We start from the raw sequence: 230,686 nt of genomic DNA, 5'->3' as shown, positions 1-230,686 counted from the left end.
TATACTGCAAAGGATTTATACCGCGGAGTAAATGACGGAAATGGATTGCCTTACAATTTCACGGATATCTATGGAAAACTAACTTTTGCAACTGGGCAAGGTTCAAAGGTGTCTGTTTTCGGATTCAACAACTACGATAAAGTAAATTACAATTCTACTGCAGCTTTAAACTTTAAACAAGCTGGAGGAGGTTTGTCTTGGATTTTATTACCTGGTGGAGGAAAAACATTTATTAAAGGACATTTAACAGCTTCTAGCTATAAAACAAACTTTGAGGAAGTTGGTTCACAGCCAAGAACAAGCTCTATATTTGGAACAGATTTAGGCTTTGACTTCTCCTACTTTTTAAAGAAAGAAAGCCAAATTGACTATGGTATTGGAATCAATGTTTTCAAAACAGATTATGTCACATTCAATGAGGTAGCTTCAAAAATTCAAGATCAAAACAATACCGTTGAAATTGGAGCTTATGTGAATTACAAATTTGTTAGTAAGCGTTTTGTTATTCAACCAGGTATGCGTGTTCAAGCTTATGCTAGTTTGGGTACCATCTCCTTTGAACCTAGACTTGGGGTTAAATACAATGCAACTGAATTCTTTCGAATTAAACTTTCTGGAGGTCGTTATTCTCAAAACTTCACTTCAGCTTCAACCGATCGCGATGTTGTAAATTTGTTTAACGGGCTATTAAGTGCACCAACGAATGTTCAAGCAAACTTCATTACAGAAAGTGGTAAATTGAAAAATCCTAAAAACGGAATTCAATATTCATGGCACGCAATTTTTGGAACAGAGTTTGATTTAACGAAACACTTGTCATTAAACGTAGAAGGTTATTTTAAATACTTCCCTCAATTGAGTAATATCAATGTAAACAAATTATATGAAGACATTGATGATTTTTCATTTGAAGATGATGTTTACAAAAAGAACTTCTTGATTGAAAGCGGAAAATCTTATGGAGTGGATGTTTTATTGAAATATACATTAAATAGATTGTTTTTATGGGGTGTTTACTCCTATGGAAAATCGACTCGTTGGGATGGATTCACTACTTATGCCCCAGTATTTGACAGAAGACATAATATCAACATCGTTGCATCTTACGCCTTTGGTAAAAAGAAAGATTTAGAGGTAAATATTCGTTGGAATTTTGGTTCTGGCTTACCATTTACTCCTACTTCTGGATTCTATCAACAAGAAAATTTTGATCAAGGTGTAACTACAGATTATACGACAAGTAATTCTTCAGGTGTTGGCGTCTTGTTAGGAGAATTTAATTCAAAAAGACTTCCAACATACCACAGATTAGATATTACAGTTAAAAAGCAGTTTAAATTCAAGAATAAAACAGAACTAGAAATTGTTGCAGCTGTAACGAATGCATATAATAGAAAAAACATATTCTATGTGAATCGTGTTACAAATGCTAAAATCTACCAATTCCCAATACTACCAAGTTTGGGTGTTAGCTATAAATTCTAAAATATTCATTAGAAAGCGTGTTTTAAACAACACGCTTTTTTTTTATTGATAATCAGGTAACTAGAGCTCATTTGTTTCGTTTATCTTTCGGACACGAAATAAATTACAATGTTCTACTACTCCTTTAAATTTATTCCCTATCAAGGAAATTTAACTGAACAGTGTGAGGAAAAGATGAATCTGCGACTGAAACCGCATTACTCCTATCACTTTTGGAGACAATTTTACTGTTACTTCAATTAGCCCAGCAGGGTGTTCAACTACAACAACTTTCAAAAATTTCATTTGTGTTTTACCAAATGCGATTGCAGCATTCTCTGTAAATGACCCCGTTCATGGATTAATGGATACAGAATTCCACACGTTCAATACTTCCTCCAATGCCAACACATATTCATGGGACTTTGGAGATGGCGATGAAAGTAATTCATTTAACCCTAGTCATACGTATTCAGAAGTTGCTGGAAACTATCTGATAACTCTAGTGGCAAATAACTCTGGTAATTGTCCTGATACAGCAAAACTAATAGTAACCATTCAAGAGGAATTAATTTTCTATGTTCCAAATACCTTCACTCCTGATGGTGATGAGTTTAACAATGTATTTTCACCCATTTTCATCTCTGGCTTTGATCCTTACAATTACACCTTAACGATTTATAACCGTTGGGGAGAAACACTTTTTGAATCCAATGATGCAAAACAAGGATGGGATGGAACTTACAATGGTGAGCTTTGCAAAACAGGAATTTATACCTGGACCATTCGTTTTAAAACATCTGATTCAGATAAAAAAGTCACAAAAACAGGACATATTCAACTGTTAAAATAAAAAAGAGGCTTAGGCCTCTTTTTTTGTTCAAAACGTTCAATTATTCAACCTTTGTAGACGCGACTCATCGCGTTCCTACGTGTTTTTTTATGTCCGTGGGATCATTTCCCCCAATATTCAAATGCTTTTTTCTGAGCGTTATTTGGATTTTCAATGATCTGAATACCATATTCCAAATAAAAGCTTCGTTGCACTTCTGGCAAAGGAAATTCCATTATTTTTCCTTGGCGAATAATCGTTAGTCTTTTGTTTTGATTGTCTAAATAAGTCAACCATTGGTCAATATCACCTACTAATTTGAAATCATTTACGGCGATTATTTCATCGTTGAGCATCAAACCAGCCATATCTGCGGGAGAACCTGGATAAATGGCCGCTACTTGAAAATGAGGTCCTACTTGCATCGCTTTAAAGCCTACTCTACCTGCCGAATATTTTTGATTGGGTTTGTGTGTCAATTCCAATCCGATCGACTCCAAAGCTTCCGTCAAAATAGCTTCAAAAGGACGTGTTCCGTAAAAATAATCTTTCACCAATTCTTCGATACTTTCGCCAGCAAGTTCTTTCAATAATCCGATATAATCTGCTTCACTCACTCCTTTTCCAGCTAATGCAAAATTGAAATACAAGCGCTTCATCAATTCATCCAAACCATGTTTATTTCCAGAATACTCACGAATTTTAACATCGCAAACAAAGGCCAATAAACAACCTTCAGTATAAATAGAAACCTTACGTCCTGGTGTGCCTGGAACGTAACCGTCGAGCCATGTATCGTACGATGAATCTGCAACAGAGTAATGAAATCGACCGAAATTATCGAAATGTTTCTGCAATTGACCTGTAAACTCGTGTAAGTATTGACTCAAATCAAAAACTCCCGATTTATACAACATCAAATCGCCCATATAAGTAGTTACACCCTCACACAAATATCCTAATTTGGATAAATTCTCCCGTTGATAATCGTAAGGATACATTTCAATAGGACGAATAGCCTTCACATTCCATGTATGATACAATTCATGGGATGAAACTCCCAATAATTCTTTGTAAAGAACTCCAAAAACATCATAGGTTGGTCCAAGCGAAATCACCGTAGACTTTTGATGCTCCACTCCATGATATGCTTTATATGGAAGGATATGAAATAAAAAGTGATAGTGAGGAACTGGAAATTCAATAAACTTCTCAATTTGTTTCTCTGTAAAGGCCTTGAAATCTGTAATTACACGTGACCAATCAACGATGCAATCTCCCTGAAACCACAAGTGAAAGATTGTTCCATGCGATTCATATTGATTGTATTGTAAAGATGCCGAACAAATAAACGGTGAATCTGCTAACTCATCAAAATTAGCTGCACGAAGCACATTTCCCTCACGTTCCATAGAACCTGCAATATTCCAATCGGAAGGAATATTCAAATGTACTTCACATGCTTCGTCTTTCTTCCCATCTTGATAAATAAAACAATTTACTGGATTCGAATACAGCATCTCCTTCGTCAAATATGTAGATCCTGCATTCAATTCAGAAGCGTAATAACTGTATTCAACGCGAATAGTTGTTGGTTCTTTCACCTGAATTTCCCACGAAGAAAGATCCACTTTTTGAAAATCAACTGTTTTTCCTTCTTGATTAAACACCTTGAATCCTCTCACATTTTTTGCAAAATTACCCAATTCATATCTCCCAGGTCTCCACTTGGGTAAATGAATGATGGCATTTGGAGCTACATTCTCAAAAATAACTTTGAATTGAATGTATTGTTGATTCGCTTGTTCGATTGCTAAATGATACTGGGCCATTTGATGAGTTTTTGTCAAAATTAGAAATTCCACCTAGATTAAGGAGTATTATACTCAAACCATTTACCACAAAGTGCATTTTTCATTTTACCACAAATGCGCAAAAAAATGGCTCGGCTAACGCACTCGCTTTTTACAAAATCAATAGTTTTCATATCTTAAAAGAAAAGAGGAGACTTGTAAACACCTCCAAAAAAATGTGCATTTGAGGTAAAAATATGATCAAGCATCAATCATGATTATAATCTCTTTTGAATTCAGTGGCATATTCGTTCACAATTCCTGAGAATTGATTAATTTCGTGCCATTACCATTTTATTGAAAAAAGAAATGAATTACGATATTATAGTTATTGGAAGTGGTCCTGGAGGATACGTTACTGCTATTCGCGCATCACAATTGGGTTTAAAAACGGCAGTTGTAGAGCGTGATTCATTGGGTGGAATTTGTTTAAATTGGGGATGTATTCCAACAAAAGCGCTATTAAAAAGTGCAAATGTGTTTGAATACATTCAACATGCATCTGATTATGGAATTACTGTAAAGGATTCAAAAGCAGATTTCGGAGGAATGGTTGAACGTTCTAGAGGTGTTGCAAACGGAATGAGTCAAGGGATTCAATTCTTGATGAAGAAAAACAAGATCGATGTAATTAAAGGTACTGGCGTTGTTAAAGCTGGAAAAAAAGTTGCTGTTACTGGTGAAGATGGTAAAGTAACGGAATATTCTGCTGACAAAGGAATCATCATTGCAACAGGAGCTCGCTCTCGTCAATTGCCAAACTTGCCTCAAGACGGAACAAAAATTATTGGTTACCGTGAGGCGATGACTTTAAAATCACAACCAAAGAAATTGGTAGTTGTTGGTTCAGGTGCTATTGGTGTTGAGTTTGCATATTTCTACAACGCAATTGGAACGGAAGTTACAGTTGTTGAATATTTACCGAATATTGTTCCTATTGAGGACGAAGACGTATCCAAACAATTAGAGAAATCGTTCAAAAAAGCTGGAATCAACATTATGACAAATGCATCTGTTGAAGCAGTTGATACTTCAGGAAAAGGATGTGTTGTAACAGTTAAAACGGCTAAAGGAGAAGAAAAAATCGAATGTGATGTTGTTCTTTCTGCTGTTGGAATTCAAGCAAACATTGAAAATATTGGATTGGAAGAATTGGGAATCGTTGTTGACAAAGGAAGAATCCTTGTAAATGATTTCTACCAAACGAATATTCCGGGTTACTTTGCAATTGGAGATGTTATTCCTACCGCTGCTTTGGCTCACGTAGCTTCTGCTGAAGGAATTATTTGTGTAGAGAAAATTGCTGGTCATCATCCAGAACCGTTGGATTACGGAAATATCCCAGGATGTACGTATTGTTCTCCAGAAGTTGCTTCAGTTGGAATGACTGAAAAAGCAGCAAAAGAAGCTGGCATGGATATCAAAATTGGAAAATTCCCATTCTCTGCATCAGGTAAAGCATCTGCTGCTGGAGCGAAAGATGGTTTTGTGAAATTGATCTTCGACGCGAAATATGGCGAATTATTGGGAGCTCATATGATTGGAGCTAATGTAACTGAAATGATTGCGGAGATTGTTGCTATTCGTAAATTGGAAGTAACTGGTCATGAGTTAATCAAAACAGTTCACCCGCATCCAACAATGTCTGAAGCAGTTATGGAAGCTGCTGCTGCTGCATACGGAGAAGTGATTCATTTGTAGAATTGATATTAGGACTTAATAACTCTAAGTATTTAGAACCTTCAGAAGAAATTCTGGAGGTTTTTTGTTTTTGGGAACGCCAAATTGTAGGACGCGGTGCGTCGCGTCCTACAATCAATATACACCAAATCTCTCGTTAAAAAATATTCAGCCAAACTTCCTATTTGTTCATTTACTAAAAAAATTAAACAACTACTGAATTCGTTCATTACTTCTTATTTACCTGAACACAGGATAAATAAGCAAAAAATAGCCATTCTATGATTTTCTAAAATTTAAATTGATACATCAATTTTTATTGAATTTGTGAAATAGATAGCCTATCTTGGATACACGAAATTTCAAAATCAAAGCGGTTCTCTCATCTCCCAAACAAGTCCAGCCGACTTTTGATCTTTGAAAAAACACTTTGTAAATATAACGAACACAACTATTTACTTATGGCTTCACTCAATCCGATTACAGGAACTTTGGGAGCTCAAAGAGCCGCGCATTTGTTGCGTCGGGCAACTTTAGGCCCCAAACTGCAAGATATTTCCACTTTTTCAGGAATGACTGCACAAGCAGCATTTACTACACTCACTCAAACACAAGTAATGCCAGTACTTCCCATTGATCCAATGAGTGGTACAAATTGGGTTTCTCCAAATACGGTCAATACAAACCAAAATGCAGAAACACTATCCAACTATACGCGAAGCTGGTGGATGGAAAACATGCGTTCTTCCGGACCAAATGTAACAGAACGAATGGTCTGGTTTTATCATACCCATTTTCCAATGATTATGAGTAGAATTGAAGGAAATCCACAATTTGCACTTGATTATCTAAGTTTACTCCGCTTTTACGCTTTAGGAAATTACAAAGACTTGGCAAAAGCAATTTGCATTGACAATGCGATGTTGGTTCATTTGGACGGAAACCTAAATATCAAAGGCGTTCCACAAGAAAACTTTGCCCGCGAGTTTTTGGAATTATTTACAGTCGGAAAAGGCATTGAAGTGAGTTTGGGAGATTACACCAACTTCACCGAACAAGATGTACAAGCACTCACAAAAGCTTTGACAGGTTGGGGAATAGACAATACATATCAAACAATTGATCCGATAACCAATCTTCCAACAGGAAAGGTGAAAGGCAATGCAACAACGTCATCTCAACATGACGTGAACAACAAACAATTCTCAGGAGCTTTCAATAATGAAATTATCCAAACTGGAAATATTACAGGATCAAACGCAGCTGTTACAGCTGTTTATACTGAATTAGACGACGTCATTGAAATGGTATTTAATTCGCTACATACTGCAAGGCACATCTGTAGAAGAATTTACAGAGAATTCGTTTATTACGACATAACAACTGAAGTTGAAACAGATATCATTGAACCTTTAGCGAATACATTGGTCGCCAACAATTACGACATTACTTCTGTATTGGAAGTATTATTTCAAAGTGAGCATTTCTACGATTTAGACACTCCAATTACGGAGGATAATAATATTGGTGCAATCATTAAATCTCCCATGGATTTAGTAATTGGAACCCTGCGTTTGTTCAATTTGACTGTTCCTGATAAAACAACCCAATTGGCAGCCCATTACGACATGTACAGTCAACTCATTGAACAATTGGATCTTCAAGGACTTCAATTCTTCGAGCCGTATGATGTGGCTGGATATGAACCGTATTACCAATTTCCAGATTATCACCGCTATTGGATTTCTTCGAATTATCTGGCGAATCGCTATAAATTTTCAGAACTACTCATCTCTGGCTTTACAGGAATGAGTGGAAACCTACTAAAATTAGATGTGGTAGAATTTGTGGATACAAATTGTTCCAATCCAGCCGATGCAACGATTCTTGTACAAGAACTTGTTGCCTGGCTCTTCCCTATTTCACTGGATGCAACTCGTTTCAATTACTTCAGAGACAATGTACTCTTGGATCAACTTTCAGCAGCAAACTGGACAGCTGAATGGGCTAATTATGTGAATACAAGCAGTGATGTCAATGTTCGTTTACAACTGGAATCCTTAATTACAGCAATGATGCAAACACCCGAATACCAATTATTTTAACACTCAGCCGTATGGATAGAAGAGACTTTGTACGCATTTCATCTTTAGTAGGAACTGGAGTGCTTTTAAAACTAAATGGTATTGCATTGCATGCAGCACAACCAGAAGGGCTTTTAGAATACATGGCAAAATCAAGCTTGAATGATAAAATCCTAATATTGATTCAATTGCATGGTGGAAACGATGGATTAAACATGGTTATTCCGATTAATCAATACGGAAATTACTACAATTTGCGTCCAAATATTGCCATTCCTCAAAGTGGAACTCGCCATTACATTACACTAGACCCAAATTTACCAACCAATAGACAAGTTGGACTTCATCCAGACATGGTTGGTTCAAAAGCCATGTACGATGCTGGGAACATGGCAATTATTCAGAATGTTTCGTACGAAAACATGAATGGTTCCCATTTCCGCAGTCGGGACGTTTGGTACATGGGGGGAAATTACGATGATTACTTCAATTCTGGTTGGATGGGACGTTATTTTGAGCATTATCATCCAAACTACCCAACAGGCTATCCAAGCGCAGCAGTTCCTGATCCATTGGCATTGGAGATGGGAACAGGTGTATCTCTTGCATTTCATAGAAATCAAGGGATTCCTGCAGGACTTTCGATTCAAAATCCAGATGCTTTTTACAACTTAATCAACAGTGTTGGTGCGGAAGAACCTACAAACTTCCCTCCTACACATGCAGGTGACGAGATCGAATACATCATGCAAATTGAACGACAGTCGAATAATTATGCTGAGCGATTGAGAGATGTTTATGACGCTGGATCCAATTCAGGCACAGTTTACCCAGATTTATATCCGTTCATAGCACCAAGCGGAGCTTTAAACAATCCATTAGCACCACAATTGAAAATTGTTTCCAGATTAATCAGCGGAGGAATTGGAACAAAGATTTTCTTGTGTCGAATTGGCGGATTTGATACGCATGCCAATCAGGTTATCAACAACAATACTACGATGGGTTCACACGCAGCATTGATGTATCATATTTCAGCTGCTGTAAAAGCATTTTACGATGATTTGGCGAACTTAGGATTGGCCGATCGCGTTTTAACAATGACCTTCTCTGAATTTGGTAGACGTGCAGCTTCAAATGCCAGTTATGGAACCGATCATGGAAATGCGGCTCCAATGTTAATTTACGGAACATGTCTGAATCCAGGTGTTTATGGAGATAATCCAGATTTACAAAACCTGCAAAATGGAAATATTCCGCTGCAACATGACTACCGTCAAGTGTTCACTTCTGTAGTGAAGGACTGGTTTGGCGCACCCGATGCGGCAATTCAACACGTGAAATTTGAGAATTTCGTCAATAATCGAGTGGATTATATTCGATGTAAAGAACTCAGTACAACAGAGCTTTTTAAAGAGAATTTATGGCTGAAATGCTATCCAAATCCAACCAATTCAAGTATCAACATATCTTATTTGTTGCAAAAAGAAACCAAAGTACATATTGAGATTAAAGATATTTCTGGACGAACAATTGGAAACATAACAGATGCTCCAACTGTTCCTGGAGAACACGTTCTGGATTTCAATTTAACACGCTATGCAAATGGAACATATTTCGTAACCCTCATTGCAAATGATAGTGTTGTGCTTACTGAAAAAGTAATCCTTACCAAATGATGATGCACATTCGAATTTTATTAATTAGTTCAATCGTTCTTTCCAGTTACCACGGATTGGCTCAAAAGAAATATACTGTTCACCGGAAAAACAAAATTTACATCGGTTTATCGGGCGGAATGAATTTTAGCAAACCTCATGTGGTAAAAGACTATAGCTTGTTGGTCGCAACTCCGCAATCTTCCAGCAATAATTCAAACTTAGAAAAAGAATATGAACCGTTATTTAAAAGCTCTGGAGGGCAATTTGGCTTGTATCTTTCTTACTCATTTAAAAGAAATCTTTCGATTGTTTTTCAACCTTCTTACCAAACGAATAGTTTCAATTATTTGACGGCATATTCGTGGTCAGATACTGTAAATGGAGCAGATTTCGGAATCGAAATGATGCATGAACAAAAAATATCCGGAATTAGCTTGCCTTTATTGGTCAGATGGGATTTTACCGTCTCTCAATTCTCTCCCTATATTCAAGGTGGAATTTTTACCAATTTCAGACATCATGCCCGAAAAACGATTTTTTATGATTACGATATTGACAGCGAAGTAGACAAAAAAACAGCTGATCGAACGGGAGAAACAGATCTCACAGAACACATTAATAAAGCGAATTTTGGACTCACTGCAGGAGTTGGATTTACGTATTTTGCCAATTATTTTGCCATCAGTTTGGAAAGTAATTTTCGCTACGGATTCGGATCACAAGTCAATGACAAAAACCGCTATGCCGATTATACAGGTTTAAGCGTTCAGTACCTCGATGTAATGGATCAATTGAAGCTCATGAATTTAGATTTTCAATTAACCATTATGTTCCCAATCGACAATTCTATTTCATTAGGAATTCTAAGAAAAAGTAGACATTAATTACAGACAATAAAACAACATGACTATGAGCAGATTCCTGTTTTTCACGATTCTTTTTGGACTTTCACTGAGTACTATTGGCTGTAAAAAAAATAAAACGAAGCCAGAAGATTCCTTTATAAAAATTTATGACGATCAAAATGGAAACAAACATTTCAATCCACTTGGAATAACCACTTCAGCAAGCAATGACGGATACATTGTTCTGAGCGCTTATGATGGTTGGAGAATTCATCTAATGAAAATCGACAATGCAGGTGAATTTTTATGGAATTATGAACTTCCAAGTCAGTATGTAAATGCCGTTCCCAATTTAATCAAGAGCAACGGACAAAACTACTTGGTTTGCATGGATGCTGTTGGGTTATTTACTTATATCTTAAAAATCGATGAAAGTACGCACACAACGACAGAAGTGTCTAATTTTCCAAATGTCTTGTATCCAACGTATGCTTTCAATGCAGGTTCAGCCATTTACATCCAAAATTACGACCGATTAAGTATACAAACAGGAATTCATAAATTGACAACCGATTTAACAACCATCACACAATCAGCTGGATTGGACATCTTTACAGATGTTGAAGAGCGTATTGTAAATCATGTAACATTCAATGGCAAGCGGATTCCGTTCTTTGTGAGTGTGACTCCAGATAACAATCATATTGTCATGAATGGATTCTACAATTACAGTTTTTCATTGGTTTTCTTAGATCAGAACCTGAATTTCACAGGCGTATACAACGGGGCAGGTTTCAATGGAGGATTAGCTGCTATTTCTACATCTGGAAGTTCTGGGTTTGCCCTAGCTCGTTTTTCCTATGATAACTTATATTACAATCCGAATGCTTCCTTGAATCCAACGACCATCGACATTGCCGAATCAATTCCTGCTCAGGGCCAATCAGAATTAGATGCACAAAAACCGGTATTGATCAAAAATATTTCAATAGGAGAAGTTCAGTATAAGGCTTACCTATCTTCCACAAGAAGTAACCAACTGGTATTGAGTCTCTATCATTTAGGAGGAAGCTTAGTTGGAAAAAAATACCTCGGAAAAAACATTCCACTAACAGCCTGTGATTTTATTCAAACGGAGGATAACGGATTAAACATCCTTGTACAAGCAAAAATTATGGGAAGTTTTGACCGCATTGCAATTATGAAATTATCCAAGGAGCAACTGGAAGAAATTCCGAATTAAGCCAAAAAGGAAACCTCAACTACGCTCAATATGCTTTTTTAATCTCTATTTTTCACAGTGAGTTCGCGGCAATTAATCGCATCTACATTTTTATCATTTAACCTATACTTTCATCCAAAAAACGATTATCTGATGCAATTGATGCATTTTTATCGTCATGGCTCAAAGAAATATCTATTCTTCCAAGTTTCAATCCTCCATAACCAACTTGGTTTACGAAAACGGATTTCCCTTCTTTGTTTTTAAATTCTTGAATGGCTTCCAAAAAGGTATGTGTATGTCCTCCGATGATTACATCAATTCCTGAAGTTGAAGCAGCTAATACTTTGTCTGAAACTTGATTGCTTTTGTATTCATAACCAATATGAGACAAGCAAATCACGACATCACAACCTTGCTTTCGCAATGAATCAGATTGTTTTTGAGCTATTTGAATAGGATCTTGGTATACCAATCCTTTCCAACTTTCAACGGGAACCAATCCTTTCAAATCAACACCTAAACCAAATATTCCAATTTTAAATCCAGCCTTTTTGATTATCGTATACGGCTTTACAACATCAGCAAGTGGCGTGGAACCTAATTCGTAATTTGCATTCACAACTTGAAAGCTAGCATTTGACAAAGCACTTTTATAGGCATCCATCCCGATATCAAAATCATGATTCCCTAAAGTAACCACATCGTACTTCATGGCTTCCATGGTTTTCATCTCCAAAACACCTTTAAACTTATTGAAATAGGGTGTTCCTTGGAAAATATCTCCAGCGTCTAGCAACAAGACGTTATCTTCTTGTTCGCGAATCGATTTGACCAAATTTGCCCTGCGAGAAACGCCCCCCATATTCGGAAACTTGGGATGATTGACTGGAAAGGGATCAATATTGGAATGGGTATCATTGGTATGTAAAATCACCAATTTACTCGTTTTTTTCTGTGCACTCATCAATGAAGGAGCGACGATAGCAGCTCCAGCCAAAATCCCAGTGGATTGTAAAAATAGTCTTCGTTCCATCTTACCAATTTATTCTTTCTTCGCCAGAAAATGTAATTTTTTGCTCTTTTTTAACAGCTTCAATAATAAGGTCTCTGAATAAAATAGTCGTTTCAATGCGTTCTAATGGATTGTTAAAGAAGAACATATTATCTCCTCCATTCGCTAAAAAGTCCGAAGTTACCACCCAAAAATAATTCGCTTCTTTTGCGTGATTATCTGGGAAAATCAATTTTCCATTCAGCAATTTAAATCCGCCAATCGGTTCACCTCCCTTTTCTTTCAGGTAGGTTTCCATTTCAGGCAACCTGTCAAGAGATAATTTCAAGTAAACAACTCGGTTATCAAAAGGCATTACTTTATAAATATCACCTACAGTAATGTTTCCAGCTGGCAAATCTGCTCGTAAACCACCAATATTGATAAAAGCAACTACTGGCTCATTTTTAAAAATAGAGCTATCCTTCGCTTGTTGAATGAGCTTATCACAAATCCAAAATCCCAAGGAGGAATTCGGTCTGCCAGTGACTAAATTCGTCGTAGTTGATCCAATGACAACTCCAAATTCCTTCAACATTTCTCTTCTATAGGGCGCAACCATAGAATCCATTTCCACAGAAGTATTTGCAGTTCCATCTATGTTCTGTTGCGAACCATTAATCTGCAAATGATAAGAGCAGGCCGTTAGACCTGCTCCTATTAGAAAAAAAAGAAAAACGATTTTCTTCATGTTATTCAACGATAAACGTACGTGAAACTTTTCCATATGGAGTTTCTACTTCAATTAAGTAGGTTCCAGTATTGAAATCTGTTGTATTTAATTTCAAAAGATCAGATGTTAAGTTCGCTTTTTCTTCAATTACCTGACCAGATAAAGAAACAATTTTGTAGTTGTTGATTTGAGTTCCATTTACTTGCACATACATTTCTGTTGTTGCAGGTACAGGGAAAACTACTAAATTTTGTTGCAACAATTCTTCATTAAGACCTAAACTACCACAACCAGTCGCAAGGTAAGTCATATTTGAAAAGTCTACATAACATGCAAATTGCGTACTATCAACATACGGGTTACGATTATTTTGCTGAGAGAAAATATACTCGTTACGTGCAATTTCATAATTATCTGGTAAATCTGCCAAGTGCCAAGTTTTCAAAATATTTTGATCTTGTGCTACAGGTAATTTCCAGTTATTACCTGAAATTCCATTATAAGCAGTAGCCATGTAGAACATAGCACGAGCAGCGTTTCCTTTTTGTGCATTTCTTGGTTCGTAAACCATTTGAGATCCATTCATTCCTGTTCTACCTTCCAAATATGTAAATAAGACATTTCCAGTAATTACATTCATTGGTAAATTACTTCTTGGAGAATTTGCTTGATTTTGATTCACAGGATACAAATTGTGCTGATCTGAATATTCAGGTTTTGCTGGATTATCAGCAGGATTTGTTGGCATCCAAGAATGAGAATAAGTATGCTCACGAGAATATCCTTGAGCTGTCCAATCAAATGGATCATTAAAAATCTTACGCTCGCCAGTGTACGAACAAACAACCAATGATCTTCCGTCAGTTGTATCTCTTACCTCAAACTGAGTCATCAACGTTATTTTGTAATTGGTATAAGAAATCACCGTATGTGGATTAATCAAAGCAGACAAAGACGTCAAGAAATTTGTGCTTGTATGATTGATTCCGTTGTAATAATTCGCAATTTGTTGTCCTTGAGAAGTAATATTACCTGTTAAAGGAGCTGTTGTTTTGTAATTTTGGAAACCTGCAGGTCCGTTAAATGAAAAAACAGCAATGTTGTAAGTTTCGTTTGCAATTACGTGGCGTGGAGAAAAATTGACCGCTGGTCCAACATAAGCTACTTGTCCGTTTCCAACAACATCTCCTCTTTTATAAGTTGTTCCATCCACTGGAGCACCAGAAACTGCAGTTCCATTTTTCGTGTAAACTACTAAATAATTCTCCGTATTTGCACTTGGAGTAAACGATCCGCTGAATGTATATGCTTTATTTGTTGGGAACGTTAAGTTTGTTGGATTTGCAGTTGGCTCTGTAGCCAAATTGTTTGTTCCAATACCATATAGATTGATCACATACGCAGCCTCATCCGCATCATCAGAATTGATTGTTAATGCAGCTAAACGAGATCCAATTCCTGCAGGTGCAAAGTTTATTGCTAAAGTACTTGTTGCTCCTCCTGCGATTACGGTGTTCGTAAATGGTGTAGAATAGTCTCCCGCTTGAGCTCCTGAAAACGCAGCTCCTGAAACTGTTAGGTTACCTGCACCTGTATTTTGAATCGTTACTGTTGTTGCAGCTGTATTACCAATAGCATACTGACTTCCTGTAAGGTAAGTTGTACCACCAATTGTAACATTGATTTCTCTAGCTGGAGGAACATAAGCAAAAATGTCATTCAAAGCTCTTGGAACCAACTGGTAGTTTGCGTTAAACTGACCTACCAAAGCAATGATAGAAACTGGTCCTGTTGGAATTGCAGTTCCATCAATGTTTGTTGTTCCATTGATACGAATATCCATGGTGGTTGTTCCATCAGTAATTTGGACTGTACTATTTCCAGATGCAAAAGAACCAGTTGTTGTAAATGTGACATTATCCACACGTACCAATTTAGATTCAATCATTTCGTTAATTGCTGAAAGAGGAACTGGTAAAGGAGCTAGTAAAGTTACTGGTCCGTGGTTTACTACATTGGAAACAGGATCTAACTCCAATAATCCTTGGTAATCTTTCAAGATACCTGTTACTGTAATCGAATCTCCTCGCAAAACACCGTTCAAAGCAGGTCCAAAGGCAGGAAGAGCAGCTGTTCCGTCCTGTACATAGCGAATTGACCCCAATTCACTTCCATTTGTTACAACTCCTTTAATTGTAGCTGTTTGTCCGATTGCGAAATTACGTGCATCTGCAATCGTTGCCTGTGCCTTCACGGATAGTGAAGCAAAAGTTACACAGGCTAAAATCCAAAGTTTATTCATTGTCGTTCTTTTTTAAAATTAAAAATTAACACCTAAAGACAAGTTATAGCGAATCCCTTGACCGAATACCACCGATGCCGATTGAGCATCTGATCCGAATGGTGCATAATAACTATTTGTTGCATCAGCCATGAACTTCGAATTTAAGATATTCGAAACCATTGCATTGAAGAATATATTGACTTTTTTCACTTTAATCGAGTACCCTGCAAATGCACTTAACAAACCATAAGATGGCAATTTCCAAGACTCTCTTCGTGCATTATTACCTTGCAAATAAAATGGATTAAATGCTGCATAATAACGATCAAACCATTGATATTGAAGCTTAACATACAACCTTTTAATCGGTTCGTAACGTAAACTAAAGTTTAACATTGTTTGAGCAGCATCACCAACGTGTACACCTTTGGCATCAAATGTGAAACTATAATCTAACTGAGGTACATAGAATGTTTCGGAAGAATTCCAAGTCCAGTTACCCAATGAAACCATTGCTTCTGCTTGTAATTTCTTTGTAATGTTGTAAGCAACATCCAATTCTCCACCATAATGAATCGCATCCATTCCATTGATATTTAAATAAATAGATGCTGTTGGATCTTCAGGATCAGGAATTGAAACTCCATAAGGGAAAGGTTTGTTTTTCCAGTTTGTAAAGTATCCATTCACATTCACCCCAAAATACTTGTTAGAAAAACTATATCCTAACTCAACAGCTTGGATAATCTCATTCTTGATTTCTTGGAAAAATGTGTTTGTATTGTTATCAATTACATTACTAAACTGGGGTGTTCGTGATAAATAACCCAAATTGACAAACAATTTCGAATTTTCATTCAAGATATAACTGACACCTCCTTTAACAGTTGCACCTGGAATCGTTTTCCAATCTGTAGCGTAGTCCTTCAAACCAGAAGAAGAAGCCGTATAGGTGTTGCCATTGTATTGAATAGTATCATTTGCACCTATACGCAAAGTTGTATCTCCAACTTCCAGTACTTTTTTCTGAAAATAATCAACTCCTTTGTAAGCGTTAACGACCCCAGAAAGATTTAAAAACGCAGTCCATCTAGACCCTGAGTATTCCACGGAACCAAATACTCCTCCCCATTGAACAAATGCGTCACGATCATTGTTAAATGTATTCAACGTAATCTTATCCCCTTTGCGCTTCATTGGATTTGGATCATTCTTATTACTTGTACTAATATAATAATCTCCTCCTAATAAATCTGTAATTTCCTGATAGTGACTTCCTTTGTAATACCGGTAATCAATCCCTCCAGAAACGCTCCATCTCGGATTCAATTCATATTGAAATTGACCTAAATACCCAACCCAAAAGTGGTTATTTACAGATGAGATAAGTATTTGTGAAGATTTCAATTCAGTTGGAGAATAAGCTAAATCTACATTTGGTCCGCCAAACAATGCATCAACCTGATTTCCCTTTACAATTGCATCCCAATCTACATGTCCATCCTCAGTATATAATGTACCTGAAGAGTTAGCCAAACGAGTACCACCTCCTCTACCAATGGACATATATGCAATATTTGAAATCGAAAGCTTCTTATTTACTTGCCAAAAATCTTTCAGGGTAACCTGAGGTTTATGGTAATAATTCAAACGCTCATTTTTCAATTCTTTGACACCATCTTTATTCGTTATGTAACCCCAGTGTTCATTGAAACGAATTCCTCTATCCTTAATTCCAGTTTGATCAATAGGAGATCCTAAATTAGTTGCAGTTTGTGTATCCCAATATTGAATTGGTTGATAAAAAGAACGCTGACCATGTTTTTGAGGTGCTCCGAAAGCGGATAAACTAACTAAGTGTTTCTTAATTATTTTCTGAACCTTCCCATAATAAAAACCACCTTGTGTATTGGTTCCTTCAACCCATCCATCACCTTGTTTGTACGAACCTGAAAAGTTGAATCCCCATCCTTTTTTTGTTCTTCCAGAATTGTAAGACAATGAGCTTCTTAATAAATTACCTGTTCCGTATTCTTGTTTGAATGTAATTCCTTTCTTATTGTGCATACCTTGAGTCACAATATTCAATGAACCTCCAACAGATGGCATAGAAAGCTTTGTTGCACCCAATCCACGTTGAATTTGAATTTGATTCGTAATCGCATCCAAACCAAACCAGTTTGACCAATATACCGCACCATTTTCCATATCATTGACAGGAACACCATCAATTAACACACCTACATTTCGTTGATCAAATCCACGAACTGTAATACGAGCATCTCCGTCTCCACCACCTGTTTGAGTAGCGTAAACTCCTGGAGTAGCATTTAAAAGCATGGGTAAATCACGAGAACCTAGCTCTTCTGTGATTTTTTGTTCTGAAATTTTAGTAATTGCAATCGGTGTTTTTCGATCCAAAGAAATATTGGCTGTAACTCTGATTTCTTCAATTTCAGTGCTTCCTCCCAACTCAGGGTTAACAACGGTTTCTTTTGTTTTAACTGTAATATCCAATTTCAGGGTATCAAAATCAAAGCCTCCAACTGTCATTACATATTTACCATAAGGCACTTCCTTGAACTCATAATTTCCATTGTCATCTGAAATAGCTTTATAAGTCCCCATGCTGACATAAGCACCCGGAATAAATTCGTTTGATACATTATCCTTAACAGTCCCTCTAACAGTTGATGTTTGAGCAAACGAAATTAATGGGAATAACAATAGAAATGTCGTAATAAATCGCAACATATTTTTTAAATAAAAGAAGGCCGGATATAAATCCGACCTTGTTATAAAATTTACTTAAGAACTACTCGTTTTGTTAATACCGATCCATTTTCATGAACGATACGAATCAAATAAACTCCTTTATCTGACCCCAAACGTAGAGACATAACAGGTGAAGTATTATTTGTAGAACGATTTACTTGCTGACCAAGTGCATTCAAAATCGTCACTTCTTTTACAGCTTGTGTATTTTTCAAATAAACAACACCATCAGTTGTTGGATTTGGATAAATAGCAACTTCCTCTAATTTATTATCATCAACAGACAATGGAGTACAGTCACAATTGTGCCATCCTAAAGAGAACCAGTTTCCAAATTTAATAGGACCATTTGCACCTGTAATTGGGTTACCATTTTGATCATTAACCGTTGTTACAGCTGGAATTGAATCCCATTCATCAAGCGGATTAAAGAATGTTGGGTTTGCGGTAACACCTTTTTTAACACCTGGCTTACGAACCAATGAATGATCACTACTTAACAAAACCCCTTGACCTGTATTGTATGGAAAAGCAGAAGACCAAGCTCCTCCAACGCTTGAACCCACCTGTCCTTGTTCGTTTGCTGGGTTCTCACCGATTTTACCAAACACATCAACAATAGAAAACCCTGTTGCCGTTGTAATTAAAGCAGTTGCAGGACCAGTTAATGTGCCCTTTGCTAATAAAACTGCATCATTCCCATTCCAATAAAAAGCATCATTAGTAGTATAAACCGGAGAATAAAAACCATCAGCTCTTACTTGTAAAGAATCCCAAACAGGCGCTTCATTTCCAGTTTGTGTAGGATCACGCTTATCTAAAACCGCAACATAAACAGAATATGCCGCAACCGTACCTGTCAATTGAATAGCATTTGAATTAGTCGCTGTAGTTGATCCATTTGAATAACGTGCAACAAAATAACCACTTAGATTTATTGCTTGACTTGTTGGATTATAAATTTCCAATGCTTTGTTGTTTGACCATCCCTCAACGTATTCTGAGATGAATAATTTGGAGCAATCTTGTGCGTTTGCAACAGAAGATAATAAACCTAAAAAAAGTAGTGCTTTTTTCATAACTAATTGACTATTAAATTTACAGATAAAATACAGCGTAAAGGTATAAGAAATCCACTCAGCTTATTTGCTGAAAAATAACACCAGATGCTTCGGGAGAAGCTCTTGTTATTATGGATGAGTTTCATTTCTATTTCATTATACCAAATATCTCATTTCTAAATGGTTTCAGTCTGCAAAATCACAGCATCAAGGAGTACATTCAGAAATTTACGAGGCAAAGTTAAGTCAAAATATCTATTCCTACATTACATAATTGTTAACAATCAACTAAGGTTATACACGTTCACTTTATATAACCAAATTGATATTAAACAAGCTGTTAACTATTTTACACCACTCATCAATAATTCACTTATAATTGGATTGGTTTTTGGTTATTTTTGCTAAAATCAAATTAGATCGTATGAAAATTAAATTGTTCCTTTCCTTCATTTGCATTGCATCATTAGGATTTGCTCAAAAATTAAGTGTAGAAAGCATTTGGAAATCTGGTGAATTCTACGCAAAACGCATAGATGGTTTTACAGCTTTGAGTGATGGTCAATCTTTCACAAAAATAGTGGAAGAAGGTGGTAAATCACTACTGAAGAAGTTTCAATTCAAGGATTACAAAGGTGCTGGAACAACTCTAGTGAATCTTTCTGATATTCAATTCGAAGGAAAAACATTGGAATTTGATGATGTTAATCTAAGTAAAAGTGGAAAATGGCTATTGATTCAATCGAATACAAAATCAATTTATAGACATAGTTATTCGACTACTTATTATGCTTATAATATCGAAAAGAAAGAAATTCGAAAAATTCATGCCACCAATCAACAGCAAACACTTGGAACTTTCTCTCCTGATGAAACGAAACTAGGCTTCGTAGCTGGCAATAATCTATTTGTTTATGACTTAGTTAACAATGCAGAGAAGCAAATTACATTCGATGGGAGATTAAACAGTATCATCAATGGCACTACTGACTGGGTTTATGAAGAAGAATTTGCAATCACCCAAGGATTCGAATGGTCACCCGATTCTAAATATTTAGCTTTTATGCGATTCGATGAGATGCATGTCAAACAATTTCAAATGGCCATGTATGGAAACCTTTATCCAGAGGAATATACCTTTAAATATCCGAAAGCTGGTGAAGCAAACTCGAAAGTCAGTTTTCATATTGCGAATGTAGAAACCGCAACTATCAAAGGGGCGATGCTTGGTGATTTCGAATATCTTCCTCGCTTTCAGTGGTCACCAACCAAAAATGAAGTATTTGTATCTACTTTGAATCGCCATCAAAGCACGGTAAAGTATCACTTAATTACAAATCCAGAGACACCAACCGACCGTATTTTCTTCGAAGAAAGTTCGGATACATACTTAGATGCAGACAACGTAATTCTTCTAAAAGATGGAACATCCATGCTTCGAACATCAGAAAAAGATGGGTACAATCACATTTACCACCTTACTTTTGACGGAAAATTAAGTCAAGTTACAACTGGAAATTGGGATGTCATGGATCTTTACGGAATTGACGAAAAGAAAGGAACTGTTTTTTATTCTTCTTCTGAAAATGGAGCAATGAATAAAACACTCTATTCTATTCAATTAAAAGGAACGGGGAAAAAGTTAATTTCAGAAGCAACAGGCTATCACGATGCAGAATTTGCTCCGGGATTCAATTACTTTATTCAGACAAGTTCTTCCGCAAATACAGTTCCGATTTACAGTTTATGTGATCGTAATGGAAAAACCCTTCAAGTATTGGAAGCAAACATCGAACTTCAAAAGAAATTCGATGCAATGGGTTTAATTAAAAAGGAATTCATGCAAGTAGATGGTGCTGCAGGAAAATTGAACGCATGGATGATTAAGCCTGCAAACTTTGATCCGAATAAGAAATATCCTGTGTATTTCAATGTCTATTGTGGACCTGGTAGCAACATGGTTACCAATAATTACGATGGCGCTGATTATTTATACCATCAATTATTAGCTCAAAAAGGTTACATCATATTTTGTGTAGATACCAGAGGGACACAATTTCAAGGAGCCCAATTCAAAAAATCAACCTACTTGCAATTGGGAAAATTAGAAACAGAAGATTTGATCGCAGTAGCTAAAAACCTTCAAAAAGAATCTTTTGTTGACCCAAATAGAATTGGAATCATGGGCTGGAGCTACGGTGGTTTTATGACTTCATTAGCCCTAACAAAAGGAGCCGATGTATTTAAAATGGGAATTTCAGTTGCCCCTGTTACCAACTGGCGAAATTACGACAACATCTACACCGAACGTTTCATGAGAACGCCACAAGAAAACGCTGCTGGTTACGATGATAATTCACCTGTAAACCATGCGGGAAAATTGAAGGGAAAATTATTATTGATTCATGGTTCTGCTGATGACAATGTACATTATCAAAACACAATGGAATTCATCACTGCTTTGGTAAAAGCAAACAAACAATTCGACTTATTTATTTACCCGGATAAAAACCATGGAATTTATGGTGGAAACACTCGAAACCACCTCTTCCAAATGATGTTTAATTATACTATAGACAATTTATAAGAGAAGATTCTAGAGAGTTTAGAATCTATTTATCAACTTTGGAGCTATTGAAGTAGTAAAACACGGAGATAGTTCCAATTGGAATAGTTAAATTACATAAGTCTTCTAATGATTTAGATTGGTCTTGATGTAGTTTGTATCCATTCGTTTTATCAACTGCGAAAAGACTGCAGTAATAAATCATGTATTCTTTGTTGAGATTGGGAATTCAATTTACGCCTTTATAAGTTACAACAAGTTTGTTCCCAAATTGTAAACCAAACTCTTCCAGCTATTTGAGCTTATTGAAAAGTTTATCATTGCTAGCTTAACAAGTACCTATAGTTATTTTGCAAAAAAAGATTGGTTTTTGAGGATTATTATATTCAATTCTTTATTAATTTAGTGCGGCTAATAAAATTGTTAGATAATACACTCTTATAGATCATCATGAGCAAAATTGCGAAAATCGAATTAGATGGGAAGGTTTACGAATTCCCAGTTGTACAAGGTACAGAAAATGAATTGGCTATAGACATTTCAAAACTACGTCAAGAAACAGGCTATGTAACTTTAGACACAGGTTACAAAAACACAGGTGCTACCACTAGTGCTATCACTTTTTTAGATGGTGAAGAGGGAATCCTTCGTTACCGTGGCTACCCGATTGAGCAGCTTGCAGAAAGCGCTACTTTTATTGAAGTTGCTTACTTGTTGATCTATGGTGAATTGCCAACACAAGTTCAATTAGATGATTTCATCTCAAGCATTACAAAACACACATTGGTTCACGAAGACATGAAGCAGTTCTTCGAAGCTTACCCAGCTCAAGCACATCCAATGGGAGTATTGTCATCTATGGTTTGTTCACTTTCTACATTCTATCCAGAATCTTTAGATCCAAATAGAAGTGCTGAGAAAAAGAACAGAACGATCTTACGTTTGTTAGCAAAATTACCAACTCTTGCAGCTTGGTCCTACAAAAACTCGATGCGTCACCCGTTCATGTACCCTAAGAACGAATACGATTACGTAAAGAACTTCTTATATATGATGTTTGCAATGCCAACTGAAGATTACAAAGTTGATCCAGTTGTTGTTGATGCATTGAACAAATTATTGATTCTTCATGCTGACCACGAACAAAACTGTTCTACATCTACAGTTCGTATCGTTGGTTCATCTCAAGCAAACTTATATGCATCTATTTCTGCTGGTATTTCTGCTCTTTGGGGACCGCTTCACGGTGGTGCTAACCAAGCAGTAATCGAAATGTTGGAGAAAATCCACAACGATGGTGGTGATGTTGATAAATGGGTATTAAAAGCAAAAGACAAAGATGACCCATTCCGTTTGATGGGATTTGGTCACCGCGTTTACAAAAACTTCGATCCACGTGCAACAATCATTAAGAAAGCTGCTGATGATGTATTGGAGAAATTGAAAATCAATGATCCATTATTGGATATCGCTAAAAAATTGGAGAAATATGCTTTGGAAGACGAATACTTCAAATCAAGAAGCCTGTATCCAAATGTAGATTTCTATTCTGGAATCATCTACAAAGCACTTGGAATTCCATCTGAAATGTTTACAGTAATGTTTGCATTAGGTCGTTTACCAGGATGGATTGCACAATGGAAAGAAATGTCTGAAGGTGGGGAGCCAATTGGTCGTCCAAGACAAATCTATACGGGAGAAACTACAAGAGAATACGTTCCAATTGCAAAAAGAGGATAAGAATCAGTAATAGCTGATGAAAACTTAGGTTCTGTCTTGAAAGACAGAAAAACCATAAGGACTTAGTTATTTTATATATCATGAAAGGTGTTTGTTTCGGCAGGCACCTTTTTTTGTTTGTAACTAATCATTGAAAACTATGTGTCTATGACCTATTGTAGTTAGAATAATAAAATGACATAGAGCATATAGAACACATAGAGAATTATTTGTTTTGACTAATGACGTAATATTGCGGAATTACGTCAAAATGCTTCAAGAGCATATCCCCTAGCAAGCAAGAGTCACTCTCTCACTTGCTAATCACTAATCGGCATTCTTAATTAAAAAAGGCTATCCACACCGAAGTAGACAGCCTATTTCGAATAGTGGTGGGTTTATCTTTATTTACTCACTACAAATCGAGCACTTGAATTTCCCACTTTCAAGAAGTAGAAACCATTCACCAAAGCGGAAATATTCAAGGTCGATTTAGCACTTTCTAAACTTGTTTCCAATACTTTTTGACCTTGTGCATCATAAACGATTGCTAATTCACCACCCAACGCAACAGACTCTATATTCAACGAATTGGATGCTGGAATTGGATAAATCAATAAATCAGAAGTCGTTAAATCACCCAACCCTGCACTCGAACAAGAAACTACAACGGTTTGTGATTCATTCGCAGTATTTCCATTTCCATCTGCAAATACCCAATCAATAGTATAAGTTCCTGGAGTTGCATAAGTCAATGGATCAGTTGTTGTTGCAGTGATTGTACCAGCACAATTATCTGTAGCCGTTGGGATTGTTGTAATCACGTCATTGCATGCAATATTCAAAGACGAAAGTGAAGTTGCTACAGGAGCAGTATTATCAGTTACAACAATGTCTTGAGTAACAGTAATGCTATTTCCATTTCCATCATTGAAAGTCCATTCTATTTCAGTTGTTCCAATTGTAGTAATTGGAAAAGCGGTTGCAGTTGTTCCTGTAATTGTTCCTGCACAATTATCAATAGTTGTTGGAGCTATTGGAGTAACCGAACAAGTTCCTGTAGCATCATTCAAAATTGGAATTAAAGGATCAGTTGTATCATCAACCACAACCGATTGAGTTTGAGTCGTCGTTCCATTCCCATTGGTAAAAGTCCACGTAATTGTATAAGTTCCTTGCGAAGTATAACTCGTAGGATTTGATGTTGTTCCCGTTACTACACCATTATCTGCAGTTGGAGCTATTACTGTGGCACTACATTGACCTGAAACAGTTGAAAGTGAAGCCTGATCAGGAACAGGAGCTGGCCCAGTTGGTTGATGAAATGTTTTCAAAACACATTTATTCGCACCAATACAACCTGCAATACTTCCTGATTCAATCAGTGTAAAAGTTGCTCCATCAACTACCTCATATCCAGAAGGTCCTGTAAAAGCCGAAGCCGTAGCAATGACAAAATCACCGGTAGTTTGATCAACATCAAAAGATCTCCCATAACCAAAATCCCATGAACCAGTAAGTAAACTCGTATAAACAGCTGTTAAAGGGAGTACAGGAGGAGTAACAATGTCATATTGAAACAACTTTTTGTTGCTTAGAGTCCAGAAATACAATTTGTTATTGTAATAACGCAGTAGCTTTCCGCTCACCCCCAGATTTACGGGTGTTCCCAAAGCATCAGCATTTAATACATCAATCGAAACAAGGTTTGTTCCGCCAATCACCCATAGTTTCCCCTGATTATCATAGGTAATTCCTGCAATTGAACCTACTCCAGGATTAAATTTAGCAACCACTGTATTTGTAATCGTATCTATTTTCACCAATTGTTGCCCCTGATCTACATACATAAATCCGTTGGCAAACTTCATGTGATTACTGTAAGTAGTAATTTCATTGTTTGGTTCAATAACTGGAGTCAATGTGTTGTTCATCAAATCAATCAATGAAACAACTCCTCCTTGCGCATAGCAAGCATAAGCTTTTGTGGGACTTGCAACCCCTAAGTTTTGAGGAGCTTGAGCAAAAGTCTGTACCAACGTCATCGATGGATAATTTACAATTGCAATACGACCAGCACCATTTGGTTTCTCAGCGAGAATTGCTTTATTTCCAGCAATCACATAATCCTGAAGTACATTAAACCCAATAGTACTATTTGCTGTTTGATACATTCCAGCAGAAGTAGTAGCTGGATTCACCATTGTATTACGCACAAAAACATCTCCGTTTGTGCTTCCAAAATTACCTTCAGCAATCAATTCCAATCGAAAAGTAGTTTGCGCTTGAAGTTTAATAGTTGTAGTAGTTAAGATTAATCCACAAAGTAATACTTGGATTTTTTTCATCTTTTTTTTGTTTTATCCCAACACTTATCGTCAGGTTTGTTTTATTAAAATGATGAAAAAGGAATGATGCGTCAATGTATAACTTGACAATCCGCCCCTTCACTTTTTCACCGAAAGCTACAGTACATGCAGATTGGCAGGTCTCCTGACTCAGTCCTTTAATTAACCTTCCCAACCCGTATCGGATCAGTGGTATTACAAATTAAATATGGACTCTTACAGTTGCGGGAACAGCTCCAGATTTACACTGGATTCCCTTTTAATCCCGAAAAAAATCGGGAACCAAATCGCGGTGCAAAAGTAATCTGAATTATTTGGTTTCACCACTTCTCAAAAAATAATATTCGCTTCACATAGAATTAAACAAAATCAATTTAGTCAACTTCAAAAATTATCCAAAGCATAACCTACTCATAAATAAAGCACTAAATAGTTACTATAAATTAGCAGTATCAAATTTGACACATTATTTTTCTCAAACAAAATGAAACAATTTCAACAATTCATAGTTCTTACACTATTCTTCATCGGAACTTTCTCCACAGGATTTTCTCAATGCCCATCTGGAGCAATTGGCGTTAGTGGACCTGGATGCGGATGTTTAAGCGGGTGTAATCTAACAAGTGTTGGAGGCCCTAACTGCTCTCCTTCCGTTGGTGGAAATTGCGATGCTGGTTATTTGCCTATGCAAGTTGACATTAATGTACCTGCAGGATGTACATATACTGTAAGTGCTACCATGCGCGACCGACCAGGATGCACGAATGCTTCAGGAGCTGACGGAAATTGCCAGACTTGTGATGTTGTTAAAGTCGATATTATAGGAGGAGGTAAAATTTTTCAGCAAGGTGGGAGCAATTCTACTTTAAATGATAGCTACACTTTGGCTGGTCCAGGAACAATACGAGTTTCAGGAAGAGCTAACAGAGCCGATGAAATCATCACCTACTCAACAACTTCAAGCGGAGCAACTTGCGTGAATTGCAACAGTGTTCTTCCAATAGAATTAACGGCATTCACCGTTTCTTTGGAAAACAATGCTGTTACTTGTGATTGGTGGACAGAAACAGAACTCAACAATGATTACTTCACAATTGAGCGCAGCGCAGATGGAATTCACTTTGAGTATGTTGGTTCTATGAAGGGTGCAGGAACTAGTTTAAATCCTCTTCGCTATAAAATATACGATTACGATCCATATTTGGATATCGTCAGTTATTACCGCTTGTCTCAAACCGATTTTGACGGAACAATCAGGTATCAAGATTTGAAATCCATCAAACCAAAAAGAATCAATGAATTAACCATTTATCCAAACCCTTCCAGTGGAAGCATACATATCACTGGGGATATCAAAACATTACTTGCATCGAAACTCTATGATGTTACTGGAAAAGAAATTAAACTGAACTATTCGCCTACAGAAAGTAATGGCATAACTATCTCGGCATTGTCCGTTGGAGTTTACACATTTGTATACTTTGACAATGAGAAAATGATCTCTGAACGTATACTAATTACTCCTTAATTTCTGATGGATCGACTCCTTTCTTAGATCCTTCGTAGATAGAATACTTTCGGAAAGAACACTCCAAATCGCCATTAAACAATTTGTATTTCTTATCTGGCTTAAGAGCCAAGTATTTGAAACCAGCCTCGCTAGATGAAATCACAAAACAGGAATACCCCATCAAACGGTGTTTCATGATACTTCCTAGTGTTCCGTACAATTCTTCCACGTCTGTTTCCAAACGTTCGCCATAAGGAGGATTTGTGATTAAAACTGCTGGTCCTTCTGGAAATGGAAATTCTTCCAATGCAGCATTATGAACTTCTACAAATCGCCCGAATGAAAAGCCTCGTAGATTTCGTTTGGATTTCATGACCATTTGAGAATCTATATCTCCCCCAATCAACGTACAAGGAAGTTCTTTCACCACTTTATTCGCTTTTGCGTGGATTTCTTCCCACAAAGGAGCATCATAGTTCGCCATATTTTTAAAGGCGTAATGAGTTCTTTCAATATTTGAAGGAATTCCTGCAGCAAGTAAAGCAGCTTCGATTAACAACGTTCCTGATCCACAGAAAGGATCAATCAAAGTTGTTTTCTTGTCCCATTCTGTCATCCGAAGTAATGCAGCTGCAACGACTTCATTCAATGGCGCATCCCCTGTTGATTGGCGATAACCTCTCTGAAACAATGGAACTCCGCTAGTATTTACCGAAATCACAGCTTCATTTTCGCGCACATACAGATCGATAACAACTTGGGGCGATTTTACATTGATATCTGGTCTTTCACCTTTTACGTCGCGAAAATGATCTACAATCGCATCTTTTATGAGTAAAAACGGGAATTGAGAATGATTAAAAAGGGATGAATTAACAGCTCCTTTTACAGCAAATGTTTTTCGGACATCAAAAAGGGCTGACCAGTTAATTTTCTTCGCTTCGGTATACAAATCTTTCTCCGTAGTTACGGGAAATTTGCGCAACTCAACCAATACTGAAATCGCACAACGAATATGTAGATTTAGGAAATAAACATCTTTCCATTCTCCTTCAATTTGAACAGCTCTATTCAATTTTACACTTTCTGGATAACCTAATTCTTTTAGTTCATCAGCAAGTACATCTTCTAAACCATAAAATGTTTTAAGTACAATTTTCATAAAGACAATTCAATTATTTGAGAGTACAAAAGTAGATAAAAGCTCAGAGCTTTACTAAACAGGATAGAAATAAGGCAAAAAGCCAATTATTTTAGGCAATAATTAACTACTTTTGAAGCAATGCAATTAGCAAAAAAACTAACTATATCCTTATTTCTCATTGCGCTCGCGTATCAATCTAGAGCACAGGGAGTTGGAGTCGTGCTGAGTGGCGGTGGAGCTGCTGGTTTTGCGCATATAGGTGTTTTGAAAGCACTCGAAGAAAATAATATTCCCATTAACTATATTACAGGAACTTCATCAGGCGCATTAGTTGGTGCAATGTATGCCTGTGGCTATTCTCCATTAGAAATTGAGAACTATGTGTTAAGCAATAAATTCCAATTAATGTCAAAAGGGGAAATTGAGCAACGCTATGAATTTTTGTTACGAGAAGACAATGAAAACGCCTCAGGAATTAACTTTTCATTCTCTTTAGATAGTATTTTCAGTAAATCTTTACCTACAAACTTTATCAGACCCGAATTATTGGATTTTGAAATGTTGCGTCTTTTTGCTTTAGCGGGAGCTTCAAAATCGTATAATTTTGACAGCCTTTTCGTTCCTTTCAGATGTGTCGCAAGTGATATTGTCGCCAAGCAGGGAGTCGTTTTTTCAACGGGACAGTTAAATGAAGCAGTTCGTGCTTCCATGACATTCCCATTTTATGTAAACCCTATTCGAATAAATGGTGTACTATATTTTGATGGAGGACTTTACAACAACTTCCCTTCAGATGTGATGTACAATAACTTTCCAGTTGACTTTATCATAGGAAGTAATGTCTCTTACAATGCAGGCCCACCTAGAGAAGACGACCTGATTAGCCAATTGACAAACATGCTTGTAACACATACATCTTTTAAAATACCATGTGAATCAGGAATTATTATTGAGCCAAAATCAGACATTAGCACATTTGATTTTGACGATGTTGATGAAGCAATTAGAGCGGGATACGAATCGACCATTTCAATGATGGATAGCATAAAAAAAATGGTCGATTATCGAATATCATTGGATGATTTAAATCAAAAAAGAAATTTATTTAAATCAAACATAAAACCATTTGTAATTTCAGAGGTAAATACCTCTAACAAATATGGTCTTGACGAAAGTTACGTTCGAAAATCAATCTTAAAAAACAATAAAGGTCAGTTAATCACTGGAGGTCGTTTTAAACGTCGCTATTTCAGAACCTATGCAACTCCTCAAATTAAGTACTTGTACCCAACATTACAAGCAAAATCGGATTCGACTTTTGCATTAAATCTTAAAGTCACAGAATCGAAACCATTCCGTATAGACTTTGGCGGGATTGTTAGTACAAGAGCTATTAACACTGGCTTTATTCAACTGAACTATATGCGCTTAGACAAAATCGCAAGCACCATTCAAGTTGGAGGATATTTTGGGAAATTTTACAATTCTGGGAGAGCTAATATTGACTTACATTTTCCTTCGTACTATCCAATATCGGCGAATATTTATGGTGTTATTAACCGTTGGGATTATTTCAAAAGTTTCACTACTTTTTTTGATGACGAAAAACCATCATTCCTCGTTCAGAACGAAGCATATATTGGGGGGGGAATAAAACTACCCATTTTCAATAATTCAAAATTCTCGCTCGACTATCGTCATTTTGAGACACAGGATCGTTACTACCAATCCAGTGAATTCACCAATAAAGACACCACCGATCGTACAATTCTATTTGGAGATTGTTTGATTTTAACTCTTGAACACAACTCATTAAACAGAAAACAATGGGCTTCATCAGGAACACTTGCTCAATTCAAAGCAATTTATAGCGGTGCCGTTGAGCACAGTACTGCTGGTTCAACATCCTTAGAAGATTATGATTATCGAAATGGGCATCATTGGTTTAATATTCGAGGGGAAATTCAAAGTTTTCCATTGAGCACCAAGTATTTTTCTTTTGGGCTACATGGTTTGGCAAGTATTACCAATCTTTCATTACTCAAAAATTACACAGCAACATTGCTAAACATGAATGCTTTTCAGCCACTTCCCGATCTTCAAACTTATTTTTTCACAGAATACCGATCTCCACAATATATTGGTGGAGGAGTTAATATTATTTTCTCGTTACGCAAAAACATTGATATTCGTTTAGATGGTTATTGGTATCAACCATTTATTTCCATTAAGAAAAATGACGACGGTACTTTTGGATATTCTAAACCTTTTAAAGGAGAATCACAAGTTGCTTCTCTTACAGCAATTTATCATTCACCCTTAGGTCCAATAAGGGCTTCGTTGAATTATTTTCCCAAGCAAAAAAGCCCATTGGCTTTTCAATTCACCTATGGATTTATCATATTCCATGAACGAGCATTTCGTTAATAATTCAAGAACTATTAAATTCGCAACAAATTCAAAAAATGACAAAAATCATCTGTGGTATTCAACAAATGGGAATTGGTGTTCCTGACGTTCAATCAATTTGGAAATGGTATAGAGAGCACTTTGGTGTAGATGTACGCATTTTTGAAGAAGCAGCTGAAGCTCCATTAATGACTCGTTACACTGGTGGAGTCATTCATTCAAGAACAGCAACATTAGCACTTTCCATGGAAAGCGGTGGCGGATTTGAAATTTGGCAATTTACCTCCAGACCAACAGAAAAAAGCACCTCTCCTATCCTATTAGGTGATTTCGGACTATATGCCTGTAGAATAAAATCTAAAGATGTAAAAGTAACGTATGATTTTTTGGTAAAAAAAGGAGCGAAAGTTTTGTCTGAACCTCAAGAATTACCAAACGGAAGCCTTCACTTTCTAGTAGAAGACCCTAATGGAAATCTTTTCGATATCGTTGAAGGATCGGGATGGTTTATGGATACCAAATTTGAAGGAAAAACAGGAGGTGTTGCTGGATCCATGATTGGAGTAAGCTCTATCGAAAAAGCATTGCCTTTGTACCAAAAGATATTGGGATACGATCAAATTGTCTATGACACAACAGAAACTTTTGAAGCTTTCAACAATGTTCCAAATGGAAATCAGAAAGTAAGACGTGTACTATTACAACATTCTGAAGCTCGTAAAGGTCCATTTGCGAAATTACTTGGTCCCACTCAAATTGAATTGATTCAAGCAGTTGAACGAACTGACTCAAAATCTATTTTTAAAGACCGTTTTTGGGGAGATTGGGGATTCATTCATTTGTGTTTCGATGTTCAGGGAATGGATGATTTACAGAAAGAATGTGAAGAACTTGGTTTTCCCTTTACAGTAGACTCTGGAAAAACGTTTGACATGGGAGAAGCAGGTGGGCGTTTTAGCTATATTGAAGATCCAGATGGCACATGGATTGAATTTGTGGAGACACATAAAGTTCCTGTAATGAAGAAACTAGGTTGGTACATCCATCTCAAAAACAAAAAACCAGGAGCTTTTTTACCGAATTGGATGCTAAAAGCCATGAGATTTAATAGGGTAAAGAATTGATTTAACCGTAGTTTCCATTGATTTTAAACACACTTACTTTAGATATTATATCGTATTTTTGAACCAAATTGTATACTTATGAGATTTCTCCAATTTTCACTTTATTCTTTCATTCTAGGTTCTCTATTATTTTTAACTTCTTGTAAGGAAGATTTCGATTTTTCAGGAGATCATGTGGAAACACCTGTTTTATTTGGATTATTAGATAGAAATGACTCACTGCATTACGTGAAATTAACACGCACTTTTTCTGGATCGAATAATGCATTGGATGTTGCTCTGATAGAAGATTCAAGTTACTTTGCTGATGCTGTTATTACCATTGAAGAGTGGCTTCCAAATCCTGCTACAAATGTTTCTACGAAATACCGCACTTGGACTTTGCAAGAAACCATTTTAAACACAAAAGCACCTGGCGCATTCTACAGTCCACATCAAAAAGTCTATTTTTTCAAGACAGAAGCCTTTAATAATGCAAACGCACCTGCCGTTACTGAACAAAATTTGACAAAGGCTTTAAAAGACAATGCCAATGCAATTTACAAATTGAAAGCATCAATCAATGGTGGTGATATTGTAGTAAATGCAGAAACTAAATTGGTAAATGGACTGTCTATTACAACTCCGTCTGCAAATGGTGGAAATTATAAGTTCAGAAAAACAGTAAGTGGTACGGAGGAATACACATCAACAACTGTAACAGCTGCCAATGGGAATGCAAAAGTGGTTGATGCTCGACTAGAGTTTTCCTTTAAGGAATATTTCAATGGAGATTCAGTTCAGAAATCTTTTATGTGGAAAATAGGAGAATTTATTGGAGATCAAATTCAAGGATCCAATTCATCATTTATAATAAATGGAGAATCTTTTTACAACTTAGTAAGACAAAACTGTACCTCTGATGCAACTATAAACAAAAGAAAATTCACTTCCTTAAAATTATATATTACAGGTGGTTCAGATGAATTAAGTAAATACATTCTAGTGAACAAACCTAGTTCATCATTAGCGCAAAACAAGCCTAGTTTTACAAATTTAACTAGAACTGATGGCGGTCCTGTCATTGGTCTCTTTAGTTCAAGGCTTACTGTAAAACAAGAAAAGGTTAGTTATAATCCAGCTGTTCCAGCTTATAGAGCACTGGATAAATTATCCACAAGAGAACTATGTATCGGTGCAATCACTGGTTCCTTCTCTTTTTGTAGTGATCACATTACGGATAATGTTGAAAGCTGGTATTGTCAATAAACAAATTCAATTTACGGAAGTCCCATTTCATTGAAATGGGACTTTTTCTTTTTAGTTCATTAACTTTGTTTCATGAGCGAGCGAATAACTCTTTTTGTTGATATTATTTTACCCATTCCATTAAGTCAGGAATTCACTTATCGTGTTCCTTTCGAAATGAATGAGTTGATTCAAGAATACTTGAGAGTAATCGTTCCCTTTGGAAAAGGCAAGCTATACACTGGAATTATTACCAAAATACATCAAGAAGCACCTAAGATTTATCAAGCAAAATACATCGAACATATTCTGGATGAAACACCTCTAATCACAAAGAAACAATTTTCGTTTTGGAAGTGGATGTCTGAATACTATATGGCTCCAATTGGAGATGTCATGAATGCAGCTCTTCCAGCTAATTTCAAACTGGCAAGTGAAACAAAAATTGTCATTCATCCAGATTTTGATGGTGAAAAATCCGCACTTAGCGACCGCGAATATTTAGTTATAGAAGCACTAGAAATTAAAGAAACTCTTGATTTAAAGGAAATTTCAGAGATCATTGGAATCAAAACTATTCAACCCTTAATCAAAGCCTTACTTGAAAAGAATATTGTTTTAACCTTAGAAGAAGTTTCGAATAAATTTTCTCCTAAAACAGGCCTATTTGTAGTGATCCATGAGGATTATCGATCAGATAGTATTCTAAATGAATTTTTCGAACTGCTCTCACAAAAGAAATCAACCCAGAAGCAAGAGCATGTTTTATTGAAAATCTTACAATTGGGTGGATTTCATGCTGGTCAAGTCACTCCTATTCTTCGGAAATCATTGGAGGATCAGGGCTGTTCTCTTTCTGCTATGAATACTTTGGAAAAACAAGGCATTCTGAGAACTGAGCGATTAGAAATTTCTAGAATTACGTCATTAGATAAAAGTAAGTTTACTTTTCCCATACTTAGCCAAGCTCAATTAAAAGCATTGACTGAAATTGAATCCAGTTATCAAGAAAAAGACACCGTTTTACTGCAAGGAATTACAGGTTCAGGAAAAACCGAAATTTACATTGAGCTCATTCGTAAAGTACTTGATTCAGGAAAACAAGTATTGTTCCTTGTTCCTGAAATTGCATTGACCACTCAGTTAATCCAACGATTATCTGCTTATTTTGGAGAGAAAATTGGTGTTTATCACTCCAAATTCAACTCGAATGAACGGGTAGAAATTTGGAACAAAGTGCTTCAAAATGATCCTAATAAGTTCCGATTGGTAGTTGGAGCGCGCTCTTCTATCTTTTTACCATTCCAAGATTTAGGATTAGTCATTGTAGATGAAGAGCATGAGACTTCTTACAAACAACACGATCCATCTCCAAGATACAATGCACGAGACATGGCTATTGTTTTGGCACATTTCTTCAAAACAAAAACCTTGTTGGGTTCCGCTACTCCAGCGATTGAGAGTTTTCAAAATGCCCGTGAAGGAAAATACGGATATGTTCTCTTAACCGAACGTTTTTCTCAAGTACAACTTCCAGAAATCTTGTGTGCAGATATGAAGGAGGAGCGGAAACAAAAAAGCTTGAACGGCCATTTTTCCAGATTTTTATTAGAGAACATTACTGAAGTATTAAAAAATGGAGATCAAGTGATTCTTTTCCAAAATAGAAGAGGATACACACCCATTTGGACCTGTGAAATATGTGGATTCAGTCCAAACTGTATCAATTGTGATACAACATTGAATTACCACAAGCATTCCAATGTTTTAAAATGTCATCACTGTAGTTACCACACAAGCCCAATAGGAACTTGTCCAGCATGTGGAAGTAACCGTCTGAAAATGCTTGGATTTGGAACAGAAAAGGTCGAAGATGATTTATCGCTTATTTTACCCGATGTCCGTATAGGACGAATGGATTTAGAAACTACTCGGAATAAAAATGGACATTTAGAATTGATTCAAGCCTTTGAAAATCGAGAAATCGATGTCTTAATTGGAACTCAAATGGTTGCAAAAGGCTTAGATTTCGATCATGTAGGTCTTGTAGGAATCTTAGATGCCGATTTAATGCTTAATAAAACCGATTTCAGAGCATTTGAACGTGCTTTCCAACTTATGACTCAGGTTGCAGGAAGATCAGGTCGTAGAAACAAACGTGGAAAAGTAATTATTCAAACTGGAAACCCCGATCATTGGGTGATTCAAAAAGTGATAGAACATGATTATGACTCATTTGCAATCAATGAAATTGTGGAACGCAGAAATTACCATTATCCCCCATTTTATAAAATTATTCGCTTTACCCTAAAGCACAGAGATCGAGATTTAGTGGAGGCTGGTGCTCTTCATTTCAGTAAATTATTGAAAGAACAGTTTCATGAACGTGTTTTAGGTCCTGAATCCCCAGTTATTGCGAGGATTCAGAACTATTACTTGAAAGAAATTGTTTTAAAAATCGAGCAAGAAGCTCCTCAGAAGAAAGTAAAGGAACGCTTACATGAGCTGACGGATCAATTTTTCAGCGTTCCCCATTTCAAACCTATTCGACTTATAACAGACGTTGACCCCGCTTAACCAAGGTATGATTTAAGCATCCGGCTTCGGGATGTGTGTTTTAAGCGTCGAATTGCTTTTTCTTTTATTTGTCGTACTCTTTCTCTAGTCAAATCGAACAAATCTCCGATTTCTTCCAAAGTGAGTGCGTGTTTTCCATTTAATCCATAATAAAGTCTTACCACATCCCCTTCTCGTCCTGATAAAGAAGATAACGAACGTTCAATTTCCTTTCTCAAAGATTCTTTGTTCAATTCATTTTCAGGGCTCGGTAAAGCGTCATTTGGCAATACATCATACATACTGGATGAACTCTCATCCCCATCAACCAATGGAGCATCCATCGATAAATGTCTTGCTGTATTTGCTAATGATTGGCGCACATCTTCTACTGAACATTCCAAAAACTCAGCCAATTCATCTGCTGAAGGAGGACGTTCGTAAACCTGCTCCAATTCACTATATGCTCTGTTAATTTTATTTATTGTACCAATCTTATTCAGCGGAAGTCGCACAATACGTGCTTGTTCTGCCAATGCTTGTAAAATTGATTGACGAATCCACCAAACAGCGTAAGAAATAAACTTAAAGCCTCTAGTTTCATCAAAGCGTTCTGCTGCTTTAATCAATCCCAAATTTCCTTCATTGATTAAATCTGGAAGAGATAAACCTTGATTTTGATATTGTTTAGAAACGGAAACCACAAATCTCAAATTCGCTTTCGTTAAGCGCTCTAACGCTCTCTTGTCTCCAGCTTTAATTCTTTTTGCTAATTCTACCTCTTCTTCAGCTGTAATTAATTCAACACGACCAATTTCTTGAAGGTATTTATCGAGAGAAGCCGTTTCCCGATTGGTAACTTGTTTTACAATCTTTAACTGTCTCATGGTCTTTACAATTGATTTACATGAATATAACGATAATAAGATACAGATAGTTGTGTTGGTTGTAATCAAAAAATGTTAAATGAATAAACAGAATGTTCAAACTAACGAATTGGGTGAACGAATGAAAGTTTTTAATAACAAAGTATTAAAAGTACCTTTACAAGCGAAAATTGATAAGTCATGCGTATTTTGATGGTTTGTTTGGGTAATATTTGTCGCTCTCCAATGGCTGATGGCTGGCTGAGACATAAGACAAAACAACACGGTTTAAACCTAGAAGTGGATTCTGCTGGTACTGCAAATTACCATGTAGGTAAAAAACCAGATCATCGTATGAGAAGACTTTCTTTGGATTTCGGTGTTTCTATTGATGAATTAAGAGCGCGTCAATTTTCGGTTGCTGATTTTGACAACTATGACATCATCTTCGCAATGGATCAAAATAATGAACAAAACATCTTGCAATTGGCAAGAAACAATAAAGAGAAAGAAAAAGTAAAGTTACTTTTGAACGAATTACATCCAAACCAAAATTTAGAAGTTCCGGATCCTTATTATGGAACAGATGCAAACTTCAAAGAGGTTATTGAACTTCTTGACCATGCAACGGATGCATTTCTTTTCAATCATCAATTAATTACAAAACAATGAGCGCAGGCAAACTATACCTTATTCCGAACACACTAGGAGGAGAATCAACAGATGATATTATTCCACAAAAGGTAGCAGAAATAGCTAGTGAACTACGTGTATTTGCAGTGGAAGATATAAAATCAGCAAGAAGATTGTTACGAAAAATTGATCGTACCTTCCCCATTGATGACTCGGAATTTTACATCCTGAACAAATCAACAAATGCTTCTGAACTTCATCATTTGATAAAAGCAATGAAAGCTGGAAAAAGCATCGGAATTATTAGTGAAGCTGGTTGTGCTGGGATTGCAGATCCAGGAGCTGTTTTGGTAGCATTGGCTCATGAAAGTGAAATTCATGTTGTACCAACAGTTGGTCCTTCTTCTATCCTACTCACATTGATTGGAAGTGGATTTAATGGCCAACAATTTTCGTTTCATGGCTACTTACCAAAAGAGAAAAAAGAACGTAGTCGCAAACTAAAAGATTTAGAACAACGAGTTCGCAGAACTGGCGAGACTCAACTTTTTATGGATACTCCATTTCGATCTATGCACGTTTTTGAAGATGCTTTGAATGAATTGGCAGATGATACTTTGCTTTGTGTAGCATCAAATTTGACTTTATTCACAGAACGAATTCAAACCAAAACCATTAAAGATTGGAGAGAAAACGCATATGACTTGAGTAAACAACCAACGATGTTCGCAATAGGAAAACTTTAAAAAGCACAACGAATATTTACAAAGTCCAAGTAAATCTATTTTATCATGCTCAAATGGCCTTGATCGGAATATTTTTTATCGCTATTTGAATCTTTAAAAGAAACCGTCCAAGAATAAACGCCTTCTTGAACCAAAACTCCCTGGTATGTACCATCCCAACCAACTTTTGGATCATTCGACTCAAACAACGTTTCTCCCCAACGGTTAAAAATGCGCATATTAAAGCTATACGGATCAAATCCGGATGTAAATACTGGTTGGAAGGTGTTGTTAAACTCATCTCCATCTGGTGAAAATGCATTTGGAACAAAATAAATCAATTCATCCAAAACCCTAACAATTACTCTACTTGTATCTGAACAACCGAAGGAATTTGTCGCGATTAATTCCACAGTATAATTACTGGCAACTTCATCATAGGTATGAGTGGGAGAAAAAAGAATCGAATTTCCTCCATCTCCGAATTTCCAGCTATAAGATGTGGCATTGGATGAAGTATTGATAAAATGAATTTCAGGATGTGTAATTGTTGCATCAGATGGGGAAGGCGTAAAAGACGCATCAGCTTCTGGATTAACACAGATGAAATTAACTTTCGTAGAAGTTGCCGAACAACCATTCAAATCTGATACAGTTAAAGAAACCGTAAAACATCCAGCAGATGTGAAGTTCGTAGAAGCATTGAGTAAAGAACCTGATGTTTGTCCGTTACCAAAATTCCATTGTGAACTCACCGAGGGAGTTTGATTTGTAAAATTAACAGCTAAAGGTGCACAACCAGATAATGTGTCTGCCAAAAAGGCAATTACTGGAACTGAATTGACAATAATAGTCGCAGTTGAAGCACCTGAACAAGAACCCGGAATATCATAAGTTATAACAAATGAACCAGCTCCAGAAACACTTGGGTCAAACAAACCCGTTGAAGCATTTACGATTCCTGTTCCAGACCAATTTCCTCCTGGACTTGCTGCTGAAAGCAAAAATGGTGTGTCATTTCCACAAAATGGACCCGCTGGAACAATCGTAGTAGAATTTCCAGAATTCAAAGTGACTGTTGTTGTTGTAGAAGCACTACAATTATTCAATGTTGCTGTTACGGTATAGATTCCAAATTCTCCAATTGTTATGGAAGGAATACTTGGGTTTTGAACAGTAGAATTAAATCCGTTAGGTCCTGACCAAGAATAAGTGCTGCCAACCGTTCCAGATGCAGTTAAATTCAATAATTGATTGACACACAAAGGCCCATTGTTGGCTGCTGTAACCGTTGGAAGCGGATTAACTGTAACTGTCAACGGCGCAGAAGTTGAGGAACAACCATTTACAGAAACAGTTACCGTATAAGAACCCGCTGTTGTAGCTGTAATAGATTGTGTTGTTACTCCTGTAGACCATGTATTTCCTGTTACTGATGAAGAAGTCAAGGTAACAGAGCTTCCAGTACAAAAAGTAGTTGCCCCACCTGCTCCAATTGTTGGAACTGGAGGAAGTGGATTCACGGTAACAGTTGTAGCAGTAGACGTTGCCGAACATGGTCCATTTGCCACTGTAACAGTATAAGATCCACTAGCTGTGACAATGATCGATTGAGTAGTCGCTCCTGTAGACCACGTATTTCCTGTCGCAGATGAGGAGGTCAAAGTAACAGAACCACCAGTACAAAATGTGATTGGTCCACTAGCTGTAATTGTTGGTGTTGCTGGAAGTGGATTCACGGTAATAACTACCGCAGAAGATATTGAAGTACAAGATCCGTTAGATGATGTAACCGTATACGAGCCACCAGTTGTAACTGTAATTGATGGTGTTGTTGCTCCTGTAGACCAAGTATTCCCTGTTGGAGAGGATGAAGTTAATGTAACTGAACCGCCAGCACAAAAAATAGTCGGTCCTCCCGCTCCAATTGTTGGAACTGCTGGAAGCGGATTCACGGTAACAGTTGTAGCAGTAGAAGTTGCAGAACATAAGCCATTCGAAACGGTAACCGTATATGATCCACTAGTTGCAACTGTAATTGATTGAGTTGTAGCTCCTGTAGACCATGTATTTCCTGTTGCAGATGATGAAGTCAAAGTAACTGAACCGCCTGCACAAAATGTGGTTGGTCCACTAGCTGTAATAGTTGGTGTTGCAGGAAGTGGATTCACGGTAACGGTCGTTGAAGCTGTAGCTGAGGAACAACCACTTGCTGAAACCGTTACTGTATAGGTTCCACTAGTTGTAACTGTAATTGATTGAGTAGTTGCCCCTGTAGACCAAGTGTTTCCGGTTGTAGCTGATGAAGTTAAAGTAACTGCTCCTCCTGTACAAAATGCAAACGGACCACTTGCTGTAATCGTTGGCGTAGCTGGAAGAGGATTTACTGTAACCGTTATCGCTGTAGAAGTTGCTGAACAAGAACCATTAGAAACCGTTACTGTATAAGTTCCGCTAGTTGTAACAGTTATTGCCTGAGTTGTTTCTGCTGTTGACCACGTATTTCCTGTTGCAGATGATGAAGTCAAAGTAACTGAACCTCCAGCACAAAATGTTGTTGGACCACCAGCGGTAATTGTAGGAGTTGCAGGAACAGGATTGACCGTAACTATTGTAGAAGCAGATGCAGAAGTACAACCTCCAGCTGAAACGGTTAATGAATAAGTTCCACTAGCAGAAACCGTTATTGATTGAGTAGTTTCTGTTGTTGACCAAAGGTTTCCTGTTGCGGATGATGAAGTCAAAACTACAGAGCCACCAGCACAAAAAGTAGTTGGTCCAGCAGCGGTAATAGTTGGAGTGGCTGGAAGCGGAGTAACCGTCACTACCATTGCAACTGAAGTCGAAGTACAGCTTCCTGTCAAAACTGTAACGGTGTAAGAACCACTTGCTGTAACTGTAATTGATGGAGTTGTTGCACCAGTTGACCATGTATTTCCTGTTGCAGACGATGAAGTCAAAACTACAGAGCCACCAGCACAAAAAGTGGTTGGCCCACCAGCAGTAATCGTTGGAGGTATTCCTGGAGTTACAGTTACTATTCGGCTATTCGTTACTTGATTTCCACAAGCATCTGTAACGATTGAATAAAGTGTTATCGTTCCTGAAGTAGGAAATGAAATGCTAGTACTTGCTCCAGTTCCAACGCTTGGCGTTCCAGTCGGACTAAAACTCCAATTATAAGTATAACCTGGAACCCCACCTGTACCAGAAGTTGTTGCCGTAATTGCCCCTCCTTGACAAACCGTCGTTGCAGAAAGCGTAATCGGAGTTGTTGTATTCGTATATTCCAATGTTTTCCCTGTCATGTTCATCACCCAAGGAGAGCCTGCTCCAATACAGGTATTTGAACAACCTGTTGCTCCCCAGCATGATCGGAAAAACTGTAAAGTAAATGGTACGTTTTGGATTGCACAACTAGGCGCAGGCATACAACTTACCAAATCGGTATAGACTGTTTGATTCGTAGCAGCACACGTTCCTCCCCCTATGGCATTGCAAAACCAATAAAATCCCGTTGCAGATGGACTCACACAACCACCAGATGCAATTCTCATTGCACCATCCTGAAGCCAGCAAGTTGTACCATTCGCTGTATAAGTAAATGAAAAAGTAACCGCTGTAACCGTTGCATTTGCAGGAAAAGGAACAGACAGGTTATAATCACAAGAAGTGGTGAAATTACAACTTGCATTGTATCTTGAACCAGTAATTAAAGCCTGAGCAAGAGTAGCCGTTCCCGTTACAAGTGGATCAACTACTAACTGATAGGAGTCAATATTGTCAGTTATCCAATTGGATTCAACTATTAAATCAATTTGATTCGAATGAATACTGTATACTGCTGAACGAGCCAATTCTTTTGGTCCGTTTTTCGTATACAATTTTGCCTCATCCATAACTGCCAGCTCTGTTGAACCTGACATCAACTTCAAGCTTCCGACACCTAAACCAGAAGTACCATCTGAAAATTGCGCATGTAGAGAAGATACTCCCTCCAATTCTTCCCGAAACAATAACTTATCAAAAGTTCCAAGTTCATTGGATTTAATAATAAAACTTGTCTTGATCGCTCCTCTGAGAACAATCATTTCAGCATCGATACCAGGAAAAACATTATGAATCAAGGTACCATCCGAACCCACAGTATAATCAGACCAGTTTGCACTAAATTGATTTGATTCTATTTCATTTTGCACCACAATCAACTTCCAATTATTAAAGCGAAGTGTGCCATTAGCCGTTTTTAATTCGGTTCTTGCGGTAGAAAAATCAATAACAGCCTGATCCAACAAATAACCAGATTCATATCTATTACTTGAAACAGGATGTAATTCGTGTTCCACAGAAACCCATTCTCCATTCACGAATTGGTGTAAATCACCCAATGCTTTTTGTGTGTGAAATTCTTGATTATTGGATACATTTACGAAATAACGTTCATCAATTGTTCGCTTTTCCAAGACTTCTACACAATTCTCGCAAGGAGCGTCTTTAGGTAGTTTTCCAAATTCGGGGTGAGAATAATACTTAGGGGAATTCAATTTTTTCCATGTGTCCAAATTCTTTATTTCAGAAATAGGAAAAGATCTCAAGTTTTTTGCAGTTGAAGTCATTCCTCTGCTCTGACCATGCATATCTTGGCCAAATAAAGAGGTAATTCCCATTAAAAAAAAGAACAGGAAGAAAACACGGTTTCCAGAGTAGTTTGTAGAAGGCATACCTAAATATTTAACGCTATATGCAAATAGACGTAAATAATATCACATGGTGGTGTCGATTTTTATTTTTTTTAACGTGGAATTAATATATGGCTACGTTTAAGAAAACTAAAACGTTCTAGCCAGAACTATTTCATTAAAGACCTCTTGCCTTTTTGACATTATCATAAGCCTCCTGAATGCGCTGAAATTTCTCCTTCGCACCTTTTTGGTATTCTTCTCCCAATGATGCAACTTTATCTGGGTGATAGCGAACTGCCATTTGGCGATAAGCCTTTTTGACCTCATCATCTGTTGCAGATTCTTCAATTCCTAAAATTTCATAATCTGCATTTAAATTTTGCTTAAACATTCCTTGCACAGATCTAAAATCCATGGGAGGAACCTGTAACAAATTGGCAATATATTGAAGTGTTTTTATCTCTGATTCAGATACTTGACCATCTGATTGTGCAATTCCAAAAAGGTAATGAAGCAACTGAATGCGGATTTCTACTTGAGCCCGCACACGAATATCCGAACAGATTTGATCAATCGGAATTGATGGCGCATCCAGAAAATTCTTTAACGTTTGTAAGTGTGATGTATTGAATTGATTCCCGAATTGTTGTGCTAGAAATGATTTCACAAAATTCAACTCAGACTTCACAACCTTTCCATCACTTTTCATCATGTAAGCTGAAAGAGCTAACAATTGAGTAGGAAAATCATACCGCTGTGTTTGTTGGGTATAATATTCAAAAACATCTTGGAATGACTGACGAGAACCTCCTCCACCATTGGCATTAGAAGCTTGGTTCTTTCTAACTCGAACTGCTTGATCTACAAATCCCCCTACGAAAAATGCAATTACTGCAGGCAGAAATCTTCCTCCTGAAACAGCAAATGCAACGATTGCAAAAATGATACTATACACGCTATAAAAATAAAATTCCCGTCAGCCAATCGACCGACGGGAATGATCCGTTATACAAATGAGATACTTCTCTCAATAAAATTAGTCAACTCCTCGCCTTTCAACATTCCTTGAGCCAACAAAGCCAGATCAGTTAACTGCTTAATTTTAGTCGACTTTTCTTTGTCATCGGTCAAACTCAACAACGATTCCACTTTTTGATGATTTGCATTCACAACCATGCTATATGTTTCTGGAAATGCTCCAAAGAAACCTCCACCTCCGTATTTTTGTTGTTCCATCATTCGACGAACAAACTCAGGCTGGGTAACAATGATTGGAGAATCTGTTTCACTCATCGATTTGAATTCCACTTTGAACTTGCGATTATCAACCGCAGATTCGAACAAAGGTTTCAATGCCGTTTGTTGTTCTTCTGTCAATTTTGCGGGCAATTCGCCTTCTTTTTGAATCAACTGATCCAATGCATCTGCATCTACACGAACAAATCCCAAATTCTCGTTTGTTTGCTCTATTGTTGAAATCCAATGCGAAGCAAGCGGTCCGTCAATAATTGCCACTTGAAATCCACGATCTTTTGCTTGTTTGACGAATGAAAAATGTTCTTCTAAACTGTGCGTATAAAGTGCTATTAACTTTCCATCTTTATTCGTTTGAAGCGGAGCGATTTGCTCTTTAAATTCTTCAATAGTATAATACTTTCCATCCGTATTTTTAATCAATGCAAAGGTTTTAGCCTTTTCAGCAAATTTCTCATCTGAAAGCATTCCGTACTCTACGAAAATTTTCAAATCATCCCATTTTGATTCAAAATCAGCACGGTCCTTTTTGAACATTTCAGCCAATTTATCTGCTACTTTTTTCGTGATGTGTGCAGAAATCTTCTTCACATTTCCATCGCTTTGTAAGTAAGAACGAGAAACATTTAGAGGAATATCTGGTGAATCAATCACACCATGAAGTAAAGTCAAAAATTCCGGAACAATCTCAGCTACCGAGTCAGTAATAAAGACTTGATTGGAATATAAATTGATTTTATTTCGTTGAACCTCTACATTTTCCTTGATTTTCGGGAAATATAAAATCCCTGTCAAATTGAATGGATAATCGACATTCAAATGGATATGAAACAAAGGATCGTCAAAAGACATTGGATACAATTCGCGGTAAAAGGAGTTGTAATCTTCGTCTTTCAAATCAACTGGAGCTGAAGTCCAAGCTGGTTTTGGGTTATTTATTTGGTTCGGAATATCAATAGAAATGCGTTTTACTTTCCCATCTTCATCCATTTCACCTTCTGGCGAATTAATGTATTCTACTTTGTCTCCAAAGAAAACGGGAATAGGTAGAAACTTACAATATTTATCCAAAATTCCTTGAATGCGCGATTTCTCTAAAAATTCAATCGATTCTTCGTTGATATACAACACAATGTCAGTTCCACGTGATTCTTTGTCAATTTCTGTCAATGTATACTCTGGAGAACCATTACTTTCCCACTGAACAGCTTGTGAACCTTCGTGACGTGACAAGGTACGAATCTGAACCTTTTCAGCCACCATGAATCCTGAATAAAAACCAAGACCAAAATGACCAATAATACTTTCAGCACCTTCTTTACCTTCGTATTGTTTTACAAACTCTTCGGCACCAGAGAAAGCAATTTGATTGATGTATTTATCTATTTCATCAGCTGTCATACCGATTCCATTGTCTCTAATTGTCAAAGTCTTCGATTCTTTATCCAAAAGAACTTCTACTTTCAACTCACCCAGTTCTCCTTTAAACTCTCCAGTGGAAGAAAGCACCTTTAACTTTTGATTTGCATCAACTGCATTTGAAACCAACTCACGTAAGAAAATCTCATGGTCGGAATACAAGAATTTTTTAATAATTGGGAAAATGTTTTCCGTTGAAACATGTATTTGTCCTGTTTTCATACTTATTTGAAATTTCTCTTGTAATGTCAAGGTTTATGCCAAGTAACTTTTAGTGACAAAATGACAGATTATTCATTATTTAGCATTCAAATATCTTTCAACTATTTATCTAATATTTAAAGGATTGATTTACATTTGTTAAGCATTACTATACTTATGAAAGCATTACTATTCGTACTATTGATCGTGTTTTCGTCTTTATCTTACGGACAAAAAGCAATCGACCTTAAACCTAGAGCAAAAATTGGTCTTTGTTTGAGTGGTGGTGGAGCAAAAGGTCTTGCTCATATAGGAATTCTTAAGTTAATTGACTCTTTAGGAATCAAAATTGATTACATAACAGGAACTAGTATGGGAAGTGTAATTGGTGGATTATATGCTTCTGGATACACTGGAAATCAAATTGATAGTATTGCTCAAACTGCGGACTGGGAGATTATCTTGAATCAGTACGTACCTGCAGACAATATTAACATGGACGAAAAAGATGAATACAACAAATACATTGCTGAAATCCCTTTCGTAAAGAAACATTTCAATTTCACGGGAGTAATTGATGGACAAAGTCTTCAGGAAACCTTAACACGTTTAACAAGGCATGTCAATAATATTACGGATTTCAACAAATTGCCTATCCCCTATAAATGCATGGCTGTCGATATTTTGACGATGAGGCCCATCGAATTAGATTCAGGAAATTTAGCACTTGCGATGCGCTGTAGTATGTCAATTCCAACCGTTTTTAAACCTGTCAAATGGAACGACTATTTATTGGTGGATGGTGGATTAATGGTTAATTTCCCTGTAAAGCAGTTACAAGCTATGGGGGCAAATTTCATTATAGGGAGTTATACTGGAGGAAGATTGATGCATGAAGATGAATTAACGACAATTAATAAATTATTGATTCAATCGAGTAGTTTTTATGGTATTCAGGAAGCCAAAGACGATATTGAAGCCTGTAATATATTCAACAACCTAACAACCAATATGCTTGAATTCAATGCTGGTGATTTTAAATATGCCAAAAATATCATTGAAAAAGGAATCGCTGTTGTAGAACTTGTTCGTCCACAGTTAATCAATTTAGCCAAGCAATATCACACTTTAAACGGTGCTTATTCACGTCCTAAATTAATGGATACAAACCCCCAATTTTTAGTACGAACAATTTTCATTGAAGGAGTCACATCGGCTGAGACGGAAGAATTCATTCTAAAGCGACTGAACTTAAAGCCTGGTGATTCAACTACTTTTGAAGATTTAGACCATTCAATTATTGATGCGTACTCTAATCGTTATTTCTCAAAAGTGTATTATACCGTTACAGAAGATTCGATAAAGGGTGCAGATATTAAGTTACAAGTAATTGAAGATTTTAAGCATGTATTCAAAGGTTCTGTGCATTACGACACAGAATATGGAGCTGGAGTATTTTTAAACTATACAGGTCGAAATGTCCTCGGTAAAAACTCCCGAATTGTATTATCTGTAGATCTCGCAGAATCATTGAAATTTCGTGTCAATTACCGCAAATACATTCGAGCTTCTCGTTTCAGTACGTTTACCTCTTTTTACAATGAAAGTATCAAACAGAAGTTTTTCACTTCCAGTGGAGGATTGGAGGATACATATAAGAACAAATACAACATGCTTTCTACTGCTTTATCTTACAACATCAATGTCCAATCTTCAGCAGCAATTGGTGTCATGTATGAAGTTTCTACTTTAAAACCATTATTTGATGATCAAACATTGGATCAAGTTCATCCTAGAAAGATCGATGGGAACATATTCAGCACATTTTTGAACTATCAAAGGAATACTTACACTAGTTTGTATTATCCAATAAAGGGAAGCAATCTTGTTTTCGAAAATCGTTTTACATTGCTTTCTGACGAAGAAATAAAATCAGAATACAGCACCTTGGACACGATTGCAAATAAGATTGTAAAACAATCTGTAAAGGACAGGGCCAGATTTAATCCAAGTTACCGTGTTTCATTTATTTTTGAGAAATACTTCAAAATAATACCAAGATTAAGTCTTGTTACAACATTAAAAACAGGATTTGTATTTGATCAAATATTTAAAATAAAAAACACATCCAGCACACCTACTCTAGAGAATGAAACGTCATTTGCCGAATACTTTAGCATTGGAGGAATTAATACCACTTCACGAACCGGGGCTATCGATCTTTGGGGATATAGAAATGGCGAAATTGGCTCTAAAGCATTTTACACGCTTCGATTCGGTCCACAATGGGAGGTTATCCATAAACTCTTCGTTACACCTTATGTAAACATATTATACAGCACCTCAAGTATTGAAGATTTCGGTAAAAATATTCAACATGCTTTTGATTATTCGAAGAAAGACCCATTAAAAACCTACGATTATACGAGTACAATAGGCTTTGGAATCAATGTTCGATTTAAAACGATTCTTGGTCCAATTAACTTAAATATCTCTAAAATCAGCAGTTTTAGCAAGCCAACAGCTTTTTTATCAATTGGGTATTATTTTTAGAAAATTGTTTTGAAAAAGAAAAATATGCTAATTGTTTTTTGCAGCTGGAATACACACAATATTGTCATGACTTGGTAAATCTTGTTCGTTCTGAATCTCAATCAATTTACCTCTGCGTTCCTTGGTTCCTTTTTGTTTGAAGAATGAATATTTACCAATCGTTTGAACCAACTTCATAATTTCAGCTGGACTTGGTCCAACTTCTTTTTCACGCTTTTTAGAAACTTCGATGATAAAAATGGGCTGTTGTTTCTGAAACCAAGACATTCCTCCACGAAGCACTTGAGGTTCAAATCCCTCCACATCAATTTTAACCAGCTGAAGCGGAGTTTCTTTCTGAAACAAATCATCTAAGCGCTCCATTTTCACCTCTATTCCTTGTTGCTCATTACTTTGAGAAATCAATGATGCTCCTCCCCGATTAACTTCCCAATTTTCAAATAGTCTTGCCATACCTTTTGAATCTGAGAGTGCAATTGGAAGAATCACGATATTCTCGCAGGCATTTAACTCGCTATTTACTTGAAGAATTGGAACCGTTTTCGGATTTGCTTCTACAGAATATACGATTCCTTTTTCTCCTACAACCTTAGAGGCAATTACTGACATTAAACCAATATTTGCTCCTATATCTAAAAACGTATTTCCTGGATTCAAATACTTCTGCAGCAATTGGATGGTTCCTTTTTCATAAGTACCCGTTTGAAAAAGGGAAAGCTCCACACCAGTGTCAACAGAAGGATCGATGACCATTTTCACACCGTGAATGGTTTTTAATACATGTTTTCCAACTTTTGAAGGATTGGGTAGCAAAAGCTTTGGAAGAGCTATTGAAAGTCTGCGAATTCCCTTTACATCCAAATCACGAAGCAAGGAGATGAGTTTGTGACGGAATAAAAACGATCTGTTTGGAATAGACATAAAACGAAGTTATCATTTATTGTTGAGATTGGGTTACTGGTTAAGTATTTAGGTTCTTATCGGTAATAGGTTTAAAAGGCTCTTTAGAGTGAAAATCATATTATCCACTAATAGTGAATTCGTTATATAACGAATTCATATTTTTATGATATAACGTTATAAATATCTTACGATATCCAGATATCATATTTTCATTTTTTTTGCCTGAGTCTATTGCTTTAAAGAATCTTTTCCATTAACTTAAATAAGAAACATTTACTTTATGGGAAGATCTAAACAAACACAGTACACAAAAGAAGAAAAAAATGGGGCAAGAATTGGAAGAGCAATTGCAGCTTCTGCAAGAGTGGTTATCCTTCATGAAATTCATAAGTACCATATCATTACAAACAAACATATTTCTGAGCGCACATCACTTAGTGGTGCCGCTGTATCTCAACATATACAAATTCTGAGAGAAAGCGGATTTATCGAAAGCAAATATCTGGGAGATGATGAGGGGTATCGGGGTTATGCATTCACAAAACAAGGTGAAATTGATTTTTATAATCTACAAGCAATCCTATAAAAAAACGCCAACCTTAACAGATTGGCGTTCTAAAATATTTATGAAGCTTATGCGTAAAGACCTTCTTGCAAGCTTGCAATTTTTGCATCTGCCAAGTAATCATCGTAAGGCATCATTTTGTCAATGAAACCATTTGGAGTCAATTCAATAATTCTGTTTGCAACAGTAGAAACCAATTCGTGGTCATGAGATGTAAACAACATAGTTCCTTCGAAAGCTGACATTCCATTATTCAAAGCCGTAATCGACTCCAAATCCAAGTGATTCGTTGGTTCATCCATTGTTAAAAAATTTGCTTTTGCAAGCATCATTCGCGACAACATACAACGTACTTTTTCACCTCCAGAAAGTACTGTAGCACTTTTCAGTGCCTCTTCTCCAGAGAATAACATACGACCTAAGAATCCGCGGATACTTACTTCTTCTCGCTCTTCATCAGTTTGCGCATACTGACGCAACCAATCAATCAATGATAATTTTGTTTCAAAAAAAGAAGTATTGTCATTAGGTAAGTAAGCCGTTGTGATGGTTGTACCGTAAGTAAAATCACCTTTATCAGCTTGCATATTTCCATTCAATATTTCGAAAAATTGTGTAATCGCTAAAGAGTTTTTAGAAACGATCGCAATCTTATCGCCTTTATTCAATGTGAAAGATAAGTCCTTGAACATATATTCACCTTCGTGCATCTTGGACAAACCACTGACCGTTAATATTTGATTTCCTGCATCGCGTTCTTGGTGGAAAGTAATTCCAGGATAACGACGAGAAGACGGCTGAATTTCTTCTAAATCCAACTTATCAATTAATTTACGGCGGCTAGTTGCTTGTTTTGATTTCGACGCATTTGCAGAGAAACGAGAAATAAAATCTTGTAACTCTTTCTTTTTATCTTCGGCTTTCTTGTTTTTATCCGCACGTTGACGAGCTGCCAACTGTGATGATTGGTACCAGAAAGTGTAATTTCCTGTAAACACATTGATTTTACTGAAATCGATATCACAAATATGTGTACAAACTGTATCTAAGAAGTGACGATCATGCGATACAACGATTACTGTATTCTTAAAGTCTAATAAGAAATCTTCTAGCCAAGAAATTGTTTTTAAATCCAAGTCATTCGTAGGCTCATCGAGTACTAAAACATCTGGGTTTCCAAAAAGTGCTTGTGCCAATAAAATACGTACCTTGTATTCAGAAGGAACATCTTCCATCTTCATATAATGCTTGCTTTCATCGATTCCCAAATTGCTAAGTAGTGTTGCAGCATCTGTCTCAGCATTCCATCCTTCTAAATCACCAAATTCACCTTCCAACTCAGAAGCCCTCATACCATCAGCATCCGAAAAATCTGGTTTTGCATACAAAGCATCTTTTTCTGTCATGATTTCAAACAAACGTTTGTGCCCCATGATCACTGTTTGTAATACTTCATATTGATCGAATTCAAAGTGATTCTGAGATAAAACAGCCATTCGTTTTCCTGGCTCAAGCTCAATACGACCTGAAGTTGGATCTTGCTCGCCCGTTAAAATCTTTAAAAATGTAGATTTACCAGCACCATTAGCGCCAATAACACCGTAGCAGTTACCCGATCCAAATTTGAGATTTACATCGTCAAATAGAATACGTTTACCAAATTGAAGAGAAAGATTATTTACTGAAATCATGAGAAATACTTGGAATTTTTGTGCAAAGATAGCACTAATTCCCCCTTTATAAAAAAGAAAACAATAAAATCACTGCTAAATAATTATAAATCAGCCGTAAAGAACTCTCAATTATGTGAAATTTAATTATCAAGAGGGTATTTCGAATAAAGAGTTCCATTTGATAATTTCATCATTGACAATTAACATGTAACTGAATAAGAAGAATATAAATGAAAAATCTTCGATTCAGTACTTACTGAATCGAAGATTTTGTTCACGGGGTATTGGTTATTTAATTTTTCAAGAATTTCACTCTTTTGACTGAATTGTTCATTTCTACTTGTAGAAAGTAAACTCCACTTTCTAATGAACTTACATCTAATTTCGTTCCTTTCAGTGGCAATTGAAAAGTTTGTCCATTCAAAGAACTTACAGTAAAGAGAGCATTCGTTAAGTCGCCATCAAATTCAATATTTAATAAATCTGAAGTTGGATTTGGATAAACTTGAATCACTTGATCTTCAGAATTCGAGATTTCAGCGGTAGATCCGCCTGATCCAATGACATAAATTCCACCATTTGTTGGCTGGTCTCCATAAAGTGTTAACCAAAACTTTCCATCGGTTGTTTTTCCAATACCTAATGAACCTACACCAGTTGGGAGACCATTGTTCATTGAGGTCCAAGTCTGTCCATTGTCAGATGAAGACATGATTTGATTATCACTACGGGCAAAAATCACTTGACCATCTTTATTTGCTTGCATATCGCTGAGATTTCCTCCAATATTGGCACAAGCTGTCCATGTATTGCCATTATCTGTACTAACAGTTATCCCACCCATTCGCGCATTAAAAAACGTATTATTCTTAGTATATCGAACAATTGGAGAGTAAACATTTCCAACTACACTCGCCAATGAAATATCCGTAAAACTCACTGCATTATCATCGGTATATTGCATATGAGTTGTACCACTATTTTGTCCAAAAATAATCCGTCCATTGGTTGGATTAATTGCATAATAAGTATATCCATCATTGTATTGATAAAGTGTTCCATAATCAGACCCCAAAGAGATATAATCAGGAGAAATGTTCAACTTGCCATTGGTTGAATTTGCAAGTAGCAATTTCCCGTTTGTCAACAAACCAAGAGGCTTGTAATACCCACCATTAGCTAATGTTGATCCTGGAACCGTTTGCCAAGTAGTTCCGTTCGTTGTATAATCCAAATGTCCAGATGCAGGACTGCCTAAATAGTAATAATACCCAGCAAAAAGTCCAGCAGGAGTCGCAACGACCTGATCAGTATTAAACCTCTGCCAAGGCCCTACCGTCCAAGTTTGACCTCCATCAAAAGAAGAAACCAAAGTATTTGGATATACTGGTGAACTTGGAGAGTTCCCCCAAGCATAAATAGTATCCTCACCCCAAGTACGAATACCTCGATAAAGAATCGAATCTGGTGCTGTTGTTTTCACCCATGTTTGTCCACTTGCACCAAGTGAAACAATTAAAAAGAGAATTGGTAATGCTTTTTTCATATCTGTTGTATTTAAACTTGATACAAAGGTATGAGCAGAAAAAAGGGTTTAGATACCGTCTAGTTGGTATTCGAAGTACGTATAAGTTGGGATATTTTGCTCAGAAAGCTCTTTAGATTGAAACTAACTCGTTTCTAATCGCAAATTTGATTAATCCAACTACTGTTTTAATATTGGTTTTTTGATTGATATTTTTTCGGTGAGTTTCTACTGTTCGTTTACTAATAAAGAGCTCTTCAGCAATTTTCTCATTGGAATATTCCAATGCAATCAATCGGATGATTTCTATTTCTCGATTACTTAATTGAGCAACTTCTAGGTCTTTCCGAAATTCCTTCTTTTGTCTTTTCATCAAAGACAGCAACACTTCTTCGCTGTAAAAAGTAGAACCATCAGCAATCTTCTCCAATGCCGCAGTCAATTCCTTTCTTCCAGTGTTTTTAAGGATATAACCCTCAGCCTCCAGCATAACGATATCCGCAATAATTTCAGGATCATTGTGCATGGAAACTACCAAAATTTTCATTTCAGGATCCGCACTTTTCAATGCTTTGATCAATTCATTCCCGCTCATTCCAGGCATTGAAATATCTGTTATTAAGATATCCGGGCGATGATTTTGAAGCAATTCCAGCGCTTCTTCTCCGCTATTAGCTTCTGCGATAAACTCGAATTGTTTCTCTTTTCTCAACAACGATTTGATTCCATCAATAATCATTTGATGATCGTCTACAATGAGTAATTTTATTTTCACTTCTGAATTCATAGCTGTCCTTCAATGGTTACACTTGTGCCTTTTCCAATCGTGCTTTCGAGGTTGAATTTAGCATTAATCAAAGATAATCTCGTTTGAATATTTTCCCAACCAATCCCGTCACTTTTAGCAATCGATTCTAAATCAAATCCTTTACCATTATCTGCAACAACCAGGTTGAAATGAGATTCTTGTCCTGATAATTCTATCGTTATTTGAGTCGCATTTGCATGCTTCAACATATTCGTTACAATTTCCTGCACCACCCGATAAATTGTTAACTGAACGAACTTAGGAATTACCGAAGCAAAATCCGAACAACTGAAATTCACTTGCGTCCTTTTCGCTGTATTTGTACGAACCACCAATTCCTGAAGCGCTTCCACTATTCCTTTATCAGACAAAGCTTGCGGCATTAAATTGTGAGAAATTACTCGTACTTCTCCAATTGCCTGATCAATTAGTTCGATAGCATTATTTAAAATTACTTCATCTTCCTCATCGGCAACTCCGTCAATTGCAGCTGCATTGATTCGGGCAGTTGAAAGTAATTGCCCCAAGCCATCGTGTAATTCTCTTGCAATTCGAGTTCGTTCAGTTTCTTCGGATTGAAGTATCGCATTGATTCGTTTTCGTTCTTCAAAACGCTTTAATTTTTGATTGGATAAATAAAACACAACCGATCCAACTAAAAGAAGAATGACCGCTCCAAGAATAATGTAATTCCGTAGTTGATTTCCTCTCAAATTCTCATTAGTCAACTTCAAATTTGCTGCTTCAGACTCTGCTTTCTCAAGCCTTAATTGCTGTGTATTGTGTTTCACCTCCATGGAAGCCACATTCTCTGAAAGCTCCGCACTGTAAACACTATCTTTCAGATTATGGAACTTATTTAAATAAGCACTCCCTTTTTTAAAATCGTTTGTTCCGAAATAGTACTTGGAAGACATTTCATACAAGTCCATTTCAATTTCCAGTGAATGCTCTGCCGTACGCAATTTTTCAACATTCTGAATATGGTTAAGTGCTTCCGGGAATTTCTTCCATTTCATCAGTACGTCTGCTAGGTAAAGATTGTATCGTGATTGTCCCTGAACATCTCCGATTTCTACTGCAACATCCAAAGCCCTTTTTCTTTTATCCAAAGCTTGTGCAAACTGACCTTTGTTTTCCAGCACGTCTCCCATATTGTTGATCACGGAAGAATATTCTATTCCCCAGCCCAGTTTCTCAAAAATAACGGATGCTTTTTCATAATAGTCGTAAGCCTTATCCAATTCGTTCCTTGTAATACTAATATTACCAAGACCGATATAATTCCGGGCAATACCGCTTTCGTCTTTTTCCTGCTTATTAATCTGAAGCGACTTCTGATAGTAAGAATAAGCCAGTTTATAGTTCTTTAATTCTTCGTAGTTCACTCCAATGTTATTGTACATTAAAGCGATTTGGTGTTTTTCCTTGAGTTCCAGGTACAATTTCAAAGAGGTAAAATTGTATTTCAAAGAAGTTTGATAATCGGCACGTTCTTTATACAATGCGCCTAATTGATGGTAAACATAAGCCATTTCAAGCTTATTATTTGTTTTTTTAGCGATCGGAAGGGCTTTAAAAAAGTAATAAGCGGAGGAATCAAAATCGCGTTTGAAATAATAGGATGATCCCAAATCAGAGTAAGCCTGCCCGACAGCATAATCTCGTTTCAATTTTTGGGCAATGCGCAATCCTTTCAAATTGAGTCGAATTGCTCTGGACACATCTATAGAATTGTATTCCCAAGCCAAATCACTAATTGCCCGTAACTTTAAACTATCATCCTTCTTTTTCAAGTAGGTTTCAAGAGAATCCAAATAGCGTTGATCCGTTTGAGCGAAAAAAACAAGAGGAAATGCCATTAGACAACATAAAATCGCTGTAAGTTTCATTGTAATAGTAGTTTATTCAGATAATAATCTATTATCTTTCAACGAATTATCATTGAAAAATAAAATTAATTGAAAAATTCGAAATCCTTTTAATTTTCCATTCCAAAAACTATTAAGTATTTTATTTTCAACTATTTCGTCATCCATTTCAGGTTTCGGCTATACAAGAAGACAAACAAGCCTGAGAAAATCAGATTCATGATCACTGAAGACATTGGAATCATGTGGGATGGTAACAAAATATATGCTCCACCTACGCTAATTAGATTATAAATGATGTATAAATGAAACCCTAACTTTTTCCCTTTCAACATGAACAAAACTCCCATAAATCCTGTTCCAAAGGTGACAAAATTCATCAATAGCGTTGACCAAAAACGGCGCTGTTGATAGACTGCAATATCTGCTGATTGCTCAATCAATTCAGCCATCCAAACGATTTGGCGATCTCTCATACCACTTGCTACATCTAAAGAAGCATTATAGGTAGCGGTGATTTCTTCATCCGATGGTTGTCCTCCTAACAAAGAAAACAATACTCCCATCAAACCGATTCCAATAATGATGAAACTCAAAATACAAAGAACCGTCAATAATACGGGTCTTTTTTTATTCTCTAGATTTTCTTGATTGTTGTCTAAATAATCTTCGCTCATATTCCAGTTGTTACAAATTCTTTACTCGCTTTCATCAAAGGATGCATGTATCTATCTTCAGTTACAAACGGTACTTTCTTTCTAAAATTAGCAAATATATCTTCCAATCGCTTACTCGATTTTGATGGTCTTCTAAATTCCAAAGATTGACAGGCATGCAAAATCTCAATTCCTTGAATCGAATAACAGTTATCAATTACACGAAACAATTTCGTAGCAGCATTTGCTCCCATCGAAACATGATCTTCTTGTCCATTACTCGAATCAATCGTATCGATACTTGCAGGTGTGCACAATTGCTTGTTCTGACTCACAATTGATGCACATGTATACTGTGTAATCATAAATCCAGAATTCAAGCCTGGTTTAGCAACCAAAAATGCAGGTAAACTGCGAGTTCCTGAAATGGATTTGTAAATTCTTCGCTCGCTTATACTCCCCATTTCGGCTAGAGCAATTGCCAGAAAATCCATTGCCAAAGCAAGTGGTTGTCCGTGAAAATTACCTGCAGAAACGACGATGTCATCATCTGGAAACACTGTTGGATTATCAGTAACTGCATTGATTTCGCGTTCTACTATCGTTGCACAATGTTCAATCGTATCGTAAGAAGCCCCATGTACTTGCGGAATACAACGAAACGAATACGGATCCTGAACATGTGCTTTTTCGCGATTCGCTAATTCACTATCTCCCAACAAATTTCTGAAAATTTCAGCTGTTTTGATTTGTCCAACTTGGTTGCGAATTTCATTTACTTGAATACCAAAAGGTTCTTTACGTCCATCAAATCCATCCAACGAAATAGCTGCAATTTCATTGAATTGTTTCCATAGTTTTCGTGCGTTTGAAATGGCATAAGAAGCATATCCAGACATGAATTGTGTTCCGTTTAACAAAGCCAATCCTTCTTTCGACCTCAAAGCAATCGGACTCAATCCGAAACGCGTATTGATTTCAGAACTTGTCACTTCTTTTCCTTCAAACATCACTGTTCCTTCTCCCAAAAGTGGCAAAACCAAGTGCGCAAGAGGAGCTAAATCCCCGGATGCACCCAAACTTCCTTGTTGGAAAACAACTGGATGGATGTGATTATTGAAGAAGAAAACCAAACGTTCTACGGTTTCCAATTGAACACCTGAAGCACCATGAGAAAGTCCCATGATTTTCAAAATCAACAATCTTCTTACGATTTCTTCTGGAACACGCTCTCCCATTCCACAAGCATGAGAAAGCACCAAATTTCGTTGTAATTGCTCTAAATCTTCATTCGAAATTGCGGTATCGCACAAACTTCCAAAACCAGTATTTACTCCGTAAATCAAACGATCGCTTTTGGCTACTTTTTCGTCTAAATAGGTACGACATTTAACAATGCCTGATTTTGCTTCTTCGCTAATAGCTAACTGAGCATTCGACGCCAAGATTTCATCTAGTTTTTCCAGAGAAACCCATTCGTTCGTGATCGTAAATGTATTCATGAGACTTATTTGTTGAAAAACTGAAGAAGATCAGACTCTGTGAGTTCTTTTTGCTCTCCGCTTTCCATATTTTTTAATTGTATAATTCCTTTGTTCAATTCATCTTCTCCAACAATTGCAACAAATTTCACTTTGCGATTATCAGCATATTTGAATTGCTTTTGCATTTTAGCTACACTTGGATACACTTCACAATCCAACCCATTCTGACGCAATTTTTTCGTCAATTTCAGACAGTATGTAGCCTCTTTTTCTCCAAAATTGGCAAACAGTAAAGTCAAACCTGCATTCGTGTTTTCTGGATATAAATCCAATTCATTCAACACATCATAAATTCGATCTGCTCCAAATGAAATCCCAACTCCTGAAAGCCCAGAGAGTCCGAATAAACCAGTTAAATCATCGTAGCGACCACCACCACAAATGGATCCCATTTTCACATCGTGTACCTTCACTTCGAAAATAGCTCCTGTATAATAGTTTAATCCACGAGCTAGAGTAACATCGAATTCTACTTCAGCGCGTTCTAACCCCAATTCAGTAGTTTGATTCAATACGAATTCCAATTCTTCAATCCCCTTCAATCCAATTTCTGAATTTTTCAAGAAAGTCTTCATTTGATTTAAACGGTCTTCATTGCTTCCAGTAATCTGAAACAAAGGAGAAATGATTCCAATCGCCTTTTCAGAAACACCTTTTTCAAGCAATTCTTTCACAACACCTTCTTCACCGATTTTATCCAGTTTATCAATCGCAACTGTAATGTCAATGATTTTATCGCTTTCGCCAGAAACTTCAGCAATTCCCGAAAGAATCTTGCGGTTGTTTATTTTAACTGTGAATCCTGGAATTTGCAAATTCGTCAATACCTGGTCGAAAATCTGCACAAAATCTACTTCGTACAATAAGGAATCGGAACCAACAACATCAGCATCGCACTGATAAAACTCTTGGTAGCGACCGTGTTGTGGACGATCTGCTCTCCAAACGGGTTGAATTTGATATCTTTTAAATGGAAATGATAATTCATTTTGATGTTGCACCACAAAACGTGCAAAAGGAACGGTTAAATCGTAACGTAGTGCTTTTTCAGACAATGAATTTGCAAATCGAGCTAAGTTTTCAGACTTCAACGCATCTAAATCTGCCTTTTTCATCTTCTCTCCTGAATTCAGAATACGGAAAATCAAGCGATCTCCCTCTTCTCCATATTTTCCCAACAACGTGGAAGAAAGTTCAAAGGAAGGTGTTTCGATTGGGGCAAATCCATACGTTTTAAAAACAGATTTAATTGTGTCGAAAATATACGTTCGGCGAGCTACCTCATCGGGTAAAAAATCTCTTGTTCCTTTTGGAATTGCCGGTTTTTGTGCCATTATAAATGAATTTGCGGCAAAGTTAACAGAAAAGGTTCAAAGAGGGTTCAAATGGTTCAAAGAGTTTAAACAGCCAAGGCTTTCATTCCGGTAATTTCTCAAATTCAACTTTGAACTTTTTGAACACTTGCTCTTTTGAACTCCCTTAAGGAATCAACTCCTGCAACTCAAACTTCGGAGCCCCTTTCACTCCATTATCATCGTAAAAATCAATAAATCGGATTTTGAAATAACGACCATTGATTGTTTTCACTACAAAGGTTCTGTTACTGCTAATAACATAATTTCCAGTGTCAAAATCATACGTTTTCCAATCGTAACCAATTACGTTGATACGATTTTCGAAACTGGTTTCTACAATATCTGAATACTTAAAATCCGCAAATGGAATAGTTACTTCTTGAACTTTGACTCCATAACGATTGGATAAAATCCCCACCACTGAATACGGCGTATGCTCATCAAAAACGTGACAATAATTGGTGAATAACAAATCCCAAGTTTCTTTGTTTGGCTCAAGATCAATCAAGGAACCACCTCCAGTCATTGAGAAATAAGTAAACCCAGTAGTAGAAGACTTCGGAACGGTATATGTTTGGAAAGTTGTACTATTTAAATTTGCAAATTGAATTTTGTACTCTGTATCGGTCACAGAAATAATTTTCAATTTTCGTTTTCCAAGATTTGTTCCTGCTAAACTAGATCCTAAGTCAATGGCATATACTTTCCCCGAAATTTGCCAGTCTTTAAGGACTGTTGAATCTAAATTGCCTGTATGGTAATCCCAGGTATAAGTCAATCCAGCATCTGAAGTAAGCGCTGCAAGATCAGTTTCATTCGAAATAGCTGCGGCCATAACTTTCGCTGAATTCAACAAAACGTGAAATCCATTCTCACCAGCTTCAAAAGCTAAATCCCACACTTCACGATTATTTTGACGAATGATTGAATTGGTTTCCAAATCGTAATAAATCTGATTGGCATAATCCGAACCAATTACGACCTGTGAAGTTGTTGCATCTGAAACAGGTTTCTCAACTGGAATTTCTTTCTTAAAACAAGAACATACAATGGGAATAACTCCTAAAATTAGCCACTTTTTCATTGTTTCGATTTTATCAAATAAGTAATGTTCGCATAAAAACTTCTTCCCCAAGCAATAGGAGCTGTTCCTGAACTAGATGAATGTGCTCCGCCAGAACTTCCACTTCCAGAATTCACGTTAGTCACATTCAATAAGTTTTTGCCACCCAATGAAACGCCTAACGTTTTCTTCAAGAACCATTGTTGAACTTGCACATCCAATAGTTGGTAATCTGAGATAAAATTCTGTGTAATCGATGCATCATCATTGATGAAATAAGCAACAACTTTACCTGTATACTTGTAAAACACACTGAATTTTGTTGTTCCATTTTTAAGTTGATAAGAAAGATTGGAAACTAACTCTGGAGAATAAGCATATCGTCCAGCTGAGTAATTAGATGCTGTTCCGATGTAATTAAATCCAACACTCACATTCCACTGTTTTTGTCCCACTTTCACCAAAGATTGAATCCCTCGTGCATAGAACTGATCGATATTAAAATAGCTGTAGTTTATTCCATCGGATGATTGAGACAAACTAATCCGGTTTTGAATATCTTGATAGTATCCTGACAATTCAAATCCGAAAGTAAATTTCTTTGGTTCCCAATTGAAATTGTACCAACCTTGAACATGATTCGAGATTTCTGGTTTCAAATCCGGATTTCCAAAAATCTTGTGATTGACATCTACAAATTCCATGAACAATTCTTTGATTGAAGGAGAACGGAAACCAGAAGCAATACTTCCACGAAGGATGTGTTTTTTCTTACCTAATTTCACATTCAATGCGGGCATGAAAGCTTCTTTGTACAAAGTATTGTATGTGAAACGAAGCCCTGGCTTGATATTTAACCAAGTCCACGGAGCATAATTGAACGTTCCAAAAACGGCAAAATCACCAATTTCTTTTCGCTTATTCTCGATGCGATTTCCATGACCAACTTCGTAGTTAATATCGTAACCAACTTCGTAATTGAATTTCTTCTCAATATTGTTTCTCGTTAAAGTCGTGCGATTGAAATACAAGATAAATCGTGAGGTATCTTGTTCACTATTTGCTAGCAACTTGCGATCTAAAGTTGTTAAATCTGTCAAATAAGAGTTCTTGATGCGTTTGTAATTGGAATAGTTCAATTGAACATCCAATTTTAAATTTGTTTTTAACCAACCGATTACTTCCAATCCCCCATTTTGACGATTCGTGACGTATTCATCATCGAAAGCAGCTATTTGAAAAGGAGCTCTTGGATAACCTCTGTTTACAATTTTCTCTCTGAATAAGTCTAGAGATGGAATAATCTCTATTTTTTTGAATTTATAGGCATATTTCAATCCTCCAAAAACCTGTTCTTTCATTTTCCATTGTTGGAATCTGCCAGAATCTGCTACTTCTTTTTTAGGAAATTCAATCCAATTATCTCCAGGTGTCCAGCCATCAAAAAAATTACGCGCACCGTATGCTGAAATTGAATGATTTTTAACACGAGAAGTGATTCCCGCATTCAAATTGTAGTTTCCTACTGTTTCGTAGAAAGCACCTACGTTTATATCGAAGCCTTTATTTTTAGGCTTTTTTGAAATCAAATTAATGGTACCTGCCATGGCGTTACTTCCATAGTTGGTACTAAGCGGTCCTTCAACAATTTCCACTCGTTCAATATTAGAAAGGTTGATCTGACTCAAATCAACGTTTCCATTTTGGCGACCAATAATTGGCACACCATCAATTAGTATTTTCACTCCTTCTCCACCAATTCCAAGCATCGACATACCGCTACCCAAAATTTGATCTTGGTTTACACGAATGTTTAATTCATTTTGCAATAAATCACGTAAGTTGATTGCACCTTTCGCTTCAATTGTAGCGCGGTCTATCACCTTTACTTTATTAGTCGAATTGGTAATTGAACCAGCTCCTAATTGTCCGGTAACAACCACTTCATCAATATCCTTTGAGTTTGTAGCCAACTTTACTCGGTGGCTACTTCCTTTTGAAATTGTATCTACTTCTTGGTGGAAACCATCCGTATTTACTTTGACAATTAGTTGAGACGCATTTGCGTAATAAGCAACTGGAATCACTAAAACTCCTTGTTCATTTGACTGAACATATTTGGTATTCTTTCCTGTGAAATCCTGAAGCGAAATTTGCGCATACGGAACAACAGAACCAGTATCATCCTTAATATAAAGTGTATCCTGAGCGGAAACAAATCCACTCAGAATACACCCAATAAGAAGTAAAACTACTTTTTGCATTTTAATTTTATAATTGTTCGACCAATTTTCTCCAAGATTCCAACTCAGGAATCCCCGGTTTACGTGCCCCGAAAAGCGTACAAACTAATTCGTTTTTCTCACTGAACAATTCCAATGAAGTAACGATTCCATCTTCAGTAGGTTTGCGAACGATCCAAGATTGAGCAATTCCATCTTCTCTTGCATGCAAATTGAACATTGGATCTAATACATTAATCCAAGGACCGTGCTCAACGATATTTTTCACCTCGCCTGTATGAATTTGAATCATTCCTGCATTTCCAACAAAAACCATGATTGAAACGTGCTCTTTGGCAGCCAATTCCAATGCTCTACGTAATGCTTTATTGTCGATTTTCTTAGCATGAGTTTCAGATGGAGCCAAACGCAAAGCTTGTGTTCTTGTCAATTTGTGTTTCTTCAACAATCCGAAAAATTCATGCGTATCTTTTAGGTTAATCCAAGATTCTTGGAACGATTTCACATCGATTTCGCTATCAGGCAATTCTGTTGATTCCAAAGGCAACAATGCACCAATTTCCAATTCACTCGACTGATTTTCATCTTTGTACTTCGCAACCAAAGTATCGTAAGCTTCCATATTGCTTTTTGATTCCAAATAAACTTTGTGAGTAGCAATACCATCAGTTGTAAAAAACTGCAAGCTTTTACGAGGTTTATCTTCTCCTTCAGTTACTGCAAATGCGTATGCCCAAGCACTTGGAAAAATACGTAAATCGATGTCTTTTCCAACAAAAAGAGAAGCATGAGGAGTTGTACTAAAGTTCTCATAAATTCCTTTGCGCTCATGAACTACTTCATCATTTCTAGACAAAGCCATTACATAACCCAATGATTCCAATTCACCAAGAATAGCCACAAAATCTGGACGTAAACGAACAGCAGTTGTTCCAACACCCAAAGCAACTAATTCTGCTTCGGAAGCATTCAAACGCTTTGCATATTCTCTGATTCTCAATTTTGGTTCGCTTTCTTTCAATTGAGCGAAAGCTTCTTTTAATGATAAAGTTGTTTCCATTGTTTTGTATTTAATTTGTATTGAATCTGTATATTCAGATTATTTTTTTCTTTTATTGATTTGCTAACGCAGCTCAATTATCGTCAGCTACAGCTGACTTTTATCTAATAAATTCGAGGAATAAGATACATGTCTATAAAACACTTCCCCATCAAGTGCTTGAATTTGCTCCAATTCTATTTGATAGGTTTCACTTAAAATCTGTGGATTCATCACTTCATCGACCCTTCCATCCATAATCACTTTTCCTTTTTGCATCAACAAAACACGGTCGGCGTATTGATAACATAGATTGATATCATGCATTACCACGATTACGCTTCCACGCTTATCGTCTACAAACTTACGTGCGTATTTCAACAATTCAATTTGATAACGAACATCCAAATTATTTAATGGCTCATCCAAGAATAAGTATTTGATTGGTTGAATTTCACCTTCACTTTCTAGTTGCAATAAAACTCTTCCAAACTGAACACGTTGTTTTTCACCTCCAGAAAGAAAATTAAACTCCATTTCTAAAAAAGAGTGCAGGTTTAATTCGGTCACAATTTTATCCATGATGAATTTATTGAACTGATTTTTTGTTTCTGGATAACGGTAACGTGCCATTTCCAATACTTCACGCACGGTAAAGTTAGATGCAATCATACTCTCTTGGTGCATGTATGCGCGGTATTTGGACAAATTGTCCAAAGTCCATTCGTTCAAGTCTTTTCCGTAATAAGAAATAGTTCCCGAACTTTGTTTCAATCCGCTAGAGAGTAATTTCACCAAAGTGCTTTTTCCTGCACCATTTGGTCCTAAAATGACTACAAATTCCTCTTTATCGGTTGTAAAATCAACCGGTTGCAGAATTTGCTTCCCTTTTACTCCAAATGATATTTGTTTTGCTTCTATCACACCGAAAACTTGCGTTTATGTTTGAAAATTATTGCAATGAAAACTGGAGTTCCCATTAAAGCTGTAATAATTCCAATTGGCACTTCTGTTGGAGGGAGAATCGTTCTTGAAATCATATCTGCACAAGAAAGAAGAATTGCCCCAAATAAAGCGCTGAAAGGCAGTAGAAATTGATGATTCGGCCCAGCTAAAATGCGAATAATATGTGGAACAACTAGCCCAATAAATCCGATTACACCTGCCATAGAAACAGCTGAACCAACCATACATGTGGAACAAATAATAACTAACAACTTGATTGTTTTCACTTTATATCCCATGTATTTTGCATTACTTTCTCCAAGAGCAAGTACATTCAAACTTTTTGCTTGAAAAAAAATAATACTCATCGGAACGATTGTGAAAATAAGCAAGAGTAAAACGGAATCATTATTCGCAGATCCCAAACTACCAAGTGTCCAAAATGTCAAATCGCGCAATTCATCATCCGTAGCAAAATAAGTCAACAAACCTGTTAAAGCAGCCGTTAGAGCATTCAAAGCGATTCCTGCCAAGATGAGCGTTAACGAATTGATTTCTCCATTACTCAATGACAATCGGTACACGATAAATGCTACGATTGATGCTCCGAAGAAGGCCACCATAGAAAGGGAAAATCCCTCGTTGAAAATAATCAACCAAGGGACTAATCCACTGAATAATATGAAAAGTGATGCAAACAAGGAGGCTCCCGTTGAAATTCCAATTAAGGCGGAATCAACCAAAGGGTTTCTAAAAATTCCTTGCAATGCAGCACCCGAGACGGCTAATCCTGCACCAATTAGACAGGAATAAACCGCTCTCGGAAAACGAATATTGTAAACTACATTGTATTCGATTTCTGTTATTTTTAAATTGGTTTGTATTCCAATTTTTTCAATCAAACTACCAAAGACATGAGAAATTGGAACACTCACATTGCCTACTGATAAGTTCACAACAAAGCAAACTATCACTAGTACAACTAAAGAAAGACCAATTATTCGTTGTCTTGACATATAACTTTTTGTTTCAAAAAGTTCAAGGTTCAAAGAAGTTCAAAAAGTTCCAATTTTGAACATTTGAACATTTGAACATTTGAACTATTTAACTTTCTTAAATTCTTTATTCAATTCAACAATTGCATCAGCTACACGCGGACCAAATCCACTCAATAACTGACCATCCATTTGAATCAATGCTTTGTTTTTTCCAGCGTTTGTTGAAGACACACCAGGAACATTAAAAATTCCATCAGGTCCTAAACTTTGTGCACCAGAAGTAAACATCAAAATCACATCCGGATTTGCAGCAATCACTGATTCACTTGTTAAAGGTTTGAAATCTGTAAATCCTTTTCCAGCGTTTTCACCACCAGCTAAAACAATCATTTTTTCAAGTGGTGTTTGCTCCCCTGCAACCATTAAGGTTCCAGCACCTCTAGCATATACAAACAATACCTTTGGCTTTTTGTCAAGCTTAGAGATGTTTTTGATATCAGAATCAATTTTAGAAACAATTTCAGTTGCTTTATCTGATTTACCCAACCAAGATGCCACTTCTTTCACCAATGATTTGGATTCTTCCAAACTATTGGGGTGTTTAAAAGTTACCAACTCAATTTTAGCTTGTTTCAATTTTGATTTTAAATCTGGAGAAACCTCATCCTCAAGCATAACAACATGAGAAGGATTCAAGGCCAATAAACTTTCAATTGCCAATTTACGTACGTGACCTAAATTTGTCAACTTTTCTGCTGCTGCAGGAAATGTACTAGTTACATCAACGCCAATGAGTTCCTTTTGGGAATCCACTGCGTAAATGATTTCTGTAACCGATCCGTTCAAAGAAACGATTCGTTTCTCTTCTACTTTTTCTTTCGAAAGTTTCGCTTTCTCTTCTTCTGATTTCGAACCTGAATTACAAGCAGTTGTCAGAGATAAGAGAGCAAGAAATAAAAAACCAACTTTTTTCATCTATATTTTAATTTTAATCAAAAGATTAGTGTTGTACAACCAAACGTTGAGTTGTTGTTGCAGCTCCGTTAGAAACTTCAACTAAGTAAACTCCGTTATTCAAGTTTTCAGTAGAAACGTTGATTGTTTGCAAACCAGTTGAAGTAGTTGTGTTTTCAGAAACTACTTGTCCTGCCATACTCAAAACTTTAACCGTTGTATTTGCTTTCGAATCAATCACAACCGTTGCAATAGTGTTTGCAGGGTTAGGATAAACTGAAATGAAAGTAGATGCATCTTCATCACCAACAGAAAGCGTTGTCAAGTTTTGTTTTGTGAAAACGTTCATATTGCTATTAGCCCCTGAACCTGTTGTAAATTTCGTAAATACCACTTTCCAGATATTTCCATTAGCAACTTTCACAAAGTAAACTACATCTGTAGGAACTGTTGCTACTGGTTGTGCTTGTGCATTCTTCCAGTTGTATCCAATTGCATTTGTCAAATTACTGAAAGTTTGAGATTGATAATCCTCATAAGTTGCAGGATCAACTGGAGAAACTTTTACCGCTTGAACTCCCACATTGTTTAAGATACCAAAAGATCCATATTGTGACCCTGGAGAAATTGCTGCTGGATATTGCAAGAATGTGAAATCCCAATTAGCTGAAGCAGGCTCACGATCTACAACTGTATTTGTATTGATTTTGTAATAAACGAAGTTTTTAGATCCATATGGAGTAAGCAACAAATTTTGTGTAGTGACTGTCGTAGCATTCCCTAAATCAGCAGAAAAAATCTCATATTTACCTTGTACAGAAAGTAAGTTGACATAAAATTTCTTTACTGAATTATCTGCATATTTCACAACAAAAATACGGCTAGCATCTACATTATGAGTAGTCATGTTGTAAGTTCCAAAACCATAATCAAACTGTCCTGGTCCTGCTGCACGGTTCAATGCACCTTCAGCCCAAGTTGAATCGTTATTTTTTAATTCTGTTAACGCACCAAAATTTACTGTTGCCAATGTATCAAATGAATTTGCAGGTGTAGCATTCGGAATCGCATATAAAGTACCTACTTTGTAGTTAAATAAGATTGTAGCAGTTAACGGAGAATTTTGACTTGCAGAAGAAGCCAATGCGATATCCCAGTTTGAAGAAACTGCAGTTCCAGTTTCATCATTTTGCAAACTATACCAAATGTTGTTTGCATATCCTACCCCTGTAATTACAGTATCAGTTATAACTGGTCCTTGTGCCATAACATTTGACAAAGAAATAAGTGCTGCCGCGCTGAGTAATATTTTTTTCATATTGTTTTATTTATCTTTTACTATTTATATTATTTCTAAATAACTAATTGCAAATCTACCCTGTAAACTAATTTTCCACAATCACCAAAATCAGCGGAAAAAACTACCCTCTAGAAGGTATTTCTATTTTTGAACACCTGATTTTCCATTTCAAATAAGAGAAGTTCAGATAAAGACTTCACTTTTAATTTTTTAAAGCAATTTTTTCTATGTGTTTGAACGGTATGCGGACTTAATCCCAACTCAACACTTATTTCCAGCGTCGACTTACCGTTCAACAGCGATTCAACAATTTCAATTTCGCGTCTTGTTAGATTAAATTGGGTTGGAGAACTTGGTTCTTCATCTTGATTCAAGATTTTATTCCAAACCAACTCGCAATAATAATTTTGATTGTGTAATATCTTTTGGAAGGCATCCTTTAACTCTTTAACAGAAGCATTCATATCAATGAACCCAGAAATACCATTTGTAACCAATGTGTGTAAATTAGAAACATCACCTCCAACAATCAAAATCACTTTAATACTTCCTGAATCCTCTTGATTCGCTAGTAAATCTTGCTCTATCTCTGAAAAATTATCGTGAAAATTATAAACTACAATTTTTTGGTCTTTCGTGGAGTTCGCAGCGTGAATAGGATTTCCAGTATGCCATTCCACGGTAATATCGTCAAAAAGAATACTCAATAATTCCTTGAATCCTAAGCTGATTAATTGAGTACGACTATCAAGTGACAACAACATGTTAAATAGAATAATTCTAAATAGCAAAATTGCGGTCTATTCAATGATTTTGCAATACCACAAAAAAGGTATCTTAATTACCTCTGTCGGATATGTCCTTTTTTTTCAGTTGGAATCATTAAAACCCAGGTATACAAACCAATGAAATGAGAATCAAAGTATCCTTTATTTTTGAACAGTTTTTTGGGAATATAAATTCGTCGTTCTTCGTTCAAACCTTTCACAGATGACTGTGGGGCTACCCCATCTTGCAAACAAGGCGCATCTTGGTTGGATTTATAGAGGTTACTGCCATATTGCCAAACCTGATTCCATTCTTTTAAGTTAACTGTTCCTGCAGATGCGTTTTCTGGAGCTAAAATATAGTATGATCCAAAATTGATTTTACCTCTTACTTCGTTGATCAATCCTTGTGCATACGCAAACCCCATACTGTGTGCAACAATATACAAGGTATCATTCTTGGATGTATTCGGTAATTCATTCAGCATTTGAACTAAATTTCGCCCCGCAATACGCCCACCGTTTTCTCTAATTTTAAATCCTTTTTTATTTGATTTTGTTGCCAACAGCTTAAGTGTCTTAGCCTGTTTTGATCCGAAAAATCGAGAACCAACGGTACTAGTCGTGTAGCAAATATGATTTTTATTATCTGCACATCTTTTTGGATAAATGCTTGAATTAGTACTAAAATTGATTAAACTTCTGTGATTAGAAGTTGCCACGGAATGATGCCCATCTGCATAGTAATATTCCGTTGGATTGATTCTCATTTTGAATGCATCATCAATTTGCTTCCAAGGATGCCAATAAGAATAGCGGTCTTCAGTAAACAAACGATTCAACGAATTGGGAAACTCTAACCCATTGGAACGAATATCTTTGAAATTCTCCTCAAATGAACTTCCTAAAGATGTTGGTCGATAGCCATTCACAAAAATTAAAATGCGTTTGGGTGGATCTTCCAATTCCAATTTTTGGGTCAAATCAACACCTAAATGATTATAAACTTGGTCTCGTAGCCATTTTCCTTTCGGTGAATAAATCTTCACAACCATGTAGTGACTTTTTGCAACAATTGGTTCTGGCAAAAGATTCGTTTTTAAGGAATCAGAACTGGATATCAATCGAAGTTTCATTGGAAGATTATCTTTCCCAATATTCATTTTAAAATAGAGTACTTTCTTGCGTTCGTAGAGAAAATAATTATCTTTTCGTTTTATAATTAGTTCCGAACCTATCTGCTTTTCTTCTAATTTGGAAGGATGATTATTGGAGAACAACAAATCAATTACTTCTTTCTCCTTTAATCCATTATAGGATTTGATGATTCCGTCATTAACTTCGAACCAAGAATATCCTAAGTCAACCACTTTAATTAAAACATAGGAAATAACAATTATTCCAGACCATTGAATAAAACGTGAAAGGAATGAAACTAAACGCGGTTTTTTCAATTTCGATTTTAAGAATGCCCTTAATTTTCTGAACCCATAAATCAACCCAACAAAAGATATGATTACACTTAAGAGATGGAGGCTATTGAATGGTCTCGATTTGATTCGAAAAATGGTTTTGAATAAAAAATTATCAATTTGGAGATGGTAGGAATATGTGTTTTTTTTCATTGGACGAATAACCGAAGCTAAAAAATTGGCATTCTTAATCAGAATTGTTCCGTCTTCTGTTTGTTCAAATAAATAGTACGCGATTAAACCATTATTCGTCACAACATCCTCATAATCATCTACTAATGAATAAACTCCTGGATTATTATTGACTCGAATCCAGTCTTGTTGTGATAAAATAAGTTTCCAATCATTGATTCTTTTTTCTTTTGCAAAAGGAATATTGACAAATCCTTCCAAATACTCTTTCGTCAAAGCTTCAGCTAATAAATTTGCATTCTGATTATCAGCCAAAAAACCCAATGCTTTATTCTTGACCATAAAACCTTTCATTTGCTGATTTACAAATCCTGGCACGACGAAGAAAAGTAATGAATTCGACGGTTTATTTTCGATTAAATAGGTATCCCGAATATTTCGCATTTGATCGGTATACTTCAGTCTACTTGCGCTTGGATTTTCGAACAATTTGGTTTTATCGAACTCATCTATCTTAAATAATTTCTCGACGGTTATGTTGAAATGAACATTTGCCCCTCGAAATTGATTATTCAATACCTCTTCAAGACTATCCGAATTGATTACAATTGGCACCAATGGAACAATTCGAATTTCTTGTTCCAGCACAGGTAGAACAGATACATCCAGAACTCCAATTAATTGATTCCTGTATCTCGCCTGAACTTGATAATCTTTATTCGAAGCTTTTAATTGAATCAAACATTTTGAATCGGAAATTCGGATAACTTCCAGCGGATTAGAATGGGCCGAAAATTGAATGGAATCAATAGAAGGAATTCGATTTAGATTGATCACAAAATTGACAACATCTGTTTTTCCTATTCCAACCGTTTTAGATACTTTAACCTCCTCTTCACCATTTTTAGCGGGGATTATTTGTTCGTGAAATCCAAATTCTTGCTTTCTATTTTTAATAAACCTCCCAATTTCAACAAATCGATTACGGCCAACAGAATCAGGTTCAGCTTGTGAGAAGCAATCTGTTATTTGAGTAAAAACAAAACATAAAAGAAAGAATATTCTTAGCATTATTGAGGATTAAATGGACGTTTTCCCTAACCAGCGCAATACATTATCATACCATATAGCATCTGATTCTTTTTGCTCGAGAATCCCCACTTGAACTGCAAAGTCAATTACTCTTCCTGGATAAGAATTTGCAACGCCTTCCATTTCACCTAAAGGATAAGGATCATCCAATCCTGAAACAATTTGAGAAGAACCAACGCGTATTTTCAGTAATTGCAACGTGTAAGAATCGTGAACCAACGTATCAAAAAACAAATTGGGATGCCCTAAACTTGCTCGTGGATCACGCGTTTCTGTAAACAAATCAGGTCTTCCATCAAAACCTTGCAATCTTCTACCATAATTTGCCTGACCTAACATACAACCATGCGCAAAACAAGTTCTAATATTTGGGTATTTATTGACAAAATCCAATAGCGAGTACATGTGTAGGGTATCAGCAGTTTGTGCCATCATCCACACCAAATGAAAACGCCAATAAATATCTTTCAACGCAACCATCTTCTCTCCATCATATGGATGAATTTCAATCGCTAGATTATACTCGTTAGCTAAATCAAAAATGGGCAGAGTTGATTCATCGACAACAGACAACCATTCATTTTTTTTATTTAAGAAATGAGTAGGCAAACACAAAACCGTCATTTTCAAATCTTCAACAGAACGTCTCATTTCATTTAAAGCATCATCCAAATGAAGTGGTTGCACAACAAACCCGCTGGTGAATTTATCTGGTCGGCGTTCTTGTACACTTGCATTGAAATCATTTTGCCATCTAATTGCATCGTAAGAATCTTGTTTGGACCAGCCATTGCAATAAACTTGAGAAAGATTCAACATCACACCATGATCAATTGCATGCCTTTCCATCCATTCAATCTTATCATCAAAAAAGAAACTAGGATCAGTAATTGGTCTAGCCCAATCATCTTGTCTCATGAACTTTTTATCGTCATCAATCCAAAATAATTTTTTCTCACGCATGAATCTTGGAATTTCCGAAGGTTCAGGTAAAATATGCCCATGGCCATTGATTTTTAGTTTCTGCATGCTTGTTTGAATCTTTACATCAAATTTAGGAAATAGAAGGTAACTCTAATAACTCCTGAAAAAGAAAAGCTAAAATCATTTTGGAAAATAAAAAAACAACCTATAAATCAATCTATTCAAACATATCTCCGAGCATCTTTTCACCAGACTCACCTACCAGTGGAATATATCTCTTTTCGCCTCTGACAGCTGATACAATCAACATCAACCAAATCAAAAACAAAATTAAGGACAGAATATTAATCCCAATTATTCCAATAACTGGGATAAAAAATAAAATAGTTGAAATAATGCTTATAGCAGCTCCAATCAACATCAATAAAAGCATTTGTCTTAAGTGAAATGCGGTGAAATGCTTAACGTTTTCTTCTTTAGACGAAGCCTGAATAATAGCTACAATCCACCCAATAAGAGTACAGTAGGAAATTATTGCATACGTTTTATTAATTGGAATTTGATTCATTGTGCTATAAGTACAACAAATATACTTCAGTCAATTAAATGATTAGTTCACAATTAGTAAATAGCTAGTTTAAATGTTTGACGTTCAATTATTAGCCAAAAATAGACGAAACAAATTCCTCTTTATGAAAAACTTGCAAATCTTCTATCCCCTCACCAACACCAATAAAACGCACAGGAATGCTCATTTGATCAGAAATCCCGATGACAACACCACCTTTAGCAGTTCCATCTAACTTTGTAATGATTAGTCCCGTTAAAGAGGTGGCTAAGGCAAACTGTTTAGCTTGTTCATAAGCATTTTGACCAGTAGAACCATCCAATACCAATAAAATTTCGTGTGGTGCATCAGGAATAACCTTTTCCATCACCCGTTTTATTTTAGAAAGCTCGTTCATTAAATTGACCTTATTATGTAACCTTCCTGCTGTATCTATGATTACAACATCCGCTCCTTGTGCTTTAGCAGAACTTAATGCATCGAATGCTACAGAAGCTGGATCAGCCCCCATTCCTTGATGTACAATTGGAACACCAACTCGTTCGGACCAAATAATTAATTGGTCAACGGCCGCAGCTCGAAAAGTATCTGCAGCACCTAGCACTACTTTCTTTCCTGATTTTTTAAATTGATTTGCTAATTTACCGATTGAAGTAGTCTTACCTACCCCATTTACTCCAACAACCATAATTACATGGGGATTACCATTATGGGCAGGAATTGTGTATTCACTTGGTCCATCGCTATCATTTTCAGATAAGAGATTCGCAATTTCTTCTTTGAGAACTTTATTTAGTTCATCGGTTCCTACGTATTTATCTTTCGAAACACGTTCGTTAATGCGATCAATAATTTTCAAAGTGGTATTTACTCCCACATCCGAACTGATTAGAATTTCTTCCAACTCATCCAGTACCTCATCATCAACTCGGGATTTACCAACTAATGAACGAGTTAATTTACCAAAAAAACTTTCTTTAGTTTTTTCGAGTCCTTTATCAAGTGTTTCTTTATTTTCTTTCGAAAACCAACCAAATAATGCCATAGTTCAAAAATACAATAAAAAAACCTCTCTGCTGTGGCAGAGAGGTTTTAAAACAATATCGAGTTTACAACTTTTAAAGAATTAGGCTTTTGTAAAAAAGTCTTTTACTTTATCGTTGTGAACAATTTCTTCTTTAAATGTGAAAGAACCTTTATCAGACTTAACCATCTTGATTACTTTCGTATGCTCTTTTCCTCCACCTTTTTGTAGGGATGCTACTACTTTCTTTGCCATGACTTATTAGTTTTATGCTTGTTTTAATTTGAAATTTATTTCGTCAGAGACGACAATCAAATCAAAAGCAATGCTTTTTCTTCTTACTTAATTTCTTTATGAAGGGTATAACGCTTCAATACTGGATTAAATTTCTTAATCTCCAAACGATCTGGCGTGTTTTTACGATTCTTCATCGTGATATAACGAGAAGTTCCCGCCATTCCAGTTTCTTTGTGCTCTGTACACTCTAAAATAACCTGGATTCTATTTCCTTTTGCTTTCTTAGCCATTTTTTTATTCTTTATGATTAATCACTTTCGTGACCGAATCAGGATTATTTCAAATACCCTTTTTCACGTGCTTCTTTCATACACGCAGAAATACCTTTCTTATTAATTGTTCTTAACGCAGATGCAGAGATCTTTAATGTAACATACATATCGTCCTCTGGAACGTAGAACTTTTTGGTTAACAAGTTTGGGTAAAACTTGCGTTTGGTTTTGCGGTTTGAGTGAGAAACATTATTCCCTACCATTACCGACTTTCCTGTTAATTGACAAACTCGTGACATTGTATATTATTTTTTTCCTAATTCTAAAAGCGGGTGCAAAGAAAAGTATTTTCCAACAAATAAGCAATATTAATCGTGCTTTTTTTCAATATTTATTCCTAAAATTTCGCAACGCAACATATTTAAAGCAGTTAGCACAGTCATTTGAACGGTTCTTTGTCTATCTGTACCGAAAAGAAATTTTCTAGAAATCTTTCTTATTGGACCATCAATTGCAATCCAAACTGTACCTACTGGCTTGTCTTCACTTCCTCCTAATGGACCAGCAACTCCAGAAACAGAAATGGACCAATCGACCCCTAATTCGCTCTTTCCTCCTGTAGCCATTTCAAGGACAACTTCCTCTGAAACCGCACCAAAATTAGTCAAAGTTTCTGACTTCACCTTCGAAAGCTTTATCTTCAACTCATTACTGTAAGTTACAAATCCTCCCAAAACATATCCTGAAGATCCAGAAACGCTTGTTAAACTAGCTAGAATATTTCCTCCTGTACAACTTTCTACCGCACCAATTGTCTGTCCATTTTTCAATAATAACTTCCCAACAACCTCAGGCAATGTTTCCTCTTCTTCACCATACAGATGTGTTGGAATCATTTCATTCAATTGATTTCCATAAAAAGCAACTCGATTCAAATTTCCAGAGCTCGAACTAACTCTCAATTTAACCATTCCTGGAGAAGGTAAATAAGCTAAATCAAGTCCTTCTGCTCGCAATTCATTTTCCCAATCAATTAATCGTTCAGCTAAAAAAGACTCTCCAATACCTTGTGTCAAATAGGTTTTTTGAATGAGCTTTTTTACAGGAAACCGGTTAGTCAATCTTGGAATCACATGTGTTTCAAACAAATACTTCATTTCATAAGGCACACCAGGCATTGAAACAAAAATTGTATCTGAATTTTCGAACCACATCCCAGGAGCTGTTCCTTGCTCATTAAACAACACTTCACAAGCTTCCGGAATCATTGCTTGCATTTTATTTACTTCCAACATGGGTCTATTTCTTTTTATAAAAAAAGACTCAACATGCTCTAACACATCTTGATTCAACACCAATTTCGTATTGAAAAAATCGCAAAGTACTTGTTTGGTAATATCATCTTTCGTTGGACCAAGCCCACCAGTGATTAAAACAACCTGACTTCTTTCCTGAGAAACCTTCAATGCATGCGAGATTGCATCCCAAGTATCGGAGATTGTTACAACGTTCGCAACCTTGATCCCTTGAATAGCTAATTGCACCCCCATCCACGAAGCATTTGTATTAATTGTTTGTCCGATAAGGAGTTCATCTCCAATGGAAATAATTTCAACATTAATCATGGTACTATTTTTGAGCTATGGACAAAATTATTCTTAAGTTTGAACATAAAAAATATTCCATGAGAAAATTCACAACAATCTTAGCAAGTGGTAGCCTTATTATCAGTTTAGCAGGTTGCGATACGATAAAAGAAGCTGCTAGCACCCTAAATACCGGAACAGGAAGTACAACTGCTCCTGCACTAACAAATGGAGAAGTCATTTCTGGTTTAAAAGAAGCTTTGACTGTTGGGATTCAAAACTCTGTGAATTTAACGTCAGTAACGGACGGATTCTTAAAAAATGATGCCATTCGCTTGCCATTTCCTCAAGATGCAATCAAAGTGAAAGAAAAAGCAATGGATTGGGGCTTAGGAACTCAGGTTGAAAAGTTTGAGACTACTCTAAACAGAGCAGCTGAGGAAGCAACAAAAGAAGCATTACCTATTTTTAAAGACGCTATTCTTGGAATGAGTATTTCCGATGGATTCAGTATTTTAAATGGAGGAGAAGGCGCTGCAACCAAATTTTTGAAAGACAACACAACAACCAAATTGGTTGAAGTATTTTCTCCAAAAGTAAAAGAAGCAATTTCTAAAGTGAAATTAACGGAATACTGGAATCCACTCATTACGAAATACAACAGTGCTATGAGCTTAACAGGTGGACAAAAAATCAATCCAGATTTGAATCAATACGTCACTGAGAGAGCAATTTCAGGCTTGTTTCAAATGGTCGAAAAAGAAGAAAATAAAATTCGTAAAGATCCTGCAGCACGCGTTACAGATTTGCTTTCTAAAGTTTTTGGAAGCATCAAAAAATAATTGAAAATGAAGAATTTAAAAGGTACCTTTCCGTCGTAGCTGACTCAGTTACCTTTTGAATTTTGAATTATTATGAAGTATCCTGCATCAGAACTTGTATTAGATTCGAAAGGGAATGTTTATCATTTAGGCATTTCCCCTGAAAACATTGCCCCAACAATTTTACTTGTAGGAGATCAAGATCGTGTTGCTCTTATTTCCAGTTTTTTCGATAAAATTACGCATCAATCCAAACACCGAGAGTTTGTTTGCCACACAGGAACTTACAAAGGAAAGCAAATCACTGCTTTGTCGACAGGAATTGGCACAGACAATATCGATATCGTTATCAATGAATTAGACGCATTGGTAAACATAGATTTAACAAATCGTCAAGACAAAAAAACGACAACATCTCTGAATTTGATTCGCATAGGAACTTGCGGAATTCTTCAAGCGGATATTCCTGTTCACAGTTATTTGTTATCGACACATGCTATTGGAATTGACAATGTTGCACACTTCTACCCGATTGAATTCAACACACAAGAGAAGTCGATAGCCAAACTTTTAGACACATTCGTTGGATTTCCTGAAGAAATAACGCCTTATTGTTCAGAGAGCTCTCCTAGCCTATTAAAGATCCTTGAAGGACCTCAAACCTATTCAGGAATTACCGTTACTAGTTCAGGATTTTATGCACCTCAAGGACGATCACTTCGTTTAGGAACAAGAACCCAAGACATTAATGAAAAACTAGAACAATTCGAAGTAGACCAACACCGTGTAATCAATTTTGAAATGGAAAGCTCGGCATTATTCTCACTCGGAAAAGCAATGGGACATCAATGCGTGACTATTTGTCTAGGAATAGCCAACAGGCCTTTAATGGAATTTAGCAAAGGATATGAACAAGAAATGAATGATTTAATTAAATACGTTTTAGACCGCGTTTAATTTTTCTTCACTGGATATTTCTTCGCATACTCTTCCGGGGTTAAATCAGCTCCATTATTATCATCCAAAATAGTTACTTTAAAAGTCGTTTCACGCACCTTCACGTTAAGCTTGACCAATTTGGTTGGTCCAATTTCCTGAACAACCTGAAACCAGTAATAACCATTACTCCCATTCAATAAATCTTTTCTCAATTGTAATGAAATTTTCTGATTTTTAGAGAGCGCAACTTCTTGTAAATCTTTGACAATTTTTAGATTTTGCACCAAATCATACGCTTTGTAATCTGGTGTCTTCTCGGCTACATCCACTTTGACTTTTTCGGCTTCTTTTTCTCCACAAGAGGATACAGCTCCAATCGCTAATAAACCAACCAGTATTCTGAATACGTTCTTCATTTTCTCAATATTTATCCCAAAATAGGGAATATATTTCAGTTGAAAGACATTCAAATGTTATCAAAACAAAAAAGACCGATCCGATATTTTTCGCAACAAAAAAGCCTCCATCGGTTGATGAAGGCTTCAATTTAGTTATTGTCAGCTGTGGCTGACGTATATCGAAAGCAGTGCTTTCTCTTATTGTTTGACTAAAGAATAAACTTTAGAACCATTTTTAACAATGTAAACACCCGATCTCAAAGAAGAAATATCCAATACCAATGTTCCGTCACCTTGTTTGAATGATGTTACATTCACGCGAATATCTTGACCCATCGCATTCAACAATTGAAAAGTACTCAGTGAAACGATGTCTCCTTTGAGAGTTACCAAATCCGTAGCAGGATTTGGGAAAATAACCAGATCACTGACTCCTGCAACATCAATATAAACTGATTCCATTTCATGAACACGTTGCTGCCCGTCAAAATCTATTTGCTTCAACCGGTAATAAGAAACTCCGTTCAATGGCATCTGATCCACCGCTGAATAATCTTTTACTGATTCAGAATTTCCTGCTCCATCTACGATCGCAATTTCTTCCCAGCCATCAGCACCACTCACAGATCTTTCGATCACGAAATAATCATTGTTTTGCTCTGAGCTTGTTTCCCAGTTCAGATTTACGGAATTATTATTAACTGCATCTGCATCAAAACTCACCAAACCGATTGGCAAAGAAGCACCGCAATTCACCGTAATACATTGCGGAGCGGTGTAAGTACAACCGAAGTTATCTGTTACGCTGTAAGTGAAACAAGGCGTTCCTTGATTGGTTGGAGTTACGTTTGCAGTTGTTGCACTTGTATTTGAAAGCGTTGTAGCTGCAACCCAGCCTTGGGAAGCAATGGTTGGTGTATATGACGATGCAGATAAAAGAGTTGCATTGAAATTGACATCCCAATTAAAAATATACCCATTATCAGAACCAATATGGTCAGTAACTTCAATAGTCCAATTTCCATTCAACGGACAACCAATCAAATTTGAAAATGGTTGGAAAGGCATATAATTTCCAGCAACCAAAGAGTTACCTGCTGATGGAAGTGTAACAGGAGTAGTGGTTCCACTTACTAAAAAGGTAGTTGCTCCTGGGGTGAAACAATATTGTGTTCCAGTACCAGGCCCGAGAATCAAATCATCATCAATGGGATTTCCAAGGAAAGTATTTGAACCACCTTGTGTATAATCCTTCAAACTTACACTTTGTCCATTTGGACAAATTATTCTAAAATCCAAATCTCCTAAATAAGAATGCTCCATTGTTAAGCAAACATTTATTATATCAGATGTCGAGGTAACAGTCGCTGTTGGGCTGTAGCAATTCGTTGTAATGGAAGTGGTATACGAAACTCCAGATCCATCGGGCAAGAAAGTGGTTCCTGAAACAGGAGGCGTACAGTTTACCGTAAAAGGATTCATTGTTACCGTTGCGGCCAAAGCCGAAGTTTGATTCGTACACAAGGTAGAAGGAGTTGCAGACGTACTGATCGTCGGTGTCGTTGACACCTGGATATTCCGGTTAATGGAGTTCGTATTTGTACAACCATTAGCATCTGTTACAATTAAATTAGCCAAATAACTTCCTACGGCAGGATAGGTGTAATTGATATTAGCACCAGCAACTGTCACTCCGTTACCCATACTCCAGGAATAAGTTGCACCTGTTCCTGAAGTACCGAATGTTCCACTTCCCACTAAATTGATGCTTTGTCCCTGACAAATCCGAATAACTCCATCACCTTCAGGAGCTTCATTAGAGCTTACCCAATTTGAAGTGATTGTTTGACAAGGCGGTGGTATACAAGACAAGGTTGCAACCCACCCCGTATTAACTATCGAAACATCCGAATGAAAAACAAATGTCAAACATCCAGTTGCATTGGTAGCTGAAGCGGTAAACGTTGGAGGCAAAGTAGTTCCCGCGTAAGTACCTACTAATGGTGCTGCAATTGAATTACCATCATATATCCTCAAATTATCACAACATGATTCAGTAGCAAATGTAGAAAAGACAATTTTTAATTTAGCACCAGCTGTAGACGGACAAATAGTCATTGTGATATCCTGATTAATAGCGTAATCGCTATTTCCCCCGGGATCTAAGAAGGTAGCACTGCATGTAGCAGTACTTCCATTAGACATTGTAATGGTTTGTGACCAGCTTAAATGAATGTTTAAAGTCATTAGTAAACCTATAACACTTACTTTGCGAAGAATTGATGTACTATTTCTCATGGCTTAGTTAAATTTATTTGGACGGATTACCATGATATAATTGGTATTATCAATACGAATAACCTGCGTTTTATCTGAAAAGAAATCAATATTGTATGCCATAGGATTAAAGCTTGCTACATTGAAGTTTTCAAAATTTGCTCCCTGAATCGAAGGGTTAACTTTTGCCATTAGGGGAAATGAAGATAACAGGGGGTATTTCTCATACTGATCCTGAGCAATCATTTGGTATTCAATACGCTCAGTCATCACTTTACCGTATACAGTTACGAGATCAGGATAATTCTGAACAAATTGACTTCCGTGCACATATCCTACACGACTTGCGATTTGCTCAGGAGTTAACTCTTGTGTAATAGTCTGTCCATAGGAAAGAAAACAAAACTGGAGTAAAATGAGGGAGAGAATCCCCTTGAGTAGTAAATTCATAATAATAGTTCTATTGTTGTAAAGTCAGTTAAATATAAATGAAATAAACTGTAATAAACTATAACTGAAATGTTAAAAATAAGAGCAAATTTTGAATGTTTTTTTAGCTAAAAAAATAATCGATCAATATTCCAAAATAATCATCAAAAAGTCATTTTTAAAGAAATTCAACAAAAATGTCACGAAAAATAACAATGAAAATAATTGAAAATAATTTTCTAAAAAATCGATTTTAAACAAAAAAAGCTGAATTCGGAGTCCGAATTCAGCTTTTCACATTATCATGCTATCAATCATTGTTTTACCAATGAATATAATTTAGAACCGTTTTTCATTCAATAATCTCTCTAATTTTAAAGAGACAAAATATCAGAAATCACATATTTCTTCGATATTGTCCTCCAACTTCAAATAATGATTTTGTAATTTGTCCCAAAGAAGCATATTTACAAACCTCCATTAATTGCTCAAATAGATTCTTATTTTGGATTGCTGAGATTTGAAGTTCATTCAACATTTCATCCAATTTATCTTTGTGATTCGAATGAAGAATTCCCAACATGGTAATTTGATACTCTTTTTCCTCTTCTGAAGCACGAATGACTTCTTTCGGCTCAACTGTTGGAGATCCTTTCGAACTCAAGAATGTATTCACTCCAATAATTGGAAATTCGCCATTGTGTTTCAAGGTTTCATAATACAAGGATTCCTCTTGAATTTTTGAACGCTGGTACATCGTTTCCATTGCTCCTAAAACTCCCCCTCGCTCTGTGATGCGATCGAATTCAGTCAATACCGCTTCTTCCACCAAATCAGTCAATTCTTCAATGATAAATGAACCTTGTAATGGATTCTCATTTTTTGCTAATCCCAACTCACGGTTAATGATTAACTGAATAGCCATTGCTCTTCTTACAGATTCTTCTGTAGGAGTTGTAATTGCTTCATCATAAGCATTTGTGTGCAATGAGTTACAGTTATCATAAATCGCATACAATGCTTGCAAAGTGGTACGAATATCATTGAAATCGATTTCCTGAGCATGCAATGAACGCCCAGAAGTTTGAATATGGTACTTCAACATTTGTGCACGTGGATTCGCTGCATACTTTTTAGACAATGCTTTCGCCCAAATCCTTCTTGCAACACGACCGATCACAGCATATTCTGGATCAATTCCATTGGAAAAGAAGAACGATAAGTTTGGTCCAAAATCATTGATATCCATTCCACGGCTCAAATAGTATTCCACATAGGTGAATCCGTTTGCCAAAGTAAATGCCAACTGTGTAATCGGATTTGCTCCTGCTTCTGCAATATGATAACCAGAAATAGAAACAGAATAGAAATTGCGTACTTGTTTTTCAATAAAGTATTGCTGCACATCCCCCATCAAACGCAATGCAAATTCGGTAGAGAAAATACACGTGTTCTGAGCCTGATCTTCTTTCAAAATATCCGCCTGAACCGTTCCTCTAACTTGTTTCAAGGTTTCCACCTTAATTTCGTTATAAACATCTGCAGGAAGTACCTGATCTCCTGTTACACCTAACAAGAACAAACCTAAACCATCATTTCCTTCTGGAAGTGGTCCTTGATAACTAGGTCTCGAAATTCCTTTCGAAGCATAAATCGCTTTAATTTTAGCTTCAACATCTTTCTCTAAATCGTTTGCTTTGATATATTTCTCACAATTCTGATCAATTGCGGCATTCATAAAGAATCCGAGCAACATGGGAGCTGGTCCGTTGATTGTCATGGAAACAGATGTAGCAGGATGCGATAAATCAAATCCTGAATACAACTTTTTCGCATCATCCAAACAGCAAATAGAGACTCCAGAATTACCTACTTTTCCGTAGATATCTGGACGTAAATCTGGATCATTTCCATATAAAGTAACGGAGTCAAATGCCGTAGAAAGTCGTTTTGCAGGCATTCCCAAACTCACGTAATGGAAACGACGATTAGTTCTTTCTGGGCCACCTTCACCCGCAAACATACGTGTTGGATCTTCTCCTTCTCTTTTGAAAGGGAATAATCCAGATGTGTATGGAAATTCTCCGGGAACATTTTCTTGCAATGACCAACGTAAAATATCTCCCCAAGACTTGTACTTCGGCAAAGCTACTTTTGGAATTTGCGAATGAGACAATGACTCTGTATGAGTTGCCATTCTCAATTCCTTATCGCGCACCTTGAAGATAAATTCAGGAGCTTTATAGGTCGCTTTTTTAGCTTCCCATTTTTGTATGATATCCCAATTGTGTGGATCTAAATTTCGTTTTTCGTTTTCTAAAGCCTCTTGAACGCCTTTTACTAAGCGATCTTTATCTTCCATGGAACTAGCTGCGATTGTTTCAATCGATTTTGTCAATCCATATAACCTTTCAGCAACTTCCACTTGTTTGTCAACCCACTTATCAAATCCGCGGTTATTTTCAGAAATCTCAGAAAGGTAGCGCGTTCTATCTGGTGGAATCACAAAGATCTTTTCAGACATTTCTTTGGTGATTTCAAACTTAGACTCCAATGGCGCTTGTGTTTTTTCTTTCACCTTATCCATGATTACTTTATACAAAGTATTCATTCCTGGATCGTTGAACTGGGAAGCAATTGTACCAAAAACAGGCATTGAATCTACTTGTTGCTCCCAAAGATTGTGGTTGCGTTGGTATTGCTTACGCACATCTCTCAAAGCATCCAAAGCTCCTCTTTTGTCAAACTTATTCAATGCAATAACATCTGCAAAGTCCAACATATCGATTTTTTCCAATTGTGTTGCCGCTCCATATTCTGGAGTCATTACATACAATGACACATCTGAGTGATCTAATATTTCCGTATCGGATTGACCAATTCCAGAAGTTTCCAGAATAATCAAATCGTAGTTCGCTGCTTTTAAAATTTGAATGGCTTCAGCAACGTGTTTCGATAAGGCTAAATTCGATTGACGTGTTGCCAATGAACGCATATAAACACGGCTATTTTTTATCGCGTTCATTCGGATTCTATCTCCCAATAATGCTCCACCTGTTTTTCTTTTCGATGGATCAACTGAAACGACTGCAATTTGCTTGTCCGTGAAGTCCATCAAAAATCTGCGAACCAACTCATCTACCAACGATGATTTTCCAGACCCACCTGTTCCTGTAATTCCTAAAACAGGAACATCATTCTTTGCAGCAATTTGATGTACTTGTTCCATAATTGGAGCAGCCATCTCTGGATAATTTTCTGCAGCAGAAATCAATCGAGCAATCGAAGGAACGTGCTTTTCAGCCAAATGATTGATTTCGCCGTTCAATACATCTCCAACTGGATAATCCGAACGCTCCACCAAATCATTGATCATTCCTTGTAAACCCAATGAACGGCCATCATCCGGATGATACAAGCGTGTGATTCCGTAATTTTGTAATTCTTCAATCTCAGAAAGGAGAATAGTTCCTCCTCCTCCTCCGAAAATTTTGATATGTGGAGCTCCCTTTTCCTTCAATAAATCATGCATGTATTTAAAATACTCTGTATGCCCACCTTGGTAAGATGTCATTGCAATTGCTTGCGCATCCTCTTGAATTGCAGTATCCACAACTTCTTCCACAGAACGGTCATGACCTAAGTGAATCACTTCACAACCAGTAGATTGAATGATACGACGCATGATATTGATTGCTGCATCATGTCCATCAAATAAAGATGCTGCAGTAACAATTCGGATGTTGTTTTTTGACTTGTAGGGTGCTTGTTGCTCCATGTAATCGTTTTTTGTTTTGTAACGCCTCAAAGATAAGCCAAAATAAGAGTCTGCCGCGGCAGACGAAAAAAAATATCCGCGGTGATGGATAATGAGAAATTAAAGGCAAAAAACTGCTTAAGTGGTCATTTCTTCCATTCTTTGGTAGTTATGAGTCATCAGAAAGCGCTCTATTTGTACTATCAATCAGGATAGTTGTTTGAGCTACTAAAGAATTTTCATTCACATTCAACTAACCACACCTAAATTAGTTAGCATGAGACGATATACGGAGTATCGTCTCTTTTTTGTAATCTTGTGTCGTGAAATTCATCTGTTCCATCCTTCTTGTTTTTTTGCTTTTTCAACCTGCAAAAGCCCAAGAATTGTATGGGAAATTTCTGGACCAGGAACAAGGATTATTATCCAATGAATGTTATGACATCAATTACGATGAAAAAGGGTATCTGATCGTTGGCACACAATACGGTCCGATGAAATACGACGGAGAAAAGTTTATTCCCATTTGTACCAATATACCCATGGAAAGAAGGATCATGTATGATTTTGAAAAAGATCCAAAGGGAAATATCTACCTTTTCAATTCCTACAACGAGATTTTTAAACTAAAAAATGATCGGGCAATTTGGATAGGTCCAACAAATTTAGATGAAATTGCAGACGAAGACTTTCATTATACCAAATTGTATTTTAGACCCGGCGGGTTGTATATCTCGACCTACTTTTATTATCTTAAGTATTCCTTTAAGACTAAGAAATTAGAGCGCTATTACAATTTTAGAAGTTCGGTATTCAGGTATACCTATCACTCAAACGATTTGTTTCCTTTTGCCAAATACCATGATAAAAAGCATCCTTACTTGAACAGAGATGTCGAGATTGAGTTTCCGGAAAGCAAACAAACATTCAAACTCATAGATAAATTAGCATTCGATTCAAGAGAAGATCAAATTACCATTGGAAAAACAAGTTACTTGCTCATTTGTATGCACCTGTTTAAAAAGAGTGGAAATCGCATAGATCATTTAAATTTCAATCGTATTCTTTTTATCGAATCTTTTCACAAACGTATTTGGTTATGTACTCTAAACGGTTTAATCGAATTGGATTTAAACGGTAATTTCATTCATCATCATTTCAAAGGGCTTTTGGTTGCAGGGGTTGCTCCCTTAAAATCAGGAGGAATAGCAGTATCATTCAATAAAAAAGGGGTTTTTGTTTCACCTGACATTAATAATCGAATTTATTACAATCTCACTGTGTCTGCCACTGCCTCTATCAATAGGCGTCAGTTGGTTGGAACCCATAAAGGTGGAATTCACGAGTACAAAAATCACCAACTATCCAAGCTTGTCCAATCCGACACCTTATATTCCAATGAAAGACTTTCCTTTCATGATATGGTGTATCAGATTTGCTCATTTAAAAATCAATTACTAGTAAGTACACCAAGTGGTATTTCTATTCTTAATAAGCAGTTCAAAGAAGTAAAAAGTATTCACACAATCAGTAATGCATCTTTTGGAAATCTTTCATACAAAGAGAATTTTTACTTCATAGGTAGACACTCCATTCGAAAAAGAAGCTGGAAAAACCTAAATTCATTGCCTTTTCCTTACAATGATTTTTTTAATATCCCAATAGATAAATACAAATGTCATATTCGTCTAAATGATTCCATCATTGTTTTAGGAACGAATAAAGGCCTTTTAAAATACAATTTGAAGACAGACCGTTTTCTGCACTTCAACCCTTTCAAAAAAGAACTTGCTATCAGCTCTATTCAGGTTGTCGGCAAAAATAAATTACTTGTTTATTCCAGATATCAGGGAATCTATCTATTAAATGGAGAACAAATCATCCGAAAAATTCAAGCACCCTGTATTTCCATTTCTAAAGCCTTAATGTTTCATCACCAACTCATTGTTCAGGGAAATGATGGAATTTATTTAAGAAAACTCAACGATTCATCAAAAGTTCCCTGGATTAAATTTTTTAGCGGTGAATCCGAAAACACATTTATTCTTGAAAAGAATCTATTTATTTCCTACAAAAAGGATTTAATCATCAAAAGATTAGCCAATTATAAATTGGCTTTCAAACCAACTATTCGGTTAAATAAATTCTTGTTAAATAATCTCGAAATAGATTCATTTTCTCAAATAATTCCACCAAACACTTCTATTTCCGTAGATTTAGATATCCTTCAATTTGATGCAGACAAGATCAATCTATACTACATACTAAAAGGTGAAAATACCATCAGTCAATTTGTTGAAGGAACCAAAATCAATTTTGATGCTTTAAAAAGTGGTGATTACCAATTGCAAATCTATCCCGTTATTGATGGAGAAATTAGATTTAACAATTCAAAAAAGTTTCATTTTACTGTTGAGAAAACTTTTTGGGAAAGTACCATATTTTACATTTTAATTGCCATTATCCTACTTTCAATCATTGTTTCCATTCTCCTTTTGATGAACCTCAGACGCAAAAAAAGAAGTGCTGAGCGCTCTGAATTGGAAAGCAGACTAAATGAATACAAACTCCTTGCAGTTAAAGCTCAGGTAAACCCACATTTTTTGAGCAATGGTTTAGCGGCAATTCAAGCATTGATACTAAAAGGCGAAAATGATCAAGCAGCTCAGTATCTAGCGAAATTTAGTTTTTTAATGCGTAAGATCTTATATTATAGCGAAACTCGATTTATTACCGTTAAACAAGAATTAGAACTCGTAAATACTTATCTAGAACTGGAATTGCTCCGTTTCAGAAATCGCTTTAAAATTCATCAGGAAATTCAACTTTCTGACCAACAGCTAAACAACATTGTGATCCCTTCCCTGCTACTCCAACCAATTTTTGAAAATGCAATTTGGCACGGTTTGAAGTTTCAAGAAAATAATCCGGAATTAAAATTCATTTTCAGATTTGATCAAACGAAAAAATTGGTTATTCAAATAAGTGATAATGGGCCAGGATTCAACAATTCCAATAAAAGTGAACATCATTTGTCAAAAGGAAATAAACTAATTACTGAACGAATTGATACTTTGAACAAGCAATTTCAAAAACAAGTCGCTTCTATTGAGCTTTTAAGCTCTGATTCTGGAACTACAGTAACTTTCACATTTGCACCCGAACTTTATCAATCCACTACATAATGAACGTATATATCATCGACGACGAGCAGGCAAATAGGGAAATACTTCAAATTTTGATACAAAGGTATTATCCCGAAATTCGAATCATCGGGGAATCGGAAAAACTGGATGTTTTTCTGAATAGCACAAACTTACAGCAACAAACCGATTTGCTATTCTTAGACATTCTGATGCCTGACAGTACAGGATTCGATCTATTGAATCAATTGGCCAATCGAACTTTCGAAGTGATTCTTGTTACAGGATTCGATGAGTTTGCAATTCAAGCTTTTGAATATTCTGTGATTGATTACGTACTCAAACCAATCGATAAAGACCGATTTTGTTCTGCTGTAGAAAAAGCAAAAAAACGGGTACTTGAAAAACAAATTCTGGAATCCGCTAAAAGTCAATTGGAAATACATGCAAAAATTGCTGTAATAAAGAATAAAAGAACACATTATATTGAATCTTCAGATGTATCTTATATGATTGGAAAATCAGGAGGTTACACAACTATTTTTTGCAAAAATGGAGATTTTTATATCTTATCCAGATCACTCAATAGTGTACAAAATGAGTGTTTTGAAATTCCATACCTCATCCGTGCCAGCCAATCTGTTATTATTAACCTGGATGATATAGTAACCTGTGAACAAGGTGGATCTGGTTATATCGGATTAAAAACGAACGATTTCGAAGTATTTCGGATCAAGACCAAATTCTGGGGACTAAGCATAAATTTGCGTTAATCGGAATAAAAAATATTGGATATCCCTAACACCTCTAAATTGAGATCTAAATGCTTTTATTTTGGCATTAAAGGCTTCAGCGGAAGCATTTGTACTTCGGTTATCAAAGTAATTGAGGATTGTTTTGTAATGATTTTGGATTGTTCTAGATATGGAGTTGAAAGATTTAAAACCAGCTTTAGTTACTTTTTCATGCCATTTGGCCAATTTGGTGTAAGCGTAAATTTTGTCTTTGGTTTGTTCAAAAATCCCTTTCAGTTGTTGTGCTAGTTGATAAGCTATTTGGATATCCGGATAAAGATAAAATAGGATTTCCGCTCGTTGTTTTTGATTGAAGGTCCATTTAGAAGGTTTTTTATAAAGTACGTATCTGCTTCTTGCTAATAATTGCCTGATGGTATCTCCGTTTTCAAGGATAACAGGATGGTATGCTTTCTTTTGATTCTTTGCTTTTTCAATGGCTTCATTTTCTGCATCGAGCGCTTCCCATCGATGCTTTACGCGAAGCTCCTGAACGGCTTCCAAAGCTAGTTTTTCGACATGGAAACGATCTGTAACAAGCACAGCATCTGGAAAGTTTCTTTTTGCAATCAAATTCATGCTTCCAGCCATATCCAGAGTTATTTCTACTACCTTTTTACGAAGCTTTAGTGGAATTTTTTGAAGTATTGTTGTAATGTATTCGGAGTTGGTTCCTGTTATAATTGCGACAATGGATCCTTGTTTTCCTTTGGCTGCTTTGTTGGTGATGATGGTGTAAAGCTCACCCTGAGATAGAGAGGTTTCATCCAGGGATAAATGAGTTCCAATATTATCGGTAAAAAGTAAATACTCTTTGGCATGAGCAAGCTGTTCCCAGTTCCTAAAATCACTTAACCAATCCTTATGCTGTCGTTGTAGTTTCTTACCCTTGACACCATAAAATGAACCAATAGTATGACAGCTGAACGGTTTAGAAGCGACTGATTTGTTTTAAAAAAGAGGCAAACTCATCGGTCATGCGAGTACCTTTAGCAACGATATTCCAATCTCTTTGAACAATCTCCTTGGTGTTCTTATCAGTCCATCTTCTGCGCTTTACATGCAGAAAAACATGTTTACCTCTGAGTGGAAAATCCTGAATCGTAATTTCATCATGGAATCCTTTAGAGATTAATTCTTTATGAAGATGCTCTGTTGGTGGTTTATTTAATTCTTCAAAGTAAAGATGCAACGTTTCATTTTGCTTTTCAACTTTCATGAAGTCAAAGAAATCAACCAATAACTCTGGAAGTACCAGTTTCAATAGTTCAATTTGTGGATCCAATCGCTTTTTTTTCCAAAGTTCTAAATTCTATTCAAATTCCTCCCCAACTTTTGTGATTGATCCAGTATTTCTTCCTCGGAGAAAAAAAAGAGAAGTCTTACTGCAAGTAGAACAGTATTTAAAATCAAAAGCTTAATAGGACATTACTCTGCCGAAAACCCTTCTTCAGTAGGAAGCAAAAGTGCTTTCCCATATTTCTCAATTCTCACAGCATGGCGTTTCTTGATGTATTCTGCGATTGGCAACGATTTTCCTTCTTCATCAATGCGCACAAAAGTCATATTGGTATGCGTCACCAAATCCTGATTTCCAGTATAGACATTGTGTTTTCGAATCTCCATGTACATTTCTATGGAAGAATTTCCAAAGCGAAGAACTTTTCCATACACCTTCAGGATTGAACCCGATTTCACTGCTTTTTTGAAAACTAATTCGTCCACTTTAATGGTAACCATATTAGGGGAATCACATATTTGAGAAGCAAAAGAACCCGCTGCATCATCAATTAATGACATCAACTTTCCGCCAAACATGTTGTTGTGAATTCCTATATCAAAGTCTTTGCAGATATATGTTGTAATTAATTCCATTTCCATTGTGATAAAACCCGTTGCAACGCTTATGCAGAAGCTACTTCAGCGAAGGCACAAAAGTAACCAGACTTCCCTTATTAATATCTAAAATTCACGAAATGTTTTATCCGCATTAACAAAGCTTAAGAGTATAAGTTGTATTATTGTGATGTGAAAAATTCCTTGCTAACTATTACTTTACTTCTGTTTTTTGTTCCTTGTTGGGGGCAAACCAATGGCATGGATTCCATTTATCAACTTGGAAAGGCGGAGAAAAACATCAAAAAGAAATTACTTCTTTTCAATAAAACCATTAACTATGGTTGGTACTATGGCGAATATGATAAGGCTATACGCATTGGAAAAGAATCCTTAAAATTGGCTCATAAATACAAACACGATTCGATTGCCGCTTTGATTGATAATAACATTGGAATTGCTTACGACTACAAAGGCGAATACTATAAAGCATTGAGTCATTTTTTCACGGCCTTAGATGTAGCCGAAAAAATAAATGACACCAGAAATCAATCTTATATTCTAAGTAATATTGGATTAATTTATAATACACAAGGAATCAATGACAAAGCACTTCTATATCACCAAAAATCACTTCAACTAAGACGAAAATTAAAGGTGAAAGAGGGAATATCTGCCTCAATTACCAATATTGCGATTGTTTTAATGGACACCAAACAATATGAGAAAGCCATTCACTATTACATGGAGGCTTTGAGTATTGACAAAGAATTGGGAGACAGCATTGGTCTAGGTGATGACTACAGCAACATTGGAGTTTGCTTTCAAGAACAAAAACAGTATAAAAAAGCGGAATACTATCATCTTAAATCGCTTCGAATTAGAGAAAAAATGGGTAGTATTCCAAGTATTTGCAATTCAAAACTCAACTTGGGAGTTGTTGCTATAAAACAAGGAAAACTGAAGGAGGGCAAAAAATACCTGCATGAATCAAAGGAATTTTTTGAAAAAATAGGTCAAAAGGAGGCCTTGAGATTCATTTATCAGAGTTATTCGGAACTTGGTGAAAAGCAAGGCAATTATAAATTAGCTTTCGAGTATCTGAAAAAGTTAAACAAAATCAAAGAAGAGCTTGCTGACGCAAAAAACATTCGGGAGCAAACACAGCAAGAAATGAATTATCAATTCGACAAAGAGCGGGAACAACAGCGAATTGAAAAGGTTAAAAGCAATCTCGAAAATAAAAAGAAACAAGAACAAGCTTTAATCATCAATTTAGCAATCGCCATTGTTGGGATTATGATTCTTATTTTTTCCATCATCCTTTATCGTCGGTGGAACGAGGTAAAAAAGCAAAAAGTGATTATCGAAGAGAAGAATAGGCAAGTGGAGGAGAAAAACCACGAGATATTAGATTCAATCAATTACGCCAAACGAATTCAAACGGCAATTCTCCCTTCTGTACAATTATTGGAACGTGTTTTACCCGAACATTTTGTCTTGTATGAACCAAAAGACATTGTTGCAGGAGATTTTTACTGGTTAGAAGAAACAAAAGATTCGATCATTTTTGCCGTTGCCGATTGTACAGGCCATGGAGTTCCAGGAGCAATGATGAGCGTCGTTTGCCACAATGCATTAAATCGTTCTGTGAAAGAATTTGGATTGAGAAACCCAGGAGAAATTTTGGATAAAACCCGTGAAATTATCGTCGATGAATTATCCAAAAATCAGCAAGATGTTTTCGATGGAATGGACATTTCTTTGTGTGCTTGGAATAAAGCTACTAACCAAATCAGTTGGGCTGGTGCTAACAATCCTTTGTGGATTTGGAAGAAGCAAAGCAAGGAAATTGTAGAAATCAAGCCAAACAAACAACCAATTGGGAAGCACTTTGACATGAAGCCATTTACCAGCCATTTGGTAGAATTGGAAAAAGGAGATCGTATTTATTTGATTACTGATGGTTATGCTGATCAGTTTGGTGGACTGGAATCGAAAAAATTCAAAGCCAAAAACCTGAAAAACCTGATTATTCAAATTTCAAACGAAAAGATCCATCAGCAAGTAAACATTCTGAAGTCTACTTTCTTTGAATGGAGAGGCAATTTGGAACAGATTGATGATGTGTGTATAATGGGGATTGAGATTGAGTAACTTCGAATTACGAATTAGAATTCATCTATGCCGTTTTAAATTTCAAAATTGATTTTGAACGATAGAAAAAGCCTTGAAATATATTCGATTAAATAAACAATTAAATTGAAACCTCATTATGTTTAAATCATATAATGAATTATTTGGACGAAAAGAAGACTTCATTATTAAATATTGCTTTTACAGCAAGGAAGAAGGCGGAAGACAACATTTACCATATCAACACATTCGTAGTGATTTTTGGTATAATCACCCAGAAAACAAACCAAATAATGTCTTTATGATTTATCCTGAGTTTTTAGATAATCATGGCAATCCAATTGAACAAGGTGTTATCCTAAGAGAAGGATTTGCAAAAATGTGGATTCTTAATCCAGAAATGTTTGATTACCATAAATCACATATTTCGGTTGGTCAAAAAGGTTTCTTTCATGAAGGTGTGATAAAAACCGCAAAGTGTGAAATTACAGAAATTAATGGTCTGCTTGAATTGTAAATGTTACGAGACATGAAACATTTAATCCCATCCATAATCCTTTTGCTTTGTTTCGGCTGTTCTGACCACAAAACAACTAGTAACAACCAAACTCCTGATTCTGTTTTTGGGAGTAAATTAATTGCTGCAGATTTCCTAATTTATGCTGATAGTCTTACAATCAACGAGCAGACAGAACAGGTGAAAAATTCCTTTGACATTTACGACGAAAGGAATTATAAAATTTTGCACATAGATGCTGAAGAATTAGCGGAATTCAATTTTGACTTTTTCCAGCCTCAGTTGAATGAAATTTTAGGCAAACGAAACTTTCATCTAGATGTAAAAGCAACGAACAATTACGAAACCTCACATGAAGTGTTTCTTAATGGTGAAAAATTAAAACTCTTCACAAATGAAGAACTTGAAAAAGGTGATTTCTTGGCCAAAGCATCCAGAACATTCTTCAAAAAACTGAATGAATTCCTGAAAAAACAACATTTCAAAGAATCATTCTTTCTATTGTACAGTGACAATGATTTGCAAGCACTTTTACTGACAGACAAGCAGTTCCAAATCATAGCAGAGAGGTATGAAAATGAACCTATAGAAATTCCTTATAGACCTTGAGAATGAACAAAATCCTAGAAACATCACGCCTCTATTTGCGCGAAATGACTCCCCAAGATGCCGAAGTGGCTTATATCCTGAATCTCGATCCCGATGTAATTCGGTATACAGGCGATGATGCCTTTGAAAGTGTGGGAGAAGCAAAAGCTTTTTTGGAAAATTATTCTTCTTACAAAACTTATGGCTTTGGTCGTTGGGCAGTCATTCTGAAAGAAACGGATGAATATTTGGGTTGGTGTGGTCTAAAATACACTCTTGAACTGGATGAATTCGATATCGGTTATCGCTTGATGAAAAAATTCTGGGGCAAAGGATATGCCACCGAAGCAGCAAAAGCTTGTTTGGAAGTTGGATTCAATCAATTCAATATGGAATCCATTGTTGGAAGAGCAATGCCAGAAAACGGAGCTTCAATTCGCGTACTCGAAAAAATTGGTTTATCTTACCTTGAAAATCGAATCGAAAATGGAATTGAAGAAGTCATTTATATCAAACACAAATTGTAAATCATGAGAGATTCAAAAGTGGATGAATATTGTTCAAAACTAGAATCGAACGAACAAGAATTGGTAGAATATCTGAGAGAATTCGTTTTGAAAATCGATTCAGAAATTCACGAACACATTAAGTGGAATTCTCCCAGTTTCTTTTACGCTGGTGAAATGGAAGCTTTTGATGCAAAGGAATACAAACGTGATTTATTGGTTTTGAATCTACACCGTGGAAAATTTTTAATGGTCTTCCCTACTGGCGCAAAAATTGCTGATACGGTTCTAAAAGGAAAAAACTATCCCGATGGACGAAAAATCGTGACGGTTGAAAATCTAGAGGAGCTCAAAAAGATAGAGTCTAATTTGAACGCAGGAATTTTAGATTGGATTAGTCAAATCAACTGAACTTTTGAACAAATTAAAAACAACATGAAATGAAAAAAATAAAGGCAACTTTAATAGCCATTCTGCTTGGAACTTCGTTCATACTATCTTCTTGTGGAGAATCGACAAAAGAAAAAGCACTGAAATCTGCGGAAACAGCTGACCCAAAAGCTGGAGATCCAGTTAAAGCAGAAGAAAAATCAGATTACTTGATTGAAAATAAAATACTTCATTCCTTTTCAGATCCGTCTAAAAAAGATGAGTTCAGAATTGTAATCACAGGCGAAAACCTCTTGAAAGGAAAAGTACTTTTTACGATCACCAATTCTGAAGGCAAGAATCTTTTGAAAGAAGAATTTGATGCCGAGATGTTGCTAGGATATGATTTTATGGGAGATATCAATTCTCAAAAAGAGACAGATGCTTTTATTCAAAAACGTATCAACTCATTTTTCGCCAAGGATAAATTCAGTATTCCGGCAATTGAAGACGAAATTCTATTCGAAGACCAAAGTTATTATATCGACAAGGAAACCTGGACGGAAATTAAGTCGGATAAGCAAACCATAGGGTTTTACTATTTACTTGGAAAAGAAGACGGTAGACATATTGCATTTTCAAAGAAAAAAGGAAAAGTGGTGATGTTTTATAATTGCTGTTAGACTTTACTTTTTTTAAAAATAAATGGGGACTTGTTAATGATTTTATTAACAAGCTAATAAAAAAGAAATAAAATATTGATTTAAAGGTCTTTACACTGTTTTCGTTAGCAATTTTATTAATTTGCTAACTGCAAAAAAAAGACATGTTTTCAATTGTATCAAATCAACTTTTTTACTAACTTAAATGGAAAACATGAAATTATGCGAGCAATAAAACCAAATAACTACACTATTGAAGATTTTCAAGTTACAATAATTGGAGAAGCTATTTGTCATCCTGCAAGAAAACGAATTGTTCAACTACTGAAATCCAACAAAAATTTAACCAATACAAAATTATCCAAAATTCTAAACTTAAGTAAACCAGCAATAACTGGACATCTACTAAAACTTAGTGAAGCTAACATTGTAGACTACAAATACACTACTCATGAATTTAAAATCAAATTAAATACTAATGGATTCAATAAAATGGAACAATTTATTCATGAAATCAAATCTTAACACACTAAACATCTGAAAATAAATATTTTAAATGTTTTTGTTAATGATTTTACTAATTTGCTCGTCCGTCTATACACAAATAGTTATAATTCAGTAAATTAACTTGAATTTGTAAGTAATTTTACTAATTCACTTCTACTATTCATTTCTGGAAACAACACTTTTTAGTTAACAATTCTTAAACCCGCTCACGAACAAAAATTTGTGGTATATTCGCTTAACATTTAAACTTAAAAACATGGTCGTTGGACTTATTATTGCAGGCGTTGTTATCTTAATCTTGATTTTTTGGTTAATATCAATCAATAACCGCCTTGTGTCATTGAAAAACAACCGCGAAAGCGCATTTGCAGATATTGATGTGCAATTGAAACAGCGTTACGATTTAATTCCACAATTACTTGGAGCTGTTAAAGGCTACATGACTCACGAGAGTGAAGTTTTAACACGCGTTACTGAAGCTCGTTCAAGATGTTTACAAGCTGGAACAATCTCTGAGAAAATTAATGCTGAAAATAACTTGGGCGCTGCAATGAGTGGATTAAACATTCAAATTGAAGCTTACCCAGATTTGAAAGCAAACACGAACTTCATGAATTTACAACATGAAATTAGCGACATAGAAAACAAATTGGCTGCAGTTCGTCGTTTCTTTAATTCTTCTACAAAAGAGTACAACAACGGTATCGAACAATTCCCTAGCAACATTATTGCTAACTCAAAAGGGTACAAAACAGAACCAATGTTTGACCTAGGAGTTGAACAACGTCAAACACTTGACAAAGCACCAGAAGTTAAATTCTAATAGGTTTTAATGGCAGCTTATATTGGTCTTCAAGAGCAAATTCGGAGCAACAACTTAAAATCTTCATTGATATTGGCTGGATTCCCGTTATTAATTTTAGCGGGAGTCTATGCTTTTTTCTTCTTTGTACTAGGAGGAAACGAACATATTGATCAAGTAAATGCGCGCTTCATTACAACCATTCCATTTGTAATTGGAGGAGTCTTAATTTGGTTCTTCATCGCTTATTTTGCAAATTCTTCTTTGATTCAACTCGCATCTAATTCGAGATCATTGGAACGCAAGGAAAATATGCGTGTTTACAATTTGACAGAGAATTTATGTATGACTGTTGGTATGAAAATGCCACAACTATTTGTGATTGATTCTCCTGCTTTAAATGCATTTGCTAGCGGTATCAACGAAAAGAGTTATGCTGTTACTCTAACAACAGGAATCATTGACCATCTGAACGATGAGGAATTGGAAGCAGTAATCGCTCATGAATTAACTCACATTCGAAACAAGGATGTTCGTTTGTTAATCGTTTCCATCATTTTTGTAGGAATTATCTCTTTCTTGGTTCAAATTCTTTTCAGAAGTTTATTGTTTGGTGGAGGAAGGAGAGACAAAGACGATAATAAATTGGTCATTGTAGCGCTTGTCATATCTCTTGTAGCTTTATTATTATCTGTACTCTTCAAATTTGCTTTATCGCGCAAACGCGAGTACTTAGCAGATGCTGGCGCAGTTCAAATGACCCGCAATTCACGTGCAATGGCATCAGCCTTACGTAAAATATCTGGGCATTCAGAAGTCAGTTCTGTGAAAAGCGATGATATGAAACAAATGTTCATCGAACACAAAGCATTAGACGGAGCAGGATTTGCAGGTTTATTTGCAACTCACCCACCGATTGAAAAACGAATTGCTGTTTTGGAGCAGATGTGATGCAAAAGTCTCATCGGGTTTTCATTGCTTTAGGTTTAGTAATTCTAGCTATTACTGCATTTTTACCCTTGGGATTTATTTTCTATATTCCTCCAAAAAGAGGCGAACTTTCAACTTTCCTAGTCAAACCAATACTTGGAATAACTAGTTGGATTTATTACATGAATCTCATATCACTTATCATTCCATTTGTTTGCGGATATCACGGACAAGGAATTCGATCAAAAATACTGATCATTCTCTTTGGAACAGCTGCAATTATCTGCTCCTGTTTCTTTTGTCTACTCATAGGTTTTTCTTTTAATGGTCATATCAGCGGAAATGCTGGAAGTGGTTTGATTACATTAATATTGGCAAATCTTGCAATCATTACCGGCTGTCTTTTTCAGGTTTCTTACAATAAAAAATTGGATCAAGAACTCGAATCGACTCATGAATAAATCGTCCATCTTCTATTTTAAAACAGCATTCATTCTTATTGGGTTTACACTCCTCTCTTTGGGATTTTTTACTGAATTTCAATCTACCTGCCGCTATGTGGATGATTTTGAAGACATTGTCCCAATTTCTATTCCTGGCTCAAAATCAACCCTTTGGTATTTCTTTTCCTTAGGATCTGTTGCAATTTTCTTAATTGGCTTTTTCTTCGGAAATCTCGCTAATAAAATTTTGGTTTATTGTGTCACAGGAATTCTAAGTCCTTTTATAGGTTTTATGACATTAATATCACAAGCAGGTTGGGGTAATCCATGTGGATATTATCCTGAGCATGGATATTATTTAACACTACTCGGAAGTCTTTTAGTCCTAGTAGCAACGATTATCTCTATGCATCGGAAAAAGAAAATAGTTGCAACACCAACAAATGAATTATTAGATCAGGAATAGTTTCCCTAATCGTCCTATCAACTTCTTAATCTCAGGCATTTTTCTTCATCGAAAGGATTTTTCAGAACGACTTACGATGTTCAGATAAAGGCTCTCTACCTCAATATTCCACTACTCAAATAGACACATTTCTATCCATATTTTTTTATAATTCCCTTGTTTCAAATGAACTTTTAAACTAACTTAAATAGGAATCATAAAATTATTATACCATGGGAGCCATAAAATTTGCTAATTATCCACAAACTCAAATTCGAAAATCTGATGTTGCTCGAGCAGTATCAGTGCCAGCTAGAATAACAATTTTAAAAGAAATAATCGCTGAAGGCAGAACTAATGGATTGTACTTAACTGAAGTATTAAGACTTAGTCAACCAACAATACACCATCACTTAATGGTTCTTAAATCAAGTGGATTGATAAAAGGCGATTATTTCGAAGAAAGTTATTTCTGGTATTTGAATTCAGAATGTGAAAATGAATTGAATGCAATATCGTGGTTTTTGGAAGACTAATTCTCACGTTTCTCGCTACAGCACAGAGCTAATTGACACATGTCTATGCGTCATTTTGAGGAGGATTTTTGTTTGAAAGAGGAAATCTTTCGTTTTTGTAAAATCAGTTCACTTTATCGTAGAAATTATTCGCGTTTTAGAAAGAATGAAAATCTTGAAAGTGGATTCTTAGTAAGGACAACTAATTCTAATATTTCTAGCTACAGCACTGGGCTAATAGACACATGTCTATGCGTATTTTTGAGAGAAATTTCTTGAGGTTTGATAAGATCTATCTTTAAAACAATGATCGTTTTAGCATAAAACCCATTCTCTCTAATCCACCCTACCCCTCAGCTTCTTAATCTCTGCCTTTTTCTTCTTCACCAAAAGACGGCGCTCTTTTACTCCTCGTGGAACTTTCGTTGCCTTTCGACTCTTGACAATCTTAAAAGCAAAAGCGAGCAATTCGTCTAGCTTCTCCAAAACCAATTGTTTATTGCCCAATTGAGAGCGATCTGCTTGCGAAATGATTTGAAGAACACCTTCTTTGGTAATTTTGTGAGAAAGCTTATTCAGCAATAACTCTCGATCTTCCTCAGAAATTAATGTTGAAGTTTGAATATTCCAATTCAATTCAACTTTGGAAGAAACCTTATTGACATTCTGACCACCCTTCCCTCCGCTTCTACTGGTCTTGAAAGAAATTTCTGAAAGAATTTGATCAGCAGATAATGCCATTACTAGTTGAAATATGAATTCTGCGTAAAAGTAATCTAAATTCGAACGATTAACTTCACATTGAATCTTCGCTGGGTCAAGTAATTTGGAATGGAATAATACTTTCCAGAAACATCTTGAATCCACTGTTTTGAAAGCACATTGTTCACACCAAGCAAGTTGAATACTTCGAATGAAATAATAGCACTTTCCATTTTCCGTAAAAATTTACGCGTTTTTCCAGGTTTGCGATACAAAATATCATAAGACATTCCCATATCCACACGGAAGTAAGCCTTCATCGTCAAAGTATCTTTATAGCGCGAATGATCCGGCGGACCATAAGGTAAACGAGAACCATAAGTAATTCCAACCTGACAAGTCAATTGTTGCAATCCAGGCATGTGATCCTGAAACATAACCCCAACTGTTACATGCTGGTCTGTTGGTCTACGAATATATCCAGGATTAACTCGAGCTGAATCTACAACCACTTGATCATCGCTGTATCCTGCGATAATTTTCTCTCCTGCGGCATTGTAATAATTGTAATAATAATCACCCTTAATATCTTCCTTCGTTGTCAAGAATCCTAACTTAAAGAACGACATCAATCCAGGAACAAATTCACCATTCAAATTCAAATCCAATCCAGCTGCATAAGCTACCGCATCGTTATTCGCAAAATAACGGGTTCGAACATTGTCAACCTCATACGGATTCACATCCCACAAATATTTGTAATAAGCCTCAGCGGTAAATTTAAATGGAGCTTCGCGCTTCATCATGAAAAAACTATAATCCATTCCCAAAACAAAATGAGCCGATTTTTGAGATTTCACATTCTGATTAATTCCTCCAGTGAAAGTTCTAAACTCTCGGTAGAATGGCGGTTGGTAATACAAACCAGTAGCTAAGCGGTAACGAACACCTCTGCGAACAAATTGTCCTTTTTGATAAACATATTTGACAGGGGTAAAAGTCAAACTCAATCGCGGAGTGATAAATCCTTCATCATTAAAACTTGTGTAAGTTCCACGAATTCCGTAATCCAATACCAATGAAGATTTACCTGAATCGATGGTGTCTCGAACGATTCTTTCTTTTATATTACCTAATGAATCTTTGTATTTAATTGTTTTAGAAACAGGAATAGTATTCCGAACCTTTCTCCATTCCCAACGATCTTGTACATAAGCACTATACCGTTGATTATCGAGCTGTAACTTACTTTTAATTGTCTCATATAAATCAACTTCATCTGTTGGATTATCAACTTGAGAATACCCCGTAGAATCGACCAATTTCCACTCACTCAACACATCTGTAAAATGATCAATTTGAAGCTTTGCACCTACTTTCAACCAATGCTTCGATGTTTCTCTTTTAGTCTTGAAAGTAACCGTTCCATCGTGGTAAAAACTAAAAATATCTGCATTCAATTTATTCCGCGCATGATTTAAAAAACCTCCAACTCCAAGAACAGCAATTGAATCACCAAATTCCTCTTTGGAAGGATCTGTCTCCAACTCATTGATATAGTATTCGCCTAAAATATCAAAGTTTTCACGCTCATCACTTCTGAAATAGGTAAAAAATGTCTTTCCTTGGTATTTTTTAGATGTGTAATTTAAAGATGTTCCGACTGTCGATGTCAAGAATTTGGTCTTTTCCTGCCCTTCGAAATAGATATTGAAAGAATATGCTTCATTGGCCGTTCCAAAATCAGTTTTACTTGTTTGTGGGGCAAATTGGTACGTATTAGAAGAAACATGTCCCAGCATCGTCCAACTCCAATGCTCATTAATAGTGTAAGTTGTAAGTGCCTGAGCATCCCAAAAAACTGGATTGTAGTTTCCCTTTGTTGGCAGTGAATTCAACAAATACCCATTCGCTCTATAACGCGCACCAAATAAATATTGAAAACGATTATGTTTCCCAAGCTGATCTTCAATATGTGCTTCAACTCCTAATAAAGAGGCCATTACTGAAATACGCAAAGAATCTGGTTTCTTGTAGAGAATATCTAAAACTGAACTCAATTTATCACCATACATGGATTGAAAACCACCTGATGAGAAATAAATATCTTCGACTAAAGCCGTATTGATAAAACTCAAACCTTCCTGCTGACCAGAACGCGTCAAAAACGGTCGATTAATTAAAAATCCATCCACATAAACTTCATTTTCATCGTAATTTCCGCCTCGAACATTGTAATTGGAAGTCAACTCGTTGTTCGAATTTACTCCTGCTTGAGTGAGAACTAGCATACGCTCAACACCTCCAAGCACTTGTTTCTGTAAATCAATCTGTGGAATTTTATCCAAACCATTTACTTCTGCCCTAGATTTATTGATATCAATCTCAATAAGACCGAAATTAAACACAATTGGATCAAGCGAAAAAGAATCTACATTGGGAATTAGCACATTTTTGCGGTATTCATTCTCATTGTCATATTGAGCAATAACACCATATTTAGTCGGTAAAAGCTGTATCTGAAAACGACCATTTTTATCGGTTACCGTTTTAAGCGTATCTTTTCCCAATAGGAATAAAACTTGAATATTTGGAAGTGCTAGTTTACCCTTATCTTGTACATTTCCAGTTACCTGAACTTGAGACCAAAGAACGGTCAAAGGCATAAAAACAAGAAGAAATACTACTAGAAATTGGTTTCGCATGTTCGCTTAAACGTTGAATTCCCGAAATTAGTGTAAATGTTTCTATTTCGCTCGGAGAAGCACGCTTTTTTTAAGTTTCCCACGGACGAGCATAGAGGAACACGGATGTTTTTATAATTATTTCCAAAAACCTTCCACTATTAATTCATGTGCTCCAAAAAACTATCTGAAATCCAAAAAATTTCTTCTATGCTCTTCCGTGGGAAATAATTCAAAATCACCCTTTCGTTAAATCAATCACAATCAACTCTGCTTCAAATGGATCTATTTCTGCGTGAATATGATTTAGAAGTTCTTTGTAAGCACCACTTGGAGCAAATTGCAACCAGTGAAAATGACGTTCTTGTAAAGAATTTTCAGGAATAATCCGATCAGAAATAAACTCGATGGATTGTAATGTTTGTTCGTGTCTTTGCTTCAATTGTTTCACCAAGCGTTGTTCAAATGCCTCCAATTGTTTTTTCATGCGAACCACTTCTGCTTCTGCATAAGATTCCAAGGTAGCCTCAATAGATTTTGCTTTTTCAATCATGCTGTTTCGCAAGGCAGTAAAAGTGGTATACAATGCTGACAAATCTAAATCGTCTCCTTCGTTTTCTTTCAAAAACAACTTTTTCAACGCTTCTTTTGGCTCAAAATAACGTTCCACAGACCAAGCCAATTTATCCATCCGTTTTTTCAATGCACCATCCAATAATTGAATAGAAACGCGCTGTTGAATTAGTGGAAACAAAGTATGATGTACATGAAAAACTCCTTTCAATTGAATCCAGTAAGCCATTTCACCGCCGCCGCCAACATAAACCAAGTTTGGCAAAATAGTTTCTTGATACACGGGACGCAAAATAACATTGGGTGAGAAATTTTCAGGTTCTCGGTTCACCAATTCAATCATTTCTTCTTGACTATAAACCTTCCCGTCAATTGCTAAACCAGTTTCAACGGGTTCAATCCGCAAACGCTCGCCTGATTTCAAATAAAATAAATTACAATCTCGGGCTTGAGCTTGTGGTTTGTATCCTAATGATTCGATCAATTTATTTGTGTTCAAAACTGCGTGATTTGCTAAATTACTTGAAATTTCTCTCAGAATAACAGGAACAAATTCACGTTTTAAGTCTTTAGCATCAGGCTGAAGAACCAATACTCCAAAATCAGCAAATAATCGACTGATAAACTCTTGCAAATAAGAAGCGTAATCTGTCTTCTCTGAAATAGCAATCAACTCATTGATTTCAGTTTCCTTTCCGTCGAAAAAAGCTTTAAATTGAGCATAAACATCTCCAAAATCGGCCATATTAAATCGACCAACTGGACCTGCTTGAGCAGATTCCCAAGTCAACTTCTGATTGAACAAATGTGCTGATTTCACTTCATCAAAATCATGATCTTCCGAAGCCATCCAAAATACTGGAACAGCTTTAAAATCAGTTTGACTTTTATTGAATTCTTCAGATAAGCGAATGACATGCAATACTTTGTAAATCAAGTAAAGTGGTCCAGCAAAAAGCGTTAATTGGTGTCCAGTCGTAATGGTAAACGTATTTTCATTTTCCAAGATTTTCAAATTCTCCAATTGGCTTTTTGAAGCATAGGATCCAATTTGCTGATTCCAAGTACTTACCAAATTTTCACGAGTTGCAGAAGAATAAACCTCCTTCTTTTTTTTCGCTTGAGTATGTAAATCCAAAATGGAAATTAAAGGCGCTGTAAGAAATTGCTCGAATGTTGATTGATTCCCAAAAGCTTGGGAGAAAGATGAAAATCGGTTGATTTTATCTCGAGCGATAGTTGAATGACTCATGGTGCAAATTTACACATCATTTTCGCTTGTAGAAGTTACCATGGTAAGCCATTTTGTTAAAAATAGGCAAAAGAATTCCGAGTTTCGAATTACGAATTACGAATTGTGAATCCAAGAATCATTGATTTAACTGTCCTTTTTCCTGTTAAATCAATTTCTTAATCGGGAGCTTGTCTACCCCCAATCCGAACTTCAATTCGGCATTCGTAATTTTTAAAGTATTTTTGTAAAAAAAAAATTAAAATGGAAGCAATCATTCGCACCGAAAAGGGAGATATGCGTGTAACCTTCTTTCAAGAAGATGCACCAAATACAGTAGCAAATTTCGTAAAATTGGCTAAAGAAGGCTATTACGATGGATTAACATTTCACCGTGTTTTACCCGATTTCGTAATCCAAGGTGGATGCCCGAATTCTCGTGAAGGAGCAAGTGGAATGCCAGGAACTGGTGGGCCAGGGTATAAAATTGATTGTGAATTGACAGGTGGAAACCAACATCATGACCGTGGAGTTCTTTCAATGGCTCATGCTGGAAAAAATACTGGCGGTTCTCAATTCTTTGTTTGCCACAGTAGAAACAACACTGCTCATTTAGATCGTCAGCACACGTGTTTTGGAAAAGTGATTGATGGTTTAGATGTTATTGATGATATCAGACAAGGTGATCGCATTCTTGCAATTGAAGTACAAGACTAAAAAATTTAATCCCAAATAAAAATCCCGCTAGCGATAAACGTTAGCGGGATTTTTTATACGAATCTATTTCTAATTCTTAATTTGTTGTAGGAGCAACTTCTTCTGGCAATACTTTACCAGTAATTGTAAGAATGATTGGCTCTGCAGAAGCATTTGTTGTTACAGTAATTGTTTTTGTAAACTGACCAACACGTTTTGTATCGTAATTCACAACAATTTTAGAAGACTTCCCTTTTGCAATTGGTTCAGTTGGTTTCTCTGCAGCTGTACAACCACAAGAAGTCTGAACATTTGTAATAATCAATGGAGTTTTACCATTGTTTTTAAATTCAAAAACGAAAGGCTCTTTTGAATCATACTTAATCTCAGCTCTTTCAATTTTAAGCGTTTTAAAAGCAACTGGAGATTTCACTTCCGTTTTTGTTTCTTTTTTCGCTTTTTCTTTTTTCTCCGCCGTTTGTGCAAATGTTCCAAATGAAATAAATGAAACTGCTAGTATTGCTAATGTTTTCATGTGTTTTTAAGTTTTAACTATGACAAGAATACGAACTCTTTTCTGAATGGTTGTTTAATTAACAAAAAATTAGCCAAATTTTTTGAACAGATTCTTTCAATTCGTAATCATCACCATTCCTCTGCCATTCTAAGCACTTCCTGAATAGAATCATACGTATTACTTTGAATCAGATTCCATTCCGACTTTTCAATCCAGATTGCCTGTGTAATCGATTCTTCTTCCTGAGGGAAAACCTCCATTGATCCAGAATAATTGAGTGCATACCACCAATTTTTTTTAATCGTTAATCTTCCCATATAAGAGTAGGTATGAAAAGTAACTCCCAAAAGACGATCAATCGTTGGCCCTTGAATACCACATTCTTCTTCAATTTCACGAACGGCAGCTTCCCAAGGTTGTTCATTTGCATCCAATTTCCCTTTTGGAATATCCCACATTCCATGTCGTTCAATAAATAAATACCGCTGATTACACTTTACTATTCCTCCTGCAGCATCCATAAATTCATATGCATGAAACACTTGGTTAAATACCAACTCAAAATCATCATAAACCACTAATAAACAAACTTTTGAAGCGATAAAATCGAACTGATCAAGAAGCTTCGACAGTTCAAATTGAAATGAATTAACAACCAAATCATACCCTTTTAAAGGTACTTCTTCTGAGGAATCCAAAAATTGGATAACCGAATTATCAATAAAAACTTTGTACATTTGTACCATGATTTTAAATAAAGATCGAGCACTAAAAGTAGCAGAATTTTTGCTACAGATTAAAGCAGTAAAGTTACAACCAAATTCTCCATTCACATGGGCTTCAGGTTGGAAATCTCCTATTTATTGTGATAATAGAATCACGCTTTCTTTCCCAGCGATTAGAACATATATTCGTCAGGGATATGCGGATGCTATCTTAGAACATTTTGGAAAACCAGATATTATTGCTGGTGTTGCAACGGGTGGAATTGCTCAAGGAGCATTGGTAGCTCAAGAGTTAGGAATTCCATTTGTTTATGTAAGAAGTACAGCAAAAGGACATGGTCTTGGAAATCAAATCGAAGGACATTTCGAATCTGGTCAAAAAGTAATCGTTATTGAAGATTTAATCTCAACAGGAGGAAGCAGCTTACAGGCTGTTGCTGCTCTAAGAGAAGCTGGATTGGAAGTAAAAGGATTGGTAGCAATATTCACATATGGATTTGATTTAGCGACCAAGAATTTCAACAATGCTGAATGTCCATACATTACGCTAACAGATTATGATCACTTGATTGATCAAGCTTTGAAATCAGAATTCATACCCGAATCTGATGTGAATTCATTACGCGAGTGGAAAATAAGTCCTGAAAACTGGAAAAGCTAAGACATGTTACTAAAAACAGATCCCGCAACTGTCAATGCGTCTGCAAAAACAGTATTTGAATTTTTATCAGATTCAAAAAACATTGAGCATTTGCTTCCCGCAGATAAAATTTCTGATTTCAAAGCGGATGAAGAAGGATGCTCTTTCAAAGCGCAAGGAGGAATTGTGATTCCTTTGATTTATGTCTCAAAAGATGCAAATACAAAAATTCACATGAAATCTGGTGATAAAGCTCCATTTAGCTATACACTATCCATTATTTTAAAGGAAACTGGCGAATCAAGTTGCGAAGGTCACATGGAGTTTGAAGCAAACATCAACATGTTTATGAAAATGATGGTTGAAAAACCATTGACTAGTTTATTTGTGGTGATGACGAAAAATTTGCAGAAACAATTCGACTAAAAAAATTACGAATTTAAAATAACTCGGAATTAGGCATTCGGAATTATTCTTCCATAGTTCGCTTCAAAATTCAATTCTTGGTTATGATAAACGGTTACTATACCATTCTTTTCAACCAATAAATTTCCAATTTGATCAACACCACGAATAATTCCTTGAAACGGAACTGTATCTTGACGCTCTTCCATCGTAATTTCTAAATCTTTATTCCACAGAAAAGATTCATATCGTTTTTTCAAGTAATCGAACTCTGCATGCTGCAAATGCTCGTAGAATTCATTCAAGTATCGCGACAAAAAATCCAACACATTTAGTGTTTCGGGCGATTTTCCAGAAATTTCTTCCAAAGAAGTAGCGTGCAAGACACTCTGAACAGGAGAAATATTGATTCCAATTCCAACAATTGCTCCTTCTACTCGACCGTTTTTCCAATTTGTTTCAATCAAAATTCCAGCGATCTTCTGATTCTCAATGAAAATATCGTTTGGCCATTTAATACTCACTTTTTTCTTTGTGTAGGACTGAATGAGCTCACGAACGGACAAAGCAACACACATATTGAGGTAACACAAGTGATCAACTGACAAAAAATCAGTTTTCAAAAAATAGGTTCCTGTAAACTGTTTAGCCGCTGAAGACTGCCAATTCCGTCCTCTTTGCCCTCTTCCCGCAGTCTGATACTCTGCCAAAATTACAGTTCCATGACTCAATTTACCCTCCAATAACAGCTTGGCAGCATAATTGTTAGTAGAGTCTACCTCATGGATTTGGATAATTTGCTGACCAATCATGTTTTATTAACAAGTATTTGCATTTAACAATCACACAAATCAAGCTAATAAATGCTTAGATTTGTACTTACAAATTTACGAATGTATAAATTAAAAAACGACATAGACTCAAAAGTACTTTGCGACGCAATTATCGAAGGTATGCAAGAGAACAAAGCGAAAGACATCGTTGTCTTAGACTTAAGAAATATTTCAAGTGCAGTTACTGATTTCTTTGTTATTTGTTCGGGAGAATCTTCCGTACAAGTAGATGGTATTGCTTCAACAGTTGCTAGACATACCCGCAAAGAATTGAAAGAAAAGCCTTGGCATCAAGAAGGGAAAGCTACTTCAGAATGGGTGCTTTTAGATTATGTAAGCGTAGTAGCTCATATTTTTTACAAAGATGCAAGACATTTTTATGAATTGGAAGATCTTTGGTCTGATGCATTACGAACTGACATTCCAAACCTGAATTAACTTTATCAACTCATGGCTGAAAATAACAATTCAAACAAACCGAAAAAAAATCCTTACGCGATTTATTGGATTTATGCAGTAATCGTTCTTGGAATTATCGTAGTTTCATACTACAACAGAGCTTCAGACACTCCTGTACGTGATGTACGGACATTCTACACCTTGGCAGATTCAAGCATGATTGCTAAGGCTCAAATTGTAAATCGTTCGAGAGTAGATTTTACATTGAATGAAAAAGGAGAAAAATTTGTCAAAAACAATCCAAAAGGAGAACTGAAATATTTGAAAGCAACCTTAGAGAAAAAAGGAAGTGCTTTTAATCAAAAAGGTAGCCCAACATTCTCTATTGACATTCTTGATGCTGGTAATTTTGAAACCAAATTGGATGAAATTAATGAGCGCTTGGCTAAAAAAGGAAAAGCAACTATTTCTGCACCTCCAATTGAAGAGCATGATTATTTCAGCTCGATTTTAAGTTTTTTACTTCCGTTAGTTATCATTGCTTTAATCTGGGTTTTCGTGATGCGAAGAATGTCAGGAGGTGGCGGTGGTGCTGGAGGTCAAATCTTCAACATTGGAAAATCTCGTGCTCAAGTTTACGAAAAAGGAAAATCAACAAATATTACTTTTAAAGATGTTGCTGGTTTAGAAGGCGCAAAAGAAGAAATTCAAGAAATCGTTGAATTCTTAAGAAGCCCTCAACGTTATACTGATTTAGGAGCTAAAATTCCAAAAGGAGCTTTATTGGTAGGCCCTCCGGGAACTGGTAAAACCTTATTGGCGAAAGCTGTTGCTGGTGAAGCAAAAGTACCTTTCTTCTCTCTTTCTGGATCTGATTTCGTGGAGATGTTTGTTGGAGTTGGTGCATCACGTGTTCGTGACTTGTTCCGACAAGCAAAAGAAAAAGCTCCTGCAATTATCTTCATTGATGAAATCGATGCAATTGGTCGTGCAAGAGGAAAAAACAATGGTTTCAACTCAAATGACGAGCGTGAAAACACCCTGAATCAGTTATTGACTGAGATGGATGGTTTTGGAACAAATTCTGGCGTAATTATATTAGCAGCAACAAACCGTGCAGATGTATTGGATGCAGCATTGATGCGTGCAGGTCGTTTTGACCGTCAGATTTATGTTGACATGCCGGATTTGAATGAGCGTAAAGAAATTTTCCAAGTCCATTTGAAACCAATTAAGTTGGAGAAAAACATGGATGTAGATTTCTTGAGTAAACAAACTCCTGGATTCTCTGGTGCAGATATCGCGAACTTATGTAACGAAGCTGCATTGATTGCTGCGCGTCAAAACAAAAAATTTGTTGAAAAACAAGATTTCTTAGATGCTGTAGACCGTATTATTGGTGGTCTTGAGAAGAAAAATAAAATCATCACCAAAGAGGAAAAACGTTCCATTGCATTCCACGAAGCTGGTCACGCAACTACTTCTTGGTTATTAGAACATGCTCATCCATTAGTAAAGGTTACAATCGTACCACGTGGACGTTCTTTGGGAGCTGCTTGGTATTTACCTGAAGAAAGACAAATTACTACTACAGAACAAATCTTAGACGATATGTGTTCTGCATTGGGTGGTCGTGCTGCAGAGCAATTGATTTTCGGGAAAATTTCTACTGGTGCATTGAGCGATTTAGAGAAAGTAACCAAACAAGCGTATGCCATGGTTTCTATCTACGGATTGAATGATCGCGTTGGAAATGTTTCTTTCTACGATTCTCAAGGTCGTGATTCATTTACAAAACCTTATTCAGAAGATACGGCGCGTATTATTGATGAAGAAGCAAGTAAATTGATTGAAACACAATACCAAAGAGCATTGAAAATTCTATCTGAGAACAAGGATAAATTGAGTGCTTTGGCAGATAAGCTTTTAGATAAAGAAGTGATTTTCAAAGAAGATTTGGAAGAGATTTTTGGAAAACGATTGTGGGCTTCAGAAGAAGAAGTCAATATGGCAATAAATACTCCGCCAAATGAAGATTCGACCATTGATATTAATCCGGAAGATTCCTTTAATAACGAGAGTTCAAATTCAGAATCGAACGTCATTAATCCAACTATTGAACCCTTGGATAATAACGTAAAATCAGAAGAGTAATAATTTAAATCCCCCGTAGCAGAATTTTGCATTCGCTACGGGGATATTTTTTTGGATGAAAGATGTATTGATACGCTCCGTTTTCGGGGCTTTATTTTTGATGGTAGTTTTCACACCATTTGTTTACGATGTACAAAACAATGGTAATCTAATGAATCTGGTATTTTACCTATTTACCATGCTCGGGACCCACGAATTGTTCGAAATGAGTAAAAAAAGTTCGTTTAAAAACAACTTGAAACTTCCTGCTCTTCTATTTGTCACCGCACTCTTCATGCCTTTATTAATCCAAACAGCGGCCAAATTCTATCCCGGTCTTCTCAATCCGGTTTTGCAGTTTCTTTCCGACAGGTTGTTTATACTGTATATCCTTTGGGCCATTTTAATTCTGGCAATCATAGTGATGAGTTATTGGATTTTCAAGAAAGAAAAAATTGATTTTGTTTTTAAAAACACCTTCCTTTTCAACTTCTTCTACCCAGTTCTACCAATGTGGATATTAGCTTTTACCTTTACATTAACGGATAGCGATAGTAAGGTTATCCTACTTGTTGTGCTTCTACCTATCTATCTAAACGATACGCTAGCCTATGTTTTTGGACGTTTATTTGGAAAAACGCCACTCATTCCAAGTGTCTCTCCCAAAAAAACACGTGAAGGATTTATCGGCGGAATGATCGGTGCTGCTTTGGTGATGTTGACGATTCTTTATTTTACGGGTCCATTCGATTTAAAACATGCACTGGCAATAGTTGGAGTTTCTGTATTAGCAAGTATTTTAGCAACACTTGGCGACTTGTTTGAAAGCAAATTAAAACGCTCCATTGATATTAAAGATTCTGGGAATATTCTTCCAGGTCATGGAGGAATTCTAGACAGAATTGATGCGATGCTATTCGTAGCTCCTGTTTTATATGTACTTTTGCTACTCATTAGTTAAAGAAAAAGCATGACACTTCACAGAGAAGGAACTACTACAATTCTTATTGGAATCCTGATTTTAGGATTAATTGAATGGGGAAATTATTGGCTCTATACCAAAACAGATTGGCTTTGGTTATTCCTATTGCTTTCTGCAGGTGCATTAGTAATGCTGTATTTAATCGTTCAATTTTTCCGCATCCCAAAACGCACTTTTACATTTACGGATTTAGACATTTTATGTCCAGCTGATGGAAAAGTGGTTGTAATCGAGGAAGTAGAAGAAACAGAATACTTCAAAGACCGCAGAATTCAGGTTTCAATTTTTATGTCTCCTCTAAATGTTCACGCAAACTATTTCCCGATTAGCGGATTGGTGAAATACGTGAAATACCACAAAGGGTTATTTTTAGTTGCATGGCATCCGAAAAGCTCAACAGATAACGAACGCTCTACAGTAGTTGTTCAGCATTCATCCGGACAAGAAGTATTGTTCCGTCAAATTGCAGGAGCAGTGGCTCGAAGAATCTGTTATTATACAAAAGAAGGGCAGACTGCTGAAACAGGTCAGGAATTTGGATTTATCAAATTTGGATCGCGCGTAGATGTCTTTTTGCCTCTTGGCACGAAATTAGATGTTAAAATTAACCAAGATGTGAAGGCTAAGTTAACGAAGCTTGGCTCATTCTAATATTAATTGTATTTTTAATCAAATTAAAACATTGTACCATGAAAAAAGCATTTGTTGCATTAACATTATTGATGTTCGTAGGTTCTGTATCTGCTACAGCTTACGCTGCTTCTAATAACACGACAGTTTCTATCGTTAAACACGACGATAAAAAAGGTAAAAAGAAAAAAAATAAAAAAGGTTCTTGCGCTGGTGAGAAAGCTGGAGGATCTTGCTGCCAAAAGAAAGCTGCTTAAGACTTTTCAAGAAATAAAAAATCCCGCTCGTCATTTGATAAGCGGGATTTTTTAGTTTAACTAAATTTCTTCTTTTAATCGGTTGCTTTTACCCAAGTTTGAGTACGATAGAAAGGTCCAACATAACCACGAACGTGCACTTTATTGAAATCATCGCGATCTATCCAAATAGAACACGTATATACTTTTCCATTTTCTGGATCTACAATTGTTCCATCTTCCCATTCACTTCCATCCCACTTCAATCCACGTACGATTTGTAATCCAACCAAAGGCTGATCTTTGCGATCATCGGTACATTTTTTACATTTTGGATTGTCCTCTCTTCCTTCTCGCGGATAGAGATAAATGACTTTACCGTAAAGCTTATCATCTTTCTTGTAAAGCTCAACTTTTGATTTCTTTTTCCCTGTTTTGTCATCAATTGTAATCCAAACTCCTAAACAAGTTTGCGCTTTTGCAGCTACAAAAAACAACAGAAATAACGATGTGGTAATCCATTTCATAGTTTCGAATTTTAATGTAATATACAAAAAAATCTATGACTGCATAGGAATTTGACCCGAAACAGCGAAATTCTAATCTCATTTTAATGTCAGGGTTAATCACTTAGAGATTAGTTTAGTCGTTTTTCTATGCAAATGCGACGTGAAATTGGAACTTTCCAATTGATACAGTCGATTAAGTCAGACGACTCTCCAACAACATTTCTTTACAAGCAGTTTTTTCATAGTTATTGTCTAGTATTAAACTGAAAACTGACGAAAACAATTTGTAAATTTGTTAAGGATGAATGACAAAAAGCTTTACATAATCGCAGGTTGCAACGGAGCAGGAAAAACTACTGCATCGTTTACCATTTTACCTGATATTTTGGAGTGTAAAGAATTTGTCAATGCTGATGAAATAGCAAAAGGGCTATCTCCTTTTCAGCCTGAAAAAGTTTCATTTGAGGCAGGACGAATAATGCTAAACAGAATCAATGAGTTGCTTTCTGAAAATGAAAATTTTGCATTTGAAACAACTTTATCAACTAAAAGTTATAAAAATAAAATCATTGAGGCTAAAGAAAAAGGTTATCGAGTGATCTTACTATTCTTTTGGCTTCAAAACATTGATTTAGCTAAAGAACGCGTAAAAACAAGAGTTTCAGAAGGTGGGCATAATATCGAACCTGAAGTTATCGCAAGAAGATATATAAGAGGAATTAAGAATCTATTTGACATTTATCTTCCCATAGTTGATGGAGCATTTATTTTTGATAATTCGGAAGCTAAACACGAACTTTTAGCCGATAAACAAATTGGTACTTCACTTAATATTGTAAGCATAGACAAGTTTAATCTTTTAAAAAATTACTATGACAACAACTGAAAAACATATAGAAGAAAAAAACAAAATACTAAAAGGGCTTGAAAAAGTGTATGAAAAACTTTTAGAATTTAAGAAAGCAAAAAACAGTGAATTGGTCATTTTACGTGACAACAAAATAGTAAAAATAAAGCCTGAATAAAAGTACAAGCAGACAAGCTGAATGACTTCAATCCGAATACGAAGTGAAGTAGGAATTTTCCAATTAGTAAAGCAGTTTTAGTCAGGTTGGCTCTCTAACAACATCTCTTCACGGGCTGTTTTTTCATAATTAGTGTGTATTATTGAGGAGTAAACGTAAAGAGAACTAATCACAAAACTCCTAAAGATTCAGTTGAGAATTCGATTTTAAGTGGTTGCATTAAAAATCTATAGATGTGAGCAACAAACATTCCCACGATAAAAACTATTACCCAAATTAATATCAGATAATTAGGACAACTTCTATTTCCCTGCACCATTAAATTTCATTCGATGAAGATTTCCAGCTGTTATAATAATTGAGCTGAACAACCACAAATAGTAACCGCTATTTTTGCTAATGATAAATACAGGTGAACAATCCATAGACTCCAACCAAGAACCGCATGTCTCTATTGGCATAATCTTGTTTGAAAACATAAAAGTCGAAGCTAAAACCATTGACAAGGAGCCAAACAGGAAAGACCTATAAGTATTCCTAATTGTTATCCAAGAATACCATAATAATGGATTTGCCAACCAGACATAACCCGCTCCTTCGGTAAATACTTCTGACCAACCAAATAGGACTAATAGATAACCAAGATTATCCTCATTTGAATTCGGGGTGGAATATCCAGAGAAACACAGTGAAATAATGTAAAGCAGAATGCTCAGCCAAAATGTCAACTTGAATACGATTTCTTTCTTATTCATTAGGGTATTACAATAATGAAGGTAGAACGTGTTTGAGGGAATAATATTTCATCAACACTTGATAAGGTATATAACAGCTGCTCAAACGTCAGCCCAATATCTCACTTCGAAATAACGATAAAATTGAAAGAAAAAATTCTAACTTCGGAAATAAGATTAAATTTAAAATTGGACTGTACGCCTAGCAGCGAACCGTCAAACTGTCTAAAAACCCCTTTATGAGAATTAAATATTCGGATAGCTTGTCAACGAGATTTTTCATATATTCAATTCTCAGAAGGTGAATTTTGGTTTTTAGACAGACTGCCGTTATGAGCACTATAAATATACAGACCGAATAACAAAGATGGGATATTGGAGTACAATCCATTTATTTGATGACAAAAAATTCTATGAAGAAGCCGTACCTGTACTTAAAGGATTAAAAGGTGATTTAACGTACGATTATCTAGAGTTTTTAAAGTCGCATAAAATTGGTGGCATTGTACATTTGTCTCCATTAGAAATTAAAATCCTAGTCGAACAAGCTATTGCAAAAATAGTTTCCATTTCTAATTCATTGGATACCTCGTTTAAGGTTAATAACGAATTTAATAAAATGATTGACTCTAAAAATCAGCGGCGTTTTATAGACAATATTGATGGATACTATGACTTTTGCAAATTTTTTGAGTATTACATATTTAAAACTTGTTCCGATTTCTTTCCACACTTACCTCTTGGAAAAGGAGGAGTGTCTCGAAATTTTGACTTGAGTATAAAATCTCTTTCATCTTCAATTCTGGGTGAATTAGACATTTGGAATGAATTTTTAGGTGCTGATGGAACGGGAATTACAAATTGGATCAATAACGAAGACATGGAGTATCTATATCTTGACAAGGAGAATTTACTTTTTATCGACAATGAAAGAGCGGAAGGATTTCTAACACTCCTTGAAGTTGCAAAAGACAATAAATTTGGTTTGATCATAGGTGCTGATATGAGCGAAGAAAAATTGGAATTATTACCAAGTAATAAATTGTTAAATCCTGATTTTTGGAAAAGTATAGACACCAAAAAATTATTATGGAGTCGGTGAAATCTATTCCCTCCAACAAACTCATCCAAAACACCCGCTAATCCTCCCTCACAATCCCCACAAAATTTTGAATCATTCTCAATCCTGTTGGAGTCAAAATGCTTTCTGGGTGAAATTGAACGGCATACACCTTTTTTGCTGCTATTTCCATGGACATCAAAACACCACTTTCAGAAGTAGCTGTGGGAATAAATGGCGAGTTTTCGGTTAATTCCACAGCCCAAGAATGGTACAAACCGACTTCAATAACTTCGGGAATGTCGTTGTAAAAAAGGGAATCTTTCTTCACCAATCGAATTTCTTCAGCCAATCCGTGCTTTACAATTTCCTGGTTGTAGAGGGAGTCTCCTGAATGAATGGCCAAAGCTTGCATCCCCAAACAAACTCCCAAGATTGGCTTGTTTTGACGCATCGCCTCAGCAACAACAGGCATGAGTTTTCCGGCTTCATTGGGTAAACCTGGACCTGGAGATAAAACAAGTGCATCAAAGGATTCCAAGCTGTCGATTCTCACATCTACATTCGTCACAACATGAACGTCAACGTCGCATTGTTCCAAATAATGGACAATGTTGTACGTGAACGAATCGAAGTTATCAACTAATAAAAACCGCATGTGCATCAAATTTAGTAAACTTGCAAAAAAGAATCGATGAAAAAAGCAATTCAAATTCCAGGAGCTCCTGCTCCAATCGGACCATATAGTCAGGCAATTGTTAGTGGAAACACCGTTTATGTGAGTGGTCAAATTCCATTAAACCCTTTTACTGGCGAATTGGAAGTTGCTTCTATTGAAGATGCGACACATCAGATTTTAAAGAATATTGAAGCACTGTTGAAAGAGGCTGACATGAATTTGAATCACATTGTGAAATGCAGCATTTTTATGACCGACCTTGGACAATTTTCAGAGATGAATGCCGTTTATGGATCATACTTTCAAGACGTACCTCCAGCGAGAGAAACGGTTCAAGTTTCTAAATTGCCGATGAATGTGCCGATTGAAATATCTTGTATTGCCATCAAATAATATACATACACATTTATACTTGTGACTCATTCTTCTCCAAAAATTGCTGTAATTATCGTCAACTACAACGTTGTCTTCTTTTTGGAGCAATGTTTGAATTCGGTTGCCGAAGCGATGAAGCAAGAATCAGCAGAAGTTTGGGTAGTAGACAATAATTCAGTAGATGGTTCTGTGGAAATGGTTCGCGAGAAGTTTCCATGGGTCAAAGTCATCGCCAACAAAGACAATAAAGGATTCTCCAAAGCGAATAATCAGGCAATGGAAATCTCCCAATGTGCTTACCAACTGCTTTTAAATCCAGATACGGTTATCGAAGAAGATACTTTATTCAAGGTTGTGAAGTACATGGATGAACATCCGAAAGTTGGTGGATTAGGAGTTAGAATGGTGGATGGAAAAGGAATTTTTCTTCCGGAATCCAAACGAGGGTTGCCTACTCCAGCCGTTGCATTCTACAAAATATTTGGCATTTCACGCATTTTTCCGAAATCGAAAATCTTTGGAAAGTACCATTTGGGCTATTTGTCGGAATTTGAAACCAACGAAATTGAAATTCTTTCTGGAGCATTTATGTTGATGCGAAAAGAAGCCTTGGATAAAGTGGGATTATTGGACGAAGCATTTTTCATGTACGGCGAAGACATTGATTTATCCTACCGCATCATCAAAGGTGGCTACAAAAACGTCTATTTTCCAGAAACACGTATCATTCACTACAAAGGAGAAAGCACTAAGAAAAGTTCGGTGAACTACGTTTTTGTGTTCTACAGAGCAATGGTGATTTTTGCGCGAAAACACTTTTCACAAAAAAATGCTCGGCTGTTTTCCTTCTTAATCAACACGGCAATCTATTTCAGAGCTGGTTTGGCAATTGGAATGCGTTTTATTCGAAAAATTACCTTGCCGCTCGTTGATACACTTTACCTCTTATTGGGATTATTTGCGTTAACCAATTACTGGCACCAAGCACAGATTGATTTTCCAGCGCAAAGCACCAATATCCTCATTCTATTTTACACCTTCATTTGGATGTTATCCATCACCTTGCAAGGTGGATATGATCAACCCGTTACGTTTAAAAAATTCTTTTTAGGCGGAACAATCGGAACAGCATTCATTTTGATTTTGTACGCCTTGTTTCCAAAAGAATGGCAATTTTCTCGACTTTTTATTCTACTCGGAGCAAGTTGGATCATCGGATATTACATCCTTTCGAGAATCATTCTTCATTTAGCGATTGGAAAACGATTCATCATTAATGGACGAAAACACGCCAATTTTGCAATTATTGGTTCGCAAGAAGAATTTGAGCGTGTGTCCCACCTGTTGTATCAAACTCAGCCTAAAATTGCGCAAATCATTTCCGTTTCATTAACTGAAAATCACGGAAAAGAAGCTTTGGGATCCATCAACGAATTGGAACAAATTGTACGCGTTCACAACATCGATGAAATCATTTTTTGTGCAAAAGATACCAGCGCCAGAGAGATTATTCATTGGATGACAGCAATCCCTGATTTGACAGTCGATTACAAAATTGCACAACCCGATAGTCAATACCTCATTGGTTCTAATTCGATTGAAACGGCAGGAGATTTATATATTCTGGAAATAAATGCCATTAGTCAACCTGCAAAAAGACGACAAAAAAGATTGTTTGACTTCCTCATCGGAGTGCTTCTTTTAGTGACTTCACCCCTTCTTATTTGGTTCTATTCAAATAAATTGCAGTTTTTCACAAGTATTTTGAAGTTGATTAGCGGTCGAAAAACGGTCGTTTCTTACAATGAGCAAAGCAATCTTTCCAACAAACAACTCCCTAAAATCAAAAAGGGAATCCTCACTCCAACTGAACATTTAAGCGGTTTGGATGAGAATCTAAAATCAAAATTAGATTTACTCTATGCACGCGAATATTCGGTATTACGCGATATTCAAATTTTATGGAAATCATGGAAAAAACTGGATCAATAAAAACCAGTGATGAAAATCCTATTTTTTCCGTTATTTTTGTACAAAATTAATCGAGAATTCTTAGTCGTTATATGGCACAAATTGAAATTCGTCTTCCAAAAATGGGAGAAAGCGTTACAGAAGCTACCATTACCAATTGGTTAAAAGAAGTTGGTGACACGGTTGAAATGGATGAACCTTTGGTAGAAGTTGCAACGGATAAAGTTGATAACGAATTACCATCAGAAGCTGCTGGAGTTTTGGTTCAAAAATTATTTGAAAAAGATCAAGTTGCTCAAGTTGGTGATGTAATTGCGATTATATCTACTGATGGAGATGCTGCACCTGTTGCTCCAAAAGCTGACAATGCAGCTGTAGCGGCTGTTGCTGAAACGGTTGCTGTTGCTCAAGCAGTAGTTTCAAATGGTGGAGTTACTTTAGAAAAAAGTAGTGGAAATGGAAAATTCATTTCTCCGCTTGTTCGAAGTATCGCACAACAAGAAAATATTTCCATGTCAGAAATTGATGCACTTAGCGGAACTGGCATGGGTGGAAGAGTGACTAAAAAAGACATTCTTTCATACATTGATACAAGAGGAACAGCTCCTGCTGCTGTAGCTCAACCACCAGTAAGCGTTGCTGCCCCAGCTGCGTCAAATGGTGCTGCTCCAGCTGTTGTTTCAGGAGGAAATTCATTCTTGAGTAACATCAAAGAACCAGTTGTGGTTCCTATGCCTGGAGATGAAATCATTGAGATGGATCGTATGCGTAAGCTAATTGCTGAGCACATGGTGATGTCTAAGCATGTTTCCCCTCACGTTACTTCATTCGTTGAGGCTGACGTTACAAATATCGTTATGTGGAGAAATAAAATGAAAAAGGATTTTGAAAAACGCGAAGGTGAAAACCTAACGTTCACTCCTATTTTCATGGAAGCAATTGTGAAAGCAATCAAAGATTTCCCAATGATCAACGTTTCTTTATCCGGAAATCAAATCATCAAACGCAAGGATATCAATATTGGAATGGCAACTGCACTTCCTTCTGGAAACTTAATTGTTCCAGTTATTAAGAACGCTGATCGTTTGAACTTAACAGGTATTGCAAAGTCGGTCAACCAATTAGCAAGGGCTGCACGCGATAACAAATTGAAACCAGAAGATATTCAAGGTGGAACATATACAGTAACAAACGTTGGAACATTTGGAAACGTAATGGGAACTCCTATTATCAACCAACCACAAGTTGCGATTCTTGCATTAGGTGCGATTCGTAAATTACCAGCAGTTATTGAAACACCTGAAGGAGATTTTATCGGTATTCGTCACAAAATGTTCTTGTCCCACTCCTATGACCACCGAGTGGTTGATGGATCATTGGGAGGAATGTTTGTAAGAAGAGTTGCTGACTATTTAGAGCAGTTTGATGTCAATAGAGAACTCTAAAATTTGACATTTGTAACTAAAAAATAAAATGATCGTAAGACCCACTACTAAACTAATAGAAGTGGGTCTTTTTAATTATTGCGTAATGAAACTTTGTAAATCTACTACAGTACTTATTTTTCTATTTCCATTCTTATCTTTCTCTCAATACGATGAAAATCGTGTGAGTGAATTGATCAATAAAGGTTCTGAATCAGAACTTGTCATGGAAAGCTCTATCATGATTCAAGAAGGATATCTCTATCAGGCCGGACAGCTTGTAGATAAACTCCTCCAAATGAATCCAGCTAGCTCAAACTACAATTATCGTAGAGGATTTATCTACTTTGAAATGTCTACCGATTTTGTCAAAGCAATGCCTTATTTGGAGAAAGCTGTTCTCAAAACGGACAAAAAGTATGATCCTTTCAACACGAAAGAATTGGCAGCTCCTGTGGATGCATTTTTTGAATTGGGAAAATGTTATCATGCAGCCGGAAACATCAATAAAGCTGAAGAGTTTTACAACAAATTTCTGGAAAGCTCCATTGCTAAATCCAATAACGTGTTTTTCGCAAAATTGTATTTAGAACAATGTAAAGTTGCACGAACAGAATTTGCATCTCCTAAAAATGTGTATCTGAAAAACATCGGAAGTGCTGTGAATACTGAAAATCCAGAATTCTCTCCAGTAATCTCTTTGGACGGTTCGGCCTTGTATTACACATCGCGCAGAAAATGGGCAAATGGAGCCTCTGATAAAGGATTAGATTCAAGATATAATTTGTATCCTGAAGACATCTACGTTTCTTACCGCGACTTCGATTCAACTTGGATGCAACCAGTAAAATTGGAATTTTGTGATCCTTTGCAAAATGAAGCAACGCTAGCAGTTAGTCCAGATGAACGCCGTGTTTACGTGTATCAAGATACCAAAGGAAATGGAGATATTTTTTATTCCGATTTCTCTACTAATAAGTTTCAGAAAGTAACTCATTTAGACGATAAAAAAATCAATACCAATGATTGGGAAACACACGTAACGGTGAGTCCTGATGGTCAAATGCTTTACTTCGTTTCCAACCGAAAAGGAGGAATGGGTGGCCGTGATATTTATTACTGCTTGAAACAAAAAGACAGTACTTGGGGAAATCCAGTGAATGCTGGACCAAATATCAACGGACCAATGGATGATGAATCTCCTTTCGTTTCTATCGATAATGGAACGCTTTACTTTTCGAGTAATGGAAATAAAAGTATGGGAGGTTTTGACATTTTCATGTCTAAATTAGATTCCAAAGGACAATGGGGACCTGCAATGAATTTAGGTTCACCAATCAATTCCACATGTGATGATTTGTTCTATACCACAACCACCGATGGTTTAACTGGTTATTTAACCTCTATCCGTGTAGATGGAAAAGGAGAAAAAGACATCTACGAAATCAAAAACAACTACTTAGGAGTTAAAAACATCGCTGTATTCAAAGGTCAAATCAATGTGATCGGTGGAAAGCCGTTACCTGACGATGTATATGTAAATCTAAAATGTGTGGATTGCCAAAATCCTTATGACCGTAAATTATTCCCGCGTATTCGTGATGGTGTGTTGATGAATTCATTAGAACCTTGTAAAGAATATGAAATCACATTCTCTTACGAGAAAAATGGAAAGAAAAATTTCTATAGTGAGAAATTCAAAACAGACTGTACAAAAGAATACTCAGAAGTTTACCGAGAATTTTGGTTAGACATCGACAAGCAAATGATAGTGAAGCCTTACTACATTGTTGGAACAATCACTGATAGCAAAACAAATGCAAAATTAGCGGGAGTTTCTATCAATTTGATCAACAAGAAAACAGGTGAGAAATTGTACCAACTTCCTACGAATACAGCTGGATCATACAAAACGGATACACTTGGAGGAATGAAAAAAGGAGACAATGTTGAATTTGCATTGACGTTGGAAAAAACTGGATATATCACGATGACATATGATGTTCCGATGACATTGGGAGACAACTCTGAAATTCGAATTGACCGCTCATTGGCTAAAAATGAAGCGGGAACAGACATAGGTTTGAACGTAAATCCAATCTATTTCGATTACAACAAATGGGATATCCGCCCAGATGCTGCGAAAGAATTGGATAAGATTGTTGAAATCATGAAGAAAAATCCAAACATCAAAATTGAGTTGGGATCGCATACGGATAGTCGTGGTAAAGATGATTACAACATCAAATTATCCGATCAACGTGCCAAAGCTTCTGCTCGTTACATTGTTTCCAAAGGAATTGCTGCAGGACGAATTACTGGAAAAGGATATGGTGAAACGAAACTCAAAGTATCTGATGAACAAATCAATAACATGCCTAAATGGGATGAAAAAGAAAAAGGACATCAGTTGAATCGTAGAACAGAGTTTATCATTGTAAAATGATTCGAAATATCAACTGAAAATTATTAATTAAAAAAGTCGGGGCGGAAAATTTTCCGCCCCGACTTTTTTCCGCATCTTTGAAGGATAACTTTGTATATGAATTTATCACTCACCCGAAATTTTGTCATGTTAGATCTAGAAACTACTGGATTAGACGTAGCTAAGGATCGAATTATAGAAATTGCTTTAATTAAGACCACTCCAACAGGAGAACAGAGTGAGTATTGTAAACGCGTCAACCCCACTATTCCAATCTCAAAAGAATCTGCTGAAATAACTGGAATTACGGATGAGATGGTTGCTACTGAGCCCACTTTTGAGCAATTAGCAGACGAAATAGCAGCATTTATTGGCGATGCCGATTTGGGAGGATACAATTCCAATAAGTTTGACATTCCCGTTTTAGCAGAAGAATTCTTGCGAATCAGTCACTCTTTCAAAATCAACGATCGAAAATTCATAGACGTACAAAACATCTTTCACAAGATGGAACAACGCACCTTGGCTGCAGCATATCAGTTCTACTGCAAAGAACCGATGGAGAATGCGCACAATGCGTTGTACGATACGAAAGTAACACTAGACGTATTTAAAGCGCAATTGGAACGTTATCCCGATTTGGCGAAGTCAATCCCTGAACTAGCAGATTTTTCCCGTCAAGGAAACCAAGAATGGCATGACTTTGCTGGAAGATTGGGTAAAACAAAAGACGGTCAGGTGACCTATAACTTTGGAAAACACAAGGGGAAAACAGTTGCAGATGTCGCAGAATCAGAACCAGGTTATTTTGGCTGGATGATGGATGCTGATTTCCCGCTTTATACCAAACAGTTGTTGCGTGAAGAAATGGAACGCATCAAGCAAAAACGAAAAGAGAAGCGCGAAGATGAAAACTCGAATTTGAGTATCGAGGATAAATTGGCGGCGTTGCAGAATAAGTTCAAGAAGTAGAAAAAGTTCAAGAGGTTCAAAAGAGTTCAATTGAAAATGGAGAATTGGGAAGGTGAATTATCAATGAATTAATGATTAATTATCAAGTTTGTTCAAAGCTCTAAAAGAGTAGTATTTGAACATTTGAACATTTGAACATTTGAACATTTGAACATTTGAACGATAAAATTTAAAAAAATGAAAATCATTTGTATCGGTAGAAATTACGCCGACCATGCGAAGGAATTGAATAATCCGCTCCCAACGGAGCCTGTTTTCTTTATGAAACCAGATACTGCTCTCCTACCCGCAGGAAGCGACTTTTACATTCCTGATTTCACGAAAGATTTACACTACGAATGTGAAGTTGTCGTGAAAATCAAAAAAGTGGGAAAAAACATCCAAGAGAAATTTGCCAAAGATTACTACGACGAAATCTCATTGGGAATCGACTTCACAGCCCGCGATTTACAGGAACAATGCAAAGCGAAAAGTCTTCCGTGGGAAAAAGCAAAAGCCTTCGACAATAGTGCACCCATGGGAACGCATTTCGTACCTGTCAATACGCTGAATTTATCCGATTTACATTTCAGCTTAACCAAAAATGGTGAAACGGTTCAAAAAGGTCATACGGCAGACATGATTTTCTCTATTGATCAAATCATTGCATTTGTTTCTCAATACATTACACTCAAAACAGGCGATTTAATCTTCACCGGAACACCAGCTGGGGTTGGCCCTGTTGCAATTGGAGATCAATTAGAAGCATTTATTGGTGCAGAAAAGATTTTGGATTTGAGGATCAAGTAGTCGTTTTGCGAAGCTGAAAAAGTGCTATATTCGCAAGCGATTTAACGCAAAAATACTGCGCACGGGGTGATCCCGATAGCTATCGGGATGGCAGACATGCGAAAATGAATAAAAACACTGCGCACGGGGTGATCCCGATAGCTATCGGGATGGTAGACATGCGAAAATGAATAAAAAAACACTGCGCACGTGGTGAAATTGGTAGACATGCCATCTTGAGGGGGTGGTGCCATTAGGTGTGCTGGTTCGAATCCAGTCGTGCGCACAAAAGGCTTACAGAAATGTGAGCCTTTTTTTCATTACTACAATTTTGTTCACAAATTTTATTTGTTCACGTTACGTGAACGTTGTATATTTGTGAACATGGAAGAGGAAATCATACATAAGGCTCTTGAAAATTTATACCGTAATACAGGTATAAAAGGTTTTTTTCAGCAGAATGATACACTAGATGGAATTCTACAATTGAACCTAGATGACATTCAATTTACTTATGTATTAGAAGTAAAGAGAGAACTCCGTCAGCATCAATTACATCAATTGGAAGCATATCACATGCGTTACGAAAATTTGATGGTCATTGCCGAACACATTTTCCCCAGGATTAAGGAGGAGCTTCGACTAAAAGGAATCGCCTATTTAGAGACGAATGGCAATATCTTTTTAAAGCGGGAAGGTGTTTATTACTTCATAGATACAAATAAGGCACAAGTAATAAGAAAAGAAACCGCAAATCGAGCATTTACCAAAACAGGACTGAAAGTACTCTTTCATTTGTTAAACGACAAAAATCTCATTAATCATACGCAACGAGAAATTGCAGAAATAGTAGGTGTTGGTTTGGGAAATATTCCACAAGTTATCGATGGATTAAAAGAGACTGGGTATTTAATTCCATTGAACAAACAACAATATGTATGGGAGAACAGAAAAGAGCTGTTAGATCGTTGGATAAACGAATACGCTACAGAATTACGTCCTAAATTGCTAAAAGGAAAATACACTTTAAAACAAGATTGGCAAACCATTCACTTAGATAATCAGCACACTGTCTGGGGGGGAGAACCCGCAGCGGATTTATTGACAAATTATCTACGTCCTGAGCATTTCATTCTTTACACGGATGAAAAACAAAGCGATTTGATAAAAAATTATCATTGCATTCCAAAAAATGATGGAGAACTGGAAGTTCTGGAAATTTTCTGGAAACCAGAAAACAATACAGCTCCACCGATTTTGATTTATACGGAGTTGATGCTCACAGGAGGCAAAAGAAATAAAGAAACAGCAGAAAAAATATACAATGAATTCATCGAACCAATCTTATAAAGAGCTTGCAATTCCTTACTTTAAGGAAGTATTTGAGATCATTGATGAAACCATGATTGATCATAAAATTCCTTATTATTTAATCGGAGCTAGTGCAATAGCCTTGGAATTGCTGAAAAAGGGAATTAAACCAAACCGAGGTACTAAAGACATTGATTTTGCCATTATGATTTCTACAATGGGGCAATACGAAAAATTAAGTGAAACATTAGTGAATAAAGGTTTCAATAGAGTAAAAGCTCCTTGGACATTTTTCTCGCAGAAGTACAATGTAGCTATAGATATCCTTCCATTTGGAGAAATTGAAGAACAAGATACGGTACAATTCAATGAGCGATATTCCGATTTACATGTATTAATTAGGTTTCAAAGAGGTGTTAGAAGAATCGGAGCAGGTTGAAATTGAAGAAAAAATAGTCAATATTCCACCTTTGGCTGGAATGATTATCCTCAAGTTAGTTGCATGGAGCGACCGTCCAGAAGAACGAGAAAATGATTTGTCAGATATCCTTCGAATTATAGACCATTATTTTGATCATAACTTTGATGAAATTGTTGAATATCACCATGATATTTTTGGTGAAGATGAGTTTGATCAAATTCTTATTTCAGCAGAAGTACTGGGTAGAAAAGCACGGAAAATACTCGCTAAGTCAGAAGTCTTAGAAAGCAGAATCATTAACGTTCTTGAACAAAATTTAAAAAGTGAATTTCAATCTATAATCGCTCGGGATTGGGCAACGAAGAAAGATTGGGAGATAGAGTATGCTTTAAAGGTTATTAAATCCTTTTATACAGGGATTCAAACATTAGAATGAAGTCTGTTTTTCGAATAGAAAAAAACAGCTGTAAATCGGAAGTTAAACCCATATTTGGTATATGAACTGGAAAGAATATGAGAAACAGATACTCTCAAATTTTGAGAGTTAATTTACTTTTAAGAGAGATTCCGGTTCGAACTTTGAACTGACTTGCGCACAAAAAAGAATCGGGATTTTACGTAGTAAGGTTCCGATTTCTTTTTTCACTCTTCTCTCGCTCTCACACTCACTCTATTCCCGATTCTTTTCAGAGCGGGAGTGAGAATTGAGAGCGGGATCCTCATAGAAAACTAATTTGTCGTTTCTGTTTTTCAATCTCAGAAAGAATTCTTATCTTAAATAGTAATCTTAATACTACTATTCATGTTCGATTTCGAAAAACTCGATGTTTATCAAAAAGCCAAACAATTCAATAAAGAGGTTTATTCTTTTCTAAGAAATTCAAAAACGATCGATTCCGTTTCTAAAAATCAATTGAGGAGAGCTTCGTTAAGTATAATGCTCAACATTGCCGAAGGTTCCAGCAGATTCAGTAAACCGGATAGGAGAAACTTCTTTGTCATTTCCAGAGGCTCTGCTTTCGAATGTGCAGCTGTTTTTGACTTTTTGAGGGATGAAACTATTCTAAGCGAAGAAGAGTTCTCCCAATTTTATGGAAAAGCAGATGAACTTTCACGGATGTTGTTTCGGATGATTGGGAATTTGACAAGTAATTGAAATTGTACTAATTTTATGATATGAATCCTTTGAAAAGCAACTTCTATGGAATTATTATTGGATTAATTACAGCTCTATTGATGAGTTGTAACGAATCCAAGTCTACTACAAAAGAAAACACCAAGGAATACAAAAGAGCTTTGCAAAAACTCAAAAATACAGATTCAATTAAACCCGAACCATTAGATACATCCAGTTCTGAAGAAATGAACGCTCTAAAAAAACAGTTGAAGGAAGATCAGTATGGAGAATGGCCTATTCCGAATACAGTGAAGTAATAGCAGCCTATTTTTATTTATCATTCTGGTTCTACTTTTAGACCGAATTGCGAAAGTAATTCGCTTTTTTAGTCATTAACCTAAATTTAATTATCCTCATGGACTGGAAAAAATTTAAACAACGATCAGAGAAAAAATTCAGGAAGATTCCGCTTTATTTCAATTGTTATGGGTTTCAGATTCAGCCCGGAACAAAATGGAATCCTGGATTAAATGAATTTGAAATCAAATCGCTGGAAGAGTTGTTCGGATTTACATTTCCTGATGACTATAAATCCATGTTGTTAACTATAAATGGTTTTGATCGTGACGGAATTTCAATTGATCCAGATGGAGAGATTGAAGATGAATTTGAAAGAATAATCTATATATATCCACAAGATTATGAGAGAACCAAGTGGCTGACAGAAGAAATCTTTGAATTTATTAACTACACCAAAGAACCTTTATCAAAAGCTGGCTTTGACACCAATCAGATAGTTGGTTTTGTGCCGTTATATGGTCATCGTGCTCTTGTAGTTTTTCAAGATACATCGCTAAGTCCTGTCGTTTCTGTACATCAAGGAACAGATGTAATAGTTTATGGAAATTCACTTTTAGAATATTGGGAAAAAGAATTTGAGCTATAAAGCTGGTTCGAACTTTGAACCGAATTGCGCACAAAAAGAATCGGGATTTTACGGTAGTAAGGTTCCGATTTCTTTTTTCACTCTTCTCTCGCTCTCACACTCACTCTATCCCCGATTCTTTTCAGAGCGGGATCCTCAAAGACAATTGATTTTTCGCACATATTTTCAATCTCACAAACAATCAGACACCATTAGCGAGAGTTCCTTTTTAAGTCTAATTATACTATTTTCATGCGATTTGAAACCGAAAGAATATTCGAAATCAGGTTAATAAGAACTTGTAACCAATTGCATCTATTACGTTCTCTAATTTTACATCCGCACAAGTGACTGAATTCAGAAAATAGCATGTGAAACAAATAACGACCTGTTTTTTAATGGCCTTTTTTCCTTTTTTGCTTGCAGCTCAAAAGGACACTGTTGAACACAATAACGTGGAAGGATTTGTGCATGGAACCGTATTTTCCAGCCGAACTTGGTTTATTCCTGTGGAAGACACCATTTACTACCGATCGGACTCCAGTTTATTTAACGGTATTTTACACGTTGAGTATGTGAATAGAAGCTGTAAATCTAAAAGACCCGAAGTGCTAATCCAAGAAAGTTGGTACATTGTAAAGGAAGGAGTATCAACACTCAATCATGCAGTGAATTATTTTGCTGATTGCGAAAAAGCAAAGCAAAGTAAAATCATTTCAGCTGAATCGTTCTTCTCAGACACCTTAATAAGATTCATCAGTTACAAAGCAAACGGCAAACCATGGAGTTTCGAAAGTTATTTTATAGATCCTGGCAGAGACGTCATTTCCGAAAAGAAAGTGCTCAACAATGAAGGAACGCTAATCTACAACATTCAGTATTTGAATGATTACATGCATGGCATCACTCAAATAATCGTTTCAAACGGAGATACTCTGAGCCTGCTATATCATATTCGAAAACTTTCTGATGTGCTCACTAAAAATGTCCGGTTCTTATCTGCAAATGGGAAGCGAATAAGTAAATCTGAATTTCTTGCAGCCGAAAAAGACTGGTCACATTCCTGGAGTTTTGCGGTGATCAAACATAGAAAGAAACCTAAACTGGTCCTTTACCGAATCAATCCAGATAAATGCGAATACCTGCTACTGCAGGAAAATAATTGCATTCCAGGTACTGGAAAGAAGCGGTCATTCCGACGTAAGCTACTCAAAAAACAAATTTCTCCCTATAACGACTATTCGTTCTCTTCATTTGAAGGGACGTTTAAAAGACGTGAAAAAGTCATCCGCAACTACATCGACTCCCTGAAGGGGAATACCAATACAATCAGTATACGCTTTGGGACCGATTCAAGCTACCACATTGAGGTGGAAGCACCGCGACTGGAACAGGGAACAATCAGGAGACTTGGTTTAAACTACACTGGCAAATATGTATTCGATGAAAAAGGCGATCTTGTTCTTTTAGGAGATCATCCATTTGAGTCCAATATCCTTCGAATGAAAGAAATACCCGAGAAGGGATACGTTTACACACTGGGATTTACCGTTCGGATGAAAGAAGAGCTGAAATGGATTACGAAAGGAAAAGTATACCTGAATTGTGATGGAGAATGTACTTATGATTATTAGTTCTTCCTCTACTTAACTACTCTTTCTTTTGCAGTTTGGTATGTGAAACTTTTGAGTGTACTGGAAATCACCAGCCCTGCTTCCACTTCTGAGCAATTCTCAGTGCGGTTTCCAACATATACGGCGACCAAGCTTCTGTTTTCCAAGCAGAATATGCCAAGGAAGAATTGCTGAGTAAACGAGTTGCTTCCTCATAGTTTGGAGCATGTTCCAAGATTGAAGATAATTCCAATTGCTGCTGATGCAAGGTCACTGATTCGGGAATCTGCTCATTCAACTGAAAGATTTCTTTGGGTAAAAAATCGGCGTTTGAAATTGATTGATTTTGGGCGTTAAATTCATTCACAATTGACTGCATGAGATTGAAATCGGTTTGGAATTGCTGCTGACTTTCCAATGTGTGAAGCGCAACTCCCAATTGTTCCAACACTACAAATTGGAGATTTCTACACAAAGGCAGTGTTTGCTTCAACAACTCAAAAACAGCTTCTGGAACAGCATCATCGTGCGTATCTCTGCGAATCGTTCGTTGCGGATGAATTCCAGATGATTCCCAACTTCCGCCTGAAATGTGGATTTCACGCACGCGGTCGAGTGGATAAGCTTGGATCAGTGTTTCAAAATCGAGTGAAAAATTTTGAAGTTGGCAATACAAATTGTGTAGGTCAAGAATAATAAATCCATTGACAGGCTCAATTAATCGCTCTAAAAATTCTCCTTGGCGCTGCACTTCTTCCAGCGAATAAGAAAACGCCAAATTTTCCAATCCTACAGGACACGAACATGCTTCCTGAATACGTTTTAAACGATCGATACCGATATTGAGCGTTTCAGTAGTGTATGGAACAGAAATTGGTGCTCCTTTGTGGAAGTCTTCGCCAGTTAAAAAGCCAAAATGCTCGGTAATGTGATTGAAGGTGAAATTCGATGAAACTTTCCGCAAATGATCAAGCCATCGTTGTTGTTCGGCAGTCCATTTTCCTGAGAAAAGTGAGAAATAAACACCATGACCAATGAGTCTTCCTTCATTTCCAAAAGCGTGAAGTAATTCTACAAACCACTCTGGAATCTCGCGCACTTTATACAAAGTATCAAAAGACCACTCGATTGCCTCTACTTTTTCGGCAGCAAACAAAGGCAATGTTGCTTGTAAAAGGGAATTATCCAAATTACAGGAAACCCCGGATTGAATTTTTAAAGGCTCTTTGCTCATCCCATTCCGCAGGCTGGACAATTTTTATAACTGTGTGGATTTTCCTTTTCTTTTCGTGCGTTTTCTTTCTTTTCTTTCTTAGTCATTCCTGAATTTACATCGTTTTTCTGACAAGATGAAGAAACTGCACTCATTGCAATACCAAAGGAAATCGCCTGAAGTAACGAAGGAGAAAGTTTCATAAAAAATGATTAGAAATCAATTTTATCCCATTCCACAAGCCGGACAATCTGTAGGATTTGTTGGGGTTGTGTTTGGATTTGAACCTGATTTAGCATCAGTGCTGCGTTCCTTATTTTCTTTAAATTTTTGCTTCTCACAAGAAGTTGTAGCAGCCGTTACCGCTGTTACTGAAATACCTAAAGCAATGGCTTGTAATAAAGTGGATGAAAGTTTCATAGTTCAAATTTTGATTCAAGGTATATCTTAAACTCCAAAGTGACAAATTTATTATTTGAAAGGTATGTTTCTTTGACTGAAAACACACTAACATTCAATAACCTCTTATTTTCCTGTAAAAGGCAACTATTGTTAGTGGTAATGCGTTTCAAGGAAGAAGAAAGATAATTATTGCATGAAACACACCTTATTGTTTATTTGTTTTCTCATTTTCACATTGCCTCTTGTCGCCCAAAATCAACACATGAATTGGTACTTTGGATTTGGGAGTGGTTTGAACTTCAGCTCAGGAAATCCAGTTACAGTTGGAGGGAATGCGATGATTTCCATCGAATCATGCGCCTCCATAAGCGATGCAAATGGCAATAAATTATTTTACACAGATGGGGCAACTGTTTGGAATATGTTTAACTCAGACATGCCAAACGGAACAGGACTTCTTGGGCATAAAAGCTCTCAATGCATGATTATTCCGAAACCTGGAAATCCTGGGAAATACTATATTGTTGTAACAGATGCTATCGAGCGCGGTTGTGTGAACGGAATCACTTATTCCGAAGTAGACATGAATTTACAAGGAGGTTTTGGAGAGGTCACAAGCGTTAAAAATGTTCAATTGAATGCATTCAACGGCGAATGGATCACTGCTGTGCGGCATGCAAATTGTGTGGATACCTGGATTATTACACATGGAACAAACCCAAACAACTTTTTTCTTGCCTATCATGTAAGTGCTTCAGGAATTAATCCTACTCCCGTATCATCAAATCTTGGAATTTCACTTCAACCAGATGTAAAAGCAATAGGAATTATGCGACCAAATCCACAAGGAACAAAAATTGCGTTGAGCAGACCTTATAACGGAATGGGAAGCATAGAGCTCATCGATTTTGATAAAGCAACGGGAGCTGCAACGGGAATGAGTAATTTGTATACATCTACTACTACTCCTGGTCAACCTTACGGTTTGGAATTTTCAAGAAGTGGTAATCGTTTATACTCTGGTGAAACAGGTATGACAAACAACCGTATTTTTCAGTACGATATGACGGCTCCAAATATTCCTGCTACACGAACCCCTGTTGGTCAGTTCCTAACATCTCAAGGAGAAATGGGTCAAATTCAAATAGCACCAAACGATAAAATCTATATTAATTACAACGCTTGGCCCGCTGTTGATTTTCTTGGAGTTATCTCAAATCCTGAATTACTGGGAACAAACTGTGGTTATGTGGAAAATGCGGTTTCGCTTGGTACTTCGGCAACATTCGGACTGCCTTGGTATTACAATCCAGAGTATTTGATGCCTTCTCCATTAGAACTAGGACCAGATATTTCACTATGCCCTGAAACTAATGTCACACTTTCGAACAGTTTATCCAATGTTCCAGGTGCCACTTATCTGTGGTCGGATGGCAGTACAAATCCCACACTTCAAGTTTCCCAACCAGGAACATACTGGGTTCAGTACCAAGTGGAATCTTGCCTAACAACAACAGATACCATTACGATTTCAACCGATACAACACAGATTAGTCACTTAGTTGGTGATACTTCAGGGTGTGCACCATTCACCATTCAATTAACAGGAATAAGCCCTTCAACTATTACGGAGTGGATTTGGGATCTGGGAAATGGAACCAGTATTCACACACAAAATGCCGAATTTACCTATACAACGCCTGGAATTTATCCAATTTCATTGAAGGCAATCAGTTCAAACGATTGCTTGGTCGAAGATTCAGTAGCGATTCTTGCAGAGGCATTTCCTGTTCCAATAGCTAATTTCTCCATTGAACCAACTCCAATTAAACCATTCATTCCAAACATATTTACAGACCAATCTACTGGAAACATCACTGACTGGTCCTGGAAAGTAAACGATTTACTCGTTTCTACAGCGCCGCAATTCACGTATACGATGGTAGATTTTTTTCAGCCATTAACGGTTTCACTAACCGTCACAAATTCGGACGGCTGCAGTGACGAGAAAAAGATAATTGCCTTTAAACCCGATGATCTTATTTATGTTCCCAATGCATTTACGCCTGACGGTAACGAGTTCAATCCAGTTTTCAAACCTGTCGATTACTTGGGATTAGTCAGAGAATTCACAATTTATAACCGTTGGGGAGAAGTAGTCTGGTCGGGGAAATCGGCCAGAGATGGATGGGATGGAACAGTTAACGGAATTCAAGCTCCCACAGGAGTGTATAACTGGGTGATTACAATGGCATCTAACACCGATGTTGTATCCAAGGAAATTTATGGACATGTGACGCTGGTGAGGTAACTATATTGTTTACTATCCACCTTTTTTCATTGCCAAAAAAGGTGGAGCCAAAAAGTCTAGGCCTATATTCGTAAATTTGAAAATCATGTTTCATTTCACTATTTGCACCCCAACTCACAAACGCCTTTAACTAATTTTCATGCTGAAAACCAGAAGGCTGAGTTCAAACAAGGGTTAGACTTCGTTTCATTCCACTTATTTTCTACATTTCCAGCATAAGGGCCGATTTACCTCTATAAAATCAATTTTTAGCTAAAAAATTCAATCAAATACCACATAAATAAACTTATTATTAATCGTTATTTGATTAATTATTAATCATTTTGATTTTTATCCTATCTTTACGGTATGCAAGAGCGTATTCAAGAAAAACTCAATATTTTGGCAGATTCAGCCAAATATGATGTATCGTGTTCATCCAGTGGTAGTGATCGAAAGAACACGGATAAAGGACTTGGGAATGCCTCAAATTCGGGAATTTGCCACACATTTACCGAAGATGGTCGTTGCGTTTCTCTCTTAAAAATCTTACTGACCAATCATTGCATCTTTGATTGTGCTTACTGTGTTTCTCGGAAAAGTAATGACGTAAAACGTGCAGCTTTTACTGTTCAGGAAGTTGTTGATCTCACAATTGGGTTTTATCGCCGAAATTATATTGAAGGATTATTTCTCAGTTCAGGAATTTTTAAGGATGCAGATACAACCATGGAACGTTTGGTGCGTATTGCTAAAAAATTGCGACTTGAGCATCGATTCAACGGATACATTCATTTAAAAACAATTCCAGGTGCAAGTGACGAACTGATGAAAGAAGCCGGTCTTTACGCAGATCGACTCAGTGTAAACATTGAACTGCCAACCGAACGTGGACTGAAATTACTTGCTCCAGATAAAACGTTCGCGACGATGGAGAAGCCGATGGGATACATTTCAAATACAATTACAGCACTCAACGATACCCGAAAACTGATGCTGAGCACCCCCAAGTTTGCTCCTGCTGGACAAAGCACCCAAGTAATCATTGGCGCCACAGATGAATCCGATTTGGAGGTTATTCAAACAGCCGATCGTTTTTACCGTGGATTTAACCTCAAGCGCGTCTATTATTCTGGCTACGTTCCTGTTTTAGCAGATAACCGGCTTCCTTCTCTCTCTTCACAAGTACCGTTATTACGGGAAAACAGACTCTACCAAGCTGATTGGTTGATGCGCTTCTATGGTTTTGGAGCTCATGAAATTTTGGATGACAGCAATCCCTTTCTCGATTTAGATATTGACCCAAAATTCGGATGGGCATTGCGCAATTTGGATCTATTTCCTTTAGATGTCAACAAAGCCGACCTCGAAATGATTCTCCGTGTACCAGGAATTGGTGTGCGATCGGCACAAAAAATTGTTGCAACCCGAAAATTTGGAAATCTTGGTTGGGAAAACCTTCGAAAACTTGGTATTTCACTAAATCGCGCTCGCTATTTCATCGTTTGCAAAGATCCTGCCTTGGAAATAAAAGATCATTCACCAGAAGCCCTGCGACATCTAGTTCTATCAGCTGGAAAATCGAAGTTTAGTGATTTGTGGGGTGTTCAAACCTCACTTTTCGGATGATTTGGTTGGTTTACGATGGTAGTTTCGAAGGATTCCTCACCACCATTTTTGAAATTTATGAATACAAATGGTCAAGTGTTCACATTCGAAAAGAAGGAACATCTATTCCACCCTTGTTTGCAGAAGTGCGTACCATTGTAACGGATGAAGAAAAAGCAACTCGGGTTTGGAAAAAATTGGTCAATATCCTTGATTCATCTGGCGTTCGTAAACTTTGGATAGCGTGGCTAAGTGAGCGAGAAACGATTGAAGACACCATTTTGGGTGTTGTCAAATATGCCATTCAGTTAAAGCAAAACGTCCTGAGCAACTTTGGGAACGAGCATGTGCTACAAATGCAACAAGCGGTGAAGTCAATTGGTCGTGAAAAGCACCGCATGGAAGCTTTCGTGAGATTCCAGTTAACAAAAGACGACATTTACTTCTCAGTTATAGAACCCGATTTCAACGTTCTTCCACTGATACTTTCACATTTCAGGGATCGTTATGCCGATCAACGATGGTTTATTTTTGATTCACGCAGATCCTATGGTATTTATTACGACTTGAAAACTGCCGAATTTGTCGATTTCATTCCAAATTCCCTACTCTCAAAAAATCGTGTCTCCACTGAAGCTTTTGGTGAAAATGAAACTCTTTTTCAAGAACTTTGGAAGGATTATTTCAAGAGCACGAATATTGCAGGACGCAAAAACACCAAGCTTCATGTACAGCACGTTCCGAAGAGGTATTGGAAGTATTTGGTGGAGAAATCATTTGGAATCTAAAAGAAACATAAACAAGCCAATCAACGGAAATCAATTGGCTTGTTTCGCTATTTGGATGAATATAAAAATCCAATTAGCATTTACTATTTCGCGATAACAATTTGTTGTGTTTTCAAGCTACCTTTTGAATTACTTACAGAAACAAGGTACATTCCTTCAGAAAAAGGACGCGTATCAATGGTTATTTTTTGTCCAGAGAAATTGGATAAACTTGCTCTAACCTTTCCCAATAAATCTGTTACAGTAATTAACACTTTATCCTCCGATTGCTCCCATTCGATTGTTACATTATCAACAGCAGGATTCGGATACAGTTTGAAATCAGTTTGATCTTTTGGATTCTTTACTCCAAGAGAACTACTTGGATTAATTATAAAAGTAACTGCTTTCATACAAGTAGCTTGCAAACTGTGATGATTAACCGTCCGAAAGGCATTCACAATCGTATTTTCTGGAATACCAGCCATGTTATAAATAACGCTGTATCCAAATGGACTTACAAAAGTATATGGTCCCCATGCGCCATTTGTAGCATAAGAATCATCGATATCAATGCGCGTAGTATCATCAAACTGATAAGATACTGATGCAAAGCCAAGTTCGGTTTCTCCAGTCCAATGCATTGTATCAAAGACCAAATGATCGGTTGATTCGTTTAAGTAAATGGTATCAGGACTAAATGAAATACTATCGCATTTCGTCTGCGCAAAAAGTTGATTGAATGCAACTATGAACAGTAGGGTAATGTAATTTTTAGCTTTCATAATGCAGAGGTCTTGTTAGCGTGTTGCCTTCACTTTTAATGAATAAATTAATTATTCTAAATTTAGAACGACAAAACAAATAAGCAGTTATGAAAAAAGGTGTTTCACTTATAAATTTCCAGTACCTCGGCATGCAGCTCGGAAGGTGAAAGTTGGGTACGTGATTTAATAAAACCACTGAAATTTGCTTGACTGTCAAAATTCATCTGAAAAGCAATTTCTTTCAAGGAGAGTTGATTTAGAAGCAGAAGCCGCTTAATTTCAAGTAAAACTTCTTCATGAATGAGTTGAAGAGCATTCTTACCTAGTGCTTTTTTACACACTTCATTCAGTTTTTCAGCTGTGCAATTCAACAAGGCACAATATTCCGATACTTTTCGAATGGTATAAATATTTTCCGACATCAGGAATAAAAATTCCGTCACTAAATACTGCCTTGAAATATACTTTTCTTGCGATTCGACAAGTGAAATCAGAATAATCTGAAGATAATTATAAGCTTTGTGCTTGCTCAGTGGTGAAAGATTCTCATTTTGAAGCAATGCTCGCATGCATTCTGTCAAATCAAATAAATGATTGAACGTTGACGTATCTAAGGTGAAAATAGGATTGGAAAGATAGAGGTTGAAATGTTTCAGTGCGTAGATATATTCAAAAATATCCTTCCGAAACTGAATGAGAAGTCCGTTAGCAGTATTCCGATTCATGAGATGAACCTGTCCTGGATAAATCATCGAAATTTGCTCACCATACACTGGATAATTCACAAAATCAATCAACTGGTTTCCTTCCCCATTTGTGATGAGGATAATTTCAAAATAATCGTGTCGGTGTAATGCGTGATAATCATATGGATTCGAATAATCCAATGATTCAATGATTAACAGTTCATTGGGATGCGGAAGAGGAACCGCATTTACAAGTGATTTGTTTTCATTGTTCGTTTGCATGATTTGGTACTTGAGGTCTAAAGATACAAAGTGCCTTCCATTAATTGAGATTCCTCCAGCAACATTTTTTATTTGGAAAAGAATTTTAGTTCCTAGTAATCAGTAGCTCAGAATTAAAACCAGCCCGCCGAAAAGCTAGGAAGCAATTTTCCATCCCAATTCGACAGATCTCTGGTTAATTAAATCCTTTACTACTCTTTAACAAACAGCTGAGTGGAAGCTTTGTGTCCTGAACTAACGGTAAGGAAATAAATTCCATTTGGAAGATCAGCAATAGAAATAGTGTTTTGAACTTCTGTTACCAATATACAATTTCCTAGTAAATCGGTAATTTGAATAGTTCCCATTTCATTATCAGGAAGTTTCACATTGATTTCATCATTGGCAGGATTTGGGAATACTGAAAACGAAATTTCTGTCGGGTTTTCTTGGATTTTCGCAGTATTTGCAAACTCAATAATATAATACAATTGATCTGTTGCAAAGATATCATTCCACTCGCCAGCAAGACCTAAAGGCCAGTCTGTGAAAGCAAAACCCAATGCATCTTGCTGATTCCAATTATCAGGTTCATCTCCCCAATTAGAATACAATCCACCAACAGGTGCCCCAGAAGCTGTTCCTATCCAAAATGGAATAGAACTTCCATTATTATCTCCATTCCAAACCCAATTTCCTTCTGACGCTAAATCGTTTCCTCCAATCCACAAATAAGATGCCTGTCCTCCATCCCAAGCAATTGTGTTAGAAGCTACAATCCCAGCAAGATTTACATAGCGGAAAATAGAATCCTGTTCCTGCTGAGAGTTAATTTCTACTAATTTTCCACCTCGAGAAACTGCGCAAGCAGCAGCTGAAGTCCAATTGAGGTTTTCCTTAACAATTTCATACTGCACATTATTGACGTTAAAGGAATAAATGTTTGCCATATTCAGAGGACATTGTGCAAAGAGTATGCTTTTAAAGGTTAAAAAAACCAATGTAAGAATCAAAGTTTTCATATGTCAAGATTTAAGATGAATGTCATGCAACGAGCAGACAAGTCTAAATTACAGGCATCTGAATGATTTCTACTTATGAAAAAAGTGGTTTCACTTATGAATTTACAGCCCCCCACTTTTACGAAAGATTTATGGGCTAAATACTAACTTACATCTCTATTGAAATTATCTCGCACCAATTAACTAGTTTCCGAAGTGCGTTTTATCTCTCTGATGATAAAAAAGACCAAGACACTCTGCACAGCAGCAAAAAAGCACCAAACAGACACGAGGTAAACCTCAAAAAACAAGTGTGTAATGACTAATGAAACAACATTTGCCACTGCTAGGCTTATGCTTCTTTTCCAACTAGAAAAAAACGGTGCAACAACAATAGCTGCAATGTACAAAACACCTGTGACAATCTGTAACACAGTAGTTGTGCCAATCTTGTACGAGATATGACATCCGTCAATTTGAGCTATAGCTGGAGAGAAGATTAAACGACAGGTAAGAATCATAGAAACAGCAATTCCTGCAAATAAAAAATAACGAATAATTTTCCGACGTTCAGGCAAGCGTTCAATACTAAGAAACGAAAGTGGAATCCAGAATGGCCAAATAATCTGGGCAAAAATGAGAAAAGCGTATTTAGAAAATGTGTGCCACTTAGAAAAGCCAACATCCAATAAAGAAAGCCAAACAAAACCTTCAAATAACTGCTGGAGGCCAAAAAGTATCGGCATAAAGGCGAATACCAAATGAACAGGTTTACGAACTTGACTAATGGAAGCGACTCCCGCAACCGTTAGAGCTGCTCCCGCAATAAAACTTGCACTTGCTGAAAAACACATACCTACCAAATCAAGTGTTCCACTATAACGTCATACAAACTCCTGTTGCACATACGAAAAATGGATACAAGAAATATAGTATTAATTAAGCGAACTGCCCACAAGGTCATACATTTTTTAACTGTTGGTCTATGAAATCTTCAATTCAACTATTTTTGCTAGTATTGGAAAATCTAAAAACCCATTTACTGACTAAAAAACAAATAACCGATAATTTCAATGCATACTATTTTACCTTTTTTACTTGCGATGATTGCAGTTATTGTACTGCTGAATATGTGGGCGGCCAAACTAAAAATCGCTTATCCCATTTTATTGGTGATTGGCGGATTATTGATCAGTTTTATTCCAGGATTACCCGCAGTAAAAATTGATCCAGATCTAATCTTTTTCATTTTCCTTCCTCCTCTTTTATTCGAAGCTTCTTGGGCTGTTTCATTCAAAGAAATGAGGAAATGGTGGCGCATCATTGGCAGTTTTGCTTTTTTGGTCGTGTTTTTTACAGCTTTATCTGTCGCAATCGTTACCAATCACTTCATTCCAGGATTTTCCATTGCACTTGGTTTTTTATTAGGAGGAATCGTTTCTCCACCTGATGCTGTCAGTACGGGAGCAATTACCAAATTTGTAAAAATTCCCAAATCGACTTCTGCAATTTTGGAGGGTGAAAGTTTACTCAACGATGCTTCTTCTTTAATTATTTTTCGATTCGCTTTATTGGCAATCGGTTCAGGACAATTTATTTGGCATGAAGCTGCATTGAGTTTTATCTGGATGATTGTTGGAGGAACTGGAATCGGACTAATCGTAGCTTGGCTTTTCGTTCAGGCACACAAACGTTTACCAACAACTGCTTCTTCAGATATTGCACTCACATTGATCGAACCGTATTTCATGTATTGGATTGCAGAGCAATTGCATTGTTCGGGTGTATTAGCGGTTGTAAGTGGCGGTTTATTCCTTTCGGCCAGAAGGCTAATTTTTCTAAACAGCGCCAGTAGAATCATGGGATTCAGTTTCTGGGAAAGCTTCATCTTCATTCTAAATGGAATCGTCTTCTTAATCATCGGATTGGAACTTCCAGAAATTGTAGCAGGATTAAGAACAGATGGTATTTCATTAAGTACAGCAATTGGTTACGGCGTATTGGTTACAGCAGTCTTGATTCTTGCACGGATAATCAGTTCGTACGCAGCCATGATTTCTACCATAATATTTCGCCCGAGTGTAGCTCCAAGAACAGGCACTAATAGAAAAAGACAGCGACTTTTACTCCCTTTGATGCTTGGTTGGACTGGAATGCGCGGTGTGGTTTCATTAGCTGCAGCTTTGGCAATTCCGATTACTTTAAATGGCGCGCCTTTTCCTCATCGCAACCTCATCCTTTTCATTACTTTCATTGCCATATTGCTCACATTAGTCATTCAAGGATTGACACTTCCATACTTCATTAAACGCTGGAACTTATTTGATCATTTCATCAGTGACGAAGCGGAAGAAGCTACACGAAAAGAAATGAAACGAGGCTTGAAACAACATGTTTACGAACACTTGAAAAAGAAACAAGAGACGGAATTAAAGGATCATGCGGGAATGGAACTCTTTATGCGACACTGGGAAGAAAAATCGAAAGCAGCAGACGACAGTTGGATGAATGATAAAACAAAGGCTATTTTTGTCGAAATGTTGGAAGTACAACGAGAATATCTCACGGAATTGAATAAAGATCCGAAGATCAACGAAGATATTATACGCAAACAATTGTACCAGCTCGATTTGGAGGAAGAGCGAATTAAGAGTATTTAGACGCCAATACTTAATATCAAGATATTATAATCTCATGATATTATGAAATCGTTATATAACGAATGACATCTGAAAATCAACTGATTAATAAAAATTTAAACCCATGAAAATTGCATTAACTGGTTCGCATAAAGTAGGAAAAACGACACTTGCTGAAAAACTTCAGGAGTCACTACATGATTATATTTTTGTCCCTGAACGCTATGAGGAACTGGAAGAAAAAGGAATGCTCTTTGCTGAAACGCCTAAGCTGGAAGATTTCATCCTTCAATTGGACCATGCACTTGAAGCTAGCTCCATAGATGAACCCGATGTTGTTTTTGACAGATGTCCACTGGATTTGCTGGCTTACATTTACGTAATAGGCGGTCCTGAAGCTTCCAAAAATTTCTACATGAAAGTCCGGGAAGCCATGACAGATATAGATTTATTCATATTGGTTCCCATTGAAATTCCAGATCTGATTGGCTGCCCAGAGAATGAATCCCCTGAGCTCCGAAAAAAGGTGAATGACCTGCTGGAAGAATGGATTAGTGATTTTGAGGTGGAAACCATTACGGTAAAAGGAACAGTTGCTGAGCGGGAAGAACAAGTCATACGCAGAATCTTGGAAATAAACTAAAATGGGGAGTTACATAGTGAAAATGAATCAAAAAATAAGATTATTCTACTAATGATTTTAAAATCTAAAAAACAACTGGATTCAGTTCAGCAAAATCTTTTTAACTACAGATGATTTTCCAGCTGTGATTTTCAAGAAATAAATCCCTTCTGGCTGATTAATCGAATAGGAAATCATTCCTGATGGAGAAAGGGAGGTCTTGTCAAGCACCTTTCCTGTTACATCCATGAGCTCCAATTCAGTGAACAATCTTTCACCAGAGATTGTCAGGTTTCCATCCGTTGGATTCGGGTACGCATTAACAGAAAACAGCTCGTTCTCTTCCATCTCAAGCGGATTTAAAATGGTAAAAATATAGGCTGCTCCATATTCTTTATTGTACCCAACAACTTCTTCCTGAGCTTCCTGAGGCGCTCCTATGATAATCTGTTCCCCTGAAATTGCGATAGAATAAGTGAACTCATCGTGGTAAGTTCTGTCTGGTGCAATCAATTTCTTTTTTAGTGACCAGATAGCTCCATTTCTTTCGTAGAGATAAGCACAACCTGCTTCAAAGAAAAAATTGCCTCCATTTTCATCAAGTCCTCCGGCAGAACCTATAAGTGCATAATTTCCATCCAATGAAACTGTCCTCCCGAAATCATCGTTATCGTATCCGTCAGGATTCCCAATTTTCCGTTTCTGAGTCCATAATCCTGCTCCATTGACTTCAAACAAATAAGCTGCTCCTTCCTTGTTTGGATTGTGAACTTCATTGTCATTATAATGCTCATCACTAGCACCTACTAGGATCCAACTTCCATTTACGTCCACTGATGTCCCAAAATAAGCTTGTTGATGACGTACTGAAGCAGTCAATTTTTGCGTCTCATTCCAGTTTCCGGATCCATCGCGCTTAAAAACATAAATTGATCCTGCAGACTGAATTGTATTTGCTCCTGAAGCATTCTTAGATGACCGTGGTGCTCCAACTACAATAGTTTTCGTATAACTGTCTACCGCGACCTGAGTGAACCAATCTCCATCCGAGCGATCTGAAGCCGTTAACTTCTGAACTGGTAACCACTCTCCTCCATCGGTACGCTCATAAACATAAGCAGCCCCAGCTCCGCTTTTGTAGTTCATTCCATTTGCATCGTAATTATTATAAGAGCCCAAAACCAGGTACTTTCCACTAAGTCCAACCTGCCATCCGAATCTGTCATAATGTTGTGCATCCGGTGCCCAAATTTTGAAGACTTGTTCCCATACACCATTGGAACCTCTTTCAAAAATATATACAGCTCCGGCGGAGGTAATCGTACTGTCTAATCCCACCGAATCAGCTGTAGGTGCAGAAACTACCATGTAATTACCACTCATCGCAGTATATGTGCCAAAAAGATCTCCCGGCTGAAGATCTGAAGGTTCTAGCCTTTGGATTTTATTCCAATTACCTCCTGCATCTCGTTCGAAAATAACAGCAGAGCCCTTATCAGTTGAATACATATTACAGACTCCAACAACAGCATACGGACCATCGATCGCAACGCTGTTTCCAAAATGCTCCCAAGGATCCCTGATTTCATCCATGATTTTTAATGCAGATGAAACTTGTGAATGCAAGATATACACGGCTGAAAAATAAAATATTGCAAGGGAAATAAAGCGATTCATATGAAAAGAAGTTTGTGCTAAATTATTGTTTTTTTTGAATTCTCTGACCAGTCTAAAATTATCTAAAACTGTCACTCATTCTATATTACTCTTTTTTCATCTCAATGGTTGCTCCTCCCTGTTGAAAAATCATCGTTTTGTTATCAGCCAAGAATTCGATTTTCACACCAGCCTCTTCAAACTGGAACTTATTGGTATCATAAGCTTCAAAAGGAAGAATAGACTGTCCCGTTCCTTGCAAGTAAAGGATTCCCTTATCATTGCTTACCGCTATTTTAATCGGTAGTTGCGGAGAACTGTAAGTTCCAGAGTATTTATCCATTTCATTTTTGGAAACTTGGACTTCTTTAAATATTGGAAAATCAAACGGTTCCTCATACATTAGACTTAAGACACCCAATATGGTTTGGTTTCGGGTGTAACGTTCTCCATTGATGACAAGAGCAATGGACATACTGTCTTTTTCATTGTATCCAAGCAGTGAATGTGTTCCTTTCGTATCTCCTCCATGTCCAAATAACACCTGTGTTCTCATAGGAATCTGCATCAAACCTCTTCCAAAGTATTCTTGCTTTTCTACTAATGGTTTCATGATCTCTACGGTTTCTTTTTTCATTAATTCATAACGGAACAAGGAATGGATGAACTGCAATAAATCTTTTGGTGTTGCAACGATATCTCCCACTCCTTTAGTGTTGGGGAAATAAAAATCTTCTGTCTTTACCCATTTGCTATTTTTCGTGTATTCATAAGATGCATACAAATTACCAGGATTCATTAATACAGATGCCGTATTCTTCAATCCAAGCGGTTTACAGATCTGTTCCTGAATAAGTACTTCATAATTTTTGCCGTATACCTTTTCTGAGATTTTTGCTAATAAATAGTAAGCTGAATTAGAATATTCTTCTTTTTCTCCTGGTTTGAAAACCAATCCCTGATGCTTAATTTCATCCAGTATCTGCTTTTCGCTCACTTTTTTGTGAAGCCATTTCGGGTTTTCGTCCTTCCAGGTATAATCGCCCAGTCCGCTTGTATGATTGAGCATTTGTTTCAGCACAATTTCGCTTGCTCCCGGCATATCAGGAAAGAATTTCTCTAGTTTATCGTCTAAAGACAACTTGCCTTTTTCAACTAACTGAAAGATCAAAACAGCGGTGTATATTTTGGTAATGGACCCAACCTGATATTTGGTATCCTGATCCCGTTTTAGTTTCGGAATAGCAGCATGGCCGAAATCACGATTGTAAATTTCTTTTCCGTCTTTACAAATGATTAGCGAGCCAATGCCACGGTTGTTGCTTTCAATAAGGGTAATCAAACTATCTACTTTATCTATGTGCAGATTTTGGGCTTTCGTGCTGAAAACAGCCATAAAAAGGAATACTGGGAAAATAAGTTTGGATGTCATATTAAATTGGTTCTAAATGGAAAATGGCACAATTGCCTGAATGATACTGCAAAGTAACCGATGTTAAAGCCGTCTCTTGTTCATTTTTTGACCTACCATCATGAATTAGGGACAAACATTTTTTTACAAGTCCGGATTACGTTCGTCCTTGATTTTAATCGTTTGGTGTAAAAAAAATCTGTCAGAGATAAGAATCACTAACTTTGTGTTTTTAAGTCGTTTTTCAATGAAAGTGATCAACAGCTATAACCTGGTAAGGCTTTTATTGAATATCCTTTTTACAGGTTTGATCTTTTGGGCAGCACTTGACAACAATAGTGGCAGTGAGGTTGCCCTCGGTCATGTTTTGCTTTACAATCTCCTGCTTTTTGTTCCGGGCTGGGTTAATAATTTTGTGCTGTTGCCAAAGTTGCGCAGGGACAAAAAAACAGGAAAATATTTCCTTGCAATTATTTCGACTTTTTTCGCTGGTCTATTGATTTTGGGCCAATACCTGCATTGGCTGCAGACATACTACAAAACGGACGACTTAAGCAAATTCACTCCTTTAGGCATTACCTCTTCCGCTCCAGGATTCCTGCAAGACTTCCAGTATTTCTTTGATGCGCTTCCTGCAATCATTATTTTGATGATCATACTGGTTATTGGATATGTGATTCGGGAATTTTTGCTGAAGCTAAAAAAAGAAAAACACATTCAGAATGAACAGACAATTGCTGAACTCAACCTCCTGAAATCACAGATAAGTCCTCATTTCCTGTTTAATATTCTCAATAGCTTATACTCCTTGTCACTCAAAAAATCAGATGAAACTCCAGCTGTAATCTTACAGCTTTCCGATATTCTTCGCTATTCACTTTATGAAACACAGGAACGCGAAGTCCCAATTTTGGATGAAGTGGCGATCATTGACACTTACATTGCGATTGAAAAAATAAGAATACCAGCTACAGCAAATGTTTCTTTCAATCACAGTGGTATTGATAACAGCATTAAAATGGCTCCGATGCTTTTATTGCCGCTGATAGAAAATGCATTCAAACATGGTGTGGATTCTACTGTTGGTGATTCTTACATTCATGCATCACTAGCTAAAAGCGAAAACCGGCTTGTATTTACCTGTGAAAACACCTTCAAAGTTTCCAAAAAGTCTGAAGTTGGCGGTATCGGAATTCAGAATGTTCGTAAAAGACTGAACTTGCTCTACCCTTCCCGGCATTCATTTGACATAGAAAAACAGGAAAATTTATTTAAAATTACCTTGAAAATTTTGCTCTGAAATGACTCGAAAAATAAGATGTCTGGTAGTAGATGATGAAAAACTAGCCCAGGAAGTACTGATCCATCATATTTCAAAGTTTGAAATCCTGAAACTGGAAGGCGTGTGCAATAATGTATTTGAACTCATCAGTTTTCTGAACCGGGATAAAAATATCGACGTCATTTTCCTAGATATCAAGATGCCTGAAATCAATGGAACTGATTTTGTAAACATGTTCAACCATCCGCCTGCAATTATTTACACCACAGCTTACAATAAATATGCACTGGATGCTTTTGACCAAAGTGCGCTGGATTATTTATTGAAACCCATATCGCTGGAACGTTTTTCAAAAGCGGTCCAAAAAGCACAACATGTTTTGACTATTCAAGAGCAATCCATTCCAGCTGGTAACGAAAACAGGAATAATCCTTTTTATGTAAAGAGCAACAAGAAACTGGTAAAAATCGATCCAGAACAGATCCTGTACATTGAAGGAATGCGCAATTATATATGCCTGTACCTCGAAACGGAGAAAGTGATTGTTCATGGCACGCTGACCGGTATTGAAGAAAATTTAAATCACATCGACCACATTATCCGCGTTCATAAATCCTTTTTCATTAATCTGCATAAGGTCAAATACCTCGAACAACACATTATAACGCTCAGCAATACGAAAAACATCCCAATCGGGCTTTATTACCGAGAACAGGTTTACGAGAAGCTGAAAGTGATTTGAATTACTTGTTATTTGTTCGCCTCAATCAATTTCACCATACTGGAATTGAAGAAGGATAGATCTGTTCCCAGTTCTGCAAAAAACTCTAGGTCGGCATTTTCTATGCTGATGAGTGCTTTCCGGAATACCTCTTCGCCATCAGTTGTTAACCGAATTGTTTTCGCTCTAGTGTCTGTCGGATGTTCGTGACGTGTAACAAACTTTTTCTCTTCCAGTGTTCTCAACACTTTTGAGACCATCATTCGGTCGGCATTTCCCTGGTTGGCAATATCAATCTGGGTTACGCTGTCACTTTCTCTTGAAAGCCAGGCCAGTGCAGCAAGTAAAACAAATTGTGTTTGCGTCAGGTCCAGCGGATCCAGCACACGTTTTTGTTTTCTTTGCCAGAGAATCACAAGTTGCCCCAGCAGGTATCCCGGACTATCGTTCGGACTTTTGAAATGAAAATCAATTTTTTCAGACATCTTCTTTTATCATTTGCGATGAAATCAGGTTGAAATCGTGTTGTTTGATCTCAAAGAAACCAAAACGAAACGGATAACCCCAACTTTTTTTGTTTTGGATAAAATCCAGTTCGCTGATCAATGGCAAAATAGAGATGTCTTTTCCCGGCAGAAATTCAATATTTCGCCTCGATGGACAAAAGTCTTCTGATGCCTCGAACTGATAGGTCTCGTCATCAATTACCTTTCCAATGGCTGTAAACTGCTGACACAAATCGGTTTTTCCAATGGTTTGTTTCCCCGAATAATAGAGGATAAAGTCGCCTTTACGCATTCGTTTCAAGGGAGTCGCTTTCCCGTGACATGCCTGGGCAAAGCCAGATGCAATACCCGATTTCACGTGATCTTTTGAAGCAACGATTACCCAGTATTTTGGTTCCCTGTTGTTCATATCTCTAATTAATTAGGTTGTAAAAACGTAATGTTGTAGCCATCCGGATCTTTTGCAACGATTATTTTTCCGAAAGGAGTTGCAGTAACCGGTCCGAGAAGTGTGACGCTCATTTCAGTAAGTCTTGCCTGTAGGTCCTCTATCTTTTCATCAATTAAAAACCAAAGGGAAGCACCAACTCCCAACTCTTTACCATCCAGATTACCAATTGGTCTCCGAATAGCGAAACTCGCTTCTCCATTATCGTATCTGAAAACACGGGCATCTGGATTGGTGATTTGGGCCAATTCAAAACCCAGTTTGTTTGTGTAAAAGTCTGTAGAAGCTTCTAAATCTCTTACCTGGAGAGAAGCAAAATTTAATTTTCTCATTGTATTTCTTTTTATTGTTGTCGTAAATATAGTAATCACGACAACAATAAAAAATTAAAAATACCTTTTCTTTTCAATGAAGATAAAACTATCGAAAGATTGCACCGTCGCTTTTGTCTAAACAGTTACTTTATCGAAAATGAGCAATCTGTGGTTCCCAGCAAACAATTCCTGTGCCGTTAACATGAATCAATAGGATAGATTCGCCCGTCCCATAAATCTCATAATAGAGGTTCACGCAGTTAATACGCACGAATTTTCCTACCGCTTTATTTGAACCGTAGGGAATCGGATTTTGAGAAAAACAATGAACCGAAACCAGGATCAGAGTAAAAAGGAAGAGTACCTGTTTCATAATGGATTAAAAGCTATTAAATATAACCTTTATCTAAGAATTTACTTATTTTCAATTCCGACGATGGAAGTTCGTACTCACTTAATTGGTCCGCGAAAACGTGAAAGTACCCCTCATAGCTGCAGGTGGAATTGCCAATGAAAAAGGAATTGCAGCAGCTTTTGCACTGGGGGCAGATGCCGTACAAATTGGAACTGCTTTTCTGGCAACCCAAGAATCTGGAGCTTTACCGGAACATCGTAACGCTTTGTTTTCAGATGCTGCAAAACAAACAATTTTGACGTGTGCATATACTGGAAGATTAGGAAGAGGAATAACCACCCAACTGGCAAAAGAAGTAAGAGGAAAAGAACATGACATGCTCCCCTTCCCACTTCAAATAGCTTTTATGTCATCACTACGAAAAGCTGCTTTGGAACAGGACAAACACGACTCGGTCTTCTTTTGGAGCGGTCAGATTGCCTCCGATTTTGAAACACAGAAAAACTGATGAATTGATGCGATCGTTGATTGAAGAAGCAGGGGAATTGATAGACTAAGCTATTTAAAAAGTCGAAGCAAAAAATAGTCCGATTTACAAGAATTCTAAAAACGGCACGTTGGTGAACAAGATTGGGAACCTGTGCAGAAAATGACAGATAAATTTCCCTTTTGTTTGAGGAGGAACGACGAGTTTAAGGGAAATTCTGTCATAACCTACTAACAGGTCAATCGGTTTACCGTGCCTAGTCTTTTTGCTACTTTTTTGACGATGAAAAAAGTAGAAGAATTAATTCTATTTATGGAATCCTGTACATATTTCCATCTCTATCAAAATTCACTTATGAAACGTATTCTATTTTATGCCTTCTTCCTGCTCACTGCAACTAATTCGATTGCACAAACGCCCCTTTCCGGTACCTCAATTTATGTAAGAGGAGGAAGAGACTTCTATATCGATGGAATAAAGGTTTCGGGGATAACTCCAACTTCGGTTTCCGATACTTTAAACAAAAGATGTCCGATAACCATTAGCGATTTCAACATGGACGAAATTAAAAAACACAGTCAACTGATACAGCTAGTGAAAACTGATTCGGAAATCATACTGGAAACAATAGAAATAATCATCGGTGGTCTTCCCGGAACATACGGAGATATAATTTGCTCCAATCAATTACGGATTAGCCGTTCGTTTTCGTTTCACATCAAATACCCAACCGCAATAAAGGCTAAGAGTTGTATAAGTATTGCTATAATTCGTGTTTTTTATTTTACTGATTGAAAGGTAATTATAGGCTGAAAAACCTGTAAAGAAGCGATTATAGGAATAGACTACACCTAATTTGAAATGATTCACATATCCTAAAGTGAAAAAATATTTTTCAGGAATCGAACTTCTAGCTTTGATAAAATCCAATCCGACTTTTGGAATGCCAATAAATGCCAAGGTCAAATGGTGACCGATTACCCAATTATGACCATAGCCAGCTCCCAACTCAATGCTATTAATCTTCACATTGTTAAAACCATTAATGGAATCGAAAAGGGGTTTAGCCAAACTGCTCAAATCACTCAAAGAAACGCGATCCCTGCCAATTGCTCCAGACACCAGAAAAGAACCCGCACTTTTCAATTGCCTTGTTCTTGGAGAAAAACCTGCGTTGTAGGAGTACTTACGAAAATTAAATACGTAATCCGTTTTTAATTTAGCAGTTACAATACGTATCCCTTTTTCACGCTGTGAAATCAAGGTATCTTACAATCCAGAGTAATTCCCGCTGATCAGGGTATAATCCATATTTCGCAAATACGAAAAATCAAACTGTACTTGTAAAGGTCGATAGGTGGCAAGTAGTCGAAGATCCAGATTTTGTTTGCTATTAGTCGGATTCAAGCTAAAAGAATAACCAATATTAATCCATTGATAACTGATTGCCCCACCAATCTGGAATCGGGATCCTGCACTAAAATTTGATTTCAAGTAAGTACTATCACTGATCTTGGTTGTAAACGAAATATTTTGGAGTTTCAAATCAGCAGTAAGACGCGGAACAATTTGGGAACGTTTACTTTCAATATAACTGGAATCTATTTGCGCAAAAAGAGATTGATTCATTACCAATAAAGCAAATACACATATAAGAACAAAAAAACGGAGAAACCTCACTACCAAAAGTTAAATTCAAGAACAAAAATGTATTTATGTCTGTAAAAGTACTTAGATCAATTATAATATTTTCAAAACACTCAAAAAAATGCTACTTTAGTTTTAGATGTTTTTATTCCAATACTTACTCCTTATTTCTACTCTAATTTGTCCATTTTTAATCTTTTTAGATTATCGCAAACGAAATAATATCCACTTTGCCATTATTTATGTAGTGTTGTTTTTTGGAATCATTTTTTTATTGTCCAAGGTAATTTTTCATTATGGGATGTTCTTGGCCCTAGCGGCACCCTTTTTGATTTTGATACTTTGTTTACTTCGCAGAAAAAGGAAAGATTCGAACACGCATGTAAAGGAGTTTTAAGGTTTTACGAAAAGATGCAAATGACACCTCTTTTTAACGAATTTTAAGGCTTAAATTTTCCATGAAACTGGATTTATTCGCTTACCTTTATTCGTTCAAAAATGCATTTTTCTTACAATAACAATTTGACCGAACATTTCGTCCAACTAAGGGTCAATCAACAACTAAAACAAACAGCACTATGCGCAAAGGATTTGTATTTACATCCTATTCCGCTCCCGAGCAATCGCCCTTTGATCGACTGTTCGAGATTTTTAAGGAATTAATCACACACACGTCGGGGGATTTTGATGAAGCCATTGATTGGTTAAGGGTTCTAGACAAAGAATACGAACTCACAACGGCAGAATACACCATTGATGATTTCATTGAAGATCTTCGGAAAAAGAATTACATCAAAGACAAAACAGGCGAAGAAGGAAGTGGCGGAACCGATATTACTTCTAAAATGGAACGCGCCATTCGTCAGCACGCATTGGAGCAAATCTTTGGAAACTTAAAGAAAAGCGGTCTCGGGAATCACCGCACCAAACATAGTGGAACGGGCGACGAACAAACGGGTGATTACCGTCAATTTAACTTCGGAGATGGATTGGAAAAAATTTCCATGACAGAAAGCTTAAGAAATGCCCAGATCAATAATGGAATGAGCGAATTTCAACTCCACGAGCGCGATTTGGTTGTTGAAGAAAGTTTCTACAAAGCACAAATGAGCACCGTGTTGATGATTGATATCAGTCACAGTATGATTTTGTACGGAGAAGACCGAATCACTCCAGCCAAAAAGGTAGCAATGGCTTTGGCTGAATTGATTAAAACACGTTATCCAAAAGACACACTAGACATCTTAGTGTTTGGAGACGATGCTTGGGCGATCGAAGCAAAAGAACTTCCTTATTTGCAAGTTGGCCCATACCATACTAATACAGTAGCAGGTTTGGAATTAGCCATGGATTTATTACGCAGAAAACGCAATACCAACAAGCAAATTTTCATGATTACCGACGGAAAGCCAAGCTGTGTCATTGAACCAGATGGATCTTATTACATGAACTCCAATGGATTGGATAAATACATTGTGGATAAGTGTTATACGACTGCTCAGCAAGCGAGAAAACTACACATTCCGATTACTACCTTCATGATTGCGCAGGATCCGTATTTACAGCAATTTATTCAACAATTTACAGCAGCAAATCAAGGAAAGGCATTCTACACGGGAATTCAAGGATTGGGACAAATGATTTTTGAAGATTACCAAACGAATCGCATTAAACGAATTAGAGGATAGAAAAAGTTCAAAGGGTTCAATTTGAACTATTAAACACACACAGAAAAACGTATGAAAAAAATCAACACATTAGGCGAATTAAAGGCATCAGGATACCAAACAAAAAGCGTTAAGGAAGAATTGCGTTCCAACTTAATGGAGGCATTGAAAACAGGGAAACAACCCTTTGAAGGTATTCACGGATATGAAAATACAGTTATCCCTGAACTGGAACGTGCGATTTTAGCAAAACACAACATCAATCTATTGGGATTGCGCGGTCAGGCAAAAACCCGATTAGCGCGCTTGATGGTCAATTTATTGGACGAATGGATGCCGATTATTCAGGGTTCGGAAGTTAACGATGATCCTTTGGCGCCACTTTCACGCTATGCGAAGGATTTGATTGCTGAAAAAGGAGATGAAACACCAATCTCTTGGGTTCACAGAGATGAACGCTTTGCAGAAAAATTAGCAACTCCAGATGTTACTATTGCTGACCTCATCGGAGATGTAGATCCAATCAAAGCAGCGAATATGAAATTGTCGTATGCAGACGAGCGTGTGATCCATTTCGGAATGATTCCGCGTGCAAACCGTTGTATTTTCGTCATTAACGAATTACCCGATCTACAAGCTAGAATCCAGGTTGCCTTGTTCAATATTCTACAGGAAGGAGATATTCAAATTCGTGGATTCCAATTGCGGTTCCCACTAGATATTCAATTTGTATTTACAGCAAATCCAGAAGATTACACCAATCGCGGAAGTATTGTAACGCCTTTGAAAGACAGAATTGGTTCTCAAATTTTAACGCATTACCCTGAAACGATTCAAATTGCACGAGCAATCACAGAACAAGAAGCAAAATTGGAAGGTGATCAAAAAGAAAATATTTCCGTTCCAGGTTTGGCAATGGATATCATCGAACAAATTGGATTCGAAGCACGTGAAAGTGAATACATCGATGTGAAAAGTGGAGTAAGCGCTCGTATGAGTATTTCTGCTTTTGAAAACTTGGTGAGTGCAGCCGAATTACGCGGATTGAAAAGTAAAAATCTAAAAACAAGTGTTCGTTTAGCTGATTTCACTGGAATTATCCCTGCATTAACTGGGAAAATGGAATTGGTGTACGAAGGTGAACAAGAAGGAAGCTACTATGTCGCTGAACAATTGATTGGAAGAGCCGTAAAAACCTTATTTGAAAGCTATTTCCCGAAAGTGGAAAAATTAGAAAAACCAGGAGAAGGTGGTCCATACCAAGAAATCGTAGATTGGTTCTTCGAGCAAGATGAGTTTGTTCTTTCAGACGACGCAGATGATAAGACCTATCACGCACAATTAGACGCGATTACTCCTTTAGAAACGTTGATTCAGAAATACCAACCGAAAGTACTTACAAACGAGAAGCATTTCTTGAAAGAATTTGTTTTGTGGGGATTGGTTGAAAGTAAAAAACTAAGCAAATCAGAACTTGAAAACGGAACAACTTTTAGTGATCAATTTAGCTCTTATGTAAGAGGTGGATTGAATTAAGAGAGAGAATAAAATGAGAATGACTCCGCCATAATGGAGTCATTCTCATTCTTTTATTTTTAAAGTAAGCCTTATCTTTTTGGATGATACTCCTCCTGAAGAATTATCCTGTGAACTTTCTGATTCCAACCACAATTCTTTAGGGGTTGAATTTGTAACGGTATAAACAATCGTTTTTTCTCCAGTCGGGTAAGTCTGTGAACTGGATGTGGTTGTATCTGGAAAAAGAGGATTGTTGCCCCCTCCTGTCTGCGTATTGATCTTTGAATCAGACAAAGTATTGAACAATACATGCTCATTATTTATAAAATTACCCCCTTTCACTTTCATAACAGAACTCCAAGTCCCTCTCTGGGTAATGACTCCTTTGTTGGTCAAAAATACAGAACCTCCAAAAATAGTTCCCGAACTAGAATATCCTCTTTTCCAGATCCAGGTACCATCTTTTTCGATTATTAACTCATTTGGAGTCTCGGGAGAATCACCTATAGAAGATATATAAGTGTTAGTTCCATCAGTGGTTTCTTGAGAATAACTGACGACTCTCCATGTATTTACTATTTTTGCATTGGTCTTTTTTCCACATGAAGTGATTCCAATTGATGCAAAAGTAATGCAGGTGTAATAAATAATTTTTTTCATGGCCGTTCAGATTTCGAATGATATCTTAAAGATATTCAATAAATAAGATCTATCGTTATCCCACCATTATTTTCTCTCTCTCCATCTCTTTTAAGTCTTCTGTCTGAAGGAAGTAAATCTCAGGATTTAACACAGACAGATCTAAAATAAAATGATTACTTCCTCATTCGCTTGCTCCAGAGAAGAAACAAGCCATCCTTCAGCACTAAAATACGAATCATTTTTATTTGGAAATCTGCTTTTACAAACACTTCTCTGCTGGTTGGATTCAGATAAATACTCAACTGATGAGACAAATCGCTCTCAGTCAACCCCAGGTTTAAATTTCCTTGAACAAAAATCCTCAAACTGTCCACAACCACTTTCTTCCATTTCAAGTACACGAGGTCCCAATCACTGGTCCTGACAATTTGTTATCCCTTTAAGTTAAAGCAGTCAGTTGTGTTGGAGTAAGAAGATAAAAAACTCCAAATTCAGCATCGCTTTTGCACACATGATAACCAGTCATTTCAATCTTTCGCTATTATTATAACAAAAAAGAGGCTGTCTTAAAAGACAGCCCCTCCATATCGTCTAAAAGACTTTTATTATTTCTCAGCTAAAACAATTGTAGTAGTAGTAACATAAGTACTATTATTGCTACCGCTAGTATTTGTATTATTAGTAGTCATTTCTAACTCCAATTCTTTCCCTTTAGATTCTTTAACTGTGTAAACTCTTACTAACTCACCAGATGCATAAGTATAACTATCTGTAGATGTTCCTGTAGAACCTCCAGATTGAGTAGTTGTTGTAGTTTCAGTCAAAACATTGAAAATCACACGCTCATTTTTCTTGAACTCATCACCTTTTGTTTTTGCAACAAAACTCCAAGTTCCACTTTCAGTTGTTTTTGTATTGGTAGTATATGTAGTTCCTAAAAGAACATATGAACCTGAGATATCTTGAGTTGAAGTCCAAGTACCATCTTTGTCAATAGTCATCTCGTTAGTATTAACAGTACCTGTTGATGTAGTTGTAGTTCCACCATTAGTAGTTGTACGAGTAACACCTGTTTCAGTCATTGATGTTTTAATGACTGTCTGATTTCCATTCGATGTCTGAGTGTCATTTTTCTCATAAGAAGTAATCTTCCACTCATTAGCCATTTTTCCTTTGCTTGATTTACCACAAGAAGAAATAGCTACAGCTAAAAAAGCAACACTTAAAGTACCAAAAATAATTTTTTTCATTTTACGTAAGTTATAAATTAGGGTGCAAAGGTATGATATTTCTATCAACTCCCAACACTTTAACAAAAAGTTATCAAACACTTAACCAGATTAGTAGCAACAAAAAAAGGGAAATCAATTGATTTCCCTCTTCATATCAGTCTAAAAGACTTTTTATTTTCCTGTCAACGTGAAACTTTGAGTTTCAGTATAAGAACTTGAATTGTTACCGCTAGTATATGTGTTTTTAGCATCCATTTCTAACTGTAATTCATCTTTCTTAGATTCTTTAACTGTAAAAACCATTACATTCTCACCTGCTAAATATGTACTATTGTTTGTAGATGATGTAGTTATTGATCCAACTGTAGATGAACCTGTAGAATTTTCAGCTAAAACATTAAAGATTACACGCTCATTCTTTTTGAACTCATCACCTTTAGTTTTTGAAACAAAAGACCATGTACCAGAACGAACAACGTTAGATGTTTGAGTTACATTACCATTAGTTGCTGAAAGACCAGTAGTCCATGTCCATGTCCCGTCTTTTTCAATAGCCATATCATTTGCCTTAACAGTTGCAGCTGAAGTACTTGTTTGTGAATTAGACCCACTTGTTTCAACTTCTGTAACTGTAGAAGCCGTTTCTGTCATTGTAGTTGTTGTAACTGTCTTATCACCATTTGTTTCGATTTCAGTCGCAACACTATTATAAGAAGAAACTTTCCACTCATTAGCCATTTTACCTGTACTTGTTTTACCACAAGAAGTAACTGTAACTGCTAACAAAGCAACACTAAGGGTACCGAAAATAATTTTTTTCATTTTATGTAAGTTATAAATTAGTTTGGGACAAATGTAATACTATTCTACAAGAAGACAACTATTTAACGGAAACATAACTAATTGAAAATTTAAATAACGAAAAAACACAATCAAAAGCTAAGAGAACACACGAGTTAATCAAACCTCTTAATTTCAACACCTTAACAAAAAAAATAGAATCAAATAACTATCGAATTAAACTCACATGTCCGCTAAACTCTGTGGGAATACCAAAACAATCTTCGTAAATAACACGGATGGCATACACTCCATCTGGACAAATTTCTCCACGATAAATTCCATCCCAACCTGTGAAAGCTCCTGCTTGTGAAAACACTTCTTCTCCCCAACGATTGAAAATGCGCATGTCCCGAACGATGATATTCTCTCCTTTAAATTCAAATCGGTCGTTGTAAGAATCTCCATTTGGAGTAAAGGAATTTGGTAAATAGAAATATTGTTCGTTCTGCAAATTCACATAAATTGAATCCCACTTTTCGCCGCAAGCATTAAACGCATGAACGATATACCAGCCAGATTCGGTGATAAAAGTTCCTGCCAAATCTCCATTCGGTGCAACTATTTCCAAATTGTAGTTGGTTTCGATTTGCAAATTGGAAACAGACAATTGCTTTTCACACTCCAAAAGCGAATCATTTGGAAAATAGAGATCAACGGCTGTCAAACGACGAACACGCATCGAATCGGTAATACTTCCGCATTGGTTTGTCAAGGTACACGAATAAACACCTTCTTGGGAAATCCATTCCGTTGCACTTTGTGAGCCCGAACTCCATTGGTAAGAACCTTGAGAACCGATAACTGTATATGAAAATCCTACTCCTATCTCAAAACACGTATCCAAATTCGTTGGAAGATTCAATTCAGGAAAATGATTAATTATAACAGAACACGTTGCAGAATCAATTCCACAAGCATTTGAGCCATAAACGGTATACATTCCTGAACCCAAAACGGACAATTGATTGCTAGTAGTTCCGTCCGACCAAAGAACACTATTTACATCTGAAAAAGTCGGCACAAGAATAATTACACCTCCGTTTTGAAGACAGGTATCAATGGATGAAATAAGTTGAACATCCGATAAATTCGTTTGTAAAACCACAATCGTTGCATTGACAGTTCCACAAGCGTTTGTAGCAAAAATCGTATACGAACCAGGACCATTTACACTTCTCTGAGGAGTTAACAGCCCATCATTCCACAAAACAGATGCACCAGTTGAAACTGTTGGACTTAAAGTCGTAGGAAAATCGTCTTCGCAAACAGTAATATTCGGTGTGTTTCCAATAACTGGAAGCGAACTCACCGTAACAACAATCGAATCGCGCAATGTCAAACAACTGTCAGAAAGTTCTACCCAATATGTTCCAGAAGCAGTTATTGACAAAGAAGTCCCTGTTGAAGTATTACTCCACAAATACTGAAGGGGTGCATTTGCTCCAGAGAATGTGGGTGTAATCGTAAATGAATTTCCAGATTGAAGACAAACTGTTGTATCAGCAGGAAGATTCATTGCAAAAGAAGATGGAAACAAAACGGGAACAATCGTATCGATTAATTCGCAGCATTTGGTATCTAAAACGCGAACAAAAACCGTATCTGTTGTATTAGCGATTGTAGTATTTCCAGAAGACGATCCATTTGACCAATAAAATGTTGGATCAGTGAAACCAGCTATATTTGCTTGAATCGTTGCCTGACTACACCCCGAGTTTTGAACTAAATCCAATGAAACTCCATCGCAATAAGCAAAAACTGGAACATCTTCCAAAATAGCCCCATCTTGAAAAATCATCGTACTTGGGAGAATTACCTTCAACAACTGAGGCATCGAAACTGAGAGCGGATTTACATTCACAGGTAAACTATCCAATCGTGAACAATCATCAATAAAATCGAGCTCTTCGTTTAAAATAAACTGATTGATATCGGAACTTTCCTCCATCGTAAAATAATGAGTCCCGTTTACAAATGCACTATTCCCAACCAAATGCGTCCATCCAAGACTTAAGGGATTATAAAATACATTGGGTTTTTGAATGCTATTACATTTTTCAAGATTTCCCGCTTTGTCTATTTTGAGTACATATAAGCCATCAAAAGGTCCAACTGAAAATCCACCCCAACCAAATAATACGTAGCTCGAATCTGTTTCATTCATAGCATCAACCGTGCATGTAACATTCGTTCCTATATCGTACCCATTTGCGAATAAGATATTACCCAATAGGTCACACTTAACAACAATCGTATTATTAAACTGTGGGGAAGCTCCCATCATTTCAAAGCAAGAAATAACTAAATGATCATCCATGTCCCAACGAATCTGAGCCCCCTCAAAACGCTGAGCATTTGTCGGAGTATAAGGAAACAATAGGTGTTTCTCCATAAAAACGGAACCAGCATCCGTAATCCCAATTAATAAAGGCATTCCTAACCAATTGGTTACCCCTGAAGTATTTCCATCTGTATATCCTGTAATGTAGAATTGACCATTCTTCACTTCTGTTGAATTCAAGAAAAATGCACGAGTGGTAGGACTCGTTGCTGTTAGTGGCATGAAATATTTCAATAAAGGAGTCTCCCAAATTAAATTTCCAGTTTGAGACGAAACAGCCAATGCCTTTCCAGCTGTAACTTGTGCAGAACCATAACTTCCACCAATCAGAAAATATTTTCCATTGGAATAGCGCATACAGGACAAATAACCATTAGATATTACTTCGAATTTAGACCAATACATCGTTCCTGTCTGCGCATTCATCTTGAAATAGAATGTTCCTTTCGCCTGATTGAATTGATGAATTTTCCCGCAGCCAAAGATTGTATCTCCGATAATATCTAAAAATGCAATGGTTACATCGTCATTCGGATTTGTTGTAAATGAAAGTGTCTTACTCCAAATTGTTACATGAAGTGGATCTTGTTTCACAATCAACCCTTTGTTTCCTTGAAGTCCTCCGATATAAGTATTTCCTGCATTATCTGCCACAATATTTGCCGCCGATTCCATAATAGAAGGATTCCCAATCACGGTACTTTTTACGTCATTTTGAGAAAAAACACGTTCATTAGCTGAAATCAGCATGAAAAGTAACGTAATTAAAAAGTATAATTTATTCATTAATAATCTTCTATTTAACAATAACGTGATATCTGATAATTCGTTGGGTGCAAAGGTATTATTCTTTGATCTTTTATCGAATTAAACTCACATGTCCGCTAAACTCTGTGGGAATGCCAAAACAGTCTTCATAGATTACACGAATGGCATACACACCATCTGGACAATTTTCTCCACGATAAATTCCATCCCAACCTGTGAAAGCTCCTGCTTGTGAAAACACTTCTTCTCCCCAACGATTGAAAATACGCATGTCCCGAACGATGATATTTTCACCTTTGAATTCAAATCGATCATTGTAAGAGTCTCCATTTGGAGTAAAGGAATTGGGCAAATAGAAGAATTGTTCATTCTGTAAATTCACATAAATAGAATCCCATTTTTCACCGCAAGCGTTGAAAGCATGAACTGCATACCAGCCTGATTCAGTTAAAAAGGTTCCCACCAAATCGCCATTCGGGGCAAAAATTTCCAGGTTATAATTCGTTTCAATCTGCAAATTAGAAACGGACAATTGCTTTTCACACTCCAAAAGCGAATCCTTGGGGAAATACAAATCAACGGCTGTCAAACGACGAACCCGCATGGAATCGGTAATACTTCCGCATTGGTTTGTCAAGGTGCACGAATAAACACCTTCTTGGGAAATCCATTCCGTTGCACTTTGTGAGCCCGAACTCCATTGGTAAGAACCAACTGAGCCCAAAGCAGTGTATGAAAATCCTACTCCTATTTCGAAACAAGTATCCAAATTCGTTGGAAGATCTAATTCTGGGAAATGTTTAATGGCCACAGAACAAGTTGCAGAATCAATCCCACAGTTATTTGACCCGTAAACGGTATAATTTCCGTTTGCAGAAACCGTTAATTGGTTTCCAATACTTCCATTCGACCAAAGAACACTATTTACATCTAAAAAAGTTGGAATAAGAACAATATTTCCTCCATTTTGAATACATGTGTCAATCGATGAAATAAGCTGTACATGAGGTAAATTCGTTTGAGCAACTGAAATGACCGCATTCACGGTTCCACAATTATTCGTTGCAGAAATCGTATAAGATCCCGGACCATTCACACTTCTTTGTGCTGATACTGTTCCGTCATCCCACAAAACGCTAGCGCCTGCAGAAATCGTCGGATTTAAAATCGCAGGAAAATCACCTTCACACACCGTTACATTTGCTGTATTCCCGATAACCGGAAGTGAATTAACACTTACAATAGTATTTGCCGAATCGATTCCACACTGATTCGAACCATAAACAACATACGTTCCAGAATTAGAAACCGTTAATTGAATTCCCGTGCTGCCATTCGACCAAAGTACCGTATTTACATTCGTTAATACAGGTATTAAAACAATACTTGCACCAGATTGAATACACGTATCAACCAAAGCAGTCAATTGTACATCAGGCAAATTGATCTGAGAAACAACTACAGCGGCATTCGTGGTTCCACAGGAATTTGTTGCAGCAATTATATAAGATCCAGGAACGTTTACAGTTCTGTTTGGGGTTATAACTCCATTGTCCCATAAAACACTTGCTCCAGAAGAAACTGTAGGATTTAACGTTGCAGGAAAATCGTCTTCACAAACACTTACGTTCGCTATATTCCCAATAACTGGAAGTGAATTAACTATCATCACAATCGAATCTATTCTTGTCAAACAACTATCTGAAAGTTCTAACCAATAGGTCCCTGATTGTGTGATGTTTAAAGAAGTTCCTGTAGAATTATCGCTCCATAAATACTGAACAGGTGCATTGGCCCCAGAGAATGTTGGTGTAATTGTAAACGAAGATCCAGGTTGAAGACAAATACTCGTATCAGCCGGAAGATTCATCGTAAAAGTAGACGGAATGATTACAGGAACAATCGTATCAATTAATTCGCAGCATTTCGTGTCGAGTACCCGAAGAAAGATCGTATCGGTTATATTCACTGAAAGCATATTTACACCAGTTGTGTCTCCGGTAGACCAGTAAAATGTTGGGTCAGTGAAACCGGCCACGTTAGCAGTGATCATTGATTGACAACCTGTATTTTGAACCAAGTCCAGAGAAATATTCTCACAATTAGGAGAAAATGTAACATCCGCTAATATGCCTCCGTTCTGAAAAGGCGTAATATTAGGGATATACGAAACAGTCAAAGGTTGAAATGAAGCAATCGCATCAATTGTAGGAACAGGTAATTCGAAAAGCTGCGAACAATCCTCAATAGTAGTGAGTTCTTCATCCAGGATAATCTGGTTGATATCCGTTTGAAAGATAGAATAAGAGGTTTCTGTACTTGTAAAATAATGGTTCCCATTTAGGAACATACTGTTTCCAAGCGAACGTCCAAATACTCCTATGGCAGTTCCTGTTGAAATATTTGGTTTTGAAATCCCAACGCATTTTTCAACATTTCCGCCCTTATCTACTTTTAATGTATATGTTCCATCAAAATACCCCCAATTCGTTCCAAAAAACACATAACTGGTTGCGGTTTCATTCAATGCAGCTATTGATCCGATTGCATTACTATCCACATTGTAGTTTTTGCAAAACAGGATATTTCCCAAAGTATCACTCTTGACTAAAAAAAGATCTGCAAAAAAATTCGTGTTATCGCTATCTACTCCCAGAACGAGATTCCCATTCATATCCGAATGGATGATAGTTCCCCGCGCCTTGAAAGATCCTCCGGTCGGAACGATGACTGAAAGGTATTTTTCAAAAAAGACAGTCCCCGTTTCAGTAATCCCAATTACAATAGGTGTTTTTTCACCAATCGTATTATCCGAAAATCCAGTAATAAATAATTTTCCATTGACCATTTTAGTTGCACTCACAAAGAGCGTATGATTCGTCATATTCGATGGATTTGGAAGCAAATAATGCAGTAAAGGAGTTTCCCAAATCACATTTCCGGTTTGGGAAGAAACAGCCCATACTTTACCGCAGAAATCTGGTACATTATGGACAGAACCCACCAAAAAGAATTTTCCGTTCGAATAGCGCATACACCAGACAGCACTGATTGAAGTCATATTAAATTTGGACCAATACAATGCTCCTGTTTGCGCATTCATTTTAAAGTAAAAAGAACCGGTCATTGAACCGGATACACCGAGAGTTCCACAACCAATTAAGGTATCTCCGAGAATATCCAGGAATGTAATCATTGTATTATTGGTCGGATTTGTACTAAACGAAAGCGTTTTACTCCACAAAGGAACATGCATTGCATTTTGTTTCACAATTAATCCTTTGTTATTTTGCTTTCCTGCCACGTAGGTATTCCCTAAAGCATCAGCCACGATATTCGCTGCGGTTTCATCATCTGCCAGATTTCCAATGATTGTGCTTTTCTCATCGTTTTGAGAAAACACCAGATTCATGCTAACTACAGACAAAAAAGTCAGCGATAATAGAAGTAGTGTTTTTCTCATAATTGAGTAGTTAAAGTGTTGATTAAAAATAAAGTAATTTTACCAAATCTCCATAGTTGTATACTATTGTGAAAAAAAACGATTAAAAGTAAAAAGGTCGATAATTAACAAGTTAAAATGCTGAAAAATAGATTATTGAGACTTAATGAATGTATTCATGTTATTCTCATTAAAAAATGAATGGGCTCATTGGTTGATTCATAGATGCAATCTATTGATTTAAAAACAGAGGTTGCTTTGAATGAAAACAATAAAAATTCGATTTAGTTTTTTTTCGCTTTATGAAAAAGGATGGGAACAACGAAAATTGCAAGGGTTAAACCAGAAACACACAAATCAAATTGCTCCGATTCAATCCACTTTGTAGATGGTACATAATGAACCAATAATGCCAAACACAACTTTACTCCTAAGATTCCAATCACGAGGAATGCAGAATTTTCCAAGAAAGGGTATTTTTCCATTAAAACCACGAAGTATTTAGCAACATATCGCATCGCCAGAATGCCTATGAATACTCCAATACAAATCAAAACGATATTCTCAGAATAAGCAACAACAGCAAAAATATTGTCGATGGAAAAAACGATATCCATAAATTCAACCGCTAAAACTGTCGACCAAAAGATTCCGATTACACCCACTGTTCCGCGGTAAATAAAGCTTTTTTTCGTTTCCTGAACCTCATCTTCGATTTCTTGGTGAACACTTCTTGCAGAAAAATGCTTGATACACATATATATCAGATAAGCGCCACCAATTGGTTTAAACCACCAAATACTCAAGATAGATTCTACCAAAATCAAGGCCAAACCACGAAAAAAATAAGCTCCAAGAATTCCATATTTCAACGCTTTGGCTTGTTGCTCTTTCGGTAAATCTTTTACCATTGTTGCAAGAACAGCCGCGTTGTCAAATGATAAAATAATTTCAAGTAGTAAAATTCCAAGAATCAATAAAACAGCATTCAAAGGATGCTCTGTCATCAGAGCTGTAAATTCATGGAATTGATTCATCATAGGATTGTTGTTTTCAAACGAAATGCAAAGATACTTTATAATTCAAAATGCAAAATGTAAATGTCAAAAGAAATTGGAAACTCGTATATTTGTTATTATGGATTTCCAACTCGTTTCTGAATTCAAACCTACAGGTGATCAACCTGAAGCAATCAAGCAATTGGTAAAAGGAATTGATGATGGGCACTTTGCTCAAACCCTGTTAGGGGTTACAGGAAGTGGAAAAACATTCACAATGGCAAATGTGATTCAACAAACGGGAAAACCAACGTTGATTTTGTCACACAACAAAACGCTTGCAGCCCAACTTTACGGAGAATTCAAGCAGTTTTTTCCAAACAACTCGGTTGAGTACTTCGTAAGCTATTACGACTACTACCAACCCGAAGCCTACTTGCCTGTCACAGACACATTCATTGAGAAGGATATGCAAATCAATGATGAGATTGAAAAGCTACGACTTTCTGCCACATCTGCATTGCTTTCTGGAAGAAGAGATGTCATCGTAATTGCTTCAGTAAGTTGTATTTATGGTATCGGAAATCCGAATGAATTTGCCAATTCGATTATTCCTATTCATGTGGGACAATTGTTTCCTAGAAACAAATTTTTACTGCGTTTGGTTGAAAATTTGTACTCACGGACAGAAGCAGAATTCAAACGCGGGACTTTTAGAGTAAAAGGAGATACTGTTGATATTCATTTGGCTTATGCAGATTATGCCTTACGTGTGGAGTTTTGGGGAGATGAAATTGAGCGTATTCGCACCATCGATCCTGAGAACAACTCGGAAATAGAAATTTTTCAAGAAATTCAAATATATCCTGCAAACATTTTTGTTTCCAGTCCTGAAACTACCCGAAAAGCCATTGACCAAATTGGTGAAGACATGGTGATTCAAGTGGAAAATTTCAAACGAGAAAAGAAAATACTCGAAGCAAAACGCTTGGAAGAACGCACTTCGTACGACATGGAAATGATGCGGGAATTGGGCTATTGTTCTGGAATTGAAAATTATTCACGCTATTTCGACCAACGTGAACCAGGAACTCGCCCATTCTGTTTGTTGGATTATTTTCCAGATGATTACTTAATGATTGTCGATGAAAGTCACGTGACAATGCCTCAAATTCGAGCAATGTATGGTGGTGATCGCGCCCGCAAAATAAATTTAGTTGATTACGGTTTCCGCATTCAAGCAGCAATGGACAATCGCCCGTTGATGTTTGATGAGTTTCAAACCTTGATCAACCAAATCGTTTATGTGTCTGCGACCCCTGCGGATTATGAATTGGAGCAGTCGGAAGGAGTTGTGGTAGAGCAATTGATACGCCCAACTGGATTGTTGGATCCGATTATTGAAGTGCGTCCGAGCTTGAATCAAATTGATGATTTGATTGAGGAAATGCAGCTTCGAATAGAAAAGGATGAACGTACCTTGGTAACAACTCTAACCAAACGAATGGCCGAGGAGTTGCAAAAATACTTAGACAAACTGGGAATTGCTTGTCGCTATATTCATTCTGATATTGATACCATTGAGCGGGTTGAAATCTTGCGTCAATTGCGTTTGGGAGAATTTGATGTACTCATTGGAGTAAATTTACTTCGAGAAGGATTGGATTTGCCCGAAGTAAGTTTGGTTGCTATCATAGATGCCGATAAAGAAGGATTTTTGAGAAATGAACGTTCTTTAGTACAAACTGTGGGGAGAGCAGCACGAAACATCAATGGTCGTGTAATTATGTATGCCGATAAAATGACGAAATCGATGGAACGAACCATTTCGGAAACGGAACGCAGAAGGGCCATGCAGATAGAATACAATGAAGCACACGGACTTGTTCCAACTGCTTTAAATAAGTCAACAGAGGTCATTTTGAAATCGACAAAAGTTGCAGATGGTGATCCAGAAACGCGTTCTCAAAAATACACTCCTTACGAAGCTGGGACTGGATTATTTGCTGCAGAACCGACTGTAAACTACAAAGATCCAGAAGAGTTGGAAAAGGCAATTGGAGCGAAGCGCAAACAAATGGAAAAAGCAGCCAAAGACTTGGATTTCATTGAAGCTGCACGTTTGAGAGATGAATTATTTGAATTACAGGCTAGAAAGAAATAGAACTATTTATTAAAAAGAACACCATATACGAATCAAAAAGACTCGGAGAATTTAGACAAAAGACAAGATTCTGTCTATAGTTTTTCATCTTAAGTCTAATAAAATAAAAAACAATGAAAAAAATCCTCTTTCTTACTACAGCAGTCTTATTCTTGCTTGCATGCAACAAACCACTATTAAAATACAATGCCGACTTTGAAGGAACTTGGTATAGTGAAGCAAAGTACAATTCTGCTTTTGAAGAATTCGTTTCTGATGAATTGACATTTTCGGGAACTACTGGAACTTATCAAGTAGATTGCAGAGATACTTGTGGAGTAAATCTATGTACTTGTACAGCAAAATTATCAGGAACTCCAGAAATCAATCAACAACGAACAATCATTCGACTCAATTCTCAAACGCCACGTACTTTTAATGTCACTGCTGAACCTTATGAAGTAGGTGGAGAATGGTATATGGAGATTGATGGAAAGAAATATCACAAGCAATAATTATCGGTGAATTGTACCAATAATTCAGCTTTCAATCCCTAATTTTGCAAACAAAAAACATGAATTTTAAGTCTGCTCTCGGTGCACTACGCGTAATCGCTGTTTTAGAAGGAATCTCTTTTCTTTCCTTTCTAATTACCATGCCTTTGAAATACCAACTGGATATTACAACTCCTAATAAAATTGTGGGAATGGCGCATGGAGTTTTATTCATTGCTTACGTTTTTCTTGTTTTTTGGGCTTCCACAGATACTAAATGGAGCTTGAAAACAAAATTTTGGGCATATTTAGCTTCTTTGCTCCCATTTGGAACATTTGTAGCAGACGCTAAGATTTTCAAACCAACACAAGAATCGCTAAAATCGATCTGATTTTACTACCTTCGCCCTCGATATGGATACAAGAAAGTTGGTTGAAGTTTGTTATACTCCAGGTGAGTATGCGTATTTTAAAGATGAATTTGAAATCGTCGTTGTGATTGATGTGCTAAGAGCAACTTCTGCAATTTGCGCTGCATTCGACAATGGAATTGCATCCATCATTCCCGTTCCAACAGTGGAAGAAGCTTGGGAATACAAACAAAAAGGATATTTAGCTGGTGCTGAAAGAAAAGGTCAAATTGTGGAAGGTTTTGACTTCGGAAATTCGCCTTTTTCATACATGAAAGAAGAATTTAGAGGGAAAGAAGTCGTTTTGACAACCACCAACGGAACGAAATCTTTAGATGTTGCAAAAGATGCTGAAACGGTCGTAGTCGGTTCATTCTTAAATCTAAACTACTTGAATGAATGGCTTGAAAAACAAAACAAGAATATTTTGTGTTTGTGTTCTGGCTGGCAAGATAAATTCAATTTAGAAGATTCAATTTGTGCGGGAGCCATTTGTGATCATTTAATTAATACGGGAAATTTCACTTCAGTGGAAGATTCATCTATCGCTGCGAAATACCTATATCTTTCAGCAAAAGACAATTATCTGGGATTTTTAAAGTCAAGTTCGCACAGAAGACGATTAAAAAACTTAAATTTGAATGAAGACATCAAGTATTGTTTGACGCCTAATCAAACAAACGTGATTCCAATTTTAAGAAATGGTAAACTCGTCAACATTCAAGAGAACTAGCATTATTCTACTATCCTTCCTGTTCATTTCAAATGCAGGAAATACTGGTCCTCTTCCCTATTCGAAACTTCCAAACCCGAATCTTTGGGGCTTTTTTGGACATAAACGCATCAATCGTTTAGCTACGTTTTCACTTCCGCCCGAAATGTTTGGATTCTTTAAAGAAAACATCGAATTCATTACGGAACATGCTGTAGACCCTGACAAAAGGCGCTATGGCGTTGATGGTGAAGCACAACGACATTACATCGACATCGATCATTACGCTGTAAATGGTCAAGATCCATTTGAACTCGTCCCTAAAAAATGGACAGAAGCAGTAGCTAAATTCTCAGAAGACACCCTTCAAGCTTACGGAATTGTTCCTTGGCATATTTTAGTGATGAAGAACAGACTTCAAAAAGCATTTGAATCAAAAAATATCGACTTGATTTTGAAAAATGCCACTGAAATTGGTCATTACATAGGTGATGCACATGTTCCTCTACACACAACGGAAAACTACAATGGTCAAATGACGGGACAGCGTGGAATTCACGGATTGTGGGAAAGTAGAATTGTAGAAATCAATGCCGAAGAATACGATTATTTTGTTGGGAAAGGAAAATACATTCCAAACGTTCTTGATTTTGCTTGGGATGCTGTAAAAGCTTCCAATGCAGCAGTTGATTCTGTACTTACGATTGAAAAAGAATTAACAGCAGAATTTCCAAGCGATCAAAAATACACCTACGAAACGCGCGGAAATGTCGTCATACAAACTTACTCCAAAGCTTTTTGTGACGAATACCAAAACCGCATGAATGGAATGGTAGAAAGACGTATGCGGCAAGCAATCATTGCAGTTGGTTCCATTTGGTACACTGCTTGGGTAGATGCGGGTCAACCCGATTTATCGAAACTAACCAACAAACCACCTTCAGCTGAATTATTAAAAGAACTCGAAGAACTGGATAATTTATACCAACATAGCGAGCATAAAGGAACGATTTGTGATTAGTTTGCATGAATTTCCATTACCTTTATTCCCAAATTATTGAAAAACGATGACAGTAGACACAAACACGGTGGTTTCCTTGCAGTACAAGTTGACAAATCACAAAACAGGAGAACATATCGAAGAAACTTCGAAAGATCAACCAATGGAGTTTTTATATGGAATTGAACGTATCATTCCAACTTTCGAAGTAAATATTCACGGACTAAAAGCAGGAGATACATTTGAATTTTCTATTCCTACATTGGAGGCTTACGGTGAAAAAAATGACGAACACGTAGCAATCATTCCTCTTTCTGTATTCTTTGATGAATCTGGAAAAATTGATGAAACACAAATTAACGTTGGTGCCGTTTTGCCAATGACAGATAACGATGGTAATCATTTAAGAGGAACAATATTAGAAATGACAGACGATACAATTACCATGGATTTCAATCACCCACTTGCTGGAACAGATTTATTTTTCCAAGGTTCTATTTTGGAAGTTAGACAAGCAACTGATGAAGAAATTGCGCATGGGCATTCCCACGGGGCACATGGACATCACCATTAAAAAGAATGAATCAAAGGGTTTAAAGTATAAGTTTAAACCCTTTGATTTTTTATAGCCTTTAAAATTTTTCCAAAAACTTAGCGTTCTTACTTTAGGTCAATCAAAAACAAATTAGCATGAATCGTTTCATATTCGCAATTACTTTTTTCACTCTCACAGCAACTACTTCACTTAAAGCTCAAAACAGTTTGGTTGATTTTGGAATTGAAGGCGGACCAAATTTGAGTCTTCTAACTGGAACAACAGTTTTCAATACGAAATTCGATCCTAAAATTTTCGCGTCTGCTGGATTTATCTTTCAATACAACACCAAAAAATTCCTTTCATTTAAAACAGGGGTTTCTTATCAGCAAAAAGGTTATCAACAATCTATTACTTTAGTAGATCCATTTGGTAATAATGCCGAAACAGGAAAACACTCCTCACGCTTTGATTATTTGACATTACCCATTTTAGTAAAAGCAACCTTTGGAAAGAAAATCAATTTCTTTGTGAACGCCGGTCCCTATGTCGGCTATCTTTTAAACGTAACTAGTCGCTATAAGTCACCAAGTTATTCTGGTGAACAAAAAGCAACAAATAGTTTTAACCGCTGGGATTTCGGAATTTCAGCAGGACTTGGAATTGGAGTTCCTATAAATGATTATTGGGTTATCTCATTAGAAGCCCGTAATTATACTGGACTCACCAATATTAGTCCATTTGCTAATTCCAACCTTAAAACAAATACTACCGATTTACGTTTAGGCGTTGTATATAGAATGGGATTCCGTTAATACGAGACAACTATTTTCTAAAAATCTAAATGAAACAATCACTAACAATCATCTTCTTATTTATCTTAGTCACAACATCGCTAAGAGCCCAAGTCAATAAATTTGATTTGGGATTTGAAGGTGGTCCGAATGTTTGTAAAATAAAAGGAAACAAAGTTCCATTTTTAAAGTATGAATCGATCATTTATGGATCATTTGCCCTCACTTTTCAATACAATCTACCCAAACTTTTTTCAGTTCGTGCAGCAATTGGTTACGAAAGAAAAGGACATCAAATGGAAATTCAGGTTACGGATGAAAATGGCACTTTCATTGACAATTCCATATTTCAATCTCAATTCAATTACATCACACTTCCTATTTTAGCTCGATTTTCATTTGGGAAAAACATTAAATTTTTCTTAAATGCAGGAGCTTATGGTGGTTTTCTATTTAAAGAAGTTGACAGAATAGCGGAAACAGAACATTTCAAAGCAATCAATCAAACGAACACGAAAAACTTCAAACAATTCGATTATGGACTAACTGGCGGTTTTGGATTAAGCGTTCCCATTAAAACCCGCTGGAATGTTTCTTTGGAACTCAGAAACAACTTTGGGCTGGTGAATATTAGCTCCCTTCCGTTATCCAATAATGGACAGGTAATCACAAACACCACCAATATATTAATGGGCGTTTCCTACAAACTCGGTTTACGCAAAAAAAGAAGTAACTAACTTTTCGGAATGGAAAAATCGATTTGTTATATACTTTCTGGTTTAGGAGCAGATGAGCGCGTTTTCGATCAAATAGATTTCGGTGACTTCACTCCGGTTTTCATTCCTTGGGAACCCGTTAAACCCAATCAATCGCTTGAATCATACGTAAAACAATTGAGTTTGCATGTCAAAGTTCCTTCACCAATACTGATTGGTATTTCTTTTGGAGGAATAGTTGCTCAAGAAATGAGTTTCTTATTTGAAAATTGCTCAGTTTTAATCATTTCGAGTGTAAAATCCCGTTTGGAGCTTCCTGCAATGATGCGAGTGAGTGGAAAAATTGGATTTCATAAACTGATGCCAATCCAACTCCTATTGAAAGGCAATTGGATAAATTACTGGTTATTTGGTACCACCACGAAAACAGAAAAGAATAAGTTAACTGGAATTTTGGAAGATTCTGACCCCATATTTACCAAATGGGCGATTCATCAAATCACGAATTGGAAAAGAAATAAGAAAACGAAATCTCCCATTCTTCACATTCATGGTGATAACGACCGAATTTTCAAGATTTCAAATGCGTCTCCCGATTTCATCATTAAAGGTGGTTCACATTTAATGACTGTTTCCAAACCCAAAGAATTGAGTATAGTAATCCAGGATGGATTAAATAAATTAGCTGATAAACAAGCTTATTCAGATTTTACAAATTACTAATTAAAAAAAGATTCGTAATTCGTAATTCGTAATTCGTAATTCGTAATTCGTAATTCGTAATTCGTAATTCGTAATTATTTACAACCTTTCATCCTAAAAAATCACTTTCATCCGTATTTACTGGTATTCATTGGAACAACTTATTAATTTAGTAGAATAATCTCTTAATATGATACAGGTTTCGCATCTCAGTAAGTCATTTACGTTAAATCGACAGCAGAAAAAAGAATTGGGAACAACCCAAAATTCGGTTCTAGCAGTTGATGATATCAGTTTTGAATGTGCTCCAGGAAAAGTCCATGCACTTCTTGGCCCAAATGGAGCTGGAAAAACGACTACTCTTCGCATGTTGTCGACTATTTTCAAACCAACAAAAGGAAGTATCCTCATTGATGGAGTTGATGCTGTAAAAGATCCACAAGAAGCACGCAAGCATATTGGGTTCCTCACTGGTTCTGCTGGTTTGTATGCACGCCTGACACCCAATGAACTTATCTCCTATTTCGGGGAATTGTATGGGGTTTCAAAAAGTGATATTGAAGCACGGAAAAAGAAACTTTACGATTTACTCGATATGAACGATTTCCAAAACAAGCGGATTGGAAAATTGAGTACAGGAATGAAACAAAAGGTTTCCATTTGTAGAACCATGATTCACGACCCACAAGTTGTCATTTTTGATGAGCCAACAAGCGGTTTAGATGTCATCACTGCAGAGAATATCATTCAGCTGATTCGTGATTGTAAAAATCAAGGAAAGACTGTTATTTTCTCCAGTCACATTATGGGAGAAGTTGATTTATTATGCGATGACATTACCATCATTCACAAAGGAAAAGTCTTATTCAATGACACCATGGATGCTTTCAGACAACAACAACAAGCTCCCAATCTTACCGCAGAATTTATTCGAATTGTTAACGATCAAAAAACTGAAAAACCATGATTTTTACTGTATTTAAAAAAGAGTTACGCGATACTTTGCGCGACCGCAGAACAATCATGATGATGATTGTAATTCCAACACTTGTATTCCCAATAATCATGAGTGTTTTCATGTCTATTTCTGACAGCTTTCAAAAAGAGGCTGCCGAGAAAAAAGTGAAAATAGGTTTGATTAGTAATCAAGTGGGTAGTTTGGAAGCCGATTTATTGAAAGTTCCATCTGTACTTGGAAAAAAAGAGTTCATTCCTTTTACAGACACCATTTCTTTAATAAAAGCCATTCGTTCGGATTCTGTTCAAGTAGGAATTTATGTTCCGAACAATGCGGAAGAATTGAAGAAAGAAATGAAACCGATTTCTGTAACTGTATTTCACGATGGAACGGATTTAGGCATGAAAGATCGTGCTGAAACCTATTTGTCATACGTTCAAGAAAATTGGAAAAAGCAACGTTATGCTCAATTGAAGATCGACGAAGCGAAAATAACTCCATTCGTAGTTGCTTACTCCAATGTTGCTTCTAGCAAAGAAATGATTGGAAAACTAGCTGGCGGATTTTTACCTTATTTGTTCATTGCCTTTGGATTTATGGGATGTATGTTCCCTGCAATAGATCTTTTTACGGGTGAAAAAGAACGCTCAACAATTGAAACATTGCTTACGACTCCAGTTCCAAGATGGAAAATTTTATTTGGTAAAATGGGAGTTGTCGTACTTTCAGGTTTGTTAGCTGCTACCTTCAATTTATTGGGAATTTATTTGGCTATTGAGGTGCTAGACCTTGTAAAAGATCCTGTTGTACTAAAAGCAATCAAAGATATTTTGTCACCAACATTTATTATCATGTTGTATGCTTTACTTGTTCCTTTAATTGTTTTTTTCGCGGGAATTATGATTCCAATAGCAGTTCGCGCAAAGAGTTTCAAGGAAGCACAAAGCATTATTTCACCTCTCAACATCTTAATTATCTTACCAGCAATGGTTGGATTTTTCCCAGGAGTTGAGCTCAATGAAGTAACGGCTCTAATTCCAGTGGTGAATATCGTTTTAGCTACCAAAGAATTGATTGCTGGAACGTTGGAATTTCATTTAATCGCAATGGCTTTTGGGGTGATGGTTCTTTTGGCTGCAATTGCTGTGATGCTTTCTTACCGGAAATTTGAAAACGAAAACAATGTTATTTCGTAACATGTCTGTCTCGATACTTCCGCCCTGTCAGTTCGAGTATCCCGACATTTCAGTCGGGATGTATCGAGAACACAAGGCGAAAACTCGACCTGACATTTAATCGAGATGAAACAACTTAGATAAGTACGCAAGTTATCTTAGTGGCCTAAAAAAGAATCATGCAGTCGATACATCCGCAGTTGGAACAAGCCATCAAGGAAGAGATTTTGTATTCTCAGAAACTGGCGAACGAAAATTTGAAAGTTACTCCAAATTATTTCCCACTAATGAACACATAAGAAAGACATCGTATTCAATATTCATAATCTACAAAACACTTAACTTTCGTGTTCCTTTGTGCTCTTCAGTGGGAGAAAATTATCATTTAGTAAAACTTCCGTTTATCTTCATCAGCTAAAAACAAATCATGCAAGCGATACATCCGCAGTTGGAACAAGCCGTCAAGGAAGAGATTTTGTATTCTCAGAAACTGGCGAACGAAAATTTGAAAGTTACTCCAAATTATTTCCCACTAAGGCGCACTAATGAACACATAAGAAAGACATCGTATTCAATATTCATAATCTACAAAACACTTAACTTTCGTGTTCCTTTGTGCTCTTCAGTGGGAGAAAATTATCATTTAGTAAAACTTCCGTTTATCTTCATCAGCTAAAAACAAATCATGCAAGCGATACATCCGCAGTTGGAACAAGCCGTCAAGGAAGAGATTTTGTATTCTCAGAAACTGGCGAACGAAAATTTGAAAATTGCTCCGAACATATTGCGGAAGCAAGGATTAAGTTTATTTCCTTGTGAAGTTCGAGATATTCGCACGGGAATCAATGGAGAATTCTACCAATTGGAGACTTCCTTTGTGATCAATAACTCATTTTTCCGAAGAGGTTCATCGGTTTTGTTTTACGTTGATAATAAACGATACAAAGCTCGAATCGTCGAATTAAACGCTTATTCGCTAACTATTTTCTCCAAAGAAGAAATTGAAGGAAATCCGTTTGAAAATAGTGCGCGAATAGATTTCACCCCCGATGATCGGACGCTGGAATGCATGGAGTTTGGAGTACGGTTTTTAAAAGAGCAAAAACAGCTACAAGATTTCGAGCATGATTTCTCGGTAAAAAAGGAAACCTCCTCTTTCTCGGCTGATTTACTCAACAATTCTCAGCAAGAAGCTGTTGGAGCCATTTTAAGTTCGGATTTAACGACTGTTATTCAAGGTCCTCCAGGAACTGGAAAAACGCATACTTTATCCATTGCTATTGCAGAATTGGTGAATCGCGGAAAAAAAGTGTTGGTCACAGCACCAAGTAATACTGCAGTAGATAACTTGTGTAAGAAATTGATTGCTGCAAAGATTAGTTTGTTGCGCGTTGGGAACAATGAAAAAGTTTCCGCAGAAGTTATTCCTTATACCATTGATGCTTATTTAGAAGGTGGAAAAACGGCGCAATATAGTCAGACGATTAAGAAACAAATCCAAAAGACAGAACAAGTCGCAAATCGCACTATCCGAAATTACACCAAGGAGGCAGCAGATGAAAAACGACAAGCAAAACGCGATTTACGTGAATTGCAAAAGGAATTGCGAAAACTAGCTCAAGATACGGAGCAACAATTGATTGAATCGAGTTCTGTGATTGCAGGAACTCCAGTTGCGTTGTTCAATGCACTTTCCAAAGACGCTTCATTCGATGTCGTTATTTTGGACGAAGCTGGACAATCCTTAGCCCCATTGACTTGGTTGGTTGCTACTTTCGGGAAAAAGCTCGTCTTGTGTGGGGATCCACAGCAATTACCACCAGTTGTTTTCAGTAATAAAGCCATCGAATTAGGTCTCAATAAAAGTTTATTGGAAACGGTCAGCCACTTGCAAAAACCGGTTCTTTTAAACGAGCAATACCGAATGGCTCCTGAAATTGTTTCAACGATCAATCCATACTTTTACAACAACGAACTTCAAACAGCAATTGGAATTCCATCAGGTGAGATTCAATTCATCGACATGGCTGGATTTGGGAATGGTGAAACAGAAAACGAAACAACTGGAAGCTTTGAAAACTGGGATGAAGTGAAAGTGGTTCGAAAACTGATTGAATCAGAATCATTAAATCCTACACAAACGACGATTATTGCTCCGTATTCTGCTCAAATAGCACTCTTGCAAAAAACGATGGGAACAGAATGGCATGTTTCCACCATTGACGCTATTCAGGGGCAAGAAGAAGAAAATATTGTTATTAGTTTTACCCGATCCAATCCGGATGGAATTATTGGTTTTTTGCGTGATTACAGACGAACAAATGTCGCCATTTCTAGAGCAAAAAGAAAATGCTACCTCATTGGCGACAGTGCCACGCTTGGAAATGATTCGTTTTATTCCCAATTGATTCATGAAATTGAGACGAATGGAGTTTATCGGAGTGCTTGGGAATTCGAATAATTCCGATTTTCATGCCCGTCTCGATACTTCCGCCTGTCAGTTCGAGTATCCCATCATTTCTGTGGGATGTATCGAGAACAGATAGCGGAAACTCGACATGACATGAAAAAATGTTCTTATTCTAAACAATTAACTGAGTATTCACCGAATAATCAATGACTTTGATTTGAATCATTGCCCCAGAGTTCTCGGTCGCATTTTTACCAACGATAAAACTCGCATCGATTTGTTCACATAGCGATCGGATGAGTTCGAATCCTAAGGTAGAATGATTGTTTTCTTTATCTGATTTAATTCCTGGCCCATTATCCGATAATTCAATCTGCAAAGAATTGCCAACTTGAGAAACACGAATAGTTACAATGAGTTTTTGACCAGGAATTTTTGCATGTTTGTATGAATTGGTTATTAATTCATTCATAATTAACCCAATGGGAACTGCTTTTGATATTGGAAGCATCAACTCATCTGAATTAACTTCTAAAACAACATCAGCATCCCCACCAAAAGCGTGTTCTACATTCCGAATCAATTCAACCAAGTAAGTCATCATGTTCAGATTCCCCACCCGTGATTCAGAATACATTTGTTGGTGCACCAAAGCCATGGAGAAAACCCTTCCTCTACAATCTTCCAAAGCATCAATTACCTCTTGAGATTCAGAATTATTCTTCTTAATATTGATTAGACTCGTCACAATGTTCAAGTTATTCTTCACGCGATGATATAATTCAGCGAGTAGTAAGCGCTTTTCCTCAATGACATTTCGAACCTCTTGCTCTTGTTTGATATTCAACCAAGTAATAACGGTAATTAACATCAAACCACAAAAAAAGGCGAAAATTCCATTGAAAATTTTCAAAGAAGCCATGGTCTCTTCAGTGATTTGAATAAGTTCAGTTTTTGGACTAAAAAGCACAAAATAGCTAATTTCTAAGAAATAAAAAATACACCAAATTATGAGATGACCAAATAATTCCTTCCGACCTAAAATATGAACAATTGAAAGCGTTAATGGAAAGAAATACATCAAGACATTACTTTCAATCCGCATATAAACAGTTGCAACCCCTAAAACATACATTCCAATAGCGAAAAAGAGATACGCTCCAGCAAGGTACTTTCGAAAAAAATTCAATACGATTACTCCACAAGCCAACCCTAAAACAATCGAAAAATGAATATTGAGTGGTTTGAATCCAATTATATTGAATACAACTAAAGAGGCAATGACATTGAAACACCCTACTAGGTTTAAGAAATTAACCTTTTGAACTAAATCTTTTTCCCACTCTTTGGAAGTCTTGGGCCATTTAACTCCTAAAATGTTGCTTATCACACAATTCTGTTTCGACGAATATACCAACATTTTTAAAAAAAATTGCGGTATATTCGTCGAAGCTATATACATTTGGACCTATAAATATGTCGTCATTCATGCCTATGCTAAGAAATTTACTACAATCTTTGATTCTTTTAGTGGTATTGTTTGTCTCAAATTCTGTTGAGGCTCAACCGTATGTTCTTAGAAATCAAAAACCATATTCATGGATGATTGGTGTAAGCTGGACAGCTGTTGATGATGACGGTCGTGGTTTATGTCAAGCATTTGACGTTGCAGAAACTTGGAACTACGAATATTTTCCAACACGCATCTTTGTAGATAAATATTTAAAATATGGATTAAGCGTTGAATTTTCTGCAGCTTATGTAACGTATAGAGCTGGAAAATTGATCAATGATTCTATCAATCGTTCTGGAATCTTTTTGTCTATGGATTTAAATTGCAAATACAGTTTTTATCCATTAATTTCTCAAAAATGGCTTGATCCGTATGTTTCACTAGGAATTGGAAATACGCAACGTACAGCTATTCCACAAGTAAGTACTATTACGGGGAATATTGCTTTAGGAGTCAATCTATTCTTTTACCGTGGATTAGGTGTTCAATTACAAACCTCTGGAAAAATTGCTTTGAGTGGTGGCTTTTTTGGAGAAGCAAATTACATCCAACACAATCTTGGGCTTGTTTATAAATTCAATTCTGGCAGTCGTGGTAGAGAAAACTTCAGCAACAAGCGCTACAAATGGACTGGTAAGAAAGTGAAATATAAAGGAAATAAACGGGGAGGATAAAAGAGATATCAAGACATCAGGATGTTAAGATGTTAAGGCTTATGGTGTTGTTTAAACAACCAATTTTAGTCCTGAAATCTTAAAGTCTTAAAATCCTAAAATCTATTTACCCTTTCAATCCCATCATCAATAGATCAATATCTTTGTATTTCAAGTCGAAAACACGACCTAGAACTTCGCTTACTAAGATTCCTTTGTAGATATAAACTCCTGAGCGGAATCCTAAATCATTGCGAATTAAATCCAAACAACCACCAGATTCGCCCATATCCATTAAGATTGGTGAGAAAATATTCGATAATGCAAAAGAAGCTGTTCTAGGAACTCTCGAAGCAATATTTGGAACACAGTAATGCACCACACCGTGTTTTACAAATGTTGGATTGTTGTGATTCGTAACCCGTGATGTTTCAAAACAACCACCTTGGTCAATACTCACATCTACGATTACGGAACCTTCCTTCATGTTTTCTACCATTTCTTCCGAAACAACACACGGAGTTCTTCCCAATGGAGAGCGAATTGCTCCAATCACCACATCCGCACGCATGATTGATTTTGCCAATACTTTTGGCTGTAAAACGGAAGTATAAATCCGTGATCCTAAGTCGTTTTGTAGACGTCTTAAACGGGATAAGCTATTGTCGAACACTTTTACCGAAGCTCCTAATCCTAAAGCAGCTCGTGTTGCGAATTCACCAACGGACCCAGCTCCTAAAACCACGACTTCGGTTGGCTGAACACCAGCAATACCTCCTAACATGATTCCTTTTCCTTCATTGAACGAAGATAACAACTCACCAGCTATTAAAATCGATGTCGTTCCAGCAATTTCACCCATGGTGCGAACAACTGGAAATACTCCTTGCTCATCACGGATATAATCCCAAGCAATGGCTGTAATTTTCTTTTCGATTAATTTTTGAAGGATACTTTTAGGCTGAATACTTAACTGAAGTGCAGAAATCAATGTTTGATTCCCCTTCATTAAATCCACCTCTTCTTCGGATGCAGGTGTGATTTTTAAAATAATATCGCACTCAAAAATTTCACTATTTGAAGAACAAAGCTCAGCACCAGCTTCAGAATATTCGCGGTCACTGAACTTACTAGATTCGCCAGCTCCTCTTTCAACGCGCACATTGTGTCCGTTTGCTACTAAAAATGAAACGGCTTCTGGAACCAAGGCAACCCTACGCTCTTGAAAACTTAACTCTTTTGGAATTCCAATTACTAATCGTCCTTTCTTCTTAGCAATTTCGAGCATTTCTTCCATTGGAAGGATATTGCCCTCTTTCAAAAGTTGTTTGAGTAATTCTGGGTCCTTTACCATAATCCGCGAAAAATTTTAGATGAACGAAGATACGAAAAAAAGGAATATGAAATGATGCTTCGGGGAAAGACATACACACAATTATTTCGGGTATATTTATTGGATAAACTTTCAACAACCCAAAAGATCATCATGTTAGTAATCAGTTGTTTAATAATAAATCTGTTCACAAAGATGTGAACACTCGAATTTTCAAATTCTGAAATTCGCGAAGAAATTTAGTGGAGAAACAGTAGTTAAAATACAAGATAGTACACCACATCCCTCGGTCAAAAACGATAGCTGAATATATTACCAAACATTTAGTTGAATCAAAATTCTTTAGGAAATCTGAATGAGCCGCTCGCCACTTTCATTCACTTCTATAAAAATCTTCACCACATCATCTGGCAACAAAGGCTCAATAATCTCTGCCCATTCTACAAAACAAGTTGCATGTGAATACAACAATTCTTCCACTCCCGCATCGATTGCTTCTTCTACCGAGTTCAAACGGTACATGTCAAAATGCATTACTTCGCCATAATACGCGGAATCGTAGGAATTCACTAACGAATAGGTCGGAGAACCTTCTAACAACTCAATTCCCATTGCCCGAAGAATCGCAGAAATGAGTGTCGTTTTTCCCGATCCCATTTCTGCATAAAAAGCCACAACTTTGCGATTTCCAATCGTTTCTAAAATCTCTTTAGCAACAAACGGAATATCCTCCAAAGTATGTGCAATCAATTGGCTCACTTCGACTGTAAAATGATAAAGGGAATTAACATTTCCTCCATCGAGATTCCTCCGTGCTGAAAGGTGTCATTGTAATAATTCACAAAGTGATTGTAGTTATTCGGATACACAAAATAATCTTGTTCACGTGTAAAAACAAATTCTGCTGACAAGCTCGATTTTGGTAAACCAACTTTATCTGGATGTTTGACAGTGAATACTTCTTTCTCTTTGTAGCTTAAGTTACGACCCGTTTTGTAACGCAAATTTGAATTCGTACTACGATCTCCAACTATTTTCACTGGATTTGTAACGCGAACCGTTCCGTGATCCGTTGTGATGACAACCTTCCCTCCTTTTTCCGCAATTTTCTTAAACATCTCTTGCAAAGGAGAATGCTCGAACCAAGAAAGTGTCAAAGAACGATAAGCAGATTCATCAGCAGCCAATTCCTTAATCATATCCATTTCGGTACGGGCATGAGAAAGCATATCCACGAAATTGTAAACAATGGCATTTAGTTGATTATCCCACAAGGTATGAAACTGATCTACCAATCTTTTACCTGCTTCCAAGTTAGTGATTTTGTGGTAAGACCATTTTACATCCTTTCCGTTGCGTTTCAAATTCCCTTCCAGGAAAGTTGCTTCGTGCATATTCTTTCCACCTTCATCGTCTTCGTTTAACCATTGCTTTGGAAAACGTTTCTCAATTTCTGAAGGCATCAATCCCGCAAAAAGAGCGTTACGCGCATAATGCGTTGCTGTCGGAAGAATTGAATAAACGATTTCCTCCTTTTCAATCGTGAAGAAATTGGAAATAATTGGTTTCAAGACTTGCCACTGATCGTAACGAAGGTTGTCAATTACCATCAAGAAAACACGATCTTTCTCATTCAACAAAGGAAAAACCTGTTCTTTCAACAAATGGTGAACCATGTCTGGAGCTTCCTCTTGCCCATTGAACCAATCTTCGTAATTATTCTCCACGAAGCGACAGAATAAATCATTCGCTTCTTTGCGTTGTGCATTCAAAATCTCCAACATTCCTTGGTCTTCAATTCCTTTGAATTCCAAATCCCAATAGGTCAATTTTTTGAAGACATCTTTCCACTCTTCGGCATCCAATCGACTATTCAACTGCATACCCAATTGGCGAAACTCTTGCTGGTAGTTTGAATTCGTTTTTTGAGATACCAATTTACGGTGATCCAAATTTTTCTTCAAACACAGCAATAATTGATTCGGATTTACTGGTTTTATTAAATAATCAGCAATTTTACTACCGATTGCTTCTTCCATAATCGATTCCTCCTCACTCTTGGTAATCATCACCACTGGAGTTTGAGGAGTAATTTCCTTAATACGAGCCAATGCTTCTAATCCGGAGATTCCAGGCATATTCTCGTCCAAAAAGACAATATCATAATTGTTTTCTTGACACTTTTCGACAGCTTCACTACCGTTGTTAATGAGTTCTACACTGTATCCTTTTGCTTCCAAAAAGAGAACATGTGGTTTTAGAAACTCCATTTCGTCATCTGCCCACAGAATCTTTGCTTGCATATCCTAAAGATTAATTAGCTTTGATATTAGATTTATAAAGGTATTCAATTGCGAACAAACACACATCGAAATAATAAAAAGAAAATCATCAACGACCCCGTTTACGGTTTTATTTCAATTCCCGACGAATTTATTTTCGATTTGGTGGAGCATCCTTTCTTTCAAAGATTGAGAAGAATCAAGCAATTGGGGATGACACACTTGGTTTATCCAGGAGCTTTGCATACGCGTTTTCACCATGCAATTGGAGCCATGCATTTGATGACACAGGCTATTTCGGTGATTCGAAGAAAAGGACATGAAATTACGGAAGAAGAAGAACGAGCGGTTCTCGTAGCGATTTTATTGCACGATATTGGTCACGGCCCTTTCAGTCATGCGCTGGAATACGACATCGTGAAAAATGTCAGCCACGAACAAATTTCCTATTACTTCATTCAAGCATTAAAACGCGATTTCCCTGAAAATTCAGATGATTTAGAGCGTGCTTTGATGATTTTCGCTAATAAGTACCACAAAAAATTCTTGTATCAACTGGTTTCAAGTCAGTTGGACATGGATCGATTAGACTATTTGACAAGAGATAGTTTTTTTACTGGAGTTTCGGAGGGAATTGTTGGAACGGAACGCATCATTGAGATGTTGAACGTACATAACGATCAGTTGGTAATCGACGAAAAAGGAATTTACAGCATTGAAAAATTCTTGGTTGCAAGACGTGTGATGTACTGGCAAGTTTACTTACATAAAACCGTTGTTTCCGGTGAATTTATGTTGATTAACATTCTAAGAAGAGCAAAAAAATTGATTCGCGATGGCGAAACCTTGTTTGGAAGTCCGGCCTTGTTGTTTTTCATGACGAATGAAATTCAAAAAGTAGACTTTGAAACGAATCCTGAAATATTGAAAATCTTCGCTCAATTGGATGATTACGACATTATGGGAGCTGTAAAAGTGTGGCAAGATCATTCGGATAAAGTTTTGTCTATTCTTTCTACGAATTTGGTAAATCGAAACTTACATAAAGTTGAAATCGCGAAAGAACCCTTTAGTCCTGATAGAATATTGATGGAAAAAGAATTGGTAAGAACGCAATATCAATTAGACGATGAAGAAATCAACTACTTTGTGTATTCAGAATTGCTGTCGAACAATGCATATAGCCAGGTGAAACAAACGATTAACTTATTGCTCAAAGATGGTCAAACGATTGACGTTTCGAAGGCTTCTGATAATCTGAATATTTCAGCATTGGCTCAACCCGTGGAGAAGTATTGTTTATGTTATCCTGTAGTAAGACATTAAGATCACATACTTTTTTAACCACATAGGACAAATAGAGCACATAGAGCAGATAGAATATAGAGTCTTAATATCCAAAAAATGCTTTCAAAACTCCTTCTAAACAGCCTAATTTCCTTTCTTGGTGCATCCTTGTTGATTTCCTGTGGTGAATCCACATCAGAAAGCAAGCCAGCAGTTCCCAAAAAGAAAAAGACGGAACTCGTTGAAACGGAACAACCGATCGACGATTATGAGTATTATTCAGATGATTATGAGGAGGAGAAATGGGTTGAAATTGAAGATCCGGACCTGATTAAACTTCTAATTGACGAAGAGGTCAAAAATGACAAACGTGCGAAGATCGATTATAAAGATCATTCCATCTATTTTCCAATCAAAGGTGATTCGTACCATGTTCGGTATACGATTCGTGCAAAAGAATACCTGAACAATGACAGCATATCTGATTTCATCGTTTACCGCACTTCGGACGGAATGCTTGGCGGGAGTGCAAATACGAATGAGAAGCTGATCTATTGCCTGATGGGACCAAATAAAGCCATTCTTCAGAAACATGAAATTCTTCTTTCTGCGCCCTTTTCTTATAATTTAATAGAGCGGATCTCTTTTAAAAACAAGAAAATGACTGCTCGAGCTATGCAAAATTACAGAACTTACATGCCAGAAAACGCGGAAGATCTGAAAACAACCATGATCAGCTTCATTTACACAGACAGTAATGTTTACGAAGAAAGTTACCTAACAGACTGTGAATTGGCAAAATGGAAAAACAAACAGCTTTTCAAGGGGAAATCAGAAGTTACCAGAACCATTGAAATGCATAATTACACCGAACTGGTTTATGAGAAATACAAAACCGAAGAGTTTGAGTTCTCCGCAGAATTCTCCGGCTGTGACAACCTAAACCTGGTTTTGGAAGCAAGGTTCAGCTACCGTGGAAAAAAACAGGAATTCCTTCTGGAGAAAAGAGACCGTTTCCTGGAATATCTAAAGAACAATACATCCCTTGAGAAGGAGATCACATCCATTCAAGGCTATTTTGCAGATACTGATTTATCTGAGGAAGCAATTGAATTGGATGGATTCACATTCCGCTTATATACCAGCCACGAAAAAGGAAAAACGATCTTCCGGCTGATTCTCGATCAAATCAAGAACCCGAACCAAACGGAGAATTGGGAAATTACAACCAGACATTAGGGTCTTAATATCCACCAAAAAAATCGTTTATTTACCTAAAATTTTAAAGCTATGATGATTGTTTGGATTATTCTTGGTGCGATTGGCGGACTGATTGCCCTTGTATTCATTATTGCTGCTTTCAGCAAGAAAGATTTTGCCGTAGAACGCACCATCACAGTCAACAAACCACTACCTGAAACATATGATTTCCTGACATCCCTGCAAAAGCAGGATCTTTGGAGCAAATGGACCCAATTGGATCCGGACATGAAGAAAACCTACATCGGTACGGACAAAACTGTTGGATTTATTTCCAAATGGGAAAGCCAGCACAAAAAAGTAGGTGAAGGCGAACAAGAAATCAAAAAACTAATCCCAAATCAACGAATTGAAAACGAGATCCGCTTCCTGAAGCCGATGCAAAGCAGTGCAAATGTATACTTTACAGTAAATGCAGTAAATGAAAGTCAGACTAAAGTTGCGTGGGGATTCAACAGTAAAACTCCATTTCCATTCAATGTTTTTATGCTTTTGGTAAACATGGAAAATCTGGTTGGAAAAGATTTCGAAGAAGGATTGGGGAATATGAAGAAGAATATTGAAGCTTAAGAGCAGTGAAGACTAGAGACAAAAGACTTTAGACTAAATCTTAGTCTTATGCATTGATTTTAGTATGTTTATTCAAACATCTAAAACTACGACGGGACACTATTCAGCTTATGTGAATCAAGTCTCTTGTCTTGAGTCTATCGTCTTAAGTCCTTTTAACAATCATTTTCCGAATAAAAACTCCATCTTTCTCCAATTCGACTAAATAAACCCCATTCTGCAATTCATTCAAGGAAATCATTACCTGATTCGTTCCAGAAAAATCGACTTGTAGTGCCTTCACCACTTCTCCTGAAACACTCAAAATGCGTAATTCGATCATTTCTAAAGACTTGGCGCTTTCTAGTTGAATCGTGAGGTTTTCTGAAGCTGGATTTGGGAAAAACGATACTGTTGATTCAGCAAATAATTCGTTCAAAGAAGTTGTTTCCGACTGAATAATTGCTTGAACCGTTACTGAACACCCATTTTGATCCGTAATTACACAGGTATATGTTCCTGCACACAAATTACTCGCTGTAGCAGTTGTTTGATTCTGTGGATCATTCCATTGATACAAATATGGTGCCTCGCCTCCCGTTGCAACCGCGAAGGTTTGACCGTTACACGTTCCATCATCCAATCCTGGAAAAACACTTGCTGTTAAAGGGTTATTAGCCGTTACTTCGAAGCAAACGACATCAGAAAGTCCGTTGTTGTCGGTTACTGTTACACAATAACTTCCTGCAGATAAATTAGTAGCCGTCGCAGAAGTTTGTGGACCTGCATTTGCTGTCCATTGATACGTGTATGGAGTCTGACCCAAATTTGGATGAACTGTTACACTTGTTCCACCTGTTTGACACGCTCCACCTGTCATTGTCAGCGTTAAATTCAATCCATTTGTGGTTGGAATCGTTACTGTAGCATCTAATTTTACAGGCAAATGATCCGAAGAGTAATACAATGCTCGCACAACAGAATCCGGATATTGGGAATTCGTTCCCGTCAAAAGACTTTGATTGTAATGGTTTCCATCGTTTCCAATTGCTTTATACGAAGAAGTCGTGTATTGCAATAAGTTAGCCCCATTCATCACATTTTGTGATACTAGAATGTGATCAAAACGATCGTCTAATCCGCCAGTAACACCACAATCTGTAGAACCACTTACTCGTGGAGATTGCGTGTGAATAGCAGCAAATGAGCTATTATTCGTCCAATTTCCAGAGATATTGATTGGATCTTTCAAAGAAGAAGCGCCTCCCGTGATTAAATTTTGGTAGCATACTTCACTGCTTCTGTAAGTATTCAAATCACCACAAACAAACAAATGTCGTCCTTGTGGTCGCGCATCCAAAACGGTACGCAACAAAGCTGTTTGCTCAGCACGCGTTGCCTGCTCAGCACTTGCACTTCCCGCTTTCAAATGACACATAAACACTTCGATAAAACACGTATCGTGGTGCTGTGGCAAAGTATTGTCGTTGACATACAAAATGTAATGATTGATATCGCGCACACCTGTTTGGATGATACGTTGTTCTTTTAAAGTGAGTTTATTCGAATTGTAGAACAACATATTCTGCAAGTCTCCCCCACTAGAGTTCGAGATAAAAGCCGCACGTTGGTAATAAGTCGTTCCAAAAACATTGAGCGAGCGATTCAAAACACTATCGCACCCTGCAGCCGTTTGAATCTCACAACCAGCCAAAATATCTGGTTTCAGGTATTGCATAATCTTGCGCAGAGTATCCGCCCGATTGGGAAGATTGGTATTTCCACCACCACAATCGTTTCTTCCGTTGGGGAAGTTCAATAAATTGTAGGAAACAATGCGAAGCGGAACCATTTGTGCCGAAGCAGCAATTCCAAAAGCCATCAAAAGAGCAAGTAATGCGTATTTCATGGTGTAAAATTACGACGGAAAAATGCTGGAAACCAATAATAAATGAAGGAATATTGAGTAAATCGGTTTAGTTAAACCCCTCACGTGTCAGGTCGAGTGAAATACGAAGGATGAGTATTTATTATCGAGACCGACACAGGATGTAAATGAATTTCTCCCACGGACGAGCACAGAAGAACACAGAGGAAGGATTATTCAACTCATAATAAACCTCCTTAACTAAACTATCTACCTCTACTTATCTTTGTCTACTTCCTTCTTAAAAAGTTACTCATCAACTTCATTGTAAAGGGTCACTTACTCCTTTGTAAGGGTTATTTTCTCTTTTGTAATACCTCATCAACTCAATTGTAAGGGGTCACTTTCTCCTTTGTAATACCTAATCGACTCTATTGTATGACTAACTTACTCCATTGTAATACCCCATCGAGTCCATTGTAAGGGGTACTTTCCTGCTTTGTAATACCTCATTGATGGCTTTGCAAGGGGTGTCTTCCCACTTTGTAATCCCCTATCTACTCAATTGTATGACTCACTTTCTTCTTTGTAATACCTCATCAACTCGATTGTAAGAGACATCTTATTGCTTTGTAAACCCCTATCTACTCAATTGTAAGCCATTCACGTGCGTTTGTCAGTCGAAGTTCCCAAAGAATTACGGAGAAGTATATCAGATATTAAAATATTTTCTACTTTGCGGGCAAATAACTGAAACACTATTTGCATACATGGATATCGTTATTATCCATTATCTGATATTTTCAAAAAACCGTTGTGAAATTTGAAAAGTTACCACTTTTTGGTAACTTAGCTAAAAAGTAAAACATGGGACGTAATACATCTATATCTCTAGGAAATCATTTTGAGAGTTTTATTGAAAGCACTGTCAATAAAGGTCGGTTCAATAATGCAAGTGAAGTTGTACGTGCTGGTCTTCGCCTTCTTGAAGAGGAAGAAAACAAAATTATTTCGTTACGAAAAGCAATTCAAGAAGGGATTGATAGCGGAATTGCTGAAGATTTTGAGTCTAATCAGTTTTTAGAAAGTCTAAAAGCGAGAAAAAAATAGATGGCTAATTATAAATTTACTAGAAGAGCGCTCAACGATCTAATAGAAATTTGGGATTATACCGTTGAAGAATGGTCAGAAAATCAAGCTGAGAAATATTATAACTTACTAATTGCCTCATGCATGGATTTGGCTAGTAATCCAAAACTTGGAAAACCCTATGAAATTCTTTCACTAAATGTTCTCGGTTATAAATGTGGTGAACATCTTATTTTCTATCGAGAAATTTCTAAAAATGAGATAGAAATTGAAAGAGTTTTACATGTACAGATGGACTTGAAAAGTAAAATATAGAAAAACCACAGATTTGTGTCTCTTACATCAAGCTGACGCGAGTAGCTTGTCCCCAAAGCTGGTGCGAGCGTCACGCTCGTACATTATAGAAACAACTAGCCACTTCCTCCATCCGCTAACAAATCCCTTCTCACCTTTCATCACAACACCGCTTTGAAGCTAAAGATCACCTTTTATCTTGCAATCTCAAACCCCTTCGTGCAAAGAGAATATGAAAGCAATTGTATACAGAAACTATGGAACTCCAGATGTCCTTCAACCCGAAGAACTTCCAAAACCGATTCCTCAGGGAAAAGAATTGTTAGTTCGGGTTCGGGCAAGTTCTGTTACAGCAGGAACTATTTGGATGCGCAGAGGAGTATTTCCTGGTTCTAAACTCTTCACTATTCTTTTGCGCTTATTCACGGGAATCACCAAACCCAAGCGCCCTGTTTTAGGGCTTGAATTTTCAGGAATCGTGGAAGCAATTGGAAATCATGTGACCCAATTTCAAGTGGGCGATGAAGTCTATGGAACGACCACAGGTTTGAAACAAGGCGCTTATGCCGAATATGTCTGCATTCCCGAAAGCGGGAAACAAGGCGTTGTTGCACACAAGCCAAAAGAACTCACGTTTGAAGAAGCCGCAACCCTTCCCATTGGGGCCATGACTGCACTAAATTTACTCTTGAAAGCCAAGATCGAAAAATCTGATAAAATACTCATTTACGGTGCTTCGGGAAGTGTGGGTACTTATGCTGTTCAATTGGCTAATCAATTTGGAGCACAGGTTACAGCAGTTTGCAGTAATGCCAACTTGGACCTCGCAAAGTCGATTGGAGCTTACGAAGCCATTGCTTACGACCGAACCGATATTCCTCGATTGGGCGCACGATTTGACATCATCTTTGATGCTGTTGGAAAAATTCCCGCTTCACAATTGAAACCCTTACTGGTTAAAACAGGAAGGTACGTTTCAATTAAATCGATGACCTCTGAGAAAAAACACTACCTCGATCTTTTCCAGCAATACATTTCTGAAGGAAATTTGAAACCCGTAATAGACAGAACATACCCACTAGATCAAGTACGTGAGGCACACGAGTATGTGGAATTGGGACACAAAAAAGGAAATGTAGTCGTTGTAGTTGCAGATAAATAGTGAATCGAATTGTTTCTCTTAGATTAAGATCGGAATATCTTTCACATAGAAATCACCAACCTCTTTTGAGAATAAAACGTTACTACTCATAACTCACAAATTAAAAACATTAATCTCGAACTTATGAGAACACCTTTATTCTTTCTTTTAATTGGTTTAATTTTTTTTAGTTGTAAAAAAGATAAAATTCAACCAACAATTAGTTCAAACTATTACCAATCAAGCGGAAATCTCTTGATCTTAAAAATTGGGGATTCGTTGGAATCTGTTTATGAATACAATTTAGCATCTTCGGAACTCACGAATGATTCATTACCTCTGTATATCGACACAAATTCGAATGTAGTGAACGATTATACCTATTGGAAATTTAGTCCAAATCCAGATACTTTACTTTGGAATTCATCAACTGACTTTTCCTTTCTGACTTCCGAAATCGATAAAACCAAATTACAACTATTAAACTATTCAATTCCATTTGATTCTACTAAATTTCAGTTATTGTTTCCTCAAAGTAACATTAACTGTTCACTCGTTTGGTCAAAAATTTCAAATTTAGACATTGTAAAAACATATCGAAATTCCTATCCCAACTCAAAAATTGGATTGAGTAAAGTACTTATAAATGAATATGATGAAAGTATAGGATTTACTGTCCCTCGGATAAAGTTTTTGGTATTTTTAGTCAAGGAATAACGCACAACCGTTCACATAATGATGGATAAAAACCCTCCATAAACAATAGAGAGGTATAAAAACGAACTGTCCCCTCATGGAAAAGCTACGATCAATGAACCAATTTTAAAGAAAACCTGGAAAAGCTCAGGAGATTTTCCATTTGTTATTTATTTCTTCCGCGACCTTGGCTATTCTCATTTGTTACTTTATCCTATGGAGATTTATTAAAGTTTCTCATCAAAACCCTTCAACATCCTATTTTAAAATATCTTTGCACTCAGAAACAAATTTGTCTCAAGATGAAAAAAACAGGAATCCTTTTAATCGCCCTTTCTAGTTTATTGCTTTGTAACTGTAAGAAAATACGTACTTGCGAGTGCACAAACCCTGGAGGTACCATCGAAGCGTTTAAGATTAAATCGAACAAAGAAGCTGCTGAGAAAGAGTGTCAAAATTACTACGATCACAACTATGGAAATATTCCAATGAACGAAACGAGTTGCAAGATTAAATAACGGAAATCAATGCACGTTTTTATGCTCTTCGTGGTTAAAGTGAAACCGCAAGATCTATGAAGAACAAAGGAAATATTCCTAACTTAGAACTTCACAAATCAAAAGGCATGCATTTCAAACTTCTTTCAATCACACTTAGCCTAATTTGCTTAATCTCTTGTTCGGGGAACGAATCGACTACTGATTCCGAAGCGAAAGAACGGGCAGAATTATTAAAGGATCCCGAAAGCACTCAAAAAACGAAACCCGATTTACTCGCTACTATTCCTTTCATAAAACTTCCAGTGGTTGATTCCACCAATTTTGACAATTGCAATGGCGAAAATAAACTTTCCGAAAAGATTATATCCAAATTAAAATTGAGAAGTATCGATTCGAATTACGAGAACTTTCATGCAAGATACCGCATCGCTCTATCAACTCCTGTAGACATGATTGTAATCACCTTAGCAGCAGAATACGAAATGAAAACCTACCTGATTTCCTACACGAAAGAAGATTATCAAGTCATTGACAAAGTGATGATCTCCTATGACGAGATTGCAGAATCTGCATTCTATTCAGTAGGGAAAATAACCGCAAATGAAGTGGTGGTGACCAACTATAATTACATGGGTGAAGAACCCGTTATTGATGTGAAGAAGTACCGTATCGAGAAAACTGGGAAGTTCATTGAAAAGTGAAAACCTCCCTGTCAGTTCGAGTTTCCCACATGTCGTTCTCGATAAGTCCGACTAAAATGTCGGACACTCGAACTGACAATTGTGGGAAGTATCGAGAAGTACAAGGAGGTGGAAAATGATTATTTTAGAGGATGCAAAAAGAACTTCATCCTTGGAACTGGTTTGCTCCCGAAAAAAGCAAAGTCTTGATTGTTGGAACCTTTCCCCCGACCACCAGAAACTGGTCCTTCGATTTCTTTTATCCAAACAAAGCCAATCAATTCTGGAAAGTCATTGCTCGAATTTCGAATACGGAGTTGGTATATCAAACGGGAGAATTAGCCGTTGAAGAACGGAAAAGCCTCTTGCGAAAATTGCACGTAGCTATCACCGATATGGGAAAACATATTTTGCGCAACGACAATAGTTCATTGGATGAAAATCTGAAGATTGTGGAGTACATGAATATCTTTCAGATTTTGGATGAAAACCCAACGATTCAAAAAATCATTTTCACCAGCAGTTCTGGGAAAGAAAGCGCTGCAAGGTGGTTCAATCAGTTTTTGGCAAGTCACGAAATCAAACACCGATTTCCAACGGGAAAAAGACCCATCAAAAGTTCCTTTCAATATCAAGACAGAACCATTGAACTAGTTGTTTTGTATTCGACTTCTCCAAGAGCTGCCAATCGGATTTCATTTGAAAGTTTGGTGGAGTTGTACAAGAATGAAATCACTTTATAATGCCTCTATTGAAAACAAAAATTTCATTTTCCACTTTTTCAGTCGCCAAAAAGTGGAACAAAAGTCTTGTCTCATTCCAAGCCGTTCGCTAAAAAGTCCTTTAGCTTTGTTTTAATTCAAAAAGAATGGATTGCGCTGCGCTATATCCAAACGACAACCTAAAGCAGTTTTACAAACACTTTAGGTTTTACGCTTTTTGATAAAACTACAGCTCAGGACTTTTCTTAACACTCACTTCGAGGAATGAGACCCAAATCCTCGTTAGAATGAATAAATCGTTTAGCCGAAGCCAAAATAACCCAGCTTATGGGAATCTAAATCCGGCGCATTCGTGAACAAAATCGGGCACCTGTGAAGAAAATGACAGGGAAATTTCTCATACTGTTTGAGGAGGAACGACGAGTTTATGAGAAATTCTGTCATGACCTTCAAACAGGTCGATTGGTTTACCGCGCCTAGACTTTTTGCTACTTTTTCGGCAATGGAAAAAAGTAGAATATTGATTTAATAAATTGAAATTTATAAATTAACTACAGGGTGCTGAGGGCTCCAAGTTATATTTGTAATTCTTTGCAATAAAAAATAAAAAAGCATGCATATTGAATCACACGAAACAAACGGAATACAAATCGCGGAAATCACTTCCGACAACTACCTCATCGAAAAAGAGGAAGACGGCGTGGACTTGCTCGGAAATCTCTATTACCAAGGTTTCGACCGCATGATTATCTACGAAAAGAACATCAATCCTACTTTTTTCGATCTGAAGAACGGAATGGCAGGAGAAATGCTTCAAAAGTTTTCCAATTACCGCATGCGACTGGTGATTGTTGGAGATTTCTCTGCGTATACAGGCAAAAGCATCACCGATTTCATGTATGAAAGCAATCAGGGGAAACAAGTTAACTTTTTGAAGACATTGGAAGAAGCACTAGATAAATTAGCAATGTGATAATTATTAATTAGCAAAGTATAACACAATCACCTTGTTTGCTTCAGCTCTTCGTGGTAGCTTTATGCAACCGATTTTTTAAAACAACATGAAAATATTCGTAACCCGTCCAATCATGGACTTTGGTATGGAGCGTCTCCACAAAGCGGGAATTGATGTAACAGTTTGGGAAGAAGATCGCAATCTAACACCCGAAGAACTCGTTGCTCATTGTCAAAAAGTGGATGGCTTACTGAATGTTGGTATGAATCAGTTGAACCGCGAATTGATGGCTGCGTGCCCTAATTTGAAAGTCATTTCGCTCCATTCTGTGGGATATGACCACGTAGATTTGGAAGCGGCCAAAGAACTTGGAATAAAAGTTGGAAATACACCTGGAGTTCTCACAAATGCAACGGCAGATACTGCATTTCTCTTGATTCAATCCGTAGCACGAAATGCGTTCTACCTCAATCACCAAATCTTGGAAGATAACTGGAAAGCCAGCCAGGAAATTGAAAACTTTGGAATTGAACTACGCGGAAAAACATTGGGAATTTTTGGTTTGGGAAGTATTGGTTTTGCTTTAGCCAAACGATGCAAAGCGGTTTTCGATATGGAAATCATTTACCACAATCGTGGAAACAACGAAGAAGCAGAAAAGCTATTGGGTGCTAGACGGGTTGAATTGGAAGAATTGCTTGCTGAAAGCGATGTGATATCTATTCATGCAAATCTGACAACCGAGAATACTGGAATCTTTAACGACGAGGTTTTCCAGCAAATGAAACAGTCTGCTATTTTCATTAACACAGCTCGCGGAGGATTTCACAACGAATTGGACCTCATCCTCGCTTTACAAAAAAAGCACATTTGGGGAGCAGGATTGGATGTCACGAACCCAGAACCCATGCATGCAGACAATCCGCTTTTGACGATGCCGCACGTTTGTGTATTGCCGCATATTGGTTCTGCAACGCTCGAAACACGCACAGCCATGTTGGATCTGGCAATTGATAATTTGATTGCAGGATTGAATGGAAAACCATTGAAAACTGAATTAATCTAGATTAGTTTAATGAAGTCTCTTGAAAAATATTGGGTTGGAATAGTCATCATTTTTGGTCTATTCATGTTTATCAAACCTACTATTTGCCTTTTTATACTTGGAGGCTTAATAAGCTATGTATCTGGTTCCGGTTTTGCATTTATTCGAAAAATAAATCGAATTGGAATCACAGGTACTGGAAAAATTATCCGTTACGAATCAGATAGTGAAGGATCCAAAATGCCAATCGTTGAATTCATCACAAATTCTGGAGAATTGATTCAAGAGAGGCCGTATATTTATTCAACTTCAGATCTTAGCAAATTTAGAACTTACAAAAAACGAATCAATCAGTCATTTCCAATACTATATGATCCGAAAAATTCGAAGCATTTTGTTTTTGTAAATGAGAATAAATTCAACTTATTTCTCACTGTAATTTTTGGATTACTAGGAATAGGTATGATTAGCCTGGGGATTTGCAATTTAACAGGTTTGGTTCATCTATCATTTAATTAGTATGAAATTAATTTACGTTCTTCTAATCCTCATAGTTTGTTATTCTTGTTCTGAAGAGAAGAAAGAGATTCAAGCAATAGCTAAAACAGTCAGTAAACCAGAAATTACCTTAACCGATGATTCGAAAAATGTAGAGTACGTCGAGTTTAAAGCAGATACTGTATCGGGAATTCAAGTAAAGGGATTTGAAATTCAAGCCGCTTACCTACTCGATTCATTTTATGTTTTGGAAGGATATTATTCGTATCCCGACGGAAAAATTGTATATCCAAATACGGAAACAGATTACGGAAATCGACTGATGATTATCGATTCTCAAAAAAAGATGCGTTACAAATCATTAGGTTCTGGAGATTTGTATCTTTTCGAACCGCATTTTTACAAAAATAAACAGAACAACAAACGCTTTATTGTTTGTCAGCAGGCCTTTGAATATTACTGTGGTGCATCTGTATTTTTGTTTGAAAAAGGAAAAACAAATTACTTGGGCGATATCGACATTTCGGGGAAAGATCTGGAAACAAGTGTGATCGATATTTTAAAAATCAACGAATCAAAAGGCAAAACTATTTTCAGCTTCCAAGCAGATACCCTTTTAGTTCATCCAGGTGGTAAAAATGAACTATTCATCAAAAACAATGGAACCCGATATGTTTATGATGGAAAAGCATTCCGGTTTATCCGATAATCTAACATTAATAAAATCATACATGATATCAATTACATTCATATTCCAACTATTTTGATTACATTCAAGCATGTTCAAAGGTTATTTTATTTCAGTAATTTATTTCATAACCGCTCTCATTTTTGTAGTATTGGCTTGGTCTGAACAATCAGAAAGTCTAACAATTGTTTTTAATGAAACCTACATTGTCCTTCCAAAAAGTATTGTTTGGCTAGTACTTGCTGGATTGTTTATCTTTTTTGCAGGAATTTCCCTCTGTTTTGAGCTCTTCAGACAACGGATGAATAAATACCTTTTTGGAACTCATTATTTACTTACAATTATCAGTTTACTTATCATCTATTTTGCTATTCAGCAAGAACAGAAAGGAATGCCATCAATAACTTCTGACTACAGTGTATTAGAAGACATGCAAAATCAATCGGAAGAAACTACAGATTGGATTATCTATGCGTTTTACATGCTTGTTGGAGCACAAATCATTTTCGTACTGAATATTTTGATTTCTAGTATCCGAAACCGAAGACTGACCACTAGAGATTCGTAATCACTTAAATCGCTACAGAAAATTGGCTTTCAATAATCGTGTTTTTTGTTGGAGTAACTTTAACAAGTCTTAAATTCAAGTAACCAATTCAAAAATAAAGAAACTGAATAACGGACTGAATAATGATTATCAGCAATAAAATAAGACTAAAAACCTTCGTGAGATTCGTATCTGAAATGGCTAAAATAAAACCATGATAAACACAAATCTCACGAAGGTCTATACCATTAAAGGTATTTCAAGTCACAGGTAATTTTGTTTTATTTCACTTGATCAAAATCCGTTAAAACCCAATTTTTCGAAGGATCAACCACCAAGGCTTCACAATAAGTACAAGTATGATTGGTAGTATCTTCATACGGAGCTCCACAATTGGCGCATTCATAACTAAATGCAATATCTTTTTCTGGAGTACTCAATGCAGCAGTGTTTTTCGACAGCACCATTTTGAAAGTATGTTCAGCAATCGAAGGATCTAACTTCGTTAATTTCTTACCCAACTGAACTCGCTGATAATTGGCTGTTAATCTAAAGGACAATTGCAACTGAGCATTTTGAACAGTGTATGATTGCATGGTTACTTCTTTCAAATAAAGTCGGTCAAAGACAAACTCGCCTTGTTGTTTCTTTTGAGCAAGAATTTTATTCGCTACACCCTCATCCGAAAAACGAGCTAATTTTTTATTGGTGGCACCACTCCAAACTTCCATCACTTGCATAAACACGTTTGAAGCAATGTCTTCCATGCGCTGAATTGCAAAATGTGAATCGTTTTTCACCAACTCTTTCAAGCGCGAATCACCCAACAAATCATTTCCGCTTTTATAATCCTCGTCTTGCGTGATTTCGTTTAAAACCCAATCAAATGAAGCGTTATTGGTCAAAGTTTTACAATTCGAACAACGACTTACCTCTCCAAGTTGAAGTTCTAATAAAGAGCCACAATTGGGACAATTATTCGACAAGTACAAATCATTTTGAACAGAAACAGCAGTATCTTTTCGTTTGATAAAAGTCCAGATTTCGGTATCTGAATCGCCTTTGTATGACTCATTCAATTCCGGATACTTCTCACTTATGAAACGATCGTCCATTGAAAATGTAATCGATATATCTGCAGATTGATACTCACCATCAGTGCGAATATCCATTACAGAAACATCTTTTATTCGAACATTGCTCAAAGTATTGCTTTGTGTCAATTGCTTCATCATGATAAACTGTGCTGTAAATCTTTGATAAACACCATCCGACATCCATTTGCGCACTTTACTCAGATCTTGTTCTTCCCAAGCAGCTTGCAAAGCCATAAAGGAAGTACTCACCTTTTCTTCGGTCAACCCATCGGGAAATAATTTATTTCCTACAGTTGAAGCACCCGTAAAATCTTTGGCAATCACTGCTGATAAAGCTCCTCCAATTCCTCCACCAGACATTGCTCCTTTCAATCCAGTCATCAGTGAACTTTTAGAACCCGATCCAGAGCCTAATCCCAATCTTTTTCGAAGGATGAAATAAATGATTAGGACGACTGCTAAGCCAATTAATCCAGGAATTGTAAGTTTTGAGATTCCACCTCCAGTAGGCATCAGAAGTTCTTCTTTCTTTTCTCCTCCAGCACCCCCTACTCGAGCATACAAATCCACCGAATTGAAAAACAGGACAACAAGGACAAGTAACAATCTTAAAAAGGTTTTTTTAAGCAAATTCATGTGTGTATTTTTAAATAAATGATAATCTATAAAACCAATATTACATTGGAGGAAGTGGCGGCGGTTCATTTTGGAACAAAGCACCTAGCTCATCCACTCCACCTGCATCCAACCAACTTGCCATTCCGTTTTTCCAAACCTTTGAATCTCTTTTAAAAGTTCCGTTTTGAACCATTGAAGCAAGTATTTCCAAGGTAAAAGGTCCGTTTTGCTGACCATTCACTGCCACAAAATAAGCGCTTGCTTGTGGAAGTGGCGGTGGGGTTCCTGCACTTGGGGGTGTTGCTTGTGGGCTGTTCATAGCTTGAGACATTGAATTGGCAACCATATTTCCCATTCCCATTCCAACCCCCATTCCAACTCCCATTCCACCAATTCCTGGATTGGAAACAGCAGCTTCAATGCTATTTGCAGCTTTGAATTGTGTGAGTTTTTGCATGTCAATTCGATTCAAGCGAGAGTATTCAAAAATTTCTTTCTTGATATCGTCTGGCATAGAGACATTTTCCAATAAGAATTTAGTGATTTTCAACCCATATTCTTCGAAATCTTCGTTCATTTTTTCATGACAAAGCTTTGAAAGATCGTCAATGTTTGCAGCAATTTTATCAATCGGAATATTTCCACTAGCAACGAGATTCGAGAACTTTGACATAATCAAACTTCTCAATTGACCGTTTATTTCATCGGTTGTAAATTCTGAATCAGTTCCCGAAACTTCTTTTAAGAATTTTCCTGCATCTGTTACTCTGTAAGCAAAAGAACCAAAAGCTCTTAGCTCAATCATACCAAAACGCTCATCATCAATTGTAATGGCATTTTTTGTTCCCCATCGTTGATCTAAGAATTGCTTCGTTGAAACAAAAAACACATCTGCTTTAAATGGACTATCGAAACCATATTTCCATCCTTTCAACGTAGCAAGAATTGGCATGTTTTGAGTCTCTAAGGTGTGCATTCCTGGCTCAAAGACATCAGCCATTTTACCTTCGTTCAAAAAAACTGCTTGCTGTGATTCACGAACAGTTAGTTTTGCTTTCATTTTTATTTCATTCTGATAGCGTGGAAATTTCCATACAATCGTGTCATTGGTTTCATCATTCCACTCGATAATATCAATGAATTCATTCTTTATTTTATCAAAAAGTCCCATAATTTTTAGTTTTAAAAAATTAACTATTCAGATTATTAACATTATGATCTTGAGTCCAAATAATCCTGCAAGCACGCCTTGTAATGTACCCATTCAGTATCGGGTTCTGCGCTGAATCCTAAAGCCAGGTTCGGTAAATAACACAAAGCTGTATTTACACGTTCCATAAAATCACGTTCCGATAATTGCGTGTAAAGGAATAATTCATTCTTTTCGTCCTCAATGATAATCATGGAGATAATCGATTCGTAATCGGCTTCCATTACAGCCATCATCTCATTCAGAAAGGCTTCAAACAGTTCTTTCGAAGTTCCTTCTTTTTCAAAGGTTATTGCGACGCTTTGATTGTATTTCCCGGTTTCCTGAAGATTTCCGATATTGGTACGAAGGTTTACAATACCGCCGTTCTCAAAACCGAACGATCCTCTAGTCAAATCATACTCAATCCCATTCCAATTTTCTATTTCGGATGGTTTTTCTTTGGAGAGAACCAATACTGGGTGATCTTTGTACATGTGGTAAAGCGTGCGTTCCAAATACCCATACTTTGTATTAGAAATTAGGAAAGTAATCGTAAGAGTATCACGTTTCATGCGTTCTTTTCCTTCTTGGTCGAAATGGAATATCAAATTATTCCTGAACAACTCTACACGCTCAACACCTCCATAAATACTGTAACTTTGGTCATTTACAAGCATGTGAACACGTCCCTGAACATAATTTGCTATAAACTCATCATTCGGATCGTTATCAACACCATACTGCAAAATAACATGTCGATCTCCGTTTATAAATTCCGCCATTTGAACATTATTTTCGTTCACATACAAACGAACGTCTATTGCAATAAAATCAACAGGAGTGTCATCTTTTGGAGCTCCAGGAGCATTGTGAGGCATCATGTATTTTGCAAGCGCCATTGCAGTTTGTCCCATATCACTTACATCCGACATTTTTGCCGTGTAATGTGCATTTGCTTCGTCCCATTGAACAAGTGAAATTCCGTTTTCATTGCAAATTTTTGATTGCGCTTCTGGGTTTCCAAAAGCTCCAATCATTGCCAGATACATTTGTCCGTATTTGTCTATTCCTAACATAATTTTTAGTGTTTAATCGTTGTTTTTATTCTATTCACTCCATGAATTAATTCTTGGAAGCAGTGCTTCATCTTGGTAAAAAGATTCGTGTAATTCTTTGCATAATTTCAACTGTTCAATGGATCCTTCAGTCAAAACAAAGTTGAAATCCATCATCCCAACTCCTACATCTTCTCCTGAATCTGCATAAAAGAGACTTCCATACTCATCAAAATATTTCCAGAAATGATAGATGACTACTTCTGGGTGGTCTGTCAGCACCACATCATACAAATCCAAATTGGAATCATTCGTAAATTCTGCTTTACAAGAACCCATAAAGCTTTCAATACTTCCATCATTGCTATAAAAGGAATCAGATTTTGCTATCTTTTGCATTTCCTTTTGAAAAACATCCGACAACTCTTTGTAGTTTTCGATGCTTATTTCTCTGTAATTCTCAAAACTATATTTAGTCATCTATCAGCGAATTAATATACGAGTGAAATCAATGGTGCACCTGGTCCATCGGGTCGTTTTGCAAAAAGTGCTTCAATGACTCCCCAAGTGAATTCTCGTTGTTCGTTTAACTGTTCCGTCAACCAATTTTCATAGATGTCCAACACAGCATATTCCAATTCTGAAGGTCCATAACCCGTGCGCTCTGGGTTTAAATTGGGAAATAATTCTGCTGAAATTTGAGGGTACATAAATAGACTTCCCAATCTTCCTCTATAAAAAGACAGGCTCAGATTAACTTTCCAATCACCAATTTCGGCATCAGAAAGAAAGTAAAGAGTAGCATCTTTTTCTCTTTCGGGTTTGGGCTGTAAGGGAACATTAAAGTGTTTGGCTAATTCTTCCTCTAATGTGTCAGGGCCAAAACTGAATCCGTCATTCAATTTTATTGCTCCAGATACTTTGTCGATTATCGGATACCATAGCTTCTTCTCTTTTAAATTCGTCTTCATTGAAGTTCTTTCATTCATCTAATCAAATCTAGAATGTTTGTCTTCGAAACCCCTTAAAGAATATACGAACGTATCTTATTAATCGACTAATGAAATCACAACTCCGAATATTTGCTAAATTTGTGTGAGAGTAATTATGAGATATACAGTAATCGACGATAACGAAATGGATAGAATGATCATAGAATCATTCTTTAAACAGCATCTTGATTTTGAATTATTTGGAAGTTTTTCAGACCCAATTGAAGCTATTCATCAACTATCGAATTATCCGCCCGATGTGCTTTTTCTGGATATCGAAATGCCAAATCTAAACGGAATCGATTTTTTAAGATCCTTGCCCAAACCTCCCCTGTGTGTTTTCATTACCAGTCACCCCGAATTTGCATTGGATGCTTTTGAGTTATTTGCTTTGGATTATATCTTAAAACCCTTGACTCTGGATCGTTTCGAAGCAGCCGTTTCTCGCATAAAAAGCTTTATTGATATTCGAGAAAAGGCATTGAGCTATGAACATTATTTGGAAGATGACACTGTAATTATTCAAGAAGGATACAATACTCACCGTATTTTACTTTCCGAAATTTTATACCTCGAAGCTTTAAAAGATTACACCCGCATTTTCACCAAGAACAAAAGCTACATTACGCTTGGAAATATTAGTCGAATTTTGGAAAGTTTCAATACACCTCAATTCAAAAGGGTTCACCGAAGTTTTGCTATTAATCCAAGATATATCAATAGTATTATTGAAAACAACATCTTAATTGGTACCAATCAGATTCCAATTGGTAAAACATATAAAAGTACAGTCAGTGAATGGAAAAAATCTTCTTTCTGAATTTTTCAGCTATCTTGTCGCTAGGAACTAAATTCCAACCATGATTCTATCACATTTCAAGTTTTTTCAGAGAAAGAAATTTAAACTTCTAGTTTTACTTGTATTTGTTCAACTTACTTGCAACGCACAAGAAAAGGATCGGGATACCAATGTGTGGATTGCTATATTCAAAAACAACCCGGATTTTGTTAAAAAAAGTATCGCAACCCAAAATCTAGCCAAATATTACAATTACTATTACCAACCGAAACGAGGAATTTACTGGGCAAAAAAAGGGCTTCCTATTGTTAAAAAAACCGAGGTTGATTCTATTTTATGGAGACACTATGATTATTTGGCGAGTTTGTACGATGCCGATTTAGACTATAATCAATCCATTCACTGCATGCTTCTTTCACTCGAATTGAAGAAAAAAGCGAAGAGATGGAAACTTGTTGCCGGAACATATAATGACTTGGGAGTTGTTTACGGAGAAAAATCCGATTTCGTAACTCAAGCAAATTACTACTACAAAACCAAAAAGATTTACGATCAGATTGGGAATGTGGAAGATATCACAAGTATCAACATGAACATTGCTGGTACGTATTACAAACAGGGGTTTTATCAGAAATCACTGGATGGATATAAGAAAGAGATTCCTACTTTGAAAAAGCATAAATTCTGGTTTAACCTATACATTGGGTATTCCTATATTGCCAATTGCTATGGAAAATTAAAACAGCAAGATTCGGCCTTTCATTATGCTTTGCTCAATACAAAGCTTTCCATTCAAATGAAAGATGACATTAGTAGTTTTGAATCTTGGGGAAGAGTAGCCTACTTCTGTAGTGAATTTGATCACTTTCAAGATTATTCAAAAGCAATTGATAGTGTAATCTTTTATTCGAAGAAAATCAGTTATGAAGAAATTGATTGGAGTGATTATTACAACAGTCTCGGAACGTATGAAGTAAAAATAACTCACAATTACTCGAAAGCGCTTGAAAACTATCAAAAATCGCTCGCTATTTCGAAGAATCGCTCCAATAAAACTACAGAACTAGAAACCCTACTTCTCATTTCCAAATGCTATGAAAATTCAGGCGATTACAAGCGTGCTCAGGAAACCATGCGAGAAGCATATTCACTGAAAGAATCGATTCTTACCAATGAAAGCCGGTCAAAAATAGCAGAAATGCAAACCCGATATGAAACCGGAAAAAAGGAAGCTCAAATCAAGATTTTGAACAAAGAAAACAAGCTCAAACAACAAACAACCTATTTTCTATTTGGAGGATTGGCTTTACTTGCTTTTATCATCATTAGCTTAATTAGAAACAACAAACTGAAACAAAAAAACAACAAAAAACTATCTAATTTGAATGATGCTTTGGATGAAGCAAATCAGAGTAAAGTAAAATTATTCAGCATTCTGAGTCATGATTTGAGAAGTCCGGTGAGTGGTTTGTACACTTATCTGCAATTGCTAAAGATGGCTCCCACAAAAATGAATCCCGAGTTTAGATTGCTAAAAGAAGAACAATTGGCGAATAATATTGAGAATCTGCTAAACACGATGGAAGATTTGTTGATTTGGAGTAAATCGCAAATGGATTCATTTACCCCCGAAAAGAAAACGCTTTCACTGACCGAATTACTCCAATGCGTATTGAAAATCTATAAACCATCTATTACCCAAAAAGAAATTACCCTTATTTTACCCGAAGATGACTTTTCGTTTTATTCCGATGAAAACATTTTACAAACTGTCTTTCGAAACATCCTCTCAAACGCCATAAAACATACCCCTGAACATGGAAATATTCGAATTTCTTGGGAAAGTGAGGATCAAAAATCAAGAATCTTATTTTTCAATTCAGGAATACCAATTCAAGATCTAGAGTCAACAAAAATTTTTGATTGGAACCAAATAAACAGCCAAAATTCAGGATACGGATTAAAAATATCTCACATGTTAGCTGAAAAAGTCAATATCCATATTTTTGCAAATCCAGTTTCCGAAGGTACACTTTTCACGGTAGAAATTCGAAATTTAACCTCAAAAACCTGATCCATTTTCAGAAGTATATCTTCTGGTTTTCATTTTTGTTCCTTTCAACTATCATTTAATTACCCTTTTTGAAGGAGTTTCTTATCTTTACTTACAACAAAAAAGCATATCATGAAACAAATCCTTATCCTTTTATTCACAACAACTTTCATTTTTTCTGCAACTTCTCAGTCAAAAGAAAAGAAGCCTGATTTCGCTAAACGTCTTTCGGGAATTGAGAAAGAATTAAATCAAGTGCTCGTAGATCAAAAAGTGGCAGGTTATTCCGTTGCCGTGGTTTACAAAGACAAAATCATCTACTCAAAAGGGTTCGGATACCGCGATTTGGAGAACAAGAAACCAGTTACTCCAAACACTTTGTTTGCAATCGGTTCCTCTACAAAAGCCTTTACGTCTGCAATTCTTGGTCAGTTGGAAAAAGAAGAAAAGCTGAAACTAAAGGATCTAGCAACGAGTCACTTGCCACAATTAAGTTTCAAATACGATTATCTCAATACAGGAATTACGATTCGCGATATGATGTGTCACAGAACAGGATTTTCGCGCTTCGATTATTCGTGGTATTTTTTCAATACCAGCAATCGCGACAGCCTTATTTCTCGTGTTAAGTACATGGAACCAACAGTGAAACTGCGGGAGAAATGGCAATACAACAACTGGATGTTCTTAGCTCAAGGAATGATTGCAGAGAAAATCACCGAGAAAACATGGGAACAAAACATTCAAGAGCGTTTTTTTACTCCATTGAAAATGACTCACAGTAATACGGATATTTTTGCGACCCAAAAAGATGCAGATGCCTCCCTTCCCTACACCTTGGATTCTAAAATGTCCATTAAAAAAATGGATTATTATAACATCAATGGAATGGGACCTGCGGGAAGTATCAATTCGTGCGCAAATGATATGGGAAATTGGGTTGCTACATGGATTATGGGCGGTAAATTCAATGAATCAGAAATTATTCCGAGTTCTTATGTGAAAGATGCTTCGAGTTCTCAAATGGTAGTTCGTGGTGGCCAGCCAACCGATCATTCAGACATTCAATTTACAAACTACGGATTGGGCTGGTTTTTAGAATCATACCGCGGACATTTTTTAGTAGAGCATGGTGGAAATATCAATGGTTTCTCCGCAAACGTGGCATTTTACCCTTCAGATTCTATTGGAATTGTAGTTCTAACCAATCAAAATGGATCAGAGGTTCCAGAAATCGTTCGTAACTTCATTTCAGACAAACTATTTGCTTTATCCCCAATTCCATGGAATGCAGATGCGAAAAAAGCAAAAGATGAAATGATGGCAGAAGTAAAAAAATTGGAGTCAAAAGCCGATACAACTTCTCTTCAGGTTAAAAACACACAACCTTCTCATCCATTGAAAGACTATGCTGGTTATTACTCCAACGATGCTTACGGAAACTTTACCGTTGTATACGAGAACGATACCTTGAAAACATTTTTAGCAGGAGAGAAAATGTGGATGAGTCATTATCACTACGACATATTTAACTTAGAATCAGTTAAAAAAGAGGATGAAGAAGACGAATCTAAATTTCTTCTCAACTTTGCAAGTGCATCTAATGGCAAAATAGACCGTGTTTCCTTAGATTTAGATGAACCAGAAAAAACAACCGAATTCCTGCGAAGTACTCCAAAAGTTGAACTATCTAATGACGATCTAACGAAATATGTTGGAGACTATGATTTAGAAGGAAATACCATCAAGGTTTATATCAAAGGAAAAGTGTTGATGGTTCTTGTTCCCGGTCAACCCGATTACGAAACAGCTTCTATTGGAAATGATACTTTCGAATTAACTATTGCCAAAGGTTATAGTGTGAAATTCACAATGGATAATGGCAAATCAATAGCCGTAGTTTTCCAACAACCAAATGGAAACTTCACTGCAAAACGCAAATAATAACATGTTTAAGCAAATTACAATACTTGGTTTATTTCTTTGTGGAACATTGGCTACTTTCTCATGCGAGAATCAACCGGCTAAGCTTCAAGAACCAATAAGTGGAATTCCTAAAAAAGAACAGGAATTGATCCAGATTAATCAAAAAATCATGGAACTCCGTTCAGAGTTTAGTGATTCACTTCCTTATTACAGTGAGCTCTTCAGTTCCAAATTACAGGAACTTCTTTCTGATGGCAAAACACTTACTTATTCGTTTAAATCATTGACCGAAGAAAATAGTTGTAATGTAAATACGTCAAAAGATGGTTTGTTCCGGATTTACAGTTGGGACTCACAATTAGGAGGAACTATGCGATTTTTCAATGTGATTTACCAATATCGGACTGGAAACAACATAAAAATCCAACTCTATCGCTCAAACACAGAAGATGATCCTGCTTGGTTCTGCTCAGATATTTTCACTGTAAAAGCGAAAAAAAACACGTTTTATCTGGCAATCACGAACGGAATTTATTCCACAAAAGATATGAAACAATCCATCAAAGCATTTGAGCTAACCAATCAAGGAATCAATGACAGAGTGCTTTTGATGAAAACAGACGAAGGTTTACAAAACTCGTTGGATGTCTACTACGATTTTTTCAGTGTGGTTGATCGACCAGAGAGACCGGTTTCCGTTATTAGATATGATTCCAAGAAAAAGATTATTTCTGTTTCTACTACAAATGAAAAAGATGAGATTACGAATAATTACATCACCTATTCCTTTAATGGAAACTATTTTGAACAGAAGTAGAGTAAACTCCCTATAAACCAGTTATTCATCCAAACCACCTGATTATTTTTTTAGAATTTTAAAAAGAATTTTTTAGTTTTACTTTTGAAAGTATACTGAAGAAAAATGACAAAAGAAATTTGGCTGAATTTGCCCGTAAAAGACGTGGAAGCTTCCCGAAATTTTTTCACAGCAATTGGATTTACTGCAAAACTGGAACAATCTGCTCCTGAAGAAAGAGCTTGTATTCAAGCAGGAAAATCTATAATCATGCTTTTTCCAGATGCTATTTTGAAACAGTTCAATGGTGGTTTGGAGAAGAATGACACCTCAAAAACAGCCCAAATACTCATTTCCTTTGATGCTGAAACTAGAGAAGAAATCGATGAATTGGCTCAAAAAGTAAAGAAAGCTGGAGGGAACGTTTTTTCAGAACCCTCAGAAATTCAAGGATGGATGTACGGATTTACTTTTGCAGATTTGGATGGACATCGCTGGAATGGACTCCACATGGATTTATCAAAAACAGATTAATCAAACTCATTAAATCAAACAATATGCGTATTTTTCTACTCCTTTCTCTCATTCCAGCTATATTGGTAACCAGCTGTATCAAAAAAAACTTGCAAATCCAGAGGCAGATATTTTGTCTTTTGAATTGAGTAATTCTGAGACTACCGCCAATACCGTTATTGATGAGTCAAATAAGAAAATATTTATCTACCTGAATGGTGCCGCTTATCAAAACGGTGTAACTCCAACGATTTCGATCACCAAAGGAGCAACCATTTCTCCTGCTTCAGGAACACATATCACATTTGATCAACCAGTCTTCTATACGGTAACTTCAGAATCTGGAGAGAACAAAAAAACATACCAAATTGAGGTTGTACGAATTGGAAGCTGGACTTTCAACTTCGAAAACTGGGAAACAAATCCTGACAACCAATATGAATATCCTGTTGAATCTGACGGAATACAATTATGGTCTTCAGCAAACGCTGGAGCTGCATTGGCAGGTGTCAATCCAAGTCTTGGATCTTATCCGACGGGTTCCACAACTAATGGACTAAATGGAACCAAAGCAGCAAAAATGGCTACTCTTGCTGGAACTCCTACTTCTGAAATCCTTGGTATTCATATTATTCCTGGATCTATTTTCCTAGGTGATTTTAATATTATAAATGCATTTACAGATCCTCTAACCGCTACTGAATTCGGTCAACCATATAGTGCAGCAACACCAGCCCGTTTTACAGGTTATTATAAATATTCTCCTGGACCTAGTTTCATAGATCAGAATGGAACTGCTCTGCCTTCTGAAACAGACAAGTTTTCCCTTTATGCCGTTTTTTACAATGGACCAGACAGATTGAACGGATCAACTGTTAACACTTCCCAGCAAATTATCGCTAAGGCAATAGTTCCAAACGGAACTCCTGCCAATACTTTTGTTCATTTTGACATTCCATTCACATTTACTGGAGTAACCGCAGGTAATAGCACACAAATGGCAATTATAGCAACATCCAGTTATCAAGGCGATCAATATCGTGGCGCAATTGGAAGTGAATTAATTATTGACAGTTTAAGAATTATACCTGAATAACTATGAAAGCACTAATAATTATAATTAGCATCTTATTTCTTTCTACCAAATGCTTCACTATCCATGCTCAGGAAAAGAAGGAAAGAATACATCCTTTTGAAGAAAGAAAATTTACGCATAGTATCGTTTTCGGGCTGAATATTGGAGCGATGTCTCCCACATCTCTTCCTGCAAATATTCGAAAAATCAACAAATACGATCCGCAATTCTGTCCTTCCTTCGGATACGAAATGTTACATCACATTACCCCTAAATGGAGTATAGGATTCAGTGCAAAAATTGATTACAAAGGAATGTCAATAACAGATAGTGTGGCTTATTATCGTGTCTCCATCGAGCAGGAAAAGAATGGTCAAACGTCCAAATTTGAAGGCGATTTCACGGGAACTAATTATACCAAAGCCCGCAATGTTTATTTTAACTTACCTGTTTATGCTGTATTTATTCCGAATAAACAATGGTATTACAGACTTGGAGGTTACATCGCATACAGATGGGAAGGGAAATTTGAAGGAAGTGTTTCTAACGGTTATATCCGAAATGGAAATTCTTTAGGTGAAAAAGTCATTATCGATCATGCTGATTTCGATTTCTCTGATCAACAAGGTAAATGGGATTTGGGGATTGATGCTGGAGCTGGGGTTTTCATTGGAAAACGCTGGAGTGTTCAAGCTAATCTTCAATGGGGATTGAAACCTGTATTTCCTTCTGATTTTACAGGACTGAGTTTCAAAATGTATAATATCTTTGCAAATGTAGGGGCTGCTTTACGAATACTCTAATAAAGGCTCAAAAGTCACCCATTTAATTAATTGTATTAAACTCTTATGATTAGTACGCAAATAAACCAGCTTCAAAAAAATCTGGATTCCATTCGTTTCGAAATAGTTAATCATCCAAGCTACCAAGCAATTCAATCCATTGAAGATATTCGCATATTTATGGAACATCATATTTATGCCGTTTGGGATTTCATGTCTTTATTGAAAGCTTTACAGAATGAATTAACCTGCACTCAAGTTCCTTGGTTTCCGGTTGGATCGGCAGAAGTACGCTACCTCATCAATGAAATTGTTTGTGGAGAAGAATCGGATTTAGCTTCCGCGGATGATGTAAAAAAGGGAGATGGAATTCGCAAAAGTCATTTTGAATTGTATTTGGATGCGATGGCACAAACAGGTGCTTCTCGCACCGGAATTGATGCGCTTTTCAGTCATATTCATTCTGGAAAAACGGTAGAAGAAGCAATTGAAACTGTATCGATTCCAGAATCTGCTAAGCAATTTTTGCGGTTTACATTTGAGGTGATAGCAACACGAAAACCACATATCATTGCCGCAGTTTTCACATTTGGAAGAGAAGATTTGATTCCAAATATGTTCCACAGTATTGTGAGTGACTTAAACTCCAAATTTCCAACAGAATTGGCAACCTTCAAATTCTATTTGGATCGCCACATTGAAATTGATGGTGATCACCACGGACATTTAGCGCTTCAAATGGTCAGTGAACTTTGTGGAGATGATGCCGAAAAATGGAAAGAAGCAGAAAAATACTCCCTTAAGTCACTTGAAATGCGCAAGCACTTGTGGGATGGGGTTTTTGATGAAATCAAGAAACATCAACTAGTATAAACATCTTTTAGTAAGGTGACTTTGGCAAGCTTTGTCACCTTACTTTTCTCAATAAACAAAGGTTCTTTTATCCTTTTTCAGGGTGTAATAAGTCCACTTAACACCATTTTTACTGCTCGTAATTTCATACGGATTCCCCACATCAAAATGGATATTGGTAAACGATTCCTTGTACAAATTTTTGCCTTTGGAATCGATTATGATGATTTGATTATTTAGCAATTGAAAAAACTGGTTATCCAGATAATCCATTGGTGAAGCATTACGAGCAATATAGGTGTGACTGATTAAATCAATCACATCATATCCTTTTTCCGTTTTGATAAACCCCAACTTATTAATAACCAAATCACAAGGCGCTTCTTGCAATAACTTGTTCTGATTTGGAATCTGTCCTTCATAGAAAACAGCATTGTACCATTTCCCATCTTTTTGAGCATGAATTAGCCAATTCGATTCAAAGAACATTTCCACAAATAGCTCATCAAAGATGGGAGTTAGCTGCTCGTTCAACTGATAATCTACCATTCCGAATTTAGTGGCTTTTCGAGTCCGGAAAACCTGCTCATCAACAAACTTCACCTCATCAAAAACAGCTGGAAGTTCTTTCCGGTTTCTGAAATCAATTACTCCATGCAATTTACCAATGCGTGTTAATCCCTGTGGTTCGAACTCTCGGAAAGGAAAGCCTACTTCTAAAAACTGAATTTCATCGTATTGAAAAGGATAAACAGTTGTATTGAGCCCATCAATAATTCCCCATTTATTCGATTTATTTTGCGCCAAAATATACTCTGGGTGATAATCCGTCAAAAGCGTATAGTTCAACTTTTTGTACTCATACGGAATGTACGCTTGCTCAAGCGTTCTTCCATCTTCTGTTTCATAGTTTGAATAATGAGAAATGCCTTCATATCCTCCTTTTTTGGAAATATTCATCTCCAGATAATCCGTCACAAATGCTCTTCCTCTATCGTCAATTATCCCTTCATTATTCGGTCCTGTCCGAACAACAGCTTCACCCAAAGGCATAAAACGCGCGTCTAAATATTCTGATTCATTTCGAACTCCTGTAAAACAGTTTACCGCACCAATGCTATTTCCACGATAATACTTCACTAATTGCTGATAATCACCCGAAACAAGTGTGTCTGCATCGAGATCAATCAGTTTACCTTCAGTTGTGAAAATTCCAAATTTTCCATTTCCTTTTTTGAAGACATGAAACGAATTTTGAAAAGCAGAATTGGTACCTATGCTTATATAAAATGGATCTCCATACTCACTGCTTGTTGAATAACTGGAAATCGGAAATCGTTCTACAATCGTGCTATCTTTTAATTCCGCCAAATATTCTTCTCCTTCTTTTTTTGTTACAATCAAAAAGTTTCCAGAGGCTGGTCGAATATTAGAATAAGAAGTGGTTACCGGATGATATTGTCCATTTGAAGAGACGTAATTCAAGAAACCGTTTTCATCCACAAAGACAAATAAATGTGTTTCGTTATTGAAATTGATGTGATAAAACTGATCCAATTTTTGGCTCATCCATGGAGTCCAATATTTGCGTAAACGCACATCGTAAAAAGCGGCTTTCGTTTCTGTTCCATTCTTTTGCAAGACCTGTAGAATATCCCAATTTAATCCATCTTGCCATGTTACTTCTACTCCATTATTCAACTCATCGTAGTAAACATCACGGAATGCAGGAATGGCAACACCGTCAAATGATGCAAAGGGAGAATCAAAGTAAGTTCTAATTTCAGTTTTATCTCCCAGAACTTTCAAGTTCCACTCCATAAATACCGTGTCCTTTTCCACATAATCAAGAAAGTATGTCCGATTCGATTGGGAAAAAGCAGCTGTAATAAGTATAAACTGAAAAACAAAAAAGATATATTTCATTTGTATGTATTTTGAATCAAATCTACCCATTATTTGAAAGCGCCATCATCATGCAAATGAGGTATTCCGAAGAAATTGCTAGATACCTCCGTCGAATCATAAATTGAAGTTAAGCGTTCATTTTGACACCGATTTTATCTATTAAAAGCAATGACAAAACTTATTTTCAAACTTTAAAACAATCATCCTATTATTCAATGAATCCATTTATATGATAAAAACACCATAACTTATTCATCAGCAAAAAGTTACTTTGAATACTTCTTTATTTTTTCGTTAAAATTCACTTAACTCCAATAGAATAGGACTTTTAGAAGTACTTTTGTGCCCGATTAGAAGAAATATTACACCTTACAACTCTTGCGATGAAACCAATTTTAACCTTGGCGTTGACTTTGTCATGCCTAATGGCCAATGCCCAAACTACAATCGAATTCAGAATCTCCACTGTTAACAGCGATATCGCCGATATGGATGGATTCCTTCAAGGAGATAGTGATCCCAATTGGCAAGCCGAAATCTTGGATGGAACTAGTTTGGGGTCTTTCGACGAAGAAATCACCGCAAATTGTCCTGGAGTTAGAACATACAATCAAACATTTGGTTCGCGTGCTTACAATTGTGCTTTACCCGCAAATTTCACGTTTCGTTGGAGAGCTTTTGAAGACGATGGTTGGTTCTTTGGAGAAATCATTGAAGCAAGTACAGGCTGGCAAACTGTCAGCATCCCTGCTGGTGGTTTAAATGCAACTACTTTTACAACGATTGCTTCGTATTCCGCAACAGCTGCTGGAGATAAATGTGGTGGTGGCAATACCGTTACTTGGGGAGTAACTCTTCAATACCGTGTAACAGGAAATTTACTCACAAACACTGCTCCTACAGCAATTAATGCATCCAGCCCATTGATTCAAACTGGACAACCTGTAACACTGACTCAAGTTGGAGGAACAACTACAAATGGAAGTGCCGTTTACAATTGGTATACTGGTGGATGCAATGGAACTTTTATTGGAACTGGCGCAACTATCTCACCGACAGTTCTTGCACCAACAACTTACTACGTGAAATCTGTTGGAACTTGCTCTACAACCTGTGCACAAATAACAATCAATTCATCTGCTCTAGGTGTAAGTTTATCCGACTATCATTACCAATGTTCAGATAACGAAATTGATTTTTACTGGTCAACTGAAAATGAAGAAAAAAACAGTCATTTCTTAATTCAACAGATGATTGATGTCGACAAATGGAAAACAGTCGCTATGGTGAAAGGTAACGGGACAACGACAATATCTCATCGCTACGAATCTCATTTGGGTAATTTAACTACAACTAATGATCAGTATTACCGATTGGTACAAGTTGATTTTGATGGAAAAGAAACCAACTACGATCCGTTCTATGTGGCTTGCAAATCAGATTCACCTACATTAACAATTTATCCGAACCCAAACAATGGATCTTGGTCTATTTATCCGTTTGAAAAGGATTTACAGATTCGTTCTATCCGCAACAGCGTAGGTAAACTCGTACCTTTTGAACTAAATGATGGAAAAATTCAATTAATCAATCCAGAAGCTGGAACTTACTTTATGGAATTAATCTCGAAGGGGCAGATAACTATTCAAAAAGTGGTTGTTCAATAATCGAATAAAAATGTAGGGACGCGATGCTTCGTGTCCCTACATGTAATCATTATTTTTTCACCTCCACTTTCGGTGGAATCAATTTGTAAATAATCGGAGTTACCACTCTTGAAAGTAAGGTCGAACTAATCAACCCTCCGATTAAAACAATTGCCAATGGAGAGATTAGCGGATTCGTTGAGATCGCAATTGGAATTAAACCTCCAATCGCAGTGAGTGATGTCAAAACAATTGGCAAAAAACGAACTTCACCCGCTTCTCGAATAGCTTCATCCAAGGTTCTTCCTTCTTCTCGCAAATGATTGGTGAAATCAACCAAAAGAATAGAATTCTTAACTTCAATTCCCGCAAGTGCAATCAAACCAATTACCGCAACAAATGAAAGTGAATTCCCCGTCATCCATAAAGCGATTACTGCTCCAACTATTCCAAGAGGAATTACAGACAATACGATCAAAGTACTTTTGAATGTTTTGAAAAGTAAGATTAATACGGCAACGAATAAGAAAACAGTAATGGTTATAATCGTGTTAAATCCACCGAAAGATTCATTCCGAGATTCGTATTCCCCTCCCATTACATACGAATATCCTTTGGGTAATTTCTTCTCATCCATTTTAGTAATGACTTCCTTAATCAAATTATCCACCAATACTCCTTTTTGAGCAAAAGCACTTACGGAAACTGTTCTAACTTTATTGTAGTGATTAATAAACAACGGAGAACTTTCCAACTCCAAACGAGCAATCTGAGAAAGCAAAATCGCTTGCCCTTGTTGATTGTTGATATACAATTGATTGAATACATCCAAAGTCGCTCGTTCTCCTTTATGAGTTGTCAAAAGCATGGAAAACTCATCGTTGTCTTCATCAGAAAAAGTCCCCAAATCAACTCCTGCAATTGCCAAACGAACCGTTCTATCAATATCTACCGTATTTATACCTAAAGCACGTGCTTTTTCCTTAGAAATAACCAATTTGAAATCCGACTTCAAGTTTCCAATTGGATTATTAACATACATAGTTCCTGGAATTTCCTTCAGTAAATATTCTACTTCCTGACTCAATTTTCGCAAGCTATCCAAATTATCTCCAGATAAACGAACTTCAACTGGGGCAACCATTGGCGGTCCTTGTTCAAAATTCTTCACCTCGATTTTAGCTCCTGGATATTCATTGAAAATAGAGCGCAAATGATCCGTAATTTCTTGTCTTTTATCAACACTTGCATGCTTGTCCAGCTGAACAAAGACTTGAGCAAAGTCACTTCGTTCATTTTCTTGTGCCACATTGTAATAAACAGGTGGATTCCCTTTTCCAACGTTTGTAGCGAAATAATGTATTTCAGGAATTTTCTTTAATTCTTTCTCTACATATTCTGTAATTTCATTCGTATGCTTGAGATTGGTTTGCAAAGGAGCCACTACATCAACCATGAATTGTGGTTTTTCCGAAGCTGGAAATAAACTAAAACCAATTACTGGAAATAACGCTAGAGAACCGACAAAAACACCCAATGCAATTAGCATTGTAATTATAGGTCTTTTCAATGCTTTATCCAGCAATACGGAATAGGTTCCTGAAATTCCTTTTTGAAGAGCTCTCAGGAAAATATTTCCATCGTGCTTTCCATCGTGTTGTTTCAATAAACGGCTCGACAAAAATGGAATAATTGTGAGTGAAACCACCATCGAAGCTAAGACACTCGCAATCACCGCCATTGGAAGACTTCGAATAAAATCCCCTGAAACTTCTGGCAAGAATACCAAAGGTAAAAAAGCAATAATCAATGTGACGGTACACCCCACAACTGAAAGTCCAATTTGCTGTGTTGCCATCAAAGTTGCATCCATTCGCGAATGCCCTTCTCGCAACCAGCGTTCAATATTTTCAACAACAACAATGCTATCATCGACGAGTAAACCAAGTGCAACAACCAATCCAACAATACTCAACTGATTGATATTAAAACCCATCACATTCAGTAAGACCAATCCAATTGCGAGTGAAAGTGGAATGGAAATCATCACCACCAACGAAGCTCTACCACCCAATGGAAGTAAGGTAATAGCCACCAATAAAATAGCGATGAGAAAATCAATTCCCAATCCTCCCAAGCGATCATTGACATTATCACCTTGATCAAAGTGATTCACCATATCCATATTTGAAGGAAGTGTTTCATCAAATTCCTCCAATACTTTTTGATACTTCTTTTGTGTTTCTGAAATATTGAATCCTTCTTTTTGCGCGGCTGTCACGAACACACAACGATGACCGTTTAGTCTCGTAATATGCTTCGTTTCTGAAAAATCATAATACACATCAGCCACATCTTTCAGTGGAATAGTTTTTCCTTCGGAAGCATAAATAATCGTATTTGCAATTTCATCAAGCGACACATAATTTCCACTCGTTTTCACATTGAGCGACTTTGTTCCCACATCGATACTTCCACCAGGAATATTTGCAATTTCACTTTGAATGGTACCAACTACAGCGTTCAAAGGAAGATGTAATTGCGCCAATTTATCCGTTCTTAAATCAATTCTCACCTGTTCTTCCGATAGACCATGAATCTTCACATTCTTTAGTTCCGGAAGTTTTTCCAACTGTTCTTGCAAATCTTCAGCGGTTTTCTTGAGACTTTTTCGTGAAGCGTTTTCACTAATCAAAGCTGTCTGAATGACATTTACATCCGAAGCAACCAATTTCTTCACTTCAATGCTTAAAATTTCAGCTGGAAGTTCAGAACGCATTCCATTTACTTCACGAGTCAGTTCCTGAAACTTCTCATCAACATTCGATTCGTATTTGTATTCTACAGTCAAAATCGCTACACCATCTTTGATTTGCGTTTTAATCCGTTTAATGTTCTCTAAGCTATAAATTTGTTTTTCCAACGGTTTCACCACCAATTCTTCCATATCGGAAGGACTTGTTCCTGGATAAATCACAATTACTGGAAACATCGGGGAATTTGTGGCAGGATCCTCACTTCGAGGCATAGTAAGTAGCGTATTCACTCCTAGAGCGATCGCCATAATGAACAACACCAAGGTAAATTGGTAGTTGCGCACTGCGTATGTTGCGATTTTCATTGTTGTGGAATTATTTGACTGAAATGGTTGAATTTTCGTTCAAGTAAGGTCCACCTGAAACAATCACAAACTTGTATCCTTCTAAACCTTCAGATACTTCCACTACATTTTGATTCAAATTATCAATTTTCACGGCAACTTTCTTCACTGTTTTTTTGTCGTTTGAAATGAACACATATCCTTCATCGGCATTTCCATCGAGCAGAGCTTCGTAAGGAATTTTCCAGTTTTCGGAAGTTTCAGAAAGGTGAATAATAGCTTTACCAAAAACACCACTTGCTAGCCCTTGAGGAGCTTTTCCTTTTAATTCCAATTCCACAGTGAATGTTCCACTGAATGGATCAATACTTTCTGATTTACGTGAAACGACTGCTTTTACCGTTTGATTTCTGAAAACATCTGATTCAATTTCTGCTTCGTCACCAATTTTGATTTGACTCCACTGACGATCACTAACCCCCACTTTCAATTTAAAAGAACTCGATCCGGCACCATTTGTTTGAAAAACAGGAGTCCCGCTACTCACTAATTGACCTTGATTGGCCATTTTACGCAAAATAAATCCATTTGAAACCGCTCTAATTTCCGCGTATTTCAAATTGAATAAGGCTGATTGTAATTGCTCCTCGGCAACATCTACAGCGGTTTGTGCATTTTGCATCTGTTCTAAGGTTGCAAAGCCTTCTTTCTGCAAATTTTTCGCTCTTTCCAAATCGCGTTTTGATTTTTCTAAGCCCAATTTAGCTTGACTCACAGTAGCTTTTACAAGCGTCAAATCCAAGGTTGCTAATAATTGTCCTTTTTGAACTTTATCGCCTTCACGAACAAATAGTTTTTGGATTACACCGCCAGATAAAAACGACAAATACGTTTCGTCATCGGTAGTAAATTGTCCAGAAACATGAATTTCTTCGTTTGAATTTAGTACTTGTAAAGAGGCTAATTTGACTGGAATTACTTCCACTTTTGGAATTTCATTGGTTGTCTTTTCTTTCGAGCCACAAGAAGCTATTAAGAATGAAAGAAAGATTGCTGAACTTATTATTTTTTTCATAATCGAATAGTTTAGTTATTGATATTCAATGGATATGTTGCTGCTGCTCGCTCAAGTTCAGCGAGTGAACTCAAGTAATTTTGATATTGAATGAGGACAAATAATTCTGCATTGGTTACTTGATTGGAGGCATCAATAAACTCAAGCTGACTTGTTAATCCTTCTCTATTTGCTCCTGAAACTAAGGCAAAATATTGGTTGGAAGCTTCTAATTGTACTTTAGCTGTTTCCCAATTTTCTTGTGCATTCAACACATTTCGGAGTGCTTGCTGACGCTGCAATTCCAACTGCTGCGAAACTTGATCCAATTGTAGTTTTGCAGTTTCAATTTCATATTTCGTTTGTTTCACTTGTTGTTGATTACGTGAACCGTTATAAATCGGAATAGATGCGGAAATACCAAACATGTAATAGGCCGATTTTTTACTCACTTCCCAATCTTGGCCTTGTGAACCAAGATCTAAAAATGCATTCACCTTCGGAACCCAATAGTTTTTATTCATTTTCAAAACAGACTCTTGTACTTCAATCGATTGATTGATTAACTGAATTTCTTCCCGTTTTTCAGTTATTTCCAATTGTGGAGTAGCACTCACCGTTTCTTCTAACGAAATATCAGAATCAAGCGGTCGATTTATTAGAAAATTGAAATAAGCTTGTGCGTTTTTCAACTGATTTTTAGCCGTAGAAATAGACGTATTCATTTTCATCAATTCCGTTTGAGCTTTCAATAAATTCACCTTCAATCCTTTTCCTTGTTTGATTAAGGCTTCATTGAGCGCGACGTTTTGTTCCAATACTTTTTTATTCGCTTCATAAATATCTACCGATTTTGAAGCCAGAATTACATTGTAATAGGACACTTTGATATTCTTCACCAATTCACGTGCATAGACTTGCATATCGAGGTTGCTCAACTCCACTTTTTGTTGTTGAATACGTTTATTCGCAATGATATCCATATTCAATAAGGGAACCGATGTTCGAATATATGTATCGTAAAAATTGGTTGGTAAGAAATTAATTTGTTGATTTTCAATTTGAGGGAAAGCATTCGTTCCTGTCATTTGATTCAAGGTCGTGTAAACCGGATTCAACATATCTCCAAGAGGAAGATCAGCATAACGTCCGCCTTGTGCAGTTGTATACGAAGCATTGAAGTTTACAGAAGGCAAAAAATTGCTTTTTGCTGTAGTTAAAGTTAGAAGAGCCTTTTCCAATTGAATGGAACGTTGTTTGAGCACTAAATTGGAATCCAACCCTTGTTGAATGTATTTATCCAATACTGCTTGCGACCAAACTGTTGCATGCAGAAACATACTTATTGAAATCGCCACTAGAAGAATAATTTTTCGCCCCATAGTAATCATTGTTATTTAACTAAACAGTGTTAAGTAATTATTAAAAAATTAGATCTTAAAAGAATCCATCATACGAATAAACTCATCAAACCCCATATCGACAATTTTTTCACTTTTTTCTGGATCCAATACTTTACATCGACCGCGATCATACAAATTACACATACCGTGCATTGCAGACCAAACTAAATAAGCGCCAGCTTCCGCATCTAAAAACGGTAAATAACCTTGGTCCATACATTGTTGTACGGTTGCTTTCAACCCTTCAAATGAAGAAGCACCCTCTTTCCAAAGTTCATCATCTTCCAAGTTACTCAAAGGTGATTTTTGAACAAACATCAAATCATAGTAATCTGGATAATCGGCAGCAAACTGAAGATAAATTCGTCCCATTGCTTTCAAGCGTTCATAGGGATTCTCTACCGAGTAAAGCACCTCCAATTTGCTTCCCAATAATTGAAATCCTTCGGAATGAAGCGCAAAAAGGATTGCGTCTTTGTCTTTGAAGTATAGATAAATCGTTGTTGGACTATATTCAATGCGTTGGGCAATTGAGCGAATAGACGTTTGATCAAAACCCTTTTCCAAAAACACTTCACGAGCAGCTGTGAGGATGCTTTTTTGCAACAGTTCTTTATCTCTTTCCTTACGTTCGTTAATTCCCATTTTGAATATTGAATGGTACAAATATACTTAACAGCGTTAAGTATCCAAATTTTATTTCAAAAAAATGAAAGAAAAATATGAACATCCTTTATTTATGGGTATTTGAACCACATAGGAACATAGGAACATAGGAACATAGAATATTATTCTCTAAAACTATGTGACCTATGTTTCTATGTGGTTAATTGATAGGTGTAGGAAGTCATGAGAATTTGTTATGGAGCAATGTAATAAGCACTCAGTTTTGAGTGTTTTTTGACGCACTGAGACTGTAATGGGCCGAAATATTCTGATTCAAGTCACTCATTCACTTAAAGCATTGCAATTCCGACAATTAGGAACAAAAAAAGAGGCTATCTACGTTATAGACAGCCTCTTTTTAAGAACTTTAGTTATTCTAGTTTGCTAATGATACATTCACCGCATTCAAACCATTTCTTCCGTTTTCTGTATCGTAAGTTACATTGTCGTTTTCACGGATATCTTGGTTTAAACCTGTAGCATGTACAAATATATCTTGTTCGTTTTCTCCTTTAATAAATCCGAAGCCTTTTGCATCGTTGAAGAATTTTACTGTTCCTTTATTCATATTCTTTAATTTGCGGTTCGTTTTGAACCATGTAAACTATTCTTATCCGTACGCACTTCGCACGGAGTTTTTTACGGAAAATGTGAAATTAATTGAAGTGTAAATGTGACTTTACAATTTGATCGAGATAACAATCTTCTATTGAATGGATTAAAGGTACAACTAAATATCCGATGTTTCCTAATTTAATTTTATTTAACGGCTATTGTGATAAATACCTCCGTGAATTTGACCTCACTGTAACAAAGAAATCAGCTTTTCTATTTGTTCTTTCGTATTGAATGTGTGAATGCAAATACGTAAGCGTTGAGAACCAGTTGGAACGGTTGGTGGTAAAATAGCTTTGACAGCGAACCCAGCCTCTTGAAGTTGATGTGCTTTTTGAATACACAACTCTAACTCTGAAAACTCAACAATTTGGATTGGAGATTTATTCGAACTCAAAGTAGACTGAATTCCTTGAGAAAAATGAGCAATATTCAATCGCAATTGTTCTCGAAGAGAATCTTCTTTACTGAACTCGATTTGATGCAAAATGTGGGTGTAAAATCCTTCTGGAAGAGCTGTTGTGTAGATAAAAGAGCGTGCAAAGTTGATTAAAAATTGCCGCACCTCATCTGAGCAACAAACCACAGCACCATGCGCTCCATAAGCTTTTCCAAAAGTAAATAAACGAATGAAAACGGAATTTTCAATTCCAACTTCTTCACACAAACCTTTTCCTTCTGTTCCAAAAACACCACCTGAATGCGCTTCATCAACAATCAATAAAGCATCATACTCTTCACACAAACGATTAATCTCCAATAAAGACGCAAGATCTCCATCCATGCTATAAAGCGATTCTACAGCTACAAAAATGGTTCCTTCTGCCTTTTGAAGTCGCTTTTCTAAATCCTCAATATCATTATGCTTAAATGAAAACGAATGCGCAAAGCTCAAACGAATTCCATCACGAACAGATGCATGCACAAGTTCATCATAAATGATCGTATCTCCTTTTTGAGGAAGGGATGAGAACAATCCCACATTCGCATCGTATCCTGAATTAAAGATCAAAGCAGCATCAGACTCGAAATGAGTAGCGATGGCTTGTTCTACTTCTTCAACGACTGTTGAATTTCCAGAAATTAATCGGGAACCTGTACTTCCTTTCAATGCGAATACATGCGGAATTTGAGCCAAACCCAAATAATCGTTCGACCAAAAATCCACATGGTTTTCAAACGACAAAAGGGAGCGTAAACTCCCCTTTTCTTTTCTATCTTCTAAGCGTTTTTGAAACTTCGAATTCATTTCTTATGAAACAGTGACTTTTCTCGGAGCAAATCCAGCGGATGCAATTTTAGCTTCAGCCAATTCTTTCGCTCGTTGAGCTTCTTTTTCTTTTCTAGCTTCAATGATTGGATCTGGTTTCGAAACGGGTTGTTCACCATCTGCAAATGCTTCTTTGGGCATTAAACCTAAAATAGCAAACATCTCTTTGTCTTCATTGAATTCAGGATTCGGAGTTGTCAATAATTTATCTCCTGCGAAAATAGATCCTGCTCCTGCCATAAAGCACAAAGCCTGACCTTCCATAGTCATTTTTGTTCTACCAGCCGACAAACGAACTACGGCTTCTGGGAATGCCACACGCGTTGTTGCAACCATGCGAATCATTTCCCATTGTTCAATTGGTTTTTGATCTTCCAATGGAGTTCCTTCTACAGCAACCAAAGCATTGATAGGAATAGACTCCGGCGGTGTATCCATTTCCATATAGCTCATCAATAAACCAACACGGTCTTCAATTGCTTCGCCCATTCCGATAATTCCTCCAGAACAAACAGTCAAACCTGCTTTTTTTGCATTCCCAATGGTATTCAAACGATCTTCGTATTCACGAGTAGAAATAACATCTCCATAAAATTCTTTGGATGAATCCAAGTTGTGATTGTAAGCGAACAAACCTGCATTTTTCAAACGATGCGCTTGATTTTCATTCATCATTCCAAGCGTCGCACAAACTTCCATTCCAAGATCATTTACTGCTGCAACCATTTCGATTACATTGTCAAAATCTTTGTTATCGCGTACTTCTCTCCAGGCTGCTCCCATACACAAACGAGATGAACCATTTGCCTGTGCATTTTTAGCTTGTTCGATCACTGATTCGACCGTCATTAATTTGTGAGCTTCCACATCAGTGTGGTAACGAGCTGCTTGCGGACAATATCCACAATCTTCTGGGCAACCACCTGTTTTAATACTCAACAAAGAAGACATTTGAACTTCTCTTGGGTTGTGAAATTGACGGTGAACCGTTGCTGCTTCAAAAACTAATTCTAACAAAGGCTTATTGTACAATTCCAATAAACTTTCTTTCGTATTATATGCTGGATTTACTTTCATGTCTGAATTCTTGTGACCACAAATATACAAAGTCTACTGAAGGTGACAGTTACTTGGCTTTTGAAATTATGAACAGGAAACAATTATCTTTATAAGCATAAATATTCTTGCATGAATCAAAACCAAGTAAATATCCGGAAATACGAAGCTGCTGACCATAATGCGTGCATGGATGCTTTCAAGACGAATGTTCCTAAGTATTTCACATTGGAGGAAGTGAATGAATACGAGCAGTTTTTAGCGAAATTAGATAATCCTGAAGTTTTAGACAATCCGCTTTATTACGTCATGGAATTGGAAAACAAGTTTATCGGTTGTGGAGGAATTGGTGAAAAAGAAGGAATTGATGGAATCCCTTCAATTACTTTTGTTTGGGGAATGGTTCACAATGAATCCCACAAGAAAGGATTTGGCGAACAACTTTTACAATTTCGTCTCGGTGAAATTAAACTGCATTTCCCAACTAAAAAAGTCATTTTAGACACAACGCAATTTTCATACACATTCTTTGCTAAGTATGGATTTAAGACGTTGAAAATAACGGAGAATGGTTATGGTGAAGGAATGCATCGGTATGATATGGTTTTGGATGAAAGTTCAAAAAGTTAAAAGGGTTCAATCAGTTTAATAGAAATTGAGTCAACCGCGGCCGATAAAAAATTGAAAAATGTTTAAATCAAATTTTGAACATTTGAACATTTGAACATTTGAACATTTGAACTATTTAGACACCAAACAAACAGCATAAGCTTTCACAGCCTCTCCCGCTCCAAAGGAATCTACTTTTTCGTGGGTGGTTGCTTTGATAGAGACTCGATCTACTTCTACTTCTAAAATTTCAGCTAGAATCGTTTGAATTTCGGGTATATACGGATTGACTTTCGGCTTTTCTAGAATAACTGTTGCATCAATATTCACAACCCCAAACTGTTTTTCCTTGATTAGAGTCATTACATTCTTCAAAAGGATTTTGGAATCGATTCCTTTGTATTGTGGATCGGTATCTGAAAAATGAAATCCGATATCTCGCAAGTTCAAAGCTCCAAGCAAAGCGTCACAAATGGCATGAATCAATACATCTGCATCTGAATGGCCGACAGCCCCAAATGAAGAAGGGAGTTTTAAACCTCCCAACCAAAATTCGCGACCTTCTTCTAAGCGATGAACATCAACTCCAAAACCAATTCGGATATCCATCTATTCAGGAGTCTCCTTTGAATCGTTTGATTTTTCTCCTAAAGTAAAGCGAAGTGTAAAACGCATGGTATTTGCTAAAGGATTATTTCTTTTAAGCGATGCTAAGTATGAAAAGTCAAATGCAAATATATTGTATTTAAATCCAACTCCAACAGTAAAAAATTGGCGGCCTCCTTTAGAAATGTTCTCGTAAAAATAACCTCCACGAAGCGCAAAAATATCATTGTACCAATACTCCAATCCTGAACCAATCATAATTTCACGCATTTCTTCACCAAACTTAGATCCTTTTTTTACTTGAGCAGTTCCGTCTTCATTCAATACCGGATCTCCGTTATCATTCTTAATAATTCGACCCGGCGCATCATAAAAAGATTGAACCATTCCAACAACAACACCTACATTATTGTCTTTTCCTGAAATGAGTTTGCCTGTTAGATTATCTCTAATTGCAGGAGTGGGCACCAATAATTTAGACACATCAACACTGACTGTTAATTTGTTGTATTTATCAATCTTAGCAGTATACGCATTCCCAATTTTTAACGATGTTGGTAAAAAGTCTCTACGTGCATTTTCTGAGTACGCAACTTTATTTCCAACATTATTAATTGTTAAACCAAAGGAATAAATTCCATTCACCTTAAACCAATTAATATCCTCCGTTCTAAACGCGTAAGAAATATCAGCAATCCCAGCAATCGCGGCTTTAGTTGGAGCTCCTCCTGTTACCAAACCACCTGTCAAATTTGAATAAGCAAACTTCCCATTAATACCCACACTGTGTTTTTCAGCTAACTTAAAAGCATAAGCTAAAGTCAATTCAAACTCATTTGGTTTAAATTCACGGATGTAACCTCCAGCATTATCTGTAAATGTAATTTCACCTAAGCTGAAATAGCGCAAAGCCCCCCCAACAACATGACGATCTTTAATTCGGGCATACCCAGAAAGATAAGAAAGGTGCATATCACTAGTCAATTGTCTCAACCAAGGAGTGTAGCTAATACCTATTTCTGATTTAGATTCAGAAAAATTAAGCATTGCCGTATTCCAAAGGATGGACGATGAATTTGGACTTAAAGCTGTTCCCGCATCCCCCATTGCTCCAGAACGTGAATCTGGATTAATCCCTAAGAACGGTAAAGCTGTGGTGATTGTGTTTAATTGAATGTCATTTTGAGTAACGCCCTGACCACCACCTTGAGAAAATGATACAGAACTAACAAAAATGGATAAAATCAGTATTTTATAAGAAGACATGGAATTTTTTCAGTTTTAATTGTGACAAAAATACGTAAAACTTGGACTTTTATTGTGTAACTATTTCAAAAGGACTAATTTTTCCATCTTTTGGGCCTTTTTCCCGTCAGGCATCGTAACTTTTAATCGATATACATAAACCCCTTTCGCTAATTGATCCCCAAAATCATCTTTTCCATCCCAAGTAATTCCCTCCACTCGGAAACCATTTGTGGGTACAAATTGATTAATCGTTTTTACTAATCGACCAGAAACGGTGAAAATTTGTATTTGAGTTTCTAAAGATGCGCAGGATTGATTGTGCTCGAACATAAACATGGTATTCGTTGTAAATGGATTTGGATAATTCAATACGTGATCTAACTGAACATCTTTATCTTCCGTCACTACAAACTCCAATCTTGTCGTATTTGAATTGTTGTTCACATCCCATAATTTCACATCTAACGTATGGGTTCCTATACTCAAATTCCGAAGCGTATACTCCACTTTTCCATTTTGATAGCTGTCTAAATTGGATTTATAATATTCATTCAAAACGATTGGGCTTCCCGTATTTCCATCCAAAACTGCAGTTATATCATGACCAATTCCATTCCCTGCAGTATTTATTCCAAATTCATCATAAGCCTCTATGACTAATAAAGGATTTGAACTAGCGATACTTCCATCAACAAAAGAATCGTCGTTTAAATAAATTTTCAATTCAGGTCCCGTGTTATCAACTGGAGGATTCGGATTTATACCTCCAAGTATAAACGTAGTATCCCAGCCATCAGCATCTACCACCTTATTATCGGCATAATAACTAATTTTCCCTCTGCCGTAATTGAAATCAATATCTTTTGGCACAATAAATTCAAACTTAAAATCACCGTTTTGTACCGTTGCCTTTCCTTTATAGAGAGCACTTTTCTGAGTGGTAAACTCAATTACTGGAGAACCATCTTGCCCAGGTAAAATCGGATCATTTGCTAAGGTTTTAACTTTCTTTGGTTTATCAAAAATAGTTGGAGACAATACGCCGTTAAAAGCTGTTAATTTATTCCCGCTGTAATCTTCCAGATGTCCAACTACATGCATTTTAGTAAGTGCCTTCACTGTATCAGCTCCAGAAGTAATTGAAATGTGATTAATTGAATCCGTCACAACCCTCCACTTAGGCAAGCTGATTTTCAAGGCAGGATCACCAATTAAATTAAAACACCTTCTATTGTCAGATGAACCCGAAGAGTTTTTAGTTCTTCTCATTATTTCGCCAAAAGGTAAGGGGTCAAAATTGACATCTCTTTCAATCACATGTGTAAACAAGCTTGCTACGACCTGAGTATTAATTGAAACATAAACAGATCGTGTAGTTGTCATCAAAGATATAGAACCTCCTTTCGGATTCAGGGAGATTAACTCACCAATGGATTCTCTGGATGGATCATCAAACTTGGTAAACTCACAAGTAGCTGTAACAAATAATCCCATTCTGTTTAGATTGTTCCATGCGTTCACTTGTGGAATAGTAATGATTCGTTCCGAAGCAGCACCAACTTCTCCACCATGACCTATATAGTTGGTGATTAAACTACCTCTTTCCACTCTATCTGTAATCGCATTAAAAGCATCTGGATAACGATGCCCGCCAGTAGTAGCAACCTGTTTGTAGGCATCTGAATATATTTTTTCGCAATTCATTTCATTTGCCGAAGATTGAACTTGGATGAATGCTGGCTCAGCATCTTTTGTGATAAAATCCCCCAATTGTTCATCATCCGTAATCAAGGTATAAACCTGCCTCCAATCTCCAAACATAGTCGCCGCCTCACCAATACAACAACTATTCGGATCATTAGACGTTAATGGCGAATTAATTCCATTTCTCATATAATGCTCAATTTTATCTACTTGCGTTTGGGCATGATTGGCAGTTGAAACCAAAAGTCTCCCTACACCAATATCCATCAAATCCAATCCGCTTATTGATTCATTATCGTTTAATAATCCAAAATAATCATCCGAAACCAAGGCTGCAATGTGATTTTCAGAATTCAAAAACTCATAAGTAGGAATCATGTAATTGTTTCCAGCAACACGATTTTTCGGGTCATAAGTTGCATCACCAAATAAGCACAAATATTTTGGTTGCTTGGTTACATCACCATTTGCACGATCATAAAACATCTTTACAAATCGCCTGATTGCAGTTGCATCTTGATTCCCTGAAGAAAACTCGTTGTACACTTGTTCAATATCAACAACAGCAGTAGTCAAACCGTTATTCTGATGCAAGGAACCCAATCTCGCAGCCTGTCCAATGAATTGTTTTGGACTAATAATGATGTATTCATATTCACCTAAGGCATGTAAATTTTGGTTTTCAACCTCCTTCACAAAAGTGGGAACTCCCAAACTAGTTTGACTGAACGCTAAAAATTCTCTTAATGTATCTGTACTTTGCTTGAAAGAAAACAAACTTCCTGTCAAAGTTCCTAAAACAAGTCTTGGAGTTGTTCTAGAAGTAACATCCCAAACTTGGTGATTGGATGACATACCGCTAACATTGAACAAACTCACATTTCCTAAACCTACCGAGTTTACATCTCTAAAAAGCATTGCATCGCCAGTAACACTCAATAATCGTCTTCCGATTACTTTAATAAAATCCAAATACGCCTTAACAGATGGATTTGATCTATTGAATGTGTATACTAAATCAATTGCCGAAGAAGTTGGATTAACAGAGAAACTACTCCCTGTTCGAATATAATCTTCTCCTACAGAATTCAATTGTTTGTTCTCAACTTGATTCCCATTATAATTGACAATCATATAATTTAAGTTGGATCCATTGGAAGCAACAGCATACTCAACCTGTAGCGGAACACTTTGAATAACATTTGGAATCGTGAACTTAAAAGATTGGGTCAAGTTAGCATCAAACAATTCTCCATACCATCTTTGTCCACCTCTCACTATATTCACAGATTCATTTTCGTGAATATCATAGTATGTATAGGAATCAACCGTTTGATTTGAAGGTGCTGGTGATTCGGATAGATTTTGAATTCGCAATGGTACATCGGCAAAATCAATGTGAATAAAATAATGACTTACAGCACTATATATATGTTGATCTCTCTGATAAGCAGCTCCAACTCCACGCTTCCATGTATTGGGACCAGCCCCAAAAAACAAAAAATACTCATCAGTATCGAACGCTGAATCAGCATTACCAACAAATTGAATAGCATTCTTCATCAAATCATCCTTATAAGGATCACTATTCAATTCAGACAATCTTCCTTCTGCGTTTCCATATAAATTAATCGAAGTAGGATCTAAACTATCTACATCAAGCCCCATTTTCTTGAAGAAATCTTTATCTAGTTTATAAACACCATCACTCGGAACTGAAATTTTGAACCATTGACCAGAATTCAAGACCGAGTTTGCTACATAACTTTTTTCAAGATAGTTTGTAGAAACACTACCTCCAGTTGGCATCATCCGCAATTTATATGAAACAATTTTTTGAAATCCTGCAGCTGTTTGAATGTAAGGAACACATTTCGATTTCAAATAGGACACATCTCTCGCTTTTGAAACTTTCGCCTCAATTTGGGCAGTTTTTGGTAATTGTTGCTTTATAAAATTCAAATAATTGGCTTCATAGGCCTCAACATTTACAAACTGAACATCAAAAATTTCAACCTGAAACTGACCAGATTTAACTTTTTGCTGAAAAGAATGAATAGGCAATTGATTTTCAAAATCTTCTCCAACAACAAAAGGAACTTGAATAGAAGTGTTATTAATCGTCATTTGTTTAGACTCTAACCACTCAATTTGAACAGAAACATCCTGAGCTACAGAATAATGAGTCAAAACAACACATAAAATAGTCGTGTAAATAATGTTAAAAATGTAACTTGCCAGTGTTTTATCGTTTTTCATGGTACAAATTTCGAAAACTAGATGAATGTTCATTCAAACGTATGAATTCTTTTTTTATTTTTGTGTTTCGGCGATTTAGTTGTAACCATTGTATTTTTTTTTCGTAACATTGGCGAACCAATGCTACAAATTAGCTTGAAAATATTCTTAACCGAATGAGAAATATTAAACTATTAGCGTTTGTTGGATGTCTATTTGGCACGTGTCAATTATATGCGCAAGACCCAACTTTTACGCAGTTTTATGCGAATCCCTTATACTTGAATCCAGCATTCGCAGGTTCACATGGTTGTGCTCGTTTTTCTATGAATTATAGAAATGAGTGGCCAAGTCTTTCAGGGAACTATGTTACCTATAGCGCATCTTATGATCAACATTTCAAAAACATCTCTGGTGGAATTGGAATTTTAGCGACCCATGACATGCAGGGACAAGGTACAATCAACACATCTATGTTGGGCTTAATTTACTCTTACCACTTAAAAGTAAATAGAAAGTTCGCTATGCTTTTTGGAGCGCGAGCAGCCTGGTACCAAAAATTCTTAGATTGGGACAAATTGACTTTTGGAGATATGATTGACCCAAGAAGAGGTTTTATCTACCAAACAGGAGATCAAAGACGTGGAGGTTCAAAAGGATTCTTTGATGCATCAGCAGGGTTTGTTGGTTATTCGAAACACTTCTTCTTTGGAGGAGCAGTTCATCACTTAAACATGCCTAACGAATCTGTGATTATTGGTAATTCACCAATGCCTATGCGATTCACTGGACATATCGGTGCTGAGATTCCATTAGGAGGAAAGTCTAAATATCAGAATACGACTTCTATCATGCCAAATATTATTTATCAATACCAACAAGGTTTCCAAGAGATTAATATCGGTACATACATTAAATATGGTGCTTTTACTGCTGGTGCATGGTTCAGAAATCGGGATGCTTTCATCTTAACGATTGGTGTCAATACAGGGACATTTAGAATAGGATATAGTTATGATGTTACTGTTTCGAGATTAAACAATGGCGTTTCAGGAGGTTCACATGAAGTTTCACTAGGTATCTATACTAAATGTAAAACGAAAGGCAGTACCTTTAAAACAATCTCTTGTCCATCATTCTAATTTTTTTGTAACCTTTTGTTGATAATCCGTTTATAAGCTTAACTTTGGTATCCCAAAAAAAATGAAAAAACAAACCAAGCATATGAAAATGTTGCGTTTATTTATAGTAGCTGTTGCAGGAATCGCAATTGCTTCTTGTAGCCGAGATGTATCCTCATCAACTGGATGGGATTACAATAATGTAAAACAGGGAGGCTACCAAAAAGTTCCCTTCATAGATCAGGAGACTGGACCAGGATTAATTTTGGTTGAAGGTGGTACTTTCACCATGGGAATGGTAGAACAAGATGTGATGTTCGATTATAACAATCGTCCTGCACGTGTTACTGTCTCTTCATTCTATATGGATCAAACAGAAGTCACAAATTTCCAATGGGGAGAATATTTGTACTGGACAAAAAGATCTTATGAGAAGTACAATATGGTTTACCGAAATGCTTTACCAGACACTTTGGTATGGAGAAGTCCTTTAGCATTCATGGATAAGTTTGTAGATTACTACCTACGTCACCCAGCTTATAGAGATTATCCAGTAGTTGGAGTTTCATGGATTCAAGCAAATGATTTTTGTAAATGGCGTACTGACCGTGTGAATGAGTATATCTTAATTCGTGAAGGAGTTTTAGGATGGGATGTTGATGCAGCAGATGCAGAAACATTTAATACCGATTCATATTTAGTTGGTCAGTTCGAACAAGATGAGCAATTAGGAGGTGATAAACTAACAGATTTAGATCCTTCACACCGTGATGGTAAAAAACTAGGTAAACGAATCGTTCGTATGGAAGATGGAATTCTTCTTCCAAGATACCGTCTCCCAACTGAAGCTGAATGGGAATATGCATCTCTTGGATTAATTGGAAATTTATCTGAAGGAACAGAAGTGATTACAGAGCGTCGTCAATATCCTTGGAATGGCCACTTCGTTCGTCAAGACAACAAAGAGTTTACAGGAGCAATTCGTGCAAACTTTGTTAGAGGAAAAGGAGATTACATGGGGGTTGCTGGTCGTTTGAATGA

At 36.6% G+C, this 230,686-nt stretch carries 200 protein-coding genes, 1 tRNA gene, 1 pseudogene and 1 riboswitch (2 of these 203 running past the window's edge); of the genes and pseudogenes, 109 read left to right on the top strand and 93 right to left on the bottom strand.

What is annotated here, in order from left to right; all coding sequences use genetic code 11:
• A protein-coding gene (locus FLUTA_RS13800) for a TonB-dependent receptor (protein ID WP_013687501.1) crosses the window boundary here: on the top strand, window positions 1–1,485 show its 3' portion. 858 nt of this gene lie to the left of the window's left edge; the window shows 1,485 of its 2,343 coding nt (coding positions 859–2,343); the start codon falls outside the window, past its left edge; the stop codon is at window positions 1,483–1,485.
• Window positions 1,486–1,828: 343 nt separating this feature from the next.
• On the top strand, window positions 1,829–2,317 hold the full coding sequence (locus tag FLUTA_RS13795; protein ID WP_043023831.1) for a T9SS C-terminal target domain-containing protein: 489 nt from the start codon (window positions 1,829–1,831) through the stop codon (window positions 2,315–2,317).
• A 101-nt stretch (window positions 2,318–2,418) separates the two neighbouring features.
• On the opposite strand, the gene FLUTA_RS13790 is transcribed toward FLUTA_RS13795, so the two are convergent.
• The gene (locus FLUTA_RS13790) at window positions 2,419–4,128 is read right to left on the bottom strand and encodes a M61 family metallopeptidase (RefSeq protein ID WP_043024332.1); all 1,710 of its coding nucleotides are present in this window, start codon (window positions 4,126–4,128) and stop codon (window positions 2,419–2,421) included.
• A 330-nt stretch (window positions 4,129–4,458) separates the two neighbouring features.
• On the opposite strand from FLUTA_RS13790, the gene lpdA reads away from it, so the two are divergent.
• The 5 genes from lpdA (at window position 4,459) to FLUTA_RS13765 (ending at window position 11,662) form a co-directional block, all read left to right on the top strand.
• Window positions 4,459–5,850, top strand: coding sequence for a dihydrolipoyl dehydrogenase (gene lpdA / locus FLUTA_RS13785; protein WP_013687499.1), 1,392 nt, complete (start codon window positions 4,459–4,461; stop codon window positions 5,848–5,850).
• A gap of 440 nt (window positions 5,851–6,290) precedes the next feature.
• A complete protein-coding gene (locus tag FLUTA_RS13780) occupies window positions 6,291–7,934 on the top strand; it encodes a DUF1800 domain-containing protein (RefSeq protein WP_013687498.1) in 1,644 nt (547 codons plus the stop codon).
• A gap of 11 nt (window positions 7,935–7,945) precedes the next feature.
• Window positions 7,946–9,592: a DUF1501 domain-containing protein gene (locus tag FLUTA_RS13775; RefSeq protein ID WP_013687497.1), complete on the top strand. Its 1,647-nt coding sequence runs from the start codon at window positions 7,946–7,948 to the stop codon at window positions 9,590–9,592.
• Entirely contained in the window at window positions 9,589–10,458 is an 870-nt protein-coding gene (locus tag FLUTA_RS13770) for a porin family protein (RefSeq protein WP_013687496.1), read from the top strand. The genes FLUTA_RS13775 and FLUTA_RS13770 overlap by 4 nt, the downstream gene beginning before the upstream one ends.
• Window positions 10,459–10,483: 25 nt before the next feature.
• Complete coding sequence (locus FLUTA_RS13765; RefSeq protein WP_013687495.1) at window positions 10,484–11,662, top strand: hypothetical protein; 1,179 nt, start codon at window positions 10,484–10,486, stop codon at window positions 11,660–11,662.
• 97 nt (window positions 11,663–11,759) lie between these two features.
• On the opposite strand, the gene FLUTA_RS13760 is transcribed toward FLUTA_RS13765, so the two are convergent.
• The 5 genes from FLUTA_RS13760 to FLUTA_RS13740 are packed head-to-tail and all read right to left on the bottom strand — an operon-like array spanning window position 11,760 to window position 19,506.
• A complete protein-coding gene (locus FLUTA_RS13760; RefSeq protein ID WP_013687494.1) occupies window positions 11,760–12,677 on the bottom strand; it encodes a bifunctional metallophosphatase/5'-nucleotidase in 918 nt (305 codons plus the stop codon).
• A 1-nt stretch (window position 12,678) separates the two neighbouring features.
• Window positions 12,679–13,422 (bottom strand): 5'-nucleotidase C-terminal domain-containing protein, encoded by a 744-nt coding sequence (locus tag FLUTA_RS13755; protein WP_013687493.1) that lies wholly within the window; start codon window positions 13,420–13,422, stop codon window positions 12,679–12,681.
• Window positions 13,388–15,670 carry an endonuclease gene (locus tag FLUTA_RS20885; protein WP_013687492.1) on the bottom strand — a complete coding sequence of 761 codons (2,283 nt, stop codon included), beginning with the start codon at window positions 15,668–15,670 and terminating at the stop codon, window positions 13,388–13,390. The genes FLUTA_RS13755 and FLUTA_RS20885 overlap by 35 nt, the downstream gene beginning before the upstream one ends.
• An 18-nt stretch (window positions 15,671–15,688) precedes the next feature.
• Window positions 15,689–18,406 carry a TonB-dependent receptor gene (locus FLUTA_RS13745; protein ID WP_013687491.1) on the bottom strand — a complete coding sequence of 906 codons (2,718 nt, stop codon included), beginning with the start codon at window positions 18,404–18,406 and terminating at the stop codon, window positions 15,689–15,691.
• 50 nt (window positions 18,407–18,456) lie between these two features.
• Window positions 18,457–19,506, bottom strand: a complete 1,050-nt coding sequence (locus FLUTA_RS13740; RefSeq protein ID WP_013687490.1) for a lamin tail domain-containing protein — start codon at window positions 19,504–19,506, stop codon at window positions 18,457–18,459.
• A gap of 406 nt (window positions 19,507–19,912) precedes the next feature.
• Between FLUTA_RS13740 and FLUTA_RS13735 the strand changes: the two genes are divergently transcribed.
• Both FLUTA_RS13735 and FLUTA_RS13730 read left to right on the top strand, forming a co-directional pair.
• Window positions 19,913–22,075 carry a S9 family peptidase gene (locus FLUTA_RS13735; protein WP_013687489.1) on the top strand — a complete coding sequence of 721 codons (2,163 nt, stop codon included), beginning with the start codon at window positions 19,913–19,915 and terminating at the stop codon, window positions 22,073–22,075.
• A 429-nt stretch (window positions 22,076–22,504) separates the two neighbouring features.
• Complete coding sequence (locus tag FLUTA_RS13730) at window positions 22,505–23,794, top strand: citrate synthase (protein WP_013687488.1); 1,290 nt, start codon at window positions 22,505–22,507, stop codon at window positions 23,792–23,794.
• 383 nt (window positions 23,795–24,177) lie between these two features.
• On the opposite strand, the gene FLUTA_RS13725 is transcribed toward FLUTA_RS13730, so the two are convergent.
• A complete protein-coding gene (locus FLUTA_RS13725; RefSeq protein WP_013687486.1) occupies window positions 24,178–26,121 on the bottom strand; it encodes a T9SS type A sorting domain-containing protein in 1,944 nt (647 codons plus the stop codon).
• A gap of 118 nt (window positions 26,122–26,239) precedes the next feature.
• Window positions 26,240–26,424, bottom strand: a riboswitch (cobalamin riboswitch).
• A 181-nt stretch (window positions 26,425–26,605) separates the two neighbouring features.
• Here FLUTA_RS13725 and FLUTA_RS20880 point away from each other — a divergent pair.
• Window positions 26,606–27,649 (top strand): T9SS type A sorting domain-containing protein, encoded by a 1,044-nt coding sequence (locus tag FLUTA_RS20880; protein ID WP_013687485.1) that lies wholly within the window; start codon window positions 26,606–26,608, stop codon window positions 27,647–27,649.
• Here FLUTA_RS20880 and FLUTA_RS13715 read toward each other — a convergent pair.
• Window positions 27,639–28,793, bottom strand: coding sequence for a THUMP domain-containing class I SAM-dependent RNA methyltransferase (locus FLUTA_RS13715; protein ID WP_013687484.1), 1,155 nt, complete (start codon window positions 28,791–28,793; stop codon window positions 27,639–27,641). The genes FLUTA_RS20880 and FLUTA_RS13715 overlap by 11 nt on opposite strands.
• A gap of 120 nt (window positions 28,794–28,913) precedes the next feature.
• Between FLUTA_RS13715 and FLUTA_RS13710 the strand changes: the two genes are divergently transcribed.
• From FLUTA_RS13710 to priA, 4 genes are all read left to right on the top strand, one after another.
• Window positions 28,914–31,202, top strand: coding sequence for a patatin-like phospholipase family protein (locus tag FLUTA_RS13710; protein ID WP_013687483.1), 2,289 nt, complete (start codon window positions 28,914–28,916; stop codon window positions 31,200–31,202).
• 38 nt (window positions 31,203–31,240) lie between these two features.
• Window positions 31,241–32,308, top strand: coding sequence for a VOC family protein (locus FLUTA_RS13705; RefSeq protein WP_013687482.1), 1,068 nt, complete (start codon window positions 31,241–31,243; stop codon window positions 32,306–32,308).
• A 78-nt stretch (window positions 32,309–32,386) separates the two neighbouring features.
• A complete protein-coding gene (locus FLUTA_RS13700; protein ID WP_013687481.1) occupies window positions 32,387–33,556 on the top strand; it encodes a DUF4249 family protein in 1,170 nt (389 codons plus the stop codon).
• Window positions 33,557–33,628: 72 nt separating this feature from the next.
• Window positions 33,629–36,112, top strand: a complete 2,484-nt coding sequence (priA, locus tag FLUTA_RS13695; RefSeq protein ID WP_013687480.1) for a replication restart helicase PriA — start codon at window positions 33,629–33,631, stop codon at window positions 36,110–36,112.
• On the opposite strand, the gene FLUTA_RS13690 is transcribed toward priA, so the two are convergent.
• The gene (locus tag FLUTA_RS13690; protein WP_013687479.1) at window positions 36,109–36,978 is read right to left on the bottom strand and encodes a sigma-70 family RNA polymerase sigma factor; all 870 of its coding nucleotides are present in this window, start codon (window positions 36,976–36,978) and stop codon (window positions 36,109–36,111) included. The genes priA and FLUTA_RS13690 overlap by 4 nt on opposite strands.
• A gap of 180 nt (window positions 36,979–37,158) precedes the next feature.
• Between FLUTA_RS13690 and FLUTA_RS13685 the strand changes: the two genes are divergently transcribed.
• On the top strand, window positions 37,159–37,629 hold the full coding sequence (locus tag FLUTA_RS13685; protein ID WP_013687477.1) for a low molecular weight protein-tyrosine-phosphatase: 471 nt from the start codon (window positions 37,159–37,161) through the stop codon (window positions 37,627–37,629).
• On the top strand, window positions 37,626–38,336 hold the full coding sequence (locus FLUTA_RS13680) for an SAM-dependent methyltransferase (protein ID WP_013687476.1): 711 nt from the start codon (window positions 37,626–37,628) through the stop codon (window positions 38,334–38,336). Before FLUTA_RS13685 ends, FLUTA_RS13680 begins: the two co-directional genes overlap by 4 nt.
• Before the next feature lie 35 nt (window positions 38,337–38,371).
• Here the strand turns inward: FLUTA_RS13680 and FLUTA_RS20875 are convergent, their stop codons facing one another.
• From FLUTA_RS20875 to htpG, 3 genes are all read right to left on the bottom strand, one after another.
• Complete coding sequence (locus FLUTA_RS20875) at window positions 38,372–43,036, bottom strand: PKD domain-containing protein (protein ID WP_013687475.1); 4,665 nt, start codon at window positions 43,034–43,036, stop codon at window positions 38,372–38,374.
• Window positions 43,037–43,172: 136 nt separating this feature from the next.
• Entirely contained in the window at window positions 43,173–43,952 is a 780-nt protein-coding gene (locus tag FLUTA_RS13670; protein WP_013687474.1) for a TerB family tellurite resistance protein, read from the bottom strand.
• A 50-nt stretch (window positions 43,953–44,002) separates the two neighbouring features.
• On the bottom strand, window positions 44,003–45,892 hold the full coding sequence (htpG, locus tag FLUTA_RS13665; protein ID WP_043023830.1) for a molecular chaperone HtpG: 1,890 nt from the start codon (window positions 45,890–45,892) through the stop codon (window positions 44,003–44,005).
• 156 nt (window positions 45,893–46,048) lie between these two features.
• Between htpG and FLUTA_RS13660 the strand changes: the two genes are divergently transcribed.
• A complete protein-coding gene (locus FLUTA_RS13660) occupies window positions 46,049–48,424 on the top strand; it encodes a patatin-like phospholipase family protein (RefSeq protein ID WP_013687472.1) in 2,376 nt (791 codons plus the stop codon).
• Between the two features lie 27 nt (window positions 48,425–48,451).
• Here the strand turns inward: FLUTA_RS13660 and FLUTA_RS20870 are convergent, their stop codons facing one another.
• The gene (locus FLUTA_RS20870) at window positions 48,452–49,345 is read right to left on the bottom strand and encodes an FkbM family methyltransferase (protein WP_013687471.1); all 894 of its coding nucleotides are present in this window, start codon (window positions 49,343–49,345) and stop codon (window positions 48,452–48,454) included.
• A 262-nt stretch (window positions 49,346–49,607) separates the two neighbouring features.
• Between FLUTA_RS20870 and FLUTA_RS13650 the strand changes: the two genes are divergently transcribed.
• Window positions 49,608–49,913 carry a winged helix-turn-helix domain-containing protein gene (locus FLUTA_RS13650; protein WP_013687470.1) on the top strand — a complete coding sequence of 102 codons (306 nt, stop codon included), beginning with the start codon at window positions 49,608–49,610 and terminating at the stop codon, window positions 49,911–49,913.
• A gap of 47 nt (window positions 49,914–49,960) precedes the next feature.
• On the opposite strand, the gene FLUTA_RS13645 is transcribed toward FLUTA_RS13650, so the two are convergent.
• The 23 genes from FLUTA_RS13645 to FLUTA_RS13540 all read right to left on the bottom strand — a co-directional run bounded on the left by FLUTA_RS13645 (window position 49,961) and on the right by FLUTA_RS13540 (window position 75,979).
• Window positions 49,961–51,583, bottom strand: a complete 1,623-nt coding sequence (locus FLUTA_RS13645; RefSeq protein ID WP_013687469.1) for an ABC-F family ATP-binding cassette domain-containing protein — start codon at window positions 51,581–51,583, stop codon at window positions 49,961–49,963.
• Window positions 51,584–51,857: 274 nt separating this feature from the next.
• Window positions 51,858–53,111: a T9SS type A sorting domain-containing protein gene (locus FLUTA_RS13640; RefSeq protein ID WP_013687468.1), complete on the bottom strand. Its 1,254-nt coding sequence runs from the start codon at window positions 53,109–53,111 to the stop codon at window positions 51,858–51,860.
• A gap of 112 nt (window positions 53,112–53,223) precedes the next feature.
• Window positions 53,224–53,877, bottom strand: a complete 654-nt coding sequence (locus FLUTA_RS13635; protein WP_013687467.1) for a response regulator — start codon at window positions 53,875–53,877, stop codon at window positions 53,224–53,226.
• Entirely contained in the window at window positions 53,874–55,760 is a 1,887-nt protein-coding gene (locus FLUTA_RS13630; protein ID WP_043023829.1) for a tetratricopeptide repeat-containing sensor histidine kinase, read from the bottom strand. The genes FLUTA_RS13635 and FLUTA_RS13630 overlap by 4 nt, the downstream gene beginning before the upstream one ends.
• A gap of 161 nt (window positions 55,761–55,921) precedes the next feature.
• Complete coding sequence (locus tag FLUTA_RS13625; protein ID WP_013687464.1) at window positions 55,922–56,446, bottom strand: hypothetical protein; 525 nt, start codon at window positions 56,444–56,446, stop codon at window positions 55,922–55,924.
• Window positions 56,443–57,927 (bottom strand): histidine ammonia-lyase, encoded by a 1,485-nt coding sequence (gene hutH / locus FLUTA_RS13620; protein WP_013687463.1) that lies wholly within the window; start codon window positions 57,925–57,927, stop codon window positions 56,443–56,445. Before hutH ends, FLUTA_RS13625 begins: the two co-directional genes overlap by 4 nt.
• A 5-nt stretch (window positions 57,928–57,932) precedes the next feature.
• Window positions 57,933–59,303, bottom strand: coding sequence for a histidine--tRNA ligase (hisS, locus tag FLUTA_RS13615; protein WP_013687462.1), 1,371 nt, complete (start codon window positions 59,301–59,303; stop codon window positions 57,933–57,935).
• A 145-nt stretch (window positions 59,304–59,448) separates the two neighbouring features.
• Window positions 59,449–60,408: an HmuY family protein gene (locus FLUTA_RS13610; protein WP_013687461.1), complete on the bottom strand. Its 960-nt coding sequence runs from the start codon at window positions 60,406–60,408 to the stop codon at window positions 59,449–59,451.
• Window positions 60,405–62,651, bottom strand: a complete 2,247-nt coding sequence (locus FLUTA_RS13605; RefSeq protein WP_013687460.1) for a TonB-dependent receptor plug domain-containing protein — start codon at window positions 62,649–62,651, stop codon at window positions 60,405–60,407. The genes FLUTA_RS13610 and FLUTA_RS13605 overlap by 4 nt, the downstream gene beginning before the upstream one ends.
• Before the next feature lie 7 nt (window positions 62,652–62,658).
• A complete protein-coding gene (locus FLUTA_RS13600) occupies window positions 62,659–63,690 on the bottom strand; it encodes a hemin-degrading factor (RefSeq protein ID WP_013687459.1) in 1,032 nt (343 codons plus the stop codon).
• Between the two features lie 87 nt (window positions 63,691–63,777).
• Window positions 63,778–64,593: an ATP-binding cassette domain-containing protein gene (locus tag FLUTA_RS13595; RefSeq protein WP_013687458.1), complete on the bottom strand. Its 816-nt coding sequence runs from the start codon at window positions 64,591–64,593 to the stop codon at window positions 63,778–63,780.
• Window positions 64,590–65,630: a FecCD family ABC transporter permease gene (locus FLUTA_RS13590; RefSeq protein WP_013687457.1), complete on the bottom strand. Its 1,041-nt coding sequence runs from the start codon at window positions 65,628–65,630 to the stop codon at window positions 64,590–64,592. Before FLUTA_RS13590 ends, FLUTA_RS13595 begins: the two co-directional genes overlap by 4 nt.
• Window positions 65,631–65,714: 84 nt before the next feature.
• Entirely contained in the window at window positions 65,715–66,587 is an 873-nt protein-coding gene (locus FLUTA_RS13585; protein ID WP_013687456.1) for a heme/hemin ABC transporter substrate-binding protein, read from the bottom strand.
• A 25-nt stretch (window positions 66,588–66,612) separates the two neighbouring features.
• A complete protein-coding gene (locus FLUTA_RS13580; RefSeq protein ID WP_013687455.1) occupies window positions 66,613–67,884 on the bottom strand; it encodes a T9SS type A sorting domain-containing protein in 1,272 nt (423 codons plus the stop codon).
• Window positions 67,885–67,994: 110 nt separating this feature from the next.
• Entirely contained in the window at window positions 67,995–68,630 is a 636-nt protein-coding gene (locus FLUTA_RS13575; RefSeq protein ID WP_013687454.1) for a LuxR C-terminal-related transcriptional regulator, read from the bottom strand.
• Window positions 68,631–68,707: 77 nt separating this feature from the next.
• Window positions 68,708–71,308 carry a hypothetical protein gene (locus tag FLUTA_RS13570; RefSeq protein ID WP_013687453.1) on the bottom strand — a complete coding sequence of 867 codons (2,601 nt, stop codon included), beginning with the start codon at window positions 71,306–71,308 and terminating at the stop codon, window positions 68,708–68,710.
• Between the two features lie 9 nt (window positions 71,309–71,317).
• Window positions 71,318–72,358 carry an amidohydrolase family protein gene (locus FLUTA_RS13565; protein WP_013687452.1) on the bottom strand — a complete coding sequence of 347 codons (1,041 nt, stop codon included), beginning with the start codon at window positions 72,356–72,358 and terminating at the stop codon, window positions 71,318–71,320.
• A gap of 112 nt (window positions 72,359–72,470) precedes the next feature.
• Window positions 72,471–72,821 carry a DUF4870 domain-containing protein gene (locus FLUTA_RS13560; protein ID WP_013687451.1) on the bottom strand — a complete coding sequence of 117 codons (351 nt, stop codon included), beginning with the start codon at window positions 72,819–72,821 and terminating at the stop codon, window positions 72,471–72,473.
• A 91-nt stretch (window positions 72,822–72,912) separates the two neighbouring features.
• Window positions 72,913–73,866, bottom strand: coding sequence for a signal recognition particle-docking protein FtsY (ftsY, locus tag FLUTA_RS13555; protein ID WP_013687450.1), 954 nt, complete (start codon window positions 73,864–73,866; stop codon window positions 72,913–72,915).
• A gap of 81 nt (window positions 73,867–73,947) precedes the next feature.
• A complete protein-coding gene (locus tag FLUTA_RS21180) occupies window positions 73,948–74,100 on the bottom strand; it encodes a DUF4295 domain-containing protein (RefSeq protein ID WP_013687449.1) in 153 nt (50 codons plus the stop codon).
• A gap of 83 nt (window positions 74,101–74,183) precedes the next feature.
• Complete coding sequence (rpmG, locus tag FLUTA_RS13550; protein ID WP_013687448.1) at window positions 74,184–74,372, bottom strand: 50S ribosomal protein L33; 189 nt, start codon at window positions 74,370–74,372, stop codon at window positions 74,184–74,186.
• Between the two features lie 44 nt (window positions 74,373–74,416).
• A complete protein-coding gene (gene rpmB / locus FLUTA_RS13545; protein WP_013687447.1) occupies window positions 74,417–74,653 on the bottom strand; it encodes a 50S ribosomal protein L28 in 237 nt (78 codons plus the stop codon).
• A 69-nt stretch (window positions 74,654–74,722) separates the two neighbouring features.
• Window positions 74,723–75,979 carry a competence/damage-inducible protein A gene (locus FLUTA_RS13540; protein ID WP_013687446.1) on the bottom strand — a complete coding sequence of 419 codons (1,257 nt, stop codon included), beginning with the start codon at window positions 75,977–75,979 and terminating at the stop codon, window positions 74,723–74,725.
• A gap of 59 nt (window positions 75,980–76,038) precedes the next feature.
• Here FLUTA_RS13540 and FLUTA_RS13535 point away from each other — a divergent pair, with 59 nt between their 5' ends.
• Window positions 76,039–76,782, top strand: coding sequence for a DUF4197 domain-containing protein (locus tag FLUTA_RS13535; protein ID WP_013687445.1), 744 nt, complete (start codon window positions 76,039–76,041; stop codon window positions 76,780–76,782).
• Window positions 76,783–76,854: 72 nt separating this feature from the next.
• On the top strand, window positions 76,855–77,718 hold the full coding sequence (locus tag FLUTA_RS13530) for a nucleoside phosphorylase (protein WP_013687444.1): 864 nt from the start codon (window positions 76,855–76,857) through the stop codon (window positions 77,716–77,718).
• Here the strand turns inward: FLUTA_RS13530 and FLUTA_RS13525 are convergent.
• From FLUTA_RS13525 to FLUTA_RS13510, 4 genes are all read right to left on the bottom strand, one after another.
• On the bottom strand, window positions 77,715–78,116 hold the full coding sequence (locus tag FLUTA_RS13525) for a hypothetical protein (protein WP_013687443.1): 402 nt from the start codon (window positions 78,114–78,116) through the stop codon (window positions 77,715–77,717). The genes FLUTA_RS13530 and FLUTA_RS13525 overlap by 4 nt on opposite strands.
• 180 nt (window positions 78,117–78,296) lie before the next feature.
• Entirely contained in the window at window positions 78,297–80,396 is a 2,100-nt protein-coding gene (locus FLUTA_RS13520; protein WP_013687442.1) for a PKD domain-containing protein, read from the bottom strand.
• 3 nt (window positions 80,397–80,399) lie between these two features.
• Entirely contained in the window at window positions 80,400–80,825 is a 426-nt protein-coding gene (locus tag FLUTA_RS13515) for a hypothetical protein (RefSeq protein WP_013687441.1), read from the bottom strand.
• Between the two features lie 376 nt (window positions 80,826–81,201).
• The gene (locus tag FLUTA_RS13510; protein WP_013687440.1) at window positions 81,202–84,582 is read right to left on the bottom strand and encodes a methylmalonyl-CoA mutase family protein; all 3,381 of its coding nucleotides are present in this window, start codon (window positions 84,580–84,582) and stop codon (window positions 81,202–81,204) included.
• A gap of 302 nt (window positions 84,583–84,884) precedes the next feature.
• On the opposite strand from FLUTA_RS13510, the gene FLUTA_RS13505 reads away from it, so the two are divergent.
• Both FLUTA_RS13505 and FLUTA_RS13500 read left to right on the top strand, forming a co-directional pair.
• Entirely contained in the window at window positions 84,885–87,746 is a 2,862-nt protein-coding gene (locus FLUTA_RS13505) for a sensor histidine kinase (protein ID WP_013687439.1), read from the top strand.
• Window positions 87,746–88,477 (top strand): LytR/AlgR family response regulator transcription factor, encoded by a 732-nt coding sequence (locus tag FLUTA_RS13500; protein ID WP_013687438.1) that lies wholly within the window; start codon window positions 87,746–87,748, stop codon window positions 88,475–88,477. The genes FLUTA_RS13505 and FLUTA_RS13500 overlap by 1 nt, the downstream gene beginning before the upstream one ends.
• Here FLUTA_RS13500 and FLUTA_RS13495 read toward each other — a convergent pair.
• The 3 genes from FLUTA_RS13495 to FLUTA_RS13485 form a co-directional block, all read right to left on the bottom strand.
• A complete protein-coding gene (locus tag FLUTA_RS13495) occupies window positions 88,457–89,410 on the bottom strand; it encodes an ISAon1 family transposase (RefSeq protein WP_043023561.1) in 954 nt (317 codons plus the stop codon). The two genes, FLUTA_RS13500 and FLUTA_RS13495, sit on opposite strands and share 21 nt — an antisense overlap.
• Before the next feature lie 19 nt (window positions 89,411–89,429).
• Window positions 89,430–89,783 carry an ISAon1 family transposase N-terminal region protein gene (locus tag FLUTA_RS21740; protein ID WP_043023560.1) on the bottom strand — a complete coding sequence of 118 codons (354 nt, stop codon included), beginning with the start codon at window positions 89,781–89,783 and terminating at the stop codon, window positions 89,430–89,432.
• Between the two features lie 143 nt (window positions 89,784–89,926).
• A complete protein-coding gene (locus FLUTA_RS13485) occupies window positions 89,927–90,373 on the bottom strand; it encodes an acyl-CoA thioesterase (RefSeq protein ID WP_169312087.1) in 447 nt (148 codons plus the stop codon).
• 222 nt (window positions 90,374–90,595) lie between these two features.
• On the opposite strand from FLUTA_RS13485, the gene FLUTA_RS13480 reads away from it, so the two are divergent.
• The 12 genes from FLUTA_RS13480 to FLUTA_RS13425 all read left to right on the top strand — a co-directional run bounded on the left by FLUTA_RS13480 (window position 90,596) and on the right by FLUTA_RS13425 (window position 98,775).
• Complete coding sequence (locus FLUTA_RS13480) at window positions 90,596–92,491, top strand: tetratricopeptide repeat protein (RefSeq protein WP_043023828.1); 1,896 nt, start codon at window positions 90,596–90,598, stop codon at window positions 92,489–92,491.
• A 118-nt stretch (window positions 92,492–92,609) separates the two neighbouring features.
• The gene (locus FLUTA_RS13475; protein ID WP_013687435.1) at window positions 92,610–92,987 is read left to right on the top strand and encodes a hypothetical protein; all 378 of its coding nucleotides are present in this window, start codon (window positions 92,610–92,612) and stop codon (window positions 92,985–92,987) included.
• A 12-nt stretch (window positions 92,988–92,999) separates the two neighbouring features.
• The gene (locus FLUTA_RS13470) at window positions 93,000–93,596 is read left to right on the top strand and encodes a hypothetical protein (RefSeq protein ID WP_013687434.1); all 597 of its coding nucleotides are present in this window, start codon (window positions 93,000–93,002) and stop codon (window positions 93,594–93,596) included.
• A 2-nt stretch (window positions 93,597–93,598) separates the two neighbouring features.
• The gene (locus tag FLUTA_RS13465; protein ID WP_013687433.1) at window positions 93,599–94,102 is read left to right on the top strand and encodes a GNAT family N-acetyltransferase; all 504 of its coding nucleotides are present in this window, start codon (window positions 93,599–93,601) and stop codon (window positions 94,100–94,102) included.
• Between the two features lie 3 nt (window positions 94,103–94,105).
• The gene (locus FLUTA_RS13460) at window positions 94,106–94,492 is read left to right on the top strand and encodes a DUF1801 domain-containing protein (protein ID WP_013687432.1); all 387 of its coding nucleotides are present in this window, start codon (window positions 94,106–94,108) and stop codon (window positions 94,490–94,492) included.
• 29 nt (window positions 94,493–94,521) lie between these two features.
• Window positions 94,522–95,133, top strand: a complete 612-nt coding sequence (locus FLUTA_RS13455; protein WP_013687431.1) for a hypothetical protein — start codon at window positions 94,522–94,524, stop codon at window positions 95,131–95,133.
• A gap of 201 nt (window positions 95,134–95,334) precedes the next feature.
• The gene (locus tag FLUTA_RS13450; RefSeq protein WP_013687430.1) at window positions 95,335–95,637 is read left to right on the top strand and encodes a winged helix-turn-helix domain-containing protein; all 303 of its coding nucleotides are present in this window, start codon (window positions 95,335–95,337) and stop codon (window positions 95,635–95,637) included.
• A 238-nt stretch (window positions 95,638–95,875) separates the two neighbouring features.
• Window positions 95,876–96,442, top strand: a complete 567-nt coding sequence (locus FLUTA_RS13445; RefSeq protein ID WP_013687429.1) for a LemA family protein — start codon at window positions 95,876–95,878, stop codon at window positions 96,440–96,442.
• A 9-nt stretch (window positions 96,443–96,451) separates the two neighbouring features.
• Window positions 96,452–97,372: a M48 family metallopeptidase gene (locus FLUTA_RS13440; RefSeq protein ID WP_013687428.1), complete on the top strand. Its 921-nt coding sequence runs from the start codon at window positions 96,452–96,454 to the stop codon at window positions 97,370–97,372.
• Window positions 97,372–97,812 (top strand): hypothetical protein, encoded by a 441-nt coding sequence (locus FLUTA_RS13435; protein ID WP_013687427.1) that lies wholly within the window; start codon window positions 97,372–97,374, stop codon window positions 97,810–97,812. Before FLUTA_RS13440 ends, FLUTA_RS13435 begins: the two co-directional genes overlap by 1 nt.
• Window positions 97,805–98,260, top strand: coding sequence for a hypothetical protein (locus FLUTA_RS13430; protein ID WP_013687426.1), 456 nt, complete (start codon window positions 97,805–97,807; stop codon window positions 98,258–98,260). The genes FLUTA_RS13435 and FLUTA_RS13430 overlap by 8 nt, the downstream gene beginning before the upstream one ends.
• Window positions 98,261–98,472: 212 nt before the next feature.
• Window positions 98,473–98,775, top strand: coding sequence for an ArsR/SmtB family transcription factor (locus FLUTA_RS13425; RefSeq protein WP_013687425.1), 303 nt, complete (start codon window positions 98,473–98,475; stop codon window positions 98,773–98,775).
• 315 nt (window positions 98,776–99,090) lie between these two features.
• Here FLUTA_RS13425 and arfB read toward each other — a convergent pair whose 3' ends face one another.
• From arfB to bshC, 3 genes are all read right to left on the bottom strand, one after another.
• Entirely contained in the window at window positions 99,091–99,495 is a 405-nt protein-coding gene (gene arfB / locus FLUTA_RS13420) for an alternative ribosome rescue aminoacyl-tRNA hydrolase ArfB (RefSeq protein WP_013687424.1), read from the bottom strand.
• Window positions 99,496–99,530: 35 nt separating this feature from the next.
• The gene (locus tag FLUTA_RS13415; protein ID WP_013687423.1) at window positions 99,531–102,161 is read right to left on the bottom strand and encodes a TonB-dependent receptor plug domain-containing protein; all 2,631 of its coding nucleotides are present in this window, start codon (window positions 102,159–102,161) and stop codon (window positions 99,531–99,533) included.
• Window positions 102,162–102,378: 217 nt separating this feature from the next.
• Window positions 102,379–103,965, bottom strand: a complete 1,587-nt coding sequence (gene bshC, locus FLUTA_RS13410) for a bacillithiol biosynthesis cysteine-adding enzyme BshC (protein WP_013687422.1) — start codon at window positions 103,963–103,965, stop codon at window positions 102,379–102,381.
• Window positions 103,966–104,208: 243 nt separating this feature from the next.
• On the opposite strand from bshC, the gene FLUTA_RS13405 reads away from it, so the two are divergent.
• Window positions 104,209–104,661: a peptidylprolyl isomerase gene (locus FLUTA_RS13405; RefSeq protein WP_013687421.1), complete on the top strand. Its 453-nt coding sequence runs from the start codon at window positions 104,209–104,211 to the stop codon at window positions 104,659–104,661.
• 76 nt (window positions 104,662–104,737) lie between these two features.
• Here the strand turns inward: FLUTA_RS13405 and FLUTA_RS13400 are convergent, their stop codons facing one another.
• Window positions 104,738–105,175: a DUF1573 domain-containing protein gene (locus tag FLUTA_RS13400; protein ID WP_013687420.1), complete on the bottom strand. Its 438-nt coding sequence runs from the start codon at window positions 105,173–105,175 to the stop codon at window positions 104,738–104,740.
• Between the two features lie 110 nt (window positions 105,176–105,285).
• Window positions 105,286–105,894 carry an NUDIX hydrolase gene (locus tag FLUTA_RS13395; protein WP_013687419.1) on the bottom strand — a complete coding sequence of 203 codons (609 nt, stop codon included), beginning with the start codon at window positions 105,892–105,894 and terminating at the stop codon, window positions 105,286–105,288.
• 7 nt (window positions 105,895–105,901) lie between these two features.
• On the opposite strand from FLUTA_RS13395, the gene pyrE reads away from it, so the two are divergent.
• Window positions 105,902–106,543: an orotate phosphoribosyltransferase gene (gene pyrE, locus FLUTA_RS13390; protein WP_013687418.1), complete on the top strand. Its 642-nt coding sequence runs from the start codon at window positions 105,902–105,904 to the stop codon at window positions 106,541–106,543.
• 3 nt (window positions 106,544–106,546) lie between these two features.
• Window positions 106,547–106,948: a hypothetical protein gene (locus FLUTA_RS13385; RefSeq protein WP_013687417.1), complete on the top strand. Its 402-nt coding sequence runs from the start codon at window positions 106,547–106,549 to the stop codon at window positions 106,946–106,948.
• Between the two features lie 29 nt (window positions 106,949–106,977).
• Here FLUTA_RS13385 and FLUTA_RS13380 read toward each other — a convergent pair whose 3' ends face one another.
• Window positions 106,978–107,739: a biotin--[acetyl-CoA-carboxylase] ligase gene (locus FLUTA_RS13380; RefSeq protein WP_013687416.1), complete on the bottom strand. Its 762-nt coding sequence runs from the start codon at window positions 107,737–107,739 to the stop codon at window positions 106,978–106,980.
• 81 nt (window positions 107,740–107,820) lie between these two features.
• Here FLUTA_RS13380 and rsfS point away from each other — a divergent pair, with 81 nt between their 5' ends.
• The 5 genes from rsfS to FLUTA_RS13355 are packed head-to-tail and all read left to right on the top strand — an operon-like array spanning window position 107,821 to window position 112,161.
• Window positions 107,821–108,198 carry a ribosome silencing factor gene (rsfS, locus tag FLUTA_RS13375; protein ID WP_043023826.1) on the top strand — a complete coding sequence of 126 codons (378 nt, stop codon included), beginning with the start codon at window positions 107,821–107,823 and terminating at the stop codon, window positions 108,196–108,198.
• Window positions 108,199–108,210: 12 nt separating this feature from the next.
• Complete coding sequence (gene ftsH, locus FLUTA_RS13370) at window positions 108,211–110,313, top strand: ATP-dependent zinc metalloprotease FtsH (protein ID WP_013687414.1); 2,103 nt, start codon at window positions 108,211–108,213, stop codon at window positions 110,311–110,313.
• A gap of 55 nt (window positions 110,314–110,368) precedes the next feature.
• Complete coding sequence (locus FLUTA_RS20865) at window positions 110,369–111,253, top strand: phosphatidate cytidylyltransferase (protein ID WP_013687413.1); 885 nt, start codon at window positions 110,369–110,371, stop codon at window positions 111,251–111,253.
• 9 nt (window positions 111,254–111,262) lie between these two features.
• Window positions 111,263–111,925, top strand: a complete 663-nt coding sequence (locus FLUTA_RS13360) for a phosphatidylserine decarboxylase family protein (RefSeq protein ID WP_013687412.1) — start codon at window positions 111,263–111,265, stop codon at window positions 111,923–111,925.
• A gap of 38 nt (window positions 111,926–111,963) precedes the next feature.
• On the top strand, window positions 111,964–112,161 hold the full coding sequence (locus FLUTA_RS13355) for a hypothetical protein (RefSeq protein WP_013687411.1): 198 nt from the start codon (window positions 111,964–111,966) through the stop codon (window positions 112,159–112,161).
• 74 nt (window positions 112,162–112,235) lie between these two features.
• Here FLUTA_RS13355 and FLUTA_RS13350 read toward each other — a convergent pair whose 3' ends face one another.
• Window positions 112,236–112,667, bottom strand: coding sequence for a DUF2147 domain-containing protein (locus FLUTA_RS13350; RefSeq protein ID WP_013687410.1), 432 nt, complete (start codon window positions 112,665–112,667; stop codon window positions 112,236–112,238).
• A 283-nt stretch (window positions 112,668–112,950) separates the two neighbouring features.
• Between FLUTA_RS13350 and FLUTA_RS13345 the strand changes: the two genes are divergently transcribed.
• Together FLUTA_RS13345 and FLUTA_RS21605 are read left to right on the top strand one after the other, a co-directional pair.
• Window positions 112,951–113,535, top strand: a complete 585-nt coding sequence (locus tag FLUTA_RS13345) for an ATPase (protein ID WP_013687409.1) — start codon at window positions 112,951–112,953, stop codon at window positions 113,533–113,535.
• Window positions 113,522–113,674 (top strand): hypothetical protein, encoded by a 153-nt coding sequence (locus tag FLUTA_RS21605; RefSeq protein ID WP_013687408.1) that lies wholly within the window; start codon window positions 113,522–113,524, stop codon window positions 113,672–113,674. The genes FLUTA_RS13345 and FLUTA_RS21605 overlap by 14 nt, the downstream gene beginning before the upstream one ends.
• Window positions 113,675–113,976: 302 nt before the next feature.
• Here the strand turns inward: FLUTA_RS21605 and FLUTA_RS20860 are convergent, their stop codons facing one another.
• Window positions 113,977–114,429 (bottom strand): hypothetical protein, encoded by a 453-nt coding sequence (locus FLUTA_RS20860; RefSeq protein ID WP_013687407.1) that lies wholly within the window; start codon window positions 114,427–114,429, stop codon window positions 113,977–113,979.
• A 346-nt stretch (window positions 114,430–114,775) separates the two neighbouring features.
• Between FLUTA_RS20860 and FLUTA_RS13335 the strand changes: the two genes are divergently transcribed.
• Window positions 114,776–115,510: a hypothetical protein gene (locus tag FLUTA_RS13335; protein ID WP_013687406.1), complete on the top strand. Its 735-nt coding sequence runs from the start codon at window positions 114,776–114,778 to the stop codon at window positions 115,508–115,510.
• A gap of 37 nt (window positions 115,511–115,547) precedes the next feature.
• On the opposite strand, the gene FLUTA_RS13330 is transcribed toward FLUTA_RS13335, so the two are convergent.
• The gene (locus tag FLUTA_RS13330) at window positions 115,548–116,126 is read right to left on the bottom strand and encodes an anthranilate synthase component II (protein WP_013687405.1); all 579 of its coding nucleotides are present in this window, start codon (window positions 116,124–116,126) and stop codon (window positions 115,548–115,550) included.
• 36 nt (window positions 116,127–116,162) lie between these two features.
• On the opposite strand from FLUTA_RS13330, the gene FLUTA_RS13325 reads away from it, so the two are divergent.
• From FLUTA_RS13325 to FLUTA_RS13260, 14 genes are all read left to right on the top strand, one after another.
• Window positions 116,163–116,540, top strand: coding sequence for a Rid family detoxifying hydrolase (locus tag FLUTA_RS13325; RefSeq protein WP_013687404.1), 378 nt, complete (start codon window positions 116,163–116,165; stop codon window positions 116,538–116,540).
• Window positions 116,541–116,561: 21 nt separating this feature from the next.
• On the top strand, window positions 116,562–118,514 hold the full coding sequence (locus FLUTA_RS13320) for a glycosyltransferase family 2 protein (RefSeq protein ID WP_013687403.1): 1,953 nt from the start codon (window positions 116,562–116,564) through the stop codon (window positions 118,512–118,514).
• Between the two features lie 71 nt (window positions 118,515–118,585).
• The gene (locus FLUTA_RS13315; RefSeq protein ID WP_013687402.1) at window positions 118,586–119,938 is read left to right on the top strand and encodes a dihydrolipoamide acetyltransferase family protein; all 1,353 of its coding nucleotides are present in this window, start codon (window positions 118,586–118,588) and stop codon (window positions 119,936–119,938) included.
• A gap of 85 nt (window positions 119,939–120,023) precedes the next feature.
• Window positions 120,024–122,363, top strand: a complete 2,340-nt coding sequence (locus FLUTA_RS13310) for an OmpA family protein (RefSeq protein ID WP_043023825.1) — start codon at window positions 120,024–120,026, stop codon at window positions 122,361–122,363.
• Window positions 122,364–122,459: 96 nt separating this feature from the next.
• Window positions 122,460–123,314, top strand: a complete 855-nt coding sequence (locus FLUTA_RS13305) for a 3'-5' exonuclease (RefSeq protein ID WP_013687400.1) — start codon at window positions 122,460–122,462, stop codon at window positions 123,312–123,314.
• A gap of 177 nt (window positions 123,315–123,491) precedes the next feature.
• On the top strand, window positions 123,492–124,103 hold the full coding sequence (locus tag FLUTA_RS13300; protein WP_013687399.1) for a fumarylacetoacetate hydrolase family protein: 612 nt from the start codon (window positions 123,492–123,494) through the stop codon (window positions 124,101–124,103).
• Between the two features lie 183 nt (window positions 124,104–124,286).
• A tRNA-Leu gene (locus tag FLUTA_RS13295) sits at window positions 124,287–124,368 on the top strand.
• A 98-nt stretch (window positions 124,369–124,466) separates the two neighbouring features.
• Entirely contained in the window at window positions 124,467–125,432 is a 966-nt protein-coding gene (locus FLUTA_RS13290; protein ID WP_013687398.1) for a type IV toxin-antitoxin system AbiEi family antitoxin, read from the top strand.
• Window positions 125,407–125,832 carry a hypothetical protein gene (locus tag FLUTA_RS21735; RefSeq protein WP_043023824.1) on the top strand — a complete coding sequence of 142 codons (426 nt, stop codon included), beginning with the start codon at window positions 125,407–125,409 and terminating at the stop codon, window positions 125,830–125,832. Before FLUTA_RS13290 ends, FLUTA_RS21735 begins: the two co-directional genes overlap by 26 nt.
• On the top strand, window positions 125,807–126,250 hold the full coding sequence (locus FLUTA_RS21730) for a hypothetical protein (RefSeq protein ID WP_043023823.1): 444 nt from the start codon (window positions 125,807–125,809) through the stop codon (window positions 126,248–126,250). Before FLUTA_RS21735 ends, FLUTA_RS21730 begins: the two co-directional genes overlap by 26 nt.
• A 366-nt stretch (window positions 126,251–126,616) precedes the next feature.
• Window positions 126,617–126,970 carry a four helix bundle protein gene (locus tag FLUTA_RS13275; RefSeq protein ID WP_013687397.1) on the top strand — a complete coding sequence of 118 codons (354 nt, stop codon included), beginning with the start codon at window positions 126,617–126,619 and terminating at the stop codon, window positions 126,968–126,970.
• A 20-nt stretch (window positions 126,971–126,990) separates the two neighbouring features.
• Window positions 126,991–127,248: a hypothetical protein gene (locus FLUTA_RS13270; protein ID WP_013687396.1), complete on the top strand. Its 258-nt coding sequence runs from the start codon at window positions 126,991–126,993 to the stop codon at window positions 127,246–127,248.
• A 98-nt stretch (window positions 127,249–127,346) separates the two neighbouring features.
• On the top strand, window positions 127,347–127,877 hold the full coding sequence (locus tag FLUTA_RS13265) for an SMI1/KNR4 family protein (protein WP_013687395.1): 531 nt from the start codon (window positions 127,347–127,349) through the stop codon (window positions 127,875–127,877).
• A gap of 350 nt (window positions 127,878–128,227) precedes the next feature.
• Window positions 128,228–129,490, top strand: a complete 1,263-nt coding sequence (locus FLUTA_RS13260; protein ID WP_148235443.1) for a hypothetical protein — start codon at window positions 128,228–128,230, stop codon at window positions 129,488–129,490.
• Between the two features lie 67 nt (window positions 129,491–129,557).
• Here FLUTA_RS13260 and FLUTA_RS13255 read toward each other — a convergent pair whose 3' ends face one another.
• The 3 genes from FLUTA_RS13255 to FLUTA_RS13245 are packed head-to-tail and all read right to left on the bottom strand — an operon-like array spanning window position 129,558 to window position 131,102.
• Window positions 129,558–130,703, bottom strand: coding sequence for a multinuclear nonheme iron-dependent oxidase (locus tag FLUTA_RS13255; protein ID WP_013687393.1), 1,146 nt, complete (start codon window positions 130,701–130,703; stop codon window positions 129,558–129,560).
• Window positions 130,700–130,885 (bottom strand): chryseobasin-related MNIO class RiPP peptide, encoded by a 186-nt coding sequence (locus FLUTA_RS13250; protein WP_013687392.1) that lies wholly within the window; start codon window positions 130,883–130,885, stop codon window positions 130,700–130,702. The genes FLUTA_RS13255 and FLUTA_RS13250 overlap by 4 nt, the downstream gene beginning before the upstream one ends.
• A gap of 22 nt (window positions 130,886–130,907) precedes the next feature.
• Window positions 130,908–131,102 carry a chryseobasin-related MNIO class RiPP peptide gene (locus tag FLUTA_RS13245; RefSeq protein ID WP_013687391.1) on the bottom strand — a complete coding sequence of 65 codons (195 nt, stop codon included), beginning with the start codon at window positions 131,100–131,102 and terminating at the stop codon, window positions 130,908–130,910.
• Between the two features lie 244 nt (window positions 131,103–131,346).
• Here FLUTA_RS13245 and FLUTA_RS13240 point away from each other — a divergent pair, with 244 nt between their 5' ends.
• The 3 genes from FLUTA_RS13240 to FLUTA_RS13230 all read left to right on the top strand — a co-directional run bounded on the left by FLUTA_RS13240 (window position 131,347) and on the right by FLUTA_RS13230 (window position 135,770).
• The gene (locus tag FLUTA_RS13240; protein WP_043023822.1) at window positions 131,347–133,395 is read left to right on the top strand and encodes a T9SS C-terminal target domain-containing protein; all 2,049 of its coding nucleotides are present in this window, start codon (window positions 131,347–131,349) and stop codon (window positions 133,393–133,395) included.
• A gap of 348 nt (window positions 133,396–133,743) precedes the next feature.
• Window positions 133,744–135,003 carry a putative DNA modification/repair radical SAM protein gene (locus FLUTA_RS13235; RefSeq protein WP_013687389.1) on the top strand — a complete coding sequence of 420 codons (1,260 nt, stop codon included), beginning with the start codon at window positions 133,744–133,746 and terminating at the stop codon, window positions 135,001–135,003.
• Window positions 135,000–135,770 (top strand): TIGR03915 family putative DNA repair protein, encoded by a 771-nt coding sequence (locus FLUTA_RS13230; RefSeq protein WP_013687388.1) that lies wholly within the window; start codon window positions 135,000–135,002, stop codon window positions 135,768–135,770. The genes FLUTA_RS13235 and FLUTA_RS13230 overlap by 4 nt, the downstream gene beginning before the upstream one ends.
• An 83-nt stretch (window positions 135,771–135,853) precedes the next feature.
• Here the strand turns inward: FLUTA_RS13230 and FLUTA_RS13225 are convergent, their stop codons facing one another.
• The 4 genes from FLUTA_RS13225 to FLUTA_RS13210 all read right to left on the bottom strand — a co-directional run bounded on the left by FLUTA_RS13225 (window position 135,854) and on the right by FLUTA_RS13210 (window position 139,318).
• Window positions 135,854–136,534 (bottom strand): T9SS type A sorting domain-containing protein, encoded by a 681-nt coding sequence (locus FLUTA_RS13225; RefSeq protein WP_013687387.1) that lies wholly within the window; start codon window positions 136,532–136,534, stop codon window positions 135,854–135,856.
• A gap of 104 nt (window positions 136,535–136,638) precedes the next feature.
• Window positions 136,639–137,484, bottom strand: a complete 846-nt coding sequence (locus FLUTA_RS13220) for a helix-turn-helix domain-containing protein (RefSeq protein ID WP_013687386.1) — start codon at window positions 137,482–137,484, stop codon at window positions 136,639–136,641.
• A 191-nt stretch (window positions 137,485–137,675) separates the two neighbouring features.
• A complete protein-coding gene (locus FLUTA_RS13215; protein ID WP_013687385.1) occupies window positions 137,676–138,485 on the bottom strand; it encodes a T9SS type A sorting domain-containing protein in 810 nt (269 codons plus the stop codon).
• Between the two features lie 179 nt (window positions 138,486–138,664).
• The gene (locus tag FLUTA_RS13210; RefSeq protein WP_013687384.1) at window positions 138,665–139,318 is read right to left on the bottom strand and encodes a DUF6629 family protein; all 654 of its coding nucleotides are present in this window, start codon (window positions 139,316–139,318) and stop codon (window positions 138,665–138,667) included.
• Between the two features lie 219 nt (window positions 139,319–139,537).
• On the opposite strand from FLUTA_RS13210, the gene FLUTA_RS13205 reads away from it, so the two are divergent.
• Together FLUTA_RS13205 and FLUTA_RS13200 are read left to right on the top strand one after the other, a co-directional pair.
• Window positions 139,538–141,124: a Na+/H+ antiporter gene (locus FLUTA_RS13205; RefSeq protein WP_013687383.1), complete on the top strand. Its 1,587-nt coding sequence runs from the start codon at window positions 139,538–139,540 to the stop codon at window positions 141,122–141,124.
• A gap of 103 nt (window positions 141,125–141,227) precedes the next feature.
• Window positions 141,228–141,746 (top strand): AAA family ATPase, encoded by a 519-nt coding sequence (locus FLUTA_RS13200; RefSeq protein ID WP_013687382.1) that lies wholly within the window; start codon window positions 141,228–141,230, stop codon window positions 141,744–141,746.
• An 81-nt stretch (window positions 141,747–141,827) separates the two neighbouring features.
• Here the strand turns inward: FLUTA_RS13200 and FLUTA_RS13195 are convergent, their stop codons facing one another.
• Both FLUTA_RS13195 and FLUTA_RS13190 read right to left on the bottom strand, forming a co-directional pair.
• Entirely contained in the window at window positions 141,828–143,402 is a 1,575-nt protein-coding gene (locus FLUTA_RS13195; protein WP_148235442.1) for a T9SS type A sorting domain-containing protein, read from the bottom strand.
• Window positions 143,403–143,487: 85 nt separating this feature from the next.
• Window positions 143,488–144,813 carry a serine hydrolase domain-containing protein gene (locus FLUTA_RS13190; RefSeq protein ID WP_013687380.1) on the bottom strand — a complete coding sequence of 442 codons (1,326 nt, stop codon included), beginning with the start codon at window positions 144,811–144,813 and terminating at the stop codon, window positions 143,488–143,490.
• Window positions 144,814–145,039: 226 nt separating this feature from the next.
• Between FLUTA_RS13190 and FLUTA_RS20855 the strand changes: the two genes are divergently transcribed.
• A complete protein-coding gene (locus FLUTA_RS20855) occupies window positions 145,040–146,092 on the top strand; it encodes a sensor histidine kinase (RefSeq protein ID WP_013687379.1) in 1,053 nt (350 codons plus the stop codon).
• Between the two features lies 1 nt (window position 146,093).
• Window positions 146,094–146,816 carry a LytR/AlgR family response regulator transcription factor gene (locus FLUTA_RS13180; RefSeq protein ID WP_013687378.1) on the top strand — a complete coding sequence of 241 codons (723 nt, stop codon included), beginning with the start codon at window positions 146,094–146,096 and terminating at the stop codon, window positions 146,814–146,816.
• 8 nt (window positions 146,817–146,824) lie between these two features.
• On the opposite strand, the gene FLUTA_RS13175 is transcribed toward FLUTA_RS13180, so the two are convergent.
• The 4 genes from FLUTA_RS13175 to FLUTA_RS13160 form a co-directional block, all read right to left on the bottom strand.
• Entirely contained in the window at window positions 146,825–147,280 is a 456-nt protein-coding gene (locus FLUTA_RS13175) for a MarR family winged helix-turn-helix transcriptional regulator (RefSeq protein ID WP_013687377.1), read from the bottom strand.
• Complete coding sequence (locus FLUTA_RS13170; RefSeq protein ID WP_013687376.1) at window positions 147,273–147,710, bottom strand: EVE domain-containing protein; 438 nt, start codon at window positions 147,708–147,710, stop codon at window positions 147,273–147,275. The genes FLUTA_RS13175 and FLUTA_RS13170 overlap by 8 nt, the downstream gene beginning before the upstream one ends.
• Window positions 147,711–147,718: 8 nt before the next feature.
• Window positions 147,719–148,081, bottom strand: a complete 363-nt coding sequence (locus FLUTA_RS13165) for a VOC family protein (RefSeq protein WP_013687375.1) — start codon at window positions 148,079–148,081, stop codon at window positions 147,719–147,721.
• 130 nt (window positions 148,082–148,211) lie between these two features.
• Window positions 148,212–148,436: an alpha/beta fold hydrolase gene (locus FLUTA_RS13160; protein ID WP_013687374.1), complete on the bottom strand. Its 225-nt coding sequence runs from the start codon at window positions 148,434–148,436 to the stop codon at window positions 148,212–148,214.
• Window positions 148,437–148,536: 100 nt separating this feature from the next.
• Here FLUTA_RS13160 and FLUTA_RS13155 point away from each other — a divergent pair, with 100 nt between their 5' ends.
• Window positions 148,537–148,926 carry a nitronate monooxygenase gene (locus FLUTA_RS13155; protein ID WP_245545446.1) on the top strand — a complete coding sequence of 130 codons (390 nt, stop codon included), beginning with the start codon at window positions 148,537–148,539 and terminating at the stop codon, window positions 148,924–148,926.
• A gap of 666 nt (window positions 148,927–149,592) precedes the next feature.
• Here FLUTA_RS13155 and FLUTA_RS21860 read toward each other — a convergent pair.
• Window positions 149,593–150,534 (bottom strand): annotated as a pseudogene (locus FLUTA_RS21860) (DUF4421 family protein).
• 596 nt (window positions 150,535–151,130) lie between these two features.
• On the opposite strand from FLUTA_RS21860, the gene FLUTA_RS13140 reads away from it, so the two are divergent.
• Window positions 151,131–152,240 carry a vWA domain-containing protein gene (locus tag FLUTA_RS13140; RefSeq protein ID WP_013687373.1) on the top strand — a complete coding sequence of 370 codons (1,110 nt, stop codon included), beginning with the start codon at window positions 151,131–151,133 and terminating at the stop codon, window positions 152,238–152,240.
• Window positions 152,241–152,291: 51 nt separating this feature from the next.
• Window positions 152,292–153,755 carry a P-loop NTPase family protein gene (locus FLUTA_RS13135; RefSeq protein ID WP_013687372.1) on the top strand — a complete coding sequence of 488 codons (1,464 nt, stop codon included), beginning with the start codon at window positions 152,292–152,294 and terminating at the stop codon, window positions 153,753–153,755.
• A gap of 45 nt (window positions 153,756–153,800) precedes the next feature.
• Here FLUTA_RS13135 and FLUTA_RS13130 read toward each other — a convergent pair whose 3' ends face one another.
• The 6 genes from FLUTA_RS13130 to FLUTA_RS13100 all read right to left on the bottom strand — a co-directional run bounded on the left by FLUTA_RS13130 (window position 153,801) and on the right by FLUTA_RS13100 (window position 164,045).
• The gene (locus tag FLUTA_RS13130) at window positions 153,801–154,397 is read right to left on the bottom strand and encodes a hypothetical protein (protein ID WP_013687371.1); all 597 of its coding nucleotides are present in this window, start codon (window positions 154,395–154,397) and stop codon (window positions 153,801–153,803) included.
• Window positions 154,398–154,984: 587 nt separating this feature from the next.
• Complete coding sequence (locus tag FLUTA_RS13120) at window positions 154,985–155,629, bottom strand: hypothetical protein (protein ID WP_013687369.1); 645 nt, start codon at window positions 155,627–155,629, stop codon at window positions 154,985–154,987.
• 153 nt (window positions 155,630–155,782) lie between these two features.
• Window positions 155,783–156,433, bottom strand: a complete 651-nt coding sequence (locus FLUTA_RS13115; protein ID WP_013687368.1) for a hypothetical protein — start codon at window positions 156,431–156,433, stop codon at window positions 155,783–155,785.
• 187 nt (window positions 156,434–156,620) lie between these two features.
• Window positions 156,621–159,581, bottom strand: coding sequence for a T9SS type B sorting domain-containing protein (locus FLUTA_RS13110; RefSeq protein WP_013687367.1), 2,961 nt, complete (start codon window positions 159,579–159,581; stop codon window positions 156,621–156,623).
• Between the two features lie 73 nt (window positions 159,582–159,654).
• Entirely contained in the window at window positions 159,655–163,026 is a 3,372-nt protein-coding gene (locus FLUTA_RS13105; RefSeq protein WP_013687366.1) for a T9SS type B sorting domain-containing protein, read from the bottom strand.
• A 263-nt stretch (window positions 163,027–163,289) separates the two neighbouring features.
• On the bottom strand, window positions 163,290–164,045 hold the full coding sequence (locus tag FLUTA_RS13100; RefSeq protein ID WP_013687365.1) for a DUF475 domain-containing protein: 756 nt from the start codon (window positions 164,043–164,045) through the stop codon (window positions 163,290–163,292).
• Window positions 164,046–164,142: 97 nt separating this feature from the next.
• Here FLUTA_RS13100 and uvrB point away from each other — a divergent pair, with 97 nt between their 5' ends.
• From uvrB to FLUTA_RS13040, 12 genes are all read left to right on the top strand, one after another.
• Window positions 164,143–166,167, top strand: a complete 2,025-nt coding sequence (gene uvrB / locus FLUTA_RS13095; RefSeq protein ID WP_013687364.1) for an excinuclease ABC subunit UvrB — start codon at window positions 164,143–164,145, stop codon at window positions 166,165–166,167.
• Between the two features lie 113 nt (window positions 166,168–166,280).
• The gene (locus tag FLUTA_RS13090) at window positions 166,281–166,661 is read left to right on the top strand and encodes a hypothetical protein (protein ID WP_013687363.1); all 381 of its coding nucleotides are present in this window, start codon (window positions 166,281–166,283) and stop codon (window positions 166,659–166,661) included.
• Window positions 166,662–166,720: 59 nt separating this feature from the next.
• On the top strand, window positions 166,721–167,032 hold the full coding sequence (locus FLUTA_RS13085; protein ID WP_013687362.1) for a DUF3817 domain-containing protein: 312 nt from the start codon (window positions 166,721–166,723) through the stop codon (window positions 167,030–167,032).
• Between the two features lie 22 nt (window positions 167,033–167,054).
• Window positions 167,055–167,783, top strand: a complete 729-nt coding sequence (locus FLUTA_RS13080; protein WP_013687361.1) for a 2-phosphosulfolactate phosphatase — start codon at window positions 167,055–167,057, stop codon at window positions 167,781–167,783.
• Complete coding sequence (locus FLUTA_RS13075) at window positions 167,752–168,783, top strand: zinc dependent phospholipase C family protein (protein ID WP_013687360.1); 1,032 nt, start codon at window positions 167,752–167,754, stop codon at window positions 168,781–168,783. Before FLUTA_RS13080 ends, FLUTA_RS13075 begins: the two co-directional genes overlap by 32 nt.
• Before the next feature lie 46 nt (window positions 168,784–168,829).
• A complete protein-coding gene (locus tag FLUTA_RS13070; RefSeq protein WP_013687359.1) occupies window positions 168,830–169,336 on the top strand; it encodes an FKBP-type peptidyl-prolyl cis-trans isomerase in 507 nt (168 codons plus the stop codon).
• Window positions 169,337–169,452: 116 nt separating this feature from the next.
• Complete coding sequence (locus FLUTA_RS13065; protein WP_013687358.1) at window positions 169,453–170,112, top strand: porin family protein; 660 nt, start codon at window positions 169,453–169,455, stop codon at window positions 170,110–170,112.
• A 29-nt stretch (window positions 170,113–170,141) separates the two neighbouring features.
• Entirely contained in the window at window positions 170,142–170,828 is a 687-nt protein-coding gene (locus FLUTA_RS13060; RefSeq protein ID WP_013687357.1) for a porin family protein, read from the top strand.
• A gap of 9 nt (window positions 170,829–170,837) precedes the next feature.
• Window positions 170,838–171,530, top strand: a complete 693-nt coding sequence (locus FLUTA_RS13055; RefSeq protein ID WP_013687356.1) for a hypothetical protein — start codon at window positions 170,838–170,840, stop codon at window positions 171,528–171,530.
• A 169-nt stretch (window positions 171,531–171,699) separates the two neighbouring features.
• Complete coding sequence (locus FLUTA_RS13050; RefSeq protein WP_013687355.1) at window positions 171,700–172,476, top strand: ABC transporter ATP-binding protein; 777 nt, start codon at window positions 171,700–171,702, stop codon at window positions 172,474–172,476.
• Window positions 172,473–173,663: an ABC transporter permease gene (locus FLUTA_RS13045; protein WP_013687354.1), complete on the top strand. Its 1,191-nt coding sequence runs from the start codon at window positions 172,473–172,475 to the stop codon at window positions 173,661–173,663. Before FLUTA_RS13050 ends, FLUTA_RS13045 begins: the two co-directional genes overlap by 4 nt.
• Window positions 173,664–174,327: 664 nt before the next feature.
• Window positions 174,328–176,103 (top strand): AAA domain-containing protein, encoded by a 1,776-nt coding sequence (locus FLUTA_RS13040; protein ID WP_013687351.1) that lies wholly within the window; start codon window positions 174,328–174,330, stop codon window positions 176,101–176,103.
• 121 nt (window positions 176,104–176,224) lie between these two features.
• Here the strand turns inward: FLUTA_RS13040 and FLUTA_RS13035 are convergent, their stop codons facing one another.
• Window positions 176,225–177,442, bottom strand: coding sequence for a sensor histidine kinase (locus tag FLUTA_RS13035; protein WP_169312086.1), 1,218 nt, complete (start codon window positions 177,440–177,442; stop codon window positions 176,225–176,227).
• Window positions 177,443–177,546: 104 nt separating this feature from the next.
• Between FLUTA_RS13035 and FLUTA_RS13030 the strand changes: the two genes are divergently transcribed.
• The gene (locus FLUTA_RS13030) at window positions 177,547–178,239 is read left to right on the top strand and encodes a hypothetical protein (RefSeq protein ID WP_043023815.1); all 693 of its coding nucleotides are present in this window, start codon (window positions 177,547–177,549) and stop codon (window positions 178,237–178,239) included.
• A 106-nt stretch (window positions 178,240–178,345) separates the two neighbouring features.
• Here FLUTA_RS13030 and FLUTA_RS13025 read toward each other — a convergent pair whose 3' ends face one another.
• The 3 genes from FLUTA_RS13025 to porX all read right to left on the bottom strand — a co-directional run bounded on the left by FLUTA_RS13025 (window position 178,346) and on the right by porX (window position 181,854).
• Window positions 178,346–179,572, bottom strand: coding sequence for an alanine dehydrogenase (locus FLUTA_RS13025; protein ID WP_013687348.1), 1,227 nt, complete (start codon window positions 179,570–179,572; stop codon window positions 178,346–178,348).
• A gap of 321 nt (window positions 179,573–179,893) precedes the next feature.
• Window positions 179,894–180,310, bottom strand: coding sequence for a tRNA (adenosine(37)-N6)-threonylcarbamoyltransferase complex ATPase subunit type 1 TsaE (gene tsaE, locus FLUTA_RS13020; RefSeq protein WP_013687347.1), 417 nt, complete (start codon window positions 180,308–180,310; stop codon window positions 179,894–179,896).
• Window positions 180,307–181,854 (bottom strand): T9SS response regulator signal transducer PorX, encoded by a 1,548-nt coding sequence (gene porX, locus FLUTA_RS13015; RefSeq protein WP_013687346.1) that lies wholly within the window; start codon window positions 181,852–181,854, stop codon window positions 180,307–180,309. Before porX ends, tsaE begins: the two co-directional genes overlap by 4 nt.
• A 48-nt stretch (window positions 181,855–181,902) precedes the next feature.
• Here porX and FLUTA_RS13010 point away from each other — a divergent pair, with 48 nt between their 5' ends.
• From FLUTA_RS13010 to FLUTA_RS13000, 3 genes are all read left to right on the top strand, one after another.
• Window positions 181,903–183,159 (top strand): HD domain-containing protein, encoded by a 1,257-nt coding sequence (locus FLUTA_RS13010; RefSeq protein WP_013687345.1) that lies wholly within the window; start codon window positions 181,903–181,905, stop codon window positions 183,157–183,159.
• A 78-nt stretch (window positions 183,160–183,237) separates the two neighbouring features.
• Window positions 183,238–184,359: a hypothetical protein gene (locus FLUTA_RS13005; protein WP_013687344.1), complete on the top strand. Its 1,122-nt coding sequence runs from the start codon at window positions 183,238–183,240 to the stop codon at window positions 184,357–184,359.
• A 51-nt stretch (window positions 184,360–184,410) separates the two neighbouring features.
• Complete coding sequence (locus FLUTA_RS13000; RefSeq protein WP_013687343.1) at window positions 184,411–184,950, top strand: SRPBCC family protein; 540 nt, start codon at window positions 184,411–184,413, stop codon at window positions 184,948–184,950.
• Between the two features lie 145 nt (window positions 184,951–185,095).
• Here FLUTA_RS13000 and FLUTA_RS12995 read toward each other — a convergent pair whose 3' ends face one another.
• A complete protein-coding gene (locus FLUTA_RS12995; RefSeq protein WP_013687342.1) occupies window positions 185,096–186,838 on the bottom strand; it encodes a T9SS type A sorting domain-containing protein in 1,743 nt (580 codons plus the stop codon).
• A gap of 825 nt (window positions 186,839–187,663) precedes the next feature.
• On the opposite strand from FLUTA_RS12995, the gene FLUTA_RS12990 reads away from it, so the two are divergent.
• From FLUTA_RS12990 to FLUTA_RS12935, 12 genes are all read left to right on the top strand, one after another.
• Window positions 187,664–187,906: a type II toxin-antitoxin system ParD family antitoxin gene (locus tag FLUTA_RS12990; protein WP_013687341.1), complete on the top strand. Its 243-nt coding sequence runs from the start codon at window positions 187,664–187,666 to the stop codon at window positions 187,904–187,906.
• Window positions 187,907–188,200: a type II toxin-antitoxin system RelE/ParE family toxin gene (locus tag FLUTA_RS12985; RefSeq protein ID WP_013687340.1), complete on the top strand. Its 294-nt coding sequence runs from the start codon at window positions 187,907–187,909 to the stop codon at window positions 188,198–188,200.
• Between the two features lie 211 nt (window positions 188,201–188,411).
• Entirely contained in the window at window positions 188,412–189,341 is a 930-nt protein-coding gene (locus tag FLUTA_RS12980; protein WP_013687339.1) for an NAD(P)-dependent alcohol dehydrogenase, read from the top strand.
• A gap of 123 nt (window positions 189,342–189,464) precedes the next feature.
• Window positions 189,465–190,037 (top strand): hypothetical protein, encoded by a 573-nt coding sequence (locus FLUTA_RS12975; protein WP_013687338.1) that lies wholly within the window; start codon window positions 189,465–189,467, stop codon window positions 190,035–190,037.
• A gap of 281 nt (window positions 190,038–190,318) precedes the next feature.
• Window positions 190,319–190,534 (top strand): hypothetical protein, encoded by a 216-nt coding sequence (locus FLUTA_RS12970; RefSeq protein ID WP_013687337.1) that lies wholly within the window; start codon window positions 190,319–190,321, stop codon window positions 190,532–190,534.
• 107 nt (window positions 190,535–190,641) lie between these two features.
• The gene (locus FLUTA_RS12965) at window positions 190,642–191,217 is read left to right on the top strand and encodes a hypothetical protein (protein WP_148235441.1); all 576 of its coding nucleotides are present in this window, start codon (window positions 190,642–190,644) and stop codon (window positions 191,215–191,217) included.
• 131 nt (window positions 191,218–191,348) lie between these two features.
• Window positions 191,349–191,939 carry a uracil-DNA glycosylase family protein gene (locus tag FLUTA_RS12960; protein ID WP_013687335.1) on the top strand — a complete coding sequence of 197 codons (591 nt, stop codon included), beginning with the start codon at window positions 191,349–191,351 and terminating at the stop codon, window positions 191,937–191,939.
• A gap of 592 nt (window positions 191,940–192,531) precedes the next feature.
• Window positions 192,532–192,891 carry a DUF4180 domain-containing protein gene (locus FLUTA_RS12955; protein WP_013687334.1) on the top strand — a complete coding sequence of 120 codons (360 nt, stop codon included), beginning with the start codon at window positions 192,532–192,534 and terminating at the stop codon, window positions 192,889–192,891.
• Window positions 192,892–192,979: 88 nt separating this feature from the next.
• Entirely contained in the window at window positions 192,980–193,939 is a 960-nt protein-coding gene (locus FLUTA_RS12950) for a 2-hydroxyacid dehydrogenase (protein WP_043023814.1), read from the top strand.
• Window positions 193,940–193,948: 9 nt separating this feature from the next.
• Complete coding sequence (locus FLUTA_RS12945) at window positions 193,949–194,437, top strand: DUF3592 domain-containing protein (protein WP_013687332.1); 489 nt, start codon at window positions 193,949–193,951, stop codon at window positions 194,435–194,437.
• A gap of 1 nt (window position 194,438) precedes the next feature.
• Window positions 194,439–195,125 carry a hypothetical protein gene (locus tag FLUTA_RS12940; RefSeq protein WP_013687331.1) on the top strand — a complete coding sequence of 229 codons (687 nt, stop codon included), beginning with the start codon at window positions 194,439–194,441 and terminating at the stop codon, window positions 195,123–195,125.
• A gap of 70 nt (window positions 195,126–195,195) precedes the next feature.
• Complete coding sequence (locus tag FLUTA_RS12935; RefSeq protein ID WP_013687330.1) at window positions 195,196–195,672, top strand: hypothetical protein; 477 nt, start codon at window positions 195,196–195,198, stop codon at window positions 195,670–195,672.
• A 260-nt stretch (window positions 195,673–195,932) separates the two neighbouring features.
• Here the strand turns inward: FLUTA_RS12935 and FLUTA_RS12930 are convergent, their stop codons facing one another.
• Genes FLUTA_RS12930 through FLUTA_RS12910 form a run of 5 tightly spaced genes read right to left on the bottom strand, consistent with a single transcriptional unit; the run spans window position 195,933 to window position 200,584 of the window.
• Window positions 195,933–197,384 carry a TIM44-like domain-containing protein gene (locus tag FLUTA_RS12930; protein WP_013687329.1) on the bottom strand — a complete coding sequence of 484 codons (1,452 nt, stop codon included), beginning with the start codon at window positions 197,382–197,384 and terminating at the stop codon, window positions 195,933–195,935.
• Between the two features lie 40 nt (window positions 197,385–197,424).
• A complete protein-coding gene (locus FLUTA_RS12925; RefSeq protein ID WP_013687328.1) occupies window positions 197,425–198,537 on the bottom strand; it encodes an SPFH domain-containing protein in 1,113 nt (370 codons plus the stop codon).
• Window positions 198,538–198,578: 41 nt separating this feature from the next.
• Complete coding sequence (locus FLUTA_RS12920) at window positions 198,579–199,634, bottom strand: Imm10 family immunity protein (protein WP_013687327.1); 1,056 nt, start codon at window positions 199,632–199,634, stop codon at window positions 198,579–198,581.
• A 30-nt stretch (window positions 199,635–199,664) separates the two neighbouring features.
• The gene (locus FLUTA_RS12915; protein ID WP_013687326.1) at window positions 199,665–200,093 is read right to left on the bottom strand and encodes a hypothetical protein; all 429 of its coding nucleotides are present in this window, start codon (window positions 200,091–200,093) and stop codon (window positions 199,665–199,667) included.
• A gap of 11 nt (window positions 200,094–200,104) precedes the next feature.
• The gene (locus FLUTA_RS12910; protein WP_013687325.1) at window positions 200,105–200,584 is read right to left on the bottom strand and encodes a hypothetical protein; all 480 of its coding nucleotides are present in this window, start codon (window positions 200,582–200,584) and stop codon (window positions 200,105–200,107) included.
• A gap of 136 nt (window positions 200,585–200,720) precedes the next feature.
• Between FLUTA_RS12910 and FLUTA_RS12905 the strand changes: the two genes are divergently transcribed.
• The 8 genes from FLUTA_RS12905 to FLUTA_RS12870 all read left to right on the top strand — a co-directional run bounded on the left by FLUTA_RS12905 (window position 200,721) and on the right by FLUTA_RS12870 (window position 209,422).
• Window positions 200,721–201,425 (top strand): LytR/AlgR family response regulator transcription factor, encoded by a 705-nt coding sequence (locus tag FLUTA_RS12905; RefSeq protein WP_013687324.1) that lies wholly within the window; start codon window positions 200,721–200,723, stop codon window positions 201,423–201,425.
• Window positions 201,426–201,465: 40 nt separating this feature from the next.
• Entirely contained in the window at window positions 201,466–203,478 is a 2,013-nt protein-coding gene (locus FLUTA_RS12900) for a tetratricopeptide repeat-containing sensor histidine kinase (RefSeq protein ID WP_013687323.1), read from the top strand.
• Between the two features lie 111 nt (window positions 203,479–203,589).
• Window positions 203,590–205,401 carry a serine hydrolase gene (locus tag FLUTA_RS12895; protein WP_013687322.1) on the top strand — a complete coding sequence of 604 codons (1,812 nt, stop codon included), beginning with the start codon at window positions 203,590–203,592 and terminating at the stop codon, window positions 205,399–205,401.
• A gap of 4 nt (window positions 205,402–205,405) precedes the next feature.
• A complete protein-coding gene (locus FLUTA_RS12890) occupies window positions 205,406–206,200 on the top strand; it encodes a hypothetical protein (protein ID WP_013687321.1) in 795 nt (264 codons plus the stop codon).
• 105 nt (window positions 206,201–206,305) lie between these two features.
• Window positions 206,306–206,713 (top strand): VOC family protein, encoded by a 408-nt coding sequence (locus tag FLUTA_RS12885; protein WP_013687320.1) that lies wholly within the window; start codon window positions 206,306–206,308, stop codon window positions 206,711–206,713.
• 112 nt (window positions 206,714–206,825) lie between these two features.
• The gene (locus tag FLUTA_RS12880) at window positions 206,826–207,788 is read left to right on the top strand and encodes a PCMD domain-containing protein (RefSeq protein WP_043023811.1); all 963 of its coding nucleotides are present in this window, start codon (window positions 206,826–206,828) and stop codon (window positions 207,786–207,788) included.
• Window positions 207,789–207,790: 2 nt separating this feature from the next.
• On the top strand, window positions 207,791–208,570 hold the full coding sequence (locus FLUTA_RS12875; protein ID WP_013687319.1) for a porin family protein: 780 nt from the start codon (window positions 207,791–207,793) through the stop codon (window positions 208,568–208,570).
• Between the two features lie 45 nt (window positions 208,571–208,615).
• Window positions 208,616–209,422: a DUF3050 domain-containing protein gene (locus tag FLUTA_RS12870; protein ID WP_013687318.1), complete on the top strand. Its 807-nt coding sequence runs from the start codon at window positions 208,616–208,618 to the stop codon at window positions 209,420–209,422.
• A gap of 48 nt (window positions 209,423–209,470) precedes the next feature.
• Here the strand turns inward: FLUTA_RS12870 and FLUTA_RS12865 are convergent, their stop codons facing one another.
• Window positions 209,471–211,327 carry a WG repeat-containing protein gene (locus tag FLUTA_RS12865; protein WP_013687317.1) on the bottom strand — a complete coding sequence of 619 codons (1,857 nt, stop codon included), beginning with the start codon at window positions 211,325–211,327 and terminating at the stop codon, window positions 209,471–209,473.
• A 365-nt stretch (window positions 211,328–211,692) separates the two neighbouring features.
• On the opposite strand from FLUTA_RS12865, the gene FLUTA_RS12860 reads away from it, so the two are divergent.
• Window positions 211,693–212,976, top strand: a complete 1,284-nt coding sequence (locus tag FLUTA_RS12860; protein ID WP_013687316.1) for an Ig-like domain-containing protein — start codon at window positions 211,693–211,695, stop codon at window positions 212,974–212,976.
• Between the two features lie 49 nt (window positions 212,977–213,025).
• Here FLUTA_RS12860 and FLUTA_RS12855 read toward each other — a convergent pair whose 3' ends face one another.
• From FLUTA_RS12855 to bioB, 7 genes are all read right to left on the bottom strand, one after another.
• Entirely contained in the window at window positions 213,026–216,076 is a 3,051-nt protein-coding gene (locus FLUTA_RS12855) for an efflux RND transporter permease subunit (RefSeq protein WP_013687315.1), read from the bottom strand.
• Window positions 216,077–216,086: 10 nt separating this feature from the next.
• Window positions 216,087–217,130, bottom strand: a complete 1,044-nt coding sequence (locus tag FLUTA_RS12850) for an efflux RND transporter periplasmic adaptor subunit (RefSeq protein ID WP_013687314.1) — start codon at window positions 217,128–217,130, stop codon at window positions 216,087–216,089.
• Between the two features lie 11 nt (window positions 217,131–217,141).
• Entirely contained in the window at window positions 217,142–218,491 is a 1,350-nt protein-coding gene (locus FLUTA_RS12845; RefSeq protein WP_043024315.1) for a TolC family protein, read from the bottom strand.
• A 48-nt stretch (window positions 218,492–218,539) separates the two neighbouring features.
• On the bottom strand, window positions 218,540–219,157 hold the full coding sequence (locus FLUTA_RS12840; protein ID WP_013687312.1) for a TetR/AcrR family transcriptional regulator: 618 nt from the start codon (window positions 219,155–219,157) through the stop codon (window positions 218,540–218,542).
• Window positions 219,158–219,554: 397 nt separating this feature from the next.
• Window positions 219,555–219,746, bottom strand: coding sequence for a cold-shock protein (locus tag FLUTA_RS12835; RefSeq protein ID WP_013687311.1), 192 nt, complete (start codon window positions 219,744–219,746; stop codon window positions 219,555–219,557).
• A gap of 234 nt (window positions 219,747–219,980) precedes the next feature.
• A complete protein-coding gene (locus tag FLUTA_RS12830) occupies window positions 219,981–221,042 on the bottom strand; it encodes an aminotransferase class I/II-fold pyridoxal phosphate-dependent enzyme (protein ID WP_013687310.1) in 1,062 nt (353 codons plus the stop codon).
• A gap of 3 nt (window positions 221,043–221,045) precedes the next feature.
• Window positions 221,046–222,140, bottom strand: coding sequence for a biotin synthase BioB (gene bioB / locus FLUTA_RS12825; protein ID WP_013687309.1), 1,095 nt, complete (start codon window positions 222,138–222,140; stop codon window positions 221,046–221,048).
• A 111-nt stretch (window positions 222,141–222,251) separates the two neighbouring features.
• On the opposite strand from bioB, the gene FLUTA_RS12820 reads away from it, so the two are divergent.
• Window positions 222,252–222,749 carry a GNAT family N-acetyltransferase gene (locus FLUTA_RS12820; protein WP_013687308.1) on the top strand — a complete coding sequence of 166 codons (498 nt, stop codon included), beginning with the start codon at window positions 222,252–222,254 and terminating at the stop codon, window positions 222,747–222,749.
• 111 nt (window positions 222,750–222,860) lie between these two features.
• Here the strand turns inward: FLUTA_RS12820 and ispF are convergent, their stop codons facing one another.
• Genes ispF through porU form a run of 3 tightly spaced genes read right to left on the bottom strand, consistent with a single transcriptional unit; the run spans window position 222,861 to window position 228,545 of the window.
• Window positions 222,861–223,337 carry a 2-C-methyl-D-erythritol 2,4-cyclodiphosphate synthase gene (gene ispF, locus FLUTA_RS12815; protein WP_013687307.1) on the bottom strand — a complete coding sequence of 159 codons (477 nt, stop codon included), beginning with the start codon at window positions 223,335–223,337 and terminating at the stop codon, window positions 222,861–222,863.
• Window positions 223,338–224,600 carry a type IX secretion system outer membrane channel protein PorV gene (gene porV / locus FLUTA_RS12810; protein WP_013687306.1) on the bottom strand — a complete coding sequence of 421 codons (1,263 nt, stop codon included), beginning with the start codon at window positions 224,598–224,600 and terminating at the stop codon, window positions 223,338–223,340.
• 60 nt (window positions 224,601–224,660) lie between these two features.
• Complete coding sequence (gene porU / locus FLUTA_RS12805) at window positions 224,661–228,545, bottom strand: type IX secretion system sortase PorU (RefSeq protein WP_013687305.1); 3,885 nt, start codon at window positions 228,543–228,545, stop codon at window positions 224,661–224,663.
• A gap of 155 nt (window positions 228,546–228,700) precedes the next feature.
• On the opposite strand from porU, the gene FLUTA_RS12800 reads away from it, so the two are divergent.
• Complete coding sequence (locus FLUTA_RS12800; RefSeq protein ID WP_013687304.1) at window positions 228,701–229,666, top strand: PorP/SprF family type IX secretion system membrane protein; 966 nt, start codon at window positions 228,701–228,703, stop codon at window positions 229,664–229,666.
• 61 nt (window positions 229,667–229,727) lie between these two features.
• Window positions 229,728–230,686 carry the start of an SUMF1/EgtB/PvdO family nonheme iron enzyme gene (locus FLUTA_RS20850; RefSeq protein WP_052301380.1) on the top strand. Its footprint extends 1,075 nt past the window's final position, so 959 of the gene's 2,034 nt are visible here — the first part of the coding sequence; its start codon is at window positions 229,728–229,730; its stop codon lies off the right edge, out of view.

This window comes from Fluviicola taffensis DSM 16823, assembly GCF_000194605.1.
Classification (GTDB): Bacteria; Bacteroidota; Bacteroidia; order Flavobacteriales_D; family Crocinitomicaceae; genus Fluviicola; species Fluviicola taffensis.
The sequence above is the reverse complement of the archived record's forward strand: the minus strand, read 5'-3'. Positions and strand labels throughout refer to the sequence as shown.

Bases quoted from the DNA above. Each gene is read 5' to 3' on its own strand.
- FLUTA_RS13795 (WP_043023831.1), top strand. From the start codon at position 1,829: ATGGATACAGAATTCCACACGTTCAATACTTCCTCCAATGCCAACACA.
- FLUTA_RS13790 (WP_043024332.1), bottom strand. From the start codon at position 4,128: ATGGCCCAGTATCATTTAGCAATCGAACAAGCGAATCAACAATACATT.
- lpdA (WP_013687499.1), top strand. From the start codon at position 4,459: ATGAATTACGATATTATAGTTATTGGAAGTGGTCCTGGAGGATACGTT.
- FLUTA_RS13780 (WP_013687498.1), top strand. From the start codon at position 6,291: ATGGCTTCACTCAATCCGATTACAGGAACTTTGGGAGCTCAAAGAGCC.
- FLUTA_RS13775 (WP_013687497.1), top strand. From the start codon at position 7,946: ATGGATAGAAGAGACTTTGTACGCATTTCATCTTTAGTAGGAACTGGA.
- FLUTA_RS13770 (WP_013687496.1), top strand. From the start codon at position 9,589: ATGATGATGCACATTCGAATTTTATTAATTAGTTCAATCGTTCTTTCC.
- FLUTA_RS13765 (WP_013687495.1), top strand. From the start codon at position 10,484: ATGAGCAGATTCCTGTTTTTCACGATTCTTTTTGGACTTTCACTGAGT.
- FLUTA_RS13760 (WP_013687494.1), bottom strand. From the start codon at position 12,677: ATGGAACGAAGACTATTTTTACAATCCACTGGGATTTTGGCTGGAGCT.
- FLUTA_RS13755 (WP_013687493.1), bottom strand. From the start codon at position 13,422: ATGGAAAAGTTTCACGTACGTTTATCGTTGAATAACATGAAGAAAATC.
- FLUTA_RS20885 (WP_013687492.1), bottom strand. From the start codon at position 15,670: ATGAATAAACTTTGGATTTTAGCCTGTGTAACTTTTGCTTCACTATCC.
- FLUTA_RS13745 (WP_013687491.1), bottom strand. From the start codon at position 18,406: ATGTTGCGATTTATTACGACATTTCTATTGTTATTCCCATTAATTTCG.
- FLUTA_RS13740 (WP_013687490.1), bottom strand. From the start codon at position 19,506: ATGAAAAAAGCACTACTTTTTTTAGGTTTATTATCTTCTGTTGCAAAC.
- FLUTA_RS13735 (WP_013687489.1), top strand. From the start codon at position 19,913: ATGAAAATTAAATTGTTCCTTTCCTTCATTTGCATTGCATCATTAGGA.
- FLUTA_RS13730 (WP_013687488.1), top strand. From the start codon at position 22,505: ATGAGCAAAATTGCGAAAATCGAATTAGATGGGAAGGTTTACGAATTC.
- FLUTA_RS13725 (WP_013687486.1), bottom strand. From the start codon at position 26,121: ATGAAAAAAATCCAAGTATTACTTTGTGGATTAATCTTAACTACTACA.
- FLUTA_RS20880 (WP_013687485.1), top strand. From the start codon at position 26,606: ATGAAACAATTTCAACAATTCATAGTTCTTACACTATTCTTCATCGGA.
- FLUTA_RS13715 (WP_013687484.1), bottom strand. From the start codon at position 28,793: ATGAAAATTGTACTTAAAACATTTTATGGTTTAGAAGATGTACTTGCT.
- FLUTA_RS13710 (WP_013687483.1), top strand. From the start codon at position 28,914: ATGCAATTAGCAAAAAAACTAACTATATCCTTATTTCTCATTGCGCTC.
- FLUTA_RS13705 (WP_013687482.1), top strand. From the start codon at position 31,241: ATGACAAAAATCATCTGTGGTATTCAACAAATGGGAATTGGTGTTCCT.
- FLUTA_RS13700 (WP_013687481.1), top strand. From the start codon at position 32,387: ATGAGATTTCTCCAATTTTCACTTTATTCTTTCATTCTAGGTTCTCTA.
- priA (WP_013687480.1), top strand. From the start codon at position 33,629: ATGAGCGAGCGAATAACTCTTTTTGTTGATATTATTTTACCCATTCCA.
- FLUTA_RS13690 (WP_013687479.1), bottom strand. From the start codon at position 36,978: ATGAGACAGTTAAAGATTGTAAAACAAGTTACCAATCGGGAAACGGCT.
- FLUTA_RS13685 (WP_013687477.1), top strand. From the start codon at position 37,159: ATGCGTATTTTGATGGTTTGTTTGGGTAATATTTGTCGCTCTCCAATG.
- FLUTA_RS13680 (WP_013687476.1), top strand. From the start codon at position 37,626: ATGAGCGCAGGCAAACTATACCTTATTCCGAACACACTAGGAGGAGAA.
- FLUTA_RS20875 (WP_013687475.1), bottom strand. From the start codon at position 43,036: ATGCCTTCTACAAACTACTCTGGAAACCGTGTTTTCTTCCTGTTCTTT.
- htpG (WP_043023830.1), bottom strand. From the start codon at position 45,892: ATGAAAACAGGACAAATACATGTTTCAACGGAAAACATTTTCCCAATT.
- FLUTA_RS13660 (WP_013687472.1), top strand. From the start codon at position 46,049: ATGAAAGCATTACTATTCGTACTATTGATCGTGTTTTCGTCTTTATCT.
- FLUTA_RS20870 (WP_013687471.1), bottom strand. From the start codon at position 49,345: ATGTCTATTCCAAACAGATCGTTTTTATTCCGTCACAAACTCATCTCC.
- FLUTA_RS13650 (WP_013687470.1), top strand. From the start codon at position 49,608: ATGGGAAGATCTAAACAAACACAGTACACAAAAGAAGAAAAAAATGGG.
- FLUTA_RS13645 (WP_013687469.1), bottom strand. From the start codon at position 51,583: ATGATTTCAGTAAATAATCTTTCTCTTCAATTTGGTAAACGTATTCTA.
- FLUTA_RS13640 (WP_013687468.1), bottom strand. From the start codon at position 53,111: ATGAAAAAAGCATTACCAATTCTCTTTTTAATTGTTTCACTTGGTGCA.
- FLUTA_RS13635 (WP_013687467.1), bottom strand. From the start codon at position 53,877: ATGAATTCAGAAGTGAAAATAAAATTACTCATTGTAGACGATCATCAA.
- FLUTA_RS13630 (WP_043023829.1), bottom strand. From the start codon at position 55,760: ATGGCATTTCCTCTTGTTTTTTTCGCTCAAACGGATCAACGCTATTTG.
- FLUTA_RS13625 (WP_013687464.1), bottom strand. From the start codon at position 56,446: ATGAGCGAAGATTATTTAGACAACAATCAAGAAAATCTAGAGAATAAA.
- hutH (WP_013687463.1), bottom strand. From the start codon at position 57,927: ATGAATACATTTACGATCACGAACGAATGGGTTTCTCTGGAAAAACTA.
- hisS (WP_013687462.1), bottom strand. From the start codon at position 59,303: ATGGCACAAAAACCGGCAATTCCAAAAGGAACAAGAGATTTTTTACCC.
- FLUTA_RS13610 (WP_013687461.1), bottom strand. From the start codon at position 60,408: ATGAAAAAGTGGCTAATTTTAGGAGTTATTCCCATTGTATGTTCTTGT.
- FLUTA_RS13605 (WP_013687460.1), bottom strand. From the start codon at position 62,651: ATGCAAAAAGTAGTTTTACTTCTTATTGGGTGTATTCTGAGTGGATTT.
- FLUTA_RS13600 (WP_013687459.1), bottom strand. From the start codon at position 63,690: ATGGAAACAACTTTATCATTAAAAGAAGCTTTCGCTCAATTGAAAGAA.
- FLUTA_RS13590 (WP_013687457.1), bottom strand. From the start codon at position 65,630: ATGTCAAGACAACGAATAATTGGTCTTTCTTTAGTTGTACTAGTGATA.
- FLUTA_RS13585 (WP_013687456.1), bottom strand. From the start codon at position 66,587: ATGAAAAAAGTTGGTTTTTTATTTCTTGCTCTCTTATCTCTGACAACT.
- FLUTA_RS13580 (WP_013687455.1), bottom strand. From the start codon at position 67,884: ATGAAAAAAATATTACTCAGCGCGGCAGCACTTATTTCTTTGTCAAAT.
- FLUTA_RS13575 (WP_013687454.1), bottom strand. From the start codon at position 68,630: ATGTTGTTGTCACTTGATAGTCGTACTCAATTAATCAGCTTAGGATTC.
- FLUTA_RS13570 (WP_013687453.1), bottom strand. From the start codon at position 71,308: ATGCTAAGAATATTCTTTCTTTTATGTTTTGTTTTTACTCAAATAACA.
- FLUTA_RS13565 (WP_013687452.1), bottom strand. From the start codon at position 72,358: ATGCAGAAACTAAAAATCAATGGCCATGGGCATATTTTACCTGAACCT.
- FLUTA_RS13560 (WP_013687451.1), bottom strand. From the start codon at position 72,821: ATGAATCAAATTCCAATTAATAAAACGTATGCAATAATTTCCTACTGT.
- ftsY (WP_013687450.1), bottom strand. From the start codon at position 73,866: ATGGCATTATTTGGTTGGTTTTCGAAAGAAAATAAAGAAACACTTGAT.
- FLUTA_RS21180 (WP_013687449.1), bottom strand. From the start codon at position 74,100: ATGGCAAAGAAAGTAGTAGCATCCCTACAAAAAGGTGGAGGAAAAGAG.
- rpmG (WP_013687448.1), bottom strand. From the start codon at position 74,372: ATGGCTAAGAAAGCAAAAGGAAATAGAATCCAGGTTATTTTAGAGTGT.
- rpmB (WP_013687447.1), bottom strand. From the start codon at position 74,653: ATGTCACGAGTTTGTCAATTAACAGGAAAGTCGGTAATGGTAGGGAAT.
- FLUTA_RS13540 (WP_013687446.1), bottom strand. From the start codon at position 75,979: ATGATTAATGTTGAAATTATTTCCATTGGAGATGAACTCCTTATCGGA.
- FLUTA_RS13535 (WP_013687445.1), top strand. From the start codon at position 76,039: ATGAGAAAATTCACAACAATCTTAGCAAGTGGTAGCCTTATTATCAGT.
- FLUTA_RS13530 (WP_013687444.1), top strand. From the start codon at position 76,855: ATGAAGTATCCTGCATCAGAACTTGTATTAGATTCGAAAGGGAATGTT.
- FLUTA_RS13525 (WP_013687443.1), bottom strand. From the start codon at position 78,116: ATGAAGAACGTATTCAGAATACTGGTTGGTTTATTAGCGATTGGAGCT.
- FLUTA_RS13520 (WP_013687442.1), bottom strand. From the start codon at position 80,396: ATGAGAAATAGTACATCAATTCTTCGCAAAGTAAGTGTTATAGGTTTA.
- FLUTA_RS13515 (WP_013687441.1), bottom strand. From the start codon at position 80,825: ATGAATTTACTACTCAAGGGGATTCTCTCCCTCATTTTACTCCAGTTT.
- FLUTA_RS13510 (WP_013687440.1), bottom strand. From the start codon at position 84,582: ATGGAGCAACAAGCACCCTACAAGTCAAAAAACAACATCCGAATTGTT.
- FLUTA_RS13500 (WP_013687438.1), top strand. From the start codon at position 87,746: ATGAACGTATATATCATCGACGACGAGCAGGCAAATAGGGAAATACTT.
- FLUTA_RS13485 (WP_169312087.1), bottom strand. From the start codon at position 90,373: ATGGAATTAATTACAACATATATCTGCAAAGACTTTGATATAGGAATT.
- FLUTA_RS13480 (WP_043023828.1), top strand. From the start codon at position 90,596: ATGGATTCCATTTATCAACTTGGAAAGGCGGAGAAAAACATCAAAAAG.
- FLUTA_RS13475 (WP_013687435.1), top strand. From the start codon at position 92,610: ATGTTTAAATCATATAATGAATTATTTGGACGAAAAGAAGACTTCATT.
- FLUTA_RS13470 (WP_013687434.1), top strand. From the start codon at position 93,000: ATGAAACATTTAATCCCATCCATAATCCTTTTGCTTTGTTTCGGCTGT.
- FLUTA_RS13465 (WP_013687433.1), top strand. From the start codon at position 93,599: ATGAACAAAATCCTAGAAACATCACGCCTCTATTTGCGCGAAATGACT.
- FLUTA_RS13460 (WP_013687432.1), top strand. From the start codon at position 94,106: ATGAGAGATTCAAAAGTGGATGAATATTGTTCAAAACTAGAATCGAAC.
- FLUTA_RS13455 (WP_013687431.1), top strand. From the start codon at position 94,522: ATGAAAAAAATAAAGGCAACTTTAATAGCCATTCTGCTTGGAACTTCG.
- FLUTA_RS13450 (WP_013687430.1), top strand. From the start codon at position 95,335: ATGCGAGCAATAAAACCAAATAACTACACTATTGAAGATTTTCAAGTT.
- FLUTA_RS13445 (WP_013687429.1), top strand. From the start codon at position 95,876: ATGGTCGTTGGACTTATTATTGCAGGCGTTGTTATCTTAATCTTGATT.
- FLUTA_RS13440 (WP_013687428.1), top strand. From the start codon at position 96,452: ATGGCAGCTTATATTGGTCTTCAAGAGCAAATTCGGAGCAACAACTTA.
- FLUTA_RS13435 (WP_013687427.1), top strand. From the start codon at position 97,372: ATGCAAAAGTCTCATCGGGTTTTCATTGCTTTAGGTTTAGTAATTCTA.
- FLUTA_RS13430 (WP_013687426.1), top strand. From the start codon at position 97,805: ATGAATAAATCGTCCATCTTCTATTTTAAAACAGCATTCATTCTTATT.
- FLUTA_RS13425 (WP_013687425.1), top strand. From the start codon at position 98,473: ATGGGAGCCATAAAATTTGCTAATTATCCACAAACTCAAATTCGAAAA.
- arfB (WP_013687424.1), bottom strand. From the start codon at position 99,495: ATGGCATTATCTGCTGATCAAATTCTTTCAGAAATTTCTTTCAAGACC.
- FLUTA_RS13415 (WP_013687423.1), bottom strand. From the start codon at position 102,161: ATGCGAAACCAATTTCTAGTAGTATTTCTTCTTGTTTTTATGCCTTTG.
- bshC (WP_013687422.1), bottom strand. From the start codon at position 103,965: ATGAGTCATTCAACTATCGCTCGAGATAAAATCAACCGATTTTCATCT.
- FLUTA_RS13405 (WP_013687421.1), top strand. From the start codon at position 104,209: ATGGAAGCAATCATTCGCACCGAAAAGGGAGATATGCGTGTAACCTTC.
- FLUTA_RS13400 (WP_013687420.1), bottom strand. From the start codon at position 105,175: ATGAAAACATTAGCAATACTAGCAGTTTCATTTATTTCATTTGGAACA.
- FLUTA_RS13395 (WP_013687419.1), bottom strand. From the start codon at position 105,894: ATGTACAAAGTTTTTATTGATAATTCGGTTATCCAATTTTTGGATTCC.
- pyrE (WP_013687418.1), top strand. From the start codon at position 105,902: ATGATTTTAAATAAAGATCGAGCACTAAAAGTAGCAGAATTTTTGCTA.
- FLUTA_RS13385 (WP_013687417.1), top strand. From the start codon at position 106,547: ATGTTACTAAAAACAGATCCCGCAACTGTCAATGCGTCTGCAAAAACA.
- FLUTA_RS13380 (WP_013687416.1), bottom strand. From the start codon at position 107,739: ATGATTGGTCAGCAAATTATCCAAATCCATGAGGTAGACTCTACTAAC.
- rsfS (WP_043023826.1), top strand. From the start codon at position 107,821: ATGTATAAATTAAAAAACGACATAGACTCAAAAGTACTTTGCGACGCA.
- ftsH (WP_013687414.1), top strand. From the start codon at position 108,211: ATGGCTGAAAATAACAATTCAAACAAACCGAAAAAAAATCCTTACGCG.
- FLUTA_RS20865 (WP_013687413.1), top strand. From the start codon at position 110,369: ATGAAAGATGTATTGATACGCTCCGTTTTCGGGGCTTTATTTTTGATG.
- FLUTA_RS13360 (WP_013687412.1), top strand. From the start codon at position 111,263: ATGACACTTCACAGAGAAGGAACTACTACAATTCTTATTGGAATCCTG.
- FLUTA_RS13355 (WP_013687411.1), top strand. From the start codon at position 111,964: ATGAAAAAAGCATTTGTTGCATTAACATTATTGATGTTCGTAGGTTCT.
- FLUTA_RS13350 (WP_013687410.1), bottom strand. From the start codon at position 112,667: ATGAAATGGATTACCACATCGTTATTTCTGTTGTTTTTTGTAGCTGCA.
- FLUTA_RS13345 (WP_013687409.1), top strand. From the start codon at position 112,951: ATGAATGACAAAAAGCTTTACATAATCGCAGGTTGCAACGGAGCAGGA.
- FLUTA_RS21605 (WP_013687408.1), top strand. From the start codon at position 113,522: ATGACAACAACTGAAAAACATATAGAAGAAAAAAACAAAATACTAAAA.
- FLUTA_RS20860 (WP_013687407.1), bottom strand. From the start codon at position 114,429: ATGAATAAGAAAGAAATCGTATTCAAGTTGACATTTTGGCTGAGCATT.
- FLUTA_RS13335 (WP_013687406.1), top strand. From the start codon at position 114,776: ATGGGATATTGGAGTACAATCCATTTATTTGATGACAAAAAATTCTAT.
- FLUTA_RS13330 (WP_013687405.1), bottom strand. From the start codon at position 116,126: ATGCGGTTTTTATTAGTTGATAACTTCGATTCGTTCACGTACAACATT.
- FLUTA_RS13325 (WP_013687404.1), top strand. From the start codon at position 116,163: ATGAAAAAAGCAATTCAAATTCCAGGAGCTCCTGCTCCAATCGGACCA.
- FLUTA_RS13315 (WP_013687402.1), top strand. From the start codon at position 118,586: ATGGCACAAATTGAAATTCGTCTTCCAAAAATGGGAGAAAGCGTTACA.
- FLUTA_RS13310 (WP_043023825.1), top strand. From the start codon at position 120,024: ATGAAACTTTGTAAATCTACTACAGTACTTATTTTTCTATTTCCATTC.
- FLUTA_RS13305 (WP_013687400.1), top strand. From the start codon at position 122,460: ATGAATTTATCACTCACCCGAAATTTTGTCATGTTAGATCTAGAAACT.
- FLUTA_RS13300 (WP_013687399.1), top strand. From the start codon at position 123,492: ATGAAAATCATTTGTATCGGTAGAAATTACGCCGACCATGCGAAGGAA.
- FLUTA_RS13290 (WP_013687398.1), top strand. From the start codon at position 124,467: ATGGAAGAGGAAATCATACATAAGGCTCTTGAAAATTTATACCGTAAT.
- FLUTA_RS21735 (WP_043023824.1), top strand. From the start codon at position 125,407: ATGAATTCATCGAACCAATCTTATAAAGAGCTTGCAATTCCTTACTTT.
- FLUTA_RS13275 (WP_013687397.1), top strand. From the start codon at position 126,617: ATGTTCGATTTCGAAAAACTCGATGTTTATCAAAAAGCCAAACAATTC.
- FLUTA_RS13270 (WP_013687396.1), top strand. From the start codon at position 126,991: ATGAATCCTTTGAAAAGCAACTTCTATGGAATTATTATTGGATTAATT.
- FLUTA_RS13265 (WP_013687395.1), top strand. From the start codon at position 127,347: ATGGACTGGAAAAAATTTAAACAACGATCAGAGAAAAAATTCAGGAAG.
- FLUTA_RS13255 (WP_013687393.1), bottom strand. From the start codon at position 130,703: ATGAGCAAAGAGCCTTTAAAAATTCAATCCGGGGTTTCCTGTAATTTG.
- FLUTA_RS13250 (WP_013687392.1), bottom strand. From the start codon at position 130,885: ATGAAACTTTCTCCTTCGTTACTTCAGGCGATTTCCTTTGGTATTGCA.
- FLUTA_RS13245 (WP_013687391.1), bottom strand. From the start codon at position 131,102: ATGAAACTTTCATCCACTTTATTACAAGCCATTGCTTTAGGTATTTCA.
- FLUTA_RS13240 (WP_043023822.1), top strand. From the start codon at position 131,347: ATGAATTGGTACTTTGGATTTGGGAGTGGTTTGAACTTCAGCTCAGGA.
- FLUTA_RS13235 (WP_013687389.1), top strand. From the start codon at position 133,744: ATGCAAGAGCGTATTCAAGAAAAACTCAATATTTTGGCAGATTCAGCC.
- FLUTA_RS13230 (WP_013687388.1), top strand. From the start codon at position 135,000: ATGATTTGGTTGGTTTACGATGGTAGTTTCGAAGGATTCCTCACCACC.
- FLUTA_RS13225 (WP_013687387.1), bottom strand. From the start codon at position 136,534: ATGAAAGCTAAAAATTACATTACCCTACTGTTCATAGTTGCATTCAAT.
- FLUTA_RS13220 (WP_013687386.1), bottom strand. From the start codon at position 137,484: ATGCAAACGAACAATGAAAACAAATCACTTGTAAATGCGGTTCCTCTT.
- FLUTA_RS13215 (WP_013687385.1), bottom strand. From the start codon at position 138,485: ATGAAAACTTTGATTCTTACATTGGTTTTTTTAACCTTTAAAAGCATA.
- FLUTA_RS13210 (WP_013687384.1), bottom strand. From the start codon at position 139,318: ATGTGTTTTTCAGCAAGTGCAAGTTTTATTGCGGGAGCAGCTCTAACG.
- FLUTA_RS13205 (WP_013687383.1), top strand. From the start codon at position 139,538: ATGCATACTATTTTACCTTTTTTACTTGCGATGATTGCAGTTATTGTA.
- FLUTA_RS13200 (WP_013687382.1), top strand. From the start codon at position 141,228: ATGAAAATTGCATTAACTGGTTCGCATAAAGTAGGAAAAACGACACTT.
- FLUTA_RS13195 (WP_148235442.1), bottom strand. From the start codon at position 143,402: ATGAATCGCTTTATTTCCCTTGCAATATTTTATTTTTCAGCCGTGTAT.
- FLUTA_RS13190 (WP_013687380.1), bottom strand. From the start codon at position 144,813: ATGACATCCAAACTTATTTTCCCAGTATTCCTTTTTATGGCTGTTTTC.
- FLUTA_RS20855 (WP_013687379.1), top strand. From the start codon at position 145,040: ATGAAAGTGATCAACAGCTATAACCTGGTAAGGCTTTTATTGAATATC.
- FLUTA_RS13180 (WP_013687378.1), top strand. From the start codon at position 146,094: ATGACTCGAAAAATAAGATGTCTGGTAGTAGATGATGAAAAACTAGCC.
- FLUTA_RS13175 (WP_013687377.1), bottom strand. From the start codon at position 147,280: ATGTCTGAAAAAATTGATTTTCATTTCAAAAGTCCGAACGATAGTCCG.
- FLUTA_RS13170 (WP_013687376.1), bottom strand. From the start codon at position 147,710: ATGAACAACAGGGAACCAAAATACTGGGTAATCGTTGCTTCAAAAGAT.
- FLUTA_RS13165 (WP_013687375.1), bottom strand. From the start codon at position 148,081: ATGAGAAAATTAAATTTTGCTTCTCTCCAGGTAAGAGATTTAGAAGCT.
- FLUTA_RS13160 (WP_013687374.1), bottom strand. From the start codon at position 148,436: ATGAAACAGGTACTCTTCCTTTTTACTCTGATCCTGGTTTCGGTTCAT.
- FLUTA_RS13140 (WP_013687373.1), top strand. From the start codon at position 151,131: ATGCGCAAAGGATTTGTATTTACATCCTATTCCGCTCCCGAGCAATCG.
- FLUTA_RS13135 (WP_013687372.1), top strand. From the start codon at position 152,292: ATGAAAAAAATCAACACATTAGGCGAATTAAAGGCATCAGGATACCAA.
- FLUTA_RS13130 (WP_013687371.1), bottom strand. From the start codon at position 154,397: ATGAAAAAAATTATTTATTACACCTGCATTACTTTTGCATCAATTGGA.
- FLUTA_RS13120 (WP_013687369.1), bottom strand. From the start codon at position 155,629: ATGAAAAAAATTATTTTTGGTACTTTAAGTGTTGCTTTTTTAGCTGTA.
- FLUTA_RS13115 (WP_013687368.1), bottom strand. From the start codon at position 156,433: ATGAAAAAAATTATTTTCGGTACCCTTAGTGTTGCTTTGTTAGCAGTT.
- FLUTA_RS13110 (WP_013687367.1), bottom strand. From the start codon at position 159,581: ATGAATAAATTATACTTTTTAATTACGTTACTTTTCATGCTGATTTCA.
- FLUTA_RS13105 (WP_013687366.1), bottom strand. From the start codon at position 163,026: ATGAGAAAAACACTACTTCTATTATCGCTGACTTTTTTGTCTGTAGTT.
- FLUTA_RS13100 (WP_013687365.1), bottom strand. From the start codon at position 164,045: ATGATGAATCAATTCCATGAATTTACAGCTCTGATGACAGAGCATCCT.
- uvrB (WP_013687364.1), top strand. From the start codon at position 164,143: ATGGATTTCCAACTCGTTTCTGAATTCAAACCTACAGGTGATCAACCT.
- FLUTA_RS13090 (WP_013687363.1), top strand. From the start codon at position 166,281: ATGAAAAAAATCCTCTTTCTTACTACAGCAGTCTTATTCTTGCTTGCA.
- FLUTA_RS13085 (WP_013687362.1), top strand. From the start codon at position 166,721: ATGAATTTTAAGTCTGCTCTCGGTGCACTACGCGTAATCGCTGTTTTA.
- FLUTA_RS13080 (WP_013687361.1), top strand. From the start codon at position 167,055: ATGGATACAAGAAAGTTGGTTGAAGTTTGTTATACTCCAGGTGAGTAT.
- FLUTA_RS13075 (WP_013687360.1), top strand. From the start codon at position 167,752: ATGGTAAACTCGTCAACATTCAAGAGAACTAGCATTATTCTACTATCC.
- FLUTA_RS13070 (WP_013687359.1), top strand. From the start codon at position 168,830: ATGACAGTAGACACAAACACGGTGGTTTCCTTGCAGTACAAGTTGACA.
- FLUTA_RS13065 (WP_013687358.1), top strand. From the start codon at position 169,453: ATGAATCGTTTCATATTCGCAATTACTTTTTTCACTCTCACAGCAACT.
- FLUTA_RS13060 (WP_013687357.1), top strand. From the start codon at position 170,142: ATGAAACAATCACTAACAATCATCTTCTTATTTATCTTAGTCACAACA.
- FLUTA_RS13055 (WP_013687356.1), top strand. From the start codon at position 170,838: ATGGAAAAATCGATTTGTTATATACTTTCTGGTTTAGGAGCAGATGAG.
- FLUTA_RS13050 (WP_013687355.1), top strand. From the start codon at position 171,700: ATGATACAGGTTTCGCATCTCAGTAAGTCATTTACGTTAAATCGACAG.
- FLUTA_RS13045 (WP_013687354.1), top strand. From the start codon at position 172,473: ATGATTTTTACTGTATTTAAAAAAGAGTTACGCGATACTTTGCGCGAC.
- FLUTA_RS13040 (WP_013687351.1), top strand. From the start codon at position 174,328: ATGCAAGCGATACATCCGCAGTTGGAACAAGCCGTCAAGGAAGAGATT.
- FLUTA_RS13030 (WP_043023815.1), top strand. From the start codon at position 177,547: ATGCTAAGAAATTTACTACAATCTTTGATTCTTTTAGTGGTATTGTTT.
- FLUTA_RS13025 (WP_013687348.1), bottom strand. From the start codon at position 179,572: ATGGTAAAGGACCCAGAATTACTCAAACAACTTTTGAAAGAGGGCAAT.
- porX (WP_013687346.1), bottom strand. From the start codon at position 181,854: ATGCAAGCAAAGATTCTGTGGGCAGATGACGAAATGGAGTTTCTAAAA.
- FLUTA_RS13005 (WP_013687344.1), top strand. From the start codon at position 183,238: ATGCTTTCAAAACTCCTTCTAAACAGCCTAATTTCCTTTCTTGGTGCA.
- FLUTA_RS13000 (WP_013687343.1), top strand. From the start codon at position 184,411: ATGATGATTGTTTGGATTATTCTTGGTGCGATTGGCGGACTGATTGCC.
- FLUTA_RS12995 (WP_013687342.1), bottom strand. From the start codon at position 186,838: ATGAAATACGCATTACTTGCTCTTTTGATGGCTTTTGGAATTGCTGCT.
- FLUTA_RS12990 (WP_013687341.1), top strand. From the start codon at position 187,664: ATGGGACGTAATACATCTATATCTCTAGGAAATCATTTTGAGAGTTTT.
- FLUTA_RS12985 (WP_013687340.1), top strand. From the start codon at position 187,907: ATGGCTAATTATAAATTTACTAGAAGAGCGCTCAACGATCTAATAGAA.
- FLUTA_RS12980 (WP_013687339.1), top strand. From the start codon at position 188,412: ATGAAAGCAATTGTATACAGAAACTATGGAACTCCAGATGTCCTTCAA.
- FLUTA_RS12975 (WP_013687338.1), top strand. From the start codon at position 189,465: ATGAGAACACCTTTATTCTTTCTTTTAATTGGTTTAATTTTTTTTAGT.
- FLUTA_RS12970 (WP_013687337.1), top strand. From the start codon at position 190,319: ATGAAAAAAACAGGAATCCTTTTAATCGCCCTTTCTAGTTTATTGCTT.
- FLUTA_RS12965 (WP_148235441.1), top strand. From the start codon at position 190,642: ATGCATTTCAAACTTCTTTCAATCACACTTAGCCTAATTTGCTTAATC.
- FLUTA_RS12960 (WP_013687335.1), top strand. From the start codon at position 191,349: ATGCAAAAAGAACTTCATCCTTGGAACTGGTTTGCTCCCGAAAAAAGC.
- FLUTA_RS12955 (WP_013687334.1), top strand. From the start codon at position 192,532: ATGCATATTGAATCACACGAAACAAACGGAATACAAATCGCGGAAATC.
- FLUTA_RS12950 (WP_043023814.1), top strand. From the start codon at position 192,980: ATGAAAATATTCGTAACCCGTCCAATCATGGACTTTGGTATGGAGCGT.
- FLUTA_RS12945 (WP_013687332.1), top strand. From the start codon at position 193,949: ATGAAGTCTCTTGAAAAATATTGGGTTGGAATAGTCATCATTTTTGGT.
- FLUTA_RS12940 (WP_013687331.1), top strand. From the start codon at position 194,439: ATGAAATTAATTTACGTTCTTCTAATCCTCATAGTTTGTTATTCTTGT.
- FLUTA_RS12935 (WP_013687330.1), top strand. From the start codon at position 195,196: ATGTTCAAAGGTTATTTTATTTCAGTAATTTATTTCATAACCGCTCTC.
- FLUTA_RS12930 (WP_013687329.1), bottom strand. From the start codon at position 197,384: ATGAATTTGCTTAAAAAAACCTTTTTAAGATTGTTACTTGTCCTTGTT.
- FLUTA_RS12925 (WP_013687328.1), bottom strand. From the start codon at position 198,537: ATGGGACTTTTTGATAAAATAAAGAATGAATTCATTGATATTATCGAG.
- FLUTA_RS12920 (WP_013687327.1), bottom strand. From the start codon at position 199,634: ATGTTAGGAATAGACAAATACGGACAAATGTATCTGGCAATGATTGGA.
- FLUTA_RS12915 (WP_013687326.1), bottom strand. From the start codon at position 200,093: ATGACTAAATATAGTTTTGAGAATTACAGAGAAATAAGCATCGAAAAC.
- FLUTA_RS12910 (WP_013687325.1), bottom strand. From the start codon at position 200,584: ATGAAGACGAATTTAAAAGAGAAGAAGCTATGGTATCCGATAATCGAC.
- FLUTA_RS12905 (WP_013687324.1), top strand. From the start codon at position 200,721: ATGAGATATACAGTAATCGACGATAACGAAATGGATAGAATGATCATA.
- FLUTA_RS12900 (WP_013687323.1), top strand. From the start codon at position 201,466: ATGATTCTATCACATTTCAAGTTTTTTCAGAGAAAGAAATTTAAACTT.
- FLUTA_RS12895 (WP_013687322.1), top strand. From the start codon at position 203,590: ATGAAACAAATCCTTATCCTTTTATTCACAACAACTTTCATTTTTTCT.
- FLUTA_RS12890 (WP_013687321.1), top strand. From the start codon at position 205,406: ATGTTTAAGCAAATTACAATACTTGGTTTATTTCTTTGTGGAACATTG.
- FLUTA_RS12885 (WP_013687320.1), top strand. From the start codon at position 206,306: ATGACAAAAGAAATTTGGCTGAATTTGCCCGTAAAAGACGTGGAAGCT.
- FLUTA_RS12875 (WP_013687319.1), top strand. From the start codon at position 207,791: ATGAAAGCACTAATAATTATAATTAGCATCTTATTTCTTTCTACCAAA.
- FLUTA_RS12870 (WP_013687318.1), top strand. From the start codon at position 208,616: ATGATTAGTACGCAAATAAACCAGCTTCAAAAAAATCTGGATTCCATT.
- FLUTA_RS12865 (WP_013687317.1), bottom strand. From the start codon at position 211,327: ATGAAATATATCTTTTTTGTTTTTCAGTTTATACTTATTACAGCTGCT.
- FLUTA_RS12860 (WP_013687316.1), top strand. From the start codon at position 211,693: ATGAAACCAATTTTAACCTTGGCGTTGACTTTGTCATGCCTAATGGCC.
- FLUTA_RS12855 (WP_013687315.1), bottom strand. From the start codon at position 216,076: ATGAAAATCGCAACATACGCAGTGCGCAACTACCAATTTACCTTGGTG.
- FLUTA_RS12850 (WP_013687314.1), bottom strand. From the start codon at position 217,130: ATGAAAAAAATAATAAGTTCAGCAATCTTTCTTTCATTCTTAATAGCT.
- FLUTA_RS12845 (WP_043024315.1), bottom strand. From the start codon at position 218,491: ATGGGGCGAAAAATTATTCTTCTAGTGGCGATTTCAATAAGTATGTTT.
- FLUTA_RS12840 (WP_013687312.1), bottom strand. From the start codon at position 219,157: ATGGGAATTAACGAACGTAAGGAAAGAGATAAAGAACTGTTGCAAAAA.
- FLUTA_RS12835 (WP_013687311.1), bottom strand. From the start codon at position 219,746: ATGAATAAAGGAACAGTAAAATTCTTCAACGATGCAAAAGGCTTCGGA.
- FLUTA_RS12830 (WP_013687310.1), bottom strand. From the start codon at position 221,042: ATGAATTCGAAGTTTCAAAAACGCTTAGAAGATAGAAAAGAAAAGGGG.
- bioB (WP_013687309.1), bottom strand. From the start codon at position 222,140: ATGAAAGTAAATCCAGCATATAATACGAAAGAAAGTTTATTGGAATTG.
- FLUTA_RS12820 (WP_013687308.1), top strand. From the start codon at position 222,252: ATGAATCAAAACCAAGTAAATATCCGGAAATACGAAGCTGCTGACCAT.
- ispF (WP_013687307.1), bottom strand. From the start codon at position 223,337: ATGGATATCCGAATTGGTTTTGGAGTTGATGTTCATCGCTTAGAAGAA.
- porV (WP_013687306.1), bottom strand. From the start codon at position 224,600: ATGTCTTCTTATAAAATACTGATTTTATCCATTTTTGTTAGTTCTGTA.
- porU (WP_013687305.1), bottom strand. From the start codon at position 228,545: ATGAAAAACGATAAAACACTGGCAAGTTACATTTTTAACATTATTTAC.
- FLUTA_RS12800 (WP_013687304.1), top strand. From the start codon at position 228,701: ATGAGAAATATTAAACTATTAGCGTTTGTTGGATGTCTATTTGGCACG.